This is a genomic window from Acidimicrobiales bacterium, from assembly GCA_022452035.1.
Taxonomy (GTDB): domain Bacteria; phylum Actinomycetota; class Acidimicrobiia; order Acidimicrobiales; family MedAcidi-G1; genus UBA9410.
This window is the reverse complement of record JAKURV010000001.1, coordinates 1-185,520: the sequence shown is the minus strand read 5'-3', so window position 1 is coordinate 185,520 and position 185,520 is coordinate 1. Positions and strand designations below refer to the sequence as shown.

Genomic DNA, 185,520 nt, shown 5'->3' with positions numbered 1-185,520 from the left:
TAGACCGGGTACTGACGATCTGCGAGCGATGGGAAGTTCGGGCCGCTGTGATCGGTCGGGTCACAGACGGTGGAGCACTGCGCATTCTGGACGGCTTCGGCGGCGAGGTACTGGCCGACATCCCAGCCACCTCGCTGCACGAGGACGCCCCTCTCTACGACCGACCGCGGTCCGAGCCGAGTCAGCCACCGGGCCCGTCGGCCGACGACCTTCCAGCGCCGGCCGATCCCGGCGCTGACCTACTCGACCTGCTGGTCGATCCAGCCTGGGTATACCGGCAGTACGACCACCAGCTCTTCTTGAACACGGTGGTAGGTCCGGGCGATGACGCCTCGGTGCTCAAGCTTCGACATCCCACCACCGGTGCGGAGACGGGACGGGGTCTCGCTCTGACCACCGACGGGAACCACCGCTGGTGCGCTGTGGACCCCCGGAGAGGCACGGCCCACGTGGTGGCCGAGTCGGTCCTGAACCTGGCTTGCGTGGGAGCCCGGCCGCTGGCCGTCGTTAACTGCCTCAACTTTGGTAACCCCGAAAAACCCGAGGTGATGTGGCAGCTTTCCGAGGCCGTGGACGGTATGGCCGAAGCCTGCGACGCCTTTGGCGTGCCGGTGATCGGCGGGAACGTCAGCCTCTACAACGAGTCGGCGGGGTCAGACATCGACCCCACGCCGGTCATCGGACTGCTGGGGGTGGTGGACGACCTGCGGCGTCGGCCCCCGGGGGCCACGCTGGTTGACGGCCACCGCCTCGTGGTACTGGGCCCCGAGGCCACTTCGCTGGGAGGTTCCTTGTGGGGCGCTGCTCACGGGGCGCCGGGTGGTGCGCTGGCCCCGTTGGACTTCGACCTCCATCTTCGGGTGGCTGACGTGGTCCGGGACCTGGTGTCGGGTGGCTTGGTGGACGGCGTGCACGACGTGTCGGCCGGGGGGCTGGGGGTGGCGGTGGCCGAGATGGTGGTTCGATCCAGCGTGGGCGCCCACCTGGCCCGGATCGCCGACCATCGGACCCTGTTCGGAGAGGGACCCAGTCGGGTGGTGGTGGCCGTCGATCCCGAACGTCTGACCGAGGTGCTGGCCATTGCCGAAACTGCGGAGGTGCCGACCGTCCGCCTGGGTCTGGCTACCGGATCCCGGTTCATCGTCAAGGGCCTCCTCGACGTCACCGTGGACGAAGTGGTGGCCGCCTATACGGGCCGGCTCCCAGAGGCCCTGGGCGTTGGGACTACGAACCGATGAACCGACCGGCGACCACCCCCGACATCGCCGGTGCCTATCCCGACGACGACACGCCGAAGGAGGCGTGCGGGGTCTTTGGCGTCTTCGCTCCGGGTCAGCCAGTGGCCCACCTGACCTACCTGGGCCTCTACGCCCTCCAGCACCGGGGACAGGAGTCGGCAGGGATGGCGGTCAGTGATCGAGAGTCCCTGACGGTGGTGAAGGACATGGGCCTGGTGTCCAACGCCTTTGACGACCGAACGCTGGCCACCCTGACCGGGGATCTGGCTATCGGGCAGACTCGCTACTCGACGACCGGCTCGAGCACGTGGCGCAACGCCCAGCCGGTCTACCGGGGCGTCGACCACGTCGAGTTTGCGCTCGGCCATAACGGCAACCTTGTCAACGTTGAGCAGTTGGCCGCCGAGTGCGGGATGCTCCCTGGCACCGTGACGTCGGACAGCGACCTGGTGGCCGAGATGCTGGCCACGGAGCTGGCCGGCCGGGGCGACATGGACCCAGGCGAGGCGTTCGACGAGGCACTGACCGAGGTATTGCCGCGCCTCCACGGTGCGTTCTCCCTCGTGCTGGCCGACCACGATCGGATCATCGGCGTCCGGGATCCAAACGGCTTCCGGCCCCTCTGCCTCGGCCGCCTGGACAGCGGGTGGGTGCTGGCCTCCGAGTCGCCGGCCCTGGACGTGATCGGGGCCCACATGGTCCGGGAACTAGACCCCGGCGAGGTGGTGGTGATTGACGACACCGGGTGCCGGTCGTTCCGACCGTTTTCCGACGAAGACGTGGATCCTCGGCTCTGCTTGTTCGAGTTCGTCTACTTCGCCCGTCCAGACGCCGTCCTGTACGGCCAGAGCGTCCACCACGCCCGGGTGCGGATGGGCGAGATGCTGGCCAACCACGCCCCGGTGGAGGCTGATCTAGTGATGGGCGTACCGGAATCCGGGATCCCGGCCGCCGAGGGCTACGCCCGGGCCAGTGGGATCCCCTACGGCCAGGGCCTGGTCAAGAACCGGTACATCGGGCGCACCTTCATCGCCCCCACCCAGGCCCTCCGGTCGGCGGCCGTGCGAATGAAGTTGAACCCGCTACGGGACAACATCGAGGACCAGCGACTAGTAGTGGTCGACGACTCGATCGTTCGGGGTACTACCACTCGGGCCATGGTGCGCATGCTGAGAGCCGCCGGAGCCGACGAGGTCCACCTGCGGGTCTCGTCGCCGCCATACCGGTGGCCGTGCTTCTACGGCATGGATACCGGTGCTCGCAGCGAACTACTGGCCGCCAACCTCACCGTGGACGAGATCCGGGAGTATCTCGAGGTGGACAGCCTCACCTACCTCACCTTGGACCACCTCCTGGAGGCTACGGGGGCCGTCGGTGCCGGGTTCTGTGATGCCTGCCTGACTGGGACCTACCCCGTCGAGATCCCGGTGAACCTGTCCAAGGGGGTGCTGGAAGGGGGGGACGGTCCACCTCCAGAACGTTCCATGCCGGTGCACGCCAACGACGAGGACAACGAGCTGCCCACCCAAGCCGCCGGTCGCCTGTTCGGACGGGACTGAGGGTCGTGGCCGGGAGCACAGGCAGGAGCTACCGGGAGGCCGGGGTGGACCTAGACGCCGGCGCTGAAGCCGTTCGGCGGATCGGGCCACTGGTCCGGTCCACCCGTCGGTCTGGGGTGGTGGGTGACATCGGCGGCTTTGGCGGCCTCTTTGACCCGTCGGCAGCCGGGTTCCAGGATCCCCTGTTGGTATCGGCCACCGACGGGGTGGGGACCAAGGCCGAGATTGCCCGACTGACCGGCCGCCTGGACACCATCGGACGGGACCTGGTGGCCATGTGCGTCGACGACCTGGTGTGCGTCGGGGCCACGCCACTGTTCTTCCTCGACTACCTGGCTATCGGCCATCTGGATCCGGAAGCTGTGGAATGCCTGGTAGCGGGGATCGCCGCCGGATGCGTAGAAGCCGGCTGTGCACTGATCGGAGGTGAGATGGCCGAGCACCCGGGGGTGATGGCCGTTGACCAGTTCGACCTCGTCGGCTTCGCTGTGGGGGCGGTGGAACGTGGGAAGCTCCTCGATGGCTCGGCCGTTGTGGCCGGAGACCTGCTGGTTGCTCTAGACAGTCCGAACCTTCGGTCCAACGGCTTTTCCCTAGCCCGCCGCCTGGTATTCGACGTGGCCGGGCGGTCGTTGGCCGATTCGGCCTGGGAAGGGGCCAACCAGACGCTGGCCGATGAGCTTCTCGCTCCCAGTGTTATCTACGCCCCGGCGGTGGTCGCCACCCTGGCCGCCCACGAGGTTCATGCCGTGGCCCACGTGACCGGTGGGGGTCTGCCTGGCAATCTCCCCCGGGTGCTGGGCGACGCGGTGGACGCCGTGGTCGATCCCACCACGTGGGAGGTCCCGCGGATCTTTCGTGAGCTTCAGGCCATGGGTGGCGTGGACGACGACGAGATGGCCCGGGTGTTCAACATGGGCGTGGGGATGGTGCTGGCCGTGCCAGCCTCTGGAGTCGACGACGTGGTGGCCACGTTGGCCACCCATGACCGATCCGCCTGGGTAGTCGGTGAGTTGGTGCCCGGGTCGGGCACGATGACGTACCGGGAGGAGACGGGAGCATGACGGTGGCACGCGAGGCCCTAGTGGCCCATCTCCTGGAACACTCCATCCGGACCGGGGAGTTCACCCTGAAGTCAGGCCGGACCAGCACGTGGTTCTGCGACTCCAAACAGACGGTGTGCCGGGCCGACGGCATCCTCCTGGTGGCCGCCGCAGCTCTGGAGGCCCTCGAGGCGCTAGAGGCCGACGGCGGTCCGGTCACGGCCATCGGTGGGCTGGCTGCCGGAGCCGACCCGGTGGCCTTCGGAATTGCCGCCGTAGCTGCCACTCGCGGACGGAATTTGCGGTCGTTTAGCATTCGCAAGGAGTCCAAGAGCCATGGGGTGGAGGGCCGCCTGGCCGGTGCCCTGCAGCCCGGCGACCGAGTGGTGGTCTGTGAGGACACGGTGACCCGGGGAACCTCGGCCTTGGAGGCCGCGTCGGTGGTACGAGAACTAGGTGCCGACCCGGTAGTCATCCTCCCGGTGGTCGACAGGGGTGGGACGTGCGCCGCTGCGGCCACCGAAGCGGGCATCGCCTTCGTACCACTGGTTACCGCGCCTGACCTGGGTTTTCCGTACGAGGGGCCCTGACCCCCCCGGTGTCGCCTCCGCCATACCGAACCAGTCTCATCCGAGAGTCCGATGGAGGTGGCCGACAAGGCCACTCGTAGGCTCGGACGGTGCCCTTCCTTCCTACCGCGGCCTACTCCATCCACATGGAGGTGGCGCTGGACAACGTGCCCAACACTCTGGGCCGGTTGGCCACGGCGATCGGCGAAGCTGGCGCCAACATCGTTTCCATGGGCGGTTTCGACGTGCGCGGGGACCACCTGATCAATGACGTCGTCGTCAACTGTCGGGACGAGGACCACGCAGCGAGGGTGGTGGCCGACGTGGAGGGGCAGGAAGGCGTGGAGATCCTGCGCTGGTTCGACCGGACCTTCGACATGCACGAGGGCGGCAAGATCGAGGTGGTTTCTCTCGCCGAGGTCAACGACCGCCACGACCTGTCGATGGCCTACACGCCGGGCGTGGCCCGAGTTTGCATGGCTATCCACGAGGATCCGGCCCGGGCCCACGACCTGACCATCAAGAAAAACACAGTTGCGGTAGTCACCGACGGAACAGCTGTCCTCGGTCTGGGCGATATCGGCCCGACGGCCGCCATGCCGGTCATGGAGGGCAAAGCCCTCCTGTTCAAGGAGTTCGCCGGAGTGGACGCGTTCCCGGTGTGCCTCGACGTGTCGGACCCGCAGGAGATCATCGACACGGTCATTCGTATCGCGCCGACGTTCGGTGGCATCAACCTGGAGGACATCGCCGCACCGGCCGCCTTCGTGGTGGAGGAAGCCCTGCGCAAGGCCCTGGATATCCCCGTCTTCCACGACGACCAGCACGGAACGGCAGTGGTGACACTGGCCGCGCTCTGGAACGCTTGTCGTCTCACCGAGCGTCGGATCAGCGACCTCTCGGTGGTTATTGCCGGAATGGGGGCAGCTGGGGTGGCCGTGGGCAAGATCCTGCTCAACGCAGGAGTCCAGAAGATCGTAGGTGTGGACCGATCGGGAGCCGTCTACTCCGGTCGGGACAACCTGAACCCGGCCAAGGAGTGGTTCGCCACCAACACCAACCAGGACCGCCGGATGGGAACCCTGCAGGAAGTAATGGTCGGTGCCGACGTGTTCATCGGCCTTAGCGGGCCGGGCCTGGTCAGTGCAGCTGACCTGCGGACCATGAACCAGGACCCCATCGTGTTTGCCATGGCTAACCCGGAACCAGAGATCCGACCCGAGGACGCCGACGGCCTGGCCGCCGTGATGGCCACCGGCCGGAGCGACTACCCAAACCAGATCAACAATGTGCTGGCCTTCCCGGGTATTTTCCGAGGGGCCTTGGACGTGGGGGCTACCGACATCACCGAGAACATGAAACTGGCCGCTGCGAAGGCCATCGCCGACTCGGTGTCCGACGACGAGCTGACGGACCGCTTCGTGGTCCCATCCGTCTTCGATCGGGCAGTGCCCGCCCGGGTAGCAGCCGCGGTGGCCGAAGCCGCGCTGGCCGACGGCGTCTGCCGCGGCTGAACCCAGCACCAGACACCAGACACCAGACACCATGGTTTCACCGGTCCGAGCTGTCACCTTCGACCTCTGGAACACCCTGCTAACCGGTATTCCTGGAGCGGTCGAAACCAGGACTCGGTTCTGGCGCCGGGTGGTCAACGAGCGTGGCTTGGACATCGACGACAAGCTGATCCACCGAACCCTGTCGACACTGCCCGCGCGCTTTGACGAAGAGTGGCGGGCCGGTCGTCAGTACGGCCCCACCAGGGCCCTGAAGGAGTGCTTCGCTGCCTTCGGTGACCGCATAAATGCCGAGGACCGGGACGCACTTGCCGAAGCGTTCGATTCGGCGTCGTTCGCCCTGGAGGTAGTTTCGGTGCCCGACGCCGCGCACGTCCTGTCCACGGTGGTGGATGCCGGCGTCGTCGTCGGATTAGTCAGTGACACCTCCTTGGCAACCGGTCGGCACCTGCGAAAGTTCCTCGATCACCACGGCATCCTCGACCACCTCACCTTTGCCGCTTTCTCCGACGAGGTCGGCGTTTATAAGCCCGATCCGGCGATCTTTCTTGCTGCAATGGATGGGCTGGGGGTTGACGACCCGGCGAGCGTCACCCACGTGGGAGACCTGAAGCGGACAGACGTAGCCGGGGCGCGGGCCCTGGGTATGGCCACGGTGCGGTTCCGGGGGGCGCTCGACGACCTAGAGGACGGGCTAGAGGCCGACCACGTAGTGGATCGACTGGACCAGATCCCGGCGGTACTGGGTCTGGCCTGACCACCGGGCCCGGTTGGCCCGGCCACGAGGTTCGGGCGAGGATCGAGGTTGTGCGGTCCCTGTGGTTCCACCTGATGCCCTATCCGGACCTTCCGGACGGGTTCGCTGACCAGCACCGGTCGGTCTGGGTGGACATCGACCCCGGCCTCTACGACCCAGAGGTCGGACACCGGGCCTACCACGACTATCTCGATGAGTTGGAGTACGCGGCGTCGGTCGGTTTCGACGGAATCTGCGTGAACGAACACCATGCCAACGGGTATGGCCTGATGCCCAGTCCAAACCTGATGGCGGCCACCCTGGCCCGCTCTACGGATGACGCGGCCATCGTGGTCATGGGTGATTCGCTGGCCCTCTACAACCCGCCCCTGCGAGTGGCCGAAGAGTTGGCCATGGTCGACGGCCTATCGGGTGGTCGTCTGGTAGCCGGTTTTCCGGTGGGCACGCCAATGGATACGTGCTTCGCCTACGGCATGAACCCGCTTACCCTGAGAGAGCGCTACTACGAGGCCCATGACTTGGTCGTCCGAGCCTGGACCGCCGAGGAGCCGTTCGCCTTTAACGGCACCTACACGAAGCTCCGTTACGTGAATCCGTGGCCCCGCCCGGTCCAACAGCCACACCCTCCGATTTGGATTCCTGGAGGTGGGTCGGTGGAGACCTGGGAGTGGTGCGCCGAGATGGACTACGTCTACTCGTACCTCTCCTACTTCGGGTACAAGGCGGGCCAGGCCACCATGCGGGGCTTCTGGCAGCGGATGGCCGACCTGGGGCGGGAGCCGAACCCGTTTCAGGCTGGCTTCATCCAGTTCGTCGGGGTGGCCGACACTGACGCTGAGGCCCGCCGGTTGTACCGGGAGCCCGCCGAGTACTTCTTCAACCGGTGTTTGCACCTGTACCCGCCGTTTGCCGACCCGCCGGGCTACCAGACAGAGGCCACGGTCCGGGCCGGGGTGGAGGGCATGGTGGCCCGGGCCGCCGCACGGTCGGCCGACAGGAAGAAGGCTCCGACAGGGTCGTCGACTGACGGCAGTTTCACGTTCGATGAGATGGTCGAGCGCGGGTACGTGGTCATTGGGTCGCCGACCTCGGTAGCTGAACAGCTGGTCAACGTGGCCACCACGCTAAACGTGGGGAACCTGATGCTGCTCCTCCAGTTCGGGAACATGGACCGCGACCTGACCATGTTCAACACCGACCTGGTGGCCCGGGAGGTCCTCCCAGAGATCCGGGGACTCTTCGAGGACGAGTGGGAACACCGCTGGTGGCCGACCCCGATGGGGGCCGGCCGCCGCCGTTCGGTGGGCGGGGTTCGGTGACGGTGGACATCGAGCGTCGGGAGGTAGCCACCGGATCCGGTCCGGTGACCACCTTTGAACTGGGCAAAGGTCCAGTGGTGGGGTTTCTCCATGGACCGGCGGGGCTGGACGAGCCGACGGCCTGTATGCACGACCTCGCGGTCGACCACCGGGTGGTAGCGCCCTGTCTGCCCGGGTTTGGTCCCACGCCGGGGGATCCGACCCTGCGTACCGTCCACGACTGGGTGGTGTTCCTGTCGGAGTTGACCGACCGGCTGGGGCTGGTCGGATCCCGGTGGGTGGCCTCTTCGGTTTCGGCCATGCTGGCCCTCGAACTAGCCGCCGTCCGCCCCGAGGCGTTCCGGTCGCTGGTGGCCGTTGCCCCGACCGGCCTGTGGGACCCGGACGATCCTGGGGTCGACCTCTATTCGCTCTCCCTGACAGACCAGGAGGTCCATCTGGTGGCCGACGAGGATGTCAGGACGGCGCTAGCCGCCATGCCCGAGGGGCTCGACGCCGACGGCCTTGTCGAGCTAGGGGTCTCCCGTTACGTGCGGCGGAGAACTGCGGCCTCGCTGGTCTGGCCCTTACCCGACCACGGCCTGGCCGACCGTCTGCACCGGGTGGTAGCGGAGGTGGTCCTGGTCTGGGGGGCCGAGGACCGAATCGTGCCTCCGTCCTACGGCGAGTGGTTCGCCGGCCTGCTCCCGACGGCCACCGTGGCACCCCCGATCGCCGGGGCGGCCCACCTGGTCGCCCTCGACGCCCCGGCAGCCGTAGCGGCGATTGTGCGGAACGATTCCGGGTGAGCGGCCTGGAGGTCCTGGTCGTCGTCCTGGCCGTGGTGGCCGGTGCGGTGGCCCAGGCTTCGAGCGGGTTCGGGATCACCCTCATCGCGGCACCCGTTCTGGTGGCCGTGGAACCGGCGTTTCTCCCGCTCCCGATGATGATCGGTGGGATGACGGTCGGTCTGCGACACCTGGTGCGCGAACGGTCGGGGATCGAATGGTCGTACCTGTCCCGGTGCCTGGTCGGCATGCCGATCGGGGTGGCGCTCGGGCACCTGGCCACGGGCACGCTTTCCGAGAGCGGCCTCAAGGTGGCTGTTGGGGCGCTGATCGTCCTTGCTGTGGTGCTGGTCGCCGTCGGATGGGCACCGCAGAGGGGTCGGTGGACCGCCCCGGTCTGCGGCCTGCTAGTGGCCTTCGGAACTCGGGTGGCAGCCCTGCCCGGCCCGCCGTTCGTGATCCTCCACCACGACCGGCCCCCATCGATGATCCGACCCAACCTGTCGGCCCTGAACCTGGTGAACCTGGTGGTGATCGTCACCATCATGGCGACGACTGGCCAAGTCACCGCCGCCGACCTTGGGCGGGGAGCCCTAGTCGCCGGGTCGGCAGCCATCGGCCTGGTCGTGGCGCCACCGGTACGGCGGTGGGTGGACCGGAGATGGTTCCGGCCCCTGATCCTGGTCCTGGCCGGGTTAGGGGGCCTAGCTGTAGTTGTGGGCGAGGTGGTCTGACACCCGAGTCCCACCCCTGGCATGGCTACTGGGCCGGATCGGGCGTTCAGGTAGGTTCGGGTCTTCCATGACCGCCATCCCGCGGCCCACCCCGCCTTACGCCGGCACCATCGGTCGTCTGACCGAGGACTGCCAGCCGGTCGCCCTCAAGATGGAGGGCGCTCCCGAGGGGGCGCCCAACGTGGTGATCGTCCTCCTGGACGACGTGGGCTTCGGGTCGTTCGGGGCTTTCGGCGGACCGGTTCCCGCCCCCGGCCTGGAGCGGGTCGCTGCCGACGGCCTGCGTTTCAACCGGTTTCACACCACGGCTATCTGTGCTCCGACCCGGGCCGCGATGCTCACCGGCCGCAACCACCACACCGTGCACATGGGTCACATCACCGAGGCGGCGACCTCCTATCCGGCCTTCGACTCGGTCATCCCCCGGGAGGCGGCCACGGTGGCCGAGGTGCTCCGCCAGAACGGCTACGCCACAGGGATGTTCGGCAAGAGCCACCTCACCCCGCCTTGGGAGAGGGGTCCGGCGGGACCGTTCGACCGTTGGCCCACCGGGTTGGGCTTCGACCGCTTCTACGGGTTCCCGGGCGCCGAGACCTCGCAGTTCGAGCCCGACCTCTACGACCAGACCACGCCGGTCGCCCCGTTTGAGGGGCGGGACGACTACCACCTCACTGAGGACATGGCCGACAAGGCCATTGAGTGGATACAGCGGATCAGGGCTCACCGACCTGACAAGCCGTTCCTGTGCTACTTCGCTCCCGGTGCCGTCCACACGCCGCTGCACGTTCCCGACGCCTGGCTTGACCGCTTCCGCGGCTTCTTTGACGACGGCTGGGATGACCTGCGCCAGTCGATCTTCGAGCGGCAGTTGGCCTTGGGGGTCATTCCGCCGGGCACGGCTAACACTCCCCGACCCGACGTGATCCCATCCTGGGACGACTATCCCGACCGGTACAAGCCAGTGGCTCGTCGCCTGATGGAAGTGTTCGCGGCCTTCCTGGCCCACACCGATGCTCAGGTGACCCGCCTCATTGACGCCATCGAGGCCATGGGCGAGTGGGACGACACCCTCTTCATCTACGTCACCGGTGATAACGGGGCGTCGGCCGAGGGTCGCATTCACGGGACCTGGTCCCTGCCCGCGCTTCAGAACGGGCAGGAGGAGGATCCCGAGTTCCTGCTCGAGCACATCAACGACTTCGGCACGGTCCGAAGTGAGTGCCACTACAACGTCGGGTGGGCGTGGGCCATGGATGCACCGTTCCAGTGGATGAAGCAGGTGGCGTCGCACTTCGGGGGAACCCGCAACGGCTTGGCCGTTTCGTGGCCCCGACACATCACCGACGCTGGTGGACTCCGGGACCAGTTTCACCACGTCATCGACCTGGCGCCCACCATCCTCGCCGCGGCGGGCATCGAGGCCCCGGCCATGGTGAACGGCATCGAGCAGATGCCCGTCGAGGGCCAGTCGATGCTGGCCTCGTTCACCGATCCCGGAGTGGATGGCCGGCGTACCCAGTACTTCGAGGTGATGGGCAACCGCGGTATCTATCACGACGGGTTCATGGCTTCCTGTTTCCACGGGAAGGTCCCGTGGGTCCGGTTCGGTTCGGCGCCGTTCGACGGCCCGCAGGAGTCCTGGGAGCTCTACGACGTGCGTGACGACTTCTCCCAGAGTCACGACCTGGCCGATGAGCGTCCGGAGCTGCTGGCCGAGATGCAGGACCTGTTCCACGAAGAGTGCCTCCGCAACGGCGTGTATCCCTTGCGGAACGCCGGCAACCGGGACCCGGCGGTCCGGGTGCCGAGGGCGCCGGCCGGGGTGAGGCAGATGACGTACACCACGGCGCACGTCCGGATGCCCGAGCAGGCCGTGCTGAACATCAAGAACCGCTCGTACCGCATCACGTGTGACCTCGATGTGCCCGAGAGGCCGGTCGGAGTGCCGACCGACGGGGTGCCAGAAGGGGTCATCGTGTGCCAGGGCGGCAGCTTCAACGGGTGGTCGATTTACCTTGACGAGGGCCGACCGACCTGGCACTACAACCTCTACGGCCATGAGCGGACCACGATGGCCGCCGACGAGGCGCTGGTTCCCGGTCGCCGGGAGGTCACCGTCTTGTTCGACTCCGACGGGGGCTTCGGTGCCGGCGGTGTAGCCACGCTGGCCGTGGACGGTCGGGTGGTCGATCAGACCAGGTTGGAACGGACTGTGCCGGTGGTGTTCGCCATGGGTGGCGAGTCGTTCGACGTGGGGGTCGACACCCGGTCACCGGTCGGGCCGTACCCGCATGGGTTCGCGTGCACGGCGACTATCCACGGCGTGACCGTCGAACTCCTTGACGAGGTCGACGATGAGACCCGGGCCCAGGTGGCCGCCGGGATGCTCCGGGCCGAGGCGGTCACCCAATAGGGCTACCGGCGGTTCAGCCGAAGGTGACGGGGACGATACGAGGCCCCCGTACTTGTCCGCCGGCCCACGTCACAGCGTCCGGGTCGGACAACGTGAACTCGGGGATGCGCTCAAACCATGTCTTGAGCGCTACCTCCATCTCCATGCGGGCCAGGTTGGATCCAGCACAGCGGTGGATGCCGACGCCAAAGGCGATGTGACGGTTGCGCTGCCGGTCGAGCTGCACCTCGTGGGGGTTTTCGAAATGGTCCGGATCGTGGTTGGCACCCGGGAAGTTCATGAGGATCTTGTCACCCTTCTTGAACGTGACCCCGCCGTACTCGACGTCCTCGGAGGCGTTTCGGGCCATGGTCACCGGCGCGTAGAAGCGCAGCAGTTCCTCGATGGCGGTGTCCCACAACTCCGGCTGGTCCACCATGCGGCGGCGATCGTCGTCATGTCCGGCGAAGTGCCACAGAGCGGAGCCTATGGACGACCAGGTGGTGTCGATGCCGGCCACCAACTGCAGGTTGCACATGCCGACGACCACCTCGTCGGGCAGCAGTTCACCCTCGTGCTCGGTCTGGCACAGGGCGGTGATGAGGTCGTCCTTCGGATTCTGTCGCCGGTCGGCTACCTCGGCAGCGAAGAAATCTCGAATGATGTCCCGGTACTTGGCCCGCAACTCCGGCTGCTGGAGCCCCAACTCGAGCACGCCGCGCACCCACTCGATGAAGTCGTCCACCATGGACTCGTCGACCCCAAGCTTTCGGGCAATAACCCGAGGCGGGATCTGCTGGGCGTAGTCGACTGCCGCGTCGCACTTCCCGTCGTCGATGAACCCGTCGATGAGTTCATGGCAGAGCTGCTCAGAGTAGGTGCGCTCGGCGGCGATGCCCTTAGGGGTGAAGTGGGGCAGTAGGGCTCGACGTGTCCAACCTTGCTCGGGCGGATCAGCACTGATGGGGGATGCCGCGTTGTAGCCGGTCGAGTCTTTCTTGACTAGGGCATCGGGCATGTCGATGACGATGGGTGATTTCGACGACAGGACAGGGACCATCTTGGCCATGGCCTGGAGGTCGTCGTACCGGGTGGGGAGCCACGATCCGCCGTAGCGGTCGGTGTGGGCGATGGGGCAGGCGTTACGCAGCTCGGCCCATGCCGAGAACGGGTCCCGGAGGTAGTCCGGGTCGAACATGTCGTAGTCGGAGGCCAGGTCGTGGATCGGGCAGCGTTCGGGGGTGGCGTCGGCCACCGGATCGGTCGAGCGGTCAACGGTGTCGGTCACAGCGTCAATCCTCCTCGATGGTGATGGCGTACTCGGGACAGTTGTCCACGATCAGCTTGGCCTTGTCCTCCAAGCCCTCGGGCACCTCACCGTCGTTCAACTCGAAGGCGTTGCCCAGGTCGTCAACGTCCACCAACTCAGGGGCCAGCGCGTAGCAGCGGCTGTGGCCCTCGCACTTCTCGGCGTCCACTTTGATTCTCACGGGTACCCCTATCGCCATGCCGGTTTCTATCGGTCGGCTACACCCTTCCAGACGATAAGCCCACGGGGTCTCGCGTTGGGAGTCCGGCCGGCGTGGCGAGCGTGTCGTTGACCGCGGTCAGCCCATGGGCAGGTTGATTGATTTCGACTCCACGAACTCGGCCAACCCATACCGGCCCAACTCGCGGCCGTTGCCCGACTTCTTGTAGCCGCCGAACGGCGCCTCGTGGTTGAGGAAGGCACCGTTCATGTCGACCTGGCCGGTGCGGAGCCGCTTGGCCACGGCCAACGCCCGGTCTGTGTCCGTTCCCCACACCCCACCCGAAAGCCCGTAGTCGGTGTCGTTGGCGATGGCCACCGCGTCGTCCTCGTCGTCGTAGCCGATGATCGACAGCACAGGACCGAAAATTTCCTCACGGGCGATGGTCATGGAGTTCGACACGCCGGCGAACACAGTGGGACGCACGTAGTAGCCGTCCTCGTAACCCTCGGGCAAGTCGTCGGGCTTGCCAGTTCCGCCGGTGACCAGGGTGGCGCCCTCGTCGATCCCGGCCTGGATGTAGCCCTGGACGCGCTCCCACTGGGCCTGAGATACCAGAGGGCCCAGACCGGTGCCTTCGGCCTGGGCTGGGCCCACCACCTGGGCATCAGCTGCTGCTGCGGCCAGCTCGGCGGCCTCGTCCATCCGGTCAGCCGGGACCAGGAGGCGGGTGAGCGCCGAGCAGGTCTGGCCGGAGTTGAGGTAGCAGGCGCCCACAGCCTTGGGAATGGCGGTCGCGAAGTCGGCATCGTCAAGGATGATGTTGGCCGACTTACCGCCCAACTCCTGGTGGACGCGGGTGACGTTGGCGGCCGCCACCTCAGCGACCCGGGTACCGGCCCTCGTCGAGCCGGTGAATGAAACCATGTCAACGTCGGGATGGGCAGCGATCGCTTCGCCGACCACTGGGCCGACACCGGAGACCAGGTTGAACACACCGGGTGGGAAGCCCAGCTCATCGATGATTTCGGCCAGCACGAAGGCGTTCAGAGGTGCGACCTCACTGGGCTTGAGCACCACTGTGCAGCCGACGGCCATGGCTGGGGCAATCTTCGCCATGATTTGGTGCAGCGGGTAGTTCCATGGCGTGATGCAGCCCACTACGCCCATTGGCTCGCGAGTCACCAACGTCCGGCTGATGGTCTCCTCGAAGGAGAACTCTCGGGCTGTGCCGGACACGCCACCGGTTGTGGCCATAGGCATGCCGACCTGGATCATCTTGGCCAAGGGCAGTGGCATGCCCATTTCCTGCGAGATGAGGGTGCCCAGATCGTCCATGCGGGCGCCGAACTGGGCAGCCAGACCCTCGATGAGCACTAGACGTTCCTCCAGCGGGGTAGTCGCCCAGCCGTCGAAGGCTGCCCGGGCTGCGGCCACCGCGGCGTCAACGTCGGCGGGCGTGCCCTCGGGCACCGAGCCGATTACGGATCCGGTCGAGGGGTCGTAGACGTCGATGGCGTCATCTCCGCACGAGTCCACCCAGGACCCGCCGATGTAGATCTGGTTCCGCTGGTTCATCTCCACCCATCCTCGTGGTCGGCTTTTTCCCCGGGCGGCCCGTCCGGAGGCACCCCGATGATGGTGGGCAGGCAGTGGTGGTGCCAACCGGGAGCCGGTTGCTGGAGCTGGCCCGGGCTCGGGGAGAAACGACGGAAGGCCCGCCCGGGGGGCGGGCCTTCTGCGGTGGTCGGGCCCGGCGTCGATCCGGGGACCCCTCGCTTTTCAGGCGAGTGCTCTTCCAACTGAGCTACCCGACCGCGTCCCACCTGTTCCGAAGAGCCGGCGAGATTGGCGGTCCTGACGGGATTTGAACCCGCGACCTCCGGCTTGACAGGCCGGCGTGCACTCCAAACTGCACCACAGGACCAGGGCGGAACGTCTGGAGTCGTTCCATCCTTCGTACCCCCAACGGGATTCGAACCCGTGTTACCGGCGTGAAAGGCCGGCGTCCTAGGCCGCTGGACGATGGGGGCCGGACCTCGCTGAGAGCGGAGCCACGTTACCAGCGGCCCTCGGAGACGCGTCACGCATTGGTGCCGTCCGGTCCCCTCGCGGCGACCACCGCCTCCTCTAGCAGGAAACCCAGCCACGCCAGCAGAGCCCGCGCCGGTGCGTCATCCGCCTCTGGGTCGAACTGGTCCTCCTCAGATACGTCCAGTCGGGTTCCCAGCAGCAGGCGGAGGCCATTCAGGACCTGCATCCAGGCCGCCAGCTCGTCGTCGGTCAGTGACGGAGAGCCGGCGGTGGTCTCGACGGTGGCAGCGGCCTCCAGGCGGAGCTGGACCAGGTCGTCGTGGACCAAGCCGGCGTAGTCGGCGTCCCGGTCCGGGTCGTCGGGATAGGCGGTGGGGTAGAGGCGCCGTAGGCCGGGGTCGTGGTCGTCGGCCACCACGGACCGAAACTGTCCTGCCAGGTCAACCAGCATCGACCGCTCTTCCTCTCCCAGTCGGATCAGCGTCTGGTCCCCGTCCCGCTGGAAGGCCACGGGTCGTCGTCGTCGCAGGATCACAGCTCGCTCAGTCGTCCTGCTGCATGGTCGCCCATAGGCCGTGCTCGTGGAGGCGGAAGACATCCATCTCGGCCTTTTCCCTGGTGCCGGTGGACACCATGGCCCGGCCCTTGTGGTGGACGTCCAGCATGAGGCGGTCGGCGGTAGCCCTCGAGTACCCAAACAGCTTTTGGAACACGTGGGACACGTAGGACATCAGGTTGATGGGATCGTTCCAGACCAGGACAACCCACGGCCGGTCCACGTCGACCTGCTCGTCCTGCTCAAGGTCCGGATCCTCGACCTCCAGCGGTGTCGGTCCGAAACTCACGCCGGACCATCCACGTCCGACCGGACCCGGTCGGTGGCCCGCAACCGGACCATGACCACCGAGCCCCAGAGGGCAGTGGCCCCGGCCACGTGCAAGACGACAAGGACGGCGGGAACACCGGTGAGGTACTGGGTCCAGCCGAGGGCCGCCTGGGCGACCACCACACCGACCAGCCACCGCACGGGCCCCCGCAGGTGGGGGGCGTCCCGTCGAACAGCCACCACGAGGACTACTACCACCAGCAGCAGGGTCACCACGACAGTGCCGTGGACTCGTGCCGCCTCTCGGACGACTAGCGGGAGTCGGGCCACCGGCTCGTCCCGGCTTCCGGCGTGGGGGCCAGAGCCGGTCACCAGGGTCCCGGTGGCCAGGACGGCGAGCGCCAGTCCGGTCAGGATGGCGGTCAGGTGTCGGACGGTCGCCGCGGTGTGGACCGCCGGTCGGGCGTGGTCACCGGCCCGGTGGTGGAGAACCACCGCGTTCCACACCAGGACCATGGACAGGGCGAAGTGGCCGAGTACCAGCCACGGGTTCAGGTGGCTGAGCACCACGATCCCGCCAAGCAGGATCTGGGCCGCCACCCCGGCCACTAGGCCCCATGACCAGGCCACGAGGTCGGTCCGACGGGGGGTTCGGGCCAGCGAGCCCAACACGGACAGGGCCACGGCTCCCGACACCAGGCCGGTAACCAACCGGTTGCCGAACTCCACCCAGCCGTGGAACTCGGCCTCGGGGACAAAGCGGTCCTGCTCGCAGGTCGGCCAGTCCGAGCAGCCCAGGCCGGATCCGGTTAGGCGAACTGCGGCGCCGGTTACGACGATGGTGGCCAGCAGGCCGAGGGCGATGGCACAGATCCGTCGGTAGGTATCGGGGGATAGCCGAGGAGGCGTCAGGGCCATCCCCCGAGGCTACGAGTACCGGTGGTCGGGGAGTGCTCGTGGTCTGGGTCGGGATCGGGTGACCGAGGGTCCGTAGGATCCGCAGCCATGGAGATCAGGAACCGTGTTGTGGTGGTGACGGGAGCGGCGAGCGGAATCGGGGAAGCTCTGGTGGAGCGCTTTACCGCTGAGGGAGCCCGGGCCGTGGTGGCCGTGGACCGAGATGCTGACGGCGTGACAGCAGTGGCCGACCGGGTAGGAGGTACTGCGGTGGCCTGCGACGTCACTGATGAGGAAGCCGTGCGGTCCCTGATCAACGGCACGGTGGCCGCCCATGGGGCGATCGACCTCCTGGTGTCCAACGCCGGATACGTCACCGTGGGAGGCCTGGAGGCTCCAGACGACGAGCTGCGACGCATGTTCGACGTGCACGTCATGGCGCACCTGTACGCAGCCCGCCACGCCATCCCTCACATGGTGGCCGCCGGGGGCGGGCATCTTCTCAACACCTCGTCGGCCGCTGGCCTGCTCACCCAGATCGGGTCGCTGCACTATTCGGTGACCAAGAACGCTGCCGTCTCGCTGGCCGAGTGGATCAGCGTTACCTACGGCCATCTGGGCATTGGGGTCTCGGTGCTGTGTCCCCAGGCGGTGGCTACCAACATCGGCGCCAACAGCCCGACAGCCGGCCTGCTGCCCGCCGACGGGTCGGCTAGCGCGGCAGCTGTCGACGGGGTCTTGACGGCCGCCGAACTGGCTGAAGCGGTGGTCGAGGGATTGGCGGACAGCCGGTTTCATATCCTTCCGCATCCCGGCGTGGCCGAGTATGTGCGCCGCAAGGCCGACGACGTCGACCGCTGGCTGGGCGGCATGCAGCGCTTTCAGCAGCGGCTTTTCCCCGATGGTCGTACGCCTGCCGACTGGCTCTTGGGCTAATGGCTTGGCCGGGCCGATCGGACCCGGCAACCCCTAGCCTGCACCCCGTGTCCACCTCCCCAACTAATGCCAAGGTCTTCTCGGTTGGGGAACGACTAGCTGGATACTTGGCGCTCACCAAGCCACGCATCATCGAACTCCTACTCGTCACGACAGTGCCCACCATGTTCGTTGCTCAGGGCGGGGTCCCGTCGGTCTGGCTGATGGCGGCCACGGTGATTGGCGGCACGTTGGCCGCGGGTGGTGCCAATGCGGTGAACATGGTGGTCGACCGGGACATCGACGGCCTGATGGAACGGACCATGCACCGGCCGCTGGTCCAGGGCGTGATGTCCCCTCGGGCTGCACTGACCTTCGCCGTTTGCATCGAGGTTGCTGCCTTCACCTGGCTGCTTGCCACGGTGAATCTGCTGAGCGCCGTGCTGGCCGTCTCGGCCACCTTCTTCTACGTGTTCGTCTACACCCTGTGGTTGAAGCGCACCACGACGCAGAACATTGTCATCGGGGGAGCGGCCGGCGCCGTTCCGGTACTGGTGGGATGGTCGGCGGTGACTAACACCCTGGGTTGGGCGCCAGTCGTTCTCTTTCTGATCGTCTTCTTCTGGACGCCGCCCCACTTCTGGGCTTTGGCCATCAGGTACCGCGACGACTACTCCGCCGCTTCGGTACCCATGCTCCCCTCGGTGGCCACGCTGGCCGAAACGGCCCGGCGGATCATCTTCTACAGCGTCGTCCTGGTCGGCCTCACCCTGGTGTTCGCCTCGGTGGCTGGCATGGGGCCGGTCTACGTGGGTTCAGCCCTTGTCCTGGGCCTGCTGTTCGGTGCTATGGCGGTGGCCGTCCGACGCGATCCGTCGGAGCGGACGGCCATGCGACTCTTCTCTTACTCGATCACCTACATGACCCTGCTCTTCGCGGCGATGGTCGTGGACGTCCTTGTCCGGTGACCGGAACCGCCCGTTCAGGCCGGACGGGGCCCGCTGCACCGGCTAGTTTCTCGCAAGCGTTCCAGCGCCGGATTCGGTGTTGATCCGCCTAGCCTCTTGTGGTCCGGGACCGCTCGGACGGAGGACTCAGGGCCCCGCACAGGCACTCCGAGCGAAGAAACACCGATGACAACGACCGACGAAACAGGCAGCACCGGCAGCACCGTGCTCGAAGAGGCGGTCACCTCCACCGACCCCACGGTGCTGGCCAAGGTATGGGGCTTCGGAGGCATGACGTCGGTCCTCCTCGGTGCCGTTGCCGGCCTCCTTGTCGGCTTCGAGCGCCTCGACCTCACCTCGGCCGACCTGCTTGGCAGCGCCGACGAAGTCTTCCAGTTCTGGTCGGCACACCGTGTCGCCCTCGTCCTGCTCGGCGTGCTTCCTGCCCTGATGACATTGGCCACCACGGTGGTGCCCCGTCAGTGTGGGGCTAACACGCTGGTCTTCCCTCGGGCCGCTGCCCTGGCCTGCTGGACATGGCTGGTCGGTGCCGTACTGACCGTTGTCGGCTTCCTAGCCGACGGAGGCCTCGGAACGCCGGGTACCGGCGGCCAGCGCCAGGCCACTGCCCTGACTCTGATGGGCCTCTTGCTGGCCATCGCCGGCCTGCTACTGGCCACTGTGTGCGTCGTGACCACGATTGTCTCCGGTCGATCGACCGGAACCGGCCTCCGCGATCTGCCGTTCACCAGCTGGACCACCCTGGTAAGCGCCACGATATGGGGCAGCATGCTGCCGGTGCTGGCCGCCAACATCGTGTTGGCCTACGTCGACCTTCAAGGCCGCCCGGCCGTGCGGTTCGGCGCCGAAGATGCCATCTGGGAACAGCTCTCCTGGATGTTCACCCACCCTGCTGTCTACGTGCTGGCCCTCCCAGTGCTCGGCATCACCTTGGACGTCTTCTCGGCGACCACCGGGACAACCCAGGCCAACCGGGATGTCCTGCTGGTGGCCACCGCCGCCTTCGGCTTCCTGTCCTTCGGCGCCTACGCCCAGTCATTTTTCGACACGCCAGGCACCCCAGTCATGGAGGAGGCCCTTTATGTGGTGATGGCCTTCGCCATCGTGCCGGTGGCTTTGGCCATCCTGGGTGGGGTGGCCGACACGCTTCGACGGGGTGCTTCAAATCTTGGTACACGCCCGCCCGCCGAGGTGGTCTGCGCCCTGCTTTCCGTCCTACTGATCGTGGCCGGCACCGCCGTTGGAGCGCTCCGGGTCATCGCCCCGCTGGACCTTCTCGGTACCTCGGTCACCGGTGCTCAGTTCACGCTGGTGGTTGGTGGGGCAGTCCTCGGTGTGGGTGCTGGCTTTCAGCACTGGGGTGACGACCTGGTGGGTGGCCCAGGTGCCCGTCCCGGCCTGAACCTCCTGGGCGGACTGGCCGTGGCCGGCGGGGTCGTCCTCGTCGGGGCCACCGACCTGATCAGCGGCCTGCTCGGCCAGAGCGACTTCACCGGCGTGGACCTGGCCACCGCCGGGTACCCGGGCTCCGGGGTCGACGGCCTGAACCTTGTCTCTATGGTGGGCTCCCTGGCCCTGGTAGGTGGCCTGGTGGCCTGGCAGGCGTCGGGGATCCTGCACCTAACGGCCGCCAAGAAGGCAGGCTCCGCCTGATGTCTGCCGCCCCGGCCGCCCCGACCCGTCCCAGAACCCTCGTTGTCGCCTCGGCGTTCGGCACGGGCAGCGTCCTGCTCTACTTCGGCGGGCTCTTTGCCCTCTACTTCTCCATCCGGGCCGATGCCATGGCATGGGGGACTGCCTGGTTCCCCGAGGGAGCCATCCAGTTGGTGCCTGGTGGTATGAACATGGCCACTATGGCCCTCTCGGCCATCACCATGGGCTGGGCCGTCTCAGCCGTTCTCAACGATGACCGAGTCCACGTCTACCTGGCCCTCGCTCTCACCGCCGTGTTGGGCATTGCCATGGTCAACCAAACGGCGTTCTATTTCGCTGATATTGGGCTACCCATCGACGCCAGCGAAGCAGCGACGCTGCTATTCGTGATCGTCGGCTCGCATCTGGTCATGGTGGCTGTTGGCGTTGTCTGGCTGGGCCTCCTCCTGCTGCGGGCCCTGGGTGGGCAGGACACCAGCCGCCACCGCGACCTCGTTTCGGCGGCGGCCCTCTACTGGTATGCCGTGGTGGCCGTTTACTCGGTCATCTGGATCGGCATCTACATCGCCAAGTAGCGGCAGGGGACCGACATGCTCACCACGGGTTTCAAACTCTGGTTTGGGTTCTTTCTCGGCGCCGTTCTGGCTGCCGTATTTGCCGGCTACACCTCCGGGGCCACCGAGACCGGGCCACTGTCCTTGGGATGGAAGGGCGGCGTCGGAAACCACGTGTCCTACACCATCCTGGTCACGGGAGCCGGAGTGCTGGCCCTCCTGGGCCTGGTCGCCGTGGCCTTCCGCGACGCCGACGCCGAGGCCCAGGCCGACTTCCTTGGCCTAGAGGAGGCGCCACCCGCTCAGGCGGTGGTCGGCAACTCGCTGTGGCCGGTGTTTGGGGCCCTCGGCCTCGGTGCCGTCGGGGTGGGCTTGGTGGTCCATCCGGCGATCTTCGTCATCGGCCTGTGCCTCCTCGTAGCGGTGGCTGTCGAGTGGACGATGACCAACTGGTCGGAGAAGGTCTCAGACGATGCGTCGGTTAACGCTGACGCACGGGAGAACTTGATGCGACCGATCGAGATCCCTGTTCTGGGGGCTGTGGGTATCGGCATCCTCGTGGTGGCCGTGTCACGGATATTTCTGACCTCGTCGGTCACCGGTGCCGTCGCCGTAGCGACCGTGATCGGTCTAGCCATCTTCGGCACGGCCATGTGGATCAGCAAGCGGCCCGAGTTGCCCCGAAACACAGTGCGCGGCGTCTTGTTCGTGGGTTGTCTGGCCGTCCTCGTGTTCGGCATCATCGCCGCGGTGAGTGGTGAGCGGGAGTTCCACCACAAGGGTGGGGGAGAACACCACGACGACACCCACGACCACGAGACGGACCATTGATCACGAAGCGACCACATCCCGGGTGGCTCGCCGCCCTCGCCTCAGGTGCAGTGCTGGCCCTCAGCGGCTGCGCGTCCAACGCCCCACTGGACACCTTGGAGCCACAGGGTCCGATCTCCCGGTCTATCGACTCGCTGTCCGACCCGATCTTCCTGGTGGCCGGCATCGTTTTCGTCATCATCTTCGGCGCCACGGCGGTCATCTGGTGGAAGTTCCGGGACGATCACAGCACCGACGAGTTCCCCGAGCAGATCCACGGCAATTTCCGGGTCGAGATTGGCTGGACCATCGGACCGGCCGTGATCATGGCGGTCATCGCCGTTTTCGCACTGATCAGCCACTTCGAGCTGAACAGCTCGGACCGCACGGATATCCAGGTGGCCGTGGACGGCACGGCCACCTCGTGGGATCCGGAGATTGTGGTCGTGGGCCAGCAGTGGTGGTGGGAGTTTCGCTACTACTTCGACGGCCTGGACGGTGTGGACCTCTCGGATCCCCGGAACCTCCCGCCAGCCGACATTGTGACGGCCAACCAGATGGTGATCCCAACCGGATCGGAGATCGGCCTGTCGATTACCAGCCGTGACGTGATCCACAGCTTCTGGATCCCGGCCCTGAACGGTAAACGGGACGCCGTGCCCCGTCGGGTCTCGCCGTGGAAAATTGAGGCCGAAGTCCCGGGCCTCTACTTCGGCCAGTGCACCGAGTTCTGTGGCCTGAGCCACTCACGGATGCGGATGCAGACGGTGGCCATGGAGCCGGCAGACTTCCAGGCCTGGGTGGATCGCCAGATGCGTCCGGCGGTTGAACCGAACAGGGCTGCGGCCCAGCGCGGTCGAGAGGTCTTCGAAGGCCAGTGCGCCCGGTGCCACGTGGTGAACGGCGTCAACGACGACACCAGTCGGGGCGCCGACCTGGTGGCCAACGCGGCGCCGAACCTGACCCACCTGATGAGCCGGACCACCTACGCGGGGGGCATCTTCAACCTGTACGAGTCGGACGGCACCCTGAACCGGCCCCAACTTGAGGCCTGGCTGCGCAACGCGCCGGCCGAGAAGCCCGCCTACGCCGAGGGTCGCCGGGGAATGCCGGCCATGGGTCTCAGCGAGGGACAGATTGATGACGTGGTGGCGTACCTCCAGACCCTGGGAGAGGCACCCACCCTCGACATCATCGCCGCGACGGAGGTCGAGTAATGACCGAAACCATGGAACTCGAAGCACCGGCCCGGCCGCTCGGCGCCTACACCCGGCCGAAGGCCAACACCGGCTGGCGCGACTGGGTAACCACGATTGACCACAAGAAGATCGGCATCCTCTACGGCGCGGCGGCCATGGTGTTCTTCATCATCGGTGGCATTGAGGCTCTACTGATCCGCCTGCAGTTGGCCACTCCAGACGGCACCGTCTTGGGTGCCGACACCTACAACCGGGTGTTCACCATGCACGGTGTGACCATGGTCTTCCTGGTGATCATGCCGCTGGCTGCCGCCTTCGCTAACTACCTCCTACCGCTCCAGGTCGGGGCCCGCGACGTCGCCTTTCCCAGGCTGAATGCTCTGTCGTTCTGGATTTTTCTGGCCGGCGCGGTGTTCCTGAACATGTCGTGGATCTTCGGCGACGCACCCGATGGCGGCTGGTTCGCTTATGCCCCGAACACTGGGATGGTCTTCTCGCCGGGCAAGGGCATGGACTTCTACGCCATTGGCCTGCAGATCACAGGCATCGCCTCGCTGATTTCGGCCATGAACCTGATCGTGACCGTGCTCAATATGCGGGCTCCCGGTATGACGCTGTTCAAGATGCCGGTATTCACCTGGATGATCCTGGTCGTGCAGTTCCTCTTGCTCTTCGCCGTTCCGGTGATCACCGTGGCGCTGTTCCTGCTCATGTTCGACCGCAACTTCGGGTCTAACTTCTTCAACCCGGAGATGGGTGCCGATCCCCTGCTCTGGCAGCACCTGTTCTGGATCTTCGGCCACCCCGAGGTGTACATCCTGATCCTGCCCAGTTTCGGCATCATCAGTGAGGTCATCCCGACCTTCTCCCGGAAGCCCCTCTTCGGCTACCCGTTCATGGTCTTCTCGGGGATCGCCATTGGCTTCATGGGCTGGGGCGTGTGGGCACACCACATGTTCGTCTCAGGGATCGGCCCGATCTCGGTGGCCGCCTTCTCGGTGTCGACCATGTTCATCGCCGTGCCGACTGGCGTGAAGATCCTGAACTGGTTGGCCACCATGTGGGGTGGTCGGATCTGGTTTAACACCCCGATGCTTTTCGCCTCCGGCGTGGTTTCGATGTTCACCATCGGCGGCCTGTCCGGCGTGACCCACTCACTGGCCCCGGCCGACACCCAGCAGACAGACACCTACTACATCGTGGCCCACTTCCACTACGTGATCTTCGGCGGTGCCCTCCTGGGCATCTTTGCCGGCTTCTACTTCTGGTGGCCCAAGGTCTTCGGCCACCTGCTCAGCGACAAGCTCGGTAAGTGGAACTTCTGGCTGATGCTCGTTGGCTTCAACATGACCTTCGGCCCGATGCACATCCTGGGGCTGCAGGGCATGTCCCGCCGTATCGACTCCTACAGCCCGGGCTTTGGCTTCGAGTTCTGGAACATGTTTGCCACCATTGGAGCCTTCATCATCGCCCTCGGGGTTCTGGCGTTCATCGTCAACGTGGTGATGTCGGCCCGCCGGGCCAGGCACGAGCCCCCGGTCGGGCTGGACCCATGGGACGCCCGCAGCCTGGAGTGGTTCACCCCGAACCCGACACCGGTCCACAACTTCGACGACGACATCCAGGTCGAGGCACTGGACGAGTTCTGGCACCGCAAGTACGGCGAAGACGAAAACGGCAAGGTGGTTCGGGTGGCCAGCGCCGAGGAGGTCTGTCAAGACGGGTCGGCCACCGACACCCACCTTCCCTCACCCTCCTACTGGCCGGTCGTGCTGGCCGCTGGCCTGCCCTTCGTGGGACTCGGCCTCATATACACGCTTTGGCTTTGCGTGCCAGGAGCCGTGCTGATCCTGATGGCCATCTACGGCTGGAGCTTTGAACCAGTCGACGACCCGGACGGCCCCCACGGCCACCACCACGACCACGGCGGCGACGAACTTGTCGACGGCGGGTCGGGGGCCACACCGGCTGAGGAGACCGCTGAGGAGGCCCCCGTTGGCTGACACCGCCGCCGTGTCGCACGGCCACGGAACGGGTACCGGCCTGTCCAACAACAAGCTGCTGATGTGGGTGTTCCTGGGCTCAGAGTGCCTGCTGTTCGGCGGCCTGATCTCGACCTACCTGATCTACCGGAGCCGGTTCGGCGACGGTCCGGCTCCGGGCGACATCTTCGACATCCCGTTCACGTCAGTCAGCTCTTTCGTGTTGCTCATGAGCTCTTTGACCATGGTGCTGGCCCTGGCCGCCCTTCAACGAGGCGACATCCGGAACAACCGAGTCTGGCTCCTAACCACCGCCCTGCTCGGCTCGCTGTTCATCGGCGGACAGGTCTACGAGTTCACGACCTTCGTGCGAGAGGGACTGGGCTACACAACCAGCCCGTTCTCGTCGGCCTTCTTCACACTGACCGGCTTCCACGGCGTACACGTGAGCCTGGGCATTCTCATGCTGATGTCGCTGCTCATCTCCTCGCTCCGTGGGACGCTCACCAGGGAACGATCGGAGACTGTGGAGATCGTCGGCCTGTACTGGCACTTCGTCGACGTGGTGTGGATCTTCATCTTCACCGTCATCTACCTGGTGCCCTCGCCCACCAGCTGATCTGGGAGCCCTGACCATGAGCACCGCAGCCGCCGAGCACGTCGACAGCCACGACGGGGGGCACGAGCACCCCTCGGACGCCAAGTACATCCAGATCGCCGCCATCCTGGCGTTCGTCACCGCGCTGGAAGTTGGCACCTACTTCGTCGACATGCCCGGTGAAGTCCTGATCCCACTGCTCATGGTGATGATGGTTTACAAGTTCTTCTACGTCGCCGCCTGGTTCATGCACCTGCGGTTCGACAGCCCGCTGTTCACCAAGTTCTTCGTGACCGGCCTGGTGCTGGCCACGGTCGTCTACGGCGTTCTCCTTACCGTCTTCGAGTTCTGGCACAAGGGCTGATGTGACCCGTCGCCCGGTGGCGGCGACCAGTTCGTCGGGGTCGAGGTGGTGGCAGGGTTCCGGCCGGTGGTGACCATGGTGGCGGCGACCGATCCGTGGCAGTGGCAGGCCCACCCCGAGGTCTGGTTGCTGGTTGCCTCGATCCTGGCCCTCGGATGGTGGGCTGGCCGGATCATCGGCCCCCGGGTGGTACCGGCCGGGCAGCCCGTAGCCACACCCTTCCAACGCCGGGCCTTCGTGGTGGCCACGATCCTGCTGCTGGCCTCGGCCGACTGGCCGGTCCACGACATCGCAGAGGAGCACCTCTACGCGGTACACATGGTCCAACACCTGGTGATTACGTTCATCGTGCCGCCGCTCTTCCTGCTGGCCATGCCGGCCTGGCTGGCCCGTCTTCTCGTGCTGGAGGGCGGAACCGGCTCCCGGGTGCTGCGCCGCATGGCCCACCCGGTGGTGGCCGGGGTGCTGTTCAACGGCCTGGTGGCTCTCACCCACTGGAGTGGCGTGGTCCAGTGGTCATTCGACTCGGGGGCCTTCCACTACACGGTCCACGTGGCGCTGTTCGTCACCGCCCTCCTGATGTGGGTCCCGGTAGCGGCCCCGCTGCCGGAACTGCGGATCTCGGTTCCCGGCCAGATGCTCTACCTGTTCCTCATGTCGGTCATCCCCACCATCCCGGCGGCCTGGCTGACGTTCGCCGAGGGAACCGTGTACAAGCACTACGACGACGGGTTCGAGCTCTGGGGGGTGACCGTCCAGTCCGACCAGCAGGCCGCCGGCCTCATCATGAAGCTGCTGGGGGGCTTCTACCTTTGGGGAATCATCGTGGTGAAATTCATCGGGTACTCGCGGATCCACCACCGCGAGAACCAACAGATGCGACCAGCCGAGGGCCGACACGTCGACCTGCAGGAGCGGTCGGCGGGACCCCAACCGGTCGAGTAGCCGTGGTACGGCCCCGCTAGGTTCGGTTCCGTGATCGACATCCGGCTACTACGCAGCGACCCCGACGCCGTCAAGGCGGCCATCGCCCGCCGGGGCGAGGAAACCGCCGGGCTGGACCGGGCAGTGGAGTTGGATGCCGGCCAGCGGGCCCTGGCCGAGGAACGAGACCGCCTGCGTAACGAGGTAAAAACCATCTCCCAGGAGGTCGGCGGCCTCCACCGGGACGGTCGGGCCGACGAGGCGGTCAACCTGCAGGCCCGGAGCCGGGAACTAGGGGAGCAGGAGGAGGCTCTGGCCGCGGAGGCCGATGAGCTGGCCGACGAGATCCGGGAGATCCTGTTACGAGTCCCCAACATCCCCGACGACGACTGTCCGAACGGGGCGGGCGAGGCCGACAACGTGGTCGTCCGCTACGAACACTGGGATGAGGATGCCTACGGGGACCACCAGCGGGTCCCCCACTGGGAGGTCGGCGAGGAACTGGGCATCTTGGACGTGGAACGGGGCACCAAGCTCTCCGGGTCCATGTTCGTGATGTACACCGGGCAGGGGGCCACCCTGTGCCGGGCGCTCATCCAGTACGGCCTGGACCGCAACGCCGACGCCTACCGGGAGATGCGCCCTCCCAGCCTGGTCAAGACGGAGACGATGGTATCGACCGGGCACCTCCCGAAGTTCGTCGACGACGCCTACCACCTGGAGCGAGACGACCTGTGGGCCATCCCCACGGCCGAGGTTCCTCTCACCTCGTTCTGTCGTGACGAGGTGCTCAACGAGGCCGACCTGCCGATGAAGCTCATGGCCCACACCTCGTGCTTCCGGCGCGAGGCCGGGTCGGCGGGTCGAGACACCCGGGGCCTGCTCCGGGTCCACGAGTTCGACAAGGTCGAGTTACTGGCCTACGCCACCAGGGAGCAGTCACCGGAGGTACACGCCGACATTCTGGCTCGAGCCGAGGCGGCCATCACCGACCTGGGCCTCTCGTACCGGGTGCTGGACCTATGCGCCGGCGACCTAGGCGGCTCGTCAGCACGAACGTTCGACCTGGAGGTCTACGCCCCAGGTGTCGATCAGTGGCTGGAGGTGTCCTCGGTGTCGTGGTTCAGCGACTACCAGGCCCGACGGGCCAACGTGCGGTACCGGCCTACCGAGGAGAAGGGCACCCGGGTGGTGGACACCCTGAACGGCTCCGGCCTGGCCGTGCCCCGGGTGTGGGCCGGCGTGGTGGAGACACACCGCCAACCCGACGGTCGGGTGGCCGTGCCCGAGGTACTTCAGCCTTACATGCGGGGCCTCACCCACATCGGCTGAACCGGCCCACCACCAGCCGGTCAGGATACGAGGGCCAGGCCCGTCGCCGCGGCGGCCACGCCGAGCACCACGGTGGTCAAGACGTGTCCGACGGCCCGCACTGGCCGGTTAGCCGCCAGGTCGAGGGTGTCGGCGGCAAACGTCGAGAAGGTGGTGAGAGCACCCAGTCCACCGACACCGACGACCACCGGAACCGGTGCCGAGGCCCCGGCCAGCAACCCGAGGGCCAGAGATCCAACCACGTTCACCAGCAACGTGCCCCGGTGCCCGCCCGGCCAGCGGTCGGTGGCCAGGAAGCGGAGCCCCGCCCCCGCCCCGGCCAGAGCTGTGAAGCCGAGGACCGTCAGCACGCTGTGGTCCTCCGGTAGCCGGTGGTGGCACGAGCGGTGATCGCCACGGCCAAGCCTCCGACCACGGAGGCCACCATGTAGGCCACGGCGGTGGAGGCATCGTCGGCCCGGAGGAGTCGAGCCACCTCCACGGCGAACGTGGAGAAGGTGGTCAGGCCACCACACAGACCGGTGCCGACCAGCAGTCGGGTAGAGCGCGGGGTCTCTGGCCCAAGGAGGGCACCGAGCAGGGCACAACCCACCAGGTTGACGACCAGGACCGGCCACGGGAACACCGCCTCCGGCGTCGCTTCCAGGACCGCCCACCGGAGCCCGGCCCCTATCGTGCCGCCGACCGCCACGAGGAGGAGTGGAGGCCGGGCCATGGAGCGAACCCTAGGTCCAGGCCAAGGAGGGTCTCGGGTGTTTGCCGGGTCGGTTGGTGACGTGTTGACTGCCCGAATGGATCTGAGCCGATTACGCGAGGCCTACGAGATGGCCGGGTTGGAAGAGGCCGATCTCGCTGACGATCCGGTCGCCCAGTTCCAGCAGTGGTTTGCCGAGGTCGAGGCGGCCGGCTACTGGGAACCCAACGCAATGGTCCTGTCCACGGTGGCCGCCGACGGCTCACCGTCGGCCCGCAACGTGTTGCTTAAACAGGTCGACGAGCAGGGGTTCGTGCTGTTCACGAACTACACGAGCGACAAGGCCTCCGAGATGGAGGCCACCCACCGGGCCGCCCTGACCTTTAGCTGGACCGAGTTGCGTCGCCAGGTACGGGTAGTCGGCGACGCCCAGCGGCTGACCGACGAGGAGTCCGACCGCTACTGGACCACCCGCCCCCGGGGCAGCCAACTGGGGGCCTGGTCATCGGACCAAAGTGCCGTGGTCGCCGACCGGGCGACGCTAGAGAGGGCGTTCGCCGAGCAACAGGAGCGCTGGGCCAGTCGGGAGGTGGAGCGTCCCGACCACTGGGGGGGCTACCGGGTCCGCCCAGACACAGTGGAATTCTGGCAAGGGCGACCCGACCGCCTCCACGACCGGCTCCGGTACCGCCGGGGGCAGGACGGCTGGGTGGTGGAGCGCCGCGCCCCCTAGGGACCGGAGGTTCCGTTCCCTACCGGACGGTCGGACAGCGCGGCGACCAGGGCGTCGATCACCAAGTCGAGTTGCTCAGATCGGGGCGTCCCGTCGTGGTCGGACCAGTCCCGATGGTCGCGGTTCCATCGGACGCCGGGGGGCAGCTCAACCTGGACGCCGCCCCCGGGAGGTCGGTTTACGGGGTTATCGGGGTGCAGCCCACGAAGTGTGCTCGGCATGGCGCCCACGTCGTCGACCACCCGGTACTCCTCAGGTAGCAGGCCCCGGAGGTGGCCGGCCACGTGGTGGGCCAGGGCCCGGTTTGCCCCACCGACTAGCACGGCCCAGAAGTCGTCGTCGCGGCCGTAGCCGTGGACGGACAGGACAGTGTCCACCTGATGGAGGAAGGTGTCCAGGGCATCGGAGACCCCGGGGAGGAAGAGCGTCGAGGGAAGGTGGCGGCGTGAGCCGTCGGGTTGGATCACTGCGTAGTACGAGGACCCGGTTCGGGCGGCCACTTCCCTGGCTACTACCTCGGTAGCCCGCTCCAGGCCGCCTCCGTGGAGGGCACACACGCCCACCGTCGAGCGGACCTCCACCTCCTCGGCCACGCCGGGCAGGGCCAGCAACTCGGCGAAGCTACCGATCGGGGTGACCGGCCCGGGACCGGGGGTCGTTTCGGCGGGGCGGCTCACTGGCGGTGCCTCACCATGGCGCCTCGCACGACGCCGTAGGCCACCAGGGCGACGAGGGCGGTGGCCAGGGCCTCCAACGGGGTGGCCCACCTCCACGGTTGGTCCACCCAGTTGCCTACCCGGGCCGGCCAGGTCACCGCCAGTCGTCCGACAGGTAGGACCACCAGGTCGCCGCCGTGTACCAGGCCCTCGGCGACCACCCAGGCGGTGAGCAGGGAGAGCTGCGCGACGTGACGGGCCCGACCGATCAACGCGGGGCCGATCCCCCACACCACAAGGGTGGCCACCACCAGCCACAGGGCGAGGCCGAGGCGCAGGCCGCCGATTCCGACGGCCCAGTTGGTGAGGTGCGACTGCAGGTCAGTGACGGCGTCCACGATCGGGTTGGAGCCGATGGCCGGGTTCCCGAGGATCCGGATCTCGTAGATGCCGTAGACGATCAGGTAGGTGCCACCGAGTAGCAGGGCCAGGGCACCAATCCGGTCGACGTGGGGGAGGAGGCGCCGGAGGTGCCTGGCCAGGCCCCCCCGGGCCAGAGCCAGTGACAGGGTCAGCGAGGTGATGACGGCCGCCATCCCGGCCGCGTAGGCCAGGTAGACGGCGATGCCGTCCACAATTCCGTCGCGTCCGAAACTTCCGGCGACGTGCAACAGGAAGATGGGAGCCGAGCAGCTGACCGACACCACGGCGTACGAGGCGCCGAATCCCACCACCGACCAGAACTCCCGGTCACGCGGGCCGCGGCCCGGCTTGAAGAACGGAATGCGGACCTGTCGGCCGGTGAGGAGGGCGAGCCCGTAGGGGACGAGGCACAGGCCGAGGACCACGGTCACCCACGGCGTCTTGTCGGCGATGGTCGCCTCGCTGGTGATCGAGTTGACAGCCAGGCCGAGGGTCCCGAATAGGATCACGAAGGCCGCACTGAGGGTGAGGCTGACCGAGACGGCCCGGACAACCTGTTCGGGTCGGGCATGGCGATCTGCGGTGTCCCGCCCCAGGAAGTACCCGAGCCACGTGGGGAGCATGGCGAACCCGCAGGGGTTGATGGCTGTCACGATGCCCAGGGTGAACGGCACGGCCAGCCCGACACTGATCACGACAGGTGCTCCCGGATGACCGCCATGAGGTCGTCGACTTCCAGCGGGCCGTGGTGGACATGGGCCAAGGCACCCTGTCGATCCACGAAGGCCGTGACCGGGAGGCCGACCGCGGCCAACGCCACGGTGAATCTGCCGTCGGGGTCACGGCCCAGCAGATAGGTAATCCCCAGCTCGTTGGCCCGGTCGGCCGCCCGGGTAGGCGAGTCGCTCACGTTGAGGCCCAGGAACCGGACCTCGTCACCCAGGGCCTCGTGGGTGGCCTGGAGGTCGGGCATCTCCTCCAGGCACGGGGTGCACCAGGTGGCCCACAGGTTGACCACGACGGGTCGGCCGTCGTCGGCCACCAAATCGGCCAGGGTGGTCTCGGTCCCGTCCCAGAGCGAGAAGCTCCGGTTGAGCACCTTGGCATCCTGCCGATCGGGGGCCCCGTCCCCGGTGCTGGCGCAAGACGTCGGGGCCCCGAACAGGGCGAGGGCGACGAGGAGGGTCACCACGGGGCGGCCGCGGCGCGGTGGGCGGGACACGAGCCACGAAGGTACCGGAACCCCTTCCGGGTTTCGCCGCCCGGGTAGACGGTGCGTTGGTTGGTGCCGACGGGCCGGGGCTCGCCGAGGCGTCACCCCGGCCCGTGCATTCGGCGATCATGTGCTCCCGTCCCGGGATCCGGCGGGGGGAACCGGATCCCGGAGCGGGCCTCTGTCCGGTGGAGGCTCCGGTCAGGCGGAAAGCAGCTCTTGTTGGAGGCGTGCCGGGATCGGTACCACCAGGAGCTGATCCTCAGGTCGCGGCACCTTGGAGGGTCGGCCTCTGCGACGCTTGCTGGTCAGGATGTGGCCGTTACGGAACAGCTGACCACCCCACACGCCCCACGGCTCGCGACGGTTCATTGCACCCTCCAGGCACGACTCAAGCACCGGGCACTCGGCGCAGATGCGCTTGGCCTGAGTGATGTCCCCGAGGTCGTCGGAGAAGAAGACGGCGGTGGGAACGCCCAGCTGGGCGCAGGCGGCCTGCTGCCGCCAGGTTTCCCGTTCGAACGTAAGTGCCTGCATGGTCTTCTGCTTTCTCTCTTCTGACTGGTTTCTGTCTGGTTGCTGCTTCTGAGGTATTGCCGTGGTCGGCGGGTGAAAAACGGAGAAGGCCGCCGGATTTCTCCGGCGGCCTCGGGGATTCGGTCTGCGTTCAGCTGATCAGCTGGTTGCTCCCCGGGGCCGCTGGTGGGTGGTCCAGAAACCGTTGGTCTGGAACACGGTCGTCGAAAAGGTCGGATAGGCGACGATCATCGACGTGTCCGGCTTTACGGACAGATGCGCGCGCGACGAGATCACGTGCGCGCCGGCCGAATGGCCGTGACGGTGGCAGTGGATCTCGTGCATGGTTCTGGTCGTTCCGTGATTTCCTGGTTCGGTCCGGCGGCGGGAAGCCACCTGATCCGAGGTCCACTGTAGGGGCACCGGATCGGGTTACACACCAGTCGATGGGCCTAACGCCCGTCAAACGATTAAATCAACGGGTGAGATATACCGCTTGACCTGCGATTTCGTCACGGGTCGCTTGTCCTAGGATTCTGAGGTGTTCTAGGTGGGCGTACGTTTCGCTGGCCGCCATGTCACCCCACGAACGCTCCTTGAACAGGCGCTGCATGAACGATTCGACAGTGCCCTTCCCTAGATCGTGGCCCGCCTCCCGGATGGTCTCCAGACGCTCCTCGTGGTGGCCGACGATGTCGTCGACCCGACCCGATACGTCGGTGAACGGGTGACCGTGGGCTGGCAGGACAGCGGTGAGTCCGGGGAGCTCCTTCATGCGCTCTAGGGACCTGAAAAAGGTAGCCAGCGGGTCATCCAGGGGGCCGATGCCACCGATGTGGGGGGTGATGGTCGGCAGGACGTGGTCGCCGGACAGCAGGATCCCGTCCACCGGGTCGAAGAGGCACAGGTGGTCGTGGGTGTGTCCGGGAGTGTGGAGGGCCAGCCAGGGTCGTCCGCCCAGATCGACTTCGTCGCCGTCATCGACGGTGACCGACGGCTCGGGGACCCGCCACGACCGGGAGCCACCGGTCGCGTCCATCTCGGCCCATTTTCTGAGTTCGGTGGCCGACGGCGGTGTCCGGGTGGCGCCCCATGGGGTCGGACGGGTCATCAGGGACCGCATCTGTTCCATGTGTTCGTCATCGGCCAGGTCTAGTTGGTCGGTGCCTAGGTCGTCGGTCAGATCGGCGTCGACCCAGGCCGACCGGAAGTCAGCGTGGGTCAGGACCCGGGTGCCGTGGTCATCGCGCAGGCGGTGGACGCCGCCGAAGTGGTCCGGGTGGCTGTGGGTGACCACCGCGGTGTGGACGTGCTCGTAGCGGGCCCCGATCTGAGCCAACCGCTCACCTAGGGCCTGCCAGGAGTCGATACTTGGCAGCCCGGGGTCGACGAGGGCCAGGCCGTCGGAATCCTCCAGGGCGTAGCAGTTGACGTGGCCCAGGCCCGGCATCGAGATGGGGAGCTGGAGGCGGTAGAGGCCGGGTGCCACCTCGGTGACCTCGGTAGAGGCCTCCTCCTGTTCTTGGCGTACCGGTCGGCCGGGGTCCCCCGCGCTGGGGGGTTGGGCCGCCGCCGCCATATGCATGGCCTCGGTCACCAGGACACCCTAGGAGCGACTACGGGCGGTGACTCAAGCGACTGGCCGGCGGTTATCCGGCGGGCGTAGTGAACAGGTACTTGCGGTAGTGGCGCAGTTCGGCGACCGATTCGCGGATGTCGTCCAGCGCCCGATGGCCTCCGGCCTTCTCGGGGGCCGACTTGATGACGTCCGGGTGCCAGCGTCGGGCTAGTTCCTTGACCGTCGACACGTCGACCGACCGGTAGTGGAGGAAGCCCTCCACCTCGGGGAGCCACCGGGCCAGGAACCGCCGGTCGGTGCCGATGGAGTTGCCGCACAGGGGGACAGTCCCCGCTTCGCCCAGGTGCTCCCGGAGGAAGGCCAGGGTGGCGTCGCCGGCTTCGGCCAGGGTGGTGGTGGAGGCGGCGACCGCCTCCAGGAGACCACTGCGGGTGTGCATGGCCCGCACGTACTCGCCCATGCGGTCCAGCACTCCGGGGGGCTGGTGCACCACCAGGTCAGGGCCCTCGGCCAACACTTCCAAGTCGTCGTCGGTGACCAGCGTGGCGATCTCGATGATGGCGTCGTCCTCCGGGTTCAGCCCGGTCATCTCGAGGTCCATCCACGCCAACACGCTGCCGAGCCTACGGCTTCGGTGGCGACGGTCCCGGCTAGGGTCGCCGCCGTGCTGGAGATCCCCCTCGTCGCCTTGGTCGACGACCTCACCCTTCCCGCCTATGCCCGGCCGGGTGACGCCGGTGCTGACCTGGTGGCTGCCGAAGACGTGACGCTGGCCCCCGGCGGCGGGCGGGCCCTCGTCCCGACAGGGGCGGCTATCGCCATCCCCGAGGGCTACGCCGGGTTCGTCCAGCCCCGTAGTGGGCTGGCCATGAAGCACGGCGTGACCTGTCTGAACACCCCGGGGCTGATCGACTCCGGCTACCGGGGTGAGCTCAAGGTGCTGCTGGTGAACACCGACCCGTCGGAGGCCTTCAAGGTCGTGCGGGGTGAACGCATCGCCCAGCTGGTCATCCAGCGGGTGGAGGAGTGCCGGTTCACCCTGGTGGACGAGTTGCCGCCCTCGGCACGTGGCGAGGGCGGCTTCGGGTCGACCGGCCGCTGAGCCAGGTCGGGCCGCCATGCTGTCCGGCGCCATCGAGGTTCTGCCGGCCCGGGCGGGCTCTGACGAGGGGACCCGGGGGACGGTGGTTAACCACCGCATGCGCGAGGTAACCGAGCTGGTCGCCGGACAGGGAACCTGGGACGCCGGCATGGTTGACGAGGTGCGGGTCCTCTTCGACTCGCTGGCTCCCGAGTGGACGGTCACTCGGGACCACCCGGACCGCAACTTGCCACTGGTTGATGCCCTTGACCGCGGAGGCGTTGAGGGCCGGACGGCCGTCGAGTTGGGGGCCGGAACCTGCATCTCGGCTCGGGCGTTGAGCGGCCGGTTCGAGCGCTTGGTGGCCATCGACCTGTCCCGGGAGATGCTCGCTCACGCCGTCGACGCGGCACCGCCCCTGGTTTGTGCCGACGCCTCCCGCCTCCCCTTGGCTGACAGCGCGGCGGACGTGTTGGTGCTTCAGAACATGTTCCTCTTCCCGGTTGAGGTGGATCGCTGCCTAGCCGGTGAGGGGTCGCTGGTGTGGGTCAACAGCCGGGGTTCGGAGACCCCGATCCACCTCCCGACGGCCGCTGTGGTGGCCTCGATGGAGTCAGTCACCGGATCGGCGTGGCGTGCTGTGACCTCGATGGTGGGAGAGGCCACCTGGGCCGTAGTGCGGCGGGCCTGAGGGCCTGGTTCAGGTGCGTGGGACGCTGATTCGGCGGGTGCGGCCGTTGCCGGTGAGGTCAACGGAAACCTCTGTATCGGTCACCCGGAACTCGACTACGACTTCGGAACCTTCCGCCGCCAGTTCGGCAGTGGCCTCCAGGACGGAGGTAGCCAGGTCGCCTACGTCGCCGGGATTGATCCGGTGGATCCGTAGTAGCGAGGCCAGGCCGACGCGGGGAAGGTCGGCGAACGGTAGGGAGGCGGGTAGGACGAGGGTGACGGTGTCCCGTCCGTCATCCCGCGCCATGGGCCGAGTCTCCCACCTCGACCCGGAAGACAGGAGGTCAGGCCGAAGGTGCCGGATCTGGCGGGACCGGGTTGCAGTCGGTCAACATGGTGTCATGGCTGTGCTGGTCGACGAGGCGGTATGGCCATGGCGGGGGGCCCGCTGGGCTCACCTGGTGAGTGACGAGAGCGTTGCCGAGCTCCACGCGTTCGCCGATCGGCTGGGGCTACGCCGGATGTCGTTTCAGGGGGACCACTACGACGTGCCCGAGTCGGTTCGGGACCGGGCGCTGGCGCTGGGTGCCGAACCTGTCCGGGGTCGTGACTTGGTGCGACGCCTGCGGGGCGCGGGGCTGCGACTGGCCGCCCCGGAGCGGCCGGGGGCCTGGGAGGAGGTCGGTCGGTGGGCCGACGTCGGTTTTCGCCCTGACGTCGGGTCGACGCTGCTGCCGGTGTTGGCTACTGCCCTGGAGGCTGTAGACGCCGATTGGGTGACGGCGCGGACGGTGGCGTTTCGGCGCCGCGTCGAGTGGGCACTGGTCGTGGAGGACGGCTCCGCCGTGTCGCTGACCGGGCCGGTACCGGTTGGGGTGGATGTCCGGATCCACGATGATCGGCTTGTGGAGTTGCTAGCCGACGAGCGGGAGGTCCGGTGATCACCCGTCGTGTCTTTGCCGTATTGGTGGCTGTGCTGGTTGTGACTCTGGGCTGTGGTGACGAAGTTCCGGTTGTTGAGCCGGAACCGGTCGTCACGACCACCACCACCAGGGCACCGGATCCTGAGGTCCGGACCAACGGGTGGGTCCAGGTGGGGGACCAGACGTTCGACCTGTCCTTCACCTGCTATTCACCGGGGGCCGGCGACGTGGCGGCCATCGGCGTGGGCGAGGAGGTGGGCAGCGGCCAGCATGTGGAGGCGCTCATCCAGGGATTCCTCGGCCAGCCGTACGTCGGGGTGACGGTCGGAGGGTCGGTCCTCTACGAAGCGACGCTGGACGGACCTTTGGAGGTGTTCGTCCACGACGGGACGATCAGCGCCGGGGCCATCGAGTGGACCCGTGGCTTAGACCTGGCGTCGGGCCAGGGGGAACGGGTGGGTTACGGAGCGGTGTTCGTGAGCTGCGCCGAGTACATCCACGATCTGCCCGAGGGCTACTGAGGCTGGTCGCCGTCCAGGTCAGGAGGAGGGACAGCCACCCAACTCCTCGGCCCACGGCAAGCGGCCGGCCCAGAGCCGGGTGATCTGCACCCCATTGCTGAGGAACATCACCCGGTAGGTGGCGTCGGCCACGTCCTTGGGCACGTAGGCCAACAGGTTCCCCGACCCGTCGGGCAGGAGGGTGGTGTGGATGCGTTCGCCGAACATCTCGCGGATGCGGTCCTCGGTGTCGCCGATCCCGGCCCCCGATCGGGTGGTGATGGTGCGGGTGTCCACGTCGACCCGTTCGACGGTTCCGGCCACCACCCAGAAGGTGATACCGGGCGGAGCGTCATCGGGGACGACGAGGTAGCAGTGGCCGATAGGCGTCACCGGGGTGAACTGGCTACCGGCTGCTACCTGGGCATCGTGGACGGTCATGCCGAACATGATGTGGTCGATACCAACCGTGCTGACCGACGAGGACGTATCGATGGTGGGGGTACCAAGGCCCTCGATGGGAGCGAGGGTTCCGAGAGTTTCCGGTGGTTGGGTGGTGGCGGCCACCGCGGGGCGGGAGGTGGTCACGGCGACCAAGGTCGGCGCCGGGGGATCGGTCGGGTCGATGCTCGGGCTGATGGTCGTGGACGGGGCGGGGAGGAGCGTCGGTTCCGTTTGGGGTCCGTCGCTTAGGCCGTAGAAGAGGACGACGGCCACGGTGGCTAGGGCCAGCAGCCCGACGAGGAGCGTCCGCACGATCGCAGGTTATGCGGGGTCGGCCCGGTGGTCGGGGCGGGGTCGCGGCGCGTCGGGCGCCTCGGTGTGGTGCACTTGCCGGATGCGGGCTCCGTTCGTCGTCGGGGTCCTGGCGTTCGCCGCTGGGGCCTGTGGATCGGCCGACGAGGCGGTACCGGTAACGACCGTCGTGGTGGCCACCAGCACGGCTCCGACCGGCTCAACGGTCCCGTTGAACAGCACCACGACGTCGTCCACGACCTCAACTACCAGTACGACGACTACGACTACGACTACGACGACGACGACAACGACGACCACAACTCTGGCTCCGGGTCCGGCGGCCATCGAGTGCGTAGCCGACCTTCCGCTGGGGCTCCGGATCGGCCAGGTGCTCCTGCCGGTCGTTGACCAAGGAGGCCTGGCAGTCGTTGCCGATCTGGCCGGACGGGGCCTAGCGGCTGGAGCGGTGGTCGTGGGGTCCCCGAACGAAGGCTTCCCTGCGGCGGTGGCCGCCGTACAGGAGGCGTCGGTGACGGGTCCGGTGGTGATTGCGGTAGACGAGGAGGGCGGCACCGTGCAGCGGTTCGGCGTCCTGCTGGGAGCGCTGCCGTCAGCAGCCGAGATGGGATCGTGGTCGGCTGACGAGGTTCGCAACCTGGCACGGGAGCGGGCCGCAGCATTGGCTGCCTTGGGGGTGACGGTCAACCTTGCACCCGTCGTGGACGTGGGTTCCGGTCCGGGCATTGGGACCCGCTCGTTTTCCGATGACCCGGTGGTGGTGACGACCCACGGCGTGGCGTTCGCCGAGGGGGTGTTGGAGGGAGGCCTGGTGCCGGTTGCCAAGCACTTCCCGGGACACGGACGGGCCAATGCTGACAGCCACACCGAGTTGGCCACCACGCCAGGCCTCGAAGAGTTGCGCATGGTGGACCTCCTCCCGTTCGGTCTGGTGCCAGAGGGATCGGCGGTCATGGTGGGACACCTAGCGGTGCCAGGGCTGACCGATGGAGTTCCGGCCTCGCTGTCGGCCACTGCGGTGACCGGCATCTTGCGCGACGAGATGGGGTTCGACGGTGTCGTGGTCACCGACGACCTGTCCATGGGAGCGGTAGCCCAGTTGGTCGACGTGCCGTCGGCTGCCCGTTTGGCGCTCATCGCCGGCGCCGACCTCCTGATGGTGGGACCGCACGAGAACGTGGTTCCGGTGGCCTGGAGTCTGGTCGGGGCGTTGGAAGATGGATCGCTGGACCAGCGCTGGTTAGATGAGGCGGTGGAACGGGTCCTGGCCATGCGCGGGGTGGATCCGTGCGCCCTCGTCGCACAAGAAGGCTGACAGGCTGTCGGCGTGACTGATTCCTTCTTCCAGGCGGCCATCGACGAGGCGCACCTTGGGTTGGCAGAAGGCGGTGTGCCCATCGGTTCAGTCCTGGTGATCGACGGGGAGGTCGTCGGGCGTGGCCACAACCAGCGGGTACAGCGGGGGTCGGTGGTGCTCCATGCCGAGATGGCGGCGCTGGAAGACGCAGGGCGACTAACGGCAGCCGACTACCGACAATCGGTGCTCTACTCGACGCTTTCGCCGTGCTCCATGTGCACGGGTGCCGTGCTGCTCTACGGCATACCGAGGGTGGTGGTCGGAGAGAACCGCACGTTCCAGGGCCCTGAGGACCTCCTCAAGGACCACGGTGTCGTCGTCGAAGTCTTAGACGACACCGTGTGCGTGGAGCTCATGGCCACCTTCATCGCCGAACACCCAGACCTGTGGAACGAGGACATCGGCGAGTAGGGGGCTACGGCCAGCAGGTTGTGGGTCGCCCGGGGCTCGAACCCGGCACCTTGGGATTAAAAGTCCCCTGCTCTACCCGATGAGCTAGCGACCCGGAAGTCTGAGGGTAACGCTGCAGCCTCTGACACAATCGCGAGGTGGCCCAACCCGTGCCAGGGAGCACGATCCCGGTGGTGATCCCCTGGTCGACGATCGTTCGACCAGGCAGGCGGTAGGACTGTGTCGACCAGCCGTGGGTCGCGTTCCCACCTGGCCCTGGGGGGCGTCCTCGTGATGGCGTCAATCGCGTTGACGCTGGCCGTGCGCCGTGACGGTCCGCTATACGGAGAAGTAGGTACCACGCAATGGATGAGGGACAACACCCCATCGGTCGTCGACCTATTTGCCGACCTCATCGATCCGGCCCTCACCGACATCGCGGCACCCCTGGTGTTCGTGGTGATCGTCTCAGTGGTGTGGTGGCGTTGGGGTCGTTATCCGGCCGTCCTCCTGGGCATGGCCGGGGCATGCACCGGCCTCACTCGGGTCGGCGACCTCGTCCATCGCCCACGACCGACGACGACAGTCGGGTGGAGCGACTACTCGTTCGGCAACGGTGGCTACCCGAGCGGTCACGCCGTTTTCGTGGTGCTCGTCCTGGGCACGGTCGCCGTGTTGGCCCGACATCATTCAACGCCCCGGGCCTCGAAATGGATCGTCGGATCGATGCAGTTGCTGATCGGGTTGACCTTGTGGTCGCGAGTTAGCCGGCTGGAGCACTGGCCACTCGACGTGGTCGGCGGGGGACTCATGGCCGCGGTCGGGCTGGTTGGCATCATCTGGATCCACCCGCGCTTTGCCACGCTGGCGCTGAATCGACCGCGCCTCGGTCGCCTGCTGGGGTTGCCGTAGTAGCGGGAGACACCCTCTTGTCGTGCTCTGCCCCATCCCGGCGCCGGTCGGGGACCCTGGTGAGCGGTCCGGTTACGCCTACGAGGTGAAGGAACCACCGTTCAGGCCGATCGTCTGGCCGGTGATCCACGCCGCCTCGTCCGAGGCCAGGTAGGCGCACAGTGGTCCGACGTCGTCCGGTGAGCCGAGGCGTCCCACGGGGACAGTTCCGGCAAGCGCCCTGGCCGTCTCGGCCCGTACCGAGTCCATGATGCCGAGGGCCACCGAGTTAGCTGTGATCCCGTCCCGGCCGTGTTCGAGGGCCAGGCTGCGCATCAGGCTCAGCGAGCCGCCCTTTCCCACCGAGTAGGGGGCGAAGCCCAGGCCCACCCCGTGGGTTCCGGCCGCCGAGGAGATGGTGATGATCCGCCCGTGTCCCCGGTCCACCATGCCGGGCAGTACGGCGTGGCAACAGTGGAGGACACCGTGGAGGTTCACGTCCAGCGGACCCTGCCATTGGTCCGGGACGGTGTCCACGAACCGTCCAGGCAGCATGGCTTCGGTGCCGCCGTTGCCGGCGTTGTTTACCAGCACGTCGACTGGTCCGGCGGCATCGATGGCGGCGGCCACGGCCTCCCGGTCGGTCACATCGAACGGCACCGGTTTGGCATCACCGCCGAGGGAGGCTGCCACCTCGTCGGCCCGGTCTGGGACCACGTCGTTGACCAGCACCCGGGCTCCGGCGTCGGCTAAGGACCGGGCTATCCCGGTGCCGATGTTCTGGCCGGCACCGGTGACGAGCGCCGTACGCCCTGTGAGGTCGAACACCTCACCAAGGTAGGGGTCGTCGCCCGGTCGTGACGTGGTCGGGACCCCGTTCGGGCCGTGCCCGTCGACGTGCAGGTAGTGGTACCTGTGCGGCGCGCGGGCATCTGCCCCAGTGCTTGCGGCAGCCCTCGAGGCTTACCTCCGGGGTTTCGTCCCGATAGGCCTCTTGGTCCTCGATCAGCCTCCGTCGGCCAGGCGCTGGCCGAGGTGGTCGATCTGGCCGTCCTTGTTGATAAGTAGGGCGTCGTTGTAGTGCCGCTCTCCCCGGTGGTGTCCGGCATCCGATGGGCTGAAGCCGATCAGGACCGAGATCCGGTAGGGCCCGTCAGACGAGGTGGGGGGCAGCGACGCGTGCATCAGGTCCGAGTAGTGCATCGTCACGTCGCCGGCTTCGATGGGCAGACCTATCCCCCCGGGAGCCTCGACGTCCGTCCCGTCTACGAACGGGAAGGCACCCCGGTGTGAGCCGGGGAGGAAACGCAGTTGTCCGGCTTCCGGGGAACCGTCGGTCAGGCAGATGGTGAGCACGGCCGACGGGCAGTTGATGGCGTGGCCGCCCATGCCGCAGTCGCGATGCCACGGCAGGTCGGCGAGGCCCTCGGCCATGTCGGGGCGCTTCCACAGGACCGTCACCCGGTCCACGGCCTCCGGGTCGTCGGGGACTTTCGGCGCCAAGTCCTCGTCAGAGGCCTCGACGATGCGACGGATCCGCGGGTCGTCGGCCAGAGCGCGCAGGCCCGGGCGGCTGGCGGCTCGCAGCACACGAGTCAGCACCTCGGCCCCCCCGGAGTCCCGTCCCCACCAGGAGGTCATGTCGCCCGGCCGAGCCTCGTCGGCCAGCACCGCGGTATTGGCCAGCATCCCGGCCACCTCATCGGCGTCGAAGGCACCGCGGACCCACAGGTAGCCAGCTGTTCTCAGGAAGTGTCGGGCCGCCTCGTTTCCGATGTCGTCGAGGGTGAAAGCCTGGTTCGGGTCTAGCGGCGCCCCGTCGAGGCCACGGAGGTCCGTAGTGTCCGGGTCGAATACCGGGATCCCGTGGAACAGGGCTCGTAGTCCCGGCTCCCAGCCCATGAACCGCATCGGGTTACCCACCGGGACGGTGGCCCGGTCTGTGTAGAAGAGGCCGGGTGCCGTGTCCAGGTCGGAGACGAGCCCCAGCCAGGCGTCCAGATCAACCTCGACCACCGAGTCGGCGCCTTCCTCGCCTTTCACCAGGTCGACCGACCCGCGGCGGGGCACGAAGGTCCACGAGCCGGCTGGGGTACGGATCCCAAGCGTCCCCCGGTCGGCCAGGTAGTGGTGGGCCAGCGCCCCGTTCCCGGCGGCGATCCGCTCGGGGAGCACCTCGTGGTGGAACCGGTGGAACGAATCCGGGTCGGCGGCCAGGACGGCCGGAGTCTCCGGGGGCATGGTCGCGACCGTACCCAACAGCGGTGGGCGAGCCGCCACCGGTACGGGTTGGCCGGTATCGGTCAGTTGCCGAGAACGTCCAGGACGGTCTTCCAGCCCCTGTCTTTACCGAAGTCGCGGTAGAACTCGGTGAACCCACATTTTTCACATGCGATGTAACCGAACTTCTGGTTTTGCAGGTTCACGTACCGGGACACACCATCACCTGTTGTACGGATCTTGCCGGTCTCGCAGCCGGTACCACCACACTTCGCACAGGCAAAGGCCCTGGCTTCGCTCAAATCTTCGAACTGTTCATCCATAGTGGATCCTTCCGTCAGATCTCGGTTGGGGGAAGTATCGGTCCCGTGGTCCGGTTCAACGGGAGGAGTCTCGTTGGGCGATGAGGGACTCCAGGGGGCCGAGATCGAACGGGGCGCCGGTCATCACCACCAGGTGGTCGACGCCCACGTCCACGTACCGGTCCACATCTTCGACGTCATCCTGGGCGATGCACACTGTGCGCTCGATCTCCGACGGGTCCCGTCCGACCTTCGCGCACCAGTCGTCCAGGATCCCAGACAGCTCGGCCACGTTCTCCGGTGGGCCGAAGCAGTTCCAGGCATCGGCGTACTCGGCCACCAGGCGCAGCGTCACCGTGCGCCCTGAGCCTCCGATCATCAGCGGCAGCGACCCGACAGCCGGAGGGTTCAACTTGGCCAGGCGGGACCGCATGCGGGGTAGATCGGCCTCAAGTTGGCGTAGGCGGCTACCCACGGTCCCGAACTCGTAGCCGTATTCGTCGTAGTCGCGCTCGAACCAGCCAGCGCCCACAGCGAGGTACATCCGACCGTCGGACAGGTGGTCCAACGTGCGGGCCATGTCAGCCAGCAATTCAGGGTTCCGGTAAGAGTTGCCGGTCACCATCGTGCCGAGCATGGCGTGCTCGGTGTCAGAGGCCATGGCCGAAAGCAGTGTCCACGCCTCGAAGTGGGCGGCATCCGGGTCGCCGTACAGCGGATAGAAGTGGTCCCACACCCAGATCGAGTCGGCACCCAACGCGTCGGCCCGGCACCAGGCGTCGCGTAGCGCGGCCACCGTGGTGGCCTGGGGGTGGAGTTGGCATCCGACCTTGAGACCCATTCAGGCATCATGTCCTAGATGAAGGTGCGCGTCGATCCGGAGTCGTCGGCGTATGTCCTGCTTCATGAGTCCAGTGGTTGCTGTGTCCCGGGAACCCTGGACTAGATATCGGACTTGATGGCCCGCGGTCAGCCCTCGACCGACAGGGTCTCGATCATGGCAGCCATCTGCTCCTGAACCTTCTCCACGGCTTTCCGCGGTCGGAGCATGACCTTGAACTCGGTGATCCGTCCGTCGTCGTCACAGGTGATGAGGTCCACCCCGTTAACAGTTACGCCGTCCATGGTTGTCTCGAACTCGAGGGCCGCGTGGTTCCCATCCAGGATTCGTCGGGTGTACCGGAACCCGGATTGTCCGCCCGTCGGATCCTCACCCTCGTTGGTTGCCGCTTCCGGATCCCCGGGAAAAACCTGATAAGCGGCAGTCAGGTACAACTTGGTTAACTCCCGGCCCTCCTGAGGGCGGAACAGCACTGGCGACCAGAAGACGCAGTCCTTGTGGAGGACCTCGTCTAGGTCGGCCTCACCCCGGAGGACGGCGTGCCAGCTTTCGATCGCTTGGTTGATCACTGACTCATTCTGTCCGTTGGGGGCGGTCACGGAGGATCCGGGCGGACCTCGTCGAAGGTGTCCAGGTCCCGGAGGTCGGGGAACCAACGCCACCACACAGCTACGACAACAAGAGTGGCTGCTCCACCGAACACCACGGCACCAACCAGGCCCATGAATGCGGCAGTTAGCCCCGATTCGGCGGCTCCCAGTTCGTTGGACGCTCCGATGAACACGCCTTCCGTGGCTAGGACTCGCCCACGCATGTCCTCCGGGGTGGCCAGGGGAACAAGAGTGGCGCGAATGAACATCGACACAGCGTCGGCTGCTGATATCACGATGATGATTGTCAATGCCAGAGCGAAGCTCCGTGTGAGGCCAAGGGCGATGGTCCCGAGGCCAAACACAGCGACCACGGCATAAAGAATTCGGCCGAGATGTCGTCGGACTGGCCGGATCGACATGCAGATGGCGGTTGCACCAGCGCCGATGCCGACACCAGATCGCAACCAGCCAAGGCCGACCGCGCCGACTCCGAGTCGGCTTTCAGCGATTGCTGGGAGCAGGGCGATCGCGCCGCCGAAGAGTACGGCGAACAAGTCGAGGCCCATAGCCCCGAAGATCACCGGTCGCCGGCGGATGAACCGCAGACCTTCTAAGGCGTCATAGATCGCTTGTCGACTCCCGATCGACGTCAGGCGTCGAACCCCCGAGGACGGGATGACTCCGACAATGCCCGCGGCAACCAGTAGCGAGATGAAAGACAGGAGGTAAGGGAGCGACTCATCAGCTATAAAAACAAACCCGAATGTGACAGGCCCGGCGATATGACCGGCCTGGAAGCAGACCGACTTGAGTGCGATCACCCGAGGAACCACCTCGTGCGGGCTGAGGTCGATAGCCAGGGCCCGGCCGGCAGGGAAGGCAAATGCCCGGCTCACCCCGAACAGCAGGACTATGGCAAAGATCGGCCCGATTGATGTCGGATCCGACCGGGCATAGAGAAATAGGAGAAGCGAGGCTGTCGCCTCACCGACCAAAGCCACCCCGAGCACCTTGCGTCGGTCAAGCCGATCGGACAGTGACCCGGTTAGGGGAGCCAGAACGGCCAGCGGTGCAAACTCTGCGAGGCCTAGCAGCCCGAGGTCTAATTCGCGGCCAGTCATGTCGTAGACCTGCTTGCCGATGATGGTGATCTGGCCTATCACCGCGAACCAGGTCAGGAAGTTCACAACCAAGAGGGCCTTTACCCTTAGCGGAATTGGTATGGCATCCTCGGTGGTCACGGGGAAAGTTTCTCAGTAGGAGCCGGAATGGCCGTAAGTAGCCCGGCCAGGACCATGGCGTCGGCGAGAAACACCGGCCCGACGAGGCCACCCAACTGTCGGCGGCCGATCACCGGTTGTCGAACCGGCTGGCGAAGGACGGCTTGCGGCCCGGCTGGGGCGGAATGCCTGGTTCGCCCGGGTAGTGCTTGGTATCGGGAACTACCGGCCGTGGTGGCTCGGCAGCTAGCCAGAGGCGGAGCAGGTGGCGTCGCTGCCCGGGTCCGTTGACGAACCCTGTCCGGGCGTGGAACACGGTGAAGTTGTTGGCCACCACCGCATCACCTGCAGCCAGGGTGAAGTCCAGGACCAGGTCGCGGCGGTTGGTCGTAGTGTGCAGCAGTTCTAGCGCCTCTAAATCGAGGTCGCTCAACTGGATTGATGGGTCCTCGTCGGCGGCAATCTGGACGTACTCGGGGACGTAACGGCCGCTTACCAGCCCCTCTCGCTCGCTGAACACGGGGATGTGGTGGGGCGTGACCGGGTCGTCATCTGGTCCGTGCTCCCCGAACCGGTGGTAGTGAAAGCCCCGGGCAAGCACCTCCAGGAGATCGGGCCGGGACCGGCGGATCTCGTCGAACACGGTCAGCGAACTCACGAAGCGGCTGACCCCGCCCTCGGCCGCCGCCCGGATGCACAGGAACGACACCAGGTCGCCGGGATCGCTGTGGGGGGCTAGTTCTGAACGATTGCGGTAGGCCCGGGCGTGGGGGTCCACGTCGGTCACGTCGACCACATGGCCTAGGCGTTCGCCCATCACACTCTGTGAGACGGCCCGTCCTAGCCGGAGGCCGATGGCCCAGAACATGAGGGCGATTTCTTCCACGTTTCGGTGGTCGACGGGAAAGCCCCGCAACAGGGCGATGCCCCGTCCATGCAGCACCTCGTGGCGCAGGTCGTCCACCAGGGGGGCGAGGGCACCCAACGGCAGGTCGGCGGCGGAGGTCTCGACCGGATCGACACCGCGGGAGGCCAGGTCGACCGCGGCCGCCTCCAGGTCGGTCAGGTCGGCTGGAGGCAGGTCCACGGCGATCGGATCGGTGCCATCAAGGTCGGCGCCCCGCCACAGGTTCTCCGCCGGCACGTCAACGTCGAGGAGGCCCACGGTCGGCAACTTATGCGGCGTCCGCCACCGGATCGGGCGTCCGTCCGGCGGCCAGGAGAAACCCGAGGGCGATTAGGCCGTAGACGAGGAAGCCGACTGCCCAAGGCGTGGTGGAGGATTCGATGCGCATTCCGACGAAGGCAGCCAGCAGAGAGGCCGACGTGAGAGCCCCCAGGCCGAGGACCCCGGCGGCTGTCGCGGCCACGTCGCCCAGCGGTTCGAGGGCCATGGACATAGCCACAGGCGTGACGAGAGCGAGCAGGGTGTTGCCGATGACTATGAGGGAGAACCACGTCCAAAACTCCGGCACACCGTCGGTGGCCAGGGTGAGGCCGAGCAGCACGACGGCGAAGGCCATGGCCATGGCGAGAACGAACACCCCGACCGGGTGGGCGCCCCACCTGCCGATGGCCGGGTTGATGGCGAGGAAGCCCACAGCGAAGACGATGGCTGACGCCGCGAACAGCACTGCGAACTCGTCGGCCCTGTCGTAGACCACCTCGAACACCTGCTGGGTGCTCCCCAGGAAGATGAGGAAGGCGCCGTCAGCGAATAGGAGTGCAGACGCGTACAGGACCGTCCGACGGCAGGTCACGACCCGCCGGAAGGCGTCGATGGTCGGTCGGACCCGGAGGGGACGTCGGTTCGCCGGGTCCAGCGTCTCACCGAACCGGATTCCCCAGGCCGTGATGGCGGCGGCCAGAACGATCCCGACGGCGTACACCCACCGCCACGACATCGTGCGGAGGATCCCCTCGGCGATCAGCGGCACCACCACCGGGCCAACGAGGAAGACGGCCGTGATGGTGGACATCACGCGGGCCATCCGGTCTCCCGTGTAGAGGTCCCGGAGGATGGTCAGGTTCATGAGCGTTGCCGCAGATGCCCCCAGCCCCCAAACGAGCCGGCTGGCCAAGAGAAATTCGAAGTCCGTGGCCAGCATCGAGCCCGTGGCGCCGAGGGCGTAGATGACCATGCCGATCCGCAGCGTGGGGGCCCGTCCAAAGCGGTCGGCCACCGGCCCGTACACGACCTGCCCGGCGGCCATGCCGAGGAAGTAGACGGTGACGGCCAGGGTGATCCGATTGGAGCCTGGAGGGAGGCCGACGTCGGGTCGCATCTCGTCGAAGGCGGGCAGGGTCGCGTCGATACCGAAGGCCACCGACATCCCGATAAAGGCCAGGAAAGCGATGACCTCCAGTTCGCTGCGTTCCCGCCCTGTTGCCATCGGCGCAGTCTGGCCCAGCGACCGGACAGGACCACTCTGTCCGAGAACCGGTTGTCGACCGTCGATGATCGGTCCTCCTGATCGCTTCTCCGGATCGGAGACGGAACCTCCACGTGTCTGCTCGCCTGCCCACTGGACACCCCGGTGCCTCTCGTAGCCTCGGCCCATGCGCACGGCGATCGTTACGGGGGCGGCCGGGGGGATCGGCGAGGCCCTCGCCCTGGACCTCGCCCGGTGGGGTTGGCGGGTCGTGGGGTTCGACCTCACGGCCGGCGACGCCCCCCTCCTCCCGTCGGACCTGGCTGGCTTCGGCGGGTCGGTGGAGCCCGTTGCCGTGGACGTCACCGACCGTCGGGCCGTGGACGAGGCGGTGGCCCGAGTGGTGGCCTCTACCGGTGGGACCCTGGACGCTGTAGTGGCCAACGCAGGGATCCGGGTGGCAGGCGCCTTTGAGGAAACCCCGGTTGCCGACCTGCGACAGATGTTCGACGTCAACCTGTGCGGCGCGATGCACGTCACCCGGGCGGCCCTGCCGGCCCTACGAGCCACCAAGGGCTCGCGGGTGGTCGTCTCCTCCTCGGTCGGCGGGCTATCGGCCCTCCCCGGCCTGGCCGCCTACTGCGGCTCCAAGTGGGCGCTGGAGGGCTGGGCCGAGTCGCTGGCCCACGAGATGGCTCCTCTCGGGGTCTCGGTGGCCATCGTCGAACCGGCGTCCGTCCGGACCGGATTGTGGGACGCCGGTTCGGTACACGGCGACCCGGACGGTCCGTACGCGTCGATGCTCCAAGCCCTGGAGGAGGGCGACAGCCGGGCGTGGGCCCGGGCCCTGGACCCGAACAGCGTGTCGGCCACCATGGTCTCGGTCGTAGAGGGCCGGCGGGGCCTCCGCCATCCGATCGGCCTCACCGCCCGGGCCCGTTTCGCAGCCCGGGGCGTGGTACCGGCCGGCGTCCACCGTCGGCTAATCGGCCGCCTCACCCGCCATGACCCTCCGGTCTCGTCGCCCCGGAACCAGGACGGCGTGATCCTGGTGACTGGATGCTCTTCGGGCTTCGGCCTTCTGACGGTGGTAGAGCTGGCCCGACGGGGACGGCGAGTGGCCGCTTCCATGCGTGACCTATCCCGACGGGGTCCGCTCGACTCGGCTCTAGCCGAGGCAGGGCTGTCCGATCGTGTGGAGGTCCTGCAGCTCGACGTGACCGATCCGGACTCAATTGACGAGGCGTTCGCTCGGGCTGACTCCTGGGTGAGGTTGGCCGGCGACGCCGGCCGACTCGTCGGTCTGGTCAACAACGCCGGCACCCTGGCCGTCGGTCCCTTCGAGGAACTCCCGCCGTCAGCCGTGCACCGAGTGCTGGATACCAACCTCCACGGCACCCTGGCCGTGACCCGGGCCGCCCTGCCCCGTATGCGCGGCCACGGCGGTCGCATTGTCTGCGTCACCAGCTCGGCGGCCCTTGGCGGCCTCCCTACCTGGTCGGCCTACGCGGCCTCTAAGTGGGGCGTCGAGGGTTGGGCCGAATCCCTGGCCTTCGAGGTCGGACCCCACGGGATCGACGTGGCACTGGTCGAACCGGGCGCCTTCCCCACTGGGGTCTGGACCAAAGCGGCCCGGTACGGATCGCCCGACGGCCCCTACGGCCCGACAGTGGTTGACATGGAGGCTGCCGACCACCGCGCCGCCCAGTCGGGTGGTGACCCGGTGGCCGTGGCCCGGGTGGTGGCCCGCGCGTTTAATGACCGGCACCCCCCATTTCGCCGACCGGTCGGTCGGGGAGCCTGGTTGCGGTGGGTTGCTCGGGGTGTTGTGCCGTTCGGGGCTCAACGCCGCCTGCTGTCCCGCGTGGTCGGCTGATCGCGACAGACACCAGACTCGCCGCCATGGACTTTGACCTTCCACCAGACGATGATCCGCGACGGTCAGTCGTTCGTGAGTGGTTGGCGGACCACCCCGATCCCACAGCTCACCAACTCCACGACGCCGGCTACGTGGTGCCCCACTGGCCAGCTCCGCACGGATTGGGAGCAGACGCCATGCACCAGATCGTCATCGACGACGAGTTGCGGCGAGCCGGGGTTAGCCGTCCGAATAACCCGATCGGCATCGGCTGGGCGGCTCCCACCATCGCGTTGGCAGGAACCGAGGAGCAAAAGGAGCGTTATCTGGAGCCGATCTTCACCGGCGAGGAGTTCTGGTGCCAGATGTTCAGCGAACCGGACGCCGGCTCCGACCTGGCCAACCTGGGTACCCGGGCCGTCAGGGATGGCGACGAGTACGTGGTCAACGGCTCAAAGATCTGGACGAGTGGAGGTCACGTGTCCAAGTTTGGGATCCTCATCGCCCGAACCGATCCCGACCAGCCAAAGCACAAAGGCATCTCGTACTTCATTTGCCCGACAGACCTGCCGGGGCTCACGATGACACCGATCATCGATGCCACCACGGCCCACTCCTTCAACCAGGTGTTCTTTGACAATGTCCGGATCCCGGTCGAAAACTTGGTCGGCACCGAGGGGGACGGCTGGCGCCTGGCCCGAGTAACGCTGGCCAACGAGCGGGTCTCACTGTCGTCGGCCGGTTCGTTGTGGGGAGAGGGACCGTCGGCCGACGACTTGCTCGAACTGATCCGTCGGGGCGGTGGAGAAACCGATCCGGTAGTCCGCCAACGCCTCAGCACTCTCTACTCCGAGTCAGAGGTGCTTCGCCTGAACCGCTTGCGGACGCTCACGGCCCGCATTGCCGGGAAAGAACCGGGGCCCGAGGCGTCCATCCAGAAGGCCATGGCCGATGAGCACGGCCAGCACGTGATGGAGATGGCCAAGGAGGTTGTCGGCGCTTCCGGGATGCTCGTCGGTTCCGGCCCAGCGGGCCAGCTGGCCTCATCAAAGACGGAGGGAACGACAGAAAATCGATTGGGCAACCAGCAGTTCCCTGAAGTCTCGTCAATCTGGCACTACGGGTTCATCTTCTCGCCGGCCCTTACCCTTGGTGGTGGCACATTTGCCGTGCAACGCAACATCATCGCCGAGCGGGTACTAGGCCTACCTCGCGAGATCGACGAGCAGCGGGGAATGTCTTGGGCCGAGGCCCGACGGAACTGAACTCGTGCGGGCCGGCGACCTGACTACCCCGGCCCTGTTGGCCGATGCCGGCGTGCTGGACGCCAACATGGCCACCATGTCGGCGGCCCGACCGGGACCGGCTCTGCGCCCCCACGCCAAGGCATTCAAGTGCACCGCTCTGGCCGCTCGTCTCGCGGCCGCTGGTCACGCCGGCTTCTGCTGCGCCACAGTGCGCGAACTGGAAGGTCTTGCTGCCTCCGGCCTAGGAGAGGACCTGCTGCTGGCCAACGAGGTGGTTGATCGGCGAGCACTGGCCCGTCTGGGTGCCTTGGTGGACGCCGGAACGGCCCGGGTGACTGTGGCTATCGACTCAGCGGAGACGATTGCTGCCGCGGCGGGTGGGGGCGTCCGAGAGGTGATTGTCGATGTGGACGTAGGGATGCCCCGCTGCGGGTGTGACCCCTCCAATGCAGGTCGCCTCGCTGACGAGGCACGGGCTGCCGGGCTAGTGGTGCGCGGGGTGATGGGCTACGAGGGACATGCCCAGCACGTGGTCGATCGAACCGAGCGCGAGGCTCGCACGGTTCAAGCCATGTCCGTGCTGGTCGGGGCCCACGCCGATGTCGGAGGCGATGTGGTCTCCGGAGGGGGGACAGGCACGTGGGACTGCAACCACGTGGTCACCGAACTCCAGGCTGGTTCGTTCGTGCTGATGGACGGTGATTACGCGCGGCTTGATTTGCCTTTCAAAGAGGGGCTGGTCTTGCTCACTACGGCGGTGTCGGTCCGGTCCGGTCACCACGCGGCACTAGACGGGGGTTTGAAGGCCTTGGCTATGGACAGCGGCGATCCGCGTCTCGTCGACGATTTTGGTGGAGTCGCCACAGTTCAGTTTTGCTCCGATGAGCACACGACGGTGGCTGGAGGTTCGTGGTCGGTTGGTGATCGGGTCGGGCTGCGGCCAGCCCACATCGATCCGACGATCTCCAACCACGAGCTGCTCCACCTTGTTGATGATGCCGAAGCTGGCGGCGATGCCGAGGTGTTCGAGTCTTGGCCGGTTGACCTTCGAGGCTGGTGAGCGGGTGAGCGGTTCCAGAGGCGGTGGGATCAGGGCTGATGGTTCGTGGCGAAATTGGGCCGGTAATCAGAGCAGCCGGCCGGTCCGCATAGAACGACCGGCGTCGGAGTCCGAGGTCGGAGATCTGGTGCGACGGGCGACGGCCGACGGCTTGCGGGTACGGGTCGTGGGGGCTGGCCACTCGTTCACTCCCATTGCCCGGACTGATGACGTGCTGGTCAGCCTCGACGGTCTGACTGGGATCGAGGCGGTTGACGACACCAGTGGCCGGGTGCGGGTGCGGGCTGGCACCCGCCTGTTCGACCTCAACCCCAGGCTTGATGCTCGGGGATTGGCTATGCCCAACCTCGGGGACATCGCCTACCAGTCGGTGGCCGGCGCCATCTCAACATCAACCCACGGCACTGGCCTCGGCTTCCAGTCGATCGCTGCGGGGGTAGTGGGGCTGCGGTTGGTGGTTGGCGACGGATCGGTCGTAGTCCTCGATGACGACAACGACCCTGACCTACGCGACGTAGCTCAGGTGGGTCTTGGTGCCCTGGGCATTGTCACCGAGGTGACCCTGCAATGCGTCCCGGTGTTCAACCTGCATGCCGTAGAGGAAATCCTCCCCATCGATGAAGTCGTGACGTCGTTTGACGGATGGGCGGACACAACCGACCATGTCGAGTTCTTCTGGATGCCCCATACCGGCTTCGCCCAGGTAAAGCGCAACATGCGCACTACCGATACGCCGCCACCGGCCCGGGATCTCCGTCACTCGATGCGTCGCCGGTGGAAGCGGTTCAAGAACAAGGAGTTGCTGGAGAACGTGGCCTTTGGGGCCATGAACCACCTTGGGCGGCTCCAACCGTCGCTCATACCAAGGCTCAACGGTTTGGTGTTCGAGAAGGGCGGTCGAGCCGAGTACTTAACGACCTCATACGAGGTTTTCGCGAGTGAGCGGCGGGTTCGTTTCTACGAGATGGAGTATGCCGTGCCTCGCGAAGACGGACTTGAAGCGTTCAGTCGGGTACGGGCACTAATCGACACGCTGGACCGACCGATCAGTTTCCCGATCGAGTTCCGGATATTAGGTGGTGACGACATTCCGCTATCGACAGCAGCCGGGCGGGATTCCTGCTTTATCGCCGTCCATGTCTTTCGAGGAACGCCGTACGACCAATATTTCAGAGGGGTGGAGGCGATCATGGACGATTACAACGGCCGGCCCCACTGGGGCAAGCTCCACTTCCAGGATGCGGACGTGCTGGCCGACCGCTATCCGCAGTGGGATCGGTTCCAAGCTGCCCGAGACCGCCTCGACCCAGTCCGCCGCTTCACCAACGACTACCTGGACCGCGTCCTCGGCCCGTAGCGGTCAACGCCGGGACACCAGGGCGACCTCGGTCGTGGAGCCGTCGACCACGGTGAGCGACGGTTCGTAGCGGTAGCCCTCGGGGTGTTGGAAGCCGACAAGGTCTTCAGGGTCGTCCAGGCCGCGCTCCACGACATGGCGCACCAGAGCGCCCTTCAGCAACTTGTTCCAGTGCGACACGGTGACCAGCGTGCGCTCTCCACCCTTCTCGACGTCGTCCAGGAATCGCACCCGGATCCGACGGCCGGCGACCGTCGGATCCCAGGCCGCAGTGTGCTCGTTGGGGAGGAGGTCCCAGACTGTGCCCGACGCGGCTCCAGTCAGGGCGTCGGTGAGGAGTGGCTTCCAGAAGCGGGCCGGCTTTCCCAACCCGGGCAGCGTCGCCCCCATTTTCAGCTTGTAGTCCGGGATCGGGTCGGTTGGTCTCACCGCACCCCAGAGTCCCGAGAAGATGACCACCTGGCGGTCCACCCCGTGTCGGACGGCCGCCGACAGAGCGGGATAGTCGAGAGCGTCATAGAGGACGCCGGTGTAGCGCTGGATGGCTGGAAGGGTTAACGCGGAATCCACGGACCTATTAGCCGCCGCGGCCTCGTCGGCCTTGGCCGCGCCCACCCCGAGGATCCGGGACCGGGCTTCGACCGGCCCGGCCATGGCGTCGGCCAGGGCGGCGATGACCTTCCGGCGGTGCACGGCCAGGTCAGGGAACGACTGCGGAGAATCGGCCCACGGTGAGCCAGTGCCTCCTCCCGCCTTGCCCTCAGAGGGAGGGAGGAGGATCAGCGGGGTGGCCACCGGGCGACGGTACTCTCGCCGCCGTGGCCGACCCGACCCCTCCAGCATCCGACCGGGAACCGGACCAGCCGTCGGCCGACCCGGTGCCGGAAGTGGACGACGCCATGCTCGAGCGCCTAGAGGCCGACCTGGCCACCATCGAGGCGGCCATGGACCGGGTGGATTCCGGCGACCTGGAGGGCTACGGGGCGGTTGCCGCCCGCCTAGACGACGAGGCTTCGGACCCCACCTAGGGACGGTCCCGTCAGAGCACGTCGGGGATGGTCCCGTCGGCGATCAACTCCACCCGGTGGCCCACCGTGAGGACACCGCCCGACAAGTCGAACCACCGGGCCCCGAGGTTGGGGACCCTGCGCCACGGTTCCCCACAGGCTTCCTCCAAGGCATACACCACACCGCCATGGGAGACGACCAGCACGTCGCCGTCGCCCACCTGGTCCGACACCCGGTCCAGCGCGGCCCGGACCCGGGCCCCCATGGCCTGATCCGTCTCGTAGCCGGGGGGTCGGCGTCCGGATTCCAGGAAGTTGGGCCAGCCGGACTCGATCTCGGTTCGGGTGAGGCCCTGCCACTCGCCGGCGTCACGTTCCATCAGGTCGGCGTCCACCAGTATCGGTCCGATCCCCAAGTGGTCGGCCAGGACGGCAGCCGTTTCAACGGCCCGGACGAGAGGTGAGGCCACCACGGCGTCGAACGTCCCGAGGACCTTTGCCGCGTCAGCCGCCTGGCGCCGACCCTCATCGGTCAGTGGCGGGTCGGCCCGCCCCTGCCATCGACCGATGGCGTTCCACTCCGACTGGCCGTGACGGACGACGAGCAAGCGGGTCATGGGCGGCGACGGTAGCGGCGGTCGGCGACGGCTTCAGTGGTCAGGTCCCGAACGGGGTGCCGGCAAGGCTCGTCCATACACTGACCGGATGGCCGTGCTGCGCCTCTTTGCTTCGGTTCGGGTCGCCGCCGGAACCGGAAAGATCGACGTCCCCGGGGACACCGTGGGGGACGTACTCGCGGCGGCCGACGAGAAGTTCGGACAAGGGTTCGCTGGGATGGCTGCCACCTGCCGGGTGTGGCTGAACGGCGAGTCGGCGACAGCCACCGACGTCGTGGGTACCGACGACGAGGTAGCCCTGATCCCGCCGGTCTCGGGGGGCTGAGCCGTGCGTCGACTGGCCGTCCTCTCGCTACACACCTCGCCGCTGGTCCAGCCCGGGTCCGGTGACGGTGGTGGGATGAACGTCTACGTCCGCCAGTTGGCCTCCGCCCTCTCCCAGGCTGGTGGACGATCCACGGTGTTCACCCGTCGGGTGGACGCCGACGTGCCCACCGTGGTCGATGTGGAGCCCGGCTTCCGGGTCGTTCACGTGGAGGCCGGTGCCCACGACCTTCCCAAGGAGGACCTGCTGGCCGTGGTGGACGAGTTCGCCGACGGCGTGGCCGACCACCTAGACATTCACCCCGACCACGACGGGATCCTGGCCAACTACTGGCTGAGTGGGGTGGCCGGTCACCGGCTAAAGCACGAGTTGGACCTTCCGCTCATCACCACGTTCCACACCTTGGCCCGGGTCAAGGCCGAGACGGGCGACCCGGAGCCACTCCGTCGCGTCGAGGCTGAGACTGCCGTGGTGGGCTGCTCCGACCTGATGTTGGCTAACGGCCCGGAGGAGGCCGACCAGCTAGTGGAGCTCTACGGGGCGGACCCGAACCGCATCGAGGTTGTCCCGCCAGGCGTTGACCATGCTTTCTTTAATCCGGGTCCGCAGGTCGTGGCCCGGCGGGCCACCGGCCTGGGGTCCGGTCCGGTCCTGCTGTTCGCAGGTCGTATCCAGCCTCTCAAGGGCGTCGACGTGGCCGTGCGGGCCCTGGCCGAGCTGGGCCGGGACGACGCCCGCTTAGTGGTGGTCGGCGGAGCCAGCGGTAGCGACGGTTCCGACGAGGAGCGTCGTGTCCGCGAGGTCGCCGAGTCCCACGGCCTGGCCGACCGCGTCCAGTTCGTCCCCCCGCAACCCCACCACTCGCTGGCCTACTGGTACCGGGCCGCTGACGTGGTGGTCATGCCGAGTCGGTCCGAGTCATTCGGTCTGGTAGCCCTGGAGGCTGCGGCGTGTGGCATCCCCGTGGTGGCCGCGGCGGTTGGCGGCCTTCGCTCGTTGGTCGACGACGGCCAGACCGGCTACCTGATTGAGGGCCGGGATCCGGTGGATTACGCCGTCCACGTGGCCCGAATCCTGGACGATCCCGTGGTCGCATCACGCATGTCGGCCGCAGCGACCGAACGGTCGTGGTCCTACACCTGGTCGGCCACCGCGGCGAGGCTCCGAAGGATCTGCGATGACCTGACGTCGCGGACCCTCGTGGACTGCGCCTGACGGTGTCCGACGAAGCACGACCGCTCGGACCCGTCGAGCTCGACACCCTCGAGGCGCTCATCGACGGGTGGTTTGACCGGACCCTGGCCGAGAACCCGGTCCTGGCCGCCGTCGAACGTGACCACGACGGCGGGTCGACCGACCGACGCTGGTTGGCCCGGCTGGTCGGGGAGGAAAAGGACGCCTCGACCATTCGCCTCTCGCTCCGACAGCGGATGCTGCACCACGAGACCTACGTCATGCCCGCTCCCGAGGAGAACCACGCGGCGTTCCACGAGCACCTGTTGCGGCGCAACCGCGGCCTGGTCGGGGTGTCGTTCTGCGTGGGTGAGGAGGACGCCGTGTTCCTGGTCGGGGCTATTCCAGCGGACACGGTGGACCACCAGGTGCTGGACCGGCTGCTGGGCACAGTGTGGACGGCCATCGAACAGTGCTTCCGCCCGGCGCTGCGTATCGGGTTCGCCAGCCGGTTCGGGGGCTGACGTGGAGGTCAGGCCCGAACGGACGGCCAGGTGACCTCCGTTCGGACCGGGCCTCCCTCCCGGCTGCTGGTCTTCGCCGTCACGGCGATGGCACTGCTCAACAACTCGGTCCTGATGAGCTCCACCCCGGAGATCCTGGAGTCCTTCGGGGAGCCAATCGGGCGGGCTGGGATGTTGATCGCCGCCGGGACGGTCATCGGGATCGTGGCCGCCCCGGCTATCGGGTTCCTAGCCGACCGTTACGGGCGCAAGCGTGTCCTCGTCCCGTGCCTCCTGATCTTCGGGGTCTTCGGCAGCCTGGGCGGCTTCAGCCCGTCGTTCAGGTGGCTGCTGGCCGTCCGGGTCGTCCAGGGTCTGGGGTCGGCGGGCCTCATCAACCTGGTCGTCGTGCTGATCACCGACCACTGGTCGGGGACTGAGCGAACCCGCCTCCTCGGGCAGAACTCGGCGGTCATCACGGCCGTTCTGGCCGTGTTCCCGTTCCTCGGTGGAGCTACCACCGACCTGTTCGGTTGGCGGTGGAACTTCGCCTACTACGGCCTGGCCCTCGTGGTGGGGGCCGTAGTGGCCCGTTCGCTCCACGACCCGTGGGAGGGTCGAACGGACCCGGTGGGACGACAACTCCGCGACGCCCTAGCCGAGCTGTCGGTTCCCGTGAACGCCATGGCCATCGTTCTCGGCTCGCTGACCTTCTTTGTCATGTTCGGGGTGTTCCTAACCCTCATTCCAATTCACCTCGACGAGGTATTCGGGCTTGGACCGACGAAACGGGGAATCGTGGCCGCCGTTCCCGCCGTGACCTCCACCGCCACCGCGCTGGTTGTGACCTGGTTCCGGGCCCGGATGTCGATCAGGGCCATGGTGGCCGTGGGCCTAGGGGTGTTCGCCGCCACCTTTGTGGCCATGGGACTCGGCAACCTTTGGCTGCTGGTGGCCGCGGCCGCCGTCTACGGCCTGGCAGAGGGTGCCACCATCCCGACCCTCCAGGACCTGGTTGCCGAACAGGCCCCCGAACGCCTCCGTGGGGCCCTTATGGCCTTCTGGGTAGGTGGCCTCCGGATCGGCCAGACCACCGGGCCGATGGTCGTCGGGGCGGCCATCGGCTGGTGGACTACCGGGACCGTTCTGGTGGCAGCCGGCGTCGTAGTGGCCAGCATCGCCCTCATCGTTGGCCGCTCCCGGATCTTGCCGACGGCTCGGCTCCCGCAGGACCGGAGCCAGTAGGTTCGACTCGTGGCCACGAGACTCCAGGTGATCGGCGGCGGAAAGATGGGCGAGGCGCTGCTCGGCGGCCTAGTGGCCGACGGATGGGCCACTCCGGGCGAACTTCATGTCGTGGAGCCCGACGAGGACCGTCGCCGGGTCCTGGCCGACGCAGTGGCCGGGATCTCCTGCGGCGAGGCGCCGGTGGCCGACGTTGACACCCTGGTGGCAGTTAAGCCCCACGTGGTGGTCGATGTGTGCCACGAATTGGCCACCCTCGGGGTTCCCCGTGTGCTGTCGATCGCCGCCGGCGTGAGGACCGAGGCAATGGAGGCCGTCCTAGGCAACGACGTCCCAGTGGTACGGGTGATGCCCAACACCCCGGCGCTGGTTGGCCAAGGCGCCGCCGCGGTGGCTGGCGGGCGGGCGGCGACACCCGCCGACCTGGAGTGGGCGACGGGGATCCTGGCAGCGGTGGGTGAGGTCGTCGTCGTTGAGGAGGCGCTGCTGGACGCTGTCACTGGGCTGTCCGGTTCCGGGCCCGCCTACCTCTTCCTCCTGGCCGAGGCGCTGATCGACGCTGGGGAGGCCGAGGGCCTCCCGCGGGACGTCGCCGTGGCCCTAACCGAGCAGACCCTGCTGGGTGCTGCCACACTGCTGTGCCGGTCGGACGACCCACCGTCCACCCTCCGAGAGAACGTCACCTCCGAAGGCGGGACCACGGCCGCCGGCCTAGCCGTGTTCGAGGCCGGAGGCTTCCGGGACCTGGTCCGAGGCGTAGTCGCGGCGGCCACCGAGCGGTCCCGCGAGCTGGGTGACCGCTGATCGTGGGCCGGCGCCACGACACCATCTCGTTTCTTTCCGACTACGGGATCGACGACGAGTTCGTCGGGGTCGTCCACTCGGTGCTCCGCAGCATCGCCCCCCACGCGGTGATCGTGGACATCACCCACGGGATCGCCGCCCACGACGTGCGGGCCGGTGGCCTGGCCCTGGCCCGGAGCGCCCAGTACCTGTGTCCGGGTGTGGTACTGGCCGTCGTCGATCCCGGGGTGGGAACCGACCGACGAGCGGTGGCTGTCGAGGTGGGTGACGGGGAGTCGGTACTAGTGGGCCCAGACAACGGCCTGCTGGCTCCGGCGGTGGCCATGGTGGGGGGCGCCGACCGGGCCGTTTCGTTGACCGACCCGGCCTGGCACCTTCCGACCCCCGGTTCGACCTTCGACGGTCGTGACGTCTTTGCGCCGGTGGCCGCCCACCTGGCAACCGGGGTGGACCTGGCCGAACTGGGAGACCAGATCCAGCCGGCCGGCCTGTTCCCCGGCGTCCTCCCGGTGGCCGTGGCCGAGGTCGACGGCCTGCACGCCGAGGTGCTGTGGATCGACCGGTTCGGCAACATCCAGCTGAACGTGGGTCCTGAGGAACTGGACGGCCTGGGACCGGGAGACCGGTTCGGGATCCGACTGGCTGACCGACTTGTTCCCGCCCAGCGGGTTTTGGCCTACGACGACGTCCCGGCCGGTGGGCTGGGCGTCCTGGTCGACTCGTGTGGTCTGGTGTCCGTAGTGGCCGCCCGGGCCTCGGCGGCGGCCGATCTGGGGCTGGTGGCCGGAGCCTCCGTGGTCCTCACCGTGGGCGCCAATTCCGATCGGTCGGCCACGTCGGTCCACCTCGGCGACCGGCCTGTTTCCCATGCCCCGGGGGAGGCCTGATGCGCCACGGGACCACGATCGTGGTGGCTCTACTGCTGACCGCCATCCTGGGTGCTGCCGTCGTGCAGTTCGTCCTACTGGTCGACTGAACGGACGGCTCAGCCCCTCCTCCGGGAGCCGGTGGCCACCAGGGCGCCGGCGAAGATCAGCGAGATGCCAACCAGGAGCGACACGGCGAAGCCGGTCATCTCGTCGAGCACCGAGTTCAACAGCCCGCCAGCGCTGAGCACTAGCGCACCGAGCACGATCAGGCCGTTGCCCACGGCCCCTGCGCGGGCCTTCGGAGCGGAGGAGCGCAGCAGGCGGACCATCGACCAGAGCGAGCCCAAGATCACCACCAGGGCACCGACCGAGGAGGCCACGGCGGCCACCACCCGGGGACCGGCGCCGAACACGTCACTGCCCTGTGGGAGGACGTCCGAAGCGAAGCCCGGTTCGATCGGCGCAGCCACCACGACGCCGGCGGCCACGGCACAGGCCACCACGGTGAGTTGGGCGATCCGGTCGGCCCGACGTCGGTCGACCAGCAGGTAGACGGTGCCCAGGGCCAGTACGGGCACGTTGAGCACGGCACCGAAGGCGTAGAAGGCCCGGAAGGACCCGGGAGACCATCCGGCCGACGCCCCCCACCAGAGCGAAGCGGCACCGGCGGCGAACAGCCCCAGCGATGTCGCCCAGGCCAGGTCCTGGGGGCGCCGCCGGTCCAGCCAGCGCTCGAATACCGTGGCGGCGAAGGCCAGCGACACGAGGGTGGCCGCCGCGGCGAGGGCGATCTGGTGGCTCACCTTCCGCACGGTATTGGCGGATCTGGAACCACCGGCACCCGAGGTCCGTGCCGGCCGCTGCGGGTAAGGCACGATTGTCGGCCATGTCATGTGAAATGGTGCACAAGCGTCTAGATTCCCGGTCATGACGGCAGTCGCAGAATCGGAACCGAGCGAGCCCATTCCCGGGGCCACCGTTGCCCGCCTGCCCCTCTATCTCCGGGGCCTGGTCGACCGGGCCGAGGCGGGGGTGGAGACGGTGTCGTCGGTGGAACTGGCCGATTTGGCCGGGGTGAACGCGGCCAATGTCCGCAAAGACCTGTCCTACCTCCACGCCCACGGGACCCGCGGGGTGGGCTACGACGTTGACCACCTGATCACCGAGATTTCCCTGGTCCTGGGAGGCGACGAACCCAACCCGGTGATCATCGTGGGCGTCGGCAACCTAGGACGGGCCCTCAGCAGCTACGACGGCTTCGTGGCCGGCGGGTTCCCGGTGGCTGGCTTGGTCGACGCCGACCCGGCAGTGGTCGGCCGACGAATCGCCGGCAAGGTCGTACGTTCGGTGGACGACCTCGGGACCCTGGTAACTGAGACTGGGAGCACTGTGGGCATCGTGGCCACTCCGGCCCATGCCGCCCAAGAGGCCGCCAACCGCTTAGTAGCCGCCGGGATCCGATCCATCCTCAACTTCGCGCCGGCCGTCGTCGTCGTGCCCGGCCACGTCGGCCTTCGCCAGGTCGACTTGGCCACCGAGCTCCAGATCCTCGGTTATCACCAACACCGCCGTTCGGACGACGACCCCATCATGGGTCGGGTTGCCGGATAGGCGGCTGTTATGTCAGACCCGCGTTGTACCCGCCGTGCCGCAGGGTTGGAAAGCAACCCCGCGATGGGGAATGCTGGCCCCCCTGAACGGCACGACCACGTACCGTTCCCCCACCCCGCCATCGGTAGTCCGACCCCCGGGTCGAACCACCTCCGAACCAGGAGTCCCGGTCCTTGTCGGTCGTCGTAGTTGGTCTGAACCACCGCACCGTGCCGCTCGACCTACTGGAGCGGATGACGGTCCCGGCATCCCGCCTGCCCAAGGCGCTGGCCGACCTGGGCTCGCGCGAGCACGTCACCGAGGCCGTCGTCCTGTCGACCTGCAACCGGATTGAGGTCTACGCCTTCGCCGAGAAGTTCCACGGCGCCTATCAGGACATCCGAGACTTCTTCGCCGAGTCCTCCCACGTAGCGCCCGAGGAGTTCTCCGACTATCTGACCGGCCTCTACGACGCCGACGCGGCTCGCCACTTGTTCTCAGTGGCTTCCGGCCTGGACTCGGCCGTGCTGGGCGAGCACGAGATTCTTGGGCAGGTACGCAGCGCGTGGGAAACGGCGGCTACCGAGGACTCGGTCGGCCCGGTCCTGAACCCACTGTTTCGCCACGCCCTCGAGGTGGGGAAGCGGGTCCGGACCGATACTGCAATCTCCCGGAACATCACGTCGGTCTCCCAGGCCGCAGTGGCCATGGCCACCGAGCGTCTCGGAGGCCTGGAAGGCCGCCAGGTACTGGTGGTGGGGGCCGGTGAGATGGGTGAGGGCTTGGCCCGTGCCCTTCACAGCGGTGGTGTGGCCGGGATCCTGGTCGCCAATCGCACCTGGGAGCGGGCCGTCGACGTGGCCGAACGCCTTGGTGGGACACCGGTCCGCCTAGATGATCTCCCCCGGCACCTGGCCACGGTGGACGTGCTCCTGACCTCCACCGGAGCGTCGGCCGTAATCCTGGAGCACGGAGACCTGGCTACCGTGGTCGGTCGGCGCGACGGACGGAATCTCCTCGTCGTGGACATCGCGGTGCCCCGCGACGTGGACCCGACGGCCGGCGAGATCGACGGCGTGACGCTCCTGGATATGGACGACCTGCGAGCCTTCGCCGAGGCTGGCATCCGAGAACGCCAGCGCGAGATCACCGCCGTACAGGCCATCGTGGACGCCGAGTTGGACCGCTACGTCGACGAGTCAACGGCCCGGTCGGTGGCCCCTCTGGTGTCCAGCCTCCGGAACCGTGGCGAGGAGGTACGGGCTGGCGAACTGGAGCGCCTGGCCGCTCGGCTGGGTGATCTGGATCCCCGCCAGAAGGAGGCCGTGGAGGCACTGGCTGCCGGGATCGTGGGCAAGCTCTTGCACGAGCCGACGGTCCGGATGAAGGACGCCGCCGGCTCAGCCCGCGGCGAACGGTTGGCCGAGGCCCTACGCGACCTCTTCGACCTCTAGGACAGAGGCGGGCGCCGTGCGCATCCGGGCAGCCACCCGGGGAAGCGCGTTGGCCCGTTGGCAGGTCGACCGGCTGGCCGAGCTGCTGGCCACCGTCCTCCCCGACGTCACTCTCGAACCGGTAGTCGTGGAGACCGCCGGAGACCGCGACCAGGTCACCCCGTTAGATGAGATGGGGGGACAGGGGGTCTTTGTGAAGGAGGTCCAGGCCGCGGTGCTCGACGGACGGGCCGATGTAGCTGTCCACTCGGCCAAGGACCTGCCAGCCGCCACGCCCGACGGCCTGGTGCTGGCCGCCGTGCCCGAGCGGGCCGACGCCCGCGACGCCCTAGTGGGTTGCCGGTGGGCCGACCTGGGACCAGGGGCCACGGTGGCCACCGGGTCCATCCGGCGTCGGGCCCACCTGTCCCACCTACGCCCCGATCTGGCCTTCTCGGGGCTGCGGGGCAACATTGAGACACGGCTGTCCAAGGCGGAGGGGTTTGACGCCGTAGTGGTGGCCGCCGCCGCCCTGGACCGGCTGGGACTGGTGCCCGACATCGTCGATCGCCTCGACCCGACGGTCCTGCTACCCCAGGTAGCCCAAGGGGCGCTGGCCGTCGAATGCCGCTCCGGTGACGTCGACGTAGGCGAGGTCCTAAAGGCCGTGGAGGACCCGGTGGCCCGCCGGGCCGTGGACGCCGAGCGGGCCTTCCTGGCCGAGTTGGGCGCAGGCTGTGACCTCCCGATCGCCGCCCACGCCGTACTGGACGGTGACGAGGTGGTGCTCATCGGTGCCCTCTCCTCCTCCGATGGTTCGGTGCTGATTCGCGAGCAACGCCAGTCAGTCGATGGAGAGAGGTTGGGCCGAGCTGTAGCCCGTCACCTTCTCGACGATCGCGGCGGCATCCGGCTGATGGAGGCCGGATGAGTCAGCTAATCGGTCGCACGGTGGTCGTGACCCGGGCCACCGACCAGGCAGGCAGCCTGTCGACAGCGCTGGCTGACCACGGGGCCAAGGTGGTCGAGTTGCCGGTGGTTTCCATCGAGGAGTCGGCGGACGGTGGGGAGGCCCTATCAGCCGCCCTGGCCCGGGCCGATCGCTACGACTGGATCGTCGTGACCTCACCCAACGGGGCCCGGAGAGTGGCCGACGGGTTGGCCAGGCCGACCATGGCCCGCCTGGCCGCCATCGGACCCAAGACTGCCCAACCGCTGTTGGAGGCCGGACACCCGGTCGACCTGATCCCCGACCGGGCGGTGGCCGAGGGTCTGCTGGAAGCCTTCCCCCCATCCGACGGAACCGGACGCGTCCTGTTGGCTCGGGCCGAGACGGCCCGCCACGTCCTGCCCGACGGGCTCCGGGACGCTGGATGGGAGGTCGACGTCGTGGTCGCCTATCGGAACGTGGTCCCGGATGTGGACCCGGAGATACGCGAACAGGCCCGGTCAGCCGACCTGGTCACCTTCACCGCCCAGTCGACCGTCCGCAGGTACCACGATCTTGCCGGCGGCCCGACGCCTGCTACCGCGGCCTGCATCGGCCCGATCAGCGCCGCCGTCGCACGGCAGCTTGGGTTCACGGTCGTCGAGGCCGAACCCCACTCGGTGGCCGGGCTGGTGGACTCCGTGCTGGCCTGGGCTGCTGCCTCGTCGCCTCCGGGCTGACGTCCGTAGGCTCGGGGGGTGACCTTCCCCGTCTCGCGCCCCCGTCGCCTGCGCCGAACCGCTGCCCTCCGCCGCCTAGTGGCCGAGACCCGCCTCTCAGTCGATGACCTTGTGGCCCCCCTGTTCGTCCGGGAGGGCATCAACGAGCCCCAGCCGGTGGCTTCGCTGCCCGGGGTGTTTCAGCACACCCGGGCCAGCCTGCGGGCTGAGGTATCCGCCCTGCACGACCTCGGCGTCCCGGGCGTCATCCTCTTCGGGATCCCCGAGCGAAAGGACGCCGTGGGCTCCGAGGCCTGGAACCCCGACGGGATCGTCCAGGTCGCCCTCCGGGACCTTCGAGACGACCTTGGCGACGACATGGTTCTCCTAGCTGATCTGTGCGTCGACGAGTACACCGACCACGGCCACTGCGGGGTCCTGGACGGCCATGGTTCGGTGGACAACGACGCCACGCTCGAGCTCTACGCACGGGCCGCGGTGGCCCAGGCCGACGCCGGGGTCGACGTGACTGCCCCGTCCGGGATGATGGATGGCCAGGTCGGGGCCATCCGGACCGCCCTGGACGACGCCGGCCACCACCAGACGGCGATCCTGGCCTACGCCGCCAAGTACGCCTCGGCCCTCTACGGACCGTTCCGAGACGCCGTCGACGTCGAGATCGTCGGGGGAGAGGACCGACGTGGCTACCAGCAGGACCCGCCCAACGCCCGGGAGGCCATGGTCGAGGTGGGTGCCGACCTGGAGGAAGGCGCCGACATGGTCATGGTGAAGCCGGCACTGGCCTACCTGGACGTCATCACCGACGTCCGGGCTTCGGTCGACGTGCCGTTGGCCGCTTACCACGTGAGCGGCGAGTACGCCATGGTGGCCGCGGCGGCCGCCAACGGCTGGTTGGATGGCGACGCGGTGGGCATGGAGCACCTCCTGGCCATCCGCCGGGCGGGGGCCGACTTCATTCTGACCTACCTGGCTGGCCGGGCCGCCGAGATCCTGCAGGGCTGAACCCTTGATGGACGCCAACCGGCTCCTCTTCGAACGTGCCGTCCGGGTCATCCCGGGAGGCGTCAACTCGCCGGTCAGGGCCTTCGGTTCGGTGGGTGGCACCCCGTACTTTGTGGAGCGGGCCGACGGCCCGTACGTGTGGGACGCCGACGGGAAGCGCTACATCGACTACGTGCAGTCGTACGGCCCGGGCATCCTGGGCCACGCCCACCCGGCAGTCCTTGAGTCGATCGCCCGTGCTGCCTCCAACGGGACCTCCTACGGTGCCCCCACCGAAGCCGAAGTGGTCTTGGCCGAGATGGTGGTGGACCGCATCGACGGACTGGAGTCGGTCCGGTTTGTCTCGTCGGGTACCGAGGCCACCATGTCGGCCATCCGCCTAGCCCGGGGCGCCACTGGCCGGTCGGGCATCGTGAAGTTTGCCGGTTGTTACCACGGCCACGGCGACGCCCTACTGGCAGCCGGAGGCAGCGGCGTGGCTAACCAGGGCCTGACCGGGTGCGACGGGGTCACTGCCGGCGCGGTGGCCGACACCATCGTCGCTCCCTACAACGTGTTGCCCGATGTGGACGACACGGTGGCCGCGGTCATTGTCGAGCCGGTGGCCGCCAACATGGGCCTTATCGCGCCGGCTCCCGGGTTCCTTGAAGGTCTGCGGTCGGCTTGCGACGAGGCCGGGGCCCTGCTCGTCTTCGACGAGGTCATTACCGGGTTCCGCCTGGCTCGGGGAGGGGCGGCCGAGCGATTCGGTGTCACCCCCGACTTGTGGTGCTTCGGCAAGGTCATCGGCGGGGGCCTCCCGGTCGGAGCCTTCGGAGGCCGGTGGGACGTGATGGAGCACCTCGCGCCGCTGGGAGGCGTGTACCAGGGAGGCACCCTGTCTGGGAATCCGTTGGCTATGGCGGCAGGGAGGACCACGCTGGAACTCCTCGACGACGGAGCCTTCGATCGACTGGCCGCGACCACAGCCCGGTTGGCCGCCGGGCTGGCTGACGCGTTCACCACCGCTGGGTTGGCCTCAGTACTCCCGCGGGTGGGTTCCCTGCTCGGCATCTACTTCGGCGACGTGGCGCCGTCCGATTTCGACGAGGCGAAGGCTCTGGCCGAGAACGGCCTCTACCCGATGGTGTTTCACTCCCTCCTGGAAAGGGGCGTGGCCCTAGCTCCCGGGGCCTATGAGGCGATGTTTCCCAGCCTCGCCCACTCTGATGCCGTGGTGGACGAGACGGCGGAGGTGGCGGGGGCAGCTGCCGAGGCGGTAGTCGCCGACCTGTCTTGACCGCCTCGGGTCAGCCCTCACGCAGGGAGCGGTAGCGCCTCAGAAACTCCGTCGCAGACGGGTCCTGGGTGCCGTCCCGGTTGGTTAGGCGATCGCCTATGCGGGTGGCCAGTTCCTTGCCGAGTTCGACCCCCCACTGGTCGAACGAGTTAAGGCCGAGCAGGGCGGCCATGGCGATCGTACGGTTCTCGTAGAGGGCGATCAGTTGGCCGAGGGTAGACGGCGAAAGTTCGGGCATGAGGATCGTCGTCGATGGACGGTTCCCCGGAAACATCTGGTGGGCGACCAAGTCCTCGGGCACTCCTTCGGCCCTGACCTCGTCGGGCGTCCGACCAAAGGCCAAGGCGTCGGCCTGGGCCATGAGGTTTGCCACCAGCAGGTCCTGGCCGTGAACCGACCGGTCGTCGTCGGTCAACGGACGGGCGACGGCGATCAAGTCGACCGGGACCACGTCGGTTCCCTGGTGGAGGAGTTGGAAGAAGGCGTGCTGGGCGTCAGTTCCCGGAGCGCCCCAGACCACCGGCCCGGTGGCAGTCTCCGGGTCGTCGCTGTTCTGGCAGACGCTCTTGCCGAGGCTTTCCATCGAGACCTGCTGGACATGGGCGGGGAAGAGTCTCAGGCGGTGGGCGTAGGGGACGATGGCCAGCGATCCGCGCCTGAGGAAGCACCGGTTCCAGACATCGACGAGGGCTAGCTGGACGGCGGCGTTTTCTTCCGGCGGTTCGGCGGCCGAGAGGACATCGATGACGTGCATCCCCTCGAGTACCTCATGGAAGGCCTCCGGTCCGATGGCGACCATGACCGGAAAGCCGACCGCCGAGCCCAGCGAGAACCGTCCTCCGACACCGAGGGGGACCTCAAGGATCCGTTCCTCCGGGAGTCCGAGAGAGCGGGCCCGTTCGGGTTCCGCCGTCACACCGATCACGTGGTCGATAGCTGCCTCCCCGATCCCGTTGGACAACCACGCCATGGCAGCGTCCAGAGCGGTGAGGGTCTCAAGGGTGGTGAACGATTTCGAGCAGGCCACGACGAGGGTCGTCTCCGGATCCAGACCGGTCAGCGCTTCGTTCAGGTCGTCGGGGTCGATGCCCGATGAGAATCGGACCTCCACTCCGGGATGAGTGAGGTGACGGAGGGCGTCGACGGCCAGTGCCGGACCCAGGTGGCTCCCACCGATCCCGAGGTGGACCACCGCTTCCACCGTCCTTCCTGTAGCTCCCCGAGCCTCGCCGTCGCGGATCTCCGAGGCGAGTGCGGCCATCCGGTCAAAGGTGGCCCGGCCGGTCTCAACCTCGGCGAGTCCCTGGGCTACAGCCTGTGGGCTCCGCATAGCACCGTGGACCGCTGGCCGACCCTCCGTCGAGTTGACCGTGTCGCCGATCAGGGTCCTTTGCAGCGTGCCGACGACCTGCCGCTGGGTTGCCAAGTCCACGAGGAACCCCATGGTCTCGTCGGTCACGTTTTGGTGGGAGAGGTCAATCCAAAGGTCGGCGCACTCAAAGCCCATCCGGATGTCACGCGATGGGTCATCGGCAAACAGGTCGCGGAGGTGGGGGAACTCCGACTTGGCGTGGTCCTCGAGCTCCGTCCAGGCCGAGGCGGCGTGGGGCGGCCCACCGAGGGGAAGTCCATCGTCGAAGGGGTGGCTCACGGCGGTCATTCTCCCCCGGCTGGACGATGACCGGGGGTCATGCCAGGAGAGCCCGTCAGGCGTCGACTAGTCGATCCGGCACGAGGCGGACCACGCCAGCGATGGCTGAGTAGGCCGCTTCGGCGGTTCCCCGCTCTTCATCACGCAACAGGTTGGCCATGATCCGCAGTGCCCACTCCATGAGGGGACGGGATCGCATACCCACACGGGTCAGCTCGCGAACCAGGGTCGGGTTACCGATGACCTTCGAGAACAAACGGGCCACCTTGAAGTAGAGGCCGTACTCCTCATCCAGCAGGTCGGGATACCGGCTGAGCAGGGCGTCATCGTTCCTGGCCGTCGCCTCGGCGATCAGCGAGGCGGCCAGGCGACCGGTCTCGTAGGCGTAGTCGATGCCCTCCCCGTTGAACGGGTTTACTGCGCCGGCGGCGTCGCCGACCACCAACCAGTTGGGCCCGGCCTTGGGGCCCACCGATCCGGCCATGGGCAGGCGTCCACCGGTTGGCGGGGCGATGGGACGGGTCGGGTCGATCTGCCAGTGCTCGGGCAGGGTCCGGGCGAACTCCTCGAACATGTGGCTGGTGTTGATGTCCTTGTAGTCCCGGAAGGTGGACAGCAGCCCAATTCCAACGTTGATGGTCCCGTTGCCCACCGGGAAGATCCAGCCGTAACCGGGCATGGCGTTGCCATGCCGGTCCCGGACGTCCAGGGAGGACTCGATCCACGGGTCGTCGTGGAGGGGGCTCTCGAAGTAGCCGCGGATGGCCATGCCCATGGGATAGGCCCGGTCCCGTTCGGTGCCAAGGGTCCGGCCGAACCGGGAGTTGGCCCCGTCGGCCACCACCACATGCCGGGCCCGCAGTTGGTGTTCTGTTCCGCTGGCCTTGTCGAGCAGCAGGGCGCCGCCGATGGCTCCGTCGGGCGAACCAGATGGTGGGTCAATTGGTCGGACTGCTTCGGTTCCCTGTAGGAGGGTGGCTCCGGCACCCACCGCGTGGTCGGCCACGAAGGTGTCAAGGTCGCAGCGTCGGACCACGTATCCGTAGGCCGGGTACGTGGGGTGGTCGGGCCATGCCATCTCCAGGGTCCGGCCGTGGGCGATGGCCCGGAGCCCATCGAACCGGTGGTATTTCTCAAGCCTCGACCCGAGGCCCATCTCCTCAAGCTGGTGGACGGCCCGGGGCGTGAGGCCGTCGCCACAAGTCTTGTCGCGGGGGAACTCCTTGCGCTCGACGACCACTGTGTCTAGGCCGTGGGTGGCAGCCCAGTACGCGGTGGCCGCCCCGGCCGGGCCGCCACCGACGACCAGCAGGTCGCGGACGTGGTCGCTCATCGGTCTGCGGAGTGGACGGGGGTCCGGATCGGCTCCACCGGGGGAGCCGGGGGATCAGTGTCCGTCGTCGTGGGCGACGGAGTCCAGGATGGCCTGGATCTCGTCGACGGTGACTGTGGTCGGGTCGAGGTGGCCCTGCAGGTCCAACTCACCACTGTGGATCGCGTGGTCAAGGGCCTCGGCCAGCGCCGCGTCGTCTTTGGAACCGCTCAGACGGGCCCGCTCGTGGAGCACCACACCGACCAGCTCCTCGGTCGTCAGGACGTCGGCCCAGCCGGGCATACCGCCCTCCACGATGCGAGCCTGGTCGGCGGCGCCGTAAGGGTTGCCGAGACCGAAACTGTCGGAGCCCTTGGCTACCCACTCGATGTGGGCCGCCGCGGTCGGGAAGGTGGCCAGCACCTCGCCGTTCGCCAGGGCGTGGCCGCTCCCGCCAGCGCCGGTGGCTCCGTGGCAACTGGCGCAGCGGGACTCATAGACGTGTAGCCCCTCGGCCATGACCCCGGTGGCTTCCTGCGGGGGGCGTTCCAGGGTGCCGACGTAGGAGATGGCCCAGATGGGTAGAAGCAGGAGGCCGCTGGCCGCCCACCAGGGGATTTTCTTGCGGGTCTGGGCGGCGGCCACGTAGGGGGCAAGCGGAGCAGGTAGTTCCTCGACGACGGGAGTAGGTGTCGCCGGGGCAGCCGGGGCAGCCGGGGCAGCCGGGGCAGCTGCCGATTCGGTGGATGCCTCCGTGGCCTCGTCGGGAGTGCCGGTCGCCTTGGCCTTGGCGGCTTTGGACCGCTTCAGGAGGTGTTCGGGGATCTCGGTCAACTTGGGCTCCGGAGGAGTCGTTCGGGTCCGGTGGTGGTGGCGGGACCCTCGGGACGGGGGTCGTCCGGTCTGGGACACGGGCAGGTTAGCGGGGACCATAGGTTCGCGGGCGCAGAACCGGAGCGGTCCGAAGGAGTGTCGACCGGGTGGTCGGTCGGGCTCCGACCCACTTTCCGGCGCGTTTCGACGAGGTCCGTGGTCCCCCAATGTCATGCTAGAAACCGGCATCGGGATCGATGTTCCGGTCGTCTTCGTCCGGGCCGTTGGTCAGGGCGTCGCGACGGAGATCCAAGCGTTAGCATGGTGCCCGCACGCCTTGTGCACTATTTCACGAAGTCCGCCGGAGCCACCGAGGAGGACCTAAATCGATGGTCGCCTTCATGACCTCCATCGTCGTCCTGTTGGTGCTGCTCGGTGGCGTCGACTGGTACCGCAGACGGACCCCGGTCGACAAGGCGTTCACGTGGGGGGAGGCGATGCTCTTCGCCACCTACGTCTTCTTCGTCCTGTGGTGGGTCTACGGCGTGGTCCCCCACCAGTGGCTGACCTGGGCCGACAGTGAACTGAACTGGCGCCCCGACCGCTACCTGGTCGGCCCACAACTCCCGTGGACCGGTGACCGGGGAATCGTCGAGTGGGCCCTGCCGTTCACCATGCCCTACCGCGTCATCCGGGACCTGGTGGCCGTGGCCATCTACGGCATCGCGCTGGGCGGCAACGTCGTGATGTGGAAGCAGTGGCAGGACCGGGGCAAGGACAAGGACGCCCCGACGCCCACCTCCGAGTACGGCCGTCCGCTGGTCCAGGAGGGGGCGAAAGCATGAGCGTCACCGACGCCAACCCGCCACACCCGACCTTCGTTGACGACTACGTACTGCGCGAGGTCGACACCGACTGGATGGAGACCAACAACCGGGTTAAGACGTTCATCCACATCGACCAGTCCGAATGCATCATGTGCGAGGGCTGTGTCGACATTTGCCCATGGAAGTGCATCCACATGGTTTCCCCGGACGCCGTGGCCGACTCGGTCGGTACCGAACAACCGGGTACCGATCCCAGCGACCACGTGATCTTCACCATCGACGACGACGTGTGCACCCGGTGTGCCCTGTGCGTCGACCGTTGTCCCACCGGCGTGATCATCCTCGGTAAGTGCAGCGACGCGCCGGCCGATGGCGACGCCCACCAGCGCACCAACACCCACGGATACAGCTACGGGATGCGGTTGGGCTGATCGATGCACGCACGAACGACCGTCCGACAGGAAAGCTGCCACCGTGGCTGACGACAAGAAGCCAGCCGGACAGGCACTACAGGAACAGTTGGGCCAGCTGACCGACCAGGTCCAGGGTTCTCAGGCCTGGAGCTCCATCTTCCGCCCCGGGTCGATCTTCCGAAAGGGATACAACGACAGCCCCCGTAACCGGTCCTACGTGATCATGAATAGCGTCCTCTACCACCTCCACCCCGTGAAGGTGAAACGGCACGCAGTGAAGGTCAGTTACACCCTTTGCCTGGGTGGCCTGAGTTTCTTCCTGTTTATTCACCTGACCGTCACCGGCATCTTCCTGATGTTCTTCTACCGGCCGACTACCGCCATGGCATGGTCCGATATCCAGACCCTGCAAACCGCGGTCGGTTTCGGTCTGCTGGTGCGCAACATGCACAGATGGGCGGCCCACCTCATGGTGCTGTCCGTATTCCTTCACATGGCCCGGGTCTTCTACCACGGGGCCTACAAACCGCCCCGGGAGTTCAACTGGGTAATCGGAGTCATGTTGCTGCAGTTCACCCTTCTCCTGTCGTTCACCGGCTACCTACTCCCATGGGACCAGTTGGCCCTCTGGGCGGTGACGGTGGGAACGAACATGATCGGCTTCACGCCCGTGTTTGGTGACCAGGTCCGGTTCGTGCTGCTCGGCGGCGTCGAGATCGGCACCGACACCCTGCTCCGCTGGTACACCCTCCACGTCCTGATGCTCCCGTTCGTGCTTGTCATCTTCTTGGCGATTCACTTCTGGCGGGTCCGCAAGGACGGCGGCATCTCGGGCCCGCTGTAGGTCTGGGACAGACGACATGACCGAGATTCCTGAACATCTCCGGAAGAGGGCAGAGGCCGCCCGGGCCAAAGCACAGTCCGATGCGAGTGGCGATACGCCGTCGGCCAAAGCGCCGGCTGATGAGGCCCCAGCCGGTGACGCCCCAGCCGTCGATGAGAAGATCCCCGGACACCTCCTGGACCGGGGGACGCCGGCCTCCGACCTGCCGGCCCCGCCGACCGGCGGACCGGCCGTCCCAACTGGGGGCAGTGGTCCTGATGGGCACAACCAGCGACTGTTGACCGTCGTCAAGTCGGGCTCCATCCAGGACACCAAGGCCACCCCGCAGGACAAGGTCCATGTCTGGCCCCACCTATTGCTGGCCGAGTTCCTAGCCGCTTTGGCCGTCACGGCGTTCCTGCTGCTCTTTTCGATCGTCGTGAACGCTCCGTTGCTGGAACTGGCTGACTTCAACAAGACACCGAACCCGTCGAAGGCCCCGTGGTACTTCCTTGGTCTGCAGGAACTCCTCACCATGTTCCATCCCATGGTGGCTGGTGTGACCATCCCCGGCATTGGCCTGTTCCTCCTCATCCTGGCGCCCTACATCGACAAGAACCCGTCGAAGCGCCCTGAAGACCGCAAGTTCGCCATCTCCTTAATGAGCGTTCACCTCATGTTCTGGGCCGTTCTAGTCATGATCGGATCGTTCTTCCGAGGTCCTGGTTTCAACTTCGTCTTCCCGTGGAACTCTGGCGTCTTCTTCGAGTTGTGATCGCCGTGCATCTCCGTACCCCGATCGTTCTCCTGATGGACCACAGGAACTGACCATGGGCGTCGCCATCGCTGTCGTACTGCTGGTCGTTCTAGCTGCTGTCGTATTAGTCAGCGCCTCGAAGCGGCGTGATCGCAGCGCTTCCGGCCTTTCGCGGGAGACCCGGAAGCGGGACAGGGCCAACCCAGTGCTCGCCGGACAGAGTTCGTCGGCCCCGACCGGTCGCGAGGTGGAAGCCGCCGCCGCGGCCGCGCGCTCGGACGATGTGGTCACCGTCGAGTCGGCCCCGCTCGAGCCATTCGTGGCTCCCGATCCAATGGCCCTAGGAGTCAGTCGTCGCCAGTTTTTCAACCGCAGCCTGGTCGGCATGATGGGCCTAGGCCTGTCGGGATTCGGCGGAGCCTCCCTCGCCTTTCTTTGGCCCCAGGGCGTAAGTGGCTTCGGTTCCAAGATCAAGGTCGGCAACATCGTGGAACTGCTAGCCGACATTGAGACCAGCAACGGCTTCCTCTACAAGCCTCAGGGTCGCATGTGGATCACCGCCTACCCGAACGGTGCCGTGGAGAAGGCTCGGGCCACCTACTCGGCTCCCGAACTCGCAGGAATGACGGCCGGCGTTGAAGGTGGATTCGAGGCCGGTGTTGTCGCCCTCTACCAGAAGTGTCCACACCTGGGATGTCGGGTCCCAAACTGCGTGTCATCGCAGTGGTTCGAGTGCCCCTGCCACGGTTCGCAATACAACCAGGTAGGCGAGAAGCGGGGCGGCCCGGCCCCCCGCGGCATGGACCGCTTTGCCACTTCGGTATCCAACGGCGTCCTGACCGTAGACACAGGCACCATCGTTCAGGGCCCACCCATCGGGACCAACACCACCGGCCAGGAGGCCGAGGGCCCGAACTGCATAGGCCAGGCAGACGGCCACTAGCCGGACCAGATTCACCAGAACTCCGAGAACCCGATGACCACACTCCTCCTCGCAAGCACGCAGCGGACCGTCGGCTGGGTCCTGGCGTCCATTGTCCTGGTCGGGATGGGCATCTACCTCCTGTTCAACTTCCGGATCGGCAAACGCGAGGTCGGCTCCGAGATCGAGTTAGCACCCAATCGGATCAGTCACGCCGACGACGATCTGCTGGAAACCCGCCTACTGGACCGGAACCTGGCCTGGTCGCTGGTGACGCTGACCGTGGTCTCACTGGTTCTGCCCCTCTACTGGTTGATGGAACCGGCTCGTCAGGACAACGCCGCATACGGATGGGTCAAACGGTTCGAAAAGCGCGGGGCGAATAGCTTCGAGGAGGCTTGCGTTAGCTGTCACGGCCCGGGCGGGGTGGGTGGCGTGGCCTCCTTTACTATCGCTGGTGCCGATGGCGGTTTCGTAGCTCAGGTGGACTGGAAAGCGCCGGCACTAACCACGGTGCTGAGTCGCTTCAGCGAGTCGGAAGTGGAACACATCCTCAACTACGGCCGGCCAGGGAGTCCTATGCCTGCGTGGGGCCTTGCTGGCGGCGGGCCGATGACTTCCCAGCAGGTTCACCAACTAATCGTTTACCTGCGCTCGATCCAGTTGTCGCCTGAGGACGCTGCTGCTGAGGTGGCCAGCGGCCTGGAGGCTGGAGCGAGGGCCATCGTGACAGAACGCGATTCTGGACTCACCGATTCCGCCGACATTGCCGTAGCCGTCGACGCCTGGCTCGCCCAGGCAGCTGATCCGACGAGCAGTGACTACCTTGCCTACGGAGGGTTACTTTTCAATAACCCGGCTGCCCAGGGTGCTAACAGTTGCGCTCGGTGCCACACCCCTGGCTTTTCCTACGGTGCGTCCAGTAACACGGCGACCGCTCAACTCATTTCCGAATGGCCACTTCTCGCTGAGACTGGGATCCTCACCGGGTATCAGCCCGGTGCTGGACATGTCGGCCCGAGCCTGGCCGGTGTCGAGACCCACTTTTCGACGCCAGCCAGCCAAGAAGATTTCATCCGGAGCGGGTCCGAGGTTGGGGTTGGTTACGGCAACGCTCGTGCAGGAACCGGAGGGATGCCCGGGTTCGGCGGACGGGTCGACGACCTCGACGTGATCGGCACAGTCGTCCGGTCCCGCATCCTTACCCCGGAGCAGATCGCCGCCATCGTGGCGTACGAGAGGAGTCTCTGATGGGCGCTCTGGTCACGCTGGCCGGGCTGGCCTGGGACCCAGAGATCCGCGGCATTCTGGTCGTCGCCACGGGCTTTGCCGTGCTCATGGGCTCGATCTGGCTGATCATGGCCACCAACTCCGGCGTCCGGCTGGCCACTCTGCTGGCGACAGCCGCCCTCATGGGCTGGATGGTCATTCTGGGCAGCGCTTGGTGGATGTACGGCTCAGGTTGGAAGGGAGACGATCCCAGTTGGAAGACGGTCGACATAAACGTGGGCGACCTGGGAGCCAGCGGCCTCGAGTTGGCCCGCATGCTGCCGAATTCCGACGAGATACCCAGCGCCTACGAACTAGTAGTGGCCTCAAACGACACGGCGGCCGTTGCCGAGTTCGACACGCTGCCCACGGCCGCCGATAAACCAGATCTATCGGCCGATCAACTGGCTGTTCTACGAGCCGATCGGCAACTTCGCAACGAGATCGTTACGCGGTCCGAGCTAGCCGCCGTAGCCCGAAACGTCACCGACGCCGCCGGCCTGCGGTCCATGGGTCCGTGGAGGCTGCTGGCCACCACGGAGGCAGGAGATGCCCAGGCCCAGGCGGCGGCCGACGTACTGGCCCACCCAGACCTTGGTTTCGCCAGTTCCGTCGACTACAAGCTCCTGGATGCCTACACCACGGGCGGCAAGCCAGAACTGAAAGACGACCCGAACCGATTAGACCGGATCACCCACTGGATTGCTAGCTCGGCCCGCCTGACCCACCCGACGCGCTACACCGTGGTGCAGCTCCAGGGGGTCCTGTATCAGCCGACGGTTGCCGGTGAGGCGCCGCCCCGCCCGGTCGTCGACCCCGACGAGCCGGTGGTCTCAGTGGTCATGATCCGCGACCTCGGTTGGGTGCGCCTCAGGCCGGCCCTGGTCACCATCGGCTCCCTCCTGATCTTCCTCGCCCTTTGCTACTGGCTCCACGTCCGAGACAAGGAGTTGATGGCCCGGCGTGAGGAGTTCGAGACAGCGAAGGCCTGATCCCGTGGCTGATGCTCTGGTAGCAACCCGAGTTGGGAGAGCGTGACGTGCTCGGTCAGTACTTGCCCATTGTCGTGCTCCTGGCCCTGGCGTTCCTCTTCGCCGCCCTCAGCTTTGTGGTGTCACGGCTGCTGGCCCCCCGCCGGCCCAACGACCGCAAGGCTGCCCCCTACGAGTGCGGGATCATCCCCGGCCGAGAGACCCCGGAGAGATTCCCGGTGCGGTTCTTCCTGGTGGCGATGATCTTCATCGTTTTCGATATTGAGATCATTTTCTTCTACCCGTGGGCCATCGCCCACCGGGGCTTGGGCCTGTTCGGCCTGGGCGCCATCCTGCTGTTCTCGGCAGCTCTCTTCGAGTCGTTCATCTACCTGATCGGCAACGGAGCCCTTGAGTGGGGGCCCCTGAAGAGGCTCCGAGCCACCGAGGCAGTGTCAGCGTCTCGCACCAGCGCCTCCACCATCCATCGTCCCGGCATCCGCCAGGTCGGTCTCGAAGGACGTGGGGGAGAGGCCGCCTGATGACCCGGATCCCCGGCGTGGGCGACGTGGGCGACGTGCTGAGCGACGGCCTGGAGGGCCTCGAGCACAACTTCATCACCTCCCGCGTCGAGGACCTTGTGAAGTGGTCGCGGGCCCGCAGCTGTTGGCCGGCAACCTTTGGTTTGGCCTGTTGCGCCATCGAGATGATGGCCACCGGTGCTGCTCATTACGACCTAGCCCGCTACGGGATGGAGGTCTTCCGGGCCTCCCCCCGCCAGGCCGACCTGATGATCGTGGCCGGACGGGTCTCCCAGAAGATGGCGCCCATCCTCCGCCAGATCTACGACCAGATGATGGAGCCCAAGTGGGTCATCTCCATGGGTGTATGCGCCTCCAGCGGGGGCATGTTCAACAACTACGCCATCGTCCAGGGCGTCGACCAGGTGGTTCCGGTGGACGTCTACGCGCCTGGCTGCCCGCCTGGCCCCGAAACCCTGATGCACGCCATCCTCACCCTGCACGACAGCATCCAGAGCGGTGAGCTGACCCGCCGACGCGATACCAACGGCGGGGGGGCGGCAATCCAGGTCGAGGCGCAGCCGGCTACCGACCAGCCGGTGGAGTTGGCTCCCAGGTGAGCGATCCGACCCCGGACGGAACGGATGCGACGCCGACGGCGAAGGACGACCCAGTTGTCCCGACGGCCTGGGGTGTCCCGGTAGTCGAATCCGGAGGCCAGACCGTCCTGCACCCCCCGGTCGACCGGTGGCTGGAGACGGTGAAGGCCTGCCGGGACGACGGCTTCTGTATGGCCATTGACTTGGTCGCCGTGGACTACTCAGCCCACCCGGGGCGCACCGACCTCCCACCCGGTATCGAACCTGAACGGTTCGAGGTGGTGGCCAGCCTGATTTCCCACGCCTCGGGGTGCCGGGTCCGACTCCGCACCCAGGTGCCGGAGCACGACCCGGTCGTGCCATCGCTCTTCGACCTATTCCCCGGCACCGAGGCCATGGAACGCGAGGCCTGGGACCTAGTGGGGGTGGCCTTCGACGGCCACCCCGATCCGACCCGCATCCTCCTACCGGAAGACTGGGAGGGTCATCCGCTACGACGCGACGTTGCCATGGGCAGGATCCCAGTCCAGTTCCGCGACGCCCCGGCAGTCCGGTGAGTGGTATGGCCGACGAACTGGTAGACGCCGACAGCGGACCGGACTCCGGCACCGGGACCGACCTGGGGTCAGCCGAACGCGTTTGCCGCCGCGACGAGACCAGTGCCGTGCTCCGGCTGAGCGAGGCCGAGGCGGCCGTCCTAGCCGGAGGCCCGGACGACCCGCCAGCCGGAGATACCTCCGACCAGCGGATGATCCTGAATATGGGTCCCTCCCACCCGTCCACCCATGGGGTGCTACGCCTCCTGCTGGAGATGGAGGGGGAGACCGTGCTGCGGTCCAAGCCGGTCATCGGGTACCTCCACACCGGAATGGAAAAGACAGCTGAGGATCTGACCTACCTCCAGGGACCGACCAACGTCACCCGCATGGACTACGCAGCGCCTCTGTTCTCCGAGCTGGCGTTCTCTCTAGCTGTCGAGAACCTGCTCGACCTGGAGGTTCCACCCCGGGCCACCTGGATCCGGATGCTTATGTGCGAGCTAAACCGGGTCTCCTCCCACCTGTTGTTCCAGGCCACCAATGGCATGGACCTCGGCGCCGTGTCGATGATGATCTACGGCTGGCGAGAGCGTGAAGAGGTGCTGCGCTTCTTCGAAAAGGTCACCGGCCTTCGGATGAACCACAACTACATCCGTCCTGGCGGGGTGGCTGCTGACCTCCCGGAGGGTTGGCAGGCCGACGTGCGGCGCCTGCTGGACCTGATCCCACCACGACTCGACGAATACGACACTCTGCTGACCGGCCAACCCATTTTTCGGGAGCGCCTCCAGGGGGTGGGAGTGATGAACCCGGCCGAGGCACTGGCCCTTTCGGCTACCGGTCCCATCCTCCGCTCCACGGGATACGCCTGGGACCTACGTCGCGACGAGCCGTACCTGGCTTACGACGAGGTCGAGTTTGACGTCATCGTGGGCACTCACGGCGACGCCTTTGACCGGTACGCCATTCGCCTGAACGAGATTCGGGAGTCGCTCCGCATTGTCGAGCAGATTCTGGATCTCATGCCTGGAGGCGACTTCCGGGCCCAGGACAAGAAGGTCACCCCGCCGCCCCGGTCCCGCATCGACGAGTCGATGGAGGCCCTGATCCACCACTTCAAAATTTTCACCGAGGGCTTCCACGTTCCCGAGGGCGAAACCTACGCCGCCGTGGAATCCCCACGTGGCGAAGTGGGCTGCTACCTGGTGTCGGACGGTGGACCGAAGCCGTACCGGATGCACATCCGGGGTCCGAGCTTCGTGAACCTCCAGACACTGCCCCACCTCATGGAGGGGGGCCTGATCGCTGACGGCGTGGCCGTCATCTCGTCGGTCGATCCCATCATGGGTGAGGTGGACCGGTGAGTTACTTCGACCCGGCGAACGAGCGGACGGCCCGCGAAGTCATCGACCGTTACCCCCGTCCCCGGTCGGCGGTCATCCCGCTGCTCCACCTGGCCCAGGAGCAGGAGGGGTGGGTCACCCCGGCGGCCATGGCCGAGATCGCCGAGATGACCGGAACCACGGCAGCCGAGGTCCTGGGGACCGGCAGTTTCTACGAAATGTTCAAGTTCCATCCCGTAGGCAGGTACCTGGTCGGTGTCTGCACCAACGTGTCGTGTCAACTTCTGGGGGGCGAGGAACTGCTCCACCACGCGGAGGGGTCCCTCGGGGTTAAGGCCGGCGGAACCAGCGACGACGGCCTGTTCACCGTGGAGGATGTGGAGTGCGTGGCCGCCTGCTCCGAGGCGCCGTGCTTCACCGTGAACCACCGCTACTTCCATCGGGCCGATATCGACACCCTGGACGAGGTGGTAGCCGACCTCCGGGCGGGTCGTAGCCCACTTCCCCGCGGCGGAGCGGGGGACGACGGCGACCTGCCGGCCCACGGGACCCTGGCCCGGGTTCGCCAGCACATCCCGGACGACCGGCGGGCCGGCATCGTGCCTCCCGAGCAGGTCGACGGGGCCCCGGCCTGGCTCCTCGATGACGAGGCCGAGTGATCATGCCCTCCACCTACGTCCCCCACGCCGCGGGATACGTCGACAACGACGGGCCGAAGATCGTCACCTCGCGGTTCAGCCACGAGGACTCCTTCACCCTGGAGCGGTCGCTGGCCACCGGCGGCTACGAGGGCCTCCGGGCTGCCCTAGGCATGCGCCCGGCCGACGTCCACGCCGAGGTCCGTGACGCCACCCTGCTAGGACGAGGCGGCGCCGGGTTCCCGGCAGGTGTCAAGTGGGGTTTTTGTCCTGAGGGCGTGTGGCCCCGCTACCTGGTGGTCAATGGTGATGAGAGCGAGCCCGGCACCTACAAGGACCGGCTACTCATGGAGCGCGACCCCCACCAGCTCATCGAGGGGTGCCTCATCGCTTGCTACGCGCTCGGGTTGTCCCAGTGCTTCCTGTACGTGCGAGGCGAGATGGCCCTGGCCCAGGAGCGAATTGCCACCGCGTTGAACGAGGCGTATGCCGCGGGCTACGTGGGCCGCAGCGTGCTGGGCAGTGCCTTCTCGGTCGACGTCACCCTCCACTGGGGGGCCGGCGCCTACATCGTGGGCGAGGAGACGGCGCTCATCGAGAGCCTGGAGGGCAACCGGGGGATGCCCCGCATCAAGCCCCCGTATTTCCCAGCGGCCATTGGCCTCTACGGGAAACCGACCATCGTGAACAACGTGGAGACCCTGGCCAACGTGCCGTGGATTCTCCGCCACGGGTCCGGCGCCTACCGGAAGTACGGGTCCGAGGCTTCGCCCGGTACCCGCCTATTCACCGTGTCAGGGCACGTGGAACGGCCCGGTGTGTACGAGGTCGAGCACGGCATCACCACATTCCGCGACCTCATCTACGGCGAGGCCTACTGCCGGGGCATCCGAGACGGCAAGCAGCTCAAGATGTTCATCCCGGGAGGCGGGTCGGCACCCTGGTTCTTCGAGGAGCACCTAGACCTACCCTTGGAGGCCCGCGACGTAGGCCAGGCCGGGTCCATGCTCGGGTCAGGGGCCATCATCGTGATGGACGAGACCACCGACGCCGTGCGGGCCTGCCACCGGATGGTTCGGTTCTTCGCCCGGGAGTCGTGCGGCAAGTGCTCACCGTGCCGCGAGGGCACGGGATGGGCGGAGAAAGTCCTCCTCCGTATCCTGGACGGCCACGGTCGCCCTGCCGACATCGATCTCCTGTTGGACGTGGGTGACAACATCAGCCCTGGCCCGTATCCGGTGGCCTCGTTCGCCGCCGAGAACCTCGAAGCGGTGCCGTTCCCACCCCTCCAGACCACCATCTGCCCACTGGGGCCGTCAGCGGTAGCCCCCATCGTGTCCACCATCCGGCGGTTCCGCCACGAGTTTGAGGCCCGCATCACACGGAGCGACACCATCCCGGTGGTCGCCGCCGATCCGGGGGCGGGGTTGTGAGCCCGACTGGGGACGCTTCCGGCGTGGAGATCACCGTCGACGGCCGGACGGTGGTGGCCGAACCGGGAGAGCTGCTCATCAACGCCTGTGAGCGGGCTGGGACCTACATCCCGCGCTTCTGCCACCACAGCCGGCTGAGGCCCGTCGGGATGTGCCGCATGTGCCTGGTCGAGGTGGACACCGGGCGGGGCCCGACGCTCCAACCCTCCTGCGTCGTCGGGTGTACCCCAGGCATGACGGTGGAAACCGGTTCCGACCGAACCCGCAAGGCCCAGGATGGGGTGCTGGAGTTCCTCCTCGTCAACCACCCGTTGGACTGCCCGGTCTGCGACAAGGGTGGGGAGTGCCCGCTCCAGGACCAAACCATGGCCTTCGGCCCCGGAGAGAGCCGCTTCGTCGAGGAGAAGCGCCACTTCGAGAAGCCCATCCCCGTCAACGACAACGTCCACCTAGACCGTGAGCGCTGCATTCTCTGCGACCGGTGCACCCGGTTCGCCGGCGAGGTGGCCGGTGACCAACTCATCCACTTCATGGACCGGGGCGGCCAGACCCAGATCAATACCTTCCCTGAGCAGCCCTTCTCCTCCTACTTCAGCGGCAACACGGTGCAGATCTGCCCCGTCGGTGCCCTGACCGCGGCCCCGTACCGGTTCAAGGCCCGACCGTGGGATCTCGAGGAGGTCGAGTCCACCAGCACCCTGGACAGCGTGGGCAGCCGGATCGCTGTGCAGTCGTCACGCGACCGCGTGCTGCGGTTCCAGGGGGTGGACGCCGACGCCGTGAACTGGGGCTGGCTGTCGGACAAGGAACGGTTCGTCTTCGAGGCCTATGACCACGAGGACCGCCTAGTCGGTCCGCTCCTCCGGGGCGACGCCCTTGGGAACCGGACGCTGGACGGCGACCAGCTGGTGGCCGCGCCATGGGGCGAGGCGCTCACGGCGGTTGCCGGAGCGCTGCGGGCGGCCCCCGCCGACCGGATCGCCGTGGTGGGCGGAGCCCGGATGACCAACGAGTCGCAGTACGCCTGGGCCAAGCTGGCCAAGGGCGTCCTGGGGACTGATCATGTGGACGCCCAACTGGGTGACGGCCTGCCCGCCGAGGTGGTGCTCGGCCTTCCCCGGGCCACCATCGACAGGGCCTGCACCCCCGGCGGAACCATCGTGCTGCTCGGCCCGGACCCCAAAGAGGAGTTGGGGGCGCTGTACCTGCGGCTCCGTCACGCTGTGGTCTACGACGGGGCCACCCTCATTGAACTCACCCCCCGTCGGACCGGGCTGAGCGACCACGCCGCGCACTCCCTCCGAGTCCTGCCTGGGGAGGCGCCCGCCGTCGTCCGGAGCCTGTTCGGCGAGGGTTCGCCGGCTGGCGTGGTCGGCCTGTCAACCGACGAATTACGTGATGCCGGGGCCACCCTGGCGGCCGCCCGGGGCCCGGTGACCGTGCTGCTTGGCCGCCCCTCGCTGGCCGAGGCCTCCGGCCCGGTGGTCGACGCCGCCCTCGGCTTGTACGACAACCTGCCGGACTCGGCCTTCCTTTCGTTGCTGCGTCGGGGCAATGTGCACGGTGCCCTGGACATGGGTCTGGCCCCCGGGATGCTGCCCGGGCGTTCCACCATCGCCGAGGCTCACCGCTTCGTCGACCACTGGGACCGGGTACCCACCGAGCGCGGTCGCGACACTCTGGCCACGCTGAACGCCGCAGCCGCTGGCCAGGTCGATGTTCTGGTTCTGCTGGGGGCTGACCTGCTAGCCGACGTGCCGGATCGGGACCTGGCCCGCCGGGCTCTGGACGGGGCGGGCACCGTGGTCGCTGTCGACCTCTTCGCCACCCCCACGGTGGCTCTAGCCGACGTGGTGCTGCCGGCGGCCGCCCCCACCGAGGTGGACGGCAGCTTCACCAACCTGGAGGGTCGGGTCAGCGTGGTGTCGCGCAAGGTCACTCCACCCGGCACGTCGCGCCCCGACTGGATGGTGGCCGCCGAGCTAGCCGACAGGCTGGGTGCCGACCTGGGTCTCGCGTCGACGGACGACATATGGGCCGAGTTGGCCGCCGTGTCGGTCGTCCACGCTGGCCTCTCGCCCGAGGCCCTAGTCGCCCACACCCGGGAGGGCCTGCTGGTCGCCGGTGGGTCGGAGCTGGAACGCCCTGCCCCGACAGACGTAGCGGGACGCGACGCATACGGGTTACGGCTGGTGGCCAGCCGCTCGATGTACGACACCGGCGTGCTGGTTGGCCACAGCCCGTCGCTGGCCGGCTTGGCGCCGGGGACCCGGGCGGCCTTGGAGCCCACGGACCTCGCCCGGTACGGCGTGGCCGAAGGGGAGGTCGTCGACCTGATCGGTCCGAAGGGAACCGTTCAGGTGGCGGTCACCGCCGACGACGGCGTGGCCAAGGGCGCCGTCCACCTCTACGTGAACCAGCCCAACGTCGACGTCTGCGAGATAGTCGACGCTGACCTGCCAGTCACCGAGGTCCGGGTGGGACGTCGATGAGCCACGCCATCCCCTCGGGACCGTTGGTGCTAGCCGCTGACCCGCTCCTCAACCAGGGCCTGGGCCCAGGCATCGTGGGCATCGTCCTGCTCAAAGTGGTCGTGGCCTTCGTCCTGCTGCTGGTGTCGGTGATGCTGATGATCTGGTTCGAGCGCAAGCTCGTAGCCGACATGCACAACCGAATCGGCCCTTCGGTAGCCGGGCCGTTCGGCATCCTCCAAACGCTGGCCGACGGCATCAAGCTCTTCTTCAAAGAGGACCTGGTCCCCGACCGTGCCGACCGGATCGTGTTCAAACTGGCTCCCTACCTCTCACTGATCCCGGCCTTCCTGGTGTTTGCCATCGTCCCCATCGGGGGTGACTTCTCCGGTGACGGCACCGTCACCTTGTTCGGGGAGCGGACGTACCTCCAGGTGGCCGACCCGCCGGTCGGCGTGCTTTTCTTCCTAGCCCTCTCGTCGATCGCCGTATACGGCGTGATGCTGGCCGGTTGGTCCTCGGGCTCCAAGTACCCATTGCTGGGCTCGGTACGGGCCTCGGCCCAGATGATCAGCTACGAGGCGGCCCTCGGGCTGGCCATTGCCTCCGTCTTCCTGACCTCAGGATCGCTATCTACCCACGACATCGTGGCCGGACAGGTGGCAGGTCACTGGAACGTCCTGGCCACCGGCGTGGTGCCTTTCCTGGTGTTCCTAGTAGCGGGAACGGCGGAGCTGAACCGGCCTCCGTTCGACCTGGTAGAGGCCGAACAGGAGCTGGTCGGCGGGTTCCACACTGAGTACAGCTCGCTTCGCTTCGCTTTGTTCTTCTTGGCCGAGTTCATGAACGTGATCACCATGTCGGCCATCGCTGTCACCCTGTTCCTCGGGGGGCCGGCAGGTCCGATCCTGACCGACACCCTGGGATGGGTGTGGCCGATCCTGTGGTTCGGCCTCAAGGTCTTTGCCTTCCTGTTCGGCTTCGTGTGGCTGCGGGCCACCCTGCCCCGCTTCCGGTACGACCAGTTGATGGACCTGGGGTGGAAGGTGCTCATCCCGGTGTCACTGGGCTGGTTCCTGCTTATCGCCACGCTGAACGTGGCCCGGGACCGCGGTTGGCCCATTCTGGTCGTGGTCCTGGGCGGGGTGGCCGTAATGGTGATTGCGGCGGCGATGTTGTCAGGAGCGGTCGACAAGGCCCGGGCCGATCGCTTGGCCGGAGCCGAGGACGAGGGAGTGGACGCCTGATGGGCTACTTCCGCGGCTTCGCCGTCACCTTCCGAAAGATGTTCGAGCAACGAGTCACCACCCCGTACCCGAAGCAGAAGAGAGACAAGCCGACCCGCTTCCACGGTCGCCACGTGCTGAACCGGTACGAGGACGGCATGGAGAAGTGCATCGGGTGCGAGTTGTGCGCCGGGGTGTGTCCCGCCCAATGCATCTACGTCCGGGGTGCCGACAACCCGGAGGACGCCCCGGTTTCGCCTGGCGAACGGTACGGCTTCGTTTATGAGATCAACTACCTGCGTTGTATCCACTGCGACCTGTGTGTAGAGGCCTGCCCGACCGAGGCGATCACCGAAACCAATCTCTTCGAGTTCTCGTTCACCACCCGGGCCGACGCCGTCTACACCAGGGACGAGTTACTGGTGGATGCCGAGACCGGACAGCCGAACCACCTTCCCTGGGAGGACTGGCGACCCGGCGATGACGAGCACACTTCGGGTTGGATGCGGGCCACCGCGCCGAGCGGCGACTCCACCTACCAGGGCCGGGTGGCCTGGTCGGGCGAACTCGGCTACGGCGTTCGGGCCGCCGAGCCCGTTGAGCCAACTGAGTCCGCCGAGCCTCCGGTAGACGGGGGAGGGTCCTGATGGACGCCACCGTCTTCCTGATCAGCGCAGCCATCATCCTGACCGGCGCCGGGGGGGTGCTGGCAGCACGCAACCCGGTCCATGCCGCCCTGTTTCTGGTCCAGACCCTCTTCGGAGTGGCCGTTCTGTTCGTGCTGCAGGACGCCACCTTCCTGGCCGCCGTGCAGGTCATCGTCTACGCCGGAGCGGTGGTCATTCTGTTCCTGTTCGTGATCATGCTGTTGGGCGTCGACCGGGCCGAAGACCTAGGCGTGGAACCTATTGTCGGCCAGCGACCGATCGCCGCTCTGATCGGGGCTTCCCTGCTGGGCCTGCTTTTGACGGTGCTACTCGTCTCGGTGGACGGCCCGACCGGGGCTCGGGCCGCCGACGCTCCGTTGGGCGGTGCCGACGACAACACCCGACGACTCGGTGAGGCGCTGTTCACCGACCACGTGTTCGCCGTGGAGCTTACGGCCCTTCTCCTGACGGTGGCCGTGGTAGGAGCGGTCGTGTTGGCCCGTCGGCTCCGCGGCCCGCTCCAGCCCCTGCCAGTGGTGGCCGTGGCCTCCATGGTCGACGACGGGTCGGTGGGTAACGACGAGGCTGCAGGCGAAGACGGCTCGGTGCCCAGCGTCGCGGAGCCGAAGGACGGGATCCACGAGGCACCGGACGACGGGGAGGGGGCCGCCTGATGGTCGTCACCACCTCCTGGTACCTGACCCTGGCAGCCGTCCTCTTCACAATGGGGGCCGTCGGTCTCCTCACCCGGCGCAACCCGCTGGTCATGTTCATGTGCGTGGAACTGATGCTCAACGCCGTGAACCTCACGTTCGTCAGCCTCGGCGCAGACCTGGGCGACCTAAGCGGGCAGCTGGCCGTGTTCTTCGTGCTGGTCGTGGCGGCTGCTGAGGTGGTGGTCGGCCTGGCCATCATCGTGGCCATCACGCGCCGTCGACAGGGAGCCACAGCCGACGACCTCTCGGTGTTGGGGGGATAGGGACGTGTTGGACGCCGTGTGGCTGGTCCCAGCCCTCCCGCTGGCCGGGTTCCTGGTCCTGACCTTCGGGGGTCGTCGCCTACGCGAGCCCATTGCAGGCTGGCTGGCCACCGGGTGCATGGCCAGTTCCTTCGTCGCCACCCTGGGGGTGTTCCTGGCCCTGGTGGGCCGACCATCCGATGACCGCCGGTGGGTTACCACGCTGTTCGAGTGGGTGCCGGCCGGCGACCTCCGGGTCGATGCCGGGTTCCTGGTGGATCCGCTGTCGGTCACCATGTGCCTTTTCATCACCGGCGTGGGGGCGCTCATCCACCTCTACTCGATTGGTTACATGCACGGCGACGACGGGTACCGCCGGTTCTTCGCCTACCTCAACCTATTCGCCTTCTCCATGCTGGTTCTGGTGCTAGGCGACAACCTGCTCCTCACTTTCCTGGGGTGGGAAGGGGTCGGTGCCTGCTCCTACTTGCTGATCTCGTTCTGGTTCACCGACGAGGCCAACACCACAGCGGGCAAGAAGGCGTTCGTGACGAACCGGATCGGCGATTGGGGATTCATGGTCGCCATCTTCCTCACCTTCTTCACGTTCGGGTCGATCGCCTACGTGGACGTCCTGGACACCACGGCGGCCGGCACGGTAGCTACCTCGACAGCGACGGTCATTGCCGTGATGCTCTTCGTGGGGGCCATCGGCAAGTCGGCCCAGTTCCCGCTGTACCTGTGGCTGCCCGACGCAATGGCCGGTCCAACACCCGTCTCCGCACTGATCCACGCAGCCACCATGGTCACCTCAGGCATCTACCTGCTCACCCGGGTCAACCCGATCATCGCCGACGCCGCCGACTGGGTCCCCACCCTGATCGCCTGGACGGGGGCCGGGACGGCGCTGTTCGCGGCGACCATCGCCGTTGCCCAGCGCGACATCAAAAAGGTGCTGGCGTACTCCACCATCAGCCAGCTGGGCTACATGTTCCTAGCCGTGGGCTGCGGGGCGTACGTGGCTGCCGTGTTCCACATGGTTACCCACGCCTTCTTCAAGGCCCTCCTCTTCCTGGGGTCTGGTTCGGTCATCCACGGGATGAACGGCGACCAGGACATGGCCCACTACGGAGGCTTGCGGCGCTTCATGCCGGTCACCGCAGGCACCTTCGTGGTCGGCTGGCTGGCCATCGCCGGCGTACCGCCGTTCGCCGGATTCTGGTCCAAGGACGAGATCCTGGCCTTCGCCTGGAACGAGAGCCCACTGCTGTGGGCGGTGGGCCTAGTCACTGCTGTACTGACCGCCTTCTACATGACACGTCAGGTGGTCCTGACCTTCTTCGGCCGAGGCCGATTTGCCGATCCCCGACCGGCTGAGGTGGAGGCCGCCTGGGAGGCCCGCCTAGCCGAGGTCGACGCCACCGTCGAAGCGGCCAAGCAGACGGTGGCCGCCGAGACCGACAACGGTCAGCCAGCCGAGGGCCTCGAGGCCGCCGAACAGGCTCTGGCCGCCGCCCGGGCCGAGCAGGCCACCCTACGGGCCGCCGCCGACGTGCGCCCGGAGCCATCCGGCTTCGCCCTGGAGGCGGCGCCCGACGTGGGCCCGGTGGCCGATGCGCTGCCCGACGAGGTGGCCGTCCGAGCCGAGCACCACCCACACGAGTCGCCGCGTTCCATGACCCTCCCGCTAGTAGTCCTGGCTGCCCTCAGCGTGGTCGGAGGGTTGGTACAGCTGCCGTTCTCGTCCACTACCAAGCGCCTGGAGCACTGGCTGGAGCCGACGCTGTTCCACAACGAGGTCCACCTGACGATCGGCGCCGGGACCCTGTGGATACTGGCCGTAGTGGCGGTCCTGGGCGGGGTGGTCGGGATCGGCGTGGCCGTGGCTGCCTACGCGGCCCGGCGGGTCGACCACCGGTTGTTCGAACAACCGGTCCTGGCCGACGCCTGGCGCCTCGACCGAGCCGTGTCCCGTTTCATGGGCGGGCCAGGCCGGGCCGGTTTCGAGGCCGTAGCGAGGTTCGACGAGGCCGTGGTGGACGGCGCAGTAGACGGAGTGGCCACCCTGGTTAGGAAGGAGGCGGGCCTGCTCAGGCGCTTCCACAACGGCCTGGTCCGTACCTACGCCGTCGGCATCGGCGTCGGGGCGGTGGGACTGGTCGCCTGGTTCCTGTCGAGGTCCTCGTTCTGATGTCAGTCCTGGCCACTGCCTCCGGAGTTCCATTCGCCGTCCTACCCGCACTGGTATTCACCCCGGCGGTGGGTGCCCTGATAGTGGCCATCCTTCCCCGTCGCCGACCCGAGTTACTCAAGCTGGTGGCCGTTGCCACCTCGGCGGTGGTAGGTGCCATGGCCGTGTGGCTGCTGACTGCCTTCGACACTGGGCACGGTGCCGATCTGCAGTTCGTTTCCCGGAGGGACTGGATTCCCGACCTGGGCATCCAGTGGCTGCTGGCCGTCGACGGGATCTCGTTGTTCCTGGTCGTCCTGACCGGCGTGCTGTTCCCGATCGCCCTCCTGGCAGTGGATCCCGGCCACGACGACCGGGCCTACTACGCCTGGCTGCTGCTACTGGAGGCAGGGGTGATGGGTGTGTTCATGGCCTTGGACCTAGTGATCTTCTTCCTCTGCTTCGAGGTGGTCCTGGTACCGATGTACTTCCTCATTGGACGGTGGGGGCACGGCAACCGGGCCTACGCGGCGACCAAGTTCTTCCTGTACACGATGGCCGGTTCGGCTTTCATGCTGGTCGGCATCCTGGCCCTGGCCTTCCTGCACGCCGACGCCACGGGCGGCGACCTGACCTTCGACCTGGTGGCCCTGGCCGAGGCCCAGAGCCTGGAGACGACCACCGCCCGGTGGGTGTTCCTGTCCTTCGCTCTGGCCTTCGCCGTGAAGGTCCCGATCTTCCCGCTCCACACCTGGCTGCCTGATGCCCACACCGAGGCACCAACCGCCGGATCGGTGATCCTGGCCGGGGTGCTGCTCAAGCTGGGCACCTACGGATTCCTGCGGTTCGGTCTGTACCTGTTCCCCGAGGCGTCGCATTACTTCGCTCCGGTCTTCCTGACCCTCGGCGTTGTGGGCATCGTGTACGGCGCCGTGGTGGCCACCATGCAGCGCGACCTGAAGCGCCTTGTGGCCTACTCCTCTGTAGCTCACCTGGGCTTCATCGTGCTGGGCACCTTCTCGCTGAACACCGAGGGCCTCGAGGGCAGCCTGCTCCAGATGGTGAACCACGGCGTCTCCACCGGAGCCCTGTTCCTGCTAGTCGGGATGATTTACGAGAGGTGCCACACCCGCCAGATCGACGAACTGGGTGGCCTCCAGAAGCCGGCACCGATCTTGGCTGCCGTATTCACCGTCGTCATGCTCTCCTCGATCGGCCTGCCAGGCCTGAACGGCTTCGTCGGCGAGTTCCTAATCCTGGTGGGTGCTTTCAACGCCCACCGGTGGTGGGCCGTGGCGGCCGCCGGTGGGGTGATCCTGGCTGCTCTCTACCTTTTGTGGGCTTACCAAAGGGTGTTCCACGGGCCGGCGGAGGGTGACAACGCCTCCATCTCCGACCTGCGGCTCAGGGAGGGCCTGGTGCTGGCTCCGCTCCTGTTCCTGATCGTGGGTATGGGCGTCTACCCGAAGCCGGTCATCGAGCGCATGGAGCCCGCCGTGGATGCCCTGGTGGCCCACGTCGAAGCCCACGTAGAGGGCTTCACCGAGCCGACCAGCCGATTCGGCGCCGACGTGGAGGCCGGCGGCGACCACGTTGGAGGCTCTGACGGTCACAGCGACAGCCATGGCGAAGACCACGGCGACGCCGGAGGGGACGATCACTGATGGCGTCGGTAACCACCCCGGAGGTTCTGTGGTGGGCCCTGGCGCCCGTGCTGCTTCTCGCCGCTGGTGGTCTTCTCCTGCTGACCGTGGCCTCGCTGGTGCGGCGCCTGCCCGGGTACCTGCCCCAAGCCTGGACGGTGGCCGTCGGCCTGGCTGTCTTGGCCACCACCATTCCGTCGTGGGTTGCCGTTCGCGATGGCGGCCCACGCTCCCTACTCAGTGGCACGGTGGCCGTCGACGGGTCCACAGTGCTGGTAACCGCCGCCCTGGCCCTGGCCGTGCTGGCCACCGCGCTGCTGGCCCGTCCATACCTAGAGCGGGAGGATCTGCCAGGCGTCGAGCTCTACGTGCTGTTGATGCTGTCGGCGGCCGGCGGCGTGGTCATGGTCTCGGCCGACGACCTCATCGTCCTCTTCCTCGGCCTGGAGATCCTGTCCATCGCCGTTTACGTACTGGCCGCCTTGCACCTACGGCGCTTCGAGTCCCAGGAGGCGTCGCTCAAGTACTTCGTCCTCGGGGCGTTCGCGTCGGCCTTCCTCTTGTACGGCATGGCGCTCGTCTACGGCGCTACCGGCTCGACCCGTCTGGCCCGAATCAGTGGCTACCTCGCCGGAACCGTGCTGCTCGACGACGGGATGCTGCTGGCCGGGATCGCCCTGCTCCTGGTCGGCCTGGCCTTCAAGGTGGCGGCCGTGCCATTCCACGCCTGGACCCCCGACGTCTACCAAGGAGCACCCAGCCCCGTGGTGGCTTGGATGGCGGCCGGCGTAAAGGCGGCCGGCTTCGCCGCCATGGTCCGTGTCCTGGTGGTGACCCTCGGAACCCACGCTTCGGACTGGCGGCCCGCCGTGGCCGTCCTAGCCGGGGCCAGCGTGGTGGTGGGGGCCTGGGTGGCTGTCCTTCAGACCGACGTCAAACGGATGCTGGCCTACTCCTCGATCGCCCATACCGGCTTCCTGTTGCTCGGCGTGCAGGCGGCCAGCCCACGGGGAACCGCCGCCGTCTACGCCTACCTGGTCATCTACACCTTGCTGGCCACCGGGAGCTTCGCCGTGGTCACCACGGTGGGCGGAGCCGGCGACGACGGACACGGCTTGGAGGCCTACCGGGGACTGGCTCGCCGCCAACCGGTCCTAGCCGGGGCGTTTACTGTCCTGCTGCTGGGTCAGGCGGGGGTGCCGTTCACCGGAGGTTTCGTGGCCAAGCTGGGGGTGCTGGCCGCTGCGGTAGACGGTCGGTCCTACTGGGTGGCCATGGTGGCCATGGTGGCCGCCGCAGTGGCTGCCTTCGTTTACCTCCGGATCCTGGTGGCCATGTACCTGCAGGACCCGAAGGCCGACGAGGTTCCCCCGCACGTCGTGCCTCCGGGAGCCCGGGTGGTGGTCGGCGTGGCCTGTGCAGGGGTGCTCTTCATCGGCCTCCTCCCGGCGCCGTTGCTCGACCTAGCGCGCCAAGCAGTACCCGTCCTGGTGGGTGGCTGAGCCGTGGCCGCCTCCGTCGGGACCCACTCCACGGGAGCCAATCGGGCATTCGGGAACGCCGGCTTGCCCGATAGTCTGCCCGGGACGCTGGCCCGGCCGTTCCATCCGTCGTCGCCCGCCCCACCGAGTCGTTAGGTTCTTCGCCCGTGTCCGAATTCCTCCGCAGTTGGCTGGTGGTGGTCGTGTTCGGAGGCCTCGCCGTGCTGCTGGTTTCGGCGTTCCTGGGCCTGGGCAGCCTCCTGCGGCCGTCCCGGGAGACCCCACAGAAGACGATCACCTACGAGTCCGGGGTAGACCCCTACGGGGACCTGTGGAGCCAGTCGAACATCCGCTACTACGTGTTCGCGCTGATGTTCGTTCTGTTCGACGTGGAGGCCGTCTTCATCTTCCCGTGGGCCACCCGCCTCGAGGTCTACGGCGTGTTCGGACTGGTCGAGATGGCCATCTTCATCTTCATCCTGGCCCTCGGGCTGTTCTACGCCTGGCGCAAGCGCCTGCTGCGGTGGATCTGAGCGACCGGGCAGGCGGGGAGGACGACCATGGGTCTGGTTGAGAGCGGCAAGCTGCCAAAGCCGCTGACCAAGTTGCTCAACGTCAGCCGGAAGTACTCGCTGTGGGTTTATCAGTGGGGCCTGGCCTGCTGCGCCATCGAGATGGGGGCCGCCTTCGCCTCACCCCGCTACGACGTCATGCGCCTAGGCGTGATCCCGTTTCCGGCCAGCCCGCGGCAGGCCGACCTGCTGGTCGTGTCGGGCACGGTGACTGACAAGATGGCACCGTCCGTCCGCCGCCTCTACGAGCAGATGCCAGAGCCCAAGTACGTGATCTCCATGGGCTCATGTGCGAACTGTGGTGGCCCTTACTGGGACAGTTACTCGGTGACCAAGGGCGTGGACCAGATCGTGCCCGTCGACGTCTACGTGCCCGGCTGCCCGCCTCGCCCTGAGGCCCTGCTGGAAGGAATCGTGCTGCTCCAGGAGCGCATAGCCACCGAGGACATGACCGAGCGCTGGACCGGTGATCCCATTGTCGTCTCCTGACACCGATACCCCCGTCCCAGACGGGGACGAGGCCATAGAGGCCCCCCCGGTCGACGAGCGCCGCGACGCTTTGGTGGCCGCCCTGGGCGACGCTCTGGGCGAAGGTCTAGTTGAGCACCACGTGGCCCCCGGGGTCGACGTGTGGGCGCGGGTCGACGCAGGAGCCTGGGTGGACGCCGCCCGGACCCTCCGGGATCGATGCGCCATGTCCTACTTCAACTTCCTGTCGGCAATCGACTGGCAGCCCTCGCCCTACGGGCGCGACATGGACGCCCAGGTCGACCAGGAGCCCGGCGACGCCGAAGCGGACGCCGAGATGGGGTGGGGCCTGGCCGGGGGAGGCACCCGATTCCAACTGCTGGCCCGGGTCCACGATCCGGTGGGCCACCTCGGTATCACCGTCAAGGCCGACCTGGTCGACGACTACCCCGAGGCCGACTCCTGGGTCCCGGTGTACCCGGGTGCTAACTGGCACGAGCGGGAGGCCTGGGAGATGTTCGGCATCTCGTTTCGGGGTCACCCAAACCAGGTGCACCTTTACCTGCCGTCCCACTTCGAGGGGAATCCCTTGCGTAAGGACTATCCGCTGCTGGCCCGACGGGTGAAACCCTGGCCGGGCATCGTCGACGTGGAGCTAATGCCCGGCGATGACGGTGACGAAGACGAGGACGAGGGGGACGGGTCGTGACCGCTGTGGACGACACCCGCCAACTCGCCTACATCACCGGCCAGGCCAGTGATGCACGGGTCAACGTCGAGATCGAGACCGAGGGCATGACGCTCAACATCGGTCCCCAGCACCCGGCCACCCACGGCACGCTGCGGGTCGTCGTCAAACTGGACGGCGAGCGGGTGACACGGGCCGAGCCGATCATGGGCTACATGCACCGCGGCTACGAGAAGTTGGCCGAGGTCCGTACCTACCCGCAGGTGACGACTCTGGTCAACCGCATCGACTGGCTGGGCAGTTTCGCCAACGAGGTGCCGTTCATCCTGGCCGCTGAGCGGCTCATGGACGTCGAGGCACCGCCGCGGGCCCAGTGGATCCGCACCGTCCTGTTCGAGCTGTCCCGGATCGCCAACGTGGTCCTGTTCCTGGGGGACATGGGCGTGCAGCTGGGCGCCGTCACCCCGGTGTTTTTCGCCTTCCGCGACCGCGAGTTCGTACTCAACCAGATCGAGGCGGTCACCGGCGGCCGCTTCCACCCCAACTTCGACCGCATCGGCGGCCTCAAGGACGACCTCCCCAAGGGTTGGACCGAGGAGACGAAGAGCGTGCTGGGCCGCATCCGCACGTTCTGCAATGAGATGGAGGACCTCGTCACCGGCAACGAGATCTTCCAGGCCCGGACCCGGGGAATCGGTGTCATCCCGGCTGACGTGGGTCTGGCCTACGGGCTTTCGGGGGCCAACATCCGAGCAAGCGGTGTGGATTGGGACCTCCGCCGTGACGGCGGCATCGGCCTGGTCCACGACCAACTGGACTGGAAGGTCTGGACGCATCCGGACGGCGACTCGTTCGCCCGCTACTGGGTGCGCCTGCAGGAGGTCCGCGAGGCCTGCGACATGGTCGACCAGCTGCTAGACGGCATGCCCTCCGGTCCGGTCATGGCCAAGGTGCCCCGCATCATCAAGGTCCCGGCCGGCGAGGCCTACGTGGAGACCGAGAACCCGCTGGGTGTGATGGGCTACTACGTAGTCTCCAAGGGCGACCTGGTTCCCTACCGGGTGAAGATCCGGTCGGCCTCGTTCAACAACATCTCCATCACGCCGTGGCTGTTGGAGGGCACCTACGTCCCGGACGTCATCTCGATCCTGGCCAGCCTGTACTTCATCCTCGGGGACATCGACCGGTGAACGGCGCCCTCACCCTTGCCGTCGAGTTGGCCTGGTGGCAGCAGACCGGAATCCGGGCCGTGGTCGGCCTGCTGGCCGTGCTGTTGCCCGCCGGGACGCTGGTCTACCTGTTCCTGTTCAAGATGATGAGCTTCATGCAGAGTCGGCTCGGGCCCATGGAGGCCGGGCCGTACGGTTCCTTGCAGCTCCTGGCCGAGGTAGGCAAGTTCCTCCAGAAGGAGGACATCCTCCCCCGCAAGGCCGACCGATGGGTGTTCATGGCGGCGCCCTTCGTAGTCCTCATCTCGACCTTCCTGCTGGTTCTGGTCATCCCAGCCGGACCAGACGCGTGGTTCATCGACATTGATACCGGAATCTTCTTTGCCCTGGCCGTGTCGTCGATCTCGGTCATCGGGATCCTCATGGCCGGTTGGGCCTCGTCGTCCAAGTACTCGCTGCTAGGCGCCCTGCGGGCCGCTGGACAGTTGGTGGCCTACGAGCTACCGCTGGTGCTAGCCGTTATGGGCGTAGTCATTCAGGCCGGCACGCTGAACGTCCAGGACATCGTGATGGCCCAGGCCACAGGCGAGATCTTCGGATGGGGCGGAATCGGAAATCCGTTCATCCTCACCCAGTTCCTGGGCTTCGCCATCTTCCTCATCGCCGTGCAGGCAGAGCTGACCCAGCCCCCCTTCGACATGCCGGTGGCCGAGTCGGAACTGGTGACCGGCTACCTCACCGAGTACAGCGGCCTCCGGTTCCTGCTGTTCTTCATTGCCGAGTTCGCCACGGCGGGCATCTTCTCGGCCCTGGCCGCCACCCTCTTCCTTGGCGGCTGGTACGTGCCCGGCCTGGACCCGACCAGCGACCTGTTCAACGTGCTGGGCCCGGCCATCCTGCTGGGCAAGGTCATCTTGGTGGCCTTCCTCATCTTCTGGTTCCGCTTCACATATCCGCGCTTCCGGGAGGACCAACTCCAGCAGCTGGCCTGGAAGGTCCTCATCCCGCTCTCGTTGATCAACATCGTGGTGACCGGCGTCCTAAAGGTGGTTTTCTGATGCCCTCCGTCCCCCGCCTCCCCGGACTCCTCAAGGGTCTCGGCGTCACCATGCGGACCATGGTGCGCACCCTGACCAAGGGCTCGCACACCGTGCAGTACCCGAAGGTCAAGGAGACCCCGACCCCCCGGGCCCGCGGCGTCATCACCCTCCACGAGGAGAACTGCACAGCCTGCATGCTGTGCGCCCGCGAATGCCCGGACTGGTGCATCTACATCGAGGGTCACAAATACAAGGCGCCGCCCCGCCGCCCCGGCGGCAAGCCCCGACAGAAGAACGCCCTGGACCGCTTCGACATCGACTTCGCCCTGTGCATGTACTGCGGCATCTGCGTCGATGTCTGCCCGTTCGAGGCCCTGTTCTGGTCGCCCGAATTCGAGTATTCGGAACCGAAGATCGCCGACCTCCTCCACGACAAGTCAAAGCTCAGCCAGTGGATGGAGACCGTCCCGGACTTCCAGGAATACGAGACGGGCAGCGAGGCCAAGAAGGCCAAGGTGCCGCGGTGAGCGTGCTGGCCGCCCTGGAGGGAATGGACCGCCTGTCGAGCGGCGAGGTGCTGGTAGCCCAGAACGTCGCCTTCGGCGTCATGGCCCTCGCCATGGTGGTCGCCGCCCTCCGTATGGTGACGACCCGCAACGTGGTCCACGCCGCCCTCTACCTGGTCGTCGTGCTGGCCGGGGTAGCCGGCATGTTCATCCTGCTGGGCGCCGAGTTCGTGGGGGTGACCCAGGTGCTGGTTTACATCGGGGCCATCGTCGTGCTGTTCCTATTCGGCATCATGCTCACCAAGGGGTCGTTCGGCGAGGACGACGGCGTGACCGGTGAGCGGCGCCTCGTGGCGGGCCTAGTGGGCCTGCTGGTGTTTGGCGTCATGGCTGCCGCCCTGGTCGAGTCGTTTGAGGACGCCGAGTTGTCACGGTCCGGGCCCAGCACCACCGCCGAACTCGCCGACAGCATCTTCAGCGACTACATCGTGCCCTTCGAGGCAGTGTCGGTCCTCCTGCTGGCCGCCCTCATCGGGGCCATCGTGGTGGCGAGGAGGGACTGACGTGCTGCTGAACCAGTTCCTGCTGCTATCCGCCGTCCTGTTCGCCATCGGCGTCTACGGCGTGCTGGCCCGTCGAAACGGCGTCCTGGTACTCATGTCCATTGAGCTCATCCTCAACGCCGTGAACCTCAACCTGGTGGCCTTCGGGGCCTTCCGCGAGACGGTGGGCGGTGAGGTATTCGCCCTGTTCGTGATCGCCGTGGCGGCCGCCGAAGTCGGGGTGGGCCTGGCCATGGTGCTGCTCCTGTACCGGAACCGTCGGTCCATCGACCTGACGCAGATCGACCAGCTGAGGGGCTGAGCCGATGACCGAACTCCTCACCATCGCCGCCTCGACGGATGGAGGTGGCCTAGCCCTCGGGATCACCGAGGGGGGCAACTGGTTCCTGCGCAATGTGTGGCTGATCCCGCTGCTGCCCGCTCTGTCCTTCGTGGGCATCCTGTTCTTCGGCAAGCGCATGCCCCGTGGCGGCTCGGAGCTGGGTGTGGCAGCCCTCGGCATCGCCTTCCTGCTGGCCGTGGTGACCGGAGCCGCCTGGGTCGACCACCGGGACGACTACCACGGCGAGGAGGTCCACCGGGCTGTAGTCGTCCACGACGCCCACGCTGACGCCCACGCTGACGCCCACGGTCACCCGTCGCTGGCCGTTCACCGCACCGCCACCTGGTTCCAGACCAACGGCGTCGAGTTCACCATCGGGACCCTCGTCGACGGCCCGGCGGTCATGATGCTCCTGGTGGTGACCCTGGTGTCGCTGCTCGTACACGTGTATTCCACCGACTACGTACACGGGGACCGCAGGTACACCCACTTCTTCGCCTTCCTGTCGCTGTTCAGCGCCTCGATGCTCCTGCTGGTGGTGTCAGAGAACACCCTGCAACTTCTGTGTGCCTGGGAACTGGTCGGCGTCTGCTCCTTTGTCCTCATCGGCCATTGGTGGGAGGAGAAGCCCAACAGCGACGCGGCGCTCAAGGCCTTCCTGACGAACCGGGTCGGCGACATGGGCCTACTGGTCGGTGTGACCGTCCTTTTCTTTGCTGTCGGCTCGGCGCTACCCGACCGCTTCGGCTCGTTCTCCATCGCCGAGACCAATGCCCTGGCCTCCAGCGGGGCGCTGTCCCACACGACGCTGCTCATCGCCTCGTGCTGCCTGATGGCCGCCGTCATGTCCAAGTCGGGCCAGTTCTTCCTGCACACCTGGCTGCCCGACGCCATGGCCGGTCCGACACCCGTATCCGCGCTCATTCACGCAGCGACCATGGTGGTGGCCGGCGTGTTCATGATCGCCCGCATGTACGGGGTGTTCTTCGAGGGCTTCCAGATCGGTGGGAGCTCCATCAACCTGATGGCCTTCATCGGCGGCCTGACCACCATCGTGGGTGCCTGCCTGGCCTTCGTGCAGCGGGACATCAAGAAGGTGCTGGCCTACTCCACGATCTCCCAGCTGGGCTACATGGTGATGGCCCTGGGTGTAGGGGCCTGGACAGCGGCCATGTTCCACCTGTTCACCCACGCCTTCTTCAAGGCCTGCCTGTTCCTGGGCTCCGGGTCGGTCAGCCACGCCGTGCACAGCTTCGACATGAAGTCCGACATGGGCGGCCTCCGCAAACACATGCCCCACACCTACCGGACGTTCATGATCGGCACCGTCGCCCTGGCTGGCCTGCCTCCGCTGGCTGGCTTCTGGTCCAAGGACGAAATCCTGGTCGGGACCGGCGGCTGGGGCCTGCTGGGCGGAACGGGCGGCAACGGTGCCTACACCCTCATGCTGGGCATGGGCATGCTCACCGCGGCGCTCACTGCGGCCTACATGACGCGCTGCGTCTACCTGACGTTCTTCGGCGAGTTCCGGGGCCACGGCCAACCGCACGAGTCCGGCCCGCGGATCACAGTGCCGCTGTGGATCCTGGCTGGCCTGGCCGTGGTGGCCGGGTTCGTGAACCTGCCCAAGGGCTTCCAGATGGCGCCCGGTTCGCTCCAGGAGCGGTTCGGCCACTTTGTGGAGCCGGTGGCCGGCTACTTCCCGGCCATCAGCCATGGGACGCCCAGCTGGTCATTAGCTGTCGTGTCCACCCTGGTCGTCGTGGGTGGCATAGCGGCCGCCGGTTGGTACTACTTCGTGAAGGTCGAGGCGGCCTCAAAGGTCGCCGGCACCAGCCTGACCGAGTTGCCTGACGGCCCGACCACGAAGTACCCGCTGGCCCGCATGGGGCACACCCTGCTGGCCAACAAGTACTACCTCGACCACCTGTACAACGAGGTGGTGGTCGACGGGACGAAGGGGCCGGTGGCCCGCTTCGCCTATCGGATCAACCAGCAGGTCATCGACCGGACGGTCGACCTGGTCGGCGAGACCGCCGTGAAGGCGGGGGTTGTCGTCTACGAGAAAGTCGACCAGCTGGTAGTCGACGGGGCAGTCAACGCCTCGGGTTCTGCCTCATCTGCCACAGGTGAGGAACTTCGCAAGATCAACTCCGGCAAAGTCCAGAGCTACGCGGCGATCCTGTTCGCGGCAGCCACGGTCCTAGCCGGCGTACTCATCGTCATCGTCTAGGAGACGCCGAGATGGAAAACCTGCTCGACGGTTGGGGCATCACGCTCGCCACTTTCTCACCGCTGGTGGGGGCAGCGGTCATGATGCTCATCCCCCGGGAGCGTGAGGACCGGCACAAGATGGTCGCGCTCGTTACCTCGTTGTGGGTGGCGTTCGTGGGCGTGCTCCTCCTTCTGTCGTTCGACCTGGACCACACCGACCGCCTGCAATTCGCGGTCGACCGGGTTTGGATCGACGTCATCTCCAGCCACTACTCGGTGGGCATCGACGGCATGAGCCTGCCGCTGATCCTGCTGACCATGCTGGTGGTTCCGGCGTGCATCGTCTACAGCTGGAACCACTTCCCGGAGCCGACCAACCCGAAGGCCTTCCTGATCCTGATCCTGATCCTCGAGACGGGAATGATCGGCACCTTCGTAGCCCAGGACCTGGTGCTCTTCTTCGTGTTCTTCGAGGTCGTGCTCCTGCCCATGTTCTTCATGATCGCCGTGTGGGGCGGAGAAGACCGGCGCTACGCCTCGCTGAAGTTCTTCCTGTTCACCCTGTTCGGGTCGGCCCTCATGCTGGTCAGCTTCCTGGCCCTGTTCTTCCTCACCGGAGCTGAAACCTTCACCTTCACCGGCCTGGCCGACGCCGTGGCCCACGGCGGCGTGTCCCGCACGGCCCAGCTGTGGATCTTCGGCGGCATGTTCCTGGGCTTCGGGATCAAGGTGCCGATGTTCCCATTCCACACCTGGCTGCCCGACGCCCACACTCAGGCGCCTACCGTCGGTTCGGTCATCCTGGCTGCCGTCCTGTTGAAGCTCGGCACCTACGGCTTCATCCGGATCGCCATCCCGATCCTGCCCGAGGCGGCGGTGGCCTGGGCCCCGTGGATCGGCCTGCTGGCCGTGGTGGGCATCATTTACGGCGCCCTGGGCTGCTTGGCCCAGACGGACATGAAGCGCCTGATCGCCTTCTCGTCAGTGGCCCACATGGGCTTCGTGATGCTGGGCATCGCCACGCTGACCGACTTCGGGATCAACGCGGCAATCATGGGCATGGTCGCCCACGGCCTGATTACCGGCATGCTCTTCTTCCTCGCCGGCTCGGTGAAGGAGCGGTACCACACCTTGGAGATCAGTCGCCTCGGCGGCCTCCTAGTGCAGGCCCCCCGCATGGGCTGGATCTTCGGACTCTGCGCCATGGCGTCACTGGGTCTGCCGGGCCTGGCCGGGTTCTGGGGCGAGTTCCCAGCCATCCTCTCGGCGTACAACCCAGCAAACGGTGTACCCGTGGAGACCTTCCGCACCTACATGGTGGTGGCCGCCCTGGGCACCGTGCTGGCCGCCGGCTACCTCCTGTGGCTGCTCCAGCGGGCCGCCTTCGGGACGCCGCCGAGCGAGTTCGCCGACGATCCGCACATCACTGACACCACGAAGCACGAGTGGATCTCCTGGGCGCCGTTGCTGGCCCTCATCGTGGCCATCGGCATCTACCCCAACCTGGTCTTCCGGGTCACCGACGGCGCGGTGGACGCTTCGTTGACCCCATGCCTCACCGTGGAGGCGGGCGAGGAAGCCGAGGCCCTGGGATGCGGCGAGGCTTATGGCTTCGACGACCACGGTTCCGAAGCCGACGACGAGCACGCGGCCGGGAACTAGCCCGTGGCTCACGACCTCCTTATCCTGGCCTTCCAGAGGCCGGCGATCGACTGGCACGGCATCGCGCCCGAGCTCGTGCTGCTCTCGATGGGGGCCCTGATAACGCTGGTCGACATCCTGTTCCTGGAGAAGGCCCGTCCCTACACAGCGGGCCTAGCTGGCCTTGGCTTGCTGGCCACCGCCGTTCCCCTGCTGACTCTGGCCGTGGACGGTGCCGACCGGGTGATGTTCAGCGGCGCCTACGTGGTCGACGACTTCTCGCTGGTAATGAAGGCCGTGTTCCTGCTGGCTGGATACGTGGTCGTCCTACTGTCCACCAACTACGTGGCCGAAGGGGACTACTGGGAGAACGAGTATTACGGCCTGCTTCTGGCCTCAGTCATGGGCATGGTGATGATGGCTTCGGCCCGCGATCTGGTCTCCATCTTCGTGGCCCTGGAGTTGCTGTCCATCCCGGCGTACCTGCTGGTGGCGTGGCGCAAGCGGGACCTCCACTCCACCGAAGCCGGCCTTAAGTACTACCTGATGGGTGTGTTCGCCTCGGCGGTGATGCTCTACGGCATGTCGCTCCTCTATGGCGTGACGGGCTCCACCCTGCTGTCCGAAATAGGTGCCGGCGTAGCCGCCGCAGGGACTTCGACGGCCGTCGTGACCATGGGCATCGTGTTCGTGGTGGCCGGCTTCGCCTTCAAGGTGTCGGCCGTCCCGTTTCACACCTGGGCACCCGACGTCTACGAAGGGGCGCCCACCCCGGTCACCGCCTTCCTGTCGGTGGCCTCCAAGGCGGCAGGCTTTGTTGCCCTGCTGGCCCTCGTCTTTGTGGGTTTCTACTCCCGCAGCGAGGTGTGGGAACCGTTGATCTGGATCCTGGCCGCCCTGTCCATGACGGTCGGCAACCTGATCGCCTTGCGCCAGACCAACGTGGTGCGCCTCATGGCCTACTCGGGCGTGGCCCAGACGGGCTTCATGATCGCCCCGCTGGCCGTGGCCGGCCACGGGCTGGCCAACGGCGACCAGGCCCTGTCGGCCACCGTCACCTATCTGGTCATCTACACGGCCATGAACCTGGGTGCCTTCGCCGTGATCATCTCGCTGGCTCGACGGACCGGTTCGGCCGACGTCACATCGTTCGCCGGGGCCTTCCATTTCGCACCCGGGTTGACCATCGCCATGACGGCATTCCTGTTCTCGCTGGCGGGCATCCCACCGCTGGGCGGATGGTTCGCAAAGTTCGAGGTGTTCCGGGTGCTGGCCACGGCTGGCGAGCCGTGGGGCTACGTCCTGGCCGCCGTAGGTGCCGTGAACTCGGTGATCGCCCTCTACTACTACGCCGCCCTGGCCCGTCGCATGTGGGCCGACGACCCGCTGCACGGCGACCGGGACCCGGTTCCTGTGACGCCGTCGCTGGCCTCGGCTCTCGTCCTGTGCGGCGTGGTGACGCTGGCCTTCGGTGTGGCGCCCCAGTTGGTGGCCCGCTTCACCGACGTCAGCCTGCTGGCCCTCGGAGGCTGACATCGACGACCGGCCGTTGGCCGATCGCCTCGCTGAGCGGATCCGCTCCTCGGGACCGCTGCCCTTCGACCAGTGGGTCGAGGCCTGTCTGTACGACGAGGCGGGCGGCTTCTACGCCTCGGGCGGTGCAGCTGGCCGTCGGGGAGACTTCCTGACCTCGCCCGAAGTCGGGCCCCTGTTCGGTGCCGTAGTGGCTAGATGGCTAGACAACCGGTGGGAGGCCATGGGCCGACCGACGGACTTCACCGTGGTCGAAGCGGCGGCCGGGGTAGGAACGCTGGCTCGCAGCATCCGAGACGCCCAGCCGGCCTGCCTGGCCACCGGCCAATACGTCATGGTGGAGCGTTCAGCAGCCCTACGGTCCCAACAACCGGTCGACGACAGGGTGCGGTCAGTAGCCGACCTGGCAGAGGCCTTCACCCGAGGGCTTGTGCCCGGTGTGGTCTTGGCTAACGAGCTGCTGGACAACCTGGCCTTCGGTCTGCTGGAAGCCACAGGCGGTCGGTGGCACGAGATTCGAGTCGACGTGGATCAGACAGGAGAGTTTGTCGAGACCCGGGGCCCGGTTGTCGAACCGCCGGTGTCCGTCGAGCCAGATGACGGTGCCCGGATCCCCGTACAGGCTGGGGCGGCCCGGTGGGTCAGCACCGCCCGGTCGTCGCTGTTGGACGGGTCGGTGCTGGTCGTGGACTACGCCTCGTCCACCGAGGAGATGGCCTCCCGCCCGTGGACCGACTGGCTAAGGACCTATCGCGGCCACGGACGGGGCGGGCCGGCCACCGCGGTTCCTGGCGGGCAGGATGTGACCGTGGAGATTGCCGTCGACCAGTTGCCCGACGGTGCGGTGACCACCAACCAGGCGACCTTCCTCGGTGAGCACGGGATCGACCACCTGGTAGACGAAGGGCGGCAGGTCTGGAAGGAGCGGGCCGGGCTGGGCGACCTAGAGGCCCTGCGGGCCCGGAGCCGAGTGGCCGAGGCTGAGGCGCTCCTGGATGCCGATGGCCTGGGAGGGTTTACGGTCCTGGAGTGGTCAGCCGCCGGCGGCGGCTGACCGGACGACCGTCGCTGACTAGGGTCCGGTCCCCGGCCGGAGCCACGGAAGGCTGGCAGGGAACCACGGGGGCGACATGGGCGAACCGACCATCGAGGACTACTACGTCGAGGACCGGACGTTCCCGCCGTCCGAGCAGTTCACCGCCGCAGCAGCACTCAGCGATACCTCGCACCACGAGGAGGCAGCTGCCGACTACGAGGCCTTCTGGGCCCGACAGGCCCGCGAGCTGCTCACCTGGGACGAGGACTTCCACACCACCCTGGAATGGGACCTCCCTTTCGCCCAGTGGTTCGTCGGAGGGAAGCTGAACATGTCGGTCAACTGCCTGGACCGGCATGTGGAGGCTGGCCTGGGCGACCGCATTGCCTACTTCTGGGAGGGGGAGCCGGGCGACACCCGGGAGATCACCTACGCCGATCTACTGGACGAGGTCTGCCGGTTCGCCAACGTCCTGAATGGGCTGGGCCTAGAGCGTGGCGACCGGGTCGCTATCTACATGCCGATGATCCCCGAGCTACCGGTGGCCATGCTGGCCTGCACCCGTATCGGGGTAGCCCACAGCGTGGTCTTTGGCGGTTTCTCCCCCGATTCCATCGTGGATCGCTGCGAGGACGCCGAGGCCCGGCTGGTCATCACCGCCGATGCCGGCTACCGCCGTGGCGAGCCGTCGGCCCTGAAGGTCAACGTGGACGCCGCCCTAGAATCCGGCGCCCCGTCGGTGGAACACGTGGTGGTCGTCAACAGGTGCGACACCGAGGTGACGATGGTCGAGGGCCGCGACCTCTGGTGGCACGACCTGATGGCCGGGGCCTCAAGCGACTGTCCGGCCGAACCTATGGACTCCGAGCAGTTGCTGTACCTGCTGTACACGTCAGGGACCACGGCCAAGCCCAAGGGCATCATGCACACCACCGGCGGCTACCTGACCCAGGTGGCCTACACCCACCGGACGGTTTTCGACATCCGGGCCGACGAGGACGTCTACTGGTGCGCGGCCGACATCGGCTGGGTGACCGGGCACAGCTACATCGTCTACGGCCCGCTGGCTAACGGGTGTACCTCGGTTATGTACGAGGGCACTCCGGACACCCCGCTTCCCGAGTTCCGTACCGGCGACCGGTCCTCATGGCCCCGGGATCGGCTGTGGGACATCATCGAGCGCTACGGGGTTACCCAGCTGTATACCGCCCCGACGGCGATCCGGACCTTCATGAAATGGGGAACGGCCGAGCCGTCGGCCCACGACCTGTCCTCGCTGCGGGTGCTGGGTACGGTGGGCGAGCCCATCAACCCTGAGGCCTGGATTTGGTACCACACCCACATCGGAGGGTCGTCGTGCCCCATCGTGGACACCTGGTGGCAGACCGAGACCGGCGGCCACATGATCAGCCCACTGCCCGGTGTCACGACCACCAAGCCGGGCTCCGCCTGCCAACCCATTCCCGGGGTGTTCGCCGAGCTGGTCGACGACGCAGGCCACCCGGTGGCCCAGGGGGGTGGCTACCTGACCATCACCCGGCCGTGGCCGTCGATGCTGCGGGGCATCTGGGGTGACCCGGAGCGTTACACCGAGACCTACTGGTCACGGTTCGAGGGCCGGTACTTCGCCGGTGACGGCGCCAAACTGGACGAGGACGGCTACCTGTGGCTCCTAGGTCGGGTGGACGACGTGATGAACGTGTCCGGCCACCGCATTTCGACCACCGAAGTGGAGTCGGCCCTCGTTGACCACCCAGCGGTGGCCGAGGCGGCCGTGGTGGGGGCCACCGACGACACCACCGGTCAGGCCATCGTGGGCTACGTCATCCTGAGGGGGACCCATGAGGCGTCGACCGAGCTGGGCGAGGAGGTCCGGGCCCACGTGGCCACCAAGCTGGGACCCATCGCCCGACCCAAGGCCGTGGTCTTGGTACCCGACCTGCCCAAGACCCGGAGCGGGAAGATCATGCGCCGGCTGCTGCGCGACGTGGCCGAGGGACGAGACCTGGGTGACACGACGACTCTGGCCGACTCGGGTGTGGTCGACGAGATCCGAATCCGGGCCGCCGAGTCCCCACAGGAGGACTGAGCCACGGAAGCCGTTCACTTCCCCGGGACTCGTCCAGGGGCCCGCGGGCCCGCAGTGGTGGTCGACGTCGATGGAGTGCTGTCCGACGCCTCGGGGCGTCAGCACCTGCTGGCCGGCGAGACCCGGGCCTGGGACCGCTTCTTTGAGGCGACAGTCACTGACCCTCCGATCCCGGAGGGGATTCGCCTCGTGGAGCACTTGGTGGGTGGCCGCACGACCATCTTGCTGACGGCCCGTCCGGCCCGCTTGGTCGACACCACGACGGCGTGGCTGGACCACCACAGCGTGGGATGGGACATGCTGGTCATGCGCGCCGACGGCGACCACCGCAGCTCACCGGATGTGAAGGCCACCGCCCTGGCCGGGCTGCGGGCCGACGGCCACCAGGTGGAGTTGGCCGTGGACGACGACCCCCGCAACGCCGAGATGTACCGGTCGGCGGGGGTCCCGACGGTCTACCTACACTCCGGCTACTACGACCTCTGATCGCTGCTCGGTCGGTGGCCGGCGCGTTCCGGCGGGCGGGTCGCCGCCGTACCATGGACCTCCAATCAGACGAGGAGCACGCCCTTCCCATGTTGAACACAGCCAAGACCTTCGCTCTTCTGGCCCTCTTAGGAGGCCTATTCATCGTCGTGGGTGGTGCCATCGGAGGCAACGGCGGGATGGTCTTCGGCATGGCCCTGGGCCTGGCCTTCGTCGGTGGCTCGTACTGGTTCAGCGACCGCATCGCTATCGCTTCAGCCAAGGCGGTGCCAGCCGATCCGGTGGAGTACCCCGAGTACCACCGCATCATGCGGGAGCTCTCAACAGCGGCGGACCTACCGATGCCGAAGCTCTACGTCACGCCCAACCCGCAGCCCAATGCTTTTGCTACCGGCCGCAATCCGGACCACGCCGCGGTGGCCGTCACCCGCGGGCTGCTCGAAATGCTGGACAGGACGGAGGTCCGGGGCGTGCTTGCCCACGAACTCATGCACGTTCGCCACCGCGACATCCTCATCGGGTCGGTGGCCGCCACCATCGGCATGGCCATCACAATGATCGCCCGCATGGCGATGTTCGCCGCCATGTTCGGAGGAGGTGGTCGTGATCGGGGCCGCAACCCGATTGGCGGGATCGCCTTCGCAATCCTTGCCCCGATGGCCGCCATGATGATTCAGGCGGCCATCAGCCGGAGCAGGGAGTTCCAGGCCGACGCCTCAGCGGCCCGCCTGATTGGCGACGGTGAGCCGTTGGCCCGGGCGTTGGAGAAGCTCCAGATGGCAGCGGGTCGGATCCCGTCCGGCGTAGATCCCAATCAGGCCTCGGCCTACATCGTGGATCCCCTGCGGGCCCAGGCCCGAGGGGGTGGTGGTTCCCGCATGTTCTCGACTCACCCACCGGCCGAGGAGCGCATCGCACGGCTGCGGACCGGCGACTGGAGCACCGGCCCGATTGTCCGCTGACCGCCGTCCGACCGTTGGCCGTGGTTTCCTGTCCGGCGTCAGTCCCGGAAGTTGGTGAACTGGAGGGGGATTCCCAGGTCAGCGGCCTTGAGCGCCGCGATGACCTCCTGCAGTGCGTCCCTTTTCTTTCCCGTCACCCGTACCTGATCACCCTGGGTCTGGGACTGGATCCCCTTGAGGCCCAGGTCCTTGATGGTCCGGTTTAGCGTTCGGGCCCGGTCAGAGTCGATACCCGCCTGGAGCCCGGCCAACTGGCGGGACCGGCCGCCGCTGGCCTCGTCCACTGTGCCCCAGTTCAGGGACTTCAGCGAGACCTTCCGGCGGACCAACTTCTCTTCCAGAACGACGACCAGGGCGGCCAGACGGTCTTCGGTGGAGGACTCCAACTTGATGGCACCGTCTTGGAGCTCCACGACGGAGTCGGTCCCCTTGAAGTCAAACCGGGTACGGACCTCACGGGCTGCCTGGTCTACGGCGTTGCGGACCTCCTGGAGATCGATTTCGGACACGACGTCGAAACTCGGCATGCGCGCACCCTATCCAGTTGGCGCGAGCCGTCCGGGCGGGGGATCCGGTAGGGGAGACTTGGGGGCGTGGATAGCCTTCCCTTCTCCTGGGTCGGTGCCCGAGTGGCCAAAGGGAACGGGCTGTAAACCCGTCGGCATTGCCTTCGGAGGTTCAAATCCTCCCCGGCCCACCAGACGAGGTATGTGGGCGGGTCCGCTTTGGCGGGCCCGCCGCTGTCCCGGGTTCTGACCGCTGGGAAGCCTGATCCGTCGGGTCAGGCTTCGTCGAAGACAACCTGCATGACCGTGACGTCCTGCCAGCGCCCGAACTTGCGCCCCACCTGGCGTTCCACCCCTACCTCGCGGAAGCCGTGCTTGGCGTGCAGGGCTGTGCTGGCCTCGTTGTTCCCACCGATCCGGGCGATTACTGAGTGAAAGCCGCTGGTGCGGGCCACCTCCAAGAGGTTCCCCAGGAGCCGGTCGGCGACGCCGCGGCCCCGGTGGTCGGCGGCCACGTAGACGGAGTTCTCCACTGTGCTGCGGTAGGCGGCCCGTTCGCGGAACGGTGACAGCGAGGCGAACCCGGCCACCTCGTCGTCGATCTCGGCTACCAGCACGCTGAACGCACCGGCTCGAGCGGCCAACCATTCTTTCTGGTCCTCGAGGCTGCGTTCCACCAGGTCGAAGGTGGCCGTCGAGGTGATCACTTCGTGGTTGTAAATGGCCCGGATCGCCTCTGTGTCGCCGGACCCGGCAAGCCGGATCTCCATGGGGCCGACGGTACCTTGCGGCCGGGCGGGGACGGGGCGGACCAGGACCCGCGAGGCTTGCGGCGACGGCTATCGGCGGTGGGAAAGGCCGGATCGCGTGGCATCCTTGTGCCCGGCCATCGCGAGGTGGTCAGGCTCCCTTAGCTCAGTCGGCAGAGCGTCTCCATGGTAAGGAGAAGGTCGACAGTTCGATTCTGTCAGGGAGCTCGCTGGCGACGTAGCTCAGCTGGTGAGAGCGCTCGACTCATAATCGAGAGGTCGACAGTTCGAATCTGTCCGTCGCTACAAGCATCGGCTCGAGCCAGTGGCCGATACGACAAAGTGCCCGCCACGGAGGGCCACCGAAGGAGCGAAGCCGACATGGCGTCCGACAAGCGAACACAGGTCACCCTGGAGTGCCAGGAGTGCAAGCGCCGGAACTACATCACCACCAAGTCCAAGGCGAACACACGCGAGCGCATCGAGCTAAAGAAATACTGCCGTTGGTGCCGTAGCCACGTGGATCACAAGGAGACGCGCTGAGTGTTCTCCGACCGGCAGTCCAGTAGCCGGTCGTCGGGTTCAGGTCCGTCCCCACGAGGGGATGGTCAGAGGCCGCTGGTAACCTTCGCTCCTACCGCCCCCCGATTCCGACTCCGGGTCGGAGGTCGGGACTCAGGGCAGTGGCTCAATTGGTAGAGCACCGGTCTCCAAAACCGGCGGTTGGGGGTTCGAGTCCCTCCTGCCCTGCAAGACCGGTCGCCGTGTCCGTTTATCCTTATCCCGCCTGGGCGCGCGTCGTCCGTACCGCCAATAGCCTGACCTACCGTTCCGATACTCGATCCGAGGCCCGACAATGTCGATGAACCGCGAGCAGAAGCGCATGCTGCAGCGTCAGGGGGAGGTCGACGCCGACGGCGAGCCGATCCGCCAGCGTCGCCAGCAGCAGCGTCCTGCTGAGGAGCGGACCGGGATCGCCCAGTTCAGTCGCGAGGTCCGTGCCGAGTTGCGCAAGGTCGCCTGGCCGTCACGTTCGGAGACCGGTAACTACACCACGGTGGTCATCATCACCATCCTTGCCATCACGGCCGTGGTAGCCGGCCTCGACTGGATCTTCTCCCAGTCCGTCCTGGAGCTGTTCGACGTCTGATGAGCACCACCGAAGAACCCGAAGCCACCACCGACGTCGTCGACGTGGCAGCCGATCTCCTACCCACCGGTACGGTCGAACAGACCGTTGCGGTCGTTGACGAGGTGCCCGAAGGCGGCCTCACCACTGACGCGGCTGCTGACCTGCTGCCCACCGGTGACGCCCCGTCCGAGCCCGACGCCCCGGCCGCCGACGAGCCGGTGGTCGAGGTGCTCGACGAGGACGATCTGTTCGACGGAGACGGAGACGGGGAGCCGGCTCCCGTGCGGGAAAGCGCCTACGACCGTCCCGGCGGCTGGTACGTGGTCCACACTCAGTCGGGCTACGAGAAGAAGGTCAAGCAGAACCTCCAGGCCCGCACCACGTCGATGCACCTCGAGGATCGCATCCTCGAGGTCGAGATCCCGATGGAGGACGTCGACGAGTTCCGTAGCGGTAAGAAGGTCACTGTCTCCAAGAAGGTCTTCCCCGGCTACCTGCTGGTGCGCTGCCACCTCGATGACGAGGCCTGGAGCGTGATCCGAGACACCCCGGGGATTGTGAACTTCGTCGGGGCGGGGGGTAAGCCGTCCAAGTTGGGCCGGCGTGAGGTAGAGACCTTCCTCCCGGTGGCCGACGAGTCTGAGGCCGTGGTGCCCAAGCGGTCCAAGGCACGCTTCGGGTTCGGTGTGGGTGAGACGGTCCGGGTCAAGGAGGGGCCGTTCGCCGACTTCTCCGGCGCCATCGTGGAGATCAACGAGGATCAGCTAAAGGTCAAGGTGCTGGTCAACATCTTCGGCCGTGAGACTCCGGTCGAGTTGGAGTTCGCCCAGGTCGCCCAGCTTTAGAGGAGACCGGCGCGACGGTTCACCGAGGTTGCCGATCGTTGAGCGTCGCACCAGACTTGACCGTTCCCCCCATCGACCCCGGTGGTCGATGACCGAGACCCGGCGTCCCGGACCGACGTAGTACAACGAGACACGAGCAGAGAACCATGGCTAGGAAGCAAATCGCCGCGATGGTGAAGATCCAGATCCCCGCAGGTCAGGCGTCGCCGGCCCCGCCCGTGGGTACGGCGTTGGGTCCCCACGGTGTGGCCATCATGGACTTCTGCAAGGAGTACAACGCCAAGACCGAGGACAAGCGCGGCCAGATCGTCCCGGTGGAGATCACCATCTACGAGGACCGGTCGTTCACCTTCATCACCAAGACGCCGCCCACCTCGTTCCTCATCCGTCAGGCCGCCGGCCTGGAGAAGGCTTCGGAGAACCCCGGTCGTGAGCAGGCGGGATCGATCACCTGGGACCAGGTGGCCGAAATCGCTGAAGCCAAGATGCCCGATCTCAACGCCATCGACCTTGAGGGCGCCAAGTTGCAGGTAGCCGGAACGGCTCGGAGCATGGGTATCGCAGTCGGCTAAGCACCGACACCGGATTCAAATCACAAGTCGCCGCCCGCTGGGCGGTTCCGGGACAGGGGAGGACCTCGCCCCGCCGGAGGACACGACTGGGACGAGGGAGCCAGGAGAGGGCGACATGGGCAAGTCAGGGAAGCGGTACGACACGGCAGCGGCCGGATTCGACCGGGACCAGATGTACTCGGGTTCCGAGGCACTGGGTCTGGTGTCCTCGCTGGCCGCTGCGAAGTTCGACGAGAGCATCGACCTGCTGATTCGACTCGGCGTTGACCCCCGGAAGACCGACGAGATGGTGCGAGGCACCGTGGCCCTCCCGTCGGGGACGGGCCGAGACGTCCGGGTGGCGGTGTTCGCCCAGGGCGAGGCTGCGGCGGCCGCCCGTGAGGCGGGAGCCGACCATGTCGGAGCCGACGACCTGGCCGCCGAGGTCGAGGGGGGCATGCTGGATTTCGACGTGGCCATCGCCACCCCGGACATGATGCCTGCCGTCGGCAAGTTGGGGCGCTCCCTGGGCCCCCGTGGCCTCATGCCGAACCCCAAGTCGGGGACGGTGACCGACGACGTCGCCAAGGCGGTAGGGGAGTTCAAGGGCGGCAAGGTCGAGTTTCGGACTGACCGGTTCGGCAACGTTCACCTGCCCATAGGAAAGGCCAGCTTCGAGGCCTCGGACCTATCGGCGAACCTGAAAGCGGCTGTCGAGGAACTAGAGCGTCTGAAGCCCTCTTCGGCTAAGGGCCGCTATCTGAAGAAGGTGTCGGTGTCCTCGACGATGGGCCCGGGCATCCGAATCGATCCGCTGCGGGTGGCCGAGTAGTCGTCCGTGACGCGCCCCAGTCGGGGCGTGGGTGGGGCTCCGGAGCGCCACCGATATCCTGACCACCACAATCAACACGCTCACCGAAGACCTCCGGGTTGCGCCCTGGCGCAGAACGAGATTCGGCACCGTCCGATCCGAGGATCACGGCGTCGACTCCGCCCGAGCAGGGGAGCCCTCCTGATCGGATGCGGGCAACCGGCCCGGCCCCGGTCGACGGTGCGTGTGGCCGGCTCCGGCCGGAAGCAGCAACCGAGATCGGGCGAAGCGGCAGGGCCGCTACCGACCGAGAAGACGAAGGAGGAGGTGTGAGCGTGGGTGAACCCCGAGCCGAGAAGGTCGCGGTCGTCGAGGAGGTCCAAGAGAAGTTCTCGGCCAGCAACGCTGTGGTACTGACCGAGTACCGAGGGCTGGACGTCCCAGCGTTGGCCGCGCTTCGTCGGTCCCTCCGCGAAGCCGGAGGCGAGTACAAGGTGTACAAGAACACCCTGGCCCGCTTCGCTATCGAGGAACTGGGCCTGGACCTGGGAGATCTGCTCACCGGCCCCACGGCCATCGCCTTCACCGGTGAGCAGCCCGACGGTTCAGCTGGCGATCCAGTTGCCTTGGCCAAGGCCCTTAAGGACTTCGCCAAGGCCAACGACTCACTGGTTATCAAGGGCGGCCTGCTCGACCAGCAGCGGCTGACCGCCGAGGAGATCTCCAACCTGGCTGAGATCGCCCCCCGCGAGGTCCTACTGGCCCAGTTGGCCGGCGCCATGGCGGCGCCCATGCAGCAGTTCGCGGCGCTCCTCCAGGCACTGCCCCAGAACATGGCATACGCCCTGCAGGCCCTTATCACCCAAAGTGACGACACACCGGGCGTTCCGACTTCCGATGAGGCGTCCACCGACGAGGAAACCGATGCAGCCGATGCCGCCGACGAGGTGGCGGTTGCTGACGAAGCCGATGCGGAGGTCGCCGATGAGGCGTCCACCGACGAAGCCACCGACACCGACAACAAGGAAGAGGAGTGATCATGGCGACGAAGGAAGAGATCCTCGACGCGATCGCAGAGATGAGCGTGCTGGAGCTGAGCGAGTTACTGAAGGACTTCGAGGAGAAGTTCGGTGTGACCGCAGCTGCCCCGGTGGCCGTGGCCGCCGCCGCCCCGGCGAGCGACAACAGTGATGAGGAGGAGGAGCAGGACTCCTTCGACGTTGTCCTGACCGGCGCTGGCGACAAGAAGATCCAGGTCATCAAGGAGGTCCGTGCGCTCACGAACCTCGGGCTGAAGGATGCCAAGGACCTTGTGGACGGTGCCCCCAACGCCGTTTTGGAAGGTGCCTCCAAGGAGGACGCCGAGAAGGCCAAAGAGGCCCTTGAGGCCGCCGGCGCTTCGATCGAGCTTAAGTAGTCCGGTCGGCGGCGTCGCCGCCGACCGATACGTGACCCCCGGGGCGCACCCCGGGGGTCACGTAGTTTTCGGATTACCCGAAGGCCGACCGGGGTTGTGGCTCATACACGATCGGCTTTCCCGACGCAAGGTCGCGCATTGCGGTTCGATGACGGTGCTTGACCACCGGAAAGGGGTCACGTACCGTTTGCCCCGGACCGACCCTTCGGGGTCTGGTTGTGCTGCCCGCAGGGTTGCGCTGTTGGCCGCGCGGGCACTAGTATTCCCTGTTGCCGTGGTCGCGCCCGTCGTTCGTGTTGTTTTCGACACGTCCCCTGTCGCGTTTTCGGCTCGCCCACGTTCATGACTCTCGGCCAGGAGTTCTAGGTGTCTGCTCGCCCCCTCGTTCGGGACCGTTATTCGTTCGGCAATCTGGAGGAAGTCCTCCCGCTGCCACACCTGATCGACATCCAGCGGAAGTCCTTCAAGTGGTTCCGTAGGGACGGGATCGCCGACACGTTCTCTGACCTCAGTCCGATCACGGACTTCAGTGAGACGCTCTCGCTTGAGCTGGAATTCGATCCCAAGGACGAGGACCTTTGCCCTCCGCCCAAGTTCACGGTGGAGGAGTGCAAGGAGAAGGACATGACCTTCTCCGCCCCGATCTTTGTACGAGCCCGCTTCATGAACGCCGACACCGGCGAGATCAAGGAGCAGACAGTCTTCATGGGGGACTTCCCGATGATGACCGAGAAGGGGACCTTCGTCATCAACGGCACCGAGCGAGTCGTGGTGTCCCAACTCGTCCGATCGCCGGGCGTCATCTTCCAGCCTGGTGAGCGTTACCGGCTCCGGAACCTGGCCAAGCACCAGCTGGTCACCGGCACCATTCACCCCTACCGCGGCGAGTGGATCGAATTCGACGTCGAACAAAAGCCAGGTAAGGACGTCACCGCCGGGACCCGTGTAGCCCGCAAACGTCGCCTTTCGATGTTCACCCTCCTGCGGGCTCTGGGCTACGACGAGGAGAACGAGCCGGGCTTCCTAGAACGCTTCGTCCGCCACTTCGACTACCTCGAGGGGCAGTGGGAGAAGGACAAGGACCTCGCCCCCACCCAGGAGGAGTCCCTCCTGGAGATCTACAAGCGGGTTCGCCCCGGCGAACCGCCCTCGGTCGAGGCCGCCCGGGCCTACCTGCGCAACGCCTTCTTCGAGTCCCGGCGTTACGACCTGTCCCGGGTCGGGCGTTACAAACTGAACCGTAAGCTCGGCCCCGAGATCGAGAAGAACGAGAAGCTCTTCGGCATTGAGTTAGAGCGTCCCGATCCCGACTCGCCGGTCCTCACCCGGTCCGAGGTCCTGTCTACCTGCACCTACCTGCTGCACCTAGCCAAGGGCGAGCCTGGCTATCGCCTTGACGACCAGGACCACTTCGCCAACCGTCGCATCCGGTCGGTGGGCGAGCTCATCCAGAACCAGCTGCGCATCGGGCTGTCCCGGATGGAGCGCGTAGTTCGCGAGCGGATGACCACCCAGGATGTCGAGTCCATTACCCCGACCTCGCTGATCAACATCCGACCCGTGGTGGCCGCCATCAAGGAGTTCTTCGGCACCAGCCAGCTCTCCCAGTTCATGGACCAGGTGAACCCCCTTTCCGGGCTGACCCACCGCCGTCGCCTCTCGGCCCTCGGTCCCGGTGGCCTGTCCCGTGAGCGAGCCGGCTTTGAGGTCCGTGACGTCCACTTCTCCCACTACGGCCGGATGTGCCCAATCGAGACCCCGGAGGGCCCCAACATCGGCCTCATCGGTGGTCTGGCCACCTACGGCCGGGTGAACCCCTTTGGCTTCATCGAGTCGCCGTACCGGGCCGTGAAGAGGGGCAAGGTCACCGACGAGATCCTCTGGCTAGCCGCCGACGAGGAGGAGGAGTACGTCGTCGCCCAGGCGAACGCACCCCTCAACCCCAACGGAACCTTCCGCAACGAGCGGGTCCTTGTCCGGCGGTCGCCGCAGGCCGCCTCGCTCCAGGACCTCCGGCTCCAGTTGGAACAAGACGTTTTCTTTGGCGCCACGACTGAGATCTCCTACGTGCCGCCGGAAGAGGTCCAGCTGATGGACGTCTCACCGAAGCAGATCGTGTCTGTGGCCACCGCTCTGATCCCGTTCCTCGAACACGACGACGCCAACCGTGCCCTCATGGGAGCCAACATGCAGAGGCAGGCGGTGCCGCTTATCCAGTCCGAGGCCCCGTACATCGGCACCGGTATCGAGGCCAGCGCCGCCCACGACGCGGCGGACATGCTGCTTGCCCTCGAGGACGGCACGGTAACGGCGGTCGACGGCACCACGGTGACGGTCGACTACCGGAAGTCCGGCTCGACGGTCCACCCGCTGCTCAAGTACGTGCGGTCCAACCAGGACACCTGCATCAACCAGAAGATCCGGGTCGCTCCAGGCCAGCGGGTGAGGTCGGGCCAGGTGCTGGCCGATGGCTCGTCCACCGACGACGGTGAGTTGGCCCTCGGTAAGAACCTCCTCGTGGCCTTCATGTCGTGGGAGGGCTACAACTTCGAAGACGCCATCATCCTGTCCGAGCGCCTGGTCAAGGACGACGTCCTGACGTCGATCCACATCAAGGAGCACGAGATCGACGCCCGAGACACCAAGTTGGGGACCGAAGAGATCACACGGGACATCCCCAACCTGTCGGACGAGATCCTGGCTGACCTGGATGATCTGGGCATCGTTCGGGTGGGTGCTGAGGTGGCGCCCGGCGATGTGCTGGTCGGCAAGGTCACGCCCAAGGGTGAGACCGAGTTGACCCCGGAAGAACGTCTTCTCCGAGCCATCTTCGGCGAGAAGGCGCGTGAGGTGCGCGACACCTCGTTAAAGGTTCCGCACGGCGAGGCGGGCAAGGTCATCGATGTCAAGGTGTTCAACCGCGACGACGGTGACGAGTTGCCTCCTGGCGTCAACCAGCTTGTCCGGGTCTACGTGGGTCAGAAGCGCAAGATCAGCGTGGGCGACAAGTTGGCTGGTCGGCACGGCAACAAGGGCGTCATCTCCAAGATCCTTCCCGTCGAGGACATGCCCTATATGGCCGACGGGACGCCGGTCGACATCATCCTCAACCCGTTGGGCGTTCCGTCACGGATGAACGTCGGGCAGGTACTGGAGGCTCACCTCGGGTACTGCGCCCGGTGGGGTTGGGAGATCGGTGGCGAGGGTGTCGGGTCCGACCCGGTGCGCGGCATCGAGAAAAAGACTCGTCCCTCGACCGAGCCCGCCGTCCACGTGGCGACGCCGGTGTTTGACGGGGCCCACTGGGACGAGGAGGACCGGGCCGGCCGACACCCCACGATCCAAAAAATCCTGGCCAACCTGCGACCCGAAACAGCTGACGGCGAACGCCTAGTCCAGCTGGACGGTAAGGCCACCCTCTACAACGGGCGAACCGGTGAGGCGTACGACAGCACGGTGATGGTGGGGTACGTCTACATCCTGAAGCTGGCTCACCTGGTGGACGACAAGATTCACGCCCGCTCCACCGGTCCGTACTCGATGATTACCCAGCAACCGTTGGGCGGGAAGGCCCAGTTCGGTGGCCAGCGGTTCGGCGAGATGGAGGTGTGGGCTCTGGAGGCGTACGGCGCCGCCTACTGCCTGCAGGAACTCCTGACCATCAAGTCGGACGACGTACTCGGCCGGGTGAAGGTTTACGAGGCCATCGTGAAGGGCGAGAACATCCCCGAGCCCGGCATCCCCGAGAGCTTCAAGGTTCTCATCAAGGAGATGCAATCTCTTTGCCTGAATGTCGAGGTGATTGGCGAGGACGGACGAGAGATCGAGATGCGCGACTTCGACGAGGACGTCTACCGCGCCGCCGAGGAACTCGGCATTGACCTATCCCGCCCGGAGCGGGGTTCCGACGAAGAGGACGAGCGCCGGGCCGCCGGCCTCGTTCACTGACCCTTACGACACGAACAACGAGACGCAGGAAGACACAGTGCTCGACGTCAACGAATTCGACCAGCTACGCATCGGCCTGGCTACCGCGGACGGAATCCGCATGTGGTCCAACGGTGAGGTGAAGAAGCCGGAGACCATCAACTACCGCACCCTGAAGCCGGAGAAGGACGGGCTCTTCTGTGAGAAGATTTTCGGCCCGCAGAAGGATTGGGAGTGCTACTGCGGTAAGTACAAGCGGGTCCGCTTCAAGGGGATTATCTGTGAGCGGTGTGGCGTGGAGGTCACCCGGTCCAAGGTCCGACGTGACCGGATGGGCCACATCGAGCTGGCCGCCCCGGCCGTTCACATCTGGTACCTGCGGGGCACTCGGTCCTGGCTGGCCTACCTGCTCATGGGCACCGAGCCACGCGAGGAACTTAAGGCCAAGCAGTTGGAGAAGGTCATCTACTTCGCCGCCAACATGGTCGTTTGGGTCGACGAGGAGAAGCGCCACGAGGACCTACCGGGGCTGGAGGCCGAGTTGGCCGAGGAGCGTCTGGCCATCGAGGAGGAGCGTGACCGTGAATTGAACCGCCGCCAGGAGGACCTGGAGGGCGAGCTGGTCGACATGGAGGCCGAGGGCGCCAAGGAGGCCGAGTTGAAGGCCCGGGCTAAGGCGGCAGACAAGGACCTCCAGTTCATCAGGGAGCAGTACGAGCAGGAGCTGGATGTCCTGAACCGGGCATGGGACGAGTTCACCGGTCTGTTTGCCCGCCAGATAGTCGAAGAGGACATGCTCTGGCGCGAGTTAGAGGACCGGTGGGGTGATTACTTCAAGGGTGGTATGGGTGCCGACGCCCTGGCTCAGCTCATCGACCGGATCAACTTCGATGATGAAGAGGTCAAGCTCCGGTCGATGATTGATCCGCCGGAGGGCCAGAAGCCGCTCAGCGTCCAACGCAAGCAGAAGGCCATTAAGCGGCTGAAGATCGTCGCCGCCTTCAACCGTCGGGACCAGCACGGACGTCGGGTCAACGAGCCCCGGGCCATGATCCTGGACGCCGTCCCGGTCATCCCGCCGGAACTCCGTCCCATGGTGCAGTTGGACGGCGGTCGTTTCGCAACCTCCGACCTGAATGACCTGTACCGCCGGGTCATTAACCGGAACAACCGCCTCAAGCGGCTCCTGGACCTCGGGGCACCGACCATCATCGTCAATAACGAGAAGCGGATGCTCCAGGAGGCCGTCGACGCCCTGTTCGACAACGGCCGTCGTGGTCGTCCGGTCACCGGCCCAGGTAACCGGCCGCTCAAGTCACTGTCCGACATGCTTAAGGGCAAGCAAGGCCGGTTTCGCCAGAACCTGCTCGGCAAGAGGGTCGACTTCTCGGGCCGGTCGGTCATCGTCGCTGGTCCCACACTTAAGTTCCACCAGTGCGGCCTGCCCAAGGTCATGGCGCTCGAGCTGTTCAAGCCGTTCGTCATGAAGAAGCTGGTCGACGAGGAATTTGCCCAGAACATCAAGTCAGCCAAGCGCATGGTAGAGCGTCGCAAACCCCTCGTGTGGACCGTCTTGGAGGACGTCATTCGCGAGCACCCGGTACTGCTGAACCGTGCCCCCACGCTCCACCGGCTGGGCATCCAGGCCTTCGAGCCGGTGCTGGTCGAGGGCAAGGCCATCCGGATCCACCCGCTGGTGTGCACCGCCTTCAACGCGGACTTTGACGGTGATCAGATGGCCGTCCACCTACCGCTGTCGTCGGAGGCTCAGGCTGAGGCCCGGGTTCTGATGCTGTCGGCTAACAACGTTCTCAGTCCGGCTCACGGTCGTCCGTTGGTCACCCCGACCCAGGACATGGTCATCGGCGCCTACTACCTCACCGCCGAGGTCGAGGGGCTGGCCGGCGAGGGCAAGGTGTTCCGAGATCTGGACCAGCTTAGGTGGGCCGTCGAGAGCGGTGCCGTTCACCTACACGCCCGTATCCAGTTCCGGTCCGACGAGTACCCGGAGCTAATCGAGACGCCGGCCAACGGGGTGGCCGCCACCTGGCACACCACCACGCCCGGACGGGTGTTCTTCAACGCCGCCTTACCCCGGAAGTCGTCGGAGCCCCTCGAGCTCGGTGGCCTGCCCGGCAAGGCCATCACGTTCGTGAACCAGCAAATGGACAAGAAGCAACTGGGCCTCATTGTCGACGATCTGGCCCGGCGCTACCCGAAGAAGGTGGTTGCCGAGTGTCTGGACGCCCTAAAGGACATTTGCTTCGAGTACGCCAGCCGTTCCGGGCTGACCGTGTCCATTGACGACGTCAAGACACCGTCGGAAAAGGCGGAGATCCTAGAGCGGCACGAGAAGGACGCCGAGAAGGTCGAGACTCAGTTCCGGCGCGGCATCATCACCGACGGTGAGCGTCGCCAGAAGGAGGTCGAGATCTGGAACTCGGCCACCTCGGAGGTCACAGCGCGGATGGTGGAGGCCCTGGAGGCCGACTGGTTCAACCCGATTGACATGATGGTCAAGTCGGGTGCCCGGGGCAACATGATGCAGGTCCGCCAGATTGCTGGTATGCGCGGCCTAGTAGCTAACCCCCGAGGTGACATGATTCCCCGGCCCATCAAATCAAACTTCCGCGAGGGCCTGGCGATGCTGGAGTACTTCATCGCCACGCCGGGTGCCCGGAAGGGCTTGGTCGATACCGCGCTGCGAACCGCTGACTCCGGCTATCTGACTCGTCGCCTAGTCGATGTCTCACAAGAGTTGATCGTTAACGACACCGATCCTTTCGAGGCCGAGGGTGCTGTCCGCGGTATCTGGATCGACGGTGTCGAGGCTGACGTGGAGAACCAGCGCTTCTACCTGGAGACCCGCCTGTTCAGCCGCACGTTGGCCGACGATGTGGAGGTCGCTGACCCGGAGGGTAGGGGCGTTGTCCACGCCAAGGCTAAGGGTGGTCGGCGCCTGCTTCCCGCCGGGACGATCGTCGGCGAGGTCGAGGCCGACCTGTTGCGCGACGACCCTGACGTCGACCGTGTCCGCGTCTTGTCGCCGCTCACCGATGACTCGGCCACCGGCGTGTCTGGGGCCAGCTACGGCATGTCGCTGGCTACCGGAAAGGCGATCGAGGTCGGCGAAGCGGTCGGCGTGATCGCCGCCCAGTCGATCGGCGAGCCCGGTACCCAGCTGACCATGCGGACCTTCCACACCGGTGGTGTGGCCGGCAAGGACATTGCCGGAGGCCTACCGCGTGTTGTGGAGCTTTTCGAAGCCCGTACCCCGAAGGGTAAGGCCACCCTGGCCCGCATCTCTGGCGTGGTCCGGATCGGCGAGGACGAGGGCCGAGGCCGGGAGGTCACCGTGGTGGCCGACGACGGCACCGAGGAGGTCTACACGGTGGTCGGGGCGTCCCGCCTCGAGGTGGTCGACGGTCAGGAGGTCCGAGCCGGCGACGCCATCGTTGAAGGGCCGCGCGACCCCAAGGAACTGCTCGAGATCAAGGGTGTCCGCGAGACACAGCAGTACCTCGTGGAGGAAGTCCAGAAGGTCTACCGGGACCAGGGCGTGTCCATCCACGACAAGCACATCGAGCTCATCGTCCGTCAGATGACTCGCCGGGTGAAGATCAACGACCCTGGCGAATCGGACTTCCTGCCCGGCGAGCAGGTCGACCAGCGCCTCTTCGCTGAGACCAACCGCATGCTGGTGGCCGAGAGTCGCCGTCCCGCCGAGGGCCGTCCCGAGCTCATGGGCATCACCAAGGCCTCGTTGGCCACCGATTCGTGGCTCTCGGCGGCCTCCTTCCAGGAGACCACACGGGTCCTCACCGAGGCGGCCATCGAGTGCCGGAGCGACAAACTCATCGGCCTCAAAGAGAACATCATCATTGGCAAGCTGGTCCCTGCCGGGACCGGTCTGGAGGAGTACCGGCGGGTGGCCACCCATGCCCCGGACTACAAGCCGATGGACTTCTACTCGTCGGCTGACGAGGAACAGGACCTCGCCGAATGGCTGGCCGGTCAGGTCGGCCCGGGCGAGGATGCATTCGAGGGTGCCTACGAGGCCGACGTGATCGACCTAGCTACCGCCATCGGCGTTCCGACCGAGGAGGCCCCCGAGGCCGGGTAGTTGGCCGTGTGACGTCGGTCCGGCCCGGGCGACACGTTTGTGAGTGGGGGAGGCCCACCCGTAGACTTGATTGCTGGCCGGTGCCGGTTCCCGGTCGCGGTGTTGCAATCCCTGTTTTTCCAATCGACGAGGTAGGTCTGTGCCCACCATCCAGCAACTGGTCCGCAAGGGCCGTCAGTCCAAGCGCCGCAAGGAAGCCACGCCTGCGCTTAAGGGAGCGCCCCAGCGGCGCGGGGTGTGCACCCGGGTCTACACCACCACACCGAAAAAGCCGAACTCCGCGCTACGCAAGGTGGCTCGTGTCCGCCTCACCACGGGTGTCGAGGTCACGGCCTACATCCCCGGTGAGGGACACAACCTCCAGGAGCACTCCATCGTGCTCATCCGCGGTGGCCGCGTGAAGGACCTCCCCGGTGTCCGCTACAAGGTGATCCGCGGGACGCTGGACACCTCGGGCGTCGGTCAGCGACGCCAGGCTCGTAGCCGCTACGGCACGAAAAAGGAAGGCTGACCGTGCCGCGCAAGGGCCCCGCCGATCGTCGTGAGTTGACTCCAGACCCGGTCTACCGGTCCACGGTGGTCACCCAGCTCGTCAACAAAGTGCTGCAACGAGGCAAGCGTTCCACCGCCGAGCGCATCGTCTACACCGCACTCTCCACCGTTGAGCAAAAGACGGGCAGCGAGCCGGTCGGCACCCTGAAACGGGCTATCGACAATGTCCGTCCGCAACTCGAGGTGCGTAGCCGCCGGGTCGGTGGTGCCACCTACCAGGTGCCGGTCGAGGTCCGTCCCCGTCGGGCAAATACGCTGGCCGTCCGCTGGCTGGTCAATTACTCCCGTGACCGTCGCGAGCGATCGATGGCTGAGCGGCTGGCTAACGAGATCATGGATGCTTCGAACGGCCTAGGTTCATCGGTGAAGCGCCGGGAGGACCTCCACAAGATGGCCGAGTCCAACAAGGCGTTCGCCCACTACCGGTGGTGAGTTGCCCCTCGGGGCGCCCCTCCATTTGATCCGCAGCGGCCGTCCACGTCGGCCCGGCACCCGGCACAGCCCCGGCCTGCATGCCGCACTGACCATGTATACCGCCTAGGTCCAGCACCAGAGACCGAGATCGACCGAGCAACGAATACAGAGCATAGAGATGGCAACGCGACACCCCCTCGACAAGACCCGCAACATTGGGATCATGGCCCACATCGACGCGGGCAAGACCACGACGACCGAGCGGATCCTCTACTACACCGGTGTGAACTACAAGATCGGTGAAGTCCACGACGGCGCCGCCACCATGGACTGGATGGAGCAGGAGCAGGAGCGAGGGATCACCATTACATCGGCGGCCACCAGCTGCTTCTGGAATGACCACCGCATCAACATCATCGACACCCCGGGCCACGTGGACTTCACCGTGGAGGTGGAGCGCTCGTTACGGGTCCTAGACGGTGCGGTGGCCGTGTTCGACGGTGTGGCTGGTGTGGAACCTCAGACCGAGACGGTGTGGCGTCAGGCCGACCGGTACAACGTCCCCCGGATGTGCTTCATCAACAAGATGGACCGCACTGGGGCCGACTTCTTTTTCGTGCTGGGTACCATCCGGGAGCGCCTGGGCTGCAAGGCGGCGGTCATCCAGTTGCCGATCGGCGCCGAGTCGGACTTCACCGGGGTGGTCGACCTGGTGGAGATGAACGCCCTGGTCTGGCAGAGCGGGGATCTGGGTGCGTCTTGGGACATTGTCGACATCCCGGCCGACCTGGTGGACATGGCTGAGGAGTACCGGGCCGAACTCATCGACGTCCTTTCGGAGTTCGACGAGAACATTCTGGAGAAGTTCGTCAGCGAGGAGGAGATCACAGCCACCGACTTGCGGTCGGCCGTGCGGACCGGCACCCTGGCTGGGCACTGTGTCCCAATCCTCACCGGGACGGCATTCAAGAATAAGGGCGTGCAGCCCCTGCTGGACGCTGTGGTGGATTACCTCCCGTCACCTATCGATCTCCCCCCTGTCGAAGGTGTGCACCCTCGGACGGGTGACACCGTAGAGCGCGGTGCTGATGACTCAGCGCCCTTCGCCGCCCTGGCCTTCAAGATCATGACTGATCCCCACGTGGGCAAGCTCACGTACTTCCGGGCTTACAGCGGCATTTTGGAAAAGGGTTCAGCGGTCATGAACTCACGCACCGAGAACAAGGAGCGCATCGGCCGCATTCTGGAGATGCACGCCAATGACCGCGAGGACCGTGACGACGTCCGGACGGGCGACATTGTGGCCGGCATCGGCCTGAAGAACACCCGGACCGGCGACACCCTGTGTGCCCCGGACCATCCCATCGTGCTGGAGCAGTTGGAGTTTCCGCGGCCGGTCATCCACGTGGCAGTGGAGCCGCGGTCCAAGGCTGACCAGGACAAGATGGGCAGGGCCCTCGGCGCCCTAGCCGAGGAGGACCCCACCTTCACCGTCCGGAGCGACGAGGAGACTGGCCAGACCATCATCGGCGGAATGGGTGAGCTCCACCTCGAGGTGCTGGTCGACCGGATGCTCCGGGAGTTCCGGGTGGATGCCAACGTGGGTAAGCCGCAGGTCGCGTACCGGGAGACCATCACCAAGGCGGTCACAGACCACCGGTACACCCACAAGAAGCAGACCGGCGGGTCGGGCCAGTACGCCGAGATCGTGGCCAGCCTGGAGCCCTACAGCGACGACGATTCGACATACCTATTTGAGGACAACGTCAAGGGTGGACGCATCCCCAAGGAGTACATCCCGTCGGTGGACGCCGGCGTGCAGCTAGCCACCACCAACGGACCGGTAGCTGGCTTTCCGGTCCTGGGACTGAAGATCAGCCTCAACGACGGCAAGTCGCACGACGTGGACTCCTCCGAGATGGCGTTCAAGATCGCCGCGCAGGCCTGGTTCCGGGAGGCCATGCGCATGGCCAAGCCGGTCCTGCTGGAGCCGGTGATGTCCGTCGAGGTCGTCACCCCCGAGGACTACATGGGCGACGTAGTGGGCGACCTCAACTCCCGTCGGGGTCGGGTTGGTCAGATGGAAGCCCGGGGTACCAACCAGGTGGTCAGCGCTCAGGTGCCGCTGTCCGAGATGTTCGGGTACGCTACTGACCTGCGTTCGCGCACCCAAGGTCGCGCGACCTACACCATGCAGTTTGACTCGTATCAGCAGACTCCCGGGTCGGTGCAGGAGGAGATCACCCGCCGTATACACGGTGAGTGACCTACGCCGGTAAGACCAGGGAACTCCGAACAGAAACCTAAGGAAGCAACGTAATGGCCAAGGCCCAGTTCGAGCGCAACAAGCCCCACGTGAACGTGGGAACCATGGGACACATCGACCATGGGAAGACAACCCTGACCGCGGCGATCACCAAGGTCCTCTCGGACCGCGATCCCGAGTCCACGCAGTTCACCGGCTTCGAGGACATCGACAAGGCGCCCGAAGAGCGCGAGCGCGGTATCACGATCAACGTGAGTCACGTCGAGTACGAGACCCCGAACCGGCACTACGCCCACGTCGACATGCCGGGCCACGCCGACTACATCAAGAACATGATCACCGGTGCCGCCCAGGTGGACGGCGCCATCCTGGTGGTGTCGGCGGCCGACGGCCCTATGCCCCAGACCCGTGAGCACGTTCTGCTGGCTCGCCAGGTCGGTGTGCCGAAGATCATCGTGGCCCTCAACAAGTGCGACATGGTCGACGACGACGAGCTGCTAGAGCTGGTCGAGATGGAGGTACGCGAACTCCTCGACGAGTACGACTTCCCCGGTGACGACACCCCGGTCGTGCGAGTCTCGGCGCTGAAGGCCCTGGAGGGCGACAGCGATGCCGGTGACCAGGTCGTGGAGCTGATGACCCAGGTCGACGACTACATCCCGACGCCCGAGCGCGACGTGGCAAAGCCGTTCCTGATGCCGATCGAGGACGTGTTCTCGATCACCGGCCGCGGCACCGTGGTGACCGGCCGCATCGAGCAGGGAGTCGTGAATACGGGCGACAAGATCGAGATCATTGGTATCCGCGACACCCAGACCACCGTCTGCACCGGTGTCGAGATGTTCCGCAAACTCCTCGACGAGGGTCAGGCCGGCGACAACATCGGTGCCCTGCTGCGGGGCATCGAAAAGGATGAGGTCCAGCGTGGCCAGGTGCTAGCCAAGCCGGGTTCGATCACCCCGCACACCCAGTTCGAGTCCCAGGTCTACGTGCTGACCAAGAACGAGGGTGGCCGCCACAAGCCGTTCTTCTCGAACTACCGCCCGCAGTTCTACTTCCGGACCACCGACGTGACCGGCATGATCGAGTTGCCTGAGGGCACCGAGATGTGCATGCCCGGTGACAACACCACCATGACCGTCGAGCTCATCGCCCCGATCGCCATGGATGAGGGTCTCCGTTTCGCCATCCGCGAGGGTGGCCGCACCGTGGGTGCCGGCGCCGTCACCAAGATCATCAAGTAGTACGACCACCATGGCTGTAGGGCAAAAGATCCGGATCCGGCTGAAGGCCTACGACCACGAGGTCATCGACCAGTCGACGAAGAAGATCGTCGAGACGGTTCGACGTACCCAGGCCGACCTTCGGGGGCCTGTTCCCCTGCCGACCGAGAAGCACCGCTACACGGTCATCCGTGGTCCCTTCAAGGACAAGGACTCCCGGGAGCACTTCGAGATGCGCATCCACAAGCGCCTGCTCGACATTCTGAACCCCTCGCCCAAGACGGTGGACTCGCTGCAACGCCTGGACCTTCCAGCCGGCGTCGATATCGAGATCAAGATCCAACAGGCCTGACCACCCCGGGTCGGCCGCTGGTCGATCGAGTGCACGAAGCGTCCCCTCGGGGGCGCTCCTGCCGTTTTAACTCAGTGTTCCTGGTCGCCGGCGGGGCCATGTCCCCGCCGCTGGCTGCTTTCAGCGATCAGGTGTTCAGCCACCTCGTGCCGTTCGGCCTCGGCGGCGATCACCGACTGGATGGTCGCCGCGGCCGGCAGGGCCAGCAAGGCACCGACCACGCCGAGGACTGCCGAGCCGGCGATCACGGCCCCGAAGGCCACCGCCACGTGTAACTGCATGGTGTGGGAGGTAATCCGGGGGGCGAGCAGGTAGTTCTCAAACTGCTGGTAGACGGCTACCACCACGAAGACCCACAGGCCGTCTGCCGGGTTACCCAGCAGAGCGATGACCAGGGGAAGGGCCCCGGCGATGTAGGTACCGACCACGGGAACGAACTGGGACATGACGCCCACCCAGAGGGCCAGGGCCAGCGAGGACGGCAGGCCAATCAGCTCGAAGGCCGCCCAGTGGACGAGCGAGGAGCCCAGGGCCAGGAGGCTACGAGAGAGTATGTAGCCGCCTGTCTTCTCTATGGCCAGGTCCCAGACCTCCAGCACGTGGCGCTGGTGTCGCTCGGCCAGGAAAGAGCAGACCAAGCGGCGTAGCTTCGGACCCTCGGCCACCAGGTAGAACGTGAAAAGCCCGACGGTGAACAGCTGGAACAGAACGTTCGCCACTGTGGTCCCAAAGCGGGCCAGGTCGTCGGCCACGTCTCCCAGCCGTTGGGCCAGGGCGCCGGTGTCGTAGTCGGCCCGGAGGTCAGCCGTGGCGTTCTGGATGCCGAAACTGTCTTCCAACCAGCCGTCGATGTCCTCCAGGTAGCGGGGCACGTTCTCGCTGAAGTCGGTGACCTGCTCGGCCAGCAGGCTTCCCACCTGCACGCCGAAGCCACCGAGGGCGCCGACCACGGCCAGCATTACGAGGGCCGTGCCCGGACCCCGACGGAGGCCCGTCCGTTCCAACCGGTTGACGGCCGGTTCAAGGGCGAACGAGACAAAGAACGACACCAGCAGGACCAGCAGCAGGGGCCGCAATGAGCTGACGACGCTCCGGAGGATCCACAGGCCGGCCAGGCCGGCCATCAAGGCCAACACGGCACGACGGACCCATGGGGGGAGCGTGTGGTGGGTCGCCGGTTCGGTCATGAGATCGCGCCGAGAAAACGGTGCAATGGAGCCGATCTCTCGTCGTCGCTGACGCTACCGGCCGGGTCGGTCAACCTCGGGGATGGGCTCGGCACCCGGCACGTGGAATCCGTCAGATGACGCGGTTGTGGGTCGTTGGGAACGGCCGTATCGTTGTCCTCCTTACTCCGGAGGGTCCGGGGTTGCCAATCGACGTCCGTTAAGGCCCCCCGGGAACCGAACGGCACAACCGAATCACCGCTCCGCCGGGCCATGCCCGTGCGGAGCGTTCGCGTGAACGGCTCACTTATTGGGCCAGCCGTCGGAGGGAGTCCTCCGGTGCCAGTCGCAGGAGCCATCATGGCCAACAAGGCAATCGTCGGCGAAAAGGTCGGCATGACTCAGGTCTGGGATGAGGACAACCGCGTCCTTCCCGTCACCGTGCTCCGCGTCCGTCCCAACCGAGTTGTTCAGGTCAAGACCACCGAGCGGGACGGGTACACAGCGCTCCAGGTGACCGTGGGCCGAAAGGACGCGACGAAGCTCACCCGTCCCGAGGCCGGCCATTTTGCCGCCGGTGGTGTCGATGCCGGGGAACGGCTCGTCGAGCTGCGCCTCGACGACGTCGACGGCTACGAGGTGGGCCAGGAGATCACCGTGGAGTCGCTGGCCGACCAGGGTCGGGTCGACGTGACGGCGGTCAGCAAGGGCAAGGGCTTCGCCGGCGTCATGAAGCGCCATGGCTTCAAGGGTCAGCGTGCCTCGCACGGCGCTCACAAGGTCCACCGCAAGCCGGGTGCCGTCGGCCAGTGCGCCACCCCGTCCCGTATCTTCCGGGGCAAGCGCATGCCGGGTCGGATGGGTAACCAGAAGACCACCACCCTGAACCTCGAGGTCGTGCAGGCTGATCCGGAGCGCGAGCTCCTATTGGTGCGTGGATCGGTTCCCGGCCCGCGCGGGGCCACCGTCCTCATCCGCGACGCCGTCAAGGGAGCCCGGTGATGGCTTCTGTCAACGTGCTCAGCCAGATTGGCGACCCAGCGGGTTCGGTCGAACTTGACGAGGCCACCTTCGGCATCGAGCCGAACACCGCCGTCATGCACCAGGTCGTGACCGCTCAGCTGGCAGCTCGTCGGTCGGGCACCCAGAGCACCCAGACCCGGGCCGAGGCCCGGGGTGGTGGCGCCAAGCCGTGGGCCCAGAAGGGCACCGGCCGTGCCCGTCACGGCTCCATCCGGTCGCCACAGTGGCGTGGTGGGGGTGTGGCCCTCGGGCCGAAGCCCCGCAGCTATGCCCAGAAGACCCCTAGGAAGATGGTGCGGCTCGCCCTGAAGTCCGCCCTCAGCGACCGTGCGGCCGACGGCCGGGTCGTGGTCGTCGACGGCTGGACCTTCGAGACTCCGAAGACCCGTGACGCGGTGGCCGCCTTGGCCGCCCTCGGTGTGGAGGGTCGGGTCCTGGTGGTGGTCGACCGTGGTGACGAGAACGTCTGGAAGAGCTTCGCCAACTTGCCGGCAGTGCACGTACTGTCGACCGGTGAGCTAAATGCCTACGACGTTCTGGTGAGCGACTTCGTGGTCTTCACCCGGGACACCCTGCCCAGTGCCCAGGCTCCGGCTTCCACCGCCCTAGAGGCCGAACCGGATCCAGATCCAGCCGGGGAGGAAGAAGAGTGAAGGACGCCCGCGACGTCATCGTGAAGCCGGTCGTATCGGAGAAGTCCTACGCCCTGCTCGAGGAGAACGTTTACACGTTCGAGGTCGCCCGGTCGGCCTCCAAGCCGGAGATTCGCGACGCCGTTCAGTCGATCTTTGACGTCACGGTGCTCAAGGTGAATACCCTGAACCGCGACGGCAAGCGCAAGCGGAACCGACGCATGCCGACGTTCGGCAAGCGTCCGGACGTCAAGCGGGCCTACGTCACCCTCGTCGAGGGCGACTCGATCGAGTTGTTTGAGGTCTAGACCTATGCCGCAGCGCAAGCGCAAGCCGACCAGTCCTGGCCGCCGGTTCCAGACCGTCGCCGACTTCTCGGACATCACCAAGACTGTTCCGGAGCGGTCGCTGACTGAGAAGAAGACCAGCACCGGTGGTCGCAACAACTACGGCCGGATGACCTCGCGACACCGCGGCGGAGGCCACAAGCGCCAGTATCGGGTCATCGACTTTCGCCGGAACAAGGACGGCGTACCCGCCAAGGTGGCGGCCGTCGAGTACGACCCCAACCGGAGTTGCCGCATCCTGCTGTTGCACTACCACGACGGTGAGAAGCGCTACATCCTGGCTCCCCGGGGCGTGCAGGTTGGCGAGACCTTGCAGTCCGGACAGGGCAGTGAGATCAAGGCCGGCAACGCCCTGCCGCTGCGTTACATCCCCGTCGGTACGGTCGTCCACAACGTCGAGATGCAGCCCGACGGTGGAGGCAAGATCGCCCGCAGCGCCGGTTCCAGCGTCCAGCTGGTGGCCAAAGAGGGCGACCATGCCACCCTCCGCCTGCCCAGCACGGAGATGCGGCGGGTCCGCATCGACTGCCGGGCCACGATCGGCGAGGTGGGCAATCAGGAGCATGAGCTCACCAAGATCGGCAAGGCCGGTCGAAACCGCTGGAAGGGTGTCCGTCCCCAGTCCCGCGGAGTGGTGATGAACCCGGTCGACCACCCTCTGGGTGGTGGCGAGGGCAAGTCTTCCGGTGGCCGTCACCCAGTGTCCCCCTGGGGAAAGCCCGAGGGCCGTACCCGTAAGCGGGGCAAGCAGTCCGACAAGTTGATCGTGCGCCGTCGTCGTCGGCGCGGGTCGCGGAGGTAATCGGCGATGCCGAGGAGTCTCAAGAAGGGTCCGTTCGTGGACGACCATCTCCTGAAGAAGGTCGACGCCCTGAACGAGTCCGGCGAGAAAAAGGTCATCCGGACGTGGTCCCGTCGGTCAACCATCGTGCCCGAGATGGTCGGTCACACGCTCGGTGTGCACGACGGTCGCAAGCACGTCCCGGTATACGTGACCGAGTCGATGGTGGGCCACAAACTTGGTGAGTTCGCCCCCACTCGGACGTTCCGGTCCCACGCGGGCCAGGAGAGGGGCGGTCTGCGCTAATGGTTGCTGTCAAGACCAACGAGCGTCCAGGCACCCGGGCCGTCGCTCGGTACGTCCGGGTCTCAGCCTCCAAGGCCCGCGAGGTTCTCGACCTGATCCGGGGCGAGTCGTACGGCCGGGCAGCCGAGATCGCAGCCTTCTCCGAGCGCGCTGTCTCTGACGTAATCGCCAAGTGTCTCGACTCAGCGGTGGCCAATGCCGAGAACAACGATGGCATATCGGCCGAGGAGCTTTACGTGTCAGCCTGCTACGCCGATGAGGGTCCGACGCTTAAGCGGTGGCGTCCCCGGGCCCGGGGTAGGGCTACCCGCATCAACAAAAGGACCTGCCATATCACGATCATCGTGAACCGGTACGACGAGGCCACCCTCGAGGACCTCCGGGCGCGCGAGGAGGCCCGAGGTCGGGCCGGTTCCAGCACCCATGCCGCCGAAGCTCGCCGCCAGCGCGTCGAGCGCAGCAGGGCAGCGGCCGAGGAGGCGGCGCACGATCACGAGGATGGTGCGGAGGACGCTCCGGTCGACGAGGTAGTTGACGACAAGGCCACCGAGGCCGCGGCGGATGAGCTGGTGGTCGACGAGGCGACCGGCGACGAGGTTGTTGAGATCGATGAGGCCACCGCTGACGAGGTCGTCGAGGATGCAGTGGATGAGCCGGTGGCCGATGAGACCACCGAAGGGGCCGACGCCGACCAGTCGGCCGATGACGCGCAGAAAGAGGCCAACTGATGGGCCAGAAGGTCAATCCGTACGGCTTCCGCCTGGGGATCACCACCGACTGGAAGTCGCGATGGTTTGCCACCCGGCAGGAGTACTCCGACAACCTTCTCCAGGACTGGAAGGTCCGCGACTACCTCATGAACGAGTTGCCGCACGCCGCCATCAGCCGCGTCGAGGTGGAACGCACACGGGACCGGGTCCGGGTCGACGTCCACACGGCCCGCCCGGGCATAGTCATCGGGCGCAAGGGCGCTGAGGCCGACCGTCTGCGGGCCGGCCTGGGCCAGATCACCGGTAATCACGCCGTCCAGCTCAACATTCAGGAGATTAAGGAACCAGAGCTCGACGCCGCTCTTATCGCTCAGGGTGTGGCTGACCAGTTGGCCGGTCGGGTCGCCTTTCGACGGGCCATGAAGCGGGCCGTTCAGAACGCCCAGAAGGCTGGCGGTCTCGGCATCCGGGTCCAGTGCTCGGGCCGCCTGGGCGGCGCCGAGATGTCCCGCACTGAGTGGTACCGGGAGGGCCGGGTACCACTGCACACCCTGCGGGCTGACATCGACTACGGCTTCCGCGAGGCCCGGACCACCTACGGCCGCATCGGTGTGAAGGTCTGGATCTACAAGGGCGACATCTTGCCCTACAAGAGCCTCCTCGAGGACAAGATCACCAAGGAGGCCGCGATGGCTGCCGGGGAGACCTCGGGCCAGACCAAGCCGCGCACTGTGGTGTCGTCGGCTGCCGCTCGCCGTCGGACTGAAGCCACTGAGACACCCGAGGTTGTGGACACCGAGGCCCCGGCCGCAGAGACACCTGACGCCGACCCGGCACCCCTGGTTAAAGAGGGCGACGCTGAATTCGAGAAGCTCCTAGCGGAGGAGGAGGCCATTGAGGCCTCCACCCGCGAGGCCCACGAGACGCCGCACTTCCGCGGCGGGGACGGTGACTGACCGTGCTGATGCCGAAGAAGGTCCGCCACCGCAAGCACCACCGCGGGCGGATGAGGGGCGCCTCCAAGGGCCAGACCGAGATCACCTTTGGAGAGTTCGGGATCCAGGCGCTTGAGCCGGGCTGGATCACGGCTCGTCAGATTGAGGCCGCCCGTATTGCCATGACCCGTCACATCAAGCGCGGTGGCAAAGTCTGGATCAACGTCTTCCCGGACAAGCCCGTTACGGAGAAGCCGGCCGAGACCCGGATGGGGTCCGGCAAGGGAAACCCCGAACACTGGGTCGCTGTCGTGAAGCCCGGCCGAGTGCTGTTCGAGTTGTCGTACTACGACGCCGAGGTGGCCCGGGCCGCCCTCAACCGTGCCATCCAGAAGCTGCCCATCAAGGCCCGCTTTATCGTCCGCGAGGAGGGTTTCTAGCCATGGCGAAGAACAGGTCCCTGACCGACCTCGGCGACACCGATCTCCTGGAGCGCTTTAGCGACGCCAAGGAGGAGTTGTTCAACCTGCGGTTCCAGCTGGTCACTGGCCAGTTGGAGAACTATGCCCGGGTCGGGTCGATCAAGAAGGAGATTGCCCGCGTGCTCACCGAGATACGAGCCCGCGAGATCGACGCCGCCGACGCCCTCGAGGCGGCTGGCGAGGAGGTGGCCGACTGATGGCCGAGATGACCGAACCAACCACGGGGCGCCCGAACCGCCGCAAGGTGCGCGAGGGCTTCGTGGTGTCCGACGTCCAAGACAAGACAGCGATCGTGGAGACGGTCGACCGGGTTCGGCACCGCCGGTACGCCAAGACCGTCCAGCGGACCAAGCGCCTTCACGTTCACGACGAGGAGAACCAGATGAACGTCGGGGATCGCGTGCGGGTCCAGGAAACCCGCCCGCTGTCCAAACTCAAGCGCTGGCGCCTGGTCGAGATCCTGGAGAGGGCGAAGTAATGATCCAACAGGAGACCCGACTCCGGGTGGCGGACAATTCAGGTGCTCGCGAGGTGCTTTGCATCAAGGTGCTCGGCGGCTCAAAGCGCCGCTACGCGTCGATCGGCGACGTGTTCACCGCCACGGTGAAGGACGCCAACCCGGGCGCGGCGGTCAAGAAGGGCGAGGTCGTGAGGTGCGTTGTGGTGCGCACCAAGAAGGAGCGTCGCCGTCCCGACGGGTCCTACATCCGTTTTGACGAGAACGCCGCAGTGCTGATCAACGATCAGAACCAGCCGCGTGGAACCCGCATCTTTGGCCCGGTGGGTCGGGAATTGCGAGACCACAAGTTCATGCGGATTGTCTCGCTTGCCCCGGAGGTGCTCTGAGATGAAGATCAGGAAGGGCGACAAGGTGCGCGTCCTGGCTGGCAAGGACCGAGGCAAGGAGGGTCATGTGAGTCGGGCCATGCCCGCCGAGAACAAGGTGATCGTGGACGGCGTAAACATGGCCAAGCGCCACCAGAAGCCGACCAACGCCACCATGCAGGGCGGGATCATCGACAAGGCCATGCCTGTCGAAGCCTCCAACGTCGCTGTGCTGAGCCCGTCGGACGGTCGGCCCACCCGCATCGGCTACCGGTACAACGACGCCGGCGACAAGGTGCGTATCTGCAAGCGGACGGGGGTGGACCTCGATGGCTGACACCATGACGGTGAGCGTGCGGCTGCGGGAGCTTTACGGCGCCCAGATCCGCAGCGCCCTGAAGGACGAGCTGAGCCTGTCCAACGTTATGCAGGTTCCGCGGCTGGAGAAGATCGTGGTCAACATGGGTGTCGGCGACGCCGCCCAGCAGGCCAAGCTTCTGGACGGGGCGGTGGCCGACCTCGAGGTCATCACCGGCCAGAAGCCGCTCATAACCCGGGCCCGCAAGTCCGTCTCGAACTTCAAGCTCCGCGAGGGTCAGGCCATTGGTGCCAAGGTCACGCTGCGGGGCGACCGCATGTACGAGTTCCTGGACCGCCTGATCACCCTGGCCATCCCCCGGATCCGCGACTTCCGCGGCCTCAGCCCCCGGTCGTTCGACGGCAACGGGAACTACACGTTCGGGGTGACCGAGCAACTCATCTTCCCGGAGGTCGACTACGACAAGGTCGATCGCACCCGGGGAATGGACATCACGATCGTGACGTCCGCGTCCGACGACGCCAGTGGGCAGGCACTGCTCACGGCGTTCGGTTTCCCATTCCGGAAGGAAGGGCAGTAGTGGCCAAGAAAGCACTGGTCAATAAGCAGCAGAAGACCCCGAAGTTCAAGGTTCGTGCCTACACGCGGTGCCGTCGTTGCGGCCGACCGCGGTCGGTCTACCGGGCCTTCAATCTCTGTCGGATCTGCCTGCGGAATATGGCCCACGCCGGGGAGATCCCCGGGCTGACGAAGTCGAGCTGGTGAGGAGGATCTGATATGACCATGACCGATCCCGTCGCCGACATGCTGACGCGTATCCGAAACGCCAACCAGGCCATGCACGAGGGCGTGAAGATGCCGTCGTCCAGGCAAAAGGTGGCGTTGGCTGACGTCCTCCAGGCTGAGGGTTACATCCGTGGCTACGAGGTGTCGGACTCCACGACCAGCCCCGGGAAGGTGCTGACCATCGAGATGAAGTACTCCTCGGAGCGAGAGCGCGTTATCAGCGGTGTGCAGCGGGTATCCACCCCGGGCCTACGGGTCTACAGCGCCTCGAACAAGATCCCCCGCGTGCTCGGTGGTCTCGGCGTAGCCGTGATCTCGACCAGTCGCGGGCTTATGAGCGACCGCGAGGCTCGCCGCCGGAGGATCGGCGGCGAGGTCCTCTGCTACGTCTGGTAGAGGAGGAGGACATGTCCCGAATCGGGAAGGCCCCCATCCCCGTGCCGTCGGGCGTCGAGGTCTCGATTAGCGGCCGCCAGGTCGCCGTGAAGGGCCCCAAGGGAGCCCTGGACCTCGAGGTGCCCGGCGAGATCACCGTCCGCCAAGACGGCGAGGAGATCCTCGTCGAGCGCCCCGACGACGAGCGGGTTAACCGGGCCATGCACGGGCTGACTCGTTCACTGGTGAACAACATGATGGTCGGCGTGTCGGAGGGCTTCCGCAAGGAACTCCAGATCGTGGGTGTCGGGTACCGCTGTATCGCCAAGGGAACCGACGCCCTCGAGCTCCAGCTCGGCTTCAGCCATCCGGTTCTCGTCGAGGCCCCGGACGGCATCTCCTTTGAGGTGCCAGAACCGACCCGCATCATCGTGTCGGGTGCCGACAAGCAGGTCGTCGGCCAGGTGGCCGCCGACATCCGTTCGCACCGCAAGCCGGAGCCCTACAAGGGCAAGGGCGTGCGCTACCTCGGCGAGCACGTGGCCCGCAAGGCCGGAAAGGCGGCGAAGTGAGCACCGTCGATCGGTCCCGAGCGCGTCAGCGGCGCCACCATCGGATCCGCAAGGCGGTCCGGGGGACCGCGGCGCGGCCCCGCCTGGCGGTGTTCCGCTCCTCGCGGCACATCTCGGCACAGGTCATCGACGACCAGACCGGTCGTACGATGGCCAGCGCCTCGACCCAGCAGGCCGGCGTGGCCGACGGGACGACCGGGGTGGCCGCGGCCACCGAAGTCGGTCGCCTGATCGCCGAGCGGGCCCGCGAGGCCGGAATCGCCACCGTGGTGTTCGACCGCGGCGGTTACCTCTACCACGGCCGGGTGGCGGCGCTTGCCGACGCCGCCCGCGATGCCGGACTGGAGTTCTAGTGGCACCTCACACCAACGACGACGCCTCCCTTCGGGAGTCACGGGTCATCCACATCAACCGCGTGGCCAAGGTGGTCAAGGGCGGTCGCCGGTTTTCGTTTACTGCCCTGGTGGTGATCGGCGACGGCGCCGGTCGAGTCGGCCTGGGCTACGGCAAGGCTAAGGAGGTCCCGCTGGCAATCCAGAAGGGGACCGAAGAGGCCAAGCGAAACCTATTTAGCGTGCCGCTTGCCGGTTCGACCATCATCCACCCCATCATGGGGATCATGGGTGGCGGCCGGGTCCTGCTCCAGCCGGCCGCCCCCGGTACCGGTGTGATCGCCGGTGGCGCCGCCCGCGCCATTCTCGAAGAGGCCGGCATCCACGACGTGCTCTGTAAGTCGCAGGGATCACCCAACCACATCAACGTGGCCCGGGCCACCATCGCCGGGTTACAGGCCCTGCGCCGGCCCGACGAGGTAGCCCGCCTGCGCGGCCTGGACCCAGAGGAGTTCGTGCCGGGGGCCATGCTTGCCGCGTACCGCCGCACCGAGGCCGGTGTGGGCGCGTCCGACGGTTCTGACGGTGAGTGACATGGCACAACTCATCGTCACCCAGGTCCGAAGTGGCATCGGTGCCAAGCCCAAGCAGCGGGGGACCCTACGTGCTCTGGGCCTGGGTCGTATCGGTCGCAGTAACACCCTGCCCGACCGGGGTGAGATCCGGGGCATGATCGCCCGGGTCCCCCACCTGGTCCAGGTCGAGGAGGTCGACGGAGAATGAAGATCCACGATCTGCAGCCGGCCCCCGGCTCCAAGAAGCGCGCCAAGCGCGTCGCACGCGGTATCGGCGGTAGGGGCGGCAAGACCGCTGGCCGCGGCATGAAGGGACAGCGGGCCCGTAACACGGTTCGGGTCGGCTTCGAGGGTGGCCAGATGCCCCTTCATCAGCGGATTCCAAAGCTCAAGGGCTTCAAGAACCCGTTTCGCGTCGAGTACCAGGCGGTAAACCTCGACGCTATCGAGGCCAGTGGCCTCGACGAGATCTCACCGGAGACTCTGCACGCCCACGGCCTGGTCGGCAAGAAGTCGTTGGTCAAGGTGCTGGGTCGGGGCGAGGTTACCCGGGCCGTCACCGTGCGGGCCCACGCCTTCTCGGCCTCGGCCGAGGCCGCTATCACTGCGGCCGGTGGAAGCGTCGAGAAGCTACCCCTGCCCTTCGCCGTGCGCCCACCGGCCAGCGGCAACGCCCTGATGAACCGCTGACCGGGTCGTCCGGACCAGACCAGAGACAGGAGCACACGTGCTATCCAGCATGCTGAATATGTTCAGGGTGGGGGATCTGCGAAAGCGGATCGTGTTCACCCTGCTCATGATCCTGCTCTACCGGGTGGGCGCTTTCATGCCTGCCCCCGGTATCGATGTTGAGCAGGTCCAACTGCTGCGCGACCGGGCGGACCAGGGGGGCGTTCTGGCCTTCATGCAGCTCTTCTCCGGCGGGTCCCTGACCAGCTTTGCCGTGTTCGCCCTAGGCGTCATGCCCTACATCACGGCGTCAATCATCATGCAGGTACTCGGCGTGGTGGTACCCCGGATCGAGCAGTGGCAGCAGCAGGGAGCGGTCGGTCAGCGCAAGATTACCCAGTGGACTCGCTACCTGACGGTGGCCATCGCTGTCATCCAGTCCACGAGCTTCGCGTTTTTGTTCAACGACCGCGGCAACTCGATCTCTGGTCAGTCGGGGGCCAATCTGCTGCCCGATTTTCACATCGGCACGGTGAGCGTGGTTGTCCTGACCTTGACCGCCGGAACGGCGCTGCTCATGTGGATAGGCGAGCTGATCACCCAAAAGGGGATCGGCAACGGTATGTCGCTGCTGATCATGATCTCTATCGTGAGCGGCTTCCCGGCCCAGGGCTCCCTGATCCATGCCGAAAATGGGGTGGTGGCCTCCGTCGTGGTGGTAGCCGTCCTGATGGCCATGATCGCCGCCATCGTCTTCGTGGAGCAGGGTCAGCGACGCATCCCGGTGCAGTTCGCCAAGCGGGTGGTGGGTCGCCGGATGTATGGCGGCCAGAACACCTACATCCCGCTGAAGGTGAACCAGTCGGGCGTGATCCCAATCATCTTCGCCTCGTCTGTGCTGTACCTACCGGTGTTGGTAGCTGCCGCCCTGCCCTGGGACGGCTTCCGGGGCTGGATCGACAACAACCTGGCCCAGCCGGACAACGTCTTTTACTTCACCATCACCGGCCTGCTAATTGTGGGCTTCGCCTACTTCTACACGGCGATCACCTTCGACCCGGTCAAGCAGGCCGACACCATCCGCAAGCAGGGCGGGTTCGTGCCCGGCATCCGTCCAGGCCACCAGACTGAGCGGTACCTGGCCCGAATACTGTCACGCATCACGCTGCCCGGCGCCCTGTTCATCGCCGGCGTGGCGCTGGTCCCGTCGATCCTGATCAATGTGTTCCTGGACACCAGTGCCGGGGTGGGCTCGGGCGGTGCGGCCGGCTTCGGCTTCATCGGAATCTCGATCTTGATCGCCGCCGGTGTCTCTCTGGAGACCATGAAGCAGGTCGATTCGCAACTCACCATGCGCAACTACGAGGGCTTCCTCAAGTAGCGATGACCGCCGTCCGTCTCGTCATCCTCGGACGCCAGGGTTCCGGAAAGGGCACCCAGGCATCACGCCTGGTGGAGGCCTACGACACGGTGCACATCTCGACCGGTGACATGTTGCGCGCCGCTGTGGGCGCCGAGACGGAACTGGGCCTGCAGGCCAGGGCCGTGATGGACGCCGGCGAACTGGTCGGCGACGACCTCATCAACGGCATCGTGGCCGAGCGGCTGGCCCAGGACGACGTGGCCGAGCATGGTTTCCTGCTGGACGGCTATCCCCGGACCCCCGACCAGGCCTCGGCGCTCGAAGGCTTTCTGGCCGAGGCCGGGACTCCGATGGATGCCGCCGTGAACCTCGACGTTCCCGTCGACGAGGTCACGGCCCGCATGGTGGCTCGGGGCCGGGCTGATGACACGGCGGAGGCTATTCGCCGCCGTCTGGACCTGTACGAGTCAGAGACGGCGCCGCTACTGGCCTGGTTCGCCGAACGCGGCCTACTGGAGGTGGTTGACGGCCTAGGCATTGAAGATGACGTGTTCACCCGCCTCACAACCGCCATCGACAGACGGCTGAGCGTCGGAGACGCGTCGTGACCTGCGGTTCTGCACACCACACCGGCCGGACGGGGGTTGGCCCTCCGGAGGGCCTGCGATAGCGTTACCCACTGTCCCGCGCCGGGTGAGTGCCTTCGCGAGCAGCCTCCCGGGCCCGGCCTGTGAAGCAGTTTTTTACCCTTTCGAACATAACGACCAGGAGAGCCACACTGCCGAAGCCCAAGGAAGATGCGATCGTGCTGGAAGGCACGGTTCTCGAGCCGCTGCCGAACGCCATGTTCCGCGTCGAGCTGGAGAACGGCCACAACGTGCTGGCCCACATCTCCGGGAAGATGCGGATGCACTACATCCGGATCCTTCCGGGCGACCGCGTCCAGGTTGAGCTCACCCCTTACGACCTCCAGAGAGGTCGGATCACCTACCGCTACAAGTAGTCCGCTGCGAGTGGCGAGCACACGAGAGAGAACAGTATGAAGGTCCGAGCGAGCGTCAAGCGAATCTGTGAGAAGTGCCGGGTGATCCGGCGTCACGGTCGCGTGCAGGTCATCTGCACCAACCCCCGCCACAAGCAGCGTCAGGGCTAGAGGTAGTCAGGCATGGCACGAATTTCCGGCGTCGACATCCCCCGCGAGAAGCGGGTACTGATCGCGCTGACCTACATCCACGGCATCGGTCGCACATCGGCGGCGAGCATCTGCGAGGCCACCGGCGTCAACCCCTCCACCCGGGTGCGTGACCTGGCCGACGACGAGGTCACTTCGATCCGGGTGTTTGTCGACCAGCAGCTCAAGGTCGAGGGCGACCTCCGTCGCGAGGTGTCCCAGAACATCAAGCGCAAGATGGACATCGGTTGCTACCAGGGCCTCCGCCACCGTCGTGGCCTTCCGGTCCGTGGCCAGCGCACCCACACCAACGCCCGGACCCGTAAGGGTCCCCGCAAGACGGTCGCTAACAAGAAGCAGGTCACGAAGTAATGGCGAAGCCGGCTGCCGGGGGTCGACGTCCCCGTAAGAAGGAACGGAAGAACGTCCCGCACGGGGTCGTTCACATCAAGAGTTCCTTCAACAACACGATCATCACCATTACGGATCAGGGTGGGAACACCCTGGCCTGGGCCTCGGCCGGCAACGTCGGTTTCAAAGGGTCCCGCAAGTCGACGCCGTTTGCCGCCCAGATGGCGGCTGAGCAGTGCGCCCGGCGGGCCATGGAACACGGTGTCCGCAAGGTCGACGTAGTGGTTCGTGGCCCCGGATCCGGTCGCGAGACGGCCATCCGGACCATCCAGAACGTCGGCATCGAGGTGACGGGCATCAAGGACGTCACCCCAATTCCCCACAACGGTTGTCGGCCGCCCAAGCGGCGGAGGGTCTGACATGTCCCGCTACACCGGCCCCCGAGCCCGGGTCTCCCGCCGCCTCGGTACCAACATCTTCGGCACCAAGGGTGAGGTTGTGGCGTTGGACAAGCGCCCGTACCCGCCCGGCGAGCACGGCCGGACCCGACGTCGGGGGAACCCGTCCGAGTATCTGGTGCAGCTTCAGGAGAAGCAGAAGGCTCGCTTCGCATACGGCCTGTCTGAAAAGCAGTTCCGTCGGATCTACGCCGAAGCCAACCGTCGCCAGGGCGTGACGGGCGAGAACATGCTCCAGTACCTGGAGCTTCGCCTGGACAACGTCGTCTACCGGGCCGGCATGGCCGCTACCCGACCGCAGGCCCGGCAACTGGTCAACCACGGCCATGTGGACGTCAACGGCAGCCGGGTAGACATTCCCAGCTATCGCTGCCGGAAGGGCGATGTAGTCACACTGCGCGACAAGGCCCGCAAGATGGTTGTTGTGCAGTGGAACATCGACGTGCTCGACCGACAGGCCCCGGCCTGGTTGGACATGGGCGAGAACGGCCACGAGGTCACCGTCCGAGAACTACCCCTCCGCGAGCAGATCGACGTTCCGGTTCGCGAACAGCTCATTGTCGAGCTCTATTCCAAGTAGTCCCTGGCTCTTCGGGTCCCGGGACAGTCACGTATCCACGCAAGTACGAAGGCGAGAAGGACACCCCATGCTGGTCATTCAGCGACCGACCGTCGAAGCCGTCGGCGAAGCCGTCGGCAACCGTCAGCAGTTTTCCATCGGCCCGCTTGAGCCGGGCTTCGGCCACACCTTGGGCAACTCGCTCCGGAGGACGCTGCTGTCGTCTATCCCGGGCGCTGCGGTCACTCAGGTGAAGTTCGACGACGCTCTGCACGAGTTCGGCACTATCGAAGGGGTGGTGGAGGATGTCACTGACATTGTCCTGAACCTGAAGGATGTCGAGCTGCGCTCCCACAGTGACGAGCCGGTCACCCTGCGGGTCGACGTCCGCGGCGGAGCCGAGGTCACTGCGGCGGCTCTCGAGTCCAACGACCAGGTTGAGGTTCTGAACCCGGATCTGCACCTGGCCACCATCGCTCCTAAGGGCCGTCTGGCCCTCGAGTTGACCGTCGAGGTGGGCCGGGGCTACCTGGGTTCGGACCGTGCCGTCGGCGAGGGCGTCATCGGCGTCATCCCGGTGGATGCCCTGTTCTCGCCGGTTCGGCGGGTATCGATCGACGTGGAGCCTGTCTCTGTCGGCCAAACCCAGGACATGGACCGTCTCGTGCTGGACATCACCACCGACGGCTCGGTCAGCCCGCGTGACGCCCTGGCCTCGGCCGGTGCCACCCTGCGAACTCTTGTGCAGTTGGTGGAGGACATGAGCGACGAAGCCCGCGGCCTGGAGTTGGGCGAGGCTGAGGAAGTGGGTGGCAGCTCACCGGACCTAGACCTCCCCATCGAGGACCTGGACCTGTCGGAACGGCCCCGCAACTGCCTCAAGCGTGCCCAGGTCGACACGGTCGGCCAGCTCTTGGAGAAGACCGAGGACGACCTGTTGGCCGTCACCAACTTCGGCCAGAAGTCTCTGGACGAGGTCATCGAGAAGCTCGACGAGCGCGGCCTGACGCTCCGGGTCCGGGTCTGACGCCATGCCCGCGACCCCTAAGAGGGGCCGTCGCTTCGGCGGCAGCTCCGCCCACCAGAAGTCGATGATGGCCAACCTGGTGGCGTCGCTCATCGCCGCTGAGGCGATCACTACCACCGAGGCCAAGGCCAAGGCGGTCCGGCCGATCGCCGAGAAGATCATCACCAAGGCCAAGAAGGGCGGCCTGCACAATCACCGCCAGGTAGTGGCGTTCCTCCGGGACCGCGAGATGGCGGCCCGGCTCTTCGATGAGATCGCGCCGCGGTACACCGACCGGGCGGGTGGCTATACCCGGATCCTGAAGGTCGGCCCCCGCCACGGGGACAACGCGCCGATGGCGCGCATCGAGCTGGTCTGAGCCCTCCCGTCATGCGGGTCCGGGGAACCGTCGCCTACGACGGGTCCCCGTTCCACGGGTTCGCCGTTAACGATGGCGTCCCGACGGTCGCCGGCCTCCTCAGCGGGGCACTGTCGAGGGTTCTTGGTACCGATGTGGTGCTGACCTGTGCAGGGCGGACCGACCGCGGCGTGCACGCCGTGGGCCAGGTGGTCAGTTTCGACGCCCCGGACGACGCTTCTCTGGAGGCCGTCCGGCGGGCGGTGAACCGCCAGTGCAGGCCGTCGGTCGTGTTGACAGCGTTGGAGCGTGCGGCCGACGACTTCGACGCCCGGTTCAGTGCCATCGGGCGAACCTACCGGTACCGCATCCTGGATCGTCCGGACCCCGATCCGTTCACTGCCCTGCGAGCCTGGCACGTGTCGGTACCCCTTGACGTCGACGCGATGCAGTTGGCCACCGCCGACCTCGTCGGCGAGCACGACTTCTCATCATTCTGTCGGCGTCCCACGCCCCGGCCCGACGGCACGTCGGCCGGCCTGGTGCGCCGGGTCACCGCGGCGTCGTGGCGGAGGGTGGCCGACGGCCTGTCGGGCGCCGACCTCCTGGAGTTCGAGGTGTCGGCCACCGCCTTCTGCCACCAGATGGTGCGCTCGGTAGTCGGGACCCTGGTAGCTGTGGGTCGGGGTCACCTGGCCGCCGATGCCCTGCCCAGCATCCTGGCGGCCAAGAACCGGCAGGCGGCCGGGGAGCCGGCCCCACCGGAGGGCTTGACCTTCTGGTCGGTGGACTATCCGGGGGCCACCTCCGCCTCGCCGTAGGTTGCCGGGTAGGGGTGCCGCCCGTAGCCTTGGTCCTCGGTTCGATCGCACCCGGTTGTGGTGCCGATCCCCGGTGGCCGGGTCGGCCACCGCGGTCCGCAGCAAGTGTTCTCCCCATGAAATCAGGTGGTTTCCGTGTCCACGTACACCCCCAAGGCCAGCGAGATTCAGCGCGTCTGGCACCTCGTGGATGCTGACGGTCTCGTCCTCGGTCGCATGGCCTCCGAGGTGGCGGCGATCCTACGCGGAAAGCACAAGCCGACGTTCACCCCCCATATCGACACCGGCGACCACGTGGTGATTATTAACGCCGACAAGGTCGTGCTGACCGGCGCCAAGGCGACCGACAAGAACGTCTATGACCATTCTGGCTATCCGGGCGGCCTTCGCACCCGGTCCTACGGCAAGTTGCTGGCCGACAAGCCCGCGGAGGCGGTTCGCCGGACCATCCGGGGCATGCTCCCCAAGAACCGCCTAGGTCGCCAGCAACTGACCAAGTTAAAGGTTTACCGCGGCCCCGACCATCCGCACGAGGCCCAGCAGCCGCAGCCGTTGGCCATCGACCACGCACGGGCCCGCAAGGCCTGAACCAGGAGTCCACGATGCCCAGCCCCCTCATCCAGACCACCGGTCGTCGCAAGGAGTCGGTCGCCCGCGTCCGGCTGCGTCCCGGCAACGGCACCGTCACAGTGAACGGTCGGACTGCCGAGGACTACTTCCCGTCGGAGAGCCACCGCCTGGTGTTCATGGAGCCGCTGCGGGTCACGGCCACCGAGGGCGCCTACGACATCGACGCCACGCTGCACGGTGGTGGGGTGTCCGGACAGGCTGGGGCCATGCGGCTCGGGATCGCCCGGGCGCTGGAGGCGCTCGAGCCCGAGCGTCGGCCCGCCCTCAAGCAGGCCGGCCTCCTGAAGCGGGACGACCGCAAGAAGGAGTCCAAGAAGTACGGCCTCCACAAGGCCCGTAAGGCTCCGCAGTACTCCAAGCGCTAGGCGACGGTTGGACCACCGGTCCGGCTCCTACGCTGCGGCGATGGCAGAGCCCGAGGTCGCTCCGGCGGGCCTCCGATTCGGTACCGACGGCGTTCGCGCCCGTGCCGGCACCCGACTCGACGAACCGTCGGTCCGCGCCCTCGGCCTGGCCGCCGCCCCGCTCCTGGGTGCCGACCGGGTGGTTATCGGCCGCGATACCCGCGAGTCGGGTCCCGGGTTGTCGCTGGCCCTGGCTGAGGGGCTATCCGAAGGTGGGCTCCAGGTGTTGTCCCTCGGCGTGGCGCCCACACCGGCCGTAGCCCACGTGGCGGCCGCTGACGGGGTGGCCGGTGCCGTGGTCTCGGCTTCCCACAACCCCTGGTACGACAACGGGGTGAAGCTGTTCTCCGCCGGCGGTCGGAAGCTGGACGACGTCGTGCAGTCCGCCGTCCAGGCGGCATGGGATGTCGAGCCGCGACGGGACGGAGGAGGCGGGTCGTCGAGCTGGTCCGACGACCCGGATGGGGCAGCCCCCTGGGCCGACGCGGTGGCTTCCTCGGCCGGCAACGGGTCTCTTTCCGGCCTAACCCTGGTTGTGGACTGTGCCAACGGCGCCACGTCAGCGTTCGCCGCCGACGTTCTGACCCGCCTAGGGGCAGATGTAGCTGTGCTCCACGCCTGTCCAAACGGTCGCAACATCAACGAGGACTGCGGGTCTAACCACCCGGGAGACCTACGGGCCGCCGTGGTGGAGGCGGGGGCCGATGCCGGTCTGGCCTTCGACGGTGACGGGGACCGGGTGCTTGCCGTGGCCGATGACGGTTCCCTGCTCGACGGCGATGACCTGCTGGCAATCTGTGCCATCGACCGGTACCAGCGCGGTGCCCTGCCCGGCGACACCGTAGTGGTGACTGTGATGGCCAACCTGGGGCTGCGTCGGACCCTGGTCGACCACGGCCTCACTGTCCACGAGACGGCGGTTGGCGACCGTTACGTGCTGGAGGCCCTAGAGACCAACGGCTGGGTGCTGGGCGGCGAGCAGTCGGGTCATGTGGTCTTTCGCGACCTGGCGACCACTGGCGACGGCCTGCTAACCGGGATCCAGGCCCTGGATGCCGCCCGGCGCAGTGGCCGGACCCTGGGTGAACGGGCGACGGAGCTGATGGTCCGGGCCCCTCAGGTCCTCCACGCCGTTCCCGTTTCTTCGGACGGGGCCGCGGTGGTGGCCGCGGTGGCCGACGACCTGGCTCTCGCCGAGGCCGAACTGGGTGATACCGGGCGGGTGCTAGTCCGACCGTCGGGTACCGAGCCAGTCGTCCGGGTGATGGTGGAGGCGTACGACACCGCTGAGGCCTCGGAGGTGGCCGACCGCTTGGTGGCTGCTGTCGAGCGGGCCGACCGGATCTGAACCCGTAGAATTCCTAGAGTCTGTGCACCGACCGCCGGTCGGTGCGATGGAGCGAAAGGGCAGTCACAAGGACATGTGCGGCATCATCGCGGTCCTCCGCCGACCGTCCGACCGGAAGGTCCCCACGGCCGAGCGGATTACGGCCCCGCTGGTCGGGGCCGTCGACCTGCTGGCCCGGGTCGAGCCGGACCTCCTGGGGGAAGCCGCCGACCTGCTGGGCGAGGCCGATCGGCTGCTGTGCGGGGTTCCAGGGCTGCTGGCCCTGGATCGGGATCCCACGCTGGTCAGCCGGATCAACGAGGTCCTGGCACCGGTTCCGGCTCACCTAGCCGGCCTGGAGGCCGCGGTCGCCGGATCTCCAGACGTGGAGGCGGCCAACGCTGCCCTGGTCCGCGTCCGGGACGTCCTCTGGACCGTGTCGCGAGACCGCTTGGGCGCGTTTGCTGGGGTGACCTCCCTACGACAGGAACGGCCGGTTCCCAGTGACGCCGGTCTCGCCGTCTTACTTTCCGCCCAGCAGGCCCTCTCGGCTCTCGACCGGTTGGAGGTCCGGGGTCGTGACTCGGCCGGCCTGCAGATCACGGTTTGGAACCATGGGATCGACCAGCACGATCCGGAGGTGGTTGCCCGTTCGGCCGATCCACTCCATCGCTCGGGCAGCGTCCGGGTGCTGGACGGTGGCGGCCTGGCATTCGTGGTGAAGGCCTCGGCCGAGATCGGCGAGCTGGGCGACAACACGGCCGTCCTTCGGTCCGCCCTGGTCGCCGACAGGCTCCTAGCCCGGGCGCTGGCCGCCCCGGCCGTGCAGGGTTCCCTACTGGGACACACGCGTTGGGCCAGCGTGGGCCTCATCTCGGAACCCAACGCCCACCCGGTGGACTCCACCCGGGCCGACGGGGAGACGGTGCCGCTGGTCACCGTCGTCCAGAACGGTGACGTGGACAACCATGCCGACCTGGCCGCATCCGAGGGGTTGAGCCTGGCTCCGGAGATCACTACGGACGCCAAGGTGGTTCCCGCGCTGTGCGCCGCCCACCTGGCAGCTGGCCGTGAACGGCTGGAGGCCTTCCGGCGCACGGTGAATGCCTTCGAGGGTTCGGTTGCCATCGGCATGGCTACCGGCGATGCCCCGGACCGCCTGTTGTTATCCCTGCGGGGGAGTGGTCAGGGTCTCTTCGTCGGTCTGGCTGAGGACACCTTCGTGGTAGCCAGCGAGCCTTACGGGGTGGTGGAGTTGACCGCCGACTACCTAAGGATGGACGGCGAGACACCGGCCGACCCCGACGACCCGGGGGCTAGTCGGGGACAGATCGTGGAGTTGGACGCCGCCAGTGCCGGTTCCGTGGATGGCATCACCCGTCGGTCATACGACGGCCGAAACTTGCCGGTCACGTCAGCCGACCTGTCTCGGGCTGAGGTCACCACCCGGGACATCGACCGGGGGGACCACCCCCACTTCCTGATCAAGGAGATCAGCGAGTCGCCAGACTCGGTCCGTTCCACCCTGCGGGGTCGCCTAGTGGCAGACGGCGACGGCACCCTTGGGGTTCGTCTGGGGTCCGAGGTGCTGTGCGACGACCTACGGGCCGAACTGGCCGCTGGCGCCATCCGGCGGGTACTGGTTATCGGACAGGGCACCGCCGCGGTAGCCGGCGGATCGGTGGCCCGTTCACTGGCCGAGGAGTTGACCGGAACAGGCATCGAGGTGGACGACCTGCCGGCCACCGAGCTTTCGGGCTTTGGCCTGGTGCCCGACATGTCCGACACCCTGGTGGTAGCCATCAGCCAGTCCGGCACCACCACCGACACGAACCGCACGGTGGATCTGGTCCGGGCCCGGAGGGCTCGGGTGGTCGCCATCGTCAACCGGCGAAACAGCGACCTAGTGGACCGGTCCGACGGGGTGCTGTACACGTCTGACGGTCGTGACGTGGAGATGAGCGTGGCCTCCACGAAGGCCTTCTATGCCCAGGCGGTGGCCGGGGTGCTGTTAGCCGCAGCGGTGGCCGACGCAGTCGGGGTCGGCGGCGCGCCGGACCGTGCCGGGGTGCTGGCCGGCCTGCGTGACCTGCCCGAGGCCATGGGCGAGGTGCTGGCCCAGCGAGACCGGATTGCCGAGATAGCTGATCGCCACGCACCGGCTCGCCGGCACTGGGCCGTGGTGGGTAGCGGACCCAACCTGGTGGCTGCCCGGGAGATCCGGATCAAGTTGTCGGAGCTCTGCTACAAATCGATTTCGGCCGACGCCACGGAGGATAAGAAGCACATCGACCTGTCGGCCGAGCCGTTGATCCTGGTGTGCGCCACAGGGCTGGTTGGCTCGACGGCCGACGACGTGGCCAAGGAGGTGGCCATCTACCGGGCTCACCGGGCGGCCCCGGTGGTGGTGGCCGATGCTGGCTCGTCGCGGTTCTCGGAGGCGCTGGACGTGGTGTTGGTTCCAGTGGTCCATCCCCGACTGTCCTTCGTCCTCTCGACCATGGTTGGGCACCTGTTCGGTTACGAGGCGGCCCGGGCCATAGACGCCCAGGCCCAGCCCCTACGGGAGGCTCACGCGGCCATCGAGCGGGAGGCGGTGTACCTCCTATCCTCGGAGGCCGAGCCGGGAGCCTCGGTAGATGGGGCCCTGCGTGACGAACTGCGGTTGGCAGCCACAGCGTTCTCCGACGAGCTCCGCAATGGTCGGCTGAACGGTCACCTGGAGGCGTCGACTGCCGTACGCCTGTCGACCCTGTTCCGCTTTGCCCTCGGGGATGTGCCGCTGGAGTCCTACCAGTTGGAGTTCGGCCGGGTCGGTACGCCGGCCCTGGTGCTCGACGACCTGGCCGGTGCCCTGACGGTGGCCGTCGAGGAGCTGACCCGTCCCATCGACGCCATCAAGCACCAGGCCAAAACGGTGACGGTGGGTATCTCGCGGACTGACGAGACGCTGCTGGAGGCCCGCCTGGCCCGGGCCGTCCTAGACGCCGGCGCCCCCCGTGATTCGCTCAGCTACCGAACACTGCGAGTGCTGGTGGCCCTCGATCCGGCGGTGGCCGACGTGGTCGGCTTCACCCGGTACCGGGTGGACGGATTGGATGGTCCGGCGCCTACGTTGGCCATTGTCGACCGGGGAGGTGTGTCCACTGGGATCCCGTCGCGGACCGACCGGGACCCAGCGCTGCGGGGAACCAAGCACCGTGTGGCCCGGGAGCGTGACGTCCTGGTGACCCGGGGCGCCCGCGACGACCGGACCATCGTCCTGGTCCCCGAGGTAAAGGACCGAGAGACAGTCGGCCTGACACTTCTCCACGTGTCGCTGCGCGACCGCCTGGACCCCGAAGTCCTCCGCGGGGTGCTCCAGGGCTACGACAATCGCTACGGCGCCGTGCGCGACGTTGTGTGCGAGACGGAACCGGAACTACGGGATGACCTGCTGGCCTCCCTACCCGTCGACGACCTGCTGATCGATCCGGTGCTAGCCATCGCCGATCGGCTCCGCGGCTGAGCCGCCAGGAGGGGGCACGGTGATCGGGATCGGGGTGGACCTGGTGGACGTGGACCGCTTCCGACGGTCGTTGGAGCGAACCCCTTCGTTGCGCGATCGCCTGTTTCGGCCCGACGAGCGGGCCCGGGCTGACGCCCACGTAGACCCAGCGGGCCGCTACGCGGTCCGCTTCGCTGCCAAGGAGGCCGCGCTGAAGGCCCTGGGACTGGGGCTGGGGGGTATGGCCATGTACGACATTGAGGTAGTGCGGGATGACCTGGGCCCTCCCTCGCTGGTTTTGCACGGTAAGGCGCTGGAGGTGGCCCGACGGGCCGGGGTGACGCGGTGGCTGGTCACCCTGAGCCACAGTGACCGGCTGGCCCAGGCCACCGTCGTGGCGCTGTGACCGGCGGACACCGGCCGATCCGGGCCTTCCGTTGATCCCCGTCCTAACACCAGACGAGATGGCGGTCGCGGACGCCGCGGCGTCCGAATCGGCAGAGGTCCTAGTGGACCGGGCCGGGGCCGCCGTCGCCCGGGCCGCGCTGAATCTGATGGGTGGGGCGTACGGGCGACGCGTGGTGGTGGTGGCCGGCAAGGGTTCCAACGGCGCCGACGGTCGGGTAGCGGCGGCCCGCCTAGAGCGACGGGGGGTACGTACCACGGTGGTCGACGCTGCTGATGCCCCCGGTCGCTTACCGGTGGCCGATCTGGTGGTGGATGCCGCCTACGGCACCGGCCTGGGCCGGTCCTACGAAGCGCCGGCTACCGACGCTCCGGTGCTAGCCGTAGATCTCCCGTCAGGGGTGGACGGCCTGACCGGTGAGGCCCGGGGCGCACCGACGTCGGCCCAGCGCACCGTCACCTTCACCGCCCTGAAACCAGGCCTGCTGTTTGCCGACGGGCCGGGGTTGGCTGGACGGGTGGAGGTGGCCGACATCGGCCTGGACACCTCGTCGGCCCGGACCCACCTGGTAGACGACGACGACGTAGCCCGTTTAGTGCCCAACCGGCCGGACGACACCCACAAGTGGGCGAACGCCTGCTGGGTCGTGGCCGGGTCGGTGGGAATGGAGGGGGCAGCCGCACTAGCTGCCGAGGCCGCGCAACGGGCGGGCGCCGGATACGTACGCCTGTCGACCCCGGGGTGGGGTGAGGCCGAGGCCCCCGTAGAGGTGGTTCGCTACCCGGTCGACAGCGTTCCGGGCCCAGACCATGCGGACCTAGAGCGCTTTGCCGCCCTGGTGGTGGGTCCCGGGCTGGGGACCTCCGAGGAGGTGGCGGAGGGGGTCCGGCGTCTGGTGGACGGGGTGAACCGTCCGCTGGTCGTGGACGGTGATGCCCTAACCGCCCTAGCCGGCACGACGATCCGACCAGGTCCCCAGGCCGTCCTCACCCCACACGACGGCGAGTTCGAACGCCTGGCCGAGCAGTCTCCGGGTTCCGACCGGATAGGGGCCGTCCGCAGCCTGGCCGGACGGACGGGTTCAGTGGTTCTGCTCAAAGGTCCGACCACCGTGGTGGCCCACCCAGACGGACGAGTCCTGCTGGCCGCAGCGGGTGACCGCCGCCTGGCCACCGCAGGATCCGGTGACGTGCTGGCTGGCATCCTGGGAGCGTTCCTGGCCCGGGGGGCTGGTGCCCTAGAGGCCGCTGCTGCCGCTGCCCACGTCCACGGACGCCTCCTGGACGGCCTCCCAGCCACCGGGGTAGTGGCCGGGGACCTATCAGCGAGGCTGGTCGACGTTCTGGTGGCTTTGGGCGTGGACGGTTCCGGACAAACGGTGGCCTGATGCGCCCTACCTGGGTCACGGTGGACCTTGAGGCGGTGGCCTACAACGTGGCTGTCTTCCGCGACCTAGTAGCCCCGGCCGAGATGTGCGCGGTGGTCAAGGCCGACGGCTACGGCCATGGTGCCCTGCCGGTGGCCCAGGCGGCCCTCGGGGCTGGTGCCACTTGGTTGGCTGTAGCTCTGGTGGAAGAGGCAGCCGCCCTGCGGGGCGGCGGGCTCGATGCCCCGATCCTGTTGCTGTCCGAGCCACGACAGGAAGAGATGGCCGAGGTGGTGATGCTGGGTGGGGTTCGACCCACCGTCTACACGGAGGCTGGGATCAAGGCCTTCGCCGCGGTGGCCGATCCCGGGGCACCGGTCCACCTCAAGGTCGACACTGGCATGCATCGGGTGGGGGTCCGACCCGCCGAGGCGTTGACCACCGCCCGGCTGGTCCAGGACCTGGGCCTTGGCCTGGAAGGGGTGTTCACCCACTGCTCGGTGGCCGACGTCCCCGACGACCCGTTCACCGACCGGCAGGTTCGGCGCTTCGACCTTGCTCTGGACGACCTAGCGTCGGCTGGGATCCGACCGGCGATCGTGCACATGGCTAACACAGCGGCCACGGTCAGCCGCCCGGACACCCGACGGAACCTGGTGCGGGTTGGTATCGGCGTCTACGGGGTGGAGCCCTCCACGGAGGTCCGCCCCCACTGCGCCCCGCTCGGGTTGCGCCAGGCCATGGCCATCCGCAGCCAGGTGACCCACCTGCAGACGGTGGACGCCGGGGAGGGCGTGGGCTACGGGCACCAATGGGTAAGCGGGGACGAGACGCGGCTAGCAACCGTGCCCATGGGCTATGCCGACGGCCTTCCTCGCCGCTGGGGTTTGGTTGGTGAGGCACTGGTCGGGGGTCGCCGACGGCCGCTCCGGGGCGTCGTGTCGATGGATGCCCTGATGGTGGAGGTCGACGACACCGTGGCCCTGGGCGACGAGGTAATCCTGCTCGGCGCGCAGGGCGACGAGATGATCGGTGCTGCCGAGGTCGGCGAGGCCATTGGACTGATCCCGTGGGAGGTCCTCTGCTCGCTGAGTGCCCGACCTCCCCGGCGCTACCTATAGCGGGCGGTTCATCGTGGCCCGGGTCCTACTAGTTGAGCCGTTCCACGGCGGTTCCCACGGCGCGTGGGCCAACGGCTTGGTCCGGCACAGCCGCCACGAGGTGGTCCCCGTGTCCCATCCGGGAGCGTTCTGGCGTTGGCGGATGCGGGGCGCCGCGTTGACCCTGGCCGAGGCCACTCGGGAGGCGGTGGCCGTGCACGGGGCGCCGGACGTGGTGCTGGTGTCGGGCATGGTCGATCTGGCCGGCTGGCTGGGGCTAACTCGGCGGTTCCTCGGCGATCCCCCGGTCGTGCTGTACCTCCACGAAAACCAGCTGCTCCATCCCCTCAGTCCCAACCAGCGGGCTGACGACGAGTTCCCCCTTGTGAACTGGCGCGGCATGGCCGCCGCTGACCAGGTGTGGTTCAACTCCGCCTTCCAGCGAGACGGCCTGCTGGCAGCCCTCCCGGCTCTGCTGGACCGGGCACCTGACCTAACTCACGCTGCCTTCCTCCCCGGCGTGGCCGGGTCGTGCTACGTCGTGCCGGTTGGTGTGGAACTGGCCGATGTGTCGCGGCGGACGGTCGGTGTTCACGCGTCCGGGGTTCCTCTCGTGTTGTGGAACCAGCGGTGGGACCACGACAAGAATCCCACAGCAGTTTTTAACTCCCTGGGTCGGCTGGCCGAAGAGGGGGTGCCCTTCGCTGTAGCCGTGGCCGGGGAAAATGAGCGGGTGGACCCCCGGGAGTTCACCGAGGCCCAGGACCACCTGGGCGACCGGGTGGTGCAGTTCGGCTTCCTGGACCGTCCTGACTACGTGGACCTCCTGGGGCGCAGTGACGTTGTGGTGAGCGCTGCGCACCACGAGTTCTTCGGTGTCGCCGTGGTGGAAGCCCTGGCCGCCGGGTGTGTTCCGGTCCTCCCCGACCGCCTGAGCTATCCGGAGCTGGTGGGGGACTGGGCCGGGGTGGCCCTGTACCCCGACGGTGGGCTCACCGACCGGCTGCGCGAGGTACTGACTGACCTGGACAACTGGCGGGACCAGATGACCGGACTGGACGAGGACATCCGGCGTTTCGACGTGCGGACGGTGGTGGTCGACTACGACGATCGACTGGAGGCGTAGGCAGCCGGCGGGCTACCGAGAGCCTCGCACTAACGTCCTGGACCACGAGGTTCCTGGTCAACGTCCTGCGGATCCTGGCAATGGCCGCTGTGGAACGGGCCGCCCTCATCGCCTGCTGACAGGGCCGCCGGGCCTGTCTCGGCCGTCGGAACGGGGGCTCGTCGGTAACCTGCCGAGGTGGCAACCGCCCTCAAAGTCCTCGCCGAAGAGGCTTCCACCTGTACGTCCTGTGGCCTGGCCGTCGGCCGGACCACCGTGGTGTTTGGAGCCGGCTCGTCCGCGGCGGACCTGATGTTCGTGGGTGAGGGTCCGGGAGCCCGGGAGGACGAGCAGGGGGTGCCCTTCGTTGGTCGGTCGGGCCAGTTGTTGGACCGCCTGCTGGCCGAGGAGTTGGGTATCGACCGGACCGACTGCTACATCACAAATGTGGTGAAGTGCCGCCCACCCGAGAACCGGGACCCGCGGCCGGACGAGATCGCCGCCTGCCGCCCCTACCTGGAGCAGCAGCTAGCGCTCGTCGACCCGACGGTCATCGTGACCTTGGGCAACTTCTCGTCAAAGCTCCTCCTAGAGACCGATGTAGGCATTACGAAGCTCCGGGGTCGTAGTTACCGCTTCGGTGACCCGGAACGCCACCTGGTTCCCACCTTCCACCCGGCGGCCGCCCTGCGGGGCGGTGCGGACGTCCTGGCCCGGATGCGGGCCGACCTAGTCCGGGCCAAGGTCCTTATGGGGGACCGGTGACCCTCGGCCAGGCGGTGGCCACCGTTCCCACGGCGTCGGCTGACGAGACCCAGACCGTGGCCGCCCGGCTGGCCGCCTTGGTTCGGGCCGGTGACCTGATCGTGCTGTGTGGCGACCTGGGTGCCGGCAAGACGGCCTTCACTCAGGGACTGGGCCGGGCGCTGGGCGTGACGGCCCCCATCACGTCGCCCACCTTCACCCTGGCCAATCGCTACGAGGGCGACAACCTGACCGTCCACCATCTGGACGTCTACCGCTTGGCCCGCATCGAGGAGGTACGCGACCTCGGCCTACCCGAGCTGGTCGACGACCGGGCGGTAACCCTCGTGGAATGGGGAGACGCCATTGCCGCCGTACTGCCGGGGGGCTACTTGGAGGTTCGCTTCCGGTTGGGCGACGGACCGGACGATCGCCTTCTGGAGTTTCGGACCTCGGGCCCGGAGTGGGCCGATCGCGAAGTTGCCCTGCAGGGGCTTGGGGTGGGAGGTGGGCCGTGCTGATCCTTGGGATCGAGAGCGCCGGTGCCCAGGTGGGATGCGCCGTGGGTGGCCACGAGGGGGTGCTGGCCTCGGCCCATTCCGGGCGGGGTCGACGCCACGCTGAGGCCCTAGCCCCCCAGATCGAGTTCGTCCGCCGCCAGGCCGGAATCGAGTTGTCCGAGGTCGGGGCGGTGGCCGTGGACGTCGGACCGGGGCTGTTCACGGGGTTGCGGGTGGGCATCGCCACGGCGGTGGCTCTGGCCTACGCCCTAGGAGTGCCCATGATCCCGGTACCCAGCCTCGACCTGATGGCCTTCCCGGCCCGTTGGACGACGCGCCTCATCGTGCCAGCCCTTGATGCCCGGCGAGGTGAGCTGTTCACCGCCCTGTTCCGCAGGGTTCCCGGTGGCATTCAGCGGATTCGAGAGGCCGACGTGGGCACACCGGACGAGCTTTCGGCCGAGTTGGAAGCCCTCGACGAGCCGACCCTTCTGCTGGGTGATGGCGCCCTACGCCACGCCGAACGGTTCACCGGGCTCCGGGCCATGGAGATGGCCGAGCAGGGCCTGGCTAATCCCAGTGCCCGGTCCCTCGTGCAGTTGGCCCATGCCCGGGCCATGCGGGAGGAGTTCGTCCAGCCCTGGGAGCTGGAGCCGATATACCTGCGCCAGCCGGACGCCCAGATCAACTGGGCGACTCGCGAGGGCGGGGCGTGACCGCCGTGGCTCTGTCTCGCGTCCCCGTGGACCTCCGACCGCTGGTCGACAGCGACGTTGACGCCGTGCTGGCCCTAGATGCCCGGGTCCATCCGAACACCTGGTCGTCGAAGTTCTTACGCAGCCAACTGGCCAACCCGACGACCCGCACCAACCTAGTGGCTGAGGTGGACGGTCAGCTGGTCGGCCACGCCGCCCTACTGGTCGTGGTTGACGAGGGGCACGTCATCTCAGTGACCGTGGACCCCGACCGGAAGCGGTCGGGGATCGGCACCGTCCTGATGGCCGCCTTGTGCCGAGATGCCCTCGTCCGTGGTCTGTCTGCCCTGACGCTAGAGGTCCGAGTGTCCAACGAGCCGGCCATCGGGCTGTACCAGCGGTTCGGGTTCGCTCCGGCGGGGATTCGAAAGGGGTACTACACCGACTCGGCGGTTGGGGGCCGGGAGGACGCTCTCGTGATGTGGGCCCACGACATCGCCGACCCGGCCTTCTCGAACCGGGTGGACGAGGCGATCAACCGGGCTGGGGGAGGTCCGACCGATGGGTGATGTCGTCCTGGGCATCGAGACGTCATGCGACGAGACGGCAGTAGCCGTCGTGGAGCGGGCAGCTGTAGTCCGGTCCTCGGTGGTGTCCAGCCAGGTCGAACAGCACGCTCGGTTCGGGGGCGTGGTCCCCGAGATCGCCGGGCGGGCTCACGTCCAGGAACTGGTGCCGGTGTTGGCCGAGGCGTTGGCCACCGCGGGGGTGGAGGGTCCCGACGTGGAGGTGGTGGCCGCCACCACGGGGCCGGGGCTGATCGGCTCGCTGCTGGTTGGGGTGAGTGCCGCTAAGGCCCTGTCGCTGGTGTGGGGGGTGCCGTTCGTGTCCGTGAACCACCTGGAGGCTCACCTGTACGCCTCGTTCCTGGAGGAGCCTGACCTGGAACTCCCGCTGGTCGTTCTGCTGGTCTCCGGCGGGCACACCATGCTGGTGCTGATGGAGGACCACGGCCGGTACCGGCTCCTGGGTTCCACACTGGACGACGCGGCAGGCGAGGCATTCGACAAGGTGGCCCGGTACCTGGGCTTGGGCTACCCCGGTGGTCCGGCGATCGACGCCCTGGCCGCCGGGGGCGACGGCTCAGCCTTTGACTATCCGCGGTCCATGGTCCAGGAGAACCCGGACACACTGCCCGACGACCGGCGCTACGCCTTCTCGTTCAGCGGCCTGAAGACCGCCGTGGTGAACCACGTCCGCCACGACCCCGACTCCCCGACGGCCGACGTGGCAGCCTCATTCCAAGAGGCGGTGGTTGACGCTCTAGTGACTAAGGCCCGGTGGGCCGTGGAGGCCACTGGGGCGAGGGGGGCCTGCCTAGGTGGCGGGGTGGCGGCCAATTCCCTCCTCCGGGAGCGGTTCCTGGACATGTGCACCGGGACTGGCGTACGGGCCTTTCTGCCGTCCCGGTCGATGTGCACCGACAACGCGGCCATGGTGGCCGCTGCCGGCTGGTGGCGGTTCCGGTCCGACGGACCCAGTCCCTTGGACACCGGGGCCGACCCCAACCAGAGCTTGCCACTGCTGTCCTGATCGGCAGCCCCGCCTGTTACATAGAGCGAAAACCGGGGTCGTGGACGTTGGCCCGGGCGGGCGGCACCCCTATCGTTGGCACTCGTCCAATGAGACTGCCAACAGGCATCCGGGGCCGGACGGCCCGGTGCCATCGTCGAAAGGGAAGCGTTCGATGAACCTTCAACCTCTTGAGGACCGCATCGTGGTCCGCCCCAGCGACTCCGAGTCGACCACGGCCAGCGGCCTGGTCATCCCGGACACGGCCCAGGAGAAGCCCCAGCAGGGCGACGTCCTGGCTGTCGGCCCAGGCCGTCGCTCCGAGCAGACCGGTGAGCTTGTGCCGATGGACGTCGCCGAGGGTGACACCGTCGTGTACAGCAAGTACGGCGGGACCGAGATCACTGTCGGTGGCGAGGACCTTTTGATCCTCAATGCCCGCGACGTGCTCGGCATCCTCAAGTAGTCGCCCGATGGCCAAGATCCTGAAGTTTGATGAGGAGGCCCGCCGCGGCCTCGAGGCCGGCGTGAACAAGCTGGCCGACGCCGTCAAGGTCACACTCGGTCCCAAGGGCCGCAACGTGGTCCTGGACAAAAAGTTTGGTGCCCCCACCATCACCAATGACGGCGTGTCCATCGCCCGTGAGATCGAGCTGGAGGACGGCTTCGAGAACATGGGCGCCCAGCTGGTGAAGGAGGTGGCGACCAAGACCAACGACATCGCGGGAGACGGCACCACCACGGCCACCGTGCTTGCCCAGGCGCTGGTTCGCGAGGGACTACGCAACGTGGCCGCCGGTGCCAACCCGATGGGCCTCAAGAAGGGCATCGAGGCCGCCGTTTTGGCCGCCGTTGACTCCATCGCCGACCAAGCGGTACAGGTGGACGACTCCAAAGAGCAGATCGCCAACGTGGCTGCCATCTCGGCCGCCGACCCCACGATCGGCCAGATAATCGCCGACGCCATCGACAAGGTGGGCAAGGACGGCGTAGTGACTGTTGAGGAGTCCAACACGTTCGGCATGGACCTCGAGTTCGTCGAAGGCATGCAGTTCGACAAGGGCTACCTGTCGCCGTACTTCGTGACCGATCCGGAGCGCCAGGAGGCGGTCCTCGACGAGCCGTACATCCTGTACAACCAGGGCAAGATCAGCTCCGTCCAGGACATGCTCCCCGTGCTGGAGAAGGTCATGCAGTCGGGCCGCCCGCTGCTGATCATCGCTGAGGACGTGGAGGGCGAGGCGCTGGCCACCCTGGTAGTGAACAAGATCCGGGGCACGTTTAACTCGGTGGCCGTCAAGGCCCCGGGCTTCGGCGAGCGCCGTAAGGCGATGCTCCAGGACATGGCCACCCTCACCGGTGGACAGGTTGTCGCCGAGGAGGTAGGCCTCAAGTTGGATGGCGTGGGCCTCGACCTGATGGGTACGGCCCGCAAGGTTGTGGTTACCAAGGACGAGACCACCATCGTGGAAGGTGCCGGCGAGTCGAGCGACGTTGAGGGCCGTATCTCTCAGATCAAGCGAGAGATCGACGAGACCGACTCCGACTGGGACCGCGAGAAGCTCCAGGAACGTTTGGCCAAACTGGCTGGCGGCGTGGCCGTCGTTCAGGTGGGCGCGGCTACCGAGGTGGAGCTGAAGGAGAAAAAGCACCGTATCGAGGACGCCCTCTCAGCGACGCGGGCCGCCATCGAGGAGGGTGTTGTGGCCGGTGGTGGCACCGCCCTGCTCCGGTCGCGTGCCGCTGTGTCTGACGCTATCGGTGGTCTGGATGGCGATCAGGAGACCGGAGCCCGCATCGTCCACGCCGCCTTGGAGGCCCCGACCCGGCTCATCGCCGACAACGCCGGCCTTGAGGGCGCGGTCATGGTCCGCGAGGTCGAGGCGGCCTCAGGGACGACTGGCCTCAATGCCATGACCGGAGAGCTGGAAGACTTGGTTAACGCCGGTGTCATTGATCCCGCCAAGGTGACCCGTGCAGCACTGCAGAACGCAGCGTCCATTGCAGCCCTGCTGTTGACCACGGAGGCTCTGGTGGCCGATAAGCCCGAGCCCGAGCCGGCCATGCCACCGGGAGGCGGCATGGACCCGATGGGCGGCATGGGCGGCATGATGTAGCGATCCCCGCGGATCGTTGTCGGAAGCCGGGCCTTTAGGCCCGGCTTCCGGTGTTTTGGGCCCGTCTTCCCACAGCGGGCTAGGTGGGAGGCGACCGGTAGGTTGACAACGTGATGGACGAACGCCCCGCTCCCGACCCGGTGAAGCTGGCTGGTCAGTTCGATGAGTGGGTCCGGGGCGAGACGTTGGTCGGCCGAATGCTGGCCAACCTCAAGACGGGGCGTATGCCCGAGGTCCTGGCTGGGGCAGCCGACGGTCCGCACGCCGACCGGGTCGCCCCGCTGGTCGTCCTGTGGGACGGATGGGAGCGCGGTAGGACCATCCCCCTGGAGGTAGCTGAGGGGCTCCGGGATGGGGGTCTGGAGCGTCTTCTGGCCGACCTGGCCTCCGGGTGACAGCGGCACGGCCCCCCGGCCCTCTGCCAGGCCGGGGAGGTCCGCAGGAGATCCCCCGACCCGAAGGGTGGAGGCTCGGAGCGCCACCACCGTGGGCCGGTCTAGACGACCGCACCCTAAGCCTGGACGGCCTGCAGGAGGTATTTGACGGCCGGCGGCCGACCGGTATTCGGGGAACCCCCACCGGGAGGGAGTGGGAGGCCGGCGTGCTGGTGGCCCTGTTCGATGATCCGGAGGGGACCGGACCGCACGTGGTGTTGACCCGCCGGTCGCCGCGGCTGGCCTCCCACACTCACGAGGTGAGCTTTCCCGGTGGTCGCCACGATCCGGACGACGCTGACCTGTGGGCCACCGCCCTCCGGGAGGCCAAGGAGGAGATCGACCTGGACCCGTCGCTACCCCGCCTTCTGGGGCGGCTGGACCCCGTCGTGACCGTGGGAAGCGGGAGCCTTATCCAGCCGTTCGTGGCTGTGCTCAGCGGGTCCCCCGAGCTGGAACCCAATCCCGACGAAGTAGAGGCGGTGCGCATAGTGGCCCTGTCGGAGTTGGTACGTGATGAGGTCTACCGGGAGGAGCTCTGGCCGAGGGCCGAGGGGCCATGGTCCATCACGTTCTTCGAACTGGAGGGCGACACCGTGTGGGGGGCCACAGCGGCCATGCTGCGCCAATTGCTGGCTCTGGCGCTGGGTGTTGAGGATGAGACCGATCATCACGGTGGCTATCGTGCCGACGATGCCTGAACTACCGACCGGACCGGACCACATGACCCCGGAGGCATTCAGGGCCGCTGGCCGGGCCACCGTCGACTGGATCGCAGACTTCCTGGCCGATATCGGTGATCGGCCCATCGTCCCTCCGGTGGCTCCGGGCGACGTCCGGGCTTCGTTGCCGGCGTCACCTCCGCTGGAGGGGGAGCCGTACACGGCACTGCTAGATGACGTGGACCGCCTCATCGCCCCGGCGATCACCCAGTGGCAGCACCCGGGGTTCTACGGCTTCTTCCCGGCTAACTCCTCGCCCCCTGCCGTGCTCGGAGAGTTCCTGTCGGCTGGCCTGGGCGCGAACGGGATGCTCTGGTCGACCAGCCCGGCCTGCACCGAGCTGGAGACCCATGTCCTGGACTGGCTGGCCGAGGCCTGTGGACTACCCGACCGGTTCCGGTCCGACGGCCCGGGCGGTGGCGTCATTCAGGACACGGCTTCGTCGGCCTCGTTGTGCGCGGTGGTGGCCGCTCGAGACCGCAGTGGTGGTGCCGCTGTCCTTCCTGACCTGCGGGTCTATACCTCGGTCCAGGCCCACTCCTCGATAGAGAAGGACGTTCTGGTGGCCGGCTTCGCCCGCGACCAGCTGCGGGCCGTGCCGGTCGACGACACCTACGCCATGGACGCCGAGGCCCTGGCCGCCCTGGTGGCCACTGATGTGGCCAACGGCCTGGTGCCCTGCCTAGTGGTGGCCACCGTGGGCACCACCTCGTCGGGGGCGGTGGACCCGGTGTCCCGAATTGCCGAAGTGGCCGCCGAGGTGGGGGCATGGGTCCACGTGGATGCCGCCTGGGCCGGCTCAGCCACTGTCTGCCCAGAACACCGCCACCTCCTAGACGGGCTGGACCGCGTCGACAGCTACCTTTTCAACCCACACAAGTGGCTACTCACCAACTTCGACTGCTCCGCCTTCTACGTAGCCGATGCCGCGCCGCTGGTCAGCGCCCTGTCCATCGTCCCCGAGTACCTACGCAACGAGGCCAGCGAATCGGGCCAGGTCATCGACTACCGGGACTGGCAGATCCCGTTGGGGCGCCGGTTCCGGGCCTTGAAGCTCTGGTTCGTGATGCGGTCCTACGGGGTGGAAGGCCTCCAGGCCCACATCCGGACCCACGTGGCTGCCGCCGGGATACTGGCTGACCGGGTGGCGGCCCACCCGGGCCTTGTGCACGCCGCCCCTCCCTCCCTCGGCCTGGTGTGCTTCCGCCACGTGGACGGTGACGAGGCCTCCAAGCGCCTCCTAGAAGCCGTGAACGCCACTGGTGAGGCCTTCCTCACCCACACCCTCCTCAGCGACCGCTACGTCCTGCGGGTCGCCGTAGGTGGCACGTGGACCACGACAGCCCATGTGGAACGCCTGGCTGACCTTCTCGACGAGCTGGCCTGACCGCGACCGAAACCCTGGACCTCCTCCTCGGGTGGCTCCCTTTTGGACCCCGAAACCACAGGTCAGACGCGCCGCGATGATTTGACACGCGTGGCTAGAATCGACCCTTTCCGGGGGCCACCGCTGAGACCCGACCGGACGGAGCCGGCTTCAGTCGGCGGGGAGTGACCATGGCCGAGATCGAGATCGGGCTGGGCAAGAGCGGACGACGCGCCTACGGATTCGACGACATCGCCATTGTCCCCAGCCGGCGCACCCGGGACCCCGAGGACGTCGACATCAGCTGGCAGATCGACGCTTACCGCTTCGAGTTGCCTCTGATGGCATCGGCCATGGACGGCGTGGTCAGTCCGGCCACCGCCATCGAGGTCGGTCGCCTGGGTGGCGTGGGGGTACTCAACCTTGAGGGTCTCTGGACCCGCTACGAGGATGCCGACTCGACTCTGGCCGAGATCGCTGAGCAGCCGGTTGAGAAGGCCACCAAGCGGATGCAGGAGCTCTACCAGCAGCCCATCATCCCCGGCCTGGTCACCGAGCGAATCCGCGAGATCAAAGCCGCTGGCGTGGTCTCCTGCGCCTCGGTCACCCCGCAGCGCACCAGTGCCCTGCTGGACGACATCCTGGCCGGTGAGTTGGACATGCTGGTCATACAGGGCACTGTGGTCTCGGCCGAGCACGTGTCGACTGTCGTCGAACCACTCAACCTCAAGACCTTCATCCGCCAACTGGACATTCCGGTCATCGTGGGCGGCTGTGCCACCAACAAGGCGGCCCTCCACCTGATGCGTACTGGTGCTGCCGGTGTCCTAGTGGGGGTGGGTCCCGGCCACGCTTGCACCACGCGTGGTGTCCTGGGCCTAGGTGTGCCGCAGGCCACGGCTATCGCCGACGTGCGGGCGGCCCGCATGCGCCACCTGGATGAGACCGGTGTGTACTGCCACGTCATCGCCGACGGCGGCATGGCCACTGGGGGCGATATTTCCAAAGCCATCGTGTGCGGTGCCGACGCCGTGATGATCGGCTCGCCGTTGGCCGCTGCCGCCGAGGCCCCCGGCCGGGGCTACCACTGGGGTATGGCCACCTTCCACCCGACGCTGCCCCGAGGCGCCCGGGTCCAGACGGCGACCCGAGGCACTCTGGAGGAAATCCTCCTCGGTCCGGCCAACGAGAACGACGGCAAGCTGAACCTATTCGGCGGGCTCCGGACCTCCATGGCCACCTGCGGCTACGTGGACGTCAAGGAATTCCAGAAGGCCGAGGTCATGGTGGCGCCTGCTCTCCAGACCGAGGGCAAGTCTTTGCAGAAGTCCCAGGGCGTGGGGATGGGGCATTAGCCCCCCCGCACCTCTCCAATGGCTGACACCACGGGTGGGAGCGCCCGCGCCACCGACCGCATTCTGGTCGTCGACTTCGGGGCCCAGTACGCCCAGCTCATCGCCCGGCGGGTACGCGAGGCGAACGTCTACAGCGAGATCGTTCCCCGTGACCTCACGTCTGCTGAGTTCGCCGAGCGTCGGCCCAGCGGCATCATCTTCTCCGGCGGACCGGCCTCGGTGCACGTGGACGGAGCCCCCCGGATCGACCCTGGTGTGTACGACCTCGGGGTGCCCATCCTGGGCATCTGCTACGGCGCCCAGCTCATCGCCCACCAGAGGGGCGGGACCGTAGGGCCCAACGAGCGGGGCGAGTACGGGCGCACCGACCTGACGGTGGCCGAGCCGGGCCGCCTGCTAGCTGACGCGGGAGCGGGCGCCCACCCGGTCTGGATGAGCCACTTTGACGCGATCACCGAGCCCCCACCGGGCGCCACGGTGACCGCGTCATCGCCTGAGGCCCCGGTAGCCGCCTTCGAGGCTTCGGAGGACGGCCTGTATGCCGTCCAGTTCCACCCCGAGGTGCACCACACGCCGTGCGGCCAGGACCTTCTTGGCCGGTTCGTGCACGACGTGTGCGGGTGCGCCGGCGACTGGACCATGACCTCCGTTATCGACTCCGCGGTGGCCGCCATCCGCGAGCAGGTGGGCGACGGCCGGGCCATCTGCGGGCTGTCCGGCGGGGTCGACTCAGCGGTAGCCGCCGCCCTGGTGCACAAGGCCATCGGTTCCAAACTGACCTGTGTCTTCGTGGACACCGGCCTGATGCGGGCTGGGGAGGGCGAGCAGGTCGTTGAGACCTTCCAGAAGACGCAGGGTATTGAGCTGATCCACGTCCGGGCCGCCGAGCGCTTCTTCGAGCGGTTGGCGGGGGTCATCGATCCGGAGGACAAGCGCAAGGCCATCGGCGAATTGTTCATCCGGATCTTCGAGGACGCCTCGGGTGGTATCACCGATGCTCGCTTCCTAGTCCAGGGAACGCTTTATCCGGACGTAATCGAGTCGGGCACCAAGGACGCGGCCAAGATCAAGAGTCACCACAATGTGGGGGGACTGCCCGAGGACATGGAGTTCGATCTGGTCGAACCCCTCCGCAACCTGTTCAAGGACGAGGTGCGAGCCGTGGGTTCTGAGTTGGGCCTGCCCGACGAGATCGTCTGGCGCCAACCGTTCCCCGGCCCCGGGTTGGGAGTCCGCATCATCGGCGAGGTCACGCCCTACACGGTGGCTGTTCTTCAGGCTGCCGACCTGATCGTGCGTCAGGAACTGAGGGCAGCTGGCCTGGAGAGAGAGATCTGGCAAGCCTTCGCCGTGCTGCCCGACATCCGATCAGTGGGCGTCATGGGCGATGAGCGCACGTACGCCCGACCGGTTGTCATCCGGGCCGTCACCAGCGAAGACGCCATGACCGCCGACTGGGCCCGCCTCCCGTACGACCTGCTGGAGCGGATGTCCAGCAGGATCATCAACGAGGTGGAGGGTGTGAACCGGGTGGCCTACGACATCACCTCGAAGCCTCCGGGCACCATCGAGTGGGAGTAAACGCCGCCGGCCTGTCGGACGGCGAGCACTCTGACACCCTGGCCGCCTATTCCTCGGCCTGCGCCTTTTTCGGGGAGCGCCTGTCTGCGGTCACCGGATCGGACTGGGACCGACCTACACCGTGTGACGACTGGGACGTTCAAACGCTCGTCGCCCACGTAGTCACCGGTGAGGCCCTGGTCGCCCGGTTGCTCCGGGAGGGTGGGTCGTGGGACACCGAGGTGGACCCCTCCATCCTGGGATTGGATCCGATGGCCGCCTGGCGGGGTACGGCCCTAGCTGCTCTGAACGCCGCCTCGGCCGACGGCGTGCTCGACGCCCTCCATCCCCACTCCCTGGGTGACCTACCGGGTGGGGTGGTCGTCGGGTTCCGGGTCACCGAGAACCTGGCCCACGGCTGGGACCTGGCGCGGGCGTGCGGTTGCGACGCCGAACTGCCCGAGTCGCTGGCCGAGCGGTGCCTGGACTTCTGGCTTCCGTTGGCTGGATCTGACGCCATGGCGGACTTGTTCGGCTCACCGGTCCTGCCCCCCGAAGGGGCGTTAGCCGGCGTCCGACTCCTATCGCTGCTCGGTCGGACGGCATGATCCCCGGGTGAGCGCACCCATCAGCCCGCCGCTTTTCGAAACCGAACCGTTCTTCACCGAACGCGACGGCCTGCTGGTTCCCGGGCCCTTGGCTGGCGGACCGTGGGACCCGTCGGTCCAACACGGAGGAACGGTCTCCGGCGTTCTGGCCCATCTGGCTGAATCGGTGCCCACCGCGGAACCCATGCGCACTTGCCGCCACACCGTCGACCTGATGCGAGGGGTCCCGCTGGACCCGATTCGGCCCGAGGTCGAGGTGCTGCGGGCCGGGCGACGCATCCAGGTAGTCCGAGCGTCGCTCTACGCCGACGAGGTAGAGGTGGCCCGGTCGACCACGCTGCGGATGCGGGTGGGCGATACCCCGAACCCAGTGGACCCGGTCCGCACGGCCCACGCTGAGGACGACCCGCACCCAATGCCCGACGAACCGGTCGAATTATCGATGGTCGGTGTCGGCGTCCCCGCGTTCCTCCGGGCCGTTGAGCTGCGCCAGGAGGGGGCATACCGGAGCGGTGCCCCAGGCCTGCTGTGGCTCCGCCTGCACAACGAGATGGTCGAGGGCCACCCGACCAGCCCATTCGTCCGCCTCGCCGCCATCGCCGACATGGCGTCCATGGCCGCCCAGTACCTCAAACCGGACGCCTGGATCACCGTCAACGCCGACCTGACGGTTTCCGCCTTCCGGGACCCGGTGGGCGACTGGGTCGGCCTCCGCGGCCTCCACAAGAACAACGGGGACGGCATCGGCCTGTCCGACGCCGTCCTCTACGACCTGGGTGGTCGGGTAGGCCGGGCCACCGCCTCCATTCTCATCGAACCCCGCTGAGCAGCCCGGTCGGCCGGTTTGCACCGGACCGGGGCCGGCTCCACGCTGGGGAAGTCCGACCACCCGTAGGAGGCCCCGTGGCACCGTCCGACGACCTGAACCCCGGCCATCCGGTCCGGGCCGGCAGCATGCTCTACACGCTGGTCGACCCCGAGCCGGGCCACGAGGTGGCCTACAACCGGTGGTACGAGCGGGACCACTTCTACGGCGGCTGCATGACCGGTCCGTGGTGTTTTGCCGGGAGCCGCTGGGTGGCGACCCGGGAACTCAAGGACCTGCGGTTCCCGGCTAAGGGAAACTCGATCAGCGATCCGGTCGACCGGGGTTCCTATGTGGCTATCTACTGGGTGGAAGACGGACACCACGACGACCACTTCGCTTGGGGGGCCGACCAGGTGGTGAGGCTGTACACGGCGGGCCGGGGATTCCAGGAGCGTCGCCACGCCCACACGGTCCTGTACCGGCACCGTTCAAACCGATACCGGGACAAGGACCCGGTACCGGTGGACCTGGCGCTGGACCACCACTACGCAGGGATCGTCTCAGTGGTCGTGGAGCCGACCGGGGGCGCGGACCCCGTCGACCTTGACGCCTGGCTGGACAACGAGGGCCTACCGCCGCTGTTCACCGACGGGCCGGTGGCCTCGTGTGCCCAGTGGACGGCTGTGCCCCGCGATGGAATGACCAGCAACGCCCCCATGGATCTCGGCTCACCACCCCCCGGTCCAGACGCCACCATGCAGGTGTTCTTCCTGGAGGGGGCCCCCCAGGCCTGCTGGGACCGGTTCGTGGACTATGCGGCCCGTCTGGAGGCCTCCGGGGTAGGCCGGGTCACCTCCGCGGCGCCGTTCCTCCGGACCGAGGTCGGAACCGACCGCTACGTCGACGAGCTCTGGTAGCCGGTGGGTGGCACGGTGCCGCCAGGGCCAGTGGGGCTCAGACCCCGGCCAGGGCCTCCACCACGGGGGCGAATTCCACCATGGCGTCCTCGTTGAGGCCGATGTAGGTCAGGCCCCAACGTTCCCGCCAGGCCAGCAGGGTTTCCACGCACTGCCCTGTCGAACCGACCAGAACGTGCGGGGAGGCCAAGGCCGCCTCGGCGTCTAGGCCCAGGGCGGGGGCCATGAGCTCGGCCAGGCCCACCGGATCGTCAGTGATCTGGGCCATGTGCACCCGGGTCTGGAGCTCGATGTCGTCCAACCGGTCGCCGGCCGCCTCGCGGATCCAGCCCAGCTTCTCGTCGGTGGCCTCAACGGTGGCCGTGGCCCCGGCACGCTGGTCGATCACCCCAGCCGCCATATTGGCGTTCAGCCCGACGATGTCGGCCTCCCGGGCCGCAAGGCTCAGCATGCGCCGCCCGCCACCAGCTAGCAGGAACGGCGGGTGGGGGGACTGGATACAGGTGGGCTGCCCGTCGTAGCCCCGCACGGTGTAGTGCTCGCCCTCGAAGTCAAACGGGCCCTCTCCGAAGCAGTGCTTCAGAAGCTTCACCGCTTCGGCTAACCGAGCGATGCGCACCCCAGGCCGGTCCAGAGGAATCCCCGACTGGTCATAGTCGGTGGTCTTCCAGCCAGCCCCGAGGCCCAGCTCCAGGCGCCCGTCGGACAGCAGGTCCAGCGTCGCCGCCTGCTTAGCCAGAAAGAGCGGATGCCTGAAGTCATTGCCCAGCACCAAGGTGGTGAGTCGTAGGTCGCGGGTGGCCTCGGCGGTGACGGCCAGGGCGATCAGCGGCGCCATCTCGGCGTCCAGATGGTCCGAGACCGAGAGGGCCGAGTAGCCGAGATCCTCGGCCCGGCGGCCGATCTCCCGCCACTCGGCGGCCGGCCGCGGAGCCGAGGCCTGGACGCTGAAGCGAAACGTTCGGGTCATGGCGGGCCACCCTATGCCACACCGGAGTACCGCCCCGAAGGCACCCCGGAGCCCGTCGCCGACCACCGGTAGGGTGCGCCCGATGGCTCCCTTCGACCCGGATCCGGTTCCCAACGGGGTGAGTCCCCGTCCGGTGGAGGGGTTGTCCGAAGGCCTGAACCCAGCCCAACTGGACGCCGTCACCCACCCGATGGGTCCCCTACTGGTGGTGGCCGGGGCCGGCTCGGGAAAGACCCGGGTCCTGACCCGACGCATCGCCCACTTGGTAGGGGAGCGAGGGGTGTCACCGTTTGCACTGCTGGCCATCACCTTCACCAACAAGGCGGCCGGAGAGATGAAGGAGCGGGTGGCCGCCCTGGTGGGTCCGGTGGCCCACCGGATGTGGGTCTCGACCTTTCACTCGGCCTGCGTGCGGATCCTGCGCCGGGACGCCGAGCAACTCGGATACCCGTCCAGGTTCAGCATCTACGACCAGGGCGACGCTGTACGCCTCACCAGTCACGTGGTTCGTGACCTGAACCTAGATACCAAGCGGTTTCCGTCTCGGGCCATCCACGCTGCTATCTCGACGGCCAAGAACGAGGGCCGGTCAGCGACCACCTACGCCGAGCAAGCCGTCGGCCCCTATGAACGCCACCTAGGCGAGGTGTTTGCCGAGTACCAAACCCGGCTCCGTAAGGCTGGGGCCATGGACTTCGACGACCTGCTGGACAACGCCGTTCGACTCCTCCGCGAGCACCCCGACGTCCTGGAGCACTACCGGCAACGGTTCGAGCACGTGCTGGTCGATGAGTACCAGGACACCAACCGGGTCCAGAACGACCTGGTGATGCTGCTGGGTGCCGGGCACCGCAACGTCTGCGCGGTGGGCGACAGCGACCAGTCCATCTACCGTTTCCGGGGCGCCGACATCCGCAACATCTTGGAGTTCGAGCGGACCTTCCCGGATGCCACCGTGGTGGTCCTGGACCAGAACTACCGGTCCTCGCAGACCATCCTCGACGCCGCTAACGCCGTCATCACGAAGAACCCGGGCCGTAAACCCAAGGAACTGTGGACGGCCGCCGGTCCAGGCGACCGCATCGTCCGCTTCCGCGCGGATGACGAGGTGGACGAGGCGGCGTGGGTGGCGGGTCGCCTCCGGGCGCTCCGGGCTGAGGGCCGTCCCTGGTCGGAGCTTGCCATCTTCTACCGCACCAACGCCCAGAGCCGGGCCGTGGAGGAACAGCTGGTCCGGCTTGGCGTGCCGTACCGGGTGGTAGGCGGCACTCGGTTTTACGACCGGCGAGAGGTACGCGACGCCATGGCCTACCTGAAGCTGGCCGCCAACCCGGCCGACGAGGTAGCGGCACGACGGGTGTTGAACGTGCCACGGCGAGGCGTGGGTGACACCTCAGTAGCCAGGGTGGACGCCCGGGCGGTGGCCAACGACGTCGGCTTCATGGGGGCTCTGCGGTCCGCTGAGGAAGCAGGCGTCACCGGACGGGCGGCCGCAGGGATTCGTTCCTTCCTAGCTCTGGTGGACGACCTGGCCGCCACCTTGGATGACGGACCGGGGAACATCTTGGAACGGGCGCTGGACCGGTCGAACTACCTCGACGAGCTGCGGGCCGAACACACCATTGAATCCGAAGGCCGGTTGGAGAACCTGGCCGAGCTGGTCGGCGTGGCCTCCGAGTTCACCGACGTGGATGAGTTTCTTGAGCGGGTCGGGCTGGTAGCCGACACCGACGATCTGCCTGACGGCGGCGAGGACGACGACGTCGGCCAGGTCGTTCTCATGACCATGCACGCCGCCAAGGGGTTGGAGTACCCGGTGGTCTTTGTGGTCGGAATGGAGGACGGCGTCTTCCCCCACCAGCGGGCACTCGGCGATCCGGACGAGTTGGAAGAGGAGCGTCGCCTGGCCTACGTAGGCATCACCCGGGCCCGGGAGCGACTACACCTCAGCCACGCCTGGAGCCGCATGCTGCACGGCCAGACCCAATACAACCCACCCAGCCGGTTCCTGAGCGAAATCCCCGACGACCTTATGGTCGACGCCGAGGAGAGCCGGACGGCGACCCGCCAGGATGGCGGGTGGGGCAGCCGGGGCAGTCGAGGCAGTCGGGAAGGAGACACGGCCTCGGACCGGGGTTGGTTCGACCCGACGCCTCCCCGCCACCGTCCGGACGACGAGCCGGCGGGCACGGTGTTCGGTGGTGGCCGCGGGCCCTCTGAGTCGGCGTCGGGCCCCTCGTCCACCGGCGCCCACGAGTTGGGCCTGCAGCCTGGCGACGATGTGGTCCACCGGGCCTGGGGCGACGGCGTGGTCGAGTCGGTGCACGGTGAGGGAGACCGAGCCGAGGCGGTCGTGCGTTTCGCCGCCAAGGGCGAGAAGCGTCTGCTCCTGGCCTGGGCCCCCCTGGAGCGCCCGGGGACCTGAGGTCGCCCTTGGGGAGGCACACCGGGACGGTGCACCGGCCCCGACCGTTACGCTGCCTCGGTGGCCGGCCCTCGGGGCCGGCCCCGGCCCGTGTAGCTCAGTCGGAAGAGCGATTCACTCGTAATGAATAGGTCCGGGGTTCGATTCCCCGCGCGGGCTCGTCCAGACCCCCAGCGCCCGGCCGAGCCTCGTGCCCCACCCGCTGACCGACCCCCTAGGATCCCACCCATGAACGTGTTCGCAGGAGTGATCTGGCACTACTGGCTAGCCGTACCGCTAGCCATCGGCGCTTTCGCCCTCACCGTGGCCACCCTGGTTGGCTATTTCCAGAAGGTCTCGTCCACCCGCTATCCCAGGCGCTGACCGCCGGTCGGGTTTCGTCCGGCCCCCGCCCGTCGCGCCGATGTCCCCGACCGCCCCGTGAACGAGGTATTCGTCGACTGGTCCCTGGCCGAACAGGTGGCCGTTCGAGTCGCCAACCGGGCACCCTTCGGCGGAGCCCACCACCTCGAAGGCCTGACCAGGGAGTTCGACGTCCACACGGCGCGTGCCGAGGAGTTGGTAGCCACCACCACTGGGCTGCGGGCCCTATCAGGTGATGCCCGGGCCCGAGTCGTCGACCGGGCCGACTGGATCCGGGCCAACCTGGCCTCGCTGCAGCGCCTCCTGCGTCCGTTGTTTGAACGTATGGCCGACAGTCCCGGCGGCGGCCCATCGGCGCTGGCCACCCGGATCGGGGCCGTTGAGCTGGGAGTCGTACTGGGGTGGATGTCCACCCGGGTGTTGGGCCAGTACGACCTCTTGGTGCTGGAGGACGAAGCGGCTGAGGACCAGGATCTCGTCTACTACGTGGGTCCCAACCTGGTGGCCCTTGAGCGCCGGTACGCCTTCTCGACGACCGACTTTCGCCTGTGGCTGGCCCTTCACGAGGTCACCCACCGGGCCCAGTTCATGGGAGTGCCGTGGATGCGAGAGCACTACCTAGGGCTGGTGTCGGGCATCCTGGACGGAAACGAGACCGAATCGTTCGACCTGACCGCCGCCCTTCGGTCCTTGGTTGACCGGCGGCGGTCCGGGGATCCGGCCGACGGGAGGTCCGGGGGCGGCGTGCTAGGGGCCATCTCGTCACCCGAACAACAGGCCAACCTGGATCGGATCGCCGGCCTGATGAGCCTCCTGGAGGGGCACGGCGACGTAACCATGAGTCGGGCCGGGGAGGGCATCGTGGAGGGCGCCGATCGCTTCGCCCGGGTCATGGCTGACCGTCGGCGCACCGCGTCTGGAGTAACGAGGGTCTTCCAGCGCCTGGTCGGGCTGGAGGCCAAACTGGCCCAGTACGCGCAGGGTGAGGCGTTCATCGCCGCCGTGGAGGCCCACGGTGGCACCGCTTTGCTGGACCAGGTTTGGGAGGACCCGTCCCACCTGCCTGGCCTCGATGAGATCCGCCAGCCCGACCAGTGGATCCAGCGGATGGCATCCGCCCCAGCTGAGCCAGTGGCCGGCTGACCGGAAGGTGGCGGTTGTGACGGCATCCGACGACACTGGCCCGGCGGCTGGCCTACGACCCGCTGACCTGCTGGACCGCTGCGCCTTTCCCCCCGCCGGGACCCCGGTGGACTGCGCGGTGTCCGGTGGTCCCGATTCCATGGCGCTCCTGGTGCTGGCCCTTGACGCCGGCCTGGAGGTCACGGCATGGCACGTCGACCACGGCCTACGACCCACCTCGGCCGACGAAGGGGCGTGGGTGGTCCGGACAGCTACCGACCGCGGGGCGACGGCCCGTTCGGTGGTGGCCCAGGTGGAACCAGGTTCGAATCTCGAAGAGCGGGCCCGGGACGTCCGGCGGGCCGTCCTCCCGCCCGGGGTACTCACCGGGCACACGGCCGACGACCAGGCCGAGACAGTGCTGCTCAACCTGCTTCGGGGGGCCGGAGTGCCGGGAGCGGCCGGCATCGGGGCGCCGCAGCGACGTCCCCTGCTGGCCCTACGTCGCCACGAGACGTCAGCCCTGTGCACGGCCGTCGGCCTGCAGCCGGTTTGCGACCCTATGAACAACGACCCGCGTTTCGTCCGCAACCGGCTCCGCCACGAGGTGATGCCGTTACTGGCCGAGATCTCGGGCCGTGACCCGGTGCCGCTGCTGGCCCGGCATGCTGCACGGGCCAGGGAGGCGGCCGGACTACTGGCCGGCCTAGTGGCCGATGTCGACCCGACGGACGTACGGTCCCTATCCGACCTATCTGATGACCTAGTCCGCCTGGCCCTTCGGTCCTGGCTGACCGACCGCGACGCCGGCCGTTCGCCCGACGCCGCCTCGGTAGAGCGGGTGCTTGACGTGGTTCGGGGCCGAGTCCGCGCTGCCGAGGTGGTGGGCGGCCACCGGGTGACTCGCTCAGCGGGCCGCCTCTCCCATGGGCACCGCTAGGGTCGGGCCATGGCCGTAGACCCGTCCGCGTCCGCCACGTCCGACGGGTACACCGCCGGTCGACTACTGGTCTCCGAAGAAGACCTCCAGGCCCGGATCCGGGCCCTGGGCGAGGAGATCACCGCCGACTACGCCGGTCGGGCCCCGTTGCTGGTCGGGGTACTCAAGGGCGCCTTCATGTTCATGAGTGACCTGGCCCGAGCCATCGATCTGCCGGTCGAGTTTGACTTCATGGCCGTGTCCTCCTACGGCCACTCCACCCGGTCGTCCGGGGTGGTGCGGATCGTTAAAGACCTGGACCTCGACCTGGCCGGTCGCGACGTCATCCTCGTTGAGGACATCGTGGACAGTGGCCTGACCCTGAACTACCTGCGCCGCAACCTTCTGGCCCGTAACCCGGCCAGCCTCGAGGTCTGCGCCCTTCTGGTTCGGGAGAACCATCGGGTGGACGGGGCCGTCCTTCGGTACGAGGGCTTCCGGGTCCCCGGCGACTTCCTGGTGGGCTATGGGTTGGACGTCAACGAGCGCTTCCGGAACCTTCCCGACATCCGGGTCGTGGTTTCGGAGCCCGACGACGGGGAGTCCGGGTGACCGCCGACGTAGGCCAACCTGTTGACCTGGACCGTATCGAGGCGGCGGTGGCCGAGATCCTGGTCGCTCTCGGCGAGGATCCCAGCCGAGACGGCCTACAAGAGACGCCAGCCCGGGTGGCCCGTATGTACGCCGAGGTTTGCAGCGGCCTACATGAGGACCCCGCCGACTACCTCGTCCGGACCTTCGACCTCGAACACGACGAGATGGTCATGGTCCGCGACATCCCCGTCTACTCGCTCTGCGAGCACCACCTATTGCCGTTCTTCGGCGTGGCCCACGTGGCCTACATCCCGCAGAAAGGCGGCATGATTACCGGCCTCTCCAAGTTGGCCCGCCTTGTAGATGGCTTCTCCCGGCGCCTGCAGATCCAAGAGCGCCTGACCTCCCAGGTGGCCGGTGCTATCCAGCACACCCTGGAACCCCAAGGCACCCTGGTGGTTATCGAAGCCGAGCACCTGTGCATGTCCATGCGCGGGGTCCAGAAGCCGGGGGCGGTCACCGTCACCTCGGCGGTCCACGGCGTGTTCCGAGACGAGGTCTCCACTCGCCTGGAGGCCATGAGGTTCATTGAGAAAGGTCGGCACTGACTGGACGGGTCTAGGGGCCGAAACGGGTCGACGCTAGGGTCGATCCATGTCCACTCTGACTACCGAGACCGTCCCGGAGGGGCCACACGTCGCTTGCTCTCCCGGAGGCGTTATGGGCGTCCTGAACGTCACACCAGACTCGTTCTCCGACGGGGGGTGCTTCCTCGACTACGGGGAGGCCGTGTCCCACGGCCGAGCCATGGTGGCGGAGGGGGCCACCATCCTCGATGTGGGTGGGGAGTCGACCCGTCCAGGTGCCACGCCGGTCGGCGTGGACGAGGAGGTGGCCCGGGTGGTGCCGGTGGTGGCCGGACTGGCGGACCTCCCGGAAGTGGCCAACGGCCGGGTCCGCATCTCGATCGACACCCGCCACGCCGAGGTGGCTCGCCGGGCTGTGGCCGTCGGGGCCACCATCGTTAACGACGTCAGTTCCACCCTGGACGAGGTGGCTGCCGACCTAGGCGTGGGGTGGGTGGCCATGCACATGCAGGGCGATCCACGGACCATGCAGGACGAGCCGGCTTACGACAACGTGGTGGTCGAGGTCCGTGACTTTCTGGTCGACCGGGCCGAACGGGCCGCCGCCGCCGGGGTACCGGAGGTGTGGATCGACCCGGGTATTGGATTCGGCAAGACCACCGGCCACAACCTGGCCCTACTGGCCCGCCTGGACGCTCTGGTGTCCACCGGATGGCCGGTGGTCCTGGGGGTCAGTCGCAAGCGCTTTCTGGGCGAGCTCACCGGGTGCAGTGACCAGCGGGGGGCCGACGGGACGGTTGAGCCGACCCCGGTTGACGACCGGCGGGAAGCCTCGGTAGCTATGGCGGCCTGGGCCTTCCTGCAGGGGGTCAGGGTGGTGCGGGCCCACGACGTCCGAGCCACGGTGCAGGCCTCAAGGGTGGTCGGATGACCCGGATCTCGGGCACCATGTCTCACGTGGACGGATGGCATGGAACCCGACGCGGGCGGAGCACCCCATGAGGGGCAAGTGGGCGCAGGGGATCGTGCCCCGTAGTTTCACGTGGATCATCAAGGACCGCATCGCGGTCAGCGAACGGCCGGGGGGTTGTGGCGACGCCCACCGTCGGATCCGCCGCCAGGAGGAGATCATCTGGATCCGGGAGAACGGCTTCGACTCCGTGCTCTCCCTCCTGGCCAGCGACCACAACCTCCACAACTACGACGAGTTGGAGATGGCCTGGTCCCACATTCCGTTCGGTGGGGCATCCGACGGCTTGGCCTGTCTGGAAGAGGTGTTCCGGCGGATCGACGAGCTAACGACCGACGGCCGGAGGGTGCTGGTCCACCGCGAGGAGCTCAACGACGTGGTGTGCGGCCTGATGGGTGCCTACCTGCTGCGGACCGGCCTGGCCCCCACCGGCCCTCAGGCCATGTCAATCGCCGAACAGCTCACCGGTCGGCCACTGGGTTTCCCGGGCCGAGAGATCGTGGGCCTGGTGGCCTCGTCCGGCGGGAGCGACGGGTGAGCGACCGGATCGAGTTGAGAGGCCTGCGCGTCTCGGCCGTCTGCGGCGTCCTTCCCGAGGAGAAAGTCCGTCGCCAGCCCCTCGAGCTCGACCTCGACGTGTACGCCGACCTAACTGCCGCTTTGACCACCGACGACCTGGCCGACACGGTGGACTATGGCACCCTGTGCGCCCTGGTGGCCTGCATCGCCGACCGGGAGTCGTTCGACCTGATGGAGCGGTTCGCCAGTCGGGTGGCCGAGGACATCCTGGCCACCAGCGGCGTGGAGGCGGTGACGGTGGCGGTGCGGAAGCTGCGTCCTCCCGTACCAGAGGACCTCGCCACCAGCGGGGTGCGGATCCACCGCACGGCATGAGCCGCCGGGCCCTCCTGGCTCTGGGCTCCAACTTGGGCGACCGGTGGAGTCACCTGCGCTGGGCAGTAGATGCCCTGCCCGACGTAGTCGAGGTGTCGGCGGTGTACGAGACGGCACCCGTCGGCGGCCCAGACCAGGGCCCCTACCTAAATTGCGTGGTTCGCCTGGAGACCGACCTGGACGCTCGGGGCCTCCTGGAGCTGGCCCAGGACAGAGAGCTGGCTGCCGGCCGGGTCCGGGGCGAGAGGTGGGGGCCGCGCACGCTGGACGTAGACGTGCTCTGGGTGGACGGCCAGACGGTCGACGAGCCCGACCTGGAGGTCCCGCATCCCCGTATGTTCGAGCGGGCCTTCGTGCTGGTGCCCCTCCGGGAGGTGGCACCCGACTTGGTGGGCGACATCCCTGATGACCAGGGCGAGATCGTGGACGTCGGGTTGCTGGACGCCGGGTCCCGGGATCCGGAGGTCTGATCGTGTCGACGTTGTGGATCATGAGATCATCGGGCCAAGTCGGACCGCCGCCACCAGGAGTCGTCGGGTGACCGTCGAGGTGGTGAAGTCATCCCGTTCCCGTTGGCCGGGGCGTACCGTGCACGTCGAGTGCGAGACTCTGGACCAGGTACACCAATCACTGGAGGCGGGCGCCGATGCTCTGCTGCTCGACAACATGACCCCGGCCCAGGTCAGGGCCTGCGTCGACGAGGTTCGGGCCCACGCGGCGCGCCACGGCGTCCGACCGCTGGTCGAGGCTTCCGGCGGGATCACGCTGGCCGTGGTGGCCGAGTACGCGGCCACCGGCGTGGACTGCATCTCCAGCGGTGTGCTGACCAACGCCGCGCCAGCCCTCGACGTGGACCTCGACCTCCCAAAGGCGGAGATCCCATGCTGCTGACCATCGACGTGGGTAACACCCAGACCGTCCTGGGCCTCTACGAGGCCGATGCCGCTGTGTCGGCGGCCGACGCCGGCCTGGTTGACCACTGGCGAGTCCGCACCGACCACGATCGCACCTCCGACGAGCACGCCGTCCTCATCCGCAACTTGCTGCGCCAGTCGGGACGGGACCTGGAGGAGACGGTCACCGGTTTGGCCATGTGCTCCGGGGTGCCACGAGTGCTGGCCAGCCTGAGGGAGATGGTCGACCGCTACATCGACTTCGAGCCGGTGATCATCGAGCCGGGCGTGAAGACCGGGATGCCGATCCTCTATGACAACCCCCGGGAGGTTGGCGCCGACCGGATCGCCAACGCCGTGGGTGCCTACGACCTGTACGGCGGTCCTACGGTCGTCGTGGATTTCGGAACCGGCAACAACTTCGACGTCATCTCGGCCGATGGGGAGTTCATGGGAGGGGCCATCGCTCCGGGCGTGGAGATCAGCCTGGATGCCCTGTTCGGACGGGCCGCTGCCCTACGGGCCGTCGAACTGGTCGAACCTCGAAGCGTGATCGGCAAGAGCACGGTGGAGTCACTGCAGTCGGGGGCCGTGTTCGGGTTTGCCGCCCAGATCGACGGGATGGTGAACCGCTTCCGCGACGAGCTTGGGAGCTGCACTGTGGTGGCCACCGGCGGCCTGGCCCACATAATCGCCCCGGTGGCCTCGACCATCGAGCACGTGGAGCCCTTCCTGACCCTCCACGGGCTCCGCCTGGTGTATGAGCGGAACCGGTGAGCGGAACAGGCGGCGTGCCATACCGCTTCGAGCCAACAGCCACCGCGGCAGCTGTCGAGGCCGAGCACGCCGGCCTGGCCGACGGCGAGGAGTCCGGTGTCGTGGTTACGGTGGCCGGCCGCCTGATGCTGCGGCGCGACCAGGGCAAGTTGGCCTTCGGGGACCTGCAAGACGGCACCGGGCGGGTGCAGCTCTTCGCCATGGAGCGGTCAACGCCCGACTTCGAGAGCTTTACCGGGCTCCACCTAGGGGACTGGATCGGGGTGACCGGGGAGGTCCTGCGGACCCGTCGGGGTGAACTCAGCATCCGGGTCGACTCCTGGGTCCGTCTGGCCGAGGCCCGTCGGGGCTTTCCCGACAAGTGGCACGGCATTACCGACGTCGACATCCGGTACCGCCAGCGGTACGTGGACCTGTGGGTCACCGAGGAATCGCGCGACACCTTCGTAGCTCGCAGCCGGATCTTCTCAGCCACCCGCCGGTGGTTGGAGGACCGGGGCTTCCTGGAGGTCGAGACGCCGGTCTTTCATCCCATCCCTGGTGGAGCCCTGGCCCGGCCGTTCACCACCCATCACAATGCCCTGGACCTGGAGCTCTACCTGCGGATCGCCCCCGAGCTCTACCTCAAGCGCCTGACGGTGGGTGGCTTCGACCGGGTGTTTGAGATCGCCCGGGTGTTCCGCAACGAGGGCCTGTCGACCCGCCACAACCCCGAGTTCACAATGCTGGAGCTGTACCAGGCCTACGCCGACTACGGCGACATCATGTGCCTTGTGGAGGACCTGGTGTCCCACCTGGCCTTCGAGTTGCACGGCACCACCGCGCTCTCTTACGACGGCCGGGACCTGGACCTGGCGGCACCGTGGCGGCGTGCCACGCTGCTGGAGCTCCTGGAAGAGCACGGGGGCCTATCGGTGGACCTCGACACGCCCCGGGACGAACTGGTCAGGTTGTGTGGGGAGCGGGACATCCCAGTCGAGAACCACCACGGCCCCGGCAAGCTCATTATGGAGCTATACGAGAAAACCACCGAGCCGGAACTCTGGGGGCCTGTGTTCGTCACCGACTACCCAAAGGAGGTCTCACCCCTGTCGCGCGACCACCGGGACCGGCCGGGCTGGGTGGAACGCTTCGAGGGGATCGTGGCCGGGCGGGAGATCTGCAACGCCTTCACCGAGTTGGTGGACCCGGCGGAGCAGCGGATCCGGTTTGAGGCCCAGGAGGTCGGGAAGGCGGCGGGCGACGCCGAGGCCATGGCCGTGGACGAGGACTACCTGCGGGCCCTGGAGTACGGCCTCCCGCCCACCGGCGGCCTGGGGATTGGTATGGACCGCCTGGTGATGCTGCTAACCGGCACCACCACTATCCGCGACGTCATCCTGTTCCCGACGCTTCGACCCGAGCAGTAGGCAGACCACGGGGCTAGGCCTCAGGCCGTCCGGTCGAGGCGTTCCACCAGCAGGTCGCAGGTGGTGAGCATGGCGTCCACCGCAGGGTTAGTCGGCAGCCCGTCGATGGCCACCCGGGCGTCCGCCAGGTAGCCGACGGCCGTCTCCCGAGTGGACGCGATGGCCCCGTCGGCTCGGACAAGCTCACGGGCCCGGTCGCGGCCGGCGGAGTCGATTGGACCACCGAGCAACGACCGTAGGTCGTCGCCGGCAGGGCCGGCCAGGGCCCGGATGACGGGCAGGGTGTAGGTCCCCTCCACAAGGTCGTTACCCGACGGTTTACCCAGTTCCTCGTCGGTAGCTGTCACGTCCAGCAGGTCGTCGACGACCTGGAAGGCCATGCCGTAGTTGTGGCCGAAGTCGGTGACGGCGTCGACGACGTCCCGGGAGTGGTCGGCCACGATGGCCCCAATGCGGGCCGCGGTAGCCAGCAGGGAGGCCGTCTTGCCGGAGATGGAGGCCAGGTAAGCCTCCTCACTGCGGTCCACGTCGAAGGCATGGCGCACCTCCCGGACCTGGCCCTCGCACAGGGCGGCGATGGTGGCAGCCAGCAGCCCGGCCACCTCGGTCCCCAGATCGGCGGCGATCTCCGAGGCCCGGGCCAGCAAGTAGTCGCCGGCCAGGATGGCCTCCAGGTTTCCCCAACGGGCGTTCACGCTCTGGACGGTCCGCCGGGTCTCGGCGTCGTCCATGACATCGTCGTGGTACAGGGATCCCTGATGGACCAGCTCCACGGCCACGCCGCCTCGGATGACGGCCCACAGGGCCACGTCAGGGTCCTCGTCCAGGACCAGCGAGGCGGTGATCGCCAGGGCGGGTCGGACCCGCTTTCCGCCAGCGTCGATCAGGTGCCGGGCCACCTCGGTGAGGAATGGGTCGTCCGACTCGACGACCTTGCGGAGCTCGTCCTCGGTCCGCCGGAGGCCGTCGGCCATACCAGGGAGGTCGAGGAGGGTGGTGGGATTGGCCACCCGCCGAGGATACGACGCCCGGCCCACCGGTCGAAACGGGGCCCTCGTGTCGCCCAGGGCTTAATCCACGCGGATGGTGGGTCACGGCTCACGGGTACACTTGAGGAGACGGGGGACAATCGAGACCAGGAGGCATCCCGTTGTTTGAGCGGTTCACCGACAGGGCCCGACGGGTCGTGGTGCTCGCCCAGGAAGAGGCGCGGCTGCTCAACCACAACTACATCGGCACCGAGCACATCCTGCTCGGGTTAATCCACGAGGGCGAGGGCGTGGCCGCCAAGGGCCTCGAATCGCTCGGCATCTCGCTGGAGGCGGTGCGCAGTCAGGTCGAGGAGCTCATCGGCCAGGGTGCCAGCTCGCCCAGCGGCCACATTCCGTTCACGCCGCGGGCCAAGAAGGTCCTGGAGCTCTCGCTGCGGGAGGCCCTCCAACTAGGGCACAACTACATTGGCACCGAGCACATCCTCCTGGGCCTCATCCGGGAGGGCGAGGGCGTGGCCGCGCAGGTGTTGGTGAAGCTGGGCGCCGACCTTTCCCGGGTCCGCCAGCAGGTCATTCAGCTGCTCTCCGGGTACTCGGGGTCTGGACAGGGTTCTTCGGATTCGCCGGACAAGGCCGGGGCTACCGCTGGGGGCAGCGGGGGCGATTCCCCCTCAGGCTCCTTGGTACTGGACCAGTTCGGTCGCAACCTCACCCAAGCGGCCCGGGACAAGAAGCTGGACCCGGTCATCGGACGCCACCGCGAGACCGAGCGGGTCATGCAGGTGCTGTCGCGCCGGACTAAGAACAACCCTGTGCTGGTCGGCGAGCCGGGCGTCGGAAAGACGGCCATCGTCGAGGGCCTGGCCCAGATGATCGCCAACGACGACGTGCCGGAGACCATCAAGGACCGCCAGTTGTACACGCTGGACCTCGGGGCCCTGGTGGCCGGCAGCCGCTACCGGGGAGACTTCGAGGAGCGCCTGAAGAAGGTCCTCAAGGAGATCAAGTCCCGAGGTGACATCGTCCTGTTCATCGACGAGATTCACACGCTGGTCGGGGCGGGGGCCGCTGAGGGCGCCATCGACGCGGCGTCGATCCTGAAACCCATGCTGGCCCGAGGTGAGCTACAGACCATCGGGGCCACCACGCTGGACGAGTACCGGAAGCACCTTGAGAAGGACGCCGCCCTGGAGCGCCGGTTCCAGCCCATCACAGTCGACGAGCCCACGGTGCCCCACACCATCGAGATTCTGAAGGGCCTGCGGGAGCGCTACGAGACCCACCACCGGGTGACCATCACCGACCAGGCGCTAGTGGCGGCGGCCAACCTGGCCGATCGCTACATTTCCGACCGCCATCTTCCGGACAAGGCCATCGATCTGATCGACGAGGCTGGGTCGCGGCTGCGCATCAAGCGGATGCACACCCCGGACGACCTGCGTGAGATCGAGACCGATCTGGCCGAGGTGGTGCAGCGCAAGAAGGCCGCCGTCGAGGCCCAGGACTTCGAGGAGGCTGGGAGCTTGCGTGACAGCGAGAAGGAACTGCTAACCCGCAAGGAGTCAAAGGAATCCGAGATCCGCTCAGCCGGCGTGGACCTGTTCGACGAGGTCGACGAGGAGGCCATCGCCGAGGTGCTGTCGGTGTGGACTGGTATCCCGGTCTACAAGCTGACCGAGGAGGAGACCCAGAAACTCCTCTCCATGGAGGACGAGCTCCACAAGCGGGTCGTCGGCCAGGGCGACGCCATTAAGGCTGTCAGCCAGGCCATCCGTCGCACCCGGGCCGGCCTGAAGGACCCCAAGCGCCCCTCCGGATCGTTCGTCTTCCTGGGCCCGTCGGGCGTCGGCAAGACCGAGTTGGCTAAGACCCTGGCCGATTTTCTGTTCGGCGACGAGCAGGCCCTGATTGCACTGGATATGTCGGAGTACATGGAGAAGCACACGGTCAGCCGTCTGGTCGGCTCACCCCCCGGTTACGTCGGATACGAGGAGGGGGGCCAACTCACCGAGGCCGTCCGCCGTCGACCGTTCTCCGTGGTGCTGTTTGACGAGGTCGAGAAGGCTCACCCGGACGTCTTCAACACGCTGCTCCAGATCCTGGAGGAGGGTCGCCTGACCGATTCCCAGGGTCGCACCGTGGACTTCCGCAACACCGTCCTGATCATGACCTCTAACCTCGGCACGGCCGACCTGCGTAAGGCCAACCTGGGCTTCGCCAAGGCTGACGCGGCAGTCAGCTACGAGCGCATGAAGGCCAAGGTGCAGGATGCCCTAAAGGCCCACTTCCGTCCTGAGTTCCTAAACCGGATCGACGACACCATCGTGTTCCACGAGTTGTCCCTGGAAGAGGTGACGCGCATCGTGGACCTCATGGTGGCCCGGCTGGCCGACCAGCTGGCCGGCCAGGGCATCGGCCTGGAGCTCACTGACGCTGTAAAGGTCCATCTGGCCGAGCAGGGTTACGACCCCTCGATGGGCGCTCGGCCGCTGCGTCGGGCCATCCAGCGGCTGGTCGAGGACCCGTTGTCCGAGCGCCTCCTGCACAAGGAGTTCTCGGCCGGCGAGATCGTGGTGGTAGACGTCGAGGAGACCCCGGACGATTCGGACGCTCCAGGTGGTCGCACGGTCGTCTTCCGGGGCATTGCAGGGTTTGAGCCGCCGACCGTCGAGATGGCGGTCGAAGGCGCCGAGTAGCCCACCCGCCGGTCGTCGGGGGTCGGCCGGCCAGGAGTCTGCCGTGTACCCGTTGGTTCGTCGTGTAGTTGTCTGGCCGTTCTTGGTCGCCGTGATGGCCGTCTCGGCGTTGGCCTGCCGGGTGGATGCCACGGTCACCGTCGACGTGGTCGCCGACGGCTCGGGCACCGTCGCCGTTGCGCTGGAACTAGACGCCGCGGCCGTCGAGGCGCTAGGTGGCCTTGATGGCCGGGTCCACGTTGACGACCTGGTAGCCGCCGGCTGGAAGGTGACCGGTCCGACCACCGACCTCTCGGGTGGGGGTCAGATCTCGGCCGTCAAGCCGTTCACCCAGCCGTCCCACCTCGGGCCGGTACTGGCCGAGGTGGTCGGACCGACGGCCATCCGGGACGTGTCGCTGGTCCGGGAGCGCTCATTTGCCCGGACCACCTGGCGCCTGAGCGGCGCCATCGACCTCTCCGACGGCTTGGACCTGCTGGCCGATCGGGAGCTCGCCGAGGCGCTCGGGGGGCTGCCGTTCGCCCGCTCCGAGGAGGATCTAGCCGAGATGGCCGGATGCGGCGACGGATCGTGCACGCCGGCCGACGCCTTCACCCTGGTGCTGGAGGTCACCATGCCCTCCACGGACGACAAAGCGGATCCGACAGTGCCGACCGTCATTGAGCGGTGGTCGGTGGCCCTTGGCGACCGATCGGACACTGTGTTCAGCGCCACCGGAGTCCTAGTAGACCGGGAGCCGAGGGCCTGGCTGGCCGTATCGGCCGTCGCTGGCATCCTGCTCCTAGTCTTCCTGGCCTTCCAGGGCCTTCGCCTCGTCCGGTCCCGGCGAGCCGCACGGGCGGTCCGAGCTTCCGTCGCCGATAAGCCCCTGGGCTCTACGGAGATCAAGGAGGAGCGGCGTTCCACCGCCGAACCGGCCCATCGGGAACTTCGGCTGGTCGTCCTGGGGGGCATCGGGGTGGTGTGGGACGCCGGGGGCGACCCGGAGGGCCTCCTGGTTCCGTTCGTACGGGAGCAGGGAGGCGTGGTGGATCCCCGCGAGGTGGCCGACCGCTACCGGGCGGCCAGCCTCGGCCACCTGTCCAGTGAGGAGTTTTGGGGTGCAGTCGGCGTGGCCGGTGACCCCGAGGTGCTGGACGCCGAGTATCTGTCCCGGGTACGGATGAGGGCCGATGTCCTGCCCTTCCTGGACCGGATGGATGAGCGTTCGATGCCGGTGGCCTGCCTGACCAACGCCGTGCTGGCCTGGTCGTCCCAACTCCGAGACCGGTTCAAACTAGAGGGCCGCCTGGAGCCTTGGGTGGCCTCTGGCGGGGTCGGGGCCCGCAAGCCCAGCCAGGCCATGTTTGAGGCACTGCGGCGGATGTCCGGCGAGGCATTCGGCGACATGCTGCTGATCGACTCCGATCCGGCCACCTTGGAGGCGGCCCGCGGCCTAGGTATTTCGACCGTTCTCCTGAGGGGTACGGCTCTGGTTCCGACCGACTTCCCACATCCCGTCATCGACGGCTTCGCCGACCTGTTTCGCGCTTCTGATTCCTGACCGTCCCGACGTCCGACGGTTCTGTCACAGCCTGTCCATAGTGTCCGGGTCATGCCCGCCCTGGCCAAGCCCCGTTCCCAGCCCTACGTCTGCGATTCCTGCACCACGCCCCACCCCAAGTGGGTCGGCCGGTGCTCCTCCTGCTCGGCCTGGAACTCCCTGATCGAGGTCGGCGAATCGGCTGGCGGTCGGGTTTCCCCGGCCGACGCCCGTCCGCTGTCCGGCCTAGCCCCGACCGGGGCGGAAGCCGTACCCACCGGCCTAGCTGAGGCCGACCGGGCCTTGGGTGGAGGCCTCGTACCTGGCTCGGTGACGCTCCTAGGGGGTGAGCCCGGAGTGGGCAAGTCCACCCTGATACTGCAACTGGCCGCTGCCCGGGCTCAGGCCAGTAGTCGGGTCCTCCTGGTAAGTGCCGAGGAGTCGGCCTCCCAGGTCCGGCTCCGGGCCGGGCGCCTGGGCGCTGTCCACGACGACCTGTGGCTGGGCGATGACCGGGCCGTGGAGGGGATCGTGTCCCAACTTGACCGCCTCCAGCCGGCCCTCCTCATCGTGGACTCGATCCAGACTGTCCACCTGGCCGCCGACGAAGGCGCTCCGGGATCCCTCAGTCAGGTCCGAGCCTGCGCCCACCGCCTTGTTGTGGAGGCCAAGACCCGAGGCCTGGCCATCGTGTTGGTCGGCCACCTCACCAAGGACGGCAGCCTGGCCGGACCTCGCACCTTGGAACACGTGGTTGACACAGTGGTGGAGCTGGCCGGGGACCGCCACCACACCTTGCGCCTGCTCCGGGTGGTCAAGCACCGGTTTGGTCCCACCGACGAGATCGGTTTGTTCGAGATGGGGGGCGACGGCCTGCGGTCCGTCGACGATCCCAGTCGGGTCTTCTTAGCCGACCGGGCCCTCGGCGTAGCCGGCTCGGTTGTCCTCCCGGCCATGGAGGGGCACCGGCCCCTGCTGGTTGAGATCCAGGCGCTGGTCGTACGAGCCACCACCCCGCATCCCCGCCGGTCCCCCCAGGGCCTCGACGTTCGCCGCCTCTCGCTCCTGTTAGCCGTGCTGGAACGTCGGACCGAGGTGGACTTAGGGGCGTTGGATGTCTACGCCACGGTGGTCGGGGGCGTGCAGGTGACCGAACCGGCCGCTGATCTTCCCCTGGCTCTAGCCCGGGTTTCGGCTACCACTGGGCGGCATCTGGCTTCCGACAGCGTGGCCGTCGGTGAGGTCGGGCTGGGCGGCGAGGTCCGCCAGGTG

General features: G+C 67.1%; 197 protein-coding genes, 9 tRNA genes and 3 pseudogenes. 169 read left to right on the top strand and 40 right to left on the bottom strand.

Going from position 1 to position 185,520, the window contains the following annotated elements:
* From MK181_01045 to MK181_01000, 10 genes are all read left to right on the top strand, one after another.
* A partial coding sequence (locus tag MK181_01045) for an AIR synthase related protein (protein MCH2418379.1) occupies nt 1-1,238 on the top strand: 1,238 nt, incomplete at its 5' end.
* Nucleotides 1,235-2,797, top strand: coding sequence for an amidophosphoribosyltransferase (gene purF / locus MK181_01040; GenBank protein ID MCH2418378.1), 1,563 nt, complete (start codon nt 1,235-1,237; stop codon nt 2,795-2,797). The genes MK181_01045 and purF, both read left to right, overlap by 4 nt.
* Before the next feature lie 44 nt (nt 2,798-2,841).
* On the top strand, nt 2,842-3,861 hold the full coding sequence (gene purM / locus MK181_01035) for a phosphoribosylformylglycinamidine cyclo-ligase (GenBank protein MCH2418377.1): 1,020 nt from the start codon (nt 2,842-2,844) through the stop codon (nt 3,859-3,861).
* Nucleotides 3,858-4,430, top strand: coding sequence for an orotate phosphoribosyltransferase (gene pyrE, locus MK181_01030; protein ID MCH2418376.1), 573 nt, complete (start codon nt 3,858-3,860; stop codon nt 4,428-4,430). Before purM ends, pyrE begins: the two co-directional genes overlap by 4 nt.
* Nucleotides 4,431-4,786: 356 nt before the next feature.
* Complete coding sequence (locus MK181_01025) at nt 4,787-5,923, top strand: NADP-dependent malic enzyme (GenBank protein MCH2418375.1); 1,137 nt, start codon at nt 4,787-4,789, stop codon at nt 5,921-5,923.
* Between the two features lie 31 nt (nt 5,924-5,954).
* Nucleotides 5,955-6,680 (top strand): HAD family hydrolase, encoded by a 726-nt coding sequence (locus MK181_01020; protein ID MCH2418374.1) that lies wholly within the window; start codon nt 5,955-5,957, stop codon nt 6,678-6,680.
* Nucleotides 6,681-6,730: 50 nt separating this feature from the next.
* Nucleotides 6,731-7,999 carry an LLM class flavin-dependent oxidoreductase gene (locus MK181_01015; protein MCH2418373.1) on the top strand — a complete coding sequence of 423 codons (1,269 nt, stop codon included), beginning with the start codon at nt 6,731-6,733 and terminating at the stop codon, nt 7,997-7,999.
* On the top strand, nt 7,945-8,787 hold the full coding sequence (locus tag MK181_01010; GenBank protein ID MCH2418372.1) for an alpha/beta hydrolase: 843 nt from the start codon (nt 7,945-7,947) through the stop codon (nt 8,785-8,787). Before MK181_01015 ends, MK181_01010 begins: the two co-directional genes overlap by 55 nt.
* Nucleotides 8,784-9,500, top strand: coding sequence for a TSUP family transporter (locus tag MK181_01005; protein MCH2418371.1), 717 nt, complete (start codon nt 8,784-8,786; stop codon nt 9,498-9,500). Before MK181_01010 ends, MK181_01005 begins: the two co-directional genes overlap by 4 nt.
* A 67-nt stretch (nt 9,501-9,567) precedes the next feature.
* The gene (locus MK181_01000) at nt 9,568-11,913 is read left to right on the top strand and encodes an arylsulfatase (protein ID MCH2418370.1); all 2,346 of its coding nucleotides are present in this window, start codon (nt 9,568-9,570) and stop codon (nt 11,911-11,913) included.
* 13 nt (nt 11,914-11,926) lie between these two features.
* Here the strand turns inward: MK181_01000 and MK181_00995 are convergent, their stop codons facing one another.
* From MK181_00995 to MK181_00955, 9 genes are all read right to left on the bottom strand, one after another.
* Complete coding sequence (locus tag MK181_00995; GenBank protein MCH2418369.1) at nt 11,927-13,180, bottom strand: cytochrome P450; 1,254 nt, start codon at nt 13,178-13,180, stop codon at nt 11,927-11,929.
* Nucleotides 13,181-13,184: 4 nt separating this feature from the next.
* Entirely contained in the window at nt 13,185-13,382 is a 198-nt protein-coding gene (locus MK181_00990) for a ferredoxin (protein ID MCH2418368.1), read from the bottom strand.
* A 117-nt stretch (nt 13,383-13,499) separates the two neighbouring features.
* Complete coding sequence (locus tag MK181_00985; protein ID MCH2418367.1) at nt 13,500-14,939, bottom strand: aldehyde dehydrogenase family protein; 1,440 nt, start codon at nt 14,937-14,939, stop codon at nt 13,500-13,502.
* 166 nt (nt 14,940-15,105) lie between these two features.
* Nucleotides 15,106-15,178, bottom strand: a tRNA-Phe gene (locus tag MK181_00980).
* A gap of 32 nt (nt 15,179-15,210) precedes the next feature.
* A tRNA-Asp gene (locus tag MK181_00975) sits at nt 15,211-15,288 on the bottom strand.
* A gap of 33 nt (nt 15,289-15,321) precedes the next feature.
* A tRNA-Glu gene (locus tag MK181_00970) sits at nt 15,322-15,394 on the bottom strand.
* A 50-nt stretch (nt 15,395-15,444) separates the two neighbouring features.
* Nucleotides 15,445-15,906 carry a DUF2017 domain-containing protein gene (locus MK181_00965; protein ID MCH2418366.1) on the bottom strand — a complete coding sequence of 154 codons (462 nt, stop codon included), beginning with the start codon at nt 15,904-15,906 and terminating at the stop codon, nt 15,445-15,447.
* Between the two features lie 31 nt (nt 15,907-15,937).
* A complete protein-coding gene (gene clpS / locus MK181_00960; GenBank protein ID MCH2418365.1) occupies nt 15,938-16,240 on the bottom strand; it encodes an ATP-dependent Clp protease adapter ClpS in 303 nt (100 codons plus the stop codon).
* On the bottom strand, nt 16,237-17,139 hold the full coding sequence (locus MK181_00955) for a COX15/CtaA family protein (protein ID MCH2418364.1): 903 nt from the start codon (nt 17,137-17,139) through the stop codon (nt 16,237-16,239). Before MK181_00955 ends, clpS begins: the two co-directional genes overlap by 4 nt.
* Before the next feature lie 87 nt (nt 17,140-17,226).
* On the opposite strand from MK181_00955, the gene MK181_00950 reads away from it, so the two are divergent.
* From MK181_00950 to serS, 11 genes are all read left to right on the top strand, one after another.
* The gene (locus tag MK181_00950) at nt 17,227-18,054 is read left to right on the top strand and encodes an SDR family oxidoreductase (protein MCH2418363.1); all 828 of its coding nucleotides are present in this window, start codon (nt 17,227-17,229) and stop codon (nt 18,052-18,054) included.
* A 47-nt stretch (nt 18,055-18,101) separates the two neighbouring features.
* Nucleotides 18,102-19,001 carry a heme o synthase gene (locus MK181_00945; protein MCH2418362.1) on the top strand — a complete coding sequence of 300 codons (900 nt, stop codon included), beginning with the start codon at nt 18,102-18,104 and terminating at the stop codon, nt 18,999-19,001.
* 165 nt (nt 19,002-19,166) lie between these two features.
* Nucleotides 19,167-20,654 carry a cbb3-type cytochrome c oxidase subunit I gene (locus MK181_00940; protein MCH2418361.1) on the top strand — a complete coding sequence of 496 codons (1,488 nt, stop codon included), beginning with the start codon at nt 19,167-19,169 and terminating at the stop codon, nt 20,652-20,654.
* On the top strand, nt 20,654-21,229 hold the full coding sequence (locus MK181_00935) for a cytochrome c oxidase subunit 3 (protein MCH2418360.1): 576 nt from the start codon (nt 20,654-20,656) through the stop codon (nt 21,227-21,229). The genes MK181_00940 and MK181_00935 overlap by 1 nt, the downstream gene beginning before the upstream one ends.
* Nucleotides 21,230-21,244: 15 nt before the next feature.
* Complete coding sequence (locus MK181_00930) at nt 21,245-22,039, top strand: hypothetical protein (GenBank protein ID MCH2418359.1); 795 nt, start codon at nt 21,245-21,247, stop codon at nt 22,037-22,039.
* Nucleotides 22,036-23,235: a cytochrome c oxidase subunit II gene (coxB, locus tag MK181_00925; GenBank protein ID MCH2418358.1), complete on the top strand. Its 1,200-nt coding sequence runs from the start codon at nt 22,036-22,038 to the stop codon at nt 23,233-23,235. The genes MK181_00930 and coxB overlap by 4 nt, the downstream gene beginning before the upstream one ends.
* Nucleotides 23,235-25,220 carry a cytochrome c oxidase subunit I gene (gene ctaD, locus MK181_00920; protein ID MCH2418357.1) on the top strand — a complete coding sequence of 662 codons (1,986 nt, stop codon included), beginning with the start codon at nt 23,235-23,237 and terminating at the stop codon, nt 25,218-25,220. The genes coxB and ctaD overlap by 1 nt, the downstream gene beginning before the upstream one ends.
* A complete protein-coding gene (locus MK181_00915) occupies nt 25,213-25,818 on the top strand; it encodes a heme-copper oxidase subunit III (GenBank protein ID MCH2418356.1) in 606 nt (201 codons plus the stop codon). Before ctaD ends, MK181_00915 begins: the two co-directional genes overlap by 8 nt.
* Nucleotides 25,819-25,834: 16 nt before the next feature.
* Nucleotides 25,835-26,161, top strand: coding sequence for a cytochrome C oxidase subunit IV family protein (locus MK181_00910; GenBank protein MCH2418355.1), 327 nt, complete (start codon nt 25,835-25,837; stop codon nt 26,159-26,161).
* Nucleotides 26,162-26,236: 75 nt separating this feature from the next.
* Nucleotides 26,237-27,106 (top strand): cytochrome c oxidase assembly protein, encoded by an 870-nt coding sequence (locus tag MK181_00905; GenBank protein ID MCH2418354.1) that lies wholly within the window; start codon nt 26,237-26,239, stop codon nt 27,104-27,106.
* Nucleotides 27,107-27,136: 30 nt separating this feature from the next.
* On the top strand, nt 27,137-28,417 hold the full coding sequence (gene serS / locus MK181_00900; GenBank protein MCH2418353.1) for a serine--tRNA ligase: 1,281 nt from the start codon (nt 27,137-27,139) through the stop codon (nt 28,415-28,417).
* Nucleotides 28,418-28,437: 20 nt separating this feature from the next.
* On the opposite strand, the gene MK181_00895 is transcribed toward serS, so the two are convergent.
* Nucleotides 28,438-28,767 (bottom strand): CrcB family protein, encoded by a 330-nt coding sequence (locus MK181_00895; protein ID MCH2418352.1) that lies wholly within the window; start codon nt 28,765-28,767, stop codon nt 28,438-28,440.
* Nucleotides 28,761-29,132: a CrcB family protein gene (locus MK181_00890; protein MCH2418351.1), complete on the bottom strand. Its 372-nt coding sequence runs from the start codon at nt 29,130-29,132 to the stop codon at nt 28,761-28,763. Before MK181_00890 ends, MK181_00895 begins: the two co-directional genes overlap by 7 nt.
* Nucleotides 29,133-29,169: 37 nt before the next feature.
* On the opposite strand from MK181_00890, the gene pdxH reads away from it, so the two are divergent.
* Nucleotides 29,170-29,844, top strand: a complete 675-nt coding sequence (pdxH, locus tag MK181_00885; protein MCH2418350.1) for a pyridoxamine 5'-phosphate oxidase — start codon at nt 29,170-29,172, stop codon at nt 29,842-29,844.
* Here pdxH and MK181_00880 read toward each other — a convergent pair.
* From MK181_00880 to orn, 7 genes are all read right to left on the bottom strand, one after another.
* The gene (locus MK181_00880) at nt 29,841-30,521 is read right to left on the bottom strand and encodes a poly-gamma-glutamate hydrolase family protein (protein ID MCH2418349.1); all 681 of its coding nucleotides are present in this window, start codon (nt 30,519-30,521) and stop codon (nt 29,841-29,843) included. The two genes, pdxH and MK181_00880, sit on opposite strands and share 4 nt — an antisense overlap.
* Entirely contained in the window at nt 30,518-31,618 is a 1,101-nt protein-coding gene (locus tag MK181_00875) for a hypothetical protein (protein MCH2418348.1), read from the bottom strand. Before MK181_00875 ends, MK181_00880 begins: the two co-directional genes overlap by 4 nt.
* Nucleotides 31,615-32,145, bottom strand: coding sequence for a TlpA family protein disulfide reductase (locus MK181_00870; GenBank protein ID MCH2418347.1), 531 nt, complete (start codon nt 32,143-32,145; stop codon nt 31,615-31,617). The genes MK181_00875 and MK181_00870 overlap by 4 nt, the downstream gene beginning before the upstream one ends.
* A gap of 192 nt (nt 32,146-32,337) precedes the next feature.
* Nucleotides 32,338-32,673 carry a WhiB family transcriptional regulator gene (locus MK181_00865; protein MCH2418346.1) on the bottom strand — a complete coding sequence of 112 codons (336 nt, stop codon included), beginning with the start codon at nt 32,671-32,673 and terminating at the stop codon, nt 32,338-32,340.
* A gap of 138 nt (nt 32,674-32,811) precedes the next feature.
* The gene (locus MK181_00860; GenBank protein MCH2418345.1) at nt 32,812-32,997 is read right to left on the bottom strand and encodes a hypothetical protein; all 186 of its coding nucleotides are present in this window, start codon (nt 32,995-32,997) and stop codon (nt 32,812-32,814) included.
* Nucleotides 32,998-33,127: 130 nt separating this feature from the next.
* On the bottom strand, nt 33,128-34,249 hold the full coding sequence (locus MK181_00855) for an MBL fold metallo-hydrolase (GenBank protein MCH2418344.1): 1,122 nt from the start codon (nt 34,247-34,249) through the stop codon (nt 33,128-33,130).
* 52 nt (nt 34,250-34,301) lie between these two features.
* Nucleotides 34,302-34,844, bottom strand: coding sequence for an oligoribonuclease (gene orn, locus MK181_00850; protein ID MCH2418343.1), 543 nt, complete (start codon nt 34,842-34,844; stop codon nt 34,302-34,304).
* A gap of 51 nt (nt 34,845-34,895) precedes the next feature.
* On the opposite strand from orn, the gene dut reads away from it, so the two are divergent.
* Nucleotides 34,896-35,333: a dUTP diphosphatase gene (gene dut, locus MK181_00845; protein MCH2418342.1), complete on the top strand. Its 438-nt coding sequence runs from the start codon at nt 34,896-34,898 to the stop codon at nt 35,331-35,333.
* Complete coding sequence (locus MK181_00840) at nt 35,299-36,003, top strand: class I SAM-dependent methyltransferase (protein MCH2418341.1); 705 nt, start codon at nt 35,299-35,301, stop codon at nt 36,001-36,003. Before dut ends, MK181_00840 begins: the two co-directional genes overlap by 35 nt.
* A 9-nt stretch (nt 36,004-36,012) precedes the next feature.
* On the opposite strand, the gene MK181_00835 is transcribed toward MK181_00840, so the two are convergent.
* Nucleotides 36,013-36,291 (bottom strand): hypothetical protein, encoded by a 279-nt coding sequence (locus MK181_00835; protein MCH2418340.1) that lies wholly within the window; start codon nt 36,289-36,291, stop codon nt 36,013-36,015.
* 94 nt (nt 36,292-36,385) lie between these two features.
* On the opposite strand from MK181_00835, the gene MK181_00830 reads away from it, so the two are divergent.
* Together MK181_00830 and MK181_00825 are read left to right on the top strand one after the other, a co-directional pair.
* Nucleotides 36,386-36,925 carry a DUF4031 domain-containing protein gene (locus tag MK181_00830; protein ID MCH2418339.1) on the top strand — a complete coding sequence of 180 codons (540 nt, stop codon included), beginning with the start codon at nt 36,386-36,388 and terminating at the stop codon, nt 36,923-36,925.
* Nucleotides 36,922-37,428: a hypothetical protein gene (locus MK181_00825; GenBank protein MCH2418338.1), complete on the top strand. Its 507-nt coding sequence runs from the start codon at nt 36,922-36,924 to the stop codon at nt 37,426-37,428. The genes MK181_00830 and MK181_00825 overlap by 4 nt, the downstream gene beginning before the upstream one ends.
* Nucleotides 37,429-37,446: 18 nt before the next feature.
* Here the strand turns inward: MK181_00825 and MK181_00820 are convergent, their stop codons facing one another.
* Nucleotides 37,447-38,163, bottom strand: coding sequence for a hypothetical protein (locus MK181_00820; GenBank protein ID MCH2418337.1), 717 nt, complete (start codon nt 38,161-38,163; stop codon nt 37,447-37,449).
* Nucleotides 38,164-38,245: 82 nt separating this feature from the next.
* On the opposite strand from MK181_00820, the gene MK181_00815 reads away from it, so the two are divergent.
* Both MK181_00815 and MK181_00810 read left to right on the top strand, forming a co-directional pair.
* Entirely contained in the window at nt 38,246-39,478 is a 1,233-nt protein-coding gene (locus MK181_00815) for a hypothetical protein (protein ID MCH2418336.1), read from the top strand.
* A gap of 12 nt (nt 39,479-39,490) precedes the next feature.
* Nucleotides 39,491-39,931 (top strand): nucleoside deaminase, encoded by a 441-nt coding sequence (locus MK181_00810; protein MCH2418335.1) that lies wholly within the window; start codon nt 39,491-39,493, stop codon nt 39,929-39,931.
* 21 nt (nt 39,932-39,952) lie between these two features.
* Here MK181_00810 and MK181_00805 read toward each other — a convergent pair.
* Nucleotides 39,953-40,025: transfer RNA gene (locus tag MK181_00805), tRNA-Lys, on the bottom strand.
* Nucleotides 40,026-40,279: 254 nt separating this feature from the next.
* Between MK181_00805 and MK181_00800 the strand changes: the two genes are divergently transcribed.
* Nucleotides 40,280-40,822, top strand: coding sequence for a phosphatase PAP2 family protein (locus MK181_00800; protein MCH2418334.1), 543 nt, complete (start codon nt 40,280-40,282; stop codon nt 40,820-40,822).
* Between the two features lie 78 nt (nt 40,823-40,900).
* On the opposite strand, the gene MK181_00795 is transcribed toward MK181_00800, so the two are convergent.
* The 8 genes from MK181_00795 to MK181_00760 all read right to left on the bottom strand — a co-directional run bounded on the left by MK181_00795 (nt 40,901) and on the right by MK181_00760 (nt 48,370).
* Entirely contained in the window at nt 40,901-41,629 is a 729-nt protein-coding gene (locus MK181_00795) for an SDR family oxidoreductase (GenBank protein ID MCH2418333.1), read from the bottom strand.
* A gap of 177 nt (nt 41,630-41,806) precedes the next feature.
* Complete coding sequence (locus MK181_00790) at nt 41,807-43,042, bottom strand: phytanoyl-CoA dioxygenase family protein (GenBank protein ID MCH2418332.1); 1,236 nt, start codon at nt 43,040-43,042, stop codon at nt 41,807-41,809.
* 62 nt (nt 43,043-43,104) lie between these two features.
* Nucleotides 43,105-43,344, bottom strand: coding sequence for a zinc ribbon domain-containing protein (locus MK181_00785; GenBank protein MCH2418331.1), 240 nt, complete (start codon nt 43,342-43,344; stop codon nt 43,105-43,107).
* A gap of 55 nt (nt 43,345-43,399) precedes the next feature.
* Nucleotides 43,400-44,164 carry an LLM class F420-dependent oxidoreductase gene (locus MK181_00780; GenBank protein MCH2418330.1) on the bottom strand — a complete coding sequence of 255 codons (765 nt, stop codon included), beginning with the start codon at nt 44,162-44,164 and terminating at the stop codon, nt 43,400-43,402.
* 128 nt (nt 44,165-44,292) lie between these two features.
* Nucleotides 44,293-44,733, bottom strand: coding sequence for a nuclear transport factor 2 family protein (locus tag MK181_00775; protein MCH2418329.1), 441 nt, complete (start codon nt 44,731-44,733; stop codon nt 44,293-44,295).
* Between the two features lie 26 nt (nt 44,734-44,759).
* Nucleotides 44,760-45,998, bottom strand: a complete 1,239-nt coding sequence (locus tag MK181_00770) for an MFS transporter (protein ID MCH2418328.1) — start codon at nt 45,996-45,998, stop codon at nt 44,760-44,762.
* Nucleotides 45,999-46,107: 109 nt separating this feature from the next.
* Complete coding sequence (locus MK181_00765) at nt 46,108-47,142, bottom strand: TauD/TfdA family dioxygenase (protein MCH2418327.1); 1,035 nt, start codon at nt 47,140-47,142, stop codon at nt 46,108-46,110.
* A gap of 10 nt (nt 47,143-47,152) precedes the next feature.
* Entirely contained in the window at nt 47,153-48,370 is a 1,218-nt protein-coding gene (locus MK181_00760) for an MFS transporter (GenBank protein MCH2418326.1), read from the bottom strand.
* Nucleotides 48,371-48,536: 166 nt separating this feature from the next.
* Here MK181_00760 and MK181_00755 point away from each other — a divergent pair, with 166 nt between their 5' ends.
* The 4 genes from MK181_00755 to MK181_00740 are packed head-to-tail and all read left to right on the top strand — an operon-like array spanning nt 48,537 to nt 53,871.
* Nucleotides 48,537-50,225: an SDR family NAD(P)-dependent oxidoreductase gene (locus tag MK181_00755; protein MCH2418325.1), complete on the top strand. Its 1,689-nt coding sequence runs from the start codon at nt 48,537-48,539 to the stop codon at nt 50,223-50,225.
* Between the two features lie 26 nt (nt 50,226-50,251).
* Nucleotides 50,252-51,472 (top strand): acyl-CoA dehydrogenase family protein, encoded by a 1,221-nt coding sequence (locus tag MK181_00750; GenBank protein MCH2418324.1) that lies wholly within the window; start codon nt 50,252-50,254, stop codon nt 51,470-51,472.
* 4 nt (nt 51,473-51,476) lie between these two features.
* Nucleotides 51,477-52,514 (top strand): alanine racemase, encoded by a 1,038-nt coding sequence (locus tag MK181_00745; protein ID MCH2418323.1) that lies wholly within the window; start codon nt 51,477-51,479, stop codon nt 52,512-52,514.
* Entirely contained in the window at nt 52,468-53,871 is a 1,404-nt protein-coding gene (locus tag MK181_00740) for an FAD-binding protein (protein ID MCH2418322.1), read from the top strand. The genes MK181_00745 and MK181_00740 overlap by 47 nt, the downstream gene beginning before the upstream one ends.
* A 3-nt stretch (nt 53,872-53,874) precedes the next feature.
* Here the strand turns inward: MK181_00740 and MK181_00735 are convergent, their stop codons facing one another.
* Nucleotides 53,875-54,666: a peroxide stress protein YaaA gene (locus MK181_00735; protein MCH2418321.1), complete on the bottom strand. Its 792-nt coding sequence runs from the start codon at nt 54,664-54,666 to the stop codon at nt 53,875-53,877.
* A gap of 23 nt (nt 54,667-54,689) precedes the next feature.
* On the opposite strand from MK181_00735, the gene MK181_00730 reads away from it, so the two are divergent.
* Nucleotides 54,690-54,899, top strand: coding sequence for a hypothetical protein (locus MK181_00730; GenBank protein ID MCH2418320.1), 210 nt, complete (start codon nt 54,690-54,692; stop codon nt 54,897-54,899).
* Between the two features lie 11 nt (nt 54,900-54,910).
* Here MK181_00730 and MK181_00725 read toward each other — a convergent pair whose 3' ends face one another.
* Entirely contained in the window at nt 54,911-55,495 is a 585-nt protein-coding gene (locus MK181_00725; protein ID MCH2418319.1) for a histidine phosphatase family protein, read from the bottom strand.
* A gap of 88 nt (nt 55,496-55,583) precedes the next feature.
* On the opposite strand from MK181_00725, the gene MK181_00720 reads away from it, so the two are divergent.
* The 6 genes from MK181_00720 (at nt 55,584) to MK181_00695 (ending at nt 60,432) form a co-directional block, all read left to right on the top strand.
* Nucleotides 55,584-55,820, top strand: a complete 237-nt coding sequence (locus tag MK181_00720) for a MoaD/ThiS family protein (protein MCH2418318.1) — start codon at nt 55,584-55,586, stop codon at nt 55,818-55,820.
* Nucleotides 55,821-55,895: 75 nt separating this feature from the next.
* Nucleotides 55,896-57,035: a glycosyltransferase gene (locus MK181_00715; protein MCH2418317.1), complete on the top strand. Its 1,140-nt coding sequence runs from the start codon at nt 55,896-55,898 to the stop codon at nt 57,033-57,035.
* 2 nt (nt 57,036-57,037) lie between these two features.
* On the top strand, nt 57,038-57,517 hold the full coding sequence (locus tag MK181_00710; protein ID MCH2418316.1) for a YbjN domain-containing protein: 480 nt from the start codon (nt 57,038-57,040) through the stop codon (nt 57,515-57,517).
* Between the two features lie 30 nt (nt 57,518-57,547).
* Nucleotides 57,548-58,741: an MFS transporter gene (locus tag MK181_00705; protein MCH2418315.1), complete on the top strand. Its 1,194-nt coding sequence runs from the start codon at nt 57,548-57,550 to the stop codon at nt 58,739-58,741.
* A gap of 9 nt (nt 58,742-58,750) precedes the next feature.
* The gene (gene proC, locus MK181_00700; protein ID MCH2418314.1) at nt 58,751-59,545 is read left to right on the top strand and encodes a pyrroline-5-carboxylate reductase; all 795 of its coding nucleotides are present in this window, start codon (nt 58,751-58,753) and stop codon (nt 59,543-59,545) included.
* Nucleotides 59,546-59,547: 2 nt separating this feature from the next.
* Nucleotides 59,548-60,432, top strand: a complete 885-nt coding sequence (locus MK181_00695; GenBank protein ID MCH2418313.1) for an SAM-dependent chlorinase/fluorinase — start codon at nt 59,548-59,550, stop codon at nt 60,430-60,432.
* Between the two features lie 98 nt (nt 60,433-60,530).
* On the opposite strand, the gene MK181_00690 is transcribed toward MK181_00695, so the two are convergent.
* The gene (locus tag MK181_00690; protein MCH2418312.1) at nt 60,531-61,217 is read right to left on the bottom strand and encodes a hypothetical protein; all 687 of its coding nucleotides are present in this window, start codon (nt 61,215-61,217) and stop codon (nt 60,531-60,533) included.
* Between the two features lie 124 nt (nt 61,218-61,341).
* On the opposite strand from MK181_00690, the gene MK181_00685 reads away from it, so the two are divergent.
* The 6 genes from MK181_00685 (at nt 61,342) to hemL (ending at nt 67,386) form a co-directional block, all read left to right on the top strand.
* Entirely contained in the window at nt 61,342-62,025 is a 684-nt protein-coding gene (locus tag MK181_00685; GenBank protein ID MCH2418311.1) for a redox-sensing transcriptional repressor Rex, read from the top strand.
* A gap of 173 nt (nt 62,026-62,198) precedes the next feature.
* On the top strand, nt 62,199-63,458 hold the full coding sequence (locus MK181_00680; protein ID MCH2418310.1) for a glutamyl-tRNA reductase: 1,260 nt from the start codon (nt 62,199-62,201) through the stop codon (nt 63,456-63,458).
* Between the two features lie 16 nt (nt 63,459-63,474).
* Nucleotides 63,475-64,368: a hydroxymethylbilane synthase gene (hemC, locus tag MK181_00675; GenBank protein MCH2418309.1), complete on the top strand. Its 894-nt coding sequence runs from the start codon at nt 63,475-63,477 to the stop codon at nt 64,366-64,368.
* Entirely contained in the window at nt 64,365-65,105 is a 741-nt protein-coding gene (locus tag MK181_00670; GenBank protein MCH2418308.1) for a uroporphyrinogen-III synthase, read from the top strand. Before hemC ends, MK181_00670 begins: the two co-directional genes overlap by 4 nt.
* A gap of 18 nt (nt 65,106-65,123) precedes the next feature.
* Nucleotides 65,124-66,107: a porphobilinogen synthase gene (gene hemB, locus MK181_00665; GenBank protein MCH2418307.1), complete on the top strand. Its 984-nt coding sequence runs from the start codon at nt 65,124-65,126 to the stop codon at nt 66,105-66,107.
* 7 nt (nt 66,108-66,114) lie between these two features.
* The gene (gene hemL / locus MK181_00660) at nt 66,115-67,386 is read left to right on the top strand and encodes a glutamate-1-semialdehyde 2,1-aminomutase (protein MCH2418306.1); all 1,272 of its coding nucleotides are present in this window, start codon (nt 66,115-66,117) and stop codon (nt 67,384-67,386) included.
* A 10-nt stretch (nt 67,387-67,396) separates the two neighbouring features.
* On the opposite strand, the gene pgi is transcribed toward hemL, so the two are convergent.
* Genes pgi through MK181_00645 form a run of 3 tightly spaced genes read right to left on the bottom strand, consistent with a single transcriptional unit; the run spans nt 67,397 to nt 71,183 of the window.
* Complete coding sequence (gene pgi / locus MK181_00655) at nt 67,397-69,037, bottom strand: glucose-6-phosphate isomerase (GenBank protein ID MCH2418305.1); 1,641 nt, start codon at nt 69,035-69,037, stop codon at nt 67,397-67,399.
* A gap of 55 nt (nt 69,038-69,092) precedes the next feature.
* Nucleotides 69,093-70,370, bottom strand: coding sequence for a geranylgeranyl reductase family protein (locus MK181_00650; GenBank protein MCH2418304.1), 1,278 nt, complete (start codon nt 70,368-70,370; stop codon nt 69,093-69,095).
* Nucleotides 70,371-70,424: 54 nt separating this feature from the next.
* Nucleotides 70,425-71,183, bottom strand: a complete 759-nt coding sequence (locus MK181_00645; protein MCH2418303.1) for a cytochrome c — start codon at nt 71,181-71,183, stop codon at nt 70,425-70,427.
* 380 nt (nt 71,184-71,563) lie between these two features.
* On the opposite strand from MK181_00645, the gene MK181_00640 reads away from it, so the two are divergent.
* From MK181_00640 to MK181_00465, 36 genes and pseudogenes are all read left to right on the top strand, one after another.
* Entirely contained in the window at nt 71,564-72,007 is a 444-nt protein-coding gene (locus MK181_00640; GenBank protein ID MCH2418302.1) for a hypothetical protein, read from the top strand.
* Nucleotides 72,004-72,420, top strand: coding sequence for a 4Fe-4S binding protein (locus tag MK181_00635; protein MCH2418301.1), 417 nt, complete (start codon nt 72,004-72,006; stop codon nt 72,418-72,420). Before MK181_00640 ends, MK181_00635 begins: the two co-directional genes overlap by 4 nt.
* 43 nt (nt 72,421-72,463) lie before the next feature.
* Nucleotides 72,464-73,246, top strand: coding sequence for a cytochrome b N-terminal domain-containing protein (locus MK181_00630; GenBank protein ID MCH2418300.1), 783 nt, complete (start codon nt 72,464-72,466; stop codon nt 73,244-73,246).
* A gap of 16 nt (nt 73,247-73,262) precedes the next feature.
* Nucleotides 73,263-74,000 carry a menaquinol-cytochrome c reductase cytochrome b subunit gene (locus MK181_00625; GenBank protein ID MCH2418299.1) on the top strand — a complete coding sequence of 246 codons (738 nt, stop codon included), beginning with the start codon at nt 73,263-73,265 and terminating at the stop codon, nt 73,998-74,000.
* A gap of 55 nt (nt 74,001-74,055) precedes the next feature.
* The gene (locus tag MK181_00620; GenBank protein ID MCH2418298.1) at nt 74,056-74,925 is read left to right on the top strand and encodes a Rieske 2Fe-2S domain-containing protein; all 870 of its coding nucleotides are present in this window, start codon (nt 74,056-74,058) and stop codon (nt 74,923-74,925) included.
* Nucleotides 74,926-74,958: 33 nt separating this feature from the next.
* The gene (locus MK181_00615) at nt 74,959-76,155 is read left to right on the top strand and encodes a cytochrome c (protein MCH2418297.1); all 1,197 of its coding nucleotides are present in this window, start codon (nt 74,959-74,961) and stop codon (nt 76,153-76,155) included.
* Nucleotides 76,155-77,165: a hypothetical protein gene (locus MK181_00610; GenBank protein ID MCH2418296.1), complete on the top strand. Its 1,011-nt coding sequence runs from the start codon at nt 76,155-76,157 to the stop codon at nt 77,163-77,165. Before MK181_00615 ends, MK181_00610 begins: the two co-directional genes overlap by 1 nt.
* 32 nt (nt 77,166-77,197) lie before the next feature.
* Nucleotides 77,198-77,686, top strand: coding sequence for an NADH-quinone oxidoreductase subunit A (locus tag MK181_00605; protein MCH2418295.1), 489 nt, complete (start codon nt 77,198-77,200; stop codon nt 77,684-77,686).
* On the top strand, nt 77,686-78,285 hold the full coding sequence (locus tag MK181_00600) for an NADH-quinone oxidoreductase subunit B (protein ID MCH2418294.1): 600 nt from the start codon (nt 77,686-77,688) through the stop codon (nt 78,283-78,285). Before MK181_00605 ends, MK181_00600 begins: the two co-directional genes overlap by 1 nt.
* Complete coding sequence (locus tag MK181_00595) at nt 78,282-78,821, top strand: NADH-quinone oxidoreductase subunit C (protein ID MCH2418293.1); 540 nt, start codon at nt 78,282-78,284, stop codon at nt 78,819-78,821. Before MK181_00600 ends, MK181_00595 begins: the two co-directional genes overlap by 4 nt.
* A 5-nt stretch (nt 78,822-78,826) precedes the next feature.
* Complete coding sequence (locus MK181_00590) at nt 78,827-80,167, top strand: NADH-quinone oxidoreductase subunit D (protein MCH2418292.1); 1,341 nt, start codon at nt 78,827-78,829, stop codon at nt 80,165-80,167.
* Entirely contained in the window at nt 80,164-80,805 is a 642-nt protein-coding gene (locus MK181_00585; GenBank protein MCH2418291.1) for an NAD(P)H-dependent oxidoreductase subunit E, read from the top strand. Before MK181_00590 ends, MK181_00585 begins: the two co-directional genes overlap by 4 nt.
* Before the next feature lie 2 nt (nt 80,806-80,807).
* Entirely contained in the window at nt 80,808-82,217 is a 1,410-nt protein-coding gene (gene nuoF, locus MK181_00580; protein ID MCH2418290.1) for an NADH-quinone oxidoreductase subunit NuoF, read from the top strand.
* 23 nt (nt 82,218-82,240) lie between these two features.
* Nucleotides 82,241-84,709 carry an NADH-quinone oxidoreductase subunit NuoG gene (gene nuoG, locus MK181_00575; GenBank protein ID MCH2418289.1) on the top strand — a complete coding sequence of 823 codons (2,469 nt, stop codon included), beginning with the start codon at nt 82,241-82,243 and terminating at the stop codon, nt 84,707-84,709.
* The gene (gene nuoH, locus MK181_00570) at nt 84,706-85,935 is read left to right on the top strand and encodes an NADH-quinone oxidoreductase subunit NuoH (GenBank protein ID MCH2418288.1); all 1,230 of its coding nucleotides are present in this window, start codon (nt 84,706-84,708) and stop codon (nt 85,933-85,935) included. The genes nuoG and nuoH (MK181_00570) overlap by 4 nt, the downstream gene beginning before the upstream one ends.
* On the top strand, nt 85,935-86,561 hold the full coding sequence (gene nuoI, locus MK181_00565; protein ID MCH2418287.1) for an NADH-quinone oxidoreductase subunit NuoI: 627 nt from the start codon (nt 85,935-85,937) through the stop codon (nt 86,559-86,561). The genes nuoH (MK181_00570) and nuoI overlap by 1 nt, the downstream gene beginning before the upstream one ends.
* Nucleotides 86,561-87,235, top strand: a complete 675-nt coding sequence (locus MK181_00560; GenBank protein ID MCH2418286.1) for an NADH-quinone oxidoreductase subunit J — start codon at nt 86,561-86,563, stop codon at nt 87,233-87,235. The genes nuoI and MK181_00560 overlap by 1 nt, the downstream gene beginning before the upstream one ends.
* Nucleotides 87,235-87,540 (top strand): NADH-quinone oxidoreductase subunit NuoK, encoded by a 306-nt coding sequence (gene nuoK / locus MK181_00555; protein ID MCH2418285.1) that lies wholly within the window; start codon nt 87,235-87,237, stop codon nt 87,538-87,540. Before MK181_00560 ends, nuoK (MK181_00555) begins: the two co-directional genes overlap by 1 nt.
* A 4-nt stretch (nt 87,541-87,544) precedes the next feature.
* Nucleotides 87,545-89,710, top strand: a complete 2,166-nt coding sequence (nuoL, locus tag MK181_00550) for an NADH-quinone oxidoreductase subunit L (protein ID MCH2418284.1) — start codon at nt 87,545-87,547, stop codon at nt 89,708-89,710.
* Entirely contained in the window at nt 89,710-91,353 is a 1,644-nt protein-coding gene (locus MK181_00545; protein ID MCH2418283.1) for an NADH-quinone oxidoreductase subunit M, read from the top strand. Before nuoL ends, MK181_00545 begins: the two co-directional genes overlap by 1 nt.
* Nucleotides 91,353-92,834, top strand: a complete 1,482-nt coding sequence (locus tag MK181_00540) for an NADH-quinone oxidoreductase subunit N (protein ID MCH2418282.1) — start codon at nt 91,353-91,355, stop codon at nt 92,832-92,834. The genes MK181_00545 and MK181_00540 overlap by 1 nt, the downstream gene beginning before the upstream one ends.
* A 146-nt stretch (nt 92,835-92,980) precedes the next feature.
* Nucleotides 92,981-93,346 (top strand): NADH-quinone oxidoreductase subunit A, encoded by a 366-nt coding sequence (locus tag MK181_00535; protein ID MCH2418281.1) that lies wholly within the window; start codon nt 92,981-92,983, stop codon nt 93,344-93,346.
* An 84-nt stretch (nt 93,347-93,430) separates the two neighbouring features.
* A pseudogene (locus MK181_00530) lies at nt 93,431-93,874 on the top strand (NADH-quinone oxidoreductase subunit B).
* A complete protein-coding gene (locus tag MK181_00525; GenBank protein ID MCH2418280.1) occupies nt 93,852-94,562 on the top strand; it encodes an NADH-quinone oxidoreductase subunit C in 711 nt (236 codons plus the stop codon). Before MK181_00530 ends, MK181_00525 begins: the two are co-directional and overlap by 23 nt.
* On the top strand, nt 94,559-95,731 hold the full coding sequence (locus MK181_00520; GenBank protein ID MCH2418279.1) for an NADH-quinone oxidoreductase subunit D 1: 1,173 nt from the start codon (nt 94,559-94,561) through the stop codon (nt 95,729-95,731). Before MK181_00525 ends, MK181_00520 begins: the two co-directional genes overlap by 4 nt.
* Nucleotides 95,728-96,768, top strand: coding sequence for an NADH-quinone oxidoreductase subunit NuoH (nuoH, locus tag MK181_00515; protein MCH2418278.1), 1,041 nt, complete (start codon nt 95,728-95,730; stop codon nt 96,766-96,768). Before MK181_00520 ends, nuoH (MK181_00515) begins: the two co-directional genes overlap by 4 nt.
* Nucleotides 96,768-97,277, top strand: coding sequence for an NADH-quinone oxidoreductase subunit I (locus MK181_00510; protein ID MCH2418277.1), 510 nt, complete (start codon nt 96,768-96,770; stop codon nt 97,275-97,277). The genes nuoH (MK181_00515) and MK181_00510 overlap by 1 nt, the downstream gene beginning before the upstream one ends.
* Nucleotides 97,274-97,819, top strand: coding sequence for an NADH-quinone oxidoreductase subunit J (locus MK181_00505; GenBank protein MCH2418276.1), 546 nt, complete (start codon nt 97,274-97,276; stop codon nt 97,817-97,819). Before MK181_00510 ends, MK181_00505 begins: the two co-directional genes overlap by 4 nt.
* A gap of 1 nt (nt 97,820) precedes the next feature.
* Nucleotides 97,821-98,120 carry an NADH-quinone oxidoreductase subunit NuoK gene (gene nuoK, locus MK181_00500; GenBank protein ID MCH2418275.1) on the top strand — a complete coding sequence of 100 codons (300 nt, stop codon included), beginning with the start codon at nt 97,821-97,823 and terminating at the stop codon, nt 98,118-98,120.
* A 4-nt stretch (nt 98,121-98,124) separates the two neighbouring features.
* Nucleotides 98,125-100,374, top strand: coding sequence for an NADH-quinone oxidoreductase subunit L (locus MK181_00495; GenBank protein ID MCH2418274.1), 2,250 nt, complete (start codon nt 98,125-98,127; stop codon nt 100,372-100,374).
* A gap of 11 nt (nt 100,375-100,385) precedes the next feature.
* A complete protein-coding gene (locus tag MK181_00490; protein MCH2418273.1) occupies nt 100,386-102,017 on the top strand; it encodes an NADH-quinone oxidoreductase subunit M in 1,632 nt (543 codons plus the stop codon).
* A 3-nt stretch (nt 102,018-102,020) separates the two neighbouring features.
* Entirely contained in the window at nt 102,021-103,529 is a 1,509-nt protein-coding gene (locus MK181_00485; protein ID MCH2418272.1) for an NADH-quinone oxidoreductase subunit N, read from the top strand.
* Nucleotides 103,530-103,545: 16 nt separating this feature from the next.
* Nucleotides 103,546-104,583: an SAM-dependent methyltransferase gene (locus tag MK181_00480; GenBank protein ID MCH2418271.1), complete on the top strand. Its 1,038-nt coding sequence runs from the start codon at nt 103,546-103,548 to the stop codon at nt 104,581-104,583.
* A gap of 76 nt (nt 104,584-104,659) precedes the next feature.
* The gene (gene acs, locus MK181_00475) at nt 104,660-106,654 is read left to right on the top strand and encodes an acetate--CoA ligase (GenBank protein ID MCH2418270.1); all 1,995 of its coding nucleotides are present in this window, start codon (nt 104,660-104,662) and stop codon (nt 106,652-106,654) included.
* Nucleotides 106,655-106,711: 57 nt separating this feature from the next.
* On the top strand, nt 106,712-107,140 hold the full coding sequence (locus tag MK181_00470) for a hypothetical protein (GenBank protein ID MCH2418269.1): 429 nt from the start codon (nt 106,712-106,714) through the stop codon (nt 107,138-107,140).
* A 53-nt stretch (nt 107,141-107,193) separates the two neighbouring features.
* Nucleotides 107,194-108,102 (top strand): M48 family metalloprotease, encoded by a 909-nt coding sequence (locus MK181_00465; protein MCH2418268.1) that lies wholly within the window; start codon nt 107,194-107,196, stop codon nt 108,100-108,102.
* Between the two features lie 38 nt (nt 108,103-108,140).
* Here the strand turns inward: MK181_00465 and MK181_00460 are convergent, their stop codons facing one another.
* Entirely contained in the window at nt 108,141-108,629 is a 489-nt protein-coding gene (locus MK181_00460; GenBank protein MCH2418267.1) for a YajQ family cyclic di-GMP-binding protein, read from the bottom strand.
* A gap of 88 nt (nt 108,630-108,717) precedes the next feature.
* Here MK181_00460 and MK181_00455 point away from each other — a divergent pair.
* Nucleotides 108,718-108,802, top strand: a tRNA-Tyr gene (locus MK181_00455).
* A gap of 81 nt (nt 108,803-108,883) precedes the next feature.
* On the opposite strand, the gene MK181_00450 is transcribed toward MK181_00455, so the two are convergent.
* On the bottom strand, nt 108,884-109,378 hold the full coding sequence (locus tag MK181_00450) for a GNAT family N-acetyltransferase (protein ID MCH2418266.1): 495 nt from the start codon (nt 109,376-109,378) through the stop codon (nt 108,884-108,886).
* Nucleotides 109,379-109,512: 134 nt separating this feature from the next.
* On the opposite strand from MK181_00450, the gene MK181_00445 reads away from it, so the two are divergent.
* The 17 genes from MK181_00445 (at nt 109,513) to rpsJ (ending at nt 126,970) form a co-directional block, all read left to right on the top strand.
* Nucleotides 109,513-109,585, top strand: a tRNA-Thr gene (locus MK181_00445).
* A gap of 4 nt (nt 109,586-109,589) precedes the next feature.
* Nucleotides 109,590-109,663, top strand: a tRNA-Met gene (locus MK181_00440).
* A 75-nt stretch (nt 109,664-109,738) separates the two neighbouring features.
* Nucleotides 109,739-109,900, top strand: a complete 162-nt coding sequence (rpmG, locus tag MK181_00435; protein ID MCH2418265.1) for a 50S ribosomal protein L33 — start codon at nt 109,739-109,741, stop codon at nt 109,898-109,900.
* A 134-nt stretch (nt 109,901-110,034) separates the two neighbouring features.
* Nucleotides 110,035-110,107, top strand: a tRNA-Trp gene (locus MK181_00430).
* A gap of 112 nt (nt 110,108-110,219) precedes the next feature.
* Complete coding sequence (gene secE, locus MK181_00425) at nt 110,220-110,507, top strand: preprotein translocase subunit SecE (GenBank protein MCH2418264.1); 288 nt, start codon at nt 110,220-110,222, stop codon at nt 110,505-110,507.
* Complete coding sequence (nusG, locus tag MK181_00420; GenBank protein MCH2418263.1) at nt 110,507-111,334, top strand: transcription termination/antitermination protein NusG; 828 nt, start codon at nt 110,507-110,509, stop codon at nt 111,332-111,334. The genes secE and nusG overlap by 1 nt, the downstream gene beginning before the upstream one ends.
* Before the next feature lie 146 nt (nt 111,335-111,480).
* The gene (gene rplK, locus MK181_00415; protein MCH2418262.1) at nt 111,481-111,906 is read left to right on the top strand and encodes a 50S ribosomal protein L11; all 426 of its coding nucleotides are present in this window, start codon (nt 111,481-111,483) and stop codon (nt 111,904-111,906) included.
* Between the two features lie 115 nt (nt 111,907-112,021).
* Entirely contained in the window at nt 112,022-112,717 is a 696-nt protein-coding gene (gene rplA / locus MK181_00410) for a 50S ribosomal protein L1 (GenBank protein ID MCH2418261.1), read from the top strand.
* A gap of 314 nt (nt 112,718-113,031) precedes the next feature.
* The gene (rplJ, locus tag MK181_00405) at nt 113,032-113,733 is read left to right on the top strand and encodes a 50S ribosomal protein L10 (protein MCH2418260.1); all 702 of its coding nucleotides are present in this window, start codon (nt 113,032-113,034) and stop codon (nt 113,731-113,733) included.
* Entirely contained in the window at nt 113,730-114,113 is a 384-nt protein-coding gene (gene rplL, locus MK181_00400; GenBank protein MCH2418259.1) for a 50S ribosomal protein L7/L12, read from the top strand. The genes rplJ and rplL overlap by 4 nt, the downstream gene beginning before the upstream one ends.
* 366 nt (nt 114,114-114,479) lie before the next feature.
* Nucleotides 114,480-118,061 (top strand): DNA-directed RNA polymerase subunit beta, encoded by a 3,582-nt coding sequence (locus tag MK181_00395; GenBank protein MCH2418258.1) that lies wholly within the window; start codon nt 114,480-114,482, stop codon nt 118,059-118,061.
* Nucleotides 118,062-118,098: 37 nt separating this feature from the next.
* Nucleotides 118,099-122,163 carry a DNA-directed RNA polymerase subunit beta' gene (locus tag MK181_00390; protein MCH2418257.1) on the top strand — a complete coding sequence of 1,355 codons (4,065 nt, stop codon included), beginning with the start codon at nt 118,099-118,101 and terminating at the stop codon, nt 122,161-122,163.
* A 139-nt stretch (nt 122,164-122,302) separates the two neighbouring features.
* Nucleotides 122,303-122,674: a 30S ribosomal protein S12 gene (gene rpsL, locus MK181_00385; GenBank protein ID MCH2418256.1), complete on the top strand. Its 372-nt coding sequence runs from the start codon at nt 122,303-122,305 to the stop codon at nt 122,672-122,674.
* Between the two features lie 2 nt (nt 122,675-122,676).
* Nucleotides 122,677-123,147, top strand: coding sequence for a 30S ribosomal protein S7 (gene rpsG / locus MK181_00380; protein MCH2418255.1), 471 nt, complete (start codon nt 122,677-122,679; stop codon nt 123,145-123,147).
* A 160-nt stretch (nt 123,148-123,307) separates the two neighbouring features.
* Entirely contained in the window at nt 123,308-125,395 is a 2,088-nt protein-coding gene (gene fusA, locus MK181_00375; GenBank protein MCH2418254.1) for an elongation factor G, read from the top strand.
* A 53-nt stretch (nt 125,396-125,448) separates the two neighbouring features.
* On the top strand, nt 125,449-126,639 hold the full coding sequence (gene tuf, locus MK181_00370; protein ID MCH2418253.1) for an elongation factor Tu: 1,191 nt from the start codon (nt 125,449-125,451) through the stop codon (nt 126,637-126,639).
* 10 nt (nt 126,640-126,649) lie between these two features.
* Nucleotides 126,650-126,970: a 30S ribosomal protein S10 gene (gene rpsJ / locus MK181_00365; GenBank protein MCH2418252.1), complete on the top strand. Its 321-nt coding sequence runs from the start codon at nt 126,650-126,652 to the stop codon at nt 126,968-126,970.
* Between the two features lie 71 nt (nt 126,971-127,041).
* On the opposite strand, the gene MK181_00360 is transcribed toward rpsJ, so the two are convergent.
* Entirely contained in the window at nt 127,042-128,157 is a 1,116-nt protein-coding gene (locus tag MK181_00360) for an AI-2E family transporter (protein MCH2418251.1), read from the bottom strand.
* A 339-nt stretch (nt 128,158-128,496) separates the two neighbouring features.
* Here MK181_00360 and rplC point away from each other — a divergent pair, with 339 nt between their 5' ends.
* The 53 genes and pseudogenes from rplC to MK181_00095 all read left to right on the top strand — a co-directional run bounded on the left by rplC (nt 128,497) and on the right by MK181_00095 (nt 167,115).
* Nucleotides 128,497-129,138: a 50S ribosomal protein L3 gene (gene rplC, locus MK181_00355; GenBank protein MCH2418250.1), complete on the top strand. Its 642-nt coding sequence runs from the start codon at nt 128,497-128,499 to the stop codon at nt 129,136-129,138.
* Nucleotides 129,138-129,812 carry a 50S ribosomal protein L4 gene (gene rplD / locus MK181_00350; GenBank protein MCH2418249.1) on the top strand — a complete coding sequence of 225 codons (675 nt, stop codon included), beginning with the start codon at nt 129,138-129,140 and terminating at the stop codon, nt 129,810-129,812. Before rplC ends, rplD begins: the two co-directional genes overlap by 1 nt.
* Nucleotides 129,809-130,099 carry a 50S ribosomal protein L23 gene (gene rplW / locus MK181_00345; protein ID MCH2418248.1) on the top strand — a complete coding sequence of 97 codons (291 nt, stop codon included), beginning with the start codon at nt 129,809-129,811 and terminating at the stop codon, nt 130,097-130,099. Before rplD ends, rplW begins: the two co-directional genes overlap by 4 nt.
* A gap of 4 nt (nt 130,100-130,103) precedes the next feature.
* Nucleotides 130,104-130,940: a 50S ribosomal protein L2 gene (rplB, locus tag MK181_00340; GenBank protein ID MCH2418247.1), complete on the top strand. Its 837-nt coding sequence runs from the start codon at nt 130,104-130,106 to the stop codon at nt 130,938-130,940.
* Between the two features lie 6 nt (nt 130,941-130,946).
* Nucleotides 130,947-131,225 carry a 30S ribosomal protein S19 gene (rpsS, locus tag MK181_00335; protein ID MCH2418246.1) on the top strand — a complete coding sequence of 93 codons (279 nt, stop codon included), beginning with the start codon at nt 130,947-130,949 and terminating at the stop codon, nt 131,223-131,225.
* Nucleotides 131,225-131,575, top strand: a pseudogene (rplV, locus tag MK181_00330) (50S ribosomal protein L22). The gene rpsS and the pseudogene rplV overlap by 1 nt, the downstream one beginning before the upstream one ends.
* A gap of 377 nt (nt 131,576-131,952) precedes the next feature.
* Nucleotides 131,953-132,579, top strand: a pseudogene (rpsC, locus tag MK181_00325) (30S ribosomal protein S3).
* 314 nt (nt 132,580-132,893) lie between these two features.
* Nucleotides 132,894-133,310 carry a 50S ribosomal protein L16 gene (gene rplP, locus MK181_00320; protein ID MCH2418245.1) on the top strand — a complete coding sequence of 139 codons (417 nt, stop codon included), beginning with the start codon at nt 132,894-132,896 and terminating at the stop codon, nt 133,308-133,310.
* Between the two features lie 2 nt (nt 133,311-133,312).
* Nucleotides 133,313-133,549: a 50S ribosomal protein L29 gene (gene rpmC / locus MK181_00315; GenBank protein MCH2418244.1), complete on the top strand. Its 237-nt coding sequence runs from the start codon at nt 133,313-133,315 to the stop codon at nt 133,547-133,549.
* A gap of 8 nt (nt 133,550-133,557) precedes the next feature.
* Nucleotides 133,558-133,830, top strand: coding sequence for a 30S ribosomal protein S17 (gene rpsQ / locus MK181_00310; GenBank protein MCH2418243.1), 273 nt, complete (start codon nt 133,558-133,560; stop codon nt 133,828-133,830).
* On the top strand, nt 133,830-134,198 hold the full coding sequence (gene rplN, locus MK181_00305; GenBank protein MCH2418242.1) for a 50S ribosomal protein L14: 369 nt from the start codon (nt 133,830-133,832) through the stop codon (nt 134,196-134,198). Before rpsQ ends, rplN begins: the two co-directional genes overlap by 1 nt.
* A gap of 1 nt (nt 134,199) precedes the next feature.
* Entirely contained in the window at nt 134,200-134,514 is a 315-nt protein-coding gene (gene rplX / locus MK181_00300) for a 50S ribosomal protein L24 (GenBank protein ID MCH2418241.1), read from the top strand.
* 4 nt (nt 134,515-134,518) lie between these two features.
* Nucleotides 134,519-135,076 carry a 50S ribosomal protein L5 gene (rplE, locus tag MK181_00295; protein MCH2418240.1) on the top strand — a complete coding sequence of 186 codons (558 nt, stop codon included), beginning with the start codon at nt 134,519-134,521 and terminating at the stop codon, nt 135,074-135,076.
* A complete protein-coding gene (locus MK181_00290) occupies nt 135,076-135,261 on the top strand; it encodes a type Z 30S ribosomal protein S14 (GenBank protein ID MCH2418239.1) in 186 nt (61 codons plus the stop codon). Before rplE ends, MK181_00290 begins: the two co-directional genes overlap by 1 nt.
* Nucleotides 135,262-135,273: 12 nt before the next feature.
* On the top strand, nt 135,274-135,678 hold the full coding sequence (gene rpsH, locus MK181_00285) for a 30S ribosomal protein S8 (protein ID MCH2418238.1): 405 nt from the start codon (nt 135,274-135,276) through the stop codon (nt 135,676-135,678).
* A gap of 11 nt (nt 135,679-135,689) precedes the next feature.
* Nucleotides 135,690-136,229 carry a 50S ribosomal protein L6 gene (gene rplF, locus MK181_00280; GenBank protein MCH2418237.1) on the top strand — a complete coding sequence of 180 codons (540 nt, stop codon included), beginning with the start codon at nt 135,690-135,692 and terminating at the stop codon, nt 136,227-136,229.
* Nucleotides 136,226-136,582 carry a 50S ribosomal protein L18 gene (rplR, locus tag MK181_00275; protein MCH2418236.1) on the top strand — a complete coding sequence of 119 codons (357 nt, stop codon included), beginning with the start codon at nt 136,226-136,228 and terminating at the stop codon, nt 136,580-136,582. The genes rplF and rplR overlap by 4 nt, the downstream gene beginning before the upstream one ends.
* A complete protein-coding gene (gene rpsE / locus MK181_00270) occupies nt 136,582-137,154 on the top strand; it encodes a 30S ribosomal protein S5 (protein MCH2418235.1) in 573 nt (190 codons plus the stop codon). Before rplR ends, rpsE begins: the two co-directional genes overlap by 1 nt.
* A gap of 1 nt (nt 137,155) precedes the next feature.
* Nucleotides 137,156-137,344, top strand: a complete 189-nt coding sequence (gene rpmD, locus MK181_00265) for a 50S ribosomal protein L30 (protein ID MCH2418234.1) — start codon at nt 137,156-137,158, stop codon at nt 137,342-137,344.
* Nucleotides 137,341-137,826: a 50S ribosomal protein L15 gene (gene rplO, locus MK181_00260; GenBank protein ID MCH2418233.1), complete on the top strand. Its 486-nt coding sequence runs from the start codon at nt 137,341-137,343 to the stop codon at nt 137,824-137,826. The genes rpmD and rplO overlap by 4 nt, the downstream gene beginning before the upstream one ends.
* Before the next feature lie 49 nt (nt 137,827-137,875).
* Complete coding sequence (gene secY, locus MK181_00255) at nt 137,876-139,186, top strand: preprotein translocase subunit SecY (protein ID MCH2418232.1); 1,311 nt, start codon at nt 137,876-137,878, stop codon at nt 139,184-139,186.
* Between the two features lie 2 nt (nt 139,187-139,188).
* Nucleotides 139,189-139,776, top strand: coding sequence for an adenylate kinase (locus MK181_00250; protein ID MCH2418231.1), 588 nt, complete (start codon nt 139,189-139,191; stop codon nt 139,774-139,776).
* Between the two features lie 170 nt (nt 139,777-139,946).
* Nucleotides 139,947-140,171 carry a translation initiation factor IF-1 gene (infA, locus tag MK181_00245; GenBank protein MCH2418230.1) on the top strand — a complete coding sequence of 75 codons (225 nt, stop codon included), beginning with the start codon at nt 139,947-139,949 and terminating at the stop codon, nt 140,169-140,171.
* A gap of 36 nt (nt 140,172-140,207) precedes the next feature.
* Nucleotides 140,208-140,321, top strand: a complete 114-nt coding sequence (rpmJ, locus tag MK181_00240; GenBank protein ID MCH2418229.1) for a 50S ribosomal protein L36 — start codon at nt 140,208-140,210, stop codon at nt 140,319-140,321.
* A 12-nt stretch (nt 140,322-140,333) separates the two neighbouring features.
* Complete coding sequence (gene rpsM / locus MK181_00235) at nt 140,334-140,711, top strand: 30S ribosomal protein S13 (protein MCH2418228.1); 378 nt, start codon at nt 140,334-140,336, stop codon at nt 140,709-140,711.
* Complete coding sequence (gene rpsK / locus MK181_00230; GenBank protein ID MCH2418227.1) at nt 140,711-141,109, top strand: 30S ribosomal protein S11; 399 nt, start codon at nt 140,711-140,713, stop codon at nt 141,107-141,109. Before rpsM ends, rpsK begins: the two co-directional genes overlap by 1 nt.
* A gap of 1 nt (nt 141,110) precedes the next feature.
* Nucleotides 141,111-141,728 carry a 30S ribosomal protein S4 gene (gene rpsD, locus MK181_00225; protein MCH2418226.1) on the top strand — a complete coding sequence of 206 codons (618 nt, stop codon included), beginning with the start codon at nt 141,111-141,113 and terminating at the stop codon, nt 141,726-141,728.
* A gap of 67 nt (nt 141,729-141,795) precedes the next feature.
* On the top strand, nt 141,796-142,734 hold the full coding sequence (locus MK181_00220) for a DNA-directed RNA polymerase subunit alpha (GenBank protein MCH2418225.1): 939 nt from the start codon (nt 141,796-141,798) through the stop codon (nt 142,732-142,734).
* A gap of 4 nt (nt 142,735-142,738) precedes the next feature.
* Nucleotides 142,739-143,092 (top strand): 50S ribosomal protein L17, encoded by a 354-nt coding sequence (gene rplQ, locus MK181_00215; protein ID MCH2418224.1) that lies wholly within the window; start codon nt 142,739-142,741, stop codon nt 143,090-143,092.
* Between the two features lie 11 nt (nt 143,093-143,103).
* A complete protein-coding gene (gene truA / locus MK181_00210; protein ID MCH2418223.1) occupies nt 143,104-143,892 on the top strand; it encodes a tRNA pseudouridine(38-40) synthase TruA in 789 nt (262 codons plus the stop codon).
* 135 nt (nt 143,893-144,027) lie between these two features.
* On the top strand, nt 144,028-144,480 hold the full coding sequence (gene rplM / locus MK181_00205) for a 50S ribosomal protein L13 (GenBank protein ID MCH2418222.1): 453 nt from the start codon (nt 144,028-144,030) through the stop codon (nt 144,478-144,480).
* Between the two features lie 14 nt (nt 144,481-144,494).
* Nucleotides 144,495-144,887 (top strand): 30S ribosomal protein S9, encoded by a 393-nt coding sequence (rpsI, locus tag MK181_00200; protein MCH2418221.1) that lies wholly within the window; start codon nt 144,495-144,497, stop codon nt 144,885-144,887.
* A gap of 40 nt (nt 144,888-144,927) precedes the next feature.
* The gene (locus tag MK181_00195; protein MCH2418220.1) at nt 144,928-146,274 is read left to right on the top strand and encodes a phosphoglucosamine mutase; all 1,347 of its coding nucleotides are present in this window, start codon (nt 144,928-144,930) and stop codon (nt 146,272-146,274) included.
* A 46-nt stretch (nt 146,275-146,320) separates the two neighbouring features.
* Entirely contained in the window at nt 146,321-149,761 is a 3,441-nt protein-coding gene (locus tag MK181_00190; GenBank protein ID MCH2418219.1) for an SIS domain-containing protein, read from the top strand.
* A 19-nt stretch (nt 149,762-149,780) separates the two neighbouring features.
* Nucleotides 149,781-150,146, top strand: coding sequence for a holo-ACP synthase (locus MK181_00185; GenBank protein MCH2418218.1), 366 nt, complete (start codon nt 149,781-149,783; stop codon nt 150,144-150,146).
* A gap of 58 nt (nt 150,147-150,204) precedes the next feature.
* On the top strand, nt 150,205-151,533 hold the full coding sequence (locus MK181_00180) for an NAD(P)H-hydrate dehydratase (protein ID MCH2418217.1): 1,329 nt from the start codon (nt 150,205-150,207) through the stop codon (nt 151,531-151,533).
* Nucleotides 151,533-152,633, top strand: a complete 1,101-nt coding sequence (gene alr / locus MK181_00175; protein ID MCH2418216.1) for an alanine racemase — start codon at nt 151,533-151,535, stop codon at nt 152,631-152,633. The genes MK181_00180 and alr overlap by 1 nt, the downstream gene beginning before the upstream one ends.
* Nucleotides 152,605-153,738, top strand: a complete 1,134-nt coding sequence (locus tag MK181_00170) for a DUF3524 domain-containing protein (protein ID MCH2418215.1) — start codon at nt 152,605-152,607, stop codon at nt 153,736-153,738. Before alr ends, MK181_00170 begins: the two co-directional genes overlap by 29 nt.
* A gap of 177 nt (nt 153,739-153,915) precedes the next feature.
* Nucleotides 153,916-154,482 carry a uracil-DNA glycosylase gene (locus tag MK181_00165; protein MCH2418214.1) on the top strand — a complete coding sequence of 189 codons (567 nt, stop codon included), beginning with the start codon at nt 153,916-153,918 and terminating at the stop codon, nt 154,480-154,482.
* A complete protein-coding gene (gene tsaE, locus MK181_00160; protein MCH2418213.1) occupies nt 154,479-154,982 on the top strand; it encodes a tRNA (adenosine(37)-N6)-threonylcarbamoyltransferase complex ATPase subunit type 1 TsaE in 504 nt (167 codons plus the stop codon). The genes MK181_00165 and tsaE overlap by 4 nt, the downstream gene beginning before the upstream one ends.
* The gene (gene tsaB, locus MK181_00155; protein MCH2418212.1) at nt 154,976-155,677 is read left to right on the top strand and encodes a tRNA (adenosine(37)-N6)-threonylcarbamoyltransferase complex dimerization subunit type 1 TsaB; all 702 of its coding nucleotides are present in this window, start codon (nt 154,976-154,978) and stop codon (nt 155,675-155,677) included. Before tsaE ends, tsaB begins: the two co-directional genes overlap by 7 nt.
* Nucleotides 155,674-156,225: a ribosomal protein S18-alanine N-acetyltransferase gene (rimI, locus tag MK181_00150; GenBank protein ID MCH2418211.1), complete on the top strand. Its 552-nt coding sequence runs from the start codon at nt 155,674-155,676 to the stop codon at nt 156,223-156,225. Before tsaB ends, rimI begins: the two co-directional genes overlap by 4 nt.
* Nucleotides 156,218-157,249, top strand: coding sequence for a tRNA (adenosine(37)-N6)-threonylcarbamoyltransferase complex transferase subunit TsaD (gene tsaD / locus MK181_00145; protein ID MCH2418210.1), 1,032 nt, complete (start codon nt 156,218-156,220; stop codon nt 157,247-157,249). Before rimI ends, tsaD begins: the two co-directional genes overlap by 8 nt.
* Nucleotides 157,250-157,403: 154 nt before the next feature.
* Nucleotides 157,404-157,694 carry a co-chaperone GroES gene (groES, locus tag MK181_00140; protein ID MCH2418209.1) on the top strand — a complete coding sequence of 97 codons (291 nt, stop codon included), beginning with the start codon at nt 157,404-157,406 and terminating at the stop codon, nt 157,692-157,694.
* A 7-nt stretch (nt 157,695-157,701) separates the two neighbouring features.
* The gene (groL, locus tag MK181_00135) at nt 157,702-159,345 is read left to right on the top strand and encodes a chaperonin GroEL (GenBank protein ID MCH2418208.1); all 1,644 of its coding nucleotides are present in this window, start codon (nt 157,702-157,704) and stop codon (nt 159,343-159,345) included.
* 113 nt (nt 159,346-159,458) lie between these two features.
* The gene (locus MK181_00130) at nt 159,459-159,740 is read left to right on the top strand and encodes a hypothetical protein (protein MCH2418207.1); all 282 of its coding nucleotides are present in this window, start codon (nt 159,459-159,461) and stop codon (nt 159,738-159,740) included.
* 206 nt (nt 159,741-159,946) lie between these two features.
* Nucleotides 159,947-160,480: a CoA pyrophosphatase gene (locus MK181_00125; GenBank protein MCH2418206.1), complete on the top strand. Its 534-nt coding sequence runs from the start codon at nt 159,947-159,949 to the stop codon at nt 160,478-160,480.
* Complete coding sequence (locus tag MK181_00120) at nt 160,473-161,888, top strand: pyridoxal-dependent decarboxylase (protein MCH2418205.1); 1,416 nt, start codon at nt 160,473-160,475, stop codon at nt 161,886-161,888. The genes MK181_00125 and MK181_00120 overlap by 8 nt, the downstream gene beginning before the upstream one ends.
* 170 nt (nt 161,889-162,058) lie before the next feature.
* Nucleotides 162,059-163,222: a GuaB3 family IMP dehydrogenase-related protein gene (locus MK181_00115; protein ID MCH2418204.1), complete on the top strand. Its 1,164-nt coding sequence runs from the start codon at nt 162,059-162,061 to the stop codon at nt 163,220-163,222.
* An 18-nt stretch (nt 163,223-163,240) separates the two neighbouring features.
* Entirely contained in the window at nt 163,241-164,803 is a 1,563-nt protein-coding gene (gene guaA / locus MK181_00110; GenBank protein ID MCH2418203.1) for a glutamine-hydrolyzing GMP synthase, read from the top strand.
* Entirely contained in the window at nt 164,794-165,390 is a 597-nt protein-coding gene (locus MK181_00105; protein ID MCH2418202.1) for a TIGR03086 family metal-binding protein, read from the top strand. Before guaA ends, MK181_00105 begins: the two co-directional genes overlap by 10 nt.
* 7 nt (nt 165,391-165,397) lie before the next feature.
* Nucleotides 165,398-166,216, top strand: coding sequence for a thioesterase family protein (locus MK181_00100; GenBank protein ID MCH2418201.1), 819 nt, complete (start codon nt 165,398-165,400; stop codon nt 166,214-166,216).
* 77 nt (nt 166,217-166,293) lie between these two features.
* Nucleotides 166,294-167,115, top strand: a complete 822-nt coding sequence (locus tag MK181_00095; protein MCH2418200.1) for a hypothetical protein — start codon at nt 166,294-166,296, stop codon at nt 167,113-167,115.
* Between the two features lie 37 nt (nt 167,116-167,152).
* On the opposite strand, the gene MK181_00090 is transcribed toward MK181_00095, so the two are convergent.
* Nucleotides 167,153-168,085 carry a TIGR03621 family F420-dependent LLM class oxidoreductase gene (locus tag MK181_00090; protein MCH2418199.1) on the bottom strand — a complete coding sequence of 311 codons (933 nt, stop codon included), beginning with the start codon at nt 168,083-168,085 and terminating at the stop codon, nt 167,153-167,155.
* Between the two features lie 82 nt (nt 168,086-168,167).
* Here MK181_00090 and MK181_00085 point away from each other — a divergent pair, with 82 nt between their 5' ends.
* The 13 genes from MK181_00085 (at nt 168,168) to lysS (ending at nt 179,038) form a co-directional block, all read left to right on the top strand.
* Nucleotides 168,168-170,510: a UvrD-helicase domain-containing protein gene (locus tag MK181_00085; GenBank protein MCH2418198.1), complete on the top strand. Its 2,343-nt coding sequence runs from the start codon at nt 168,168-168,170 to the stop codon at nt 170,508-170,510.
* 86 nt (nt 170,511-170,596) lie between these two features.
* A tRNA-Thr gene (locus tag MK181_00080) sits at nt 170,597-170,669 on the top strand.
* A gap of 261 nt (nt 170,670-170,930) precedes the next feature.
* Nucleotides 170,931-172,016 (top strand): zinc-dependent metalloprotease, encoded by a 1,086-nt coding sequence (locus MK181_00075; protein MCH2418197.1) that lies wholly within the window; start codon nt 170,931-170,933, stop codon nt 172,014-172,016.
* 16 nt (nt 172,017-172,032) lie between these two features.
* Entirely contained in the window at nt 172,033-172,935 is a 903-nt protein-coding gene (tilS, locus tag MK181_00070) for a tRNA lysidine(34) synthetase TilS (protein MCH2418196.1), read from the top strand.
* A gap of 9 nt (nt 172,936-172,944) precedes the next feature.
* Complete coding sequence (hpt, locus tag MK181_00065; GenBank protein MCH2418195.1) at nt 172,945-173,526, top strand: hypoxanthine phosphoribosyltransferase; 582 nt, start codon at nt 172,945-172,947, stop codon at nt 173,524-173,526.
* Entirely contained in the window at nt 173,523-174,116 is a 594-nt protein-coding gene (folE, locus tag MK181_00060) for a GTP cyclohydrolase I FolE (GenBank protein ID MCH2418194.1), read from the top strand. The genes hpt and folE overlap by 4 nt, the downstream gene beginning before the upstream one ends.
* A 46-nt stretch (nt 174,117-174,162) precedes the next feature.
* The gene (folP, locus tag MK181_00055; protein MCH2418193.1) at nt 174,163-175,026 is read left to right on the top strand and encodes a dihydropteroate synthase; all 864 of its coding nucleotides are present in this window, start codon (nt 174,163-174,165) and stop codon (nt 175,024-175,026) included.
* A gap of 67 nt (nt 175,027-175,093) precedes the next feature.
* Nucleotides 175,094-175,603, top strand: coding sequence for a hypothetical protein (locus MK181_00050; GenBank protein ID MCH2418192.1), 510 nt, complete (start codon nt 175,094-175,096; stop codon nt 175,601-175,603).
* Nucleotides 175,600-175,959 carry a dihydroneopterin aldolase gene (gene folB, locus MK181_00045; protein MCH2418191.1) on the top strand — a complete coding sequence of 120 codons (360 nt, stop codon included), beginning with the start codon at nt 175,600-175,602 and terminating at the stop codon, nt 175,957-175,959. The genes MK181_00050 and folB overlap by 4 nt, the downstream gene beginning before the upstream one ends.
* Nucleotides 175,956-176,429 carry a 2-amino-4-hydroxy-6-hydroxymethyldihydropteridine diphosphokinase gene (folK, locus tag MK181_00040; GenBank protein MCH2418190.1) on the top strand — a complete coding sequence of 158 codons (474 nt, stop codon included), beginning with the start codon at nt 175,956-175,958 and terminating at the stop codon, nt 176,427-176,429. Before folB ends, folK begins: the two co-directional genes overlap by 4 nt.
* The gene (locus MK181_00035) at nt 176,365-176,850 is read left to right on the top strand and encodes a hypothetical protein (protein ID MCH2418189.1); all 486 of its coding nucleotides are present in this window, start codon (nt 176,365-176,367) and stop codon (nt 176,848-176,850) included. The genes folK and MK181_00035 overlap by 65 nt, the downstream gene beginning before the upstream one ends.
* Nucleotides 176,841-177,629, top strand: coding sequence for a type III pantothenate kinase (locus tag MK181_00030; protein ID MCH2418188.1), 789 nt, complete (start codon nt 176,841-176,843; stop codon nt 177,627-177,629). The genes MK181_00035 and MK181_00030 overlap by 10 nt, the downstream gene beginning before the upstream one ends.
* Nucleotides 177,626-179,038 (top strand): lysine--tRNA ligase, encoded by a 1,413-nt coding sequence (gene lysS / locus MK181_00025; protein MCH2418187.1) that lies wholly within the window; start codon nt 177,626-177,628, stop codon nt 179,036-179,038. Before MK181_00030 ends, lysS begins: the two co-directional genes overlap by 4 nt.
* A gap of 20 nt (nt 179,039-179,058) precedes the next feature.
* Here the strand turns inward: lysS and MK181_00020 are convergent, their stop codons facing one another.
* A complete protein-coding gene (locus MK181_00020) occupies nt 179,059-180,048 on the bottom strand; it encodes a polyprenyl synthetase family protein (protein ID MCH2418186.1) in 990 nt (329 codons plus the stop codon).
* 140 nt (nt 180,049-180,188) lie between these two features.
* Here MK181_00020 and MK181_00015 point away from each other — a divergent pair, with 140 nt between their 5' ends.
* The 3 genes from MK181_00015 to radA all read left to right on the top strand — a co-directional run.
* Nucleotides 180,189-182,726, top strand: coding sequence for an ATP-dependent Clp protease ATP-binding subunit (locus MK181_00015; protein MCH2418185.1), 2,538 nt, complete (start codon nt 180,189-180,191; stop codon nt 182,724-182,726).
* A gap of 43 nt (nt 182,727-182,769) precedes the next feature.
* Nucleotides 182,770-184,269, top strand: coding sequence for a hypothetical protein (locus tag MK181_00010; protein ID MCH2418184.1), 1,500 nt, complete (start codon nt 182,770-182,772; stop codon nt 184,267-184,269).
* Nucleotides 184,270-184,320: 51 nt separating this feature from the next.
* Nucleotides 184,321-185,520, top strand: a 1,200-nt coding sequence (radA, locus tag MK181_00005; protein ID MCH2418183.1) for a DNA repair protein RadA, incomplete at its 3' end; no start/stop codon positions are given.

Excerpts from the sequence above, each read along its gene's own strand:
- MK181_00090 (MCH2418199.1), bottom strand. The coding sequence starts at position 168,085 with ATGACCCGAACGTTTCGCTTCAGCGTCCAGGCCTCGGCTCCGCGGCCG.
- nuoF (MCH2418290.1), top strand. The coding sequence starts at position 80,808 with ATGCCCTCCACCTACGTCCCCCACGCCGCGGGATACGTCGACAACGAC.
- MK181_00450 (MCH2418266.1), bottom strand. The coding sequence starts at position 109,378 with ATGGAGATCCGGCTTGCCGGGTCCGGCGACACAGAGGCGATCCGGGCC.
- MK181_00085 (MCH2418198.1), top strand. The coding sequence starts at position 168,168 with ATGGCTCCCTTCGACCCGGATCCGGTTCCCAACGGGGTGAGTCCCCGT.
- MK181_00740 (MCH2418322.1), top strand. The coding sequence starts at position 52,468 with ATGCCGAGGTGTTCGAGTCTTGGCCGGTTGACCTTCGAGGCTGGTGAG.
- MK181_00715 (MCH2418317.1), top strand. The coding sequence starts at position 55,896 with ATGAACGTCTACGTCCGCCAGTTGGCCTCCGCCCTCTCCCAGGCTGGT.
- guaA (MCH2418203.1), top strand. The coding sequence starts at position 163,241 with ATGGCTGACACCACGGGTGGGAGCGCCCGCGCCACCGACCGCATTCTG.
- tsaD (MCH2418210.1), top strand. The coding sequence starts at position 156,218 with ATGGGTGATGTCGTCCTGGGCATCGAGACGTCATGCGACGAGACGGCA.
- MK181_00780 (MCH2418330.1), bottom strand. The coding sequence starts at position 44,164 with ATGGGTCTCAAGGTCGGATGCCAACTCCACCCCCAGGCCACCACGGTG.
- MK181_00035 (MCH2418189.1), top strand. The coding sequence starts at position 176,365 with ATGACCAGGGCGAGATCGTGGACGTCGGGTTGCTGGACGCCGGGTCCC.
- truA (MCH2418223.1), top strand. The coding sequence starts at position 143,104 with ATGCGGGTCCGGGGAACCGTCGCCTACGACGGGTCCCCGTTCCACGGG.
- MK181_00725 (MCH2418319.1), bottom strand. The coding sequence starts at position 55,495 with ATGACCCGCTTGCTCGTCGTCCGTCACGGCCAGTCGGAGTGGAACGCC.
- MK181_00860 (MCH2418345.1), bottom strand. The coding sequence starts at position 32,997 with ATGCACGAGATCCACTGCCACCGTCACGGCCATTCGGCCGGCGCGCAC.
- MK181_00930 (MCH2418359.1), top strand. The coding sequence starts at position 21,245 with ATGCTCACCACGGGTTTCAAACTCTGGTTTGGGTTCTTTCTCGGCGCC.
- rpmC (MCH2418244.1), top strand. The coding sequence starts at position 133,313 with ATGGCGAAGAACAGGTCCCTGACCGACCTCGGCGACACCGATCTCCTG.
- MK181_00755 (MCH2418325.1), top strand. The coding sequence starts at position 48,537 with ATGCGCACGGCGATCGTTACGGGGGCGGCCGGGGGGATCGGCGAGGCC.
- MK181_00560 (MCH2418286.1), top strand. The coding sequence starts at position 86,561 with ATGGACGCCACCGTCTTCCTGATCAGCGCAGCCATCATCCTGACCGGC.
- MK181_00615 (MCH2418297.1), top strand. The coding sequence starts at position 74,959 with ATGACCACACTCCTCCTCGCAAGCACGCAGCGGACCGTCGGCTGGGTC.
- MK181_00650 (MCH2418304.1), bottom strand. The coding sequence starts at position 70,370 with ATGAGCGACCACGTCCGCGACCTGCTGGTCGTCGGTGGCGGCCCGGCC.
- MK181_00460 (MCH2418267.1), bottom strand. The coding sequence starts at position 108,629 with ATGCCGAGTTTCGACGTCGTGTCCGAAATCGATCTCCAGGAGGTCCGC.
- rplD (MCH2418249.1), top strand. The coding sequence starts at position 129,138 with ATGGCTTCTGTCAACGTGCTCAGCCAGATTGGCGACCCAGCGGGTTCG.
- rpsQ (MCH2418243.1), top strand. The coding sequence starts at position 133,558 with ATGACCGAACCAACCACGGGGCGCCCGAACCGCCGCAAGGTGCGCGAG.
- MK181_00250 (MCH2418231.1), top strand. The coding sequence starts at position 139,189 with ATGACCGCCGTCCGTCTCGTCATCCTCGGACGCCAGGGTTCCGGAAAG.
- rpmG (MCH2418265.1), top strand. The coding sequence starts at position 109,739 with ATGGCGTCCGACAAGCGAACACAGGTCACCCTGGAGTGCCAGGAGTGC.
- rpsJ (MCH2418252.1), top strand. The coding sequence starts at position 126,650 with ATGGCTGTAGGGCAAAAGATCCGGATCCGGCTGAAGGCCTACGACCAC.
- MK181_00685 (MCH2418311.1), top strand. The coding sequence starts at position 61,342 with ATGACGGCAGTCGCAGAATCGGAACCGAGCGAGCCCATTCCCGGGGCC.
- purF (MCH2418378.1), top strand. The coding sequence starts at position 1,235 with ATGAACCGACCGGCGACCACCCCCGACATCGCCGGTGCCTATCCCGAC.
- MK181_00590 (MCH2418292.1), top strand. The coding sequence starts at position 78,827 with ATGGCCGACGAACTGGTAGACGCCGACAGCGGACCGGACTCCGGCACC.
- MK181_00865 (MCH2418346.1), bottom strand. The coding sequence starts at position 32,673 with ATGCAGGCACTTACGTTCGAACGGGAAACCTGGCGGCAGCAGGCCGCC.
- rplA (MCH2418261.1), top strand. The coding sequence starts at position 112,022 with ATGGGCAAGTCAGGGAAGCGGTACGACACGGCAGCGGCCGGATTCGAC.
- MK181_00130 (MCH2418207.1), top strand. The coding sequence starts at position 159,459 with ATGGACGAACGCCCCGCTCCCGACCCGGTGAAGCTGGCTGGTCAGTTC.
- MK181_00890 (MCH2418351.1), bottom strand. The coding sequence starts at position 29,132 with ATGGCCCGGCCTCCACTCCTCCTCGTGGCGGTCGGCGGCACGATAGGG.
- MK181_00950 (MCH2418363.1), top strand. The coding sequence starts at position 17,227 with ATGGAGATCAGGAACCGTGTTGTGGTGGTGACGGGAGCGGCGAGCGGA.
- pyrE (MCH2418376.1), top strand. The coding sequence starts at position 3,858 with ATGACGGTGGCACGCGAGGCCCTAGTGGCCCATCTCCTGGAACACTCC.
- MK181_01025 (MCH2418375.1), top strand. The coding sequence starts at position 4,787 with ATGCACGAGGGCGGCAAGATCGAGGTGGTTTCTCTCGCCGAGGTCAAC.
- rplN (MCH2418242.1), top strand. The coding sequence starts at position 133,830 with ATGATCCAACAGGAGACCCGACTCCGGGTGGCGGACAATTCAGGTGCT.
- MK181_00490 (MCH2418273.1), top strand. The coding sequence starts at position 100,386 with ATGGAAAACCTGCTCGACGGTTGGGGCATCACGCTCGCCACTTTCTCA.
- folP (MCH2418193.1), top strand. The coding sequence starts at position 174,163 with ATGTCCACTCTGACTACCGAGACCGTCCCGGAGGGGCCACACGTCGCT.
- MK181_00670 (MCH2418308.1), top strand. The coding sequence starts at position 64,365 with ATGAGTCAGCTAATCGGTCGCACGGTGGTCGTGACCCGGGCCACCGAC.
- MK181_00120 (MCH2418205.1), top strand. The coding sequence starts at position 160,473 with ATGCCTGAACTACCGACCGGACCGGACCACATGACCCCGGAGGCATTC.
- MK181_00785 (MCH2418331.1), bottom strand. The coding sequence starts at position 43,344 with ATGGATGAACAGTTCGAAGATTTGAGCGAAGCCAGGGCCTTTGCCTGT.
- secE (MCH2418264.1), top strand. The coding sequence starts at position 110,220 with ATGAACCGCGAGCAGAAGCGCATGCTGCAGCGTCAGGGGGAGGTCGAC.
- MK181_00910 (MCH2418355.1), top strand. The coding sequence starts at position 25,835 with ATGAGCACCGCAGCCGCCGAGCACGTCGACAGCCACGACGGGGGGCAC.
- acs (MCH2418270.1), top strand. The coding sequence starts at position 104,660 with ATGGGCGAACCGACCATCGAGGACTACTACGTCGAGGACCGGACGTTC.
- MK181_00115 (MCH2418204.1), top strand. The coding sequence starts at position 162,059 with ATGGCCGAGATCGAGATCGGGCTGGGCAAGAGCGGACGACGCGCCTAC.
- MK181_00760 (MCH2418326.1), bottom strand. The coding sequence starts at position 48,370 with ATGGCAACAGGGCGGGAACGCAGCGAACTGGAGGTCATCGCTTTCCTG.
- MK181_00180 (MCH2418217.1), top strand. The coding sequence starts at position 150,205 with ATGGCGGTCGCGGACGCCGCGGCGTCCGAATCGGCAGAGGTCCTAGTG.
- MK181_00495 (MCH2418274.1), top strand. The coding sequence starts at position 98,125 with ATGACCGAACTCCTCACCATCGCCGCCTCGACGGATGGAGGTGGCCTA.
- MK181_00835 (MCH2418340.1), bottom strand. The coding sequence starts at position 36,291 with ATGGCGCGGGATGACGGACGGGACACCGTCACCCTCGTCCTACCCGCC.
- MK181_00190 (MCH2418219.1), top strand. The coding sequence starts at position 146,321 with ATGGAGCGAAAGGGCAGTCACAAGGACATGTGCGGCATCATCGCGGTC.
- MK181_00510 (MCH2418277.1), top strand. The coding sequence starts at position 96,768 with ATGCCCTCCGTCCCCCGCCTCCCCGGACTCCTCAAGGGTCTCGGCGTC.
- MK181_00625 (MCH2418299.1), top strand. The coding sequence starts at position 73,263 with ATGACCGAGATTCCTGAACATCTCCGGAAGAGGGCAGAGGCCGCCCGG.
- MK181_00050 (MCH2418192.1), top strand. The coding sequence starts at position 175,094 with ATGAGGGGCAAGTGGGCGCAGGGGATCGTGCCCCGTAGTTTCACGTGG.
- MK181_00610 (MCH2418296.1), top strand. The coding sequence starts at position 76,155 with ATGGGCGCTCTGGTCACGCTGGCCGGGCTGGCCTGGGACCCAGAGATC.
- nusG (MCH2418263.1), top strand. The coding sequence starts at position 110,507 with ATGAGCACCACCGAAGAACCCGAAGCCACCACCGACGTCGTCGACGTG.
- MK181_00790 (MCH2418332.1), bottom strand. The coding sequence starts at position 43,042 with ATGCCCCCGGAGACTCCGGCCGTCCTGGCCGCCGACCCGGATTCGTTC.
- rplX (MCH2418241.1), top strand. The coding sequence starts at position 134,200 with ATGAAGATCAGGAAGGGCGACAAGGTGCGCGTCCTGGCTGGCAAGGAC.
- rpsD (MCH2418226.1), top strand. The coding sequence starts at position 141,111 with ATGTCCCGCTACACCGGCCCCCGAGCCCGGGTCTCCCGCCGCCTCGGT.
- MK181_00030 (MCH2418188.1), top strand. The coding sequence starts at position 176,841 with ATGCTGCTGACCATCGACGTGGGTAACACCCAGACCGTCCTGGGCCTC.
- MK181_00935 (MCH2418360.1), top strand. The coding sequence starts at position 20,654 with ATGTCTGCCGCCCCGGCCGCCCCGACCCGTCCCAGAACCCTCGTTGTC.
- MK181_00540 (MCH2418282.1), top strand. The coding sequence starts at position 91,353 with ATGGCGTCGGTAACCACCCCGGAGGTTCTGTGGTGGGCCCTGGCGCCC.
- MK181_00465 (MCH2418268.1), top strand. The coding sequence starts at position 107,194 with ATGGACCTCCAATCAGACGAGGAGCACGCCCTTCCCATGTTGAACACA.
- MK181_00720 (MCH2418318.1), top strand. The coding sequence starts at position 55,584 with ATGGCCGTGCTGCGCCTCTTTGCTTCGGTTCGGGTCGCCGCCGGAACC.
- MK181_00905 (MCH2418354.1), top strand. The coding sequence starts at position 26,237 with ATGGTGGCGGCGACCGATCCGTGGCAGTGGCAGGCCCACCCCGAGGTC.
- tuf (MCH2418253.1), top strand. The coding sequence starts at position 125,449 with ATGGCCAAGGCCCAGTTCGAGCGCAACAAGCCCCACGTGAACGTGGGA.
- nuoI (MCH2418287.1), top strand. The coding sequence starts at position 85,935 with ATGGGCTACTTCCGCGGCTTCGCCGTCACCTTCCGAAAGATGTTCGAG.
- rpsS (MCH2418246.1), top strand. The coding sequence starts at position 130,947 with ATGCCGAGGAGTCTCAAGAAGGGTCCGTTCGTGGACGACCATCTCCTG.
- MK181_00195 (MCH2418220.1), top strand. The coding sequence starts at position 144,928 with ATGGCAGAGCCCGAGGTCGCTCCGGCGGGCCTCCGATTCGGTACCGAC.
- hpt (MCH2418195.1), top strand. The coding sequence starts at position 172,945 with ATGGCCGTAGACCCGTCCGCGTCCGCCACGTCCGACGGGTACACCGCC.
- rplO (MCH2418233.1), top strand. The coding sequence starts at position 137,341 with ATGAAGATCCACGATCTGCAGCCGGCCCCCGGCTCCAAGAAGCGCGCC.
- rplF (MCH2418237.1), top strand. The coding sequence starts at position 135,690 with ATGTCCCGAATCGGGAAGGCCCCCATCCCCGTGCCGTCGGGCGTCGAG.
- fusA (MCH2418254.1), top strand. The coding sequence starts at position 123,308 with ATGGCAACGCGACACCCCCTCGACAAGACCCGCAACATTGGGATCATG.
- MK181_01000 (MCH2418370.1), top strand. The coding sequence starts at position 9,568 with ATGACCGCCATCCCGCGGCCCACCCCGCCTTACGCCGGCACCATCGGT.
- MK181_00545 (MCH2418283.1), top strand. The coding sequence starts at position 89,710 with ATGTCAGTCCTGGCCACTGCCTCCGGAGTTCCATTCGCCGTCCTACCC.
- MK181_00830 (MCH2418339.1), top strand. The coding sequence starts at position 36,386 with ATGGCTGTGCTGGTCGACGAGGCGGTATGGCCATGGCGGGGGGCCCGC.
- rpsK (MCH2418227.1), top strand. The coding sequence starts at position 140,711 with ATGGCGAAGCCGGCTGCCGGGGGTCGACGTCCCCGTAAGAAGGAACGG.
- MK181_00620 (MCH2418298.1), top strand. The coding sequence starts at position 74,056 with ATGGGCGTCGCCATCGCTGTCGTACTGCTGGTCGTTCTAGCTGCTGTC.
- MK181_00955 (MCH2418364.1), bottom strand. The coding sequence starts at position 17,139 with ATGGCCCTGACGCCTCCTCGGCTATCCCCCGATACCTACCGACGGATC.
- MK181_00640 (MCH2418302.1), top strand. The coding sequence starts at position 71,564 with ATGACCTCCATCGTCGTCCTGTTGGTGCTGCTCGGTGGCGTCGACTGG.
- alr (MCH2418216.1), top strand. The coding sequence starts at position 151,533 with ATGCGCCCTACCTGGGTCACGGTGGACCTTGAGGCGGTGGCCTACAAC.
- rpsM (MCH2418228.1), top strand. The coding sequence starts at position 140,334 with ATGGCACGAATTTCCGGCGTCGACATCCCCCGCGAGAAGCGGGTACTG.
- MK181_00800 (MCH2418334.1), top strand. The coding sequence starts at position 40,280 with ATGAGGGACAACACCCCATCGGTCGTCGACCTATTTGCCGACCTCATC.
- rplQ (MCH2418224.1), top strand. The coding sequence starts at position 142,739 with ATGCCCGCGACCCCTAAGAGGGGCCGTCGCTTCGGCGGCAGCTCCGCC.
- folK (MCH2418190.1), top strand. The coding sequence starts at position 175,956 with ATGAGCCGCCGGGCCCTCCTGGCTCTGGGCTCCAACTTGGGCGACCGG.
- MK181_00940 (MCH2418361.1), top strand. The coding sequence starts at position 19,167 with ATGACAACGACCGACGAAACAGGCAGCACCGGCAGCACCGTGCTCGAA.
- MK181_00220 (MCH2418225.1), top strand. The coding sequence starts at position 141,796 with ATGCTGGTCATTCAGCGACCGACCGTCGAAGCCGTCGGCGAAGCCGTC.
- rplE (MCH2418240.1), top strand. The coding sequence starts at position 134,519 with ATGACGGTGAGCGTGCGGCTGCGGGAGCTTTACGGCGCCCAGATCCGC.
- rpsI (MCH2418221.1), top strand. The coding sequence starts at position 144,495 with ATGCCCAGCCCCCTCATCCAGACCACCGGTCGTCGCAAGGAGTCGGTC.
- nuoH (MCH2418288.1), top strand. The coding sequence starts at position 84,706 with ATGAGCCACGCCATCCCCTCGGGACCGTTGGTGCTAGCCGCTGACCCG.
- groL (MCH2418208.1), top strand. The coding sequence starts at position 157,702 with ATGGCCAAGATCCTGAAGTTTGATGAGGAGGCCCGCCGCGGCCTCGAG.
- rpsH (MCH2418238.1), top strand. The coding sequence starts at position 135,274 with ATGACCATGACCGATCCCGTCGCCGACATGCTGACGCGTATCCGAAAC.
- groES (MCH2418209.1), top strand. The coding sequence starts at position 157,404 with ATGAACCTTCAACCTCTTGAGGACCGCATCGTGGTCCGCCCCAGCGAC.
- MK181_00815 (MCH2418336.1), top strand. The coding sequence starts at position 38,246 with ATGCGGGCTCCGTTCGTCGTCGGGGTCCTGGCGTTCGCCGCTGGGGCC.
- rpmD (MCH2418234.1), top strand. The coding sequence starts at position 137,156 with ATGGCACAACTCATCGTCACCCAGGTCCGAAGTGGCATCGGTGCCAAG.
- rplK (MCH2418262.1), top strand. The coding sequence starts at position 111,481 with ATGGCTAGGAAGCAAATCGCCGCGATGGTGAAGATCCAGATCCCCGCA.
- nuoK (MCH2418285.1), top strand. The coding sequence starts at position 87,235 with ATGGTCGTCACCACCTCCTGGTACCTGACCCTGGCAGCCGTCCTCTTC.
- MK181_00750 (MCH2418324.1), top strand. The coding sequence starts at position 50,252 with ATGGACTTTGACCTTCCACCAGACGATGATCCGCGACGGTCAGTCGTT.
- MK181_00360 (MCH2418251.1), bottom strand. The coding sequence starts at position 128,157 with ATGACCGAACCGGCGACCCACCACACGCTCCCCCCATGGGTCCGTCGT.
- rplC (MCH2418250.1), top strand. The coding sequence starts at position 128,497 with ATGGCCAACAAGGCAATCGTCGGCGAAAAGGTCGGCATGACTCAGGTC.
- secY (MCH2418232.1), top strand. The coding sequence starts at position 137,876 with ATGCTGAATATGTTCAGGGTGGGGGATCTGCGAAAGCGGATCGTGTTC.
- rpmJ (MCH2418229.1), top strand. The coding sequence starts at position 140,208 with ATGAAGGTCCGAGCGAGCGTCAAGCGAATCTGTGAGAAGTGCCGGGTG.
- MK181_00985 (MCH2418367.1), bottom strand. The coding sequence starts at position 14,939 with ATGAACCAGCGGAACCAGATCTACATCGGCGGGTCCTGGGTGGACTCG.
- MK181_01020 (MCH2418374.1), top strand. The coding sequence starts at position 5,955 with ATGGTTTCACCGGTCCGAGCTGTCACCTTCGACCTCTGGAACACCCTG.
- MK181_00635 (MCH2418301.1), top strand. The coding sequence starts at position 72,004 with ATGAGCGTCACCGACGCCAACCCGCCACACCCGACCTTCGTTGACGAC.
- rplB (MCH2418247.1), top strand. The coding sequence starts at position 130,104 with ATGCCGCAGCGCAAGCGCAAGCCGACCAGTCCTGGCCGCCGGTTCCAG.
- MK181_00600 (MCH2418294.1), top strand. The coding sequence starts at position 77,686 with ATGACCCGGATCCCCGGCGTGGGCGACGTGGGCGACGTGCTGAGCGAC.
- ctaD (MCH2418357.1), top strand. The coding sequence starts at position 23,235 with ATGACCGAAACCATGGAACTCGAAGCACCGGCCCGGCCGCTCGGCGCC.
- hemL (MCH2418306.1), top strand. The coding sequence starts at position 66,115 with ATGGACGCCAACCGGCTCCTCTTCGAACGTGCCGTCCGGGTCATCCCG.